The sequence below is a fragment of the Paenibacillus sp. FSL K6-2862 genome (assembly GCF_038005125.1).
GTDB classification, from domain to species: Bacteria; Bacillota; Bacilli; order Paenibacillales; family Paenibacillaceae; genus Paenibacillus; species Paenibacillus illinoisensis_A.
Window position 1 is genome coordinate 1,236,395 of record NZ_JBBOSN010000001.1, and the last position, 230,686, is coordinate 1,467,080.

General features: G+C 47.6%; 208 protein-coding genes, 6 tRNA genes, 1 riboswitch and 2 other annotated features (1 of these 217 only partly in view). Of the genes, 158 read left to right on the forward strand and 56 right to left on the reverse strand.

All coding sequences use genetic code 11. The annotated features are described in order from the left end of the window. The 3 genes from MHB82_RS05595 to MHB82_RS05605 all read right to left on the reverse strand — a co-directional run. Positions 1-474, reverse strand: the 5' portion of a protein-coding gene (locus MHB82_RS05595; RefSeq protein WP_341174096.1) for an MBL fold metallo-hydrolase. It extends 300 nt beyond the left edge of the window; the window shows 474 of its 774 coding nt (coding positions 1-474); its start codon is at positions 472-474; the stop codon falls past the left edge of the window. 161 nt (positions 475-635) lie between these two features. Continuing rightward, positions 636-2,495 (reverse strand): ABC transporter ATP-binding protein, encoded by a 1,860-nt coding sequence (locus MHB82_RS05600; protein WP_445671219.1) that lies wholly within the window; start codon positions 2,493-2,495, stop codon positions 636-638. Next, the gene (locus MHB82_RS05605; RefSeq protein WP_341174097.1) at positions 2,482-4,230 is read right to left on the reverse strand and encodes an ABC transporter ATP-binding protein; all 1,749 of its coding nucleotides are present in this window, start codon (positions 4,228-4,230) and stop codon (positions 2,482-2,484) included. The genes MHB82_RS05600 and MHB82_RS05605 overlap by 14 nt, the downstream gene beginning before the upstream one ends. Before the next feature lie 356 nt (positions 4,231-4,586). On the opposite strand from MHB82_RS05605, the gene MHB82_RS05610 reads away from it, so the two are divergent. Beyond that, the gene (locus MHB82_RS05610) at positions 4,587-5,510 is read left to right on the forward strand and encodes an S-layer homology domain-containing protein (RefSeq protein WP_110821472.1); all 924 of its coding nucleotides are present in this window, start codon (positions 4,587-4,589) and stop codon (positions 5,508-5,510) included. A gap of 141 nt (positions 5,511-5,651) precedes the next feature. On the opposite strand, the gene MHB82_RS05615 is transcribed toward MHB82_RS05610, so the two are convergent. Both MHB82_RS05615 and MHB82_RS05620 read right to left on the reverse strand, forming a co-directional pair. Then, entirely contained in the window at positions 5,652-7,175 is a 1,524-nt protein-coding gene (locus MHB82_RS05615; protein WP_341174098.1) for a glycoside hydrolase family 43 protein, read from the reverse strand. Between the two features lie 12 nt (positions 7,176-7,187). Next, on the reverse strand, positions 7,188-8,870 hold the full coding sequence (locus MHB82_RS05620) for an ABC transporter substrate-binding protein (RefSeq protein WP_341174099.1): 1,683 nt from the start codon (positions 8,868-8,870) through the stop codon (positions 7,188-7,190). 247 nt (positions 8,871-9,117) lie between these two features. On the opposite strand from MHB82_RS05620, the gene MHB82_RS05625 reads away from it, so the two are divergent. Both MHB82_RS05625 and MHB82_RS05630 read left to right on the forward strand, forming a co-directional pair. Further along, positions 9,118-9,987 carry a helix-turn-helix domain-containing protein gene (locus MHB82_RS05625; protein WP_341174100.1) on the forward strand — a complete coding sequence of 290 codons (870 nt, stop codon included), beginning with the start codon at positions 9,118-9,120 and terminating at the stop codon, positions 9,985-9,987. Positions 9,988-10,058: 71 nt separating this feature from the next. Next, positions 10,059-10,904: an EcsC family protein gene (locus MHB82_RS05630; RefSeq protein WP_095360772.1), complete on the forward strand. Its 846-nt coding sequence runs from the start codon at positions 10,059-10,061 to the stop codon at positions 10,902-10,904. 113 nt (positions 10,905-11,017) lie between these two features. Here MHB82_RS05630 and MHB82_RS05635 read toward each other — a convergent pair whose 3' ends face one another. The 7 genes from MHB82_RS05635 to MHB82_RS05665 all read right to left on the reverse strand — a co-directional run bounded on the left by MHB82_RS05635 (position 11,018) and on the right by MHB82_RS05665 (position 16,684). Next, positions 11,018-12,292, reverse strand: a complete 1,275-nt coding sequence (locus MHB82_RS05635) for an MFS transporter (RefSeq protein ID WP_437126821.1) — start codon at positions 12,290-12,292, stop codon at positions 11,018-11,020. A 288-nt stretch (positions 12,293-12,580) separates the two neighbouring features. Continuing rightward, the gene (gene queF / locus MHB82_RS05640) at positions 12,581-13,054 is read right to left on the reverse strand and encodes a preQ(1) synthase (protein ID WP_095289120.1); all 474 of its coding nucleotides are present in this window, start codon (positions 13,052-13,054) and stop codon (positions 12,581-12,583) included. 164 nt (positions 13,055-13,218) lie between these two features. Beyond that, positions 13,219-13,998, reverse strand: coding sequence for a 7-carboxy-7-deazaguanine synthase QueE (gene queE, locus MHB82_RS05645; protein WP_341174101.1), 780 nt, complete (start codon positions 13,996-13,998; stop codon positions 13,219-13,221). Continuing rightward, entirely contained in the window at positions 13,991-14,482 is a 492-nt protein-coding gene (gene queD, locus MHB82_RS05650; protein WP_110821465.1) for a 6-carboxytetrahydropterin synthase QueD, read from the reverse strand. The genes queE and queD overlap by 8 nt, the downstream gene beginning before the upstream one ends. Next, positions 14,479-15,159 carry a 7-cyano-7-deazaguanine synthase QueC gene (gene queC / locus MHB82_RS05655; RefSeq protein ID WP_341176589.1) on the reverse strand — a complete coding sequence of 227 codons (681 nt, stop codon included), beginning with the start codon at positions 15,157-15,159 and terminating at the stop codon, positions 14,479-14,481. Before queC ends, queD begins: the two co-directional genes overlap by 4 nt. 346 nt (positions 15,160-15,505) lie before the next feature. Beyond that, on the reverse strand, positions 15,506-16,210 hold the full coding sequence (locus MHB82_RS05660; RefSeq protein WP_095360768.1) for an AIM24 family protein: 705 nt from the start codon (positions 16,208-16,210) through the stop codon (positions 15,506-15,508). An 18-nt stretch (positions 16,211-16,228) separates the two neighbouring features. Further along, complete coding sequence (locus MHB82_RS05665) at positions 16,229-16,684, reverse strand: hypothetical protein (RefSeq protein ID WP_341174102.1); 456 nt, start codon at positions 16,682-16,684, stop codon at positions 16,229-16,231. Between the two features lie 306 nt (positions 16,685-16,990). Here MHB82_RS05665 and MHB82_RS05670 point away from each other — a divergent pair, with 306 nt between their 5' ends. The 3 genes from MHB82_RS05670 (at position 16,991) to MHB82_RS05680 (ending at position 19,189) form a co-directional block, all read left to right on the forward strand. After that, positions 16,991-17,158 carry a hypothetical protein gene (locus MHB82_RS05670; RefSeq protein ID WP_170948122.1) on the forward strand — a complete coding sequence of 56 codons (168 nt, stop codon included), beginning with the start codon at positions 16,991-16,993 and terminating at the stop codon, positions 17,156-17,158. A 207-nt stretch (positions 17,159-17,365) separates the two neighbouring features. Next, on the forward strand, positions 17,366-18,070 hold the full coding sequence (locus MHB82_RS05675) for a hypothetical protein (RefSeq protein ID WP_141236674.1): 705 nt from the start codon (positions 17,366-17,368) through the stop codon (positions 18,068-18,070). A gap of 156 nt (positions 18,071-18,226) precedes the next feature. Then, positions 18,227-19,189 (forward strand): helix-turn-helix transcriptional regulator, encoded by a 963-nt coding sequence (locus MHB82_RS05680; protein WP_341174103.1) that lies wholly within the window; start codon positions 18,227-18,229, stop codon positions 19,187-19,189. Between the two features lie 54 nt (positions 19,190-19,243). Here the strand turns inward: MHB82_RS05680 and MHB82_RS05685 are convergent, their stop codons facing one another. Next, positions 19,244-19,915: a 3'-5' exonuclease gene (locus MHB82_RS05685; RefSeq protein WP_127538074.1), complete on the reverse strand. Its 672-nt coding sequence runs from the start codon at positions 19,913-19,915 to the stop codon at positions 19,244-19,246. Positions 19,916-20,448: 533 nt separating this feature from the next. On the opposite strand from MHB82_RS05685, the gene MHB82_RS05690 reads away from it, so the two are divergent. After that, the gene (locus tag MHB82_RS05690) at positions 20,449-22,182 is read left to right on the forward strand and encodes a proline--tRNA ligase (protein ID WP_341174104.1); all 1,734 of its coding nucleotides are present in this window, start codon (positions 20,449-20,451) and stop codon (positions 22,180-22,182) included. 618 nt (positions 22,183-22,800) lie between these two features. On the opposite strand, the gene MHB82_RS05695 is transcribed toward MHB82_RS05690, so the two are convergent. From MHB82_RS05695 to MHB82_RS05705, 3 genes are all read right to left on the reverse strand, one after another. Next, complete coding sequence (locus MHB82_RS05695) at positions 22,801-24,615, reverse strand: 5'-nucleotidase C-terminal domain-containing protein (protein ID WP_341174105.1); 1,815 nt, start codon at positions 24,613-24,615, stop codon at positions 22,801-22,803. A gap of 180 nt (positions 24,616-24,795) precedes the next feature. Continuing rightward, positions 24,796-25,212 carry an ImmA/IrrE family metallo-endopeptidase gene (locus tag MHB82_RS05700; protein WP_095360761.1) on the reverse strand — a complete coding sequence of 139 codons (417 nt, stop codon included), beginning with the start codon at positions 25,210-25,212 and terminating at the stop codon, positions 24,796-24,798. Between the two features lie 42 nt (positions 25,213-25,254). Then, positions 25,255-25,701: a helix-turn-helix transcriptional regulator gene (locus MHB82_RS05705; protein ID WP_341176590.1), complete on the reverse strand. Its 447-nt coding sequence runs from the start codon at positions 25,699-25,701 to the stop codon at positions 25,255-25,257. A 687-nt stretch (positions 25,702-26,388) separates the two neighbouring features. Between MHB82_RS05705 and MHB82_RS05710 the strand changes: the two genes are divergently transcribed. The 7 genes from MHB82_RS05710 to MHB82_RS05740 all read left to right on the forward strand — a co-directional run bounded on the left by MHB82_RS05710 (position 26,389) and on the right by MHB82_RS05740 (position 32,337). Continuing rightward, positions 26,389-26,871, forward strand: a complete 483-nt coding sequence (locus tag MHB82_RS05710) for an ArpU family phage packaging/lysis transcriptional regulator (protein WP_341174106.1) — start codon at positions 26,389-26,391, stop codon at positions 26,869-26,871. A 91-nt stretch (positions 26,872-26,962) separates the two neighbouring features. After that, positions 26,963-28,633 carry a GAF domain-containing sensor histidine kinase gene (locus MHB82_RS05715; RefSeq protein WP_341174107.1) on the forward strand — a complete coding sequence of 557 codons (1,671 nt, stop codon included), beginning with the start codon at positions 26,963-26,965 and terminating at the stop codon, positions 28,631-28,633. A gap of 19 nt (positions 28,634-28,652) precedes the next feature. Further along, on the forward strand, positions 28,653-29,384 hold the full coding sequence (locus MHB82_RS05720) for a response regulator transcription factor (RefSeq protein WP_341174108.1): 732 nt from the start codon (positions 28,653-28,655) through the stop codon (positions 29,382-29,384). Between the two features lie 182 nt (positions 29,385-29,566). Beyond that, the gene (locus MHB82_RS05725; RefSeq protein ID WP_127538081.1) at positions 29,567-30,142 is read left to right on the forward strand and encodes an NADPH-dependent FMN reductase; all 576 of its coding nucleotides are present in this window, start codon (positions 29,567-29,569) and stop codon (positions 30,140-30,142) included. A gap of 16 nt (positions 30,143-30,158) precedes the next feature. Continuing rightward, positions 30,159-30,614 carry a VOC family protein gene (locus MHB82_RS05730; RefSeq protein WP_341174109.1) on the forward strand — a complete coding sequence of 152 codons (456 nt, stop codon included), beginning with the start codon at positions 30,159-30,161 and terminating at the stop codon, positions 30,612-30,614. Positions 30,615-30,632: 18 nt separating this feature from the next. Next, complete coding sequence (locus MHB82_RS05735; RefSeq protein ID WP_341174110.1) at positions 30,633-31,268, forward strand: VOC family protein; 636 nt, start codon at positions 30,633-30,635, stop codon at positions 31,266-31,268. 118 nt (positions 31,269-31,386) lie between these two features. Continuing rightward, positions 31,387-32,337, forward strand: a complete 951-nt coding sequence (locus MHB82_RS05740) for a hypothetical protein (RefSeq protein WP_341174111.1) — start codon at positions 31,387-31,389, stop codon at positions 32,335-32,337. Positions 32,338-32,457: 120 nt separating this feature from the next. Here the strand turns inward: MHB82_RS05740 and MHB82_RS05745 are convergent, their stop codons facing one another. Next, positions 32,458-32,931: a hypothetical protein gene (locus MHB82_RS05745; RefSeq protein WP_341174112.1), complete on the reverse strand. Its 474-nt coding sequence runs from the start codon at positions 32,929-32,931 to the stop codon at positions 32,458-32,460. A 332-nt stretch (positions 32,932-33,263) separates the two neighbouring features. Here MHB82_RS05745 and MHB82_RS05750 point away from each other — a divergent pair, with 332 nt between their 5' ends. The 38 genes from MHB82_RS05750 (at position 33,264) to MHB82_RS05935 (ending at position 74,638) form a co-directional block, all read left to right on the forward strand. Next, positions 33,264-35,057, forward strand: coding sequence for a DUF4127 family protein (locus tag MHB82_RS05750; protein WP_341174113.1), 1,794 nt, complete (start codon positions 33,264-33,266; stop codon positions 35,055-35,057). 469 nt (positions 35,058-35,526) lie between these two features. Next, entirely contained in the window at positions 35,527-36,483 is a 957-nt protein-coding gene (locus MHB82_RS05755) for a hypothetical protein (protein WP_095360751.1), read from the forward strand. A 69-nt stretch (positions 36,484-36,552) separates the two neighbouring features. Next, positions 36,553-36,753: a hypothetical protein gene (locus MHB82_RS05760; protein WP_095360750.1), complete on the forward strand. Its 201-nt coding sequence runs from the start codon at positions 36,553-36,555 to the stop codon at positions 36,751-36,753. Beyond that, positions 36,753-38,216 (forward strand): phage tail sheath family protein, encoded by a 1,464-nt coding sequence (locus MHB82_RS05765; protein WP_341174114.1) that lies wholly within the window; start codon positions 36,753-36,755, stop codon positions 38,214-38,216. The genes MHB82_RS05760 and MHB82_RS05765 overlap by 1 nt, the downstream gene beginning before the upstream one ends. 92 nt (positions 38,217-38,308) lie before the next feature. Beyond that, complete coding sequence (locus tag MHB82_RS05770) at positions 38,309-38,716, forward strand: phage tail tube protein (protein WP_095288940.1); 408 nt, start codon at positions 38,309-38,311, stop codon at positions 38,714-38,716. Positions 38,717-38,881: 165 nt separating this feature from the next. Beyond that, positions 38,882-39,316, forward strand: a complete 435-nt coding sequence (locus tag MHB82_RS05775; protein WP_095288941.1) for a phage tail assembly chaperone — start codon at positions 38,882-38,884, stop codon at positions 39,314-39,316. Positions 39,317-39,330: 14 nt separating this feature from the next. After that, the gene (locus tag MHB82_RS05780) at positions 39,331-39,474 is read left to right on the forward strand and encodes a hypothetical protein (protein WP_181429881.1); all 144 of its coding nucleotides are present in this window, start codon (positions 39,331-39,333) and stop codon (positions 39,472-39,474) included. 25 nt (positions 39,475-39,499) lie between these two features. Next, entirely contained in the window at positions 39,500-41,296 is a 1,797-nt protein-coding gene (locus MHB82_RS05785; RefSeq protein WP_341174115.1) for a hypothetical protein, read from the forward strand. A 54-nt stretch (positions 41,297-41,350) separates the two neighbouring features. After that, positions 41,351-41,980 (forward strand): LysM peptidoglycan-binding domain-containing protein, encoded by a 630-nt coding sequence (locus MHB82_RS05790; RefSeq protein ID WP_341176591.1) that lies wholly within the window; start codon positions 41,351-41,353, stop codon positions 41,978-41,980. Continuing rightward, entirely contained in the window at positions 41,977-42,963 is a 987-nt protein-coding gene (locus MHB82_RS05795; protein ID WP_341174116.1) for an XkdQ/YqbQ family protein, read from the forward strand. The genes MHB82_RS05790 and MHB82_RS05795 overlap by 4 nt, the downstream gene beginning before the upstream one ends. Beyond that, complete coding sequence (locus MHB82_RS05800) at positions 42,956-43,366, forward strand: hypothetical protein (RefSeq protein WP_445671220.1); 411 nt, start codon at positions 42,956-42,958, stop codon at positions 43,364-43,366. Before MHB82_RS05795 ends, MHB82_RS05800 begins: the two co-directional genes overlap by 8 nt. Beyond that, positions 43,359-43,814, forward strand: a complete 456-nt coding sequence (locus tag MHB82_RS05805; protein ID WP_341174118.1) for a DUF2634 domain-containing protein — start codon at positions 43,359-43,361, stop codon at positions 43,812-43,814. Before MHB82_RS05800 ends, MHB82_RS05805 begins: the two co-directional genes overlap by 8 nt. A 4-nt stretch (positions 43,815-43,818) precedes the next feature. Further along, complete coding sequence (locus MHB82_RS05810; protein ID WP_341174119.1) at positions 43,819-44,958, forward strand: baseplate J/gp47 family protein; 1,140 nt, start codon at positions 43,819-43,821, stop codon at positions 44,956-44,958. Continuing rightward, positions 44,945-45,544, forward strand: coding sequence for a putative phage tail protein (locus MHB82_RS05815; protein WP_341174120.1), 600 nt, complete (start codon positions 44,945-44,947; stop codon positions 45,542-45,544). The genes MHB82_RS05810 and MHB82_RS05815 overlap by 14 nt, the downstream gene beginning before the upstream one ends. Further along, the gene (locus MHB82_RS05820) at positions 45,544-46,590 is read left to right on the forward strand and encodes a pyocin knob domain-containing protein (protein ID WP_341174121.1); all 1,047 of its coding nucleotides are present in this window, start codon (positions 45,544-45,546) and stop codon (positions 46,588-46,590) included. Before MHB82_RS05815 ends, MHB82_RS05820 begins: the two co-directional genes overlap by 1 nt. Before the next feature lie 25 nt (positions 46,591-46,615). Continuing rightward, positions 46,616-47,047 carry a phage tail terminator family protein gene (locus MHB82_RS05825; RefSeq protein ID WP_341174122.1) on the forward strand — a complete coding sequence of 144 codons (432 nt, stop codon included), beginning with the start codon at positions 46,616-46,618 and terminating at the stop codon, positions 47,045-47,047. 47 nt (positions 47,048-47,094) lie between these two features. Then, positions 47,095-47,304: a hypothetical protein gene (locus MHB82_RS05830; RefSeq protein WP_341174123.1), complete on the forward strand. Its 210-nt coding sequence runs from the start codon at positions 47,095-47,097 to the stop codon at positions 47,302-47,304. After that, entirely contained in the window at positions 47,304-48,620 is a 1,317-nt protein-coding gene (locus MHB82_RS05835; RefSeq protein WP_341174124.1) for a phage tail sheath family protein, read from the forward strand. Before MHB82_RS05830 ends, MHB82_RS05835 begins: the two co-directional genes overlap by 1 nt. 1 nt (position 48,621) lies before the next feature. Beyond that, positions 48,622-49,080 carry a phage tail tube protein gene (locus MHB82_RS05840; protein ID WP_110821440.1) on the forward strand — a complete coding sequence of 153 codons (459 nt, stop codon included), beginning with the start codon at positions 48,622-48,624 and terminating at the stop codon, positions 49,078-49,080. 228 nt (positions 49,081-49,308) lie between these two features. Continuing rightward, positions 49,309-49,731: a phage tail assembly chaperone gene (locus MHB82_RS05845; protein WP_341174125.1), complete on the forward strand. Its 423-nt coding sequence runs from the start codon at positions 49,309-49,311 to the stop codon at positions 49,729-49,731. 201 nt (positions 49,732-49,932) lie between these two features. Beyond that, positions 49,933-51,906: a hypothetical protein gene (locus MHB82_RS05850; RefSeq protein WP_341174126.1), complete on the forward strand. Its 1,974-nt coding sequence runs from the start codon at positions 49,933-49,935 to the stop codon at positions 51,904-51,906. After that, positions 51,906-52,601, forward strand: a complete 696-nt coding sequence (locus MHB82_RS05855; RefSeq protein WP_341174127.1) for a LysM peptidoglycan-binding domain-containing protein — start codon at positions 51,906-51,908, stop codon at positions 52,599-52,601. The genes MHB82_RS05850 and MHB82_RS05855 overlap by 1 nt, the downstream gene beginning before the upstream one ends. Positions 52,602-52,614: 13 nt before the next feature. Then, the gene (locus tag MHB82_RS05860) at positions 52,615-53,625 is read left to right on the forward strand and encodes an XkdQ/YqbQ family protein (protein ID WP_341174128.1); all 1,011 of its coding nucleotides are present in this window, start codon (positions 52,615-52,617) and stop codon (positions 53,623-53,625) included. A gap of 6 nt (positions 53,626-53,631) precedes the next feature. Beyond that, positions 53,632-53,889 carry a DUF2577 family protein gene (locus MHB82_RS05865; protein ID WP_445671221.1) on the forward strand — a complete coding sequence of 86 codons (258 nt, stop codon included), beginning with the start codon at positions 53,632-53,634 and terminating at the stop codon, positions 53,887-53,889. Next, positions 53,886-54,299, forward strand: a complete 414-nt coding sequence (locus MHB82_RS05870) for a DUF2634 domain-containing protein (RefSeq protein ID WP_341174129.1) — start codon at positions 53,886-53,888, stop codon at positions 54,297-54,299. The genes MHB82_RS05865 and MHB82_RS05870 overlap by 4 nt, the downstream gene beginning before the upstream one ends. Further along, positions 54,292-55,350 carry a baseplate J/gp47 family protein gene (locus MHB82_RS05875; protein WP_341174130.1) on the forward strand — a complete coding sequence of 353 codons (1,059 nt, stop codon included), beginning with the start codon at positions 54,292-54,294 and terminating at the stop codon, positions 55,348-55,350. The genes MHB82_RS05870 and MHB82_RS05875 overlap by 8 nt, the downstream gene beginning before the upstream one ends. Then, the gene (locus tag MHB82_RS05880) at positions 55,347-55,892 is read left to right on the forward strand and encodes a putative phage tail protein (RefSeq protein WP_341174131.1); all 546 of its coding nucleotides are present in this window, start codon (positions 55,347-55,349) and stop codon (positions 55,890-55,892) included. The genes MHB82_RS05875 and MHB82_RS05880 overlap by 4 nt, the downstream gene beginning before the upstream one ends. Before the next feature lies 1 nt (position 55,893). After that, entirely contained in the window at positions 55,894-58,971 is a 3,078-nt protein-coding gene (locus MHB82_RS05885) for a pyocin knob domain-containing protein (RefSeq protein ID WP_341174132.1), read from the forward strand. Positions 58,972-59,070: 99 nt separating this feature from the next. Beyond that, on the forward strand, positions 59,071-59,568 hold the full coding sequence (locus MHB82_RS05890; RefSeq protein WP_341174133.1) for a phage holin family protein: 498 nt from the start codon (positions 59,071-59,073) through the stop codon (positions 59,566-59,568). A 378-nt stretch (positions 59,569-59,946) separates the two neighbouring features. After that, a complete protein-coding gene (locus MHB82_RS05895; protein WP_341174134.1) occupies positions 59,947-60,876 on the forward strand; it encodes a glycoside hydrolase family 25 protein in 930 nt (309 codons plus the stop codon). An 887-nt stretch (positions 60,877-61,763) separates the two neighbouring features. Then, positions 61,764-63,410: an ABC transporter substrate-binding protein gene (locus MHB82_RS05900; protein ID WP_341176593.1), complete on the forward strand. Its 1,647-nt coding sequence runs from the start codon at positions 61,764-61,766 to the stop codon at positions 63,408-63,410. A gap of 177 nt (positions 63,411-63,587) precedes the next feature. Further along, entirely contained in the window at positions 63,588-64,592 is a 1,005-nt protein-coding gene (locus tag MHB82_RS05905) for an ABC transporter permease (RefSeq protein ID WP_095360724.1), read from the forward strand. Positions 64,593-64,847: 255 nt separating this feature from the next. Then, positions 64,848-65,744 (forward strand): nickel transporter permease, encoded by an 897-nt coding sequence (gene nikC / locus MHB82_RS05910; RefSeq protein WP_095288969.1) that lies wholly within the window; start codon positions 64,848-64,850, stop codon positions 65,742-65,744. Positions 65,745-66,500: 756 nt separating this feature from the next. Continuing rightward, entirely contained in the window at positions 66,501-68,381 is a 1,881-nt protein-coding gene (gene htpG, locus MHB82_RS05915) for a molecular chaperone HtpG (RefSeq protein WP_193723092.1), read from the forward strand. A 701-nt stretch (positions 68,382-69,082) separates the two neighbouring features. Continuing rightward, the gene (locus MHB82_RS05920; protein ID WP_127538113.1) at positions 69,083-70,498 is read left to right on the forward strand and encodes a deoxyguanosinetriphosphate triphosphohydrolase family protein; all 1,416 of its coding nucleotides are present in this window, start codon (positions 69,083-69,085) and stop codon (positions 70,496-70,498) included. Positions 70,499-70,515: 17 nt separating this feature from the next. Then, positions 70,516-71,562 (forward strand): MsnO8 family LLM class oxidoreductase, encoded by a 1,047-nt coding sequence (locus MHB82_RS05925; RefSeq protein ID WP_341174135.1) that lies wholly within the window; start codon positions 70,516-70,518, stop codon positions 71,560-71,562. 332 nt (positions 71,563-71,894) lie between these two features. Continuing rightward, a complete protein-coding gene (locus MHB82_RS05930; protein WP_341174136.1) occupies positions 71,895-73,607 on the forward strand; it encodes a methyl-accepting chemotaxis protein in 1,713 nt (570 codons plus the stop codon). 53 nt (positions 73,608-73,660) lie between these two features. Further along, positions 73,661-74,638, forward strand: a complete 978-nt coding sequence (locus tag MHB82_RS05935) for a TRM11 family SAM-dependent methyltransferase (RefSeq protein ID WP_445671250.1) — start codon at positions 73,661-73,663, stop codon at positions 74,636-74,638. Between the two features lie 126 nt (positions 74,639-74,764). Here the strand turns inward: MHB82_RS05935 and MHB82_RS05940 are convergent, their stop codons facing one another. Continuing rightward, on the reverse strand, positions 74,765-75,721 hold the full coding sequence (locus MHB82_RS05940; RefSeq protein WP_095360719.1) for a D-2-hydroxyacid dehydrogenase: 957 nt from the start codon (positions 75,719-75,721) through the stop codon (positions 74,765-74,767). Between the two features lie 190 nt (positions 75,722-75,911). Here MHB82_RS05940 and thpR point away from each other — a divergent pair, with 190 nt between their 5' ends. Both thpR and MHB82_RS05950 read left to right on the forward strand, forming a co-directional pair. After that, on the forward strand, positions 75,912-76,514 hold the full coding sequence (thpR, locus tag MHB82_RS05945; RefSeq protein ID WP_176476134.1) for an RNA 2',3'-cyclic phosphodiesterase: 603 nt from the start codon (positions 75,912-75,914) through the stop codon (positions 76,512-76,514). A 131-nt stretch (positions 76,515-76,645) separates the two neighbouring features. Then, positions 76,646-77,506, forward strand: a complete 861-nt coding sequence (locus tag MHB82_RS05950) for a cell wall hydrolase (RefSeq protein WP_341174138.1) — start codon at positions 76,646-76,648, stop codon at positions 77,504-77,506. 300 nt (positions 77,507-77,806) lie between these two features. Here the strand turns inward: MHB82_RS05950 and MHB82_RS05955 are convergent, their stop codons facing one another. Then, positions 77,807-79,027: an MGDG synthase family glycosyltransferase gene (locus tag MHB82_RS05955; RefSeq protein WP_095360716.1), complete on the reverse strand. Its 1,221-nt coding sequence runs from the start codon at positions 79,025-79,027 to the stop codon at positions 77,807-77,809. Positions 79,028-79,379: 352 nt separating this feature from the next. On the opposite strand from MHB82_RS05955, the gene MHB82_RS05960 reads away from it, so the two are divergent. Both MHB82_RS05960 and MHB82_RS05965 read left to right on the forward strand, forming a co-directional pair. Continuing rightward, positions 79,380-79,961: a TetR/AcrR family transcriptional regulator gene (locus tag MHB82_RS05960; protein WP_341174139.1), complete on the forward strand. Its 582-nt coding sequence runs from the start codon at positions 79,380-79,382 to the stop codon at positions 79,959-79,961. A gap of 217 nt (positions 79,962-80,178) precedes the next feature. Further along, positions 80,179-82,470, forward strand: a complete 2,292-nt coding sequence (locus MHB82_RS05965) for a YhgE/Pip domain-containing protein (RefSeq protein WP_341174140.1) — start codon at positions 80,179-80,181, stop codon at positions 82,468-82,470. Positions 82,471-82,946: 476 nt separating this feature from the next. On the opposite strand, the gene MHB82_RS05970 is transcribed toward MHB82_RS05965, so the two are convergent. Further along, on the reverse strand, positions 82,947-83,150 hold the full coding sequence (locus MHB82_RS05970) for a hypothetical protein (protein WP_146239850.1): 204 nt from the start codon (positions 83,148-83,150) through the stop codon (positions 82,947-82,949). Between MHB82_RS05970 and gltB the strand changes: the two genes are divergently transcribed. Further along, positions 83,142-87,740, forward strand: coding sequence for a glutamate synthase large subunit (gene gltB, locus MHB82_RS05975; RefSeq protein ID WP_341174141.1), 4,599 nt, complete (start codon positions 83,142-83,144; stop codon positions 87,738-87,740). The genes MHB82_RS05970 and gltB overlap by 9 nt on opposite strands. Positions 87,741-87,967: 227 nt before the next feature. Further along, positions 87,968-88,120 (forward strand): hypothetical protein, encoded by a 153-nt coding sequence (locus tag MHB82_RS05980; RefSeq protein WP_176476133.1) that lies wholly within the window; start codon positions 87,968-87,970, stop codon positions 88,118-88,120. Between the two features lie 103 nt (positions 88,121-88,223). Here MHB82_RS05980 and MHB82_RS05985 read toward each other — a convergent pair whose 3' ends face one another. Continuing rightward, positions 88,224-88,592 (reverse strand): helix-turn-helix domain-containing protein, encoded by a 369-nt coding sequence (locus MHB82_RS05985; RefSeq protein ID WP_095360712.1) that lies wholly within the window; start codon positions 88,590-88,592, stop codon positions 88,224-88,226. 332 nt (positions 88,593-88,924) lie between these two features. On the opposite strand from MHB82_RS05985, the gene MHB82_RS05990 reads away from it, so the two are divergent. The 26 genes from MHB82_RS05990 (at position 88,925) to MHB82_RS06115 (ending at position 115,619) form a co-directional block, all read left to right on the forward strand. After that, positions 88,925-89,359: a hypothetical protein gene (locus MHB82_RS05990; RefSeq protein ID WP_095360711.1), complete on the forward strand. Its 435-nt coding sequence runs from the start codon at positions 88,925-88,927 to the stop codon at positions 89,357-89,359. Positions 89,360-89,512: 153 nt separating this feature from the next. Continuing rightward, a complete protein-coding gene (locus MHB82_RS05995) occupies positions 89,513-90,277 on the forward strand; it encodes a tyrosine-protein phosphatase (protein ID WP_095360710.1) in 765 nt (254 codons plus the stop codon). A gap of 57 nt (positions 90,278-90,334) precedes the next feature. Continuing rightward, the gene (locus MHB82_RS06000; RefSeq protein ID WP_095360709.1) at positions 90,335-91,084 is read left to right on the forward strand and encodes a YveK family protein; all 750 of its coding nucleotides are present in this window, start codon (positions 90,335-90,337) and stop codon (positions 91,082-91,084) included. After that, positions 91,065-91,748, forward strand: coding sequence for a CpsD/CapB family tyrosine-protein kinase (locus MHB82_RS06005; RefSeq protein ID WP_095360708.1), 684 nt, complete (start codon positions 91,065-91,067; stop codon positions 91,746-91,748). The genes MHB82_RS06000 and MHB82_RS06005 overlap by 20 nt, the downstream gene beginning before the upstream one ends. Positions 91,749-92,003: 255 nt before the next feature. Beyond that, positions 92,004-92,912 carry a UTP--glucose-1-phosphate uridylyltransferase GalU gene (galU, locus tag MHB82_RS06010; protein WP_095360707.1) on the forward strand — a complete coding sequence of 303 codons (909 nt, stop codon included), beginning with the start codon at positions 92,004-92,006 and terminating at the stop codon, positions 92,910-92,912. Beyond that, entirely contained in the window at positions 92,909-93,580 is a 672-nt protein-coding gene (locus MHB82_RS06015) for a sugar transferase (protein ID WP_341174142.1), read from the forward strand. The genes galU and MHB82_RS06015 overlap by 4 nt, the downstream gene beginning before the upstream one ends. A 19-nt stretch (positions 93,581-93,599) precedes the next feature. After that, positions 93,600-94,562 carry a UDP-glucuronic acid decarboxylase family protein gene (locus MHB82_RS06020; RefSeq protein WP_095360706.1) on the forward strand — a complete coding sequence of 321 codons (963 nt, stop codon included), beginning with the start codon at positions 93,600-93,602 and terminating at the stop codon, positions 94,560-94,562. 30 nt (positions 94,563-94,592) lie between these two features. Beyond that, on the forward strand, positions 94,593-95,786 hold the full coding sequence (locus MHB82_RS06025) for a glycosyltransferase family 4 protein (protein WP_341174143.1): 1,194 nt from the start codon (positions 94,593-94,595) through the stop codon (positions 95,784-95,786). A gap of 1 nt (position 95,787) precedes the next feature. After that, entirely contained in the window at positions 95,788-97,092 is a 1,305-nt protein-coding gene (locus MHB82_RS06030; protein ID WP_341174144.1) for a hypothetical protein, read from the forward strand. A gap of 5 nt (positions 97,093-97,097) precedes the next feature. Continuing rightward, complete coding sequence (locus MHB82_RS06035) at positions 97,098-98,252, forward strand: glycosyltransferase (RefSeq protein WP_341174145.1); 1,155 nt, start codon at positions 97,098-97,100, stop codon at positions 98,250-98,252. Then, complete coding sequence (locus tag MHB82_RS06040; RefSeq protein ID WP_341174146.1) at positions 98,245-99,327, forward strand: glycosyltransferase family 4 protein; 1,083 nt, start codon at positions 98,245-98,247, stop codon at positions 99,325-99,327. Before MHB82_RS06035 ends, MHB82_RS06040 begins: the two co-directional genes overlap by 8 nt. A gap of 39 nt (positions 99,328-99,366) precedes the next feature. Further along, positions 99,367-100,512 (forward strand): glycosyltransferase family 4 protein, encoded by a 1,146-nt coding sequence (locus tag MHB82_RS06045; RefSeq protein ID WP_341174147.1) that lies wholly within the window; start codon positions 99,367-99,369, stop codon positions 100,510-100,512. Between the two features lie 31 nt (positions 100,513-100,543). Further along, complete coding sequence (locus tag MHB82_RS06050) at positions 100,544-101,440, forward strand: glycosyltransferase (RefSeq protein WP_110821414.1); 897 nt, start codon at positions 100,544-100,546, stop codon at positions 101,438-101,440. Continuing rightward, on the forward strand, positions 101,440-102,825 hold the full coding sequence (locus tag MHB82_RS06055; protein WP_341174148.1) for an oligosaccharide flippase family protein: 1,386 nt from the start codon (positions 101,440-101,442) through the stop codon (positions 102,823-102,825). Before MHB82_RS06050 ends, MHB82_RS06055 begins: the two co-directional genes overlap by 1 nt. Then, entirely contained in the window at positions 102,791-103,792 is a 1,002-nt protein-coding gene (locus MHB82_RS06060) for a polysaccharide pyruvyl transferase family protein (protein ID WP_110821412.1), read from the forward strand. Before MHB82_RS06055 ends, MHB82_RS06060 begins: the two co-directional genes overlap by 35 nt. Before the next feature lie 60 nt (positions 103,793-103,852). Further along, on the forward strand, positions 103,853-105,247 hold the full coding sequence (locus tag MHB82_RS06065; protein ID WP_341174149.1) for a sugar phosphate nucleotidyltransferase: 1,395 nt from the start codon (positions 103,853-103,855) through the stop codon (positions 105,245-105,247). Then, positions 105,244-106,575, forward strand: a complete 1,332-nt coding sequence (locus MHB82_RS06070) for a UDP-glucose dehydrogenase family protein (RefSeq protein WP_341174150.1) — start codon at positions 105,244-105,246, stop codon at positions 106,573-106,575. Before MHB82_RS06065 ends, MHB82_RS06070 begins: the two co-directional genes overlap by 4 nt. Before the next feature lie 36 nt (positions 106,576-106,611). Further along, complete coding sequence (locus MHB82_RS06075) at positions 106,612-107,529, forward strand: LCP family glycopolymer transferase (protein ID WP_110821409.1); 918 nt, start codon at positions 106,612-106,614, stop codon at positions 107,527-107,529. A 42-nt stretch (positions 107,530-107,571) separates the two neighbouring features. Next, entirely contained in the window at positions 107,572-108,123 is a 552-nt protein-coding gene (locus MHB82_RS06080) for a VanZ family protein (RefSeq protein WP_258377752.1), read from the forward strand. A gap of 104 nt (positions 108,124-108,227) precedes the next feature. Then, positions 108,228-108,746 carry a hypothetical protein gene (locus tag MHB82_RS06085; protein ID WP_341174151.1) on the forward strand — a complete coding sequence of 173 codons (519 nt, stop codon included), beginning with the start codon at positions 108,228-108,230 and terminating at the stop codon, positions 108,744-108,746. A gap of 553 nt (positions 108,747-109,299) precedes the next feature. Then, a complete protein-coding gene (locus tag MHB82_RS06090; protein ID WP_095360692.1) occupies positions 109,300-110,208 on the forward strand; it encodes an ABC transporter ATP-binding protein in 909 nt (302 codons plus the stop codon). After that, positions 110,201-110,995 carry an ABC transporter permease gene (locus MHB82_RS06095; protein ID WP_341174152.1) on the forward strand — a complete coding sequence of 265 codons (795 nt, stop codon included), beginning with the start codon at positions 110,201-110,203 and terminating at the stop codon, positions 110,993-110,995. The genes MHB82_RS06090 and MHB82_RS06095 overlap by 8 nt, the downstream gene beginning before the upstream one ends. Before the next feature lie 174 nt (positions 110,996-111,169). Further along, the gene (locus tag MHB82_RS06100; RefSeq protein WP_341174153.1) at positions 111,170-112,243 is read left to right on the forward strand and encodes an AI-2E family transporter; all 1,074 of its coding nucleotides are present in this window, start codon (positions 111,170-111,172) and stop codon (positions 112,241-112,243) included. Positions 112,244-112,461: 218 nt separating this feature from the next. After that, positions 112,462-112,857 carry a GntR family transcriptional regulator gene (locus MHB82_RS06105; protein WP_341174154.1) on the forward strand — a complete coding sequence of 132 codons (396 nt, stop codon included), beginning with the start codon at positions 112,462-112,464 and terminating at the stop codon, positions 112,855-112,857. 23 nt (positions 112,858-112,880) lie between these two features. After that, positions 112,881-113,981: a DUF1648 domain-containing protein gene (locus MHB82_RS06110; RefSeq protein ID WP_341174155.1), complete on the forward strand. Its 1,101-nt coding sequence runs from the start codon at positions 112,881-112,883 to the stop codon at positions 113,979-113,981. Positions 113,982-114,032: 51 nt separating this feature from the next. Continuing rightward, positions 114,033-115,619: an alpha/beta hydrolase family protein gene (locus MHB82_RS06115; protein ID WP_341174156.1), complete on the forward strand. Its 1,587-nt coding sequence runs from the start codon at positions 114,033-114,035 to the stop codon at positions 115,617-115,619. A 104-nt stretch (positions 115,620-115,723) separates the two neighbouring features. Here MHB82_RS06115 and MHB82_RS06120 read toward each other — a convergent pair whose 3' ends face one another. Then, the gene (locus MHB82_RS06120; protein WP_095360685.1) at positions 115,724-117,070 is read right to left on the reverse strand and encodes a hemolysin family protein; all 1,347 of its coding nucleotides are present in this window, start codon (positions 117,068-117,070) and stop codon (positions 115,724-115,726) included. Positions 117,071-117,166: 96 nt separating this feature from the next. Between MHB82_RS06120 and MHB82_RS06125 the strand changes: the two genes are divergently transcribed. The 3 genes from MHB82_RS06125 to MHB82_RS06135 all read left to right on the forward strand — a co-directional run bounded on the left by MHB82_RS06125 (position 117,167) and on the right by MHB82_RS06135 (position 120,132). Beyond that, positions 117,167-117,292 (forward strand): hypothetical protein, encoded by a 126-nt coding sequence (locus MHB82_RS06125; protein ID WP_341174157.1) that lies wholly within the window; start codon positions 117,167-117,169, stop codon positions 117,290-117,292. Positions 117,293-117,438: 146 nt separating this feature from the next. Then, positions 117,439-118,878, forward strand: coding sequence for a cardiolipin synthase (gene cls, locus MHB82_RS06130; RefSeq protein WP_341174158.1), 1,440 nt, complete (start codon positions 117,439-117,441; stop codon positions 118,876-118,878). 345 nt (positions 118,879-119,223) lie between these two features. Then, positions 119,224-120,132 carry a YitT family protein gene (locus MHB82_RS06135; protein WP_341174159.1) on the forward strand — a complete coding sequence of 303 codons (909 nt, stop codon included), beginning with the start codon at positions 119,224-119,226 and terminating at the stop codon, positions 120,130-120,132. Between the two features lie 74 nt (positions 120,133-120,206). Here the strand turns inward: MHB82_RS06135 and ligD are convergent, their stop codons facing one another. From ligD to ku, 5 genes are all read right to left on the reverse strand, one after another. After that, positions 120,207-121,097, reverse strand: a complete 891-nt coding sequence (gene ligD, locus MHB82_RS06140) for a non-homologous end-joining DNA ligase (RefSeq protein ID WP_341174160.1) — start codon at positions 121,095-121,097, stop codon at positions 120,207-120,209. A 47-nt stretch (positions 121,098-121,144) separates the two neighbouring features. Continuing rightward, the gene (locus tag MHB82_RS06145) at positions 121,145-122,101 is read right to left on the reverse strand and encodes an ATP-dependent DNA ligase (protein WP_341174161.1); all 957 of its coding nucleotides are present in this window, start codon (positions 122,099-122,101) and stop codon (positions 121,145-121,147) included. A gap of 51 nt (positions 122,102-122,152) precedes the next feature. After that, a complete protein-coding gene (locus tag MHB82_RS06150; RefSeq protein ID WP_110821401.1) occupies positions 122,153-123,265 on the reverse strand; it encodes a GerAB/ArcD/ProY family transporter in 1,113 nt (370 codons plus the stop codon). Between the two features lie 175 nt (positions 123,266-123,440). Next, on the reverse strand, positions 123,441-124,310 hold the full coding sequence (locus MHB82_RS06155; RefSeq protein WP_341174162.1) for a VOC family protein: 870 nt from the start codon (positions 124,308-124,310) through the stop codon (positions 123,441-123,443). 276 nt (positions 124,311-124,586) lie between these two features. Continuing rightward, positions 124,587-125,495: a non-homologous end joining protein Ku gene (gene ku / locus MHB82_RS06160; protein WP_095360678.1), complete on the reverse strand. Its 909-nt coding sequence runs from the start codon at positions 125,493-125,495 to the stop codon at positions 124,587-124,589. Between the two features lie 196 nt (positions 125,496-125,691). Here ku and MHB82_RS06165 point away from each other — a divergent pair, with 196 nt between their 5' ends. The 7 genes from MHB82_RS06165 to MHB82_RS06195 all read left to right on the forward strand — a co-directional run bounded on the left by MHB82_RS06165 (position 125,692) and on the right by MHB82_RS06195 (position 131,842). After that, complete coding sequence (locus MHB82_RS06165) at positions 125,692-125,988, forward strand: hypothetical protein (RefSeq protein WP_236146704.1); 297 nt, start codon at positions 125,692-125,694, stop codon at positions 125,986-125,988. Positions 125,989-125,992: 4 nt separating this feature from the next. Next, a complete protein-coding gene (locus tag MHB82_RS06170; protein ID WP_095289132.1) occupies positions 125,993-126,169 on the forward strand; it encodes an H-type small acid-soluble spore protein in 177 nt (58 codons plus the stop codon). Between the two features lie 195 nt (positions 126,170-126,364). Beyond that, positions 126,365-126,850, forward strand: coding sequence for a tRNA (adenosine(37)-N6)-threonylcarbamoyltransferase complex ATPase subunit type 1 TsaE (gene tsaE, locus MHB82_RS06175; protein ID WP_095360677.1), 486 nt, complete (start codon positions 126,365-126,367; stop codon positions 126,848-126,850). Next, positions 126,850-127,701 (forward strand): tRNA (adenosine(37)-N6)-threonylcarbamoyltransferase complex dimerization subunit type 1 TsaB, encoded by an 852-nt coding sequence (gene tsaB / locus MHB82_RS06180; protein WP_095360854.1) that lies wholly within the window; start codon positions 126,850-126,852, stop codon positions 127,699-127,701. The genes tsaE and tsaB overlap by 1 nt, the downstream gene beginning before the upstream one ends. Positions 127,702-127,728: 27 nt before the next feature. Continuing rightward, positions 127,729-128,241: a ribosomal protein S18-alanine N-acetyltransferase gene (gene rimI / locus MHB82_RS06185; RefSeq protein ID WP_095360853.1), complete on the forward strand. Its 513-nt coding sequence runs from the start codon at positions 127,729-127,731 to the stop codon at positions 128,239-128,241. Beyond that, on the forward strand, positions 128,238-129,293 hold the full coding sequence (tsaD, locus tag MHB82_RS06190) for a tRNA (adenosine(37)-N6)-threonylcarbamoyltransferase complex transferase subunit TsaD (RefSeq protein WP_095360676.1): 1,056 nt from the start codon (positions 128,238-128,240) through the stop codon (positions 129,291-129,293). Before rimI ends, tsaD begins: the two co-directional genes overlap by 4 nt. 87 nt (positions 129,294-129,380) lie before the next feature. After that, positions 129,381-129,738: a binding site (T-box leader), on the forward strand. 52 nt (positions 129,739-129,790) lie between these two features. After that, positions 129,791-130,096 (forward strand) — a binding site (T-box leader). A gap of 189 nt (positions 130,097-130,285) precedes the next feature. After that, complete coding sequence (locus MHB82_RS06195; protein WP_341174163.1) at positions 130,286-131,842, forward strand: 2-isopropylmalate synthase; 1,557 nt, start codon at positions 130,286-130,288, stop codon at positions 131,840-131,842. A 574-nt stretch (positions 131,843-132,416) separates the two neighbouring features. Here the strand turns inward: MHB82_RS06195 and MHB82_RS06200 are convergent. Continuing rightward, positions 132,417-134,372, reverse strand: coding sequence for an ABC-F family ATP-binding cassette domain-containing protein (locus MHB82_RS06200; protein WP_095360674.1), 1,956 nt, complete (start codon positions 134,370-134,372; stop codon positions 132,417-132,419). A 278-nt stretch (positions 134,373-134,650) separates the two neighbouring features. Here MHB82_RS06200 and MHB82_RS06205 point away from each other — a divergent pair, with 278 nt between their 5' ends. The 18 genes from MHB82_RS06205 (at position 134,651) to MHB82_RS06290 (ending at position 156,609) form a co-directional block, all read left to right on the forward strand. Further along, positions 134,651-135,274, forward strand: a complete 624-nt coding sequence (locus MHB82_RS06205) for a 5-formyltetrahydrofolate cyclo-ligase (RefSeq protein WP_095360673.1) — start codon at positions 134,651-134,653, stop codon at positions 135,272-135,274. A gap of 9 nt (positions 135,275-135,283) precedes the next feature. Continuing rightward, on the forward strand, positions 135,284-135,796 hold the full coding sequence (gene moaC, locus MHB82_RS06210) for a cyclic pyranopterin monophosphate synthase MoaC (protein WP_095360672.1): 513 nt from the start codon (positions 135,284-135,286) through the stop codon (positions 135,794-135,796). Positions 135,797-135,833: 37 nt separating this feature from the next. Continuing rightward, on the forward strand, positions 135,834-136,319 hold the full coding sequence (locus MHB82_RS06215) for a MogA/MoaB family molybdenum cofactor biosynthesis protein (protein WP_095289023.1): 486 nt from the start codon (positions 135,834-135,836) through the stop codon (positions 136,317-136,319). A gap of 187 nt (positions 136,320-136,506) precedes the next feature. Next, a complete protein-coding gene (gene tatA / locus MHB82_RS06220; RefSeq protein ID WP_095360671.1) occupies positions 136,507-136,761 on the forward strand; it encodes a twin-arginine translocase TatA/TatE family subunit in 255 nt (84 codons plus the stop codon). Between the two features lie 78 nt (positions 136,762-136,839). Then, positions 136,840-137,622 (forward strand): twin-arginine translocase subunit TatC, encoded by a 783-nt coding sequence (gene tatC, locus MHB82_RS06225; RefSeq protein WP_110821396.1) that lies wholly within the window; start codon positions 136,840-136,842, stop codon positions 137,620-137,622. Positions 137,623-138,015: 393 nt separating this feature from the next. After that, on the forward strand, positions 138,016-138,297 hold the full coding sequence (gene groES, locus MHB82_RS06230) for a co-chaperone GroES (RefSeq protein ID WP_090918205.1): 282 nt from the start codon (positions 138,016-138,018) through the stop codon (positions 138,295-138,297). Positions 138,298-138,368: 71 nt separating this feature from the next. Next, on the forward strand, positions 138,369-140,000 hold the full coding sequence (gene groL / locus MHB82_RS06235) for a chaperonin GroEL (protein ID WP_090918203.1): 1,632 nt from the start codon (positions 138,369-138,371) through the stop codon (positions 139,998-140,000). 373 nt (positions 140,001-140,373) lie between these two features. After that, positions 140,374-141,261: an AraC family transcriptional regulator gene (locus MHB82_RS06240; RefSeq protein ID WP_341174164.1), complete on the forward strand. Its 888-nt coding sequence runs from the start codon at positions 140,374-140,376 to the stop codon at positions 141,259-141,261. Between the two features lie 44 nt (positions 141,262-141,305). Beyond that, a complete protein-coding gene (locus MHB82_RS06245; protein ID WP_341174165.1) occupies positions 141,306-141,794 on the forward strand; it encodes a DinB family protein in 489 nt (162 codons plus the stop codon). Between the two features lie 179 nt (positions 141,795-141,973). After that, on the forward strand, positions 141,974-142,261 hold the full coding sequence (locus MHB82_RS06250) for a hypothetical protein (protein ID WP_095360666.1): 288 nt from the start codon (positions 141,974-141,976) through the stop codon (positions 142,259-142,261). Positions 142,262-142,473: 212 nt separating this feature from the next. Continuing rightward, a complete protein-coding gene (locus MHB82_RS06255) occupies positions 142,474-143,031 on the forward strand; it encodes a GNAT family N-acetyltransferase (RefSeq protein WP_095360665.1) in 558 nt (185 codons plus the stop codon). Positions 143,032-143,361: 330 nt separating this feature from the next. Beyond that, the gene (gene rhaD, locus MHB82_RS06260) at positions 143,362-144,207 is read left to right on the forward strand and encodes a rhamnulose-1-phosphate aldolase (protein WP_221807128.1); all 846 of its coding nucleotides are present in this window, start codon (positions 143,362-143,364) and stop codon (positions 144,205-144,207) included. A gap of 252 nt (positions 144,208-144,459) precedes the next feature. Next, the gene (locus MHB82_RS06265) at positions 144,460-146,277 is read left to right on the forward strand and encodes an APC family permease (RefSeq protein ID WP_341174166.1); all 1,818 of its coding nucleotides are present in this window, start codon (positions 144,460-144,462) and stop codon (positions 146,275-146,277) included. A 428-nt stretch (positions 146,278-146,705) separates the two neighbouring features. After that, positions 146,706-147,668 (forward strand): carbohydrate ABC transporter permease, encoded by a 963-nt coding sequence (locus tag MHB82_RS06270; protein ID WP_095360662.1) that lies wholly within the window; start codon positions 146,706-146,708, stop codon positions 147,666-147,668. Continuing rightward, positions 147,665-148,486 carry a carbohydrate ABC transporter permease gene (locus MHB82_RS06275; RefSeq protein ID WP_341174167.1) on the forward strand — a complete coding sequence of 274 codons (822 nt, stop codon included), beginning with the start codon at positions 147,665-147,667 and terminating at the stop codon, positions 148,484-148,486. Before MHB82_RS06270 ends, MHB82_RS06275 begins: the two co-directional genes overlap by 4 nt. A 296-nt stretch (positions 148,487-148,782) precedes the next feature. Further along, positions 148,783-150,147 (forward strand): ABC transporter substrate-binding protein, encoded by a 1,365-nt coding sequence (locus tag MHB82_RS06280; RefSeq protein WP_341174168.1) that lies wholly within the window; start codon positions 148,783-148,785, stop codon positions 150,145-150,147. A gap of 514 nt (positions 150,148-150,661) precedes the next feature. Next, positions 150,662-156,184, forward strand: a complete 5,523-nt coding sequence (locus tag MHB82_RS06285; protein WP_341174169.1) for an S-layer homology domain-containing protein — start codon at positions 150,662-150,664, stop codon at positions 156,182-156,184. Positions 156,185-156,396: 212 nt separating this feature from the next. Further along, positions 156,397-156,609 (forward strand): Imm17 family immunity protein, encoded by a 213-nt coding sequence (locus MHB82_RS06290; RefSeq protein ID WP_341174170.1) that lies wholly within the window; start codon positions 156,397-156,399, stop codon positions 156,607-156,609. A gap of 179 nt (positions 156,610-156,788) precedes the next feature. Here MHB82_RS06290 and MHB82_RS06295 read toward each other — a convergent pair whose 3' ends face one another. Beyond that, entirely contained in the window at positions 156,789-159,377 is a 2,589-nt protein-coding gene (locus MHB82_RS06295) for a glycine betaine ABC transporter substrate-binding protein (protein ID WP_341174171.1), read from the reverse strand. Then, positions 159,343-160,572: a quaternary amine ABC transporter ATP-binding protein gene (locus tag MHB82_RS06300; RefSeq protein ID WP_095289046.1), complete on the reverse strand. Its 1,230-nt coding sequence runs from the start codon at positions 160,570-160,572 to the stop codon at positions 159,343-159,345. Before MHB82_RS06300 ends, MHB82_RS06295 begins: the two co-directional genes overlap by 35 nt. Before the next feature lie 494 nt (positions 160,573-161,066). Between MHB82_RS06300 and MHB82_RS06305 the strand changes: the two genes are divergently transcribed. Continuing rightward, positions 161,067-161,642 carry a GbsR/MarR family transcriptional regulator gene (locus MHB82_RS06305; protein WP_095289047.1) on the forward strand — a complete coding sequence of 192 codons (576 nt, stop codon included), beginning with the start codon at positions 161,067-161,069 and terminating at the stop codon, positions 161,640-161,642. A gap of 89 nt (positions 161,643-161,731) precedes the next feature. On the opposite strand, the gene MHB82_RS06310 is transcribed toward MHB82_RS06305, so the two are convergent. Both MHB82_RS06310 and MHB82_RS06315 read right to left on the reverse strand, forming a co-directional pair. Continuing rightward, the gene (locus tag MHB82_RS06310; RefSeq protein ID WP_341174172.1) at positions 161,732-163,360 is read right to left on the reverse strand and encodes a helix-turn-helix domain-containing protein; all 1,629 of its coding nucleotides are present in this window, start codon (positions 163,358-163,360) and stop codon (positions 161,732-161,734) included. A gap of 148 nt (positions 163,361-163,508) precedes the next feature. Next, positions 163,509-164,795 (reverse strand): DUF5050 domain-containing protein, encoded by a 1,287-nt coding sequence (locus MHB82_RS06315; protein ID WP_341174173.1) that lies wholly within the window; start codon positions 164,793-164,795, stop codon positions 163,509-163,511. 239 nt (positions 164,796-165,034) lie between these two features. Between MHB82_RS06315 and MHB82_RS06320 the strand changes: the two genes are divergently transcribed. Then, a complete protein-coding gene (locus MHB82_RS06320; protein WP_341174174.1) occupies positions 165,035-166,045 on the forward strand; it encodes a Gfo/Idh/MocA family oxidoreductase in 1,011 nt (336 codons plus the stop codon). A 30-nt stretch (positions 166,046-166,075) separates the two neighbouring features. After that, positions 166,076-167,062, forward strand: a complete 987-nt coding sequence (locus MHB82_RS06325; protein WP_341174175.1) for a Gfo/Idh/MocA family protein — start codon at positions 166,076-166,078, stop codon at positions 167,060-167,062. Here the strand turns inward: MHB82_RS06325 and MHB82_RS06330 are convergent. The 3 genes from MHB82_RS06330 to MHB82_RS06340 form a co-directional block, all read right to left on the reverse strand. Beyond that, positions 167,059-167,865, reverse strand: a complete 807-nt coding sequence (locus tag MHB82_RS06330) for a MurR/RpiR family transcriptional regulator (RefSeq protein WP_341174176.1) — start codon at positions 167,863-167,865, stop codon at positions 167,059-167,061. The genes MHB82_RS06325 and MHB82_RS06330 overlap by 4 nt on opposite strands. A 108-nt stretch (positions 167,866-167,973) precedes the next feature. Then, positions 167,974-168,807: an ABC transporter permease gene (locus MHB82_RS06335; RefSeq protein ID WP_341174177.1), complete on the reverse strand. Its 834-nt coding sequence runs from the start codon at positions 168,805-168,807 to the stop codon at positions 167,974-167,976. Beyond that, positions 168,800-169,705 carry an ABC transporter ATP-binding protein gene (locus MHB82_RS06340; protein WP_341174178.1) on the reverse strand — a complete coding sequence of 302 codons (906 nt, stop codon included), beginning with the start codon at positions 169,703-169,705 and terminating at the stop codon, positions 168,800-168,802. Before MHB82_RS06340 ends, MHB82_RS06335 begins: the two co-directional genes overlap by 8 nt. A 450-nt stretch (positions 169,706-170,155) precedes the next feature. Between MHB82_RS06340 and MHB82_RS06345 the strand changes: the two genes are divergently transcribed. Beyond that, complete coding sequence (locus MHB82_RS06345; protein WP_095360651.1) at positions 170,156-171,991, forward strand: HSP90 family protein; 1,836 nt, start codon at positions 170,156-170,158, stop codon at positions 171,989-171,991. Further along, a complete protein-coding gene (locus tag MHB82_RS06350) occupies positions 171,991-173,046 on the forward strand; it encodes a hypothetical protein (protein WP_341174179.1) in 1,056 nt (351 codons plus the stop codon). The genes MHB82_RS06345 and MHB82_RS06350 overlap by 1 nt, the downstream gene beginning before the upstream one ends. A gap of 103 nt (positions 173,047-173,149) precedes the next feature. On the opposite strand, the gene MHB82_RS06355 is transcribed toward MHB82_RS06350, so the two are convergent. Continuing rightward, positions 173,150-175,327, reverse strand: coding sequence for a serine hydrolase (locus MHB82_RS06355; RefSeq protein WP_341174180.1), 2,178 nt, complete (start codon positions 175,325-175,327; stop codon positions 173,150-173,152). A gap of 129 nt (positions 175,328-175,456) precedes the next feature. After that, the gene (locus MHB82_RS06360) at positions 175,457-176,725 is read right to left on the reverse strand and encodes an MDR family MFS transporter (RefSeq protein ID WP_341174181.1); all 1,269 of its coding nucleotides are present in this window, start codon (positions 176,723-176,725) and stop codon (positions 175,457-175,459) included. Between the two features lie 122 nt (positions 176,726-176,847). Between MHB82_RS06360 and MHB82_RS06365 the strand changes: the two genes are divergently transcribed. After that, positions 176,848-178,707: an ABC transporter substrate-binding protein gene (locus MHB82_RS06365; RefSeq protein ID WP_341174182.1), complete on the forward strand. Its 1,860-nt coding sequence runs from the start codon at positions 176,848-176,850 to the stop codon at positions 178,705-178,707. A gap of 35 nt (positions 178,708-178,742) precedes the next feature. Here the strand turns inward: MHB82_RS06365 and MHB82_RS06370 are convergent, their stop codons facing one another. Next, a complete protein-coding gene (locus tag MHB82_RS06370; RefSeq protein WP_341174183.1) occupies positions 178,743-180,257 on the reverse strand; it encodes a serine hydrolase in 1,515 nt (504 codons plus the stop codon). A 292-nt stretch (positions 180,258-180,549) separates the two neighbouring features. Here MHB82_RS06370 and MHB82_RS06375 point away from each other — a divergent pair, with 292 nt between their 5' ends. From MHB82_RS06375 to MHB82_RS06400, 6 genes are all read left to right on the forward strand, one after another. Then, entirely contained in the window at positions 180,550-181,761 is a 1,212-nt protein-coding gene (locus tag MHB82_RS06375) for an outer membrane lipoprotein-sorting protein (protein WP_341174184.1), read from the forward strand. Between the two features lie 439 nt (positions 181,762-182,200). Next, positions 182,201-183,388, forward strand: coding sequence for an alanine racemase (alr, locus tag MHB82_RS06380; RefSeq protein WP_095360644.1), 1,188 nt, complete (start codon positions 182,201-182,203; stop codon positions 183,386-183,388). A 262-nt stretch (positions 183,389-183,650) separates the two neighbouring features. Beyond that, positions 183,651-183,932, forward strand: coding sequence for a CopG family ribbon-helix-helix protein (locus MHB82_RS06385; protein WP_056699650.1), 282 nt, complete (start codon positions 183,651-183,653; stop codon positions 183,930-183,932). Positions 183,933-183,935: 3 nt separating this feature from the next. Then, on the forward strand, positions 183,936-184,286 hold the full coding sequence (locus MHB82_RS06390) for a type II toxin-antitoxin system PemK/MazF family toxin (RefSeq protein ID WP_024630714.1): 351 nt from the start codon (positions 183,936-183,938) through the stop codon (positions 184,284-184,286). Positions 184,287-184,518: 232 nt separating this feature from the next. Beyond that, positions 184,519-186,708 (forward strand): alpha-galactosidase, encoded by a 2,190-nt coding sequence (locus MHB82_RS06395; protein ID WP_341174185.1) that lies wholly within the window; start codon positions 184,519-184,521, stop codon positions 186,706-186,708. Positions 186,709-186,985: 277 nt separating this feature from the next. Then, positions 186,986-189,205: a Tex family protein gene (locus tag MHB82_RS06400; protein WP_341174186.1), complete on the forward strand. Its 2,220-nt coding sequence runs from the start codon at positions 186,986-186,988 to the stop codon at positions 189,203-189,205. A gap of 145 nt (positions 189,206-189,350) precedes the next feature. Here the strand turns inward: MHB82_RS06400 and cmpA are convergent, their stop codons facing one another. Continuing rightward, the gene (gene cmpA / locus MHB82_RS06405; protein ID WP_095289070.1) at positions 189,351-189,494 is read right to left on the reverse strand and encodes a cortex morphogenetic protein CmpA; all 144 of its coding nucleotides are present in this window, start codon (positions 189,492-189,494) and stop codon (positions 189,351-189,353) included. 209 nt (positions 189,495-189,703) lie between these two features. Next, positions 189,704-190,060, reverse strand: a complete 357-nt coding sequence (locus MHB82_RS06410; protein ID WP_110821371.1) for a hydrolase/acyltransferase — start codon at positions 190,058-190,060, stop codon at positions 189,704-189,706. Between the two features lie 120 nt (positions 190,061-190,180). On the opposite strand from MHB82_RS06410, the gene MHB82_RS06415 reads away from it, so the two are divergent. The 3 genes from MHB82_RS06415 to MHB82_RS06425 all read left to right on the forward strand — a co-directional run bounded on the left by MHB82_RS06415 (position 190,181) and on the right by MHB82_RS06425 (position 190,975). After that, positions 190,181-190,651 carry a SprT family protein gene (locus MHB82_RS06415; RefSeq protein ID WP_095289073.1) on the forward strand — a complete coding sequence of 157 codons (471 nt, stop codon included), beginning with the start codon at positions 190,181-190,183 and terminating at the stop codon, positions 190,649-190,651. A 153-nt stretch (positions 190,652-190,804) separates the two neighbouring features. Then, positions 190,805-190,880 (forward strand) — tRNA-Asn (locus MHB82_RS06420). A gap of 6 nt (positions 190,881-190,886) precedes the next feature. After that, positions 190,887-190,975 (forward strand) — tRNA-Ser (locus MHB82_RS06425). A 110-nt stretch (positions 190,976-191,085) separates the two neighbouring features. Here the strand turns inward: MHB82_RS06425 and MHB82_RS06430 are convergent. Next, the gene (locus MHB82_RS06430) at positions 191,086-191,784 is read right to left on the reverse strand and encodes an ArsR/SmtB family transcription factor (protein ID WP_110821370.1); all 699 of its coding nucleotides are present in this window, start codon (positions 191,782-191,784) and stop codon (positions 191,086-191,088) included. Between the two features lie 150 nt (positions 191,785-191,934). Between MHB82_RS06430 and MHB82_RS06435 the strand changes: the two genes are divergently transcribed. Beyond that, complete coding sequence (locus MHB82_RS06435; protein WP_341176594.1) at positions 191,935-192,534, forward strand: flavin reductase family protein; 600 nt, start codon at positions 191,935-191,937, stop codon at positions 192,532-192,534. 259 nt (positions 192,535-192,793) lie between these two features. Continuing rightward, on the forward strand, positions 192,794-193,465 hold the full coding sequence (locus tag MHB82_RS06440; protein ID WP_341174187.1) for an MgtC/SapB family protein: 672 nt from the start codon (positions 192,794-192,796) through the stop codon (positions 193,463-193,465). Positions 193,466-193,496: 31 nt separating this feature from the next. Here MHB82_RS06440 and MHB82_RS06445 read toward each other — a convergent pair whose 3' ends face one another. Beyond that, positions 193,497-194,393 (reverse strand): Cof-type HAD-IIB family hydrolase, encoded by an 897-nt coding sequence (locus MHB82_RS06445; protein ID WP_095360637.1) that lies wholly within the window; start codon positions 194,391-194,393, stop codon positions 193,497-193,499. A gap of 4 nt (positions 194,394-194,397) precedes the next feature. After that, positions 194,398-195,174, reverse strand: coding sequence for a DeoR/GlpR family DNA-binding transcription regulator (locus MHB82_RS06450; protein WP_095360636.1), 777 nt, complete (start codon positions 195,172-195,174; stop codon positions 194,398-194,400). A gap of 317 nt (positions 195,175-195,491) precedes the next feature. Here MHB82_RS06450 and MHB82_RS06455 point away from each other — a divergent pair. The 4 genes from MHB82_RS06455 (at position 195,492) to MHB82_RS06470 (ending at position 196,458) form a co-directional block, all read left to right on the forward strand. After that, positions 195,492-195,563: transfer RNA gene (locus MHB82_RS06455), tRNA-Glu, on the forward strand. A gap of 89 nt (positions 195,564-195,652) precedes the next feature. Next, positions 195,653-195,728: transfer RNA gene (locus tag MHB82_RS06460), tRNA-Lys, on the forward strand. 17 nt (positions 195,729-195,745) lie between these two features. Further along, positions 195,746-195,828, forward strand: a tRNA-Leu gene (locus MHB82_RS06465). Positions 195,829-196,041: 213 nt separating this feature from the next. Continuing rightward, complete coding sequence (locus MHB82_RS06470; RefSeq protein ID WP_095289152.1) at positions 196,042-196,458, forward strand: helix-turn-helix domain-containing protein; 417 nt, start codon at positions 196,042-196,044, stop codon at positions 196,456-196,458. A 119-nt stretch (positions 196,459-196,577) separates the two neighbouring features. On the opposite strand, the gene MHB82_RS06475 is transcribed toward MHB82_RS06470, so the two are convergent. From MHB82_RS06475 to MHB82_RS06500, 6 genes are all read right to left on the reverse strand, one after another. Further along, positions 196,578-197,540, reverse strand: coding sequence for an urease accessory protein UreD (locus MHB82_RS06475; RefSeq protein ID WP_341174188.1), 963 nt, complete (start codon positions 197,538-197,540; stop codon positions 196,578-196,580). Continuing rightward, on the reverse strand, positions 197,455-198,177 hold the full coding sequence (gene ureG / locus MHB82_RS06480) for an urease accessory protein UreG (RefSeq protein WP_095360634.1): 723 nt from the start codon (positions 198,175-198,177) through the stop codon (positions 197,455-197,457). The genes MHB82_RS06475 and ureG overlap by 86 nt, the downstream gene beginning before the upstream one ends. A gap of 64 nt (positions 198,178-198,241) precedes the next feature. Further along, positions 198,242-198,934 carry an urease accessory protein UreF gene (locus MHB82_RS06485; protein WP_341174189.1) on the reverse strand — a complete coding sequence of 231 codons (693 nt, stop codon included), beginning with the start codon at positions 198,932-198,934 and terminating at the stop codon, positions 198,242-198,244. Between the two features lie 159 nt (positions 198,935-199,093). Then, the gene (ureC, locus tag MHB82_RS06490) at positions 199,094-200,812 is read right to left on the reverse strand and encodes an urease subunit alpha (RefSeq protein ID WP_095289158.1); all 1,719 of its coding nucleotides are present in this window, start codon (positions 200,810-200,812) and stop codon (positions 199,094-199,096) included. Continuing rightward, positions 200,809-201,198: an urease subunit beta gene (locus tag MHB82_RS06495; RefSeq protein ID WP_183522701.1), complete on the reverse strand. Its 390-nt coding sequence runs from the start codon at positions 201,196-201,198 to the stop codon at positions 200,809-200,811. The genes ureC and MHB82_RS06495 overlap by 4 nt, the downstream gene beginning before the upstream one ends. Positions 201,199-201,216: 18 nt before the next feature. After that, a complete protein-coding gene (locus MHB82_RS06500) occupies positions 201,217-201,558 on the reverse strand; it encodes an urease subunit gamma (RefSeq protein ID WP_375335118.1) in 342 nt (113 codons plus the stop codon). Between the two features lie 220 nt (positions 201,559-201,778). Between MHB82_RS06500 and urtA the strand changes: the two genes are divergently transcribed. From urtA to urtE, 5 genes are all read left to right on the forward strand, one after another. After that, on the forward strand, positions 201,779-203,029 hold the full coding sequence (urtA, locus tag MHB82_RS06505) for an urea ABC transporter substrate-binding protein (RefSeq protein ID WP_193723026.1): 1,251 nt from the start codon (positions 201,779-201,781) through the stop codon (positions 203,027-203,029). 149 nt (positions 203,030-203,178) lie between these two features. Continuing rightward, the gene (gene urtB, locus MHB82_RS06510) at positions 203,179-204,084 is read left to right on the forward strand and encodes an urea ABC transporter permease subunit UrtB (RefSeq protein ID WP_095289165.1); all 906 of its coding nucleotides are present in this window, start codon (positions 203,179-203,181) and stop codon (positions 204,082-204,084) included. A gap of 21 nt (positions 204,085-204,105) precedes the next feature. Further along, a complete protein-coding gene (gene urtC, locus MHB82_RS06515; RefSeq protein WP_445671222.1) occupies positions 204,106-205,197 on the forward strand; it encodes an urea ABC transporter permease subunit UrtC in 1,092 nt (363 codons plus the stop codon). Beyond that, positions 205,160-205,969, forward strand: coding sequence for an urea ABC transporter ATP-binding protein UrtD (gene urtD, locus MHB82_RS06520; RefSeq protein WP_341174191.1), 810 nt, complete (start codon positions 205,160-205,162; stop codon positions 205,967-205,969). The genes urtC and urtD overlap by 38 nt, the downstream gene beginning before the upstream one ends. After that, a complete protein-coding gene (gene urtE / locus MHB82_RS06525) occupies positions 205,947-206,642 on the forward strand; it encodes an urea ABC transporter ATP-binding subunit UrtE (protein WP_095289171.1) in 696 nt (231 codons plus the stop codon). Before urtD ends, urtE begins: the two co-directional genes overlap by 23 nt. A gap of 36 nt (positions 206,643-206,678) precedes the next feature. Here the strand turns inward: urtE and MHB82_RS06530 are convergent, their stop codons facing one another. From MHB82_RS06530 to MHB82_RS06540, 3 genes are all read right to left on the reverse strand, one after another. Further along, the gene (locus tag MHB82_RS06530; protein ID WP_095360627.1) at positions 206,679-207,335 is read right to left on the reverse strand and encodes a hypothetical protein; all 657 of its coding nucleotides are present in this window, start codon (positions 207,333-207,335) and stop codon (positions 206,679-206,681) included. Between the two features lie 57 nt (positions 207,336-207,392). Then, on the reverse strand, positions 207,393-207,596 hold the full coding sequence (locus MHB82_RS06535; protein WP_095360626.1) for a Rha family transcriptional regulator: 204 nt from the start codon (positions 207,594-207,596) through the stop codon (positions 207,393-207,395). A 258-nt stretch (positions 207,597-207,854) separates the two neighbouring features. After that, a complete protein-coding gene (locus tag MHB82_RS06540) occupies positions 207,855-208,556 on the reverse strand; it encodes an urease accessory protein UreF (RefSeq protein ID WP_181429875.1) in 702 nt (233 codons plus the stop codon). A gap of 425 nt (positions 208,557-208,981) precedes the next feature. Here MHB82_RS06540 and MHB82_RS06545 point away from each other — a divergent pair. After that, a tRNA-Leu gene (locus MHB82_RS06545) sits at positions 208,982-209,064 on the forward strand. A gap of 137 nt (positions 209,065-209,201) precedes the next feature. On the opposite strand, the gene MHB82_RS06550 is transcribed toward MHB82_RS06545, so the two are convergent. Further along, complete coding sequence (locus tag MHB82_RS06550) at positions 209,202-209,678, reverse strand: glutathione peroxidase (protein ID WP_095289177.1); 477 nt, start codon at positions 209,676-209,678, stop codon at positions 209,202-209,204. A 368-nt stretch (positions 209,679-210,046) separates the two neighbouring features. Continuing rightward, positions 210,047-210,219, forward strand: a riboswitch (cyclic di-AMP (ydaO/yuaA leader). A 118-nt stretch (positions 210,220-210,337) separates the two neighbouring features. Between MHB82_RS06550 and MHB82_RS06555 the strand changes: the two genes are divergently transcribed. Both MHB82_RS06555 and MHB82_RS06560 read left to right on the forward strand, forming a co-directional pair. Continuing rightward, complete coding sequence (locus MHB82_RS06555) at positions 210,338-210,733, forward strand: hypothetical protein (RefSeq protein ID WP_095289178.1); 396 nt, start codon at positions 210,338-210,340, stop codon at positions 210,731-210,733. Between the two features lie 170 nt (positions 210,734-210,903). Further along, the gene (locus MHB82_RS06560) at positions 210,904-211,587 is read left to right on the forward strand and encodes an HAD family hydrolase (RefSeq protein ID WP_341174192.1); all 684 of its coding nucleotides are present in this window, start codon (positions 210,904-210,906) and stop codon (positions 211,585-211,587) included. Between the two features lie 164 nt (positions 211,588-211,751). Here MHB82_RS06560 and MHB82_RS06565 read toward each other — a convergent pair whose 3' ends face one another. Beyond that, positions 211,752-213,047: an Nramp family divalent metal transporter gene (locus MHB82_RS06565; RefSeq protein WP_341176595.1), complete on the reverse strand. Its 1,296-nt coding sequence runs from the start codon at positions 213,045-213,047 to the stop codon at positions 211,752-211,754. Positions 213,048-213,479: 432 nt separating this feature from the next. On the opposite strand from MHB82_RS06565, the gene MHB82_RS06570 reads away from it, so the two are divergent. The 16 genes from MHB82_RS06570 to MHB82_RS06645 all read left to right on the forward strand — a co-directional run bounded on the left by MHB82_RS06570 (position 213,480) and on the right by MHB82_RS06645 (position 227,837). Then, positions 213,480-213,899, forward strand: a complete 420-nt coding sequence (locus MHB82_RS06570; protein WP_095289181.1) for an organic hydroperoxide resistance protein — start codon at positions 213,480-213,482, stop codon at positions 213,897-213,899. 205 nt (positions 213,900-214,104) lie between these two features. Continuing rightward, complete coding sequence (locus MHB82_RS06575) at positions 214,105-214,350, forward strand: zinc ribbon domain-containing protein (protein ID WP_024629326.1); 246 nt, start codon at positions 214,105-214,107, stop codon at positions 214,348-214,350. Between the two features lie 150 nt (positions 214,351-214,500). Further along, entirely contained in the window at positions 214,501-214,779 is a 279-nt protein-coding gene (locus MHB82_RS06580) for a hypothetical protein (protein WP_095289182.1), read from the forward strand. 148 nt (positions 214,780-214,927) lie between these two features. After that, positions 214,928-215,350: a thiol-disulfide oxidoreductase DCC family protein gene (locus tag MHB82_RS06585; RefSeq protein ID WP_095289183.1), complete on the forward strand. Its 423-nt coding sequence runs from the start codon at positions 214,928-214,930 to the stop codon at positions 215,348-215,350. A 95-nt stretch (positions 215,351-215,445) separates the two neighbouring features. Beyond that, complete coding sequence (locus MHB82_RS06590) at positions 215,446-216,309, forward strand: DUF6612 family protein (protein ID WP_341174193.1); 864 nt, start codon at positions 215,446-215,448, stop codon at positions 216,307-216,309. 234 nt (positions 216,310-216,543) lie between these two features. Next, positions 216,544-216,927, forward strand: a complete 384-nt coding sequence (locus MHB82_RS06595; RefSeq protein ID WP_341174194.1) for a VOC family protein — start codon at positions 216,544-216,546, stop codon at positions 216,925-216,927. 178 nt (positions 216,928-217,105) lie between these two features. Next, positions 217,106-218,326 carry a nucleotide-binding protein gene (locus tag MHB82_RS06600; RefSeq protein WP_341176596.1) on the forward strand — a complete coding sequence of 407 codons (1,221 nt, stop codon included), beginning with the start codon at positions 217,106-217,108 and terminating at the stop codon, positions 218,324-218,326. After that, positions 218,326-219,630, forward strand: coding sequence for a CpaF family protein (locus MHB82_RS06605; RefSeq protein WP_341174195.1), 1,305 nt, complete (start codon positions 218,326-218,328; stop codon positions 219,628-219,630). Before MHB82_RS06600 ends, MHB82_RS06605 begins: the two co-directional genes overlap by 1 nt. Positions 219,631-219,651: 21 nt before the next feature. After that, a complete protein-coding gene (locus MHB82_RS06610; RefSeq protein WP_341174196.1) occupies positions 219,652-220,413 on the forward strand; it encodes a type II secretion system F family protein in 762 nt (253 codons plus the stop codon). A 12-nt stretch (positions 220,414-220,425) separates the two neighbouring features. Further along, entirely contained in the window at positions 220,426-221,295 is an 870-nt protein-coding gene (locus MHB82_RS06615; RefSeq protein WP_095360617.1) for a type II secretion system F family protein, read from the forward strand. Between the two features lie 11 nt (positions 221,296-221,306). Next, positions 221,307-221,495, forward strand: a complete 189-nt coding sequence (locus tag MHB82_RS06620; protein WP_095289191.1) for a Flp1 family type IVb pilin — start codon at positions 221,307-221,309, stop codon at positions 221,493-221,495. Further along, complete coding sequence (locus tag MHB82_RS06625; protein ID WP_341174197.1) at positions 221,479-222,153, forward strand: TadE/TadG family type IV pilus assembly protein; 675 nt, start codon at positions 221,479-221,481, stop codon at positions 222,151-222,153. Before MHB82_RS06620 ends, MHB82_RS06625 begins: the two co-directional genes overlap by 17 nt. 64 nt (positions 222,154-222,217) lie before the next feature. Then, entirely contained in the window at positions 222,218-224,362 is a 2,145-nt protein-coding gene (locus MHB82_RS06630) for a hypothetical protein (protein WP_341174198.1), read from the forward strand. 31 nt (positions 224,363-224,393) lie between these two features. Next, the gene (locus MHB82_RS06635; RefSeq protein WP_341174199.1) at positions 224,394-225,425 is read left to right on the forward strand and encodes a TadE/TadG family type IV pilus assembly protein; all 1,032 of its coding nucleotides are present in this window, start codon (positions 224,394-224,396) and stop codon (positions 225,423-225,425) included. A gap of 19 nt (positions 225,426-225,444) precedes the next feature. Continuing rightward, positions 225,445-225,957 carry an A24 family peptidase gene (locus MHB82_RS06640; protein ID WP_341176597.1) on the forward strand — a complete coding sequence of 171 codons (513 nt, stop codon included), beginning with the start codon at positions 225,445-225,447 and terminating at the stop codon, positions 225,955-225,957. Between the two features lie 56 nt (positions 225,958-226,013). Further along, positions 226,014-227,837, forward strand: a complete 1,824-nt coding sequence (locus MHB82_RS06645) for a DUF6382 domain-containing protein (RefSeq protein WP_341174200.1) — start codon at positions 226,014-226,016, stop codon at positions 227,835-227,837. Here MHB82_RS06645 and MHB82_RS06650 read toward each other — a convergent pair. Both MHB82_RS06650 and MHB82_RS06655 read right to left on the reverse strand, forming a co-directional pair. Beyond that, positions 227,826-228,752, reverse strand: coding sequence for a TIGR01777 family oxidoreductase (locus MHB82_RS06650; RefSeq protein WP_341174201.1), 927 nt, complete (start codon positions 228,750-228,752; stop codon positions 227,826-227,828). The two genes, MHB82_RS06645 and MHB82_RS06650, sit on opposite strands and share 12 nt — an antisense overlap. A gap of 148 nt (positions 228,753-228,900) precedes the next feature. Next, complete coding sequence (locus tag MHB82_RS06655) at positions 228,901-229,371, reverse strand: DUF2621 domain-containing protein (protein ID WP_095360610.1); 471 nt, start codon at positions 229,369-229,371, stop codon at positions 228,901-228,903. Positions 229,372-229,538: 167 nt separating this feature from the next. On the opposite strand from MHB82_RS06655, the gene MHB82_RS06660 reads away from it, so the two are divergent. Continuing rightward, entirely contained in the window at positions 229,539-230,666 is a 1,128-nt protein-coding gene (locus MHB82_RS06660; protein WP_110821347.1) for a deoxyribonuclease IV, read from the forward strand. The last annotated feature ends 20 nt before the right edge of the window (positions 230,667-230,686 follow it).

Sequence of the window (230,686 nt, forward strand, 5' to 3'; positions counted from 1 at the left end):
CCAGATCGTGTCTCCGGCAATATACGATACGGGTTCGGCATCAGCCTCAAGCACAAAACCGGACACCTTGCCCATCCGCTTCGCGATTTCTCCCGTGCCATGCTGGCCTGAAGTTCGTGCCAAACGCACGGAATGGAACTCATATTTTTCATTCACCGGATGAACGCTCGTAAAACCGGCTTTGATAAATATATTCTCATCACCAGACTGACACAGCAAAGGCACATCCTTGCGGAGGCGTTCCGCTGCAACTGCATCCCAGTGATCGATGTGGGTATGGGTAACAATCACCAAGTCCGGATTGGTGTACTCGGTCTCTGTTTCCGGCAAGGCAGCTCTCGGATTACGTAGATCATTAGGGGTGTTGGGAAAAGCAGGCATCTCTTCAGGATCCATCAACATCGGATCAACCAGAATATTCAGACCGGCATATTCAAGCCACAGGGTGGCATGACGAATCAATTGAATTTTCATTGCATCTGCACTCCTTCAAGATAGGTATATATTCTCCTATATGGTATACAACCCGTTTTCGCGGTAAATAACACGCATAAGCAAGAACTCATCCTTATCATCATCTGCCCCAAACACAAATCATGCCGCACTGCAGCGCAGGCGGCACAGATTGGCATTCATTACCCAGGAATTGCCGTGTCACCACCGGTCTCTCGTGCATGGGCATACAGATCGGCGTAGATGCCTTCGGCTTCGATCAGATGCTGATGCGAGCCTTCCTCGACAATCTCGCCATGCTCCATGACCAGAATCCGGTCTGCGTGCATAACGGTAGACAGGCGATGTGCAATGACAATCGTGGTTCGACCCTGAGATACCGTTTCCAGTGCCTGCTGCACCAGCTGCTCGGTATGGGAATCCAAATTGGCGGTTGCCTCATCAAGAATGAGTATACGGGGCTGGAATACGACAATGCGGGCAAAAGAAATTAACTGACGTTCCCCGGCAGACAGACCGCTACCGCGTTCCGATAGGCGGGTATCGTATCCCTGCGGCAGTCGTGAGATCATGGCGTGTGCCCCGACAAAACGGCACGCTTCGATTGCCTGCTCTCTCGTAATATCCTCCCGAAACATGCGGACATTGTCAATAATGGAGCCTGAGAACAGAAAAGGCTCCTGCTGGATAAGCCCCACAATACGATGCAGCTTGGCCTGAGGCAGCTGCCTGATATCCGTGCCGTCGATTTCAATGCTGCCCTGATTGACATCGTAGAACCGATTGAGCAGGGAGATCAGTGTGCTTTTGCCAGCTCCCGTTGTACCCACAATGCCGACCATTTCCCCTGGATAGAGGTGCAGATTCAGATGCTGAATGAGTGGGCGGTCTGCCCGGTAGCCGAATGACACATCGTTAAAATCAATTTGTCCCATCACGTCCCGGGGGTCCAGTGAAGAAGCGGTCTCTGCTTTTGGATCTGCGACCTCGGGTTTGGTATTCAGAATGTTCCAGATCCGATCCATGGACACGGTAGTGGACTGGAACGTATTCCATTGCATCGTAATCTGGTTGATCGGCTGGAAGAACTGGCGGATGTAGCTGATAAATGCATAAAGTACACCGACCTGCAGCGATTCACCCAGCACGGCGCGTCCGCCAAGCCATACCATCATCACCAGGGCAGCATTGCCCAGAATGTCAAACGTCCGGTTGAAGATGACATTGGAACGGGCCTGGGTAATGTTGGCCTTCAAGTGTAGTTTATTTTGCTCTGTAAAGCGTTTCTTCTGTTCTTCCTCCTGGTGAAAGGCCTGAATGAGAAACATGCCGGACAGGTTCTCCGCCGTAAAAGCAATCAGGCGGGAGAGACGGGTACGGGCATTTTGATAGGCCTGGCGCAGCTTGCTGCGAAACAGGATGGCCACAATGGCGATAACGGGCAGTACAATCAGCGAGTAACCTGCGAGCACTGGATCCAGCTGAAACATGAAGAAGATAATAAGCACCAGCATCATGCCATCCCGAATCAGACTGAGCAGAACCTGGGTGAAGAAACTGCTGATCGTCTCCGTATCGCTGGACACATTCGTGACCAGACTCCCGATATGGAAGCGGTCGAAGAAGGACATGGACATTTTGGAGATGTGCCGGAAGAGATCTTTGCGAATGCGGGAGACGATGTTCTGACCGACATGCTGCAGCAGGTTGTTTTGTATATAGGTAAAAATAAAGCTGATTACAGCCAGTGCCAGATAGACGGCAGCCAGTTTTACAAGAAATCCTACGCTGGTCTGGCCGATCGCCAGATGGTCATCTATAGCGATTTTGACCAGATATGGCTGGAGCAGGTCGGCAGAGATCCCAAGCAAGGAGCATAAAAAGATGCCCAAAAAAGCAAATCGATGTGGTCTGGCGTAGCTCATCATCGCTTTAAACGATGAACGCTTGCTGAGTTCTCTCTCTGTGCCCGAACCCGCATGGTTCCCGGATGAGACCTGAGGTTCGGTGCTCGCTTTGGCGCCAGTCTTATGATCCTTCATGATGCAATCCCTCCTCCTGCAAACGATAGGTCGCGGCGTACAGGCCCTCAGCGGCCATCAATTGCGAGTGCGTGCCTTGTTCAGCGATGTGTCCCTCATCCAGCACAATAATTTCATCCGCATGACGGACGGCGCTGATGCGATGGGAGATAATCAGGGTTGTTTTGCCTTTGCCAATTTCCTTCAGGCTGCGCAGAATGCCACTTTCCGTTACCGCATCAACGGCACTCATGCTGTCGTCGAGAATGAGGATCTGAGCCTTTTTGATCAATCCCCGAGCCAGGCTGGTTCGCTGACGCTGACCGCCGGACAACGTTAGTCCACGTTCACCGAGCAGGGTGTCGAATTGATCCGGGAAGCGAATAATGTTGTCGTAGATCATGGCCTGCCTTGCACTGCGTTCCACGGTGTCCAGTGGTACCTCCCGGTCACTGAATGCGATATTGTCACGAATGGTGGTGCTGAAAAGGAATCCATCCTGAGGGACATAGGCAATGCGGGAACGAAGACTTTCCAGCGACAGCTGCCGAATGTCTGTGCCATTCATACGAATCGTGCCTTCAGGCGGTTCATATGTACGAAGCAGCAGTTTGACCAGGGTACTTTTTCCAGAGCCGGTCTTGCCCACAATGCCTACGGTCTGTCCTGCGGCAATCTTCAGACTGATGTGCTTAAGAGCAGAAGCTGAGCTCCCGGGGTAGGAGAAGGACAAGTCTTCAATGGCGATCTCGTTCACGGCGTTCAGGGTTTTAGCCCCGGGGACTTCCCGGACATCCGGCTTTTCTGTCAGCAGATCGTTAACCCGTTCAAGGGACGCTCCCGATCGCTGCATGGTATTAATGACATTGCCAATCTGCTGAAGCGGTCCCATAATAATCCGCAAATATAGCGTCAACGCGACAAAGCTTCCGAGTGTAATGGAATTCTGCATCGTCAGAATACCGCCGATAAGCAGAGAAACAACGAGCGAGATGGCCCCAAGCAGTGGCAGCAGTGCTTGAAACAGGGAAGAGAGTCGCACGAGTCGCAATTGTTTTTCCTTAATGGCATCTACAGTTGCGCCGAATCGTGCACGGGCACCGTCTTCAATGGCGAACGTCTTCGTCACGCGAATTCCGCCGAGCTGCTCTTCCGCAGATTCGGTCATGCTTGCAAGGGCATCCTGCACATCACGAGAACGCTTGCGGATGCGGGGGCCAAAGAACACAACCAGAAAGGGTATAGCCAGCAAGGGAACGATACTGATCAGAATCAGGCTCATTGGAATGCCGCTAAGCAGCATCATGACGATACAGGAGATCAGCAGAAATGTGGCATTTGTCATCATTGTCACCCCGTTGGAGATGGCTTCGCGCACGGAGGTAACGTCATTCATGACATAGCTGAGCAGTTTCCCGTTTCCCTGCTTGGAAAAATAGTGCTCGCTCAATTCGGAAAACTTGCCGAAAATGCGTTCGCGTGTCATGAATTCGAAGCGGCGTCCAAGCCGCATAATCATGAACTGTCCTGTTCCGAAGAGAAGGTTGTAGGCGATGGCGATGGCCAGAAGCCACAGACTGTAACGGATGACCGTATTCATTTGAAGTGTATTCTGCATGAGCTGGTCCGTGAAACTGCCCAGAATACGGGGCAAAGAGGCCTGACCGACATTGGAGGCAATGATCAGCACAACGGCAGTCAGATACACGGGCCAGTTGGAGACGACATAGCTTCGAAGCAATCCTGTCTTGGACATATCTCGGGTTCTCCTTTGTTCGGATGAAAGTTAGGTAAGGTACGGAGGCAAGAAAAGGGCCGACACCTATAATTAGCGCGTCGTGCCCTCTTACTTTATGCGATCCAGTTTGCTATTTATCCGTTAACGAATGATTTCTTCTTTTCTTATTTTTGCGCTAATTCGTATCATTGTCAACGAAGCCGGGAAGAAGGGCATGAAAGTGAAAATTCGCAGGCCATGGAGACATGTATATGTAGTTTTTTGCACAAGATTACCCTAATGTCGAATTCTCTGAAACATTTTCTGAAGGTGTCCCGTCTGTAGGATTGAAGAAGTCAAAAATAGGGTTTACTAAACTTAGGAGGTGCCAGGAAATGAAACATAAAAAAGGATTGGCTGCAACACTTGCGCTTTGCGTTTCTCTGACGGCAGGAGGTGCTTCTGTATTCGCTTTTTCGGACGTAACCGATGAAGGGCAAAAAAATATTGTTGATTCCCTGAAATCCAAAGGGGTTGTCAGTGGTGTAACGGCAGATCTGTTCCGTCCGGACCAGGCGTTGTCCGAGCCGCAGGGTGTTCAATTGATCGTGAAGGCATTTGGATTGAAAAATGAATATGCTGCCGCTTCCGCTCAAAATAAAATCAGTCCGGATACCTGGTATGCAGATGCTGTACAGGCTGCAACCCAGAATGGCCTGTCCATCCCGGTAGAGTTGAATCCGCAAGGCAAGATGACACGTGAGCAATTTGTTATTTTGCTTCATGAAGGCATTAACACAACCGGGAATTATCCGGTTATTATGAAGTATAATTTTGTTAAGGACGAAAATAAAATCGGTAAGGACGCCATATCTGCAGTCCAGAACCTGCTGAACATGAACATCATTGAACTGGATAAGGACGGCAACTTCCGTCCAGATCAGTCGCTTACCCGTATGGAGGCTGCAAGCATGATCTTCAATGCACTTGAATTTGTAGATAGACACGGCAATGGTGGCTCGGCTGAGCCAGCTCCAGAGACTCCAGGGGAAGGCCAGCAAGCCATCGTACCTGAAGTGACGACAACTAAGGTTGATGACAAAACAACCAAAGTGAAGCTCACTGCTGAAATGCCTCATCCTGGCTACGGTTTGAAGATTGATGACGTCAAACTGGAGAAGGATGGACGTGCGATCGTGCTGTATTCCATCGTTCAGCCGGATCCGGACATGATGTATCCGATGGTTATTACGGAAGTTACGGCAGAGACGGATATTCCAGCCGGGTATACCGCTGAAGTACAGCCTTCTGGTAAGTAAGACCCATTGTTTTTGGAATGAACCCCGTTAGATTGATAATGTAAGAAATAACTCCATCGCTAGAAGATACTTAAAACCCACCGCGGCCAGATCAACATTGACGGTGGGTTTTTGGTGTGTTTGGATGCAGTTTATCAATGGTTAGTCCTGTATTTCCTCTTGCGGTTCATAGTCGAACCAATCGAATTGAGCTGGCGTGCCCGTTCCAGATGGAGCATGGGCATACATGGCGATGATGATGCCAGTGAAGCCGCCTGCCACTTCAGTGGAGAGCAGATGGGTTTCGCCAGATCCGATCAGAATGTCCTCCCCCAAGTCGTGCTGCAGGAAAAACGTGAATTGATTACGATCTGTCTGAATTTTTAATCTGACGGGGCCTGTTCCACAGTCGTGAACCTGTTCAGTTTGTAATGAACCTACGGTTCGGCGGAAAATAACTTTCTTCTCTCCATGAATCTGCTTCATCGCCAGATCGTAATGATATTTTCCATTCATGAAGACTGTTAATCCGGCCTCTTCTTCTTCCTGCAGCGGCTCGTAGTCCAGACTGGCAGCGATGCTGCATTGGAAATGACTCAAGCGCCGCCCAACAAATGCGGGATTCCCCTGATCATGAAGGGAGAGGGAGTTACCACATAAGGTCAAGTGGCCCGGATTCGAAGTTAGTGACCAGCTGCCGGGAGCCGGGTTTCGCAGGAACACCCAGCCCGGCCCCAGTGTGGGCAGGTCAAAATGGTCCCGAACTGCTGGCGATGGCCACGGCGTTTCAGGCAGCTGCGGTCCAGTCATGACAGGCTCGATATGCCCGTTATCGCCGATGATAGGCCATCCATCTTCCGTCCATGTGACTGGGGCAAGAAACGTCTCACGTCCCAGATGATGCCGCAGCGGATAGGCAGCAGGACGAATGCCGAGGCAGACCGCCCACCAGCTTCCATCCTGAATCTGGATAAGGTCTGCATGCCCTGTAGCATGGATGCTGGTCTTCATGCTTCGATTGGACAGGATCGGATTGGCGGGACATGCTTCATATGGACCATAGGGATCGTTGCTGCGGGCAATGGTAACCATATGACCATATTCCGTGCCACCTTCAGCAATCATCAGATAATACATGCCATTTACTTTGTACAGATGGGGTGCCTCAGGTGCGGCTCCTCCTGTTCCTTTCCAGATTAATCGGCTGTCGGTTAATCGTTCTCCTGTCTCGATATCAATCTCGCACTGATAGATGCCTTCACCTTCTGCACCGTTACAGGCAGATTGGAAGTATGTCCGGTCATGTTCATCGAACAAAAGGGAGGGATCAATGCCTTTCTGATCAACATAAACGGGTTCCGACCAAGGGCCTTCAGGCTGACGGCTGCGTACATACAGGTTGCCACCTGCACTTACATTGGTCGTGATCATATAGAACCAGCCGTCATGATGCCGAAGGGTTGGCGCATAGATTCCCCCGGAAACCCATGCATTTGCCAGTACAATCTGTTGGTCGGAGGTTAGCACATGGCCAATCTGCCGCCAGTGGACCAGATCTCGGCTGTGGAATATGGGCACTCCTGGAGCATATTCGAAGGTGCTGGTCACCAGGTAATAATCTTCATCTACCCGGCAGATACTCGGATCAGGATAAAAGCCGGGTATGACGGGATTGCTGTATTTCATCATGTATTACTCCTATTCATTCCAAAGTTTAACGCGGTCCTGGACGTACTTGGTAAATCCCTGTTCCATTTTCTCAACGCCGGCATCGATCAGCATCTGCTGATAGTCATTCCAGATGGCTTCAAATTCCTCCGGTTTGGCCATAATGGCCTGTGGGATCTGCTTCCATGTGATGTCCTTGACCTTACTTGAGATGATGTTGATCTCGTCCTCGCTTGGCACGGAGATGTTCCATACGGCACCCCAAGGTTTAGCCGGAAAGTCCTTTTCGTTCGGGAACAAATCCATCCATGTTGTGGCACCATAGGCCTTGAGTGTTTCCTTATCGGCATCGGTGTAATTTTCCACAATCTGTTCCGGGAAGTTCTTGGTGTAATAATTGCCGGTAGAGTCTTTGACACCATCTCCATAGTGAGCACCGAGGTTTGTGTAAAATCCAACCCCTGATTCTTTGCTGAACGCAATGTTATCATTTACAATTCGCTTCTGTACTTCAGCGGGGACAACACGGGTGCCATCCTTGACTTCATAATGCTTGCCTTCGATCCCCCAATTGTTCAGTACCTGGGCTTCTTCTGAAGCAAGGTAGTCCAGGAACTTGATCGCCCGGACCGGATCTTCACAGTCTACGGTGATGCCAACACCCCAGCCAGCCATAAAGCCCGTTGATTGATAACGGTTATCCTTGTATTGATCCGACAACATGACGGAATAGTGTCCATAAGTCTGGTCAGTTTTCCCGGCAGCTTTCAATGCCTTTTCGCCATCAGCATAGCCCCAGTCCACATCGGTCAGGCCGATGACCCGGCCAGAAGCGACTTTGGACAGATACTGGTCATTCTTTTGCACAAACGACTCCTTATCGAGCAAACCGGTATTGTACATGTGGTTCAGCCACTGGAAATATTCCTTTTCACCTTCGGTGCGGAAATGATAAGAAGCCCCATAGGTTTCCGGATCGATGTAGTATTCACCGTCACCTGATTTGCCGGTCGTTTCGGCAGCCTGGTTCGTTACAGTAATCTGAATGTGCCAGTCATTCGCATTCAGCGTCATGCCGATGTTTGGATTGCCATTTTCATCGGTAGGATGCTTCTCCAGATAATTGCGGATGACATTCTCGTAATCCTGTAACGTTTTGATCTCTGGATATCCAGCTTCCTTCACGGCTCGATGCTGCAGCTGGAAGCCGCCGCCTGCGACGAAATTGACCCCATCAATCGCAGAGTATGTTGGAATGACGTAGATGGACGGATCATCGTTGCTGTAGCGAAGCCGCTTCATTTCATCCCCGAACAGTTTTTTGAGGTTGGGCGCATGCTCTTCAATCAGATCGGTTAGATCAAGCATGGCCCCGGCATCGATCAATTTGTCGAGATCCCCTTTGGGACTGATCAGATCCGGGTAATCCCCGCTTGCTGCGATTAGTGCCAAACGCTGGGAGGGATCCGACATGGCGAACTCCGCATTTAGGGTTACACCTGTTTGTTTGGTAATTTCCTTTCCGACATCATCCTGCATGTTGCTCCAATTCGGATTGGCATCTGCACCGAAGAAAGTGAAGGTTACCGGAGCAGTTTCATCACCACTGGAGCTGCCATTTGTTGCACCTTCACTGCTGCAACCTGCAAGCAAGCTTAATGAGAGTGTGAGCGCGACTGACCATTTGGGAATGTTTCTTATCGATTTAACCATGCTACCCCCCTGAAGTATTTGTATTTTTGAATGCGTTTGCAAAAATGATCTGAAAAAAGATCAGACTGCCCGTAGAGCAGAATCATGATCATGTGTTTCTGATCGTATACACCTCCTCAATTCGTCATTCACTGCCGTCTCTACATGATGAATTATATCGGGGGAGTACAGTGGAAACCTTGATTTTTCGGTCCTGGAGTAGCATGATATAGACATCAATCCAACCGGAATCGTGGAGGAGAAACGATTGAGCAGCACGTATCTGAACTGGTTTACATCTGACTTGCAGTTTCCATTTTATATTCAGTACGGTGGACATGAGGAGGATACCGAACTGCATCAGCACGTCGATTTTTCGGAGCTTGTGATCGTGCTGAACGGTAATGCCACGCATGTTGTACATACGGAGGAGTATTTTATCAAAAAGGGCAATGCCTTTGTTATTAACGGCTCCACACCTCATGCTTACAGGGACCCTCATGACTTTAAAATCTGCAATATAATGTTTAGACCGGAGATGCTTGCATCCATTGGACCGGATCTGAAGAAATCGAACGGGTTTCAGGCGCTGTTCGTCTTGGAACCATACTATCGCAATATTCAATCTTATCCTGTCAAGCTGGCGCTTCCCATTCCCAGTCTGGAGTATGTGGAATCGCTGATTGCGGTCATGATTGAGGAGTATCATGGCCAGCTGCAGGGATATCAGACGATGCTGCTCTCGCGATTCACGGAGCTGGTCGTCTACCTGTCGAGGCACTATGATACGCAGGAAAAGGGGATGGAGGGCAACCATCTGATGCACTTGGCGAATGCCATATCCTATATGGAAGATCATTACCTGGAGCCGCTGACACTGGAGGAGATTGCAGGTAAATCCAGTATCTCGGTAAGGCACCTGAATCGGATCTTTCGCTCTTATTATCAGATGACGCCAATTGCTTATATGTTGACACTCCGACTGGAGAGAGCGTGCAGCTTGTTGAAACACAGCGGCCTGACCATAACCCAGATCTCCTATGAATGCGGGTTTAACGATAGCAACTACTTCACCCGTCAGTTCCGAAAGGCCTATGGAGTCTCCCCTAAGGGATACAGGCAAAATCACACGGATTAGTAACCAGAATCCTTTTTCAACGTATACAATCCATAGCTGAAGAATTAATCGAATATACAGGAGGATCACATATGGATTCACGTGAAACATTGGATCAGGAGCTTGAGCAGATCTTAAAGTGGGAAAAGGAACAGAAGGATTTATTCATCTGGGATAAAATCGGGCGGTTGCCATTTGCGATGCTGGATAAAGTCATGCCAAAAGCAATCAAACAGAAAATTGGCGATGCCCTGAACGAAGTTGGGCAGTATGTACAGAATGGCGGCAAATTTCTCGTTCAGAAAAAGAAGGTAGCCAAGCTGCTTCAGGAAGAAGCGGAGAGATCGGGTTACTCGATGAAGGACCATACCTATCGACTGGAAGAGGATGCCGAAGCAGAAGGGACTGCCAAAATTCATAGTGTGGAAAATCTGCCGCTTGAAGTGTTGGACCGCGTTGCTGACAACATTACGGAGAGCAGAACCAAATTTGCCGCAGCACAGGGTGCCGCAACAGGAATTGGCGGTATTGTAACGATCGCAGCAGATATCCCGATGGTGATGGGGCTTTCCCTGAAGGTACTGCAAGAGATGGCCTTATGTTACGGATATGATCCCGACGATCCCCAGGAACGGATATTCATTGTGAAGTGCCTGCAATTCTCCTCCGCCGACATTGTAGGCAAGAAGGCAATTATCGATGAACTGGCCGAGTATGACAATCCGGACAAGCAAGTACAGGTCGTTTCACAAATGCAGGGCTGGCGTGAGGTTTTCAATTCCTATAGTGAATCCTTCGGCTGGAAAAAGCTGTTCCAGCTTATCCCGATTGCCGGCATGGTGTTTGGTTCGGTAAGCAACAAAAATACGATTAGTGATGTTGCCGAAGCAGGCAAAATGTTATACAAAAAAAGGCTGATTCTTCAGCGCTTGAAGTAATAAACGATTAATGAATAAAAGGGCTCCCGCCAACTGTATACCAGATTGAAGCGGGAACCCTTTTTGGCGTTTATTTAGGTTTATAGAATGTAGTAACAGTATCCGTATTCTTTTTATTCCTCACTGCCGTTTTCATCTGCCCAGCGTTTCAATACCTTATCCGAAGGCAGCAGGAAGGTGAGTATGCCGATCAGCGGCAGGAAGCTGCACATCTGCATGACTGGAGATACACCGAACACGTCGATCCAGTTTCCCAGGACAAGCGCACCGAGTCCTCCCATACCGAATGCGAGCCCGGTGATCAGACCGGAGACGGTTCCGATTTTGCCCGGAATGAGCATTTGGGCATAAACGACAGTCACAGAGAAGCTGGATAGCATGATGAATCCGATAATGGTCAGCAGCACCCCGGTCCAGAACAGATTGGCATAGGGCAGCAGCAGTGCCAGTGGAGCCGCTCCGGCCATTGACAGGAAAATCATGTTGCGTTTGCCGAAGCGATCTGCCAGTGGACCTCCGAAGAATGTGCCGAGTGCACCAGCAGCCAGGAACAGGAAGATGTAGATCTGTGCATCCTCTGTGGAGAGGCTGAACAATTCCTTCAGATTAAACGCATAGAAACTGCCAATGGAAGCGACGTACCATGAACGAACAAAGACGAGCATAATCAGAATCGTGATGGCAGCAGCTATCTTTTTGCGAAGTGCGGGATTTGGAGCACGACGGGCAGCCGCCTGTTTGCGAAGATAGCCTCCCGATTGCAGCATGCGGCCGTACCAGCGGGCAATATAGATCTGTACGGCAATCCCCATGGCTGCAATGCCGGTGAATCCGATGGCGCCGAACAAACCAAACGGGATGAAGATCCATCTCGTCAATAGCGGAGCAAGAGACTGTCCGGCATTGCCACCCACCTGGAAGATGGATTGAGCGAGACCCCGACGAGGCCCTGCGGCCATATGAGATACCCGGGAACCTTCCGGGTGAAAAGCGGCCGAACCAAGCCCGACAAAGATAACGGAAATCAGGACAGCCATATAACTGTCGGCAAACGCCAGCAGAAGCATGCCGGTGAACGTAAATCCCATGCCGATCGGCAATATCGAAGGTGTCGGCTTCTTATCTGCAAACCAGCCCACGACAGGCTGCATAATGGATGCGGTAAAGTTGATGGCGAAGGATATCCATCCGATCTGTGTGTATGTAAGATGCATGGAGTCTTTCAGGATTGGAAAAATAGCCGGAATGACAGACTGGATCGAATCGTTAAACAAGTGAACCAGACTGATGGCAATCAAGATCCGGTAAACGGTGCTCTGGGCATCCAATCCGGGTTGGTTTTTCGAACGCATGGCAGCGTCCTTGGTTAATGAAGTTTGCATGGACATGTACTTTTCTCCTTTGGTCGCGGTCACGAGGGATCAGCGCCTGATAATGTAGTGTGCCTAAGCATATTGTTACATAATAGGATAGATTGTTGGAAGCGACAAGGGGAACAGGTGAAATATTGACATTCCATAGAATATATTAACCCGCTCTTGATAAGTTCGATCGAACCTTTGAGCGATTGTGGGATTACATAAATAAAAGCCGAATTTCTTCGGAGTGAAGATTTCGGCTTTTAAGTGTTCTATTATTTTCAATATACTGCAGAGCAGAACAGAAGTGCCGGAAAATTAACGGTTATCAATCGTTTCCGGATACATGTCATGATTCATCATGCGGTGCTCAGCCATCTGTTCATACTTGGTTCCGGGTTTGCCGTAGTTCGTATACGGATCAATGGAAATGCCGCCGCGCGGCGTAAATTTGCCCCAAACCTCAATATAACGAGGATCCATCAGCTTGATCAGGTCGTTCATGATAATATTCACACAATCCTCGTGGAAATCTCCATGGTTGCGGAAGCTGAACAGGTACAGTTTAAGCGATTTGCTCTCTACCATTTTCACATCGGGAATATAGCTGATATAAATGGTGGCAAAATCAGGCTGACCCGTGATTGGGCACAGGCTCGTGAATTCCGGGCAGTTGAATTTTACAAAATAATCGCGGTACGGATGCTTGTTATCAAAGCTTTCCAAAATGCCGGGATCATACTCGAACGTATATTTCACGCCCTGGTTACCCAGCAGCGTCACATCTTTCATTTCATCAGGTTGTCTTGTCAATGTGTTAACTCTCCTTGTTCCGTTCAAGCGCGAAGCTCTCCGGTATATGATAGGGATTCCAAAGTTTAAATGGGAAGCCCCTGTTTGTTTCCAAAAAAATTACATCATGCCGCCCATTCCACCCAAGCTGTCCATGCAGCTGATCAAACGCCGCGTTTGTTTCCCCACACTAAGGTGTGCAGCTGTGGAAGCACGCGGACATCATTCAGGTCATCTGATGCACTGACCTGATCAATCAACCACTCATAACGGGCGAGCAGCGACGAAGCCAGATCTGGCGTCTCGGTAGAAGTGACGTCTGGGTTTCCGGTCTGTAAATACAAATCGGTAGCTGGATACCGTTCATGCACGCGGCGGGCATAATCCAAGTCTACTTCATCGAAAATGACAATTTTCAGGCTGTGGCTGCGTCCTGCAGGGCCTGTGGACAATCGGTTAATGAGATCATCCAGCACGTCCCAGTTAGTGTCCATGCCCGAGCTAGGCGGCTTGGGAGACACGGTGACTTCGTCAATGTCAGCCAGCCAAGGCTGCCAGCGGGAGCCCTGCGTCTCCACCGCAGTACGGATGCCGTTCTCCCGGAGCAAAGAAACCAACCCGCCCAGCGAAGCCAGCAGGGCAGGGTTCCCGCCGGAGATGGTAACATGGGAGAATCGCGAACCGCCTACACGGCGCAATTCAGCCCATACGTCCTCTGGTGTAATCATCTGGATCTGGTCCTTGCCACTGCCGTCCCAGGTAAATGCAGAATCACACCAGGAGCAGCGATAATCGCAGCCAGCGGTGCGAACAAACATGGTTTTCTGTCCGATCACCATGCCTTCGCCTTGAACGGTCGGACCGAAAATCTCCATGACCGGGATGCGCGCTTCTTTGTTTTGTACGGAGGAAGAAGCATTCACGTTTTCTTGCACACTACTCATCGATCATCCACTCCCGTCTAGCCTCGGCGTAGCTGGTTGGTGTCTCGTAGAGGCGCACAAATTCGGTTCGGCCACCTTCGGTAAGCCCTGCATATGGTTCTGTCTGAAGCGCGTGTTCCATTTGTTCGAACAGCCAGACGACCATATTTTCAGCTGTGGTATTCATGAGAGGAAGCGTCTCATTCAGATACTGATGATCCAGATATCCTTCAATTTTTGTCTTCCATATATCCTTGATGTGTCCAAAATCAACCGTTAATCCGGTCTCGCCCGGATAACCGCTGATGCCAAAAACGACTCTATACGTATGGCCGTGCAAGTTCTTGCACTTGCCTTCATAACAATGCAGGTGGTGCGCAGCATCGAAAGTGAACTCTTTGCTGACCAGCACACGTTTGCGGTGATAACGCAGCTGTGAAGGAAGAATATCCTCCCCAATCCGCTGCAAATGCTCAACTATGCGGAATGTTCCTGGCTCTCTCATCGTACATCTGCTCCTACAGATGCCCCAGCAGAGCGCTGCTCCACGTAGCGATCCAATCCTGCTTTGCGCAGTTTGCATGCAGGGCATTCACCGCATCCATCTCCAATAACCCCGTTATAGCAGGTCAGTGTCCGCTCGCGTACATAATCGAAGGCACCAAGGTCATCAGCCATCTTCCACGTTTGGGCCTTATCCAGCCACATCAGCGGAGTATGAATGACAAATGGGTAGTCCATCGACAGGTTAAGCGTCACATTCATGGATTTAACAAATGAATCTCGGCAATCCGGATATCCGCTGAAATCTGTCTCACATACGCCAGTGACCAGATGACGCGCTCCTTTTTGCTTCGCCAGAATGGCGGCAAAACTGAGGAAAAGCAGGTTGCGGCCATCTACAAATGTGCTAGGCAGCTCGCCTTCTTCGTGCGTAATTTCCACATCTGTACGGGTCAATGCATTAGGTGCGAGCTGGTTAAGCAAACTCATGTCCAGTACGGTTTGCTGTACATTCAGATCGCGTGCAATTGAAGCAGCACATTCGATCTCCAGCTTATGACGCTGTCCATAATCGAAGGTCACCACCTCAACTTCAGCAAATTGCTGTTTGGCCCAGAACAGACATGTGGTACTATCCTGACCGCCGCTAAAGACGACGACCGCTTTTTCTTCGTTCAACATAAAAAAACCTCTCCATCTTCTTAAGATCAATCTATGCACCTAGGCACAGAGTGTCGGAAGAACAGAGAAGTTCATGAACTGGCATCCATCAAAAAACACACCTTTCCTTACGCTGCTAAAAAACAGCACGGTAAAAGTGTCCTTAGTTTTTTACGTACGTCATACACGGTGTACGCAAGACTTGTAATGACCTGCAAAAGGTCAAGTCTTATAGAGGGAGTTCGCGAACCTCTCCCATGCCAGGAGGCATGGATTTTCTTCTTCAATTGTCTGAACCATTATAACACGAAACCGCCCGGTGACTACCCCGCATGAGTAATAAATGCGGAGATCACCGGGCGGCTCATTTAATGATTACATTGCCGAAGGGAATGACTTCCTTAAGGATGCGTTTGAACAGTCCTTCATCATTCAGGTCCCGTTCGAGTCTGTTATTCTCCCGTCCTGCCTGGAAGAGTACCGAGCCCTGTCCTGTCATTTTCCAGTGGTAGTTCATATGCTGACTGGCGAGATTATTCCCGTACACGGTGAGTTCCAGCTTGGCATTCTCGGGATAGGCTATGATGCTGCCTGCATCCACGTAAAGCGGGGCGGTAGGGTGTAATTCCTGCTGGCAGACCTGGCCTTGGGTTAACAGCCCAATCTTGCCTTTGCCTGAAAATTTCATTTTGACAGCATCCTGAGTGATCAGCATGTTCTTAATCTTCTGGATCTTGGTATGCATGTTCACTCCGTCTGAGTAAAAGAAGAGATGCCGAAAGTCGTACAGCAAATCACTTTCCTCGGTGAGCTCCACTTCCTTCATGGTAAAACCGGGAGGGAGGGCAGCCACAAATTGGCAGGGGCCGGTAATTTCGGATTTGATCAGCTTTTTTTTGCGAACCATGCCTGAGATGGTCATGAACTTGTCATTGCGGCTGCTGCTCGATCCGCGAAAGGCGACGATTTGCTGCGGGTGCAAAATATGAAGCCGGTCATTCTGGATCAGCGAGAAGGTTACCACTTGTCCAGCTCCGCCAGCTTCGGCAGTGTTCAGGTGTATGTGCATGTGCTTGCTCCTGTTCTTTTAGGCTCGGCCCGAACGACGACGCATTCCCCAGCGCATCACGCGAATCAGAACAAAATAGCCTAATATGAGGACAATGACGGTGATGATCATCGTTTGAATTCGTTTGGTCGTGGCATTTTTGGCATCTTGATCTTCCTGCAGTTTTGTCACCATATCAGTCAGCTTCTGGTTCTGTTCTATTAACTGCTCATTCTGGGCCTTGAATGCTTCGACATTGGCCTGGGCTTGTCCCAATTGAGCAGAGGTTTCATTCAGTTGGTTCAGCGTCTGCTGGTAGCTTTCCTGCAGGGCGTTCACTTCACCAGGGAGCTCGGAAACGCGTTCCCAGCCGCTGTATATGTCGGAGAATATATTGGCACTAGCTGCACTTACTGTAGAGGTCAGCGTAACGGTAAATAAAATGCATGTGGTGAATAACACCCGAATGAAATGACCCTTCATGGGTTGTGGCATCATTGGCACCTTCTTTCGGTGAGGTTTTTCGTCTGCCGAATTCGTCGTCATTTGTTGAAATACGGCTCTTACATTATACGCCAAAAGGGACGTGTTGGGTTCAGTGCATTGCAAATTTTCAGGAGGAATCATTTGTTTAATTCAACGTGCACCAGGGTAATATACTTTCAAGGCAGCGCGCGGACAGTTTAAACATAATATCATTACCCCGGTTCCGGGTGCTTCCATTCACAATGACGAAAATAATAAAAAATAATAATATATCCGATTTTTAGAATAAGATCGTGAATAAAGGAGAAGAAATATATGTACACAACAGAGCAAACGACACCAACCAAGACGATTATGATTACCGTAAACGGAGAGCCAATCGGGCGTAAACTGATCATTGATAGCGTGACTTACGCGCCTGTGAGAGAACCGGAATGGGCAGCATCCATGACAGAAATGGGAATGAATCAGCCTACCGTGTAAGTTGGGACTTGTCATAAATATGGAGCGGGGAAGCTTGGCATAATGCCAGGCTTTTTCGTCGTTTTATGTCGAATTTAGACGGATTTAGGGATGTAAAATCATTTTAATGTAAAAATATTATGCGAACATATGTTCCGTGACAATATAGTGTCCATTCACCCTGATAACTTATAAGATAATACACATAAATCGGGGGAGAGACTACCAGTGAACTCAGTCTTTGAAGTATGTTATTCGTGGAACAGAGAGGCCATACCGACAGGGGGGGCCGACCCCGTATATATGATGGTGGAATGGCGTTACGGGGCCCCTGCCAAAAGACTTAGGAAAGTAGCACCTAAAATTGTGTCAAGAGACATGGAACTTTTGCTCAAACCGGAATTTGGAATTGAACTCAAAGGAATTTATGGTTGCCGATCAAAGGAGACCGACATCGGCTATATTCTGCGGCTCGGCGATGTATACAAAGGGGAGAGTAAACAAATTCTCCTCGAGTTTGCCATGGGCCCTCGTGTCTCTGGAAAAGCAGCCATATGCTCTGCCTACTGGAGCACACGCAAAGTGAAGCAGAGTCAGAGAGTATTGCTGCGCCGTGAGCAATTGTATATTCAATATACAAGCCACCTGGGGATGTTAAGGCAGCCGGAGGACCCGAAGGTGGAGAAGACGATTAAATTAAGCGAGACCGTGCCGTTGATCAAACAAGCATTGCGGGCCTATGAAAGAGGTCGTGCACAAGAGGGAAGCAATCTGCTTCGCAGGCATGCAGATGCCTTGTTGATTGAGGCAGCACGAAAGCAGGATCTGGATTATTACCAAGAAGCCGAGATTGTGGAGAAACTGCGTTACCACTACGGAATCACATATGGTGGAGCGTACAACAGCCACGGAAAAACCATGTTATGTGAGTAGGAACAAAGGACTATTGAGAATGATATGAAAATGAATGTTTCTACATAGAATTTAAAGGTGAAAATAAAGAGTGAGTCGAATGTACTATATATCATGATTAACAATTGGATGGAGTTGTATCGAATTTTTTGACAACTTAGTGGAGGGTCCGGCAAAATGACAGACCGACTGATCCGATTAATGCGCATTATAACTCTTGTGCAGGCAAAACCGGGAATTCTGGCCCGGGAGCTGGCCGAGCGATGCGAGACAACGGAAAGGACGATATATCGCGACATGGAGGCCCTCAGCGCAATGCATATTCCGATCGCCAATATGGGACACGGGAGAGGTTACATGTTTATCAGCAACTTTGCCATGTATCCGCTCAACTGGTCTGATGAGGAGGCTCACGCTTTTGCTCATTTGGCGGAGGTTATGGATGATATTCGTCCTTATCTGAAGCCTGCTTTCGAGAGCGCCTATGAGAAAGTGGTTGCATCGAATCAGAAGAACAAAACGGAGCGGGTAGAGTGGTCAGAGCAGATTGGCGGTTTATTTAAAACAGGGCTGCCTGCTTGGCAGAATGACGGCGATGAATGGAAAAGCAGTTCACTGGTAACTTTACTTCAAGCTGGCATGTCACAAAACACAATTGAGGCAGAATATCTCACTCAAAACATGAAGAAAGTGGTGCGGCTCGATCCGTATTGCTTGATTCCACGTGAGTACCGTTTTGATTTGTTGGCATACTGTCATCTTTCGGAGGTGCTAAGGATTTTTGAAGTAGAGAATCTGCAAAAAGTACGGATTCTGCCTCGTACATTCCGCAAAGACGACTTTCTTTTGCAAACCCATTTCCGAAAGTCGGGAGCCTGTCAAGAACAAGAATGGATTTCGTTCAAAATCCGTTTTTCCCGCGATGCTGTTGAACATGTGATGCAGCAAAAATTTTTGGTGCGTCCCATTCTGACGATGGAACCAGAAGGAACATTACTGCTGGAGACCGCTTTGGCTGAAGATCAGGAATTTTTGAGATGGCTTAGTCAATATGGGCCGGAGGCAGAGATACTTGAACCCGAGGGATACCGAAGTGTAATGAAAGAACGCCTGAAACGCTGGCAGCAGTTGTATAGCTAATGCCCAGCGTGGACAGGCGTTCTTTTGCATGATTAAGAGGAAAGATCAAACAGCTTATTCATTGGTTTTGAACAGATGAGCGAGATTACCGAAGGGTGAATCTTTCACATCGTCTTCTGTGCTGCTGGAATACACAACTTTGGAAGCAACGCCTTCATCATCAGCGGCACAGTTGGTTTCCAGATTGAATCGATCGAATTGATGCATGAATACTTTGGCGGTATTGATGGCGTCATCCAGTGCACGATGTTGGGTGCCGTCGAACTCGATTCCGCATAGTTCGAGTGCTTGAGCTAGTCCAAGCTGACGGAATTTGCCTTCCTTGCGAACGGTTCGCGACCACTGCTGCTGCAGGTCATTGTGATTCGTGATCCAGGCAACATCAAGCTGGTGTGTACGACAATGGGAGATCAGCTTGCTGCGGTCATCGGGTCCCCAGGAACACATGTAATAAACTTCGCTTCCCATCCAGGCGATAAAGTTTTGGAGTGCTTCAGGAAAAAGAGGAGCAGCATCAATATCTTTTTGCGTAATTCCAGTAAATTGAATGGTGTCGGTGGACAGCACCGACTTATTCGAAGGACGAACATAAGTATGAAACGTGTCGGATACATATAATCCGTCAGGTCCTTCCGTAACTTTTACCGCACCGATATCGATGATTTCAGAAGAGTAACGAGCGTTACGGCTAACCGTAAATTCAAGATCATAGATAATATATGGCATAGGACAAGCTCCTTTATCAATAATACATGTTCTCTATCTCTCTATATTACAGGGAAGCCAGCGGGATGTCAGCACCACCCGCGGATTTCTTCCTGCCCGTTATCTGCATGTAAAGCAGTAGTTGACAATTGCTTGCAAATGCACTAATGTGATCAAAAATGATAACAGCGATTAGCGAGGACATAATTGCGCCAGCCAGCTTCAATCAGAGAGGGAACCGATTGGTGTGAGGTTTCTGCTGCTGCTTCGTAATTCCCACCTCGCGAGCTGCGGAAGAGAATGCCTGCAGGCTGCAACCTCCGCCGGACTGGGCCCGTTACGCCTCAGAGGACTGTATGATTCCGTATTTCCTATTGGGGAAACGGGACGTTTGTTCAGCATGTCCGGGGAAACCCGAGACGTGTTAGTGAATGTAACCATGCAGTTAAATAAGGGTGGTACCACGACACATTCGTCCCTTGACGGATGTGTCTTTTTGCTGTTTATCCACTCATTTTGCAAAAACGATCAGGAAGATAAGGAGTGTGGAATGGATGCGTCAAAGTGAAATGCTTGTTCCAACATTACGTGAAGCGCCGGCAGAAGCGGATGCAGCTGGACATCGCTGGCTGCTTCGTTCAGGCATGATTCGCCAGCTGGCAGCAGGGATATATAGTTATTTGCCGCTCGGGCGGCGTATACTGCTCAATGTCGAGCGGATCGTTCGCGAAGAGATGGACCGTGCAGGTTGTCAGGAAGTACTGCTGCCTATTATGCAGCCGGCAGAGCTGTGGGAAGAATCGGGAAGATACAGCCAGTACGGCCCTGAGCTAATGCGTTTGCAGGATCGCCACGATCGGGAGTTCGCCCTCGGACCAACCCATGAGGAAGTGGTGACTGCTCTTGCGCGTGATGAGGTGAATTCCTACAGAAAATTGCCCTTCACGTTATATCAGATTGGAACCAAGTTCCGGGATGAACGGCGTCCAAGATTCGGCTTGCTGCGAGGCCGTGAGTTTATTATGAAGGATGCATACTCTTTTGCTTCCGACTGGGAAGAACTGGATCAAACGTATCAGGCGATGAATAAGGCATATTCACGCATTTTGGAGCGCTGCGGTCTGGAATATATTCGTGTAGAAGCAGATGCAGGTACAATCGGCGGTCAGGGAGAAACACACGAATTCATGGCACTGGCTGATGTGGGAGAGGATACGATTGTATCCTGTAAGCAGTGTGGGTATGCTGCGAATCTCGAGAAGGCTGGATACCAGACAAATGGAACTGTAACCCAGAATACAGCTGAATCCCGGTCGAATGAAGGGGACCAATCGCTAATTCGAATCCATACACCCGCCATTCGTACCATTTCCGAGCTCAGTTCCTACGTCGGTGAGGGACCCGAGCACATCATCAAAACACTGCTCTATCAAGCGGATGGTCAACTAATTGCTGCACTTGTTCGCGGGGACCATGAGGTTAATGATATTGCGCTCAAGCAAGTATTGGGGGCCGAGGAACTCATTCTGGCTGACGAAGAAGCGCTCGCAGGACGTTCGGATTTGAAGATTGGTTTTCTGGGACCTGTAGGTCTGGATCTGCCACTTATCGTGGACGCGGATGTGGCTGCGATGGGAAGTGCTATTACCGGAGCCAATGAAGTCGATATGCATTTGTCGGGTGTTCGTCCGGGGGTGGATTTTGCCTTGAACAAAGTCCGACAAATTCGCTTCGCGGCTGACGGGGATAACTGCCCTACATGTGGAGCCAAGCTTGTATTCACCAAAGGCATTGAAGTAGGTCACATTTTCAAACTGGGCACCAAATATAGTGATGCCATGAACGCTTCATTCCTGGACCGGAATGGTCGCCAGTGTGCCCCGGTGATGGGATGTTACGGTATTGGAGTGTCCCGTCTGATGGCTGCCATTGCCGAGCAATATGCTGGAGAGGACGGAATAAGGTGGCCGGCAGCTGTTGCACCATATCAGATTCACCTGATCCCCATAAACTGGAAAGATGAGCAGCAGCGTCAGCTTGTCCTGGAACTTGAACAGCAGTTAGGGGATGTAGGATACACGGTGCTGACAGATGATCGGGATGAACGTCCCGGGGTGAAGTTTAAGGATGCGGAACTCATTGGTCTGCCTGTGCAGATCGTGGTTGGCCGGGGCGCTGCAGAACGGAATGTCGAATTAGGGTCCCACACTCTTGCCAGTAAAGGGGAACCCAAGCGGATTAGCATGAGTGTGGAAGAGGCATTGACTCATGCCAAGGAAGTGCTCTAGTCCGTAGATAATCTTATTTGTCCGAATGTCAGTGAACTGTAAATTCGTGTCATAATGAGACATATTTTATAGGTCCGCATATTATGGAATATTCCATTTTTGTTGGATATTTTGAAATAAAGCACTAAAACAAGGCCTATAGACATATGAATTAGCAGAATTGTATGCATGATGCCGTACAAAATGACTACTCTTTACTATCGTGTATAATGCATTTTAACTTTTTGACAAGTACACGTCCCGCTGATTGGGTTGAAGTATGGAAAAACGTGCAAATATGCAAAGCATTTTTGTATATTTTGTTCATCTGGAAAGCGAACAAATCCCGCAGCAGTGGCAATTATGCGCATATTTTCTATAGTTCACGATTAGGGACTCAGAGAGTGTATGTACGATAGGTTAGGTTTGAGGATTTATTTTTGCCGCAAAGGTATTTTAATCGTTTTTGCCTAAAAGGCTCACAAGGGAAAGATAAATGGTTGCTTCTAAAATGAGAAGCAGAAAGGGTGCTCCTTCAGCCAGATTGGCTTGAGGAACACCCTTTTTCCGATACTGCTATCATTACTTCTGATTCATTCGATCTGTGGAGCAGGTCACACTATTCGAATATTGGTTTGCTTAAGAAGCAGCAGGCAGCTTCAGTTGTTGACCAGGATAAATCCAGTGAGGATTTTTGATGCTGTTCAACTTTTGCAGGGCTTGCCAGGTTGTGTTGTATTTTTTGGAGATGGAGTAAAGGGAGTCTCCGGATTTTACAACATATACTTTGGCAGGAGCTGGTTTGTTTGGTGTCGGTTTTGAAGGTGTTTCTGGTTTTGGTGTTACCGGTTTTGGCGTTTCTGGCTTCGGTGTAGTTGGAGCCGGTGTCTCTGTCTCTGGAGCTTCCGGTTCAACTACAGGTGTTTTTGCTTCCTTGATTCGGCCATCTGTTTTGATGTCCACAGCGCCAAGCTTCTGCATGTATTCAATCAGTGCCTCGTCCATTGCACCGTACATGCCGGAGATGGTGTATTTGTTGAACATGGTATACTCGTCACCGCCAACGGCTGTGAAATCATTTGTAGCCAGGGTATACGTGGCTTCCGGATCAAGGGCTTTGCCGCCAATCGTCACGGAATGTACACGGCTGCCTTCAGCAGCTGAAGTATCGATACTAAACGTCATGCCAGACACTTGCGGGAAACCACCGCTTGGTTCCGGGTAAGAGGCTACACCGTTTTCAAGGGCTGCCAGAACATCAGAGCCTTTTACATCCAGCGTTACAACCTGATTACCAAAAGGAAGTACAGTGATAATGTCGCCTTTGGTTACGATACCTTTTTCAATGGAAGCACGGATACCGCCTCCGTTCGTAAGTGCGATATCTGCATTGCTGACGTCACGAAGGGCATCTGCGAGCAGGTCACCCAGGTTGGTCTCCCCGGCACGAACTTGTTCGCGTTTACCGTCAAGCAGGATCGCTGTGTTTGCTACTTCTTCCGCAAGAATAGGTTCTTGTTCTTTTTGAATGGAGTTCACGAGTGCTGCTACTTTCTCATTCGGTTTAATATCTTTGGCTTCTGTTTCATCAATCAATGTAGCTTGTTTCTTCGTTACCTTGCCACCGTCTACCCACAGATCGATGACACCTACGAAGTTGGTGTACTCTCCGGCACTCGCGATCAGTGTTCCGTTGTCGGATACGAGACCATCCTGGAGGATGGTGTGGCTGTGTCCGTCGATGAATACATCAATACCCGGAACTTCTTTTACCACTTTGAAGCTAGTGTCTGTACTGGAAGCATCTTGTCCAAGGTGTCCCAAAACAACTACCACATCTACTTTGCTGCGAATTTCGTTCACTAGAATTTTGGCTTCCGCAGCGGGGTCAGTAATATCAAGATCTTCAACATTCTTTGGATTTGTTTTGTACATGGTTTCAGGTGTAGTCAGTGCGATGATTCCGATTTTGACACCGTCAACTTCTTTGATGAGGTAGGGATCAAAAAGACGAGTTCCATCTTCTTTCTTCACGTTGGCACTGAGCATTGGGAAATTCATCATGTCCGCAAGCTCAACAAGGTGCTTGGAACCGTAGTTGAATTCGTGGTTACCCGGAACGATGGCCTGGTAGCCCATTTCATTCATGACCTTGACGATACTCTCGCCATTCACGAGTGTTGCAAAGGTTGTTCCGTGCACAGCATCTCCTGCATCAAGCAAAAGGGTATTGGGATTCTCGCTGCGGTATTTGTCAGCAATCCCTGCCACTTTGGCATAGCCCATTGCAGGTGAAGCTTCAACTGCACGTGCATGTGTGTCATTCGTATGTAGAATCGTAATGTGTTTACCCGTGCCCGGAGTTGTATCCGTTGCAGCGGCCGCAATTCCTACGCTGCCAAACAGTAAGCAAGCCGTTAGCAGAAGTGAAACGTAAGTTTTCCAGATTTTCATATGAATCTGTACCCTCCCAAAAATATGATCTGCCTGAGCTCTCGCACAGCTCAAATTGTATTTTAGCAGACTATGATTAGGAAATCTCGTGATTTACGTAAAAATAGGTAACCTGAAAGTGACATCTGATCGACTGGATGGGAAATAAAGTTAACGGTCATTCGAATGAAACATATGTTCTTATATAGAGTAAAAAAAATGCTGCGCTTCGCGCGGCAGTCCTGTACGTAAACAGAATTTCTCCAGGGATTCATCAGGTTCCGGCATGACTCCTGAGGTCAATAATTGAATAGCAAAACGATTGGCCTGTCTTTCGAGCTTGCCGGGAGCAAAATAGGAGTGTTCCTCCAAAAAGAAACGATTGATGCCTTTGTGCAATCGGTCGTGTCCAAGTTCATGAGCGCATACAAACCGCTGCCATTCCGGCGGAAGTTCACTGTGAATGACAATAAACCTGCGGCGGAGCTTGCGGAAATACAGCCCTTTGGTAGACTTGCCCAGATTGGTGAAACGGATCTGTATTCCAATGGCTCTGGCAATGCTGAAGGGGCAGTTGGTCCGGTGTTTTCGAATCAGCTTTGTTACCATCTCGTCCATATCATCTCACCTGCTGCTTCATTGTAATCAGTTTTCCATGCCTCATTGGCGGCTGTTCGGTTCATCGTTTTTCTTGCGTTTGTTCATCTGCTTGGCTTCCCAGAATAGTCCGGTCAGCACATCCTTGATACGTTTTTTGTCCTCATCATCCAGTGGGATCCCGTCAAACATCAGATCATCTTCGTCCTCCAGCATTTTCTTGAAATCACGCCGGTCTTTATACGTTGCCCATTCGGGGATGTCCTGAGTGTCGCCTGCTGCGTTTGCTGCTTCGATGTACCCTGCCTGTTTCATCATATCGGCATAGGGAACGGAGAGGGCATCTGCCAATTTGCGGATCGTGGCGGGCTTTGGAACACCGCGGACTCCATTTTCGATGCGTGAAATTTGCGAGTTGCTGATTCCTGCTGCTTCGGCGAGCTGATTGATGCTATAGCTCTGCTGTTCCCGCAGTTGTTTCAGATAAGGACCAAAAGCGTGCTCCACAATTCATGCCAACTCCTTCAATTCGTATAAGCGTATTAAATAGATACTAAGAAACACTCCATGCCCTATGATCTGCTAGTGCCCCGTTCCGGATACGGATCGTTCTTCCAATCGCCGTTATCCCCAGATTTCTTTGATCCCTTATGAAAGGGAGAAATCCGGTGATAAATGCGAACGCTATCGCTTTTTCAGAATCGATTCCGTCTCCTCCACTACTTTCGCACTTCTACGGGGCAAATCATGTTCACATTAACATTCAAGTACCTTCTTAATATTTATAATAGAAAGTCGCTCATACGAGGGATCTGTAATTATCTGTACTATAACGTATATATACCATTAGGTAAAGGGAATTGAAACAATTATGCCAAAAGGTATAGAAAATAGGAGCGAGGGTTTTATTTTATCGTCAAAATGACCCAAAATGAAGGTTTACTCTAATCTCCAATAAGTGGTATCCTCAAATAGAAATACGAACAAGATGCGAACATAACATTAAATTCGAACGTTTTTTATGTACTGGAAACCGGAACACTCAAGGTATCAAGCCCAGTGGAAGTGATTCCAAAAGGCAACGCAGAAAACCTAGACAATGGCCGTTATTCTCTAAACAAACTGTATAACCTTAATAAAATGAAGTGAAACTTAGCAGATTGCTTTTATACCAAACTCTTAAGGAGGAGAATGAATATGGAATTATTGCTGCCTGAACTGGATCGACGCAAAACGCAATCGGCAGTGGAAGCCGCGCTGGAGAAATACCGGATTTATAAAACAATTGCCTTTGAAGAACGTGAGGTCATGGTCACGGCGAGTTACACGGAGCGTTTCCATGGGCCTACCAATGTCACAGGGGATTCGACCGCCAGAACGGCGATCTACAATGTGGATGTACAGCGTGCACGTCAGGCGTATTGCGATACGATTGACTACATCGTGTCTCGTCTGAGTGAGAAGGAGCGGGTACTGGTTTGTGAACGGTACCTGAAAGATGATGACGTGTTTGATTACAAGGTGTACAACCATGTATTTGATCCGCCGGTGAGCAAGGATACGTATACCAAAATCAGAACTCGTGCCTTCTATAAAATGGCCCTTGCCTTATCCGATCGGGGACTGATCAATGTGGAGCCGCTATCCATATCCCGCAAGAGCCGCCAAAAGCTTGGTTAAACAATAGGAAGTTCGTCCTTTAAACTCCTGAAATGATTGTATACAATAATGAAACAACAACACTTCGATGGAATAAAGGAGAGAAATCCGCATGCCGCAAGATTCCGGAATGCAGGAAATGTATACGCTAAAAACCATTGCGGAGACGCTGAACACATCCAATGATCTGAGCCCGATGCTGGATACGGTAGTAGGCAAGCTGCTGGAGCTGACAGGACTTACGACAGGCTGGGTATTTCTCATTCGTGAGGGCGGAGAATATTCATGTGTATCAGACTATAACCTGCCGCCGGCTCTGCTCCATCAAGACAAGGAGCCCATGCGCTGTGGAACTTGCTGGTGTGTAAACCGTTTCCGGGATGGTAGACTCGATAATGCCGTCAATATTATTAACTGCAAACGGCTTGAGGATGCCACAGAGCATCAGTGGGGAGATACGCGTGACATCACCCATCATGCAACGGTTCCGCTGCGATCGGGTGAGAAAATGATAGGATTGCTCAACGTTGCCGCACCAGGCAAAGAGCATTTTAGTGAAGGGGAGCTGGCGCTTCTGCAGGCAGTAGCCTATCAAATCGGAAGTGCCATGGAGCGCATGCGATTATATCGCGGCGAGCAGAGAAGAGCGGATCAGTATGCCAGGCTGGGGGAGTTCAGCAGAGCGCTGGGGATGGAACTGAACGAGTGCAGCAATGCTGACGATATGGCCAGGACGGTGGTCAAGCTGCTTGGACAGCATTACGAATGGCCATTTGTCGCCCTGATAGCTCAAAAAAATGGAGCTTTAAGCGTACAAACGGCGCATGCCAGTGGCTTGGAAGACTCATTGCTAGTGAACGAGATACCTCCAGAGACGGATCGCATACTACGTCGTGTGATTCAATCACATCGCGCCGAAATATTATCAGCAGACGAGATGGTAGAATTGTCTGAGGTCTGCGGCATAATGCCTCCCGTTTCCGTTATGTCTTCAGGTCTGGCTGCTGCCATACCACTCAGCCCTCCTGGGGAAACAGCCGTGCTGGTCGCACAGCTTGGTTCGCAAATGGATTCTCTACAGGCAGATCGGGAGGTGATTGATGCGGTGGCAGAACATATTACAGCCTCTTGGGAAAGTCTGAGACTCGTGGATAAGCGTCGTGAATTAACCCGCCTGGAGGAGCGAAACCGACTGGCTCGGGATCTGCATGATTCGGTAAACCAAATATTGTTCTCGCTCTCGTTGACCGCCAAGGGAGCAGAGAGCATGTTGTCCGGTACAGCAGAACTGCATCCGGCGGCTGAAGCCATGAGGGATATCCGTTCGTTATCCCAAGAAGCTCTGAAGGAAATGCGTGCGCTAATCATGCAGCTTCGTCCCGCCGGACTCGAATCCGGTCTGCTAAGTGCACTGCAGGAGTATGGTACGAGCCAGGGGCTGCAGGTCGTCGTCAACCGAACCGGCATGCGCAGCCTGCCTCGCAATATAGAAGAGGGGTTATGGCGAATTGGACAGGAAGCCCTGAATAATGTACGTAAACATGCGGAAGTTACAGCGGCAGATATCACTCTCCAGCTAGGGGATACCGAAGCCGTACTCATTGTTAAGGATCGGGGAAAAGGTGGAGCCAAAAGAAAGCAACCCCTGCCTGCCCGTTCACTGGGTCTGTCCATTATGAAAGAGCGGGCGCAGTCGCTGGGAGGCAAGCTGGATCTTATAAGTTCATCCCGTACGGGAACATCGGTAACGGTAGTTATTCCACTCCCGTCCGAATTGCGTTAATGTCAGGGGGAGACACAACATGCCGATTACGATTTTGCTCGCAGATGATCATGCCATGGTTAGACGGGGACTGCACGTTTTTTTGTCGACACAGACGGATATGAAAGTGGTGGGCGAAGCCTCCAATGGGCAGGAGGCGATTGAACAGGCAGAGAAGCTGCAGCCCGATGTGGTACTTATGGATCTGCATATGCCTGTGCTGGACGGGATCGAAACCGCCAGACGCCTGCGTACGATTTTGCCTGGAATTCGCGTTATTGTGCTGACGTCGTTTTCGGATCAGGATCACGTTATTCCTGCCGTGCGGGCTGGGGTCAAAGGGTATCTGATGAAGGATATTGAACCCGAGGATCTTGCCGTTGCGATAAGGAATGTGCATGCAGGACAGGCCCAGCTTCATCCTGCCGCGGCTGGCCAGTTAATGCATGTGATGGCTTCATCTGACATACAGTTAGAAGCGCAGGATACTGTACGCACAGATTCAACAGCATACGGGAAAGTACAGGATTATGAGAAGCTTAAGCAGCCTTTGCCGTTGGAAGAAACTTCACCGAGTCTGGATGCGCTGACCCGCCGCGAGCAAGAGGTATTGGCCCTTATTGCACAGGGACTCAGCAACAAGGAGATTGCGGTTCAGCTCGTAATTACAGAGAAAACCGTAAAAACACATGTCAGTCATCTGCTGGATAAATTGGGATTGGCCGATCGTACGCAAGCAGCCATCCATGCCGTGAAGAACGGCTGGGTCTGATTGATTCGAGCCCCTTCTCAGCCTAAAGTCGTAGAAACTCAACCGAAAGGTTGAGTTTTTTTGTGCTGCAAGTTAAGTCTATCTGCTGACGATTTGGAAGAAGAAGCAAGGTAAGATAGAGACAGAAGAGATAAAGGTTGATCATGGAATACTAACCAAAAACAGGTAGGAGCGTGACATAGATGAAGATCATCGTATTGGCAGGAAGCAACCGAAAGAATGCAACCAGTACACGTTTAGGGGAATATGCGGTCGAAGTCATGCGCAACCAGGGTCATGAGGCGAGCTTGTTTGATCTGTATCAGACACCCGTTCCATTCTATGCACCGGATGAGAAGCAGGCAGAGGATCACAACCTGGCAGAACTCAACTCGCGCATGCTCGCGGCGGACGCCATTATTTTATCAACGCCAGAGTATCACGGCAGCATCAGCGGGGTGCTCAAAAATGCGCTGGATCATCTGAGCCAGGCTCACTTTAGCGGCAAACCGGTCTTGTCGATCAGCTCTGCGGGAGGAGCGGTGGGGGTTAGCTCTCTATTGCAGCTGCAGGCCATCGTTCGCAATCTGCATGGGATTAATGCACAGGAATGGATCTCCATTGGGGGTGCGCAGCGCAGGCGGTTTGAAGCAACCTTTGACGGATATGAGGAATATGAAGGCAGCCAGGACATTGAGGACCGGATTCAGCGAGTGATTGGTTCGTTCCTGAGCCTGGCCCAGACATTAACATCTGCACGGAAATCATCCGAAAGCTGAGAAAGAGGTAATGCACATGATTAAAGGCATATTTGAAACCCATTTGAATGTAACGAATCTGGAGAGATCACATCACTTTTATGAAAAGATTGTCGGTTTGCCACATGCTTACGGGCAGAAGGAACGTGGTAACTCGTTTTACTGGATTGGTGGTGCGGGGAATGCCATGCTGGGGCTGTGGGAAAAAGAACCGGAGCAGGTGCAGCGGCAGCATTTTGCCTTTCACGTATCGCTGGAGGACATGAAGCATGCTGTAACGTATCTGGAGGATAAAGGGATTACAACGCACAACTTCCTTGATGATGATATCGGTGAGCTGTATGTATTCGGCTGGATGCCGGCTGTATCGGTATATTTCACGGACCCGGATGGACATTCTCTTGAATTTATTTCCATGCTTCCGGATGAAGCGAAGCCGGAGCTGGGTATGGTGCCATGGAGTACATGGGAGAAGCTGCACGGACGGGCGTGATCGAGAGGAGGCAGTCATATGCTATTTGAAGAAGTAAAGCTGCATACCGCCCGTTTGGAAGAGATTAAACATTTCTATAGGGATACGCTCGGACTGAAGGTGACCTCTGACTCCGATTCTTCATTTACACTGCAGATCGGATGCACAAGAATGATATTTGTCCACAGCGAGACGGTTCATGAGCCCTTCTACCACTTTGCCTGGATGATTCCGAAGAATCGTTTTCAGGAGGCCAAAGCCTGGGCAGCGGCACGCGTAGAGCTCAGTACGCAGGACGGAGAGGATGAAACCTTTTCAGAGAACTGGAATTCCCATTCACTTTATTTCGAGGATCCCGCTGGTAACATTCTGGAGCTGATTGCTCATCACAATACCCATCATAAGAGTGAACGCCCTTTCTCAGCAGAGGATCTGCTGCAAGTGTGCGAAGTAGGGCTTGTATCGGAAGATGTATTGTCCACAGTGGGAGAATTGGAGCGAATGGGCTTAAACCGATGGAGAGCAATAAGTAAAACCTTTGCCCCGGTTGGAGACGTGAGTGGTCTGTTTATTGTGGTAAAAAAGGAACGGATCTGGTTCTTTTCGGAGCAAAAAGCACAACGATTCCCGCTCGAAGTTATCGTGCAAGGTGTCGGCAGACTACAGTTTGGGTAAATGATTGAATCTGGGAAGCGAAACGGGCATATATGCACGATTTAATTCATTTTATAGAAGTAAACACAATGTAAACATGGTGTAATACATTTAAATTCGGTGAAGGAGTGATGACGTTATGGATCGACGTTTGTTGGAAGAGGGTCTGAGGGTCATCGTTTCGAGTCGGGAGCGTACAGGTGACCTGTGGCATGCCCACTATGGAGCAGGAGCGATTGCCGCTTATTTCTGGGTTCGGGAAAATCGTCTGTCTTCCCTTGCGGCGGGCAGCGTTACCGCAGAGGCGAAAGCCATGCTTCGCAAACACGGAGTAGATCAGGAGCCACAATCTGCCCGTGGTGAAATACTCGAACGGGAAGAAGCCGAGGCGCGGATCACAGAAGCGCTGGATCGTACGATTGGAGAACTTCACTGGGTTGGACACCAAGCAATCTATGGCGCCCTTACGCTGAAAGCCATCCGCGAGCTGGATGGTTGGGGCACAGAGCAGGATATCGAACGGATGGTGGAACTGATCGATTCGTTTGAGAAGACCATTCCGGGAAGATCGTGGCTGAACACAACGGTTAAGGAAATCCGCAGTCTGCAGATAGATGATACGGATGATTTTCCTCGAATTGACGGACCGGAGCAGCTGTCCCGGTTGACTCTGGATGAGCTGGGTGCTTTCCCGGCGATCTATCAGGCCGAGTCCCATCATGATCTGATCGGTCATATGCTGACCTACGGCCATGCACTCAATATCTTGCATGAGCTGGGTTATCCAGCACTGTTCCACAAAGGAATTCCACCGTTTCTAACGATGATAAAGGCCCTTCGATTGAGCCGGGAAGCGGTAGGTGAAGATGGACAGTGGACATTGCAATCTCCGGTTGACGTGCTGCCGCTCGTTCCGGCCGAACGTTCGACGGCTCTGCCGCACGAGCTGGAATACTGGCTCACCGACCGTCGCTCCCGCGATTGGAATGCAGGCCATGTGTTCAAATTTCCGTTCAGCTTCTATCATCATACAAGAAACGGCAATTCGTTCCCGGAGAGCTGGGAAAATTTCCGGTATATTATTGCGTAAGAATAAATGTTAAGACAATCGCTCAGGGCATTTAAGGATGCATGTTATGCGATGGCAAACATATAAATGATGAAGAGCACTGCCTGAAATGGCTGGTGCTCTTTTTTGGTTTTAACGAGGCTAGAACTTAAGGATAAACAGGATAAGAATGACACCGGAGAAGAGTAGGAAGGGACGTTTCATGGAAGGATTGTGAGCAGCCCAGACACCCCAGGAACTCATAACTGCGATACTCTCCCAGAGCACTAATAATGGGATGCCATCAGGTGTGAACGGAAAAGATAGTCCTGGCAGCCGGGAAGTTCCTGAACCCATAAGAACAGCAGTCATATACACGGGTATAAGGGATAGGAGCATATAGAGCAGTGTTTGCAGCCAAAAGAAATAGATCTTAAGCACACGCAAGAGGATGACCGTAAGCAGATAAAACAGTATAACAACGGACGAAAATGTTGCAGCAGTCCATCCAAGAAGGGGGACAGTCCATACGTTCGTTTCCTGATAGAGAATGTACATCATCATGGTGTACATAACGGGTCCTGCCATATAACAGGGTATGGCTATCCACAAATAGAACCAATCCGATGTTTTCATGATATCCATCCTTTTCACAGTCTTGTTTATATGTACTAAACGTACAATATAAGCATAAAGTTTGATGATCGTAACAGAGATCACTTGGAACCGACTTTTTACCTCCCGGAGGGCGACGACAATCAGACGGAAACCGTACCTTTCACCGTCAGCAGAGCCGGAAAAAGGGTGTAAGATTGTATTATCGGATTAGCAGCAAGGGACACAGCCGATAGCACATACGCTAATGTACAGCCGGCCTGGGGGCCGGTTTTTTGATGCGGTGATGGTGAGCCTGCTCTAATCGGGTACTTAATGTAAGACTGATTTTAATAAACAGGAGGTTACGTGATATGAAAACCGTATTGTATGTTCCACTGGATGACCGCCCAGCTAACTTGGATGACGTCATTGTTCAAGGGAAGGCAGCAGGCATCCATATCGTTACGCCGAACCTGGGTGATATTCAAAACCGACTCGATTCGGAAAAAATGACAGAAGGCACAACACTGCTTGGCACATCTGCACCTACGTATGGTATTCCGACCAACATTTATACGTTTATTCTGCAGCATGCTGCCCAAGTCGATGGATTCATTATCTCATCTGATATGTTGGCCTATGGCGGTCTGATTGGCAGTCGTCAGCTACGGGAAGACGGAGGAGACGCTTATCCGGACTACGATGAAGAAACGACGCGTCTGCTCAATGTGATTCAAGTGATCAAGGAGAAATATCCGCGTAAACCGGTGTATGTCATGGATACGGTAATGCGGCTGGCGACCACGTCATTTGCAGACGGTCTTGCGCTCGACGCCTACAACGAGTCCCGTGCACTTATGCAGCAGCCGCGTCAGGCCTATACCGAGTTTGAGGACATTATTAACGGCTACAACCTGTCGCCAGATGGTGTGGAGTATGGGGAAACGACTTTTTTCAATAAAGAGCAATACTACAACACCAGACAGCACAAGTTCAAAACAAACCTGTACATTCTGGATCAGCTGGCCCGCAAAGGGTACATTGATTTCCTCGCTGTAGGTGTCGACGATGCGAATACACAGGGGGTTCAGATTAACGAGATTAACTATGTAGAAGCACGAATTAACGAATGGCTGGGGGGAACTGACGGACAAAATCCCGAACGGGCCATCATCCTTCCGGATGCGGACGGTCTCGGTCATGCCCTTGTCGCGCGGATGGCGAATCAGCTGCTGCGAGGCGGAGCGAAAACACGTTACGCTGTGAATTATTACGGCCCTCACGGCTCCACAATTATTAATACCTATGAATATATGGATGTTCACGAGAATGTAGCTCGCCATATTGATATTGTAGGCGGGGTGCTGGTAGCGGATGCGGCTTACCCAGGAGATGCTGAGGGAACCACTTCGCTTGATATGTCGTCGGAACTGGATCGCATGACAAACAAGCCTTCAGGAAAGCCGGGACCAAAGCCAGGTGTGGATATCGAGATTATCGCGATTACGGCCCTGGATCAGGTCCAAGCCGCGGTTGAACGGCTAACGAGTATTAGTGAGCAAGGATTGCCGGCGGTGCTGATTGATTTTGTCGGAAAAGGACCAGCGAATGTGGATGTAGCGGAAGCGCTGCTGAACAGTCCATATACCGGCCGGGTTCTGGGTTATAGTGCCTGGAATACACCGGGGAACAAAATTGGCCTTGCGGTAGGCATGGGACAATCCCGATATGCTTTTGTCACCACAGAAAAGCGCGCTTCTGCTCTTCACGAAGCTGTTGATGCGCATGGATCATTGCTGTTCAAGCGGTTCCTGAAAGATTACTACTATAAAGCGGTAGCGATCGCAGATATCCGCACGTACTCCAGAGCTCACGCGCTCTATACCAATGTGGCTACCCTTGCGGACCAGAATATGGTGCTGTTCAATTCCGAGGAAGATTATGCTCACCTGCAAACGCTGCTTCGGGATCTGATGCAGACGTACACCGCGGGTCTCGCAAGCAAAACGGCCTTTGCTCAAGGTAATGTGGCGATCAAGCAAATCCGCGACTGTGATGTGTTGTATGTGAAATATTGCAATGCTGCACTCGACTATGCCAATCCGGATTTCATCTGGGGACGTGCATTTGAAATTACATTGAGTCCGCAAGTTACGTTGAGATAATGTGAACCTATAATCTTTACACTAGACCACTACGTTTGCAGAATCATCTTACGATCACTGTTATCCCCGGCTTTTTGTGATTCCCTTCTCTAAAGGGAAAAATCCGGTGATAAACGAGACCGCTCTACTTCTTCAGACTGATTCTGCACTCTCGTTCTCGTGTAAATGCTTCAGTTCATCTTATTGTGAGAAACGTGGACTCGTCTTTTTTCCGCCCCAGACACTCCCTAAACCGCACGGAAGTCATCCGATTCACCGTCCGCACTAGGGAGAAAAGGGTGTAAGATTGTATTATCGGATCAATCGCAAACGGACACACACCGAAAGCTCATACGCTTATGTACAGACCGGCCAAGAGGCCGGTCTTTTTGATGCGGTGATTCGTGTCCGGCATTGATCACGGTATTTATCATTTACTCAGTCACTGAGATCAAGGGGGAGTCAGGCGCTGCCGCATGGGCGCTGCATCATGCGAGCAGATGACAAACTTGCAGCTGAAGGGGGCGAAATGAATGTGTCTATCCAAAGTGAAACAAACACTGCAGCTACAGGAAGAAGCAAAATGAGTGTGGCTGTTAGACAGACGCTGAAGCAAAAGCTTGCAGCACTCGTTCCGGCCTGGGAAGGCCGGGTGCTGGATGTGCCTGCACAGGGTGAGGTTCTGACAGGGCCTTGTGTGGTTGTTGCTTTCGCTGAAGAAGTGCCCAAGTCTGCTTGGGCAGGGTACCGACGAATTATTAAAATCTCTCCGTACGTTCGCCTGGAAGATGGAGGAGCAGAACAGTTGGAAACGTGGTCCGCGGAGCTGGTAAAAGGACTTCATCAGGTACGGCTGGAGGACGAGAAGGGTGCAGCGTTTACCTGTATCTATTTTGGTTCATCCGACTGTGACCGGGTGAACGCCGGATCAGGCATGTTGACGCGAAGTCTGCGGTTCGGGATGTATATTCCTGAATCCACCGATGACCATGCTGTTCCAGGTACACCGGATTCCTGGATGGCTGCGCTTCAGGACTGGACACAGTCAGCGCTTGGCTCCGAATGGTCCGTGTATGGTGACGTCTGGCCTGGAGGTTATGAGGCACCTTCCGTGCTGTGGCGATTGACGGGTTACAGCTCAGCTGCAGCCGGCACTTCGGCGCTGGAGATGCGAAAGCAGTGGACGGGACATGTTGTGACTCCCGATGAAGGGGTCACCCGTCATACCGTTACACGTCTGGTCGAACAACTGGCTGTACAGACTCGTATTGCTTTGGCAAATACAGAGGATACCCGGTACCTGACGGTGGAGGAAGTTTCAGCTGATTTGCAGGCAGATGCCTACCTGAACGGGCAAATTCGTCTGACGCTGCAGCAGCGATCTCGTCGTCCGGGGATGGATGTGCCGTTGATCCGCGAGATTCATCACAGTAAGGGAATGGAATAGTCAAGAATGGCAAGGAACCGTTCCTAGGGTGGAAAAGTATTTGAAATTCAAAAATGAGGTGAAGTGGCAATGGCAAGCACCGTGAAAAAAAGCAAACAGGCTGACCCGCAATATACGCGGGCGGAACTGATGAATCATGCGGAAGCCCTCTTTGCCGTTAAGGCAGAGGTGCTGCATGGTGCGCTGTACGAAGCAGCGCAGCAGACGTTTTCCATTGAGGAAACACAAGTAAGAATCAACCAATTTATGAAAGCGAAGGTGAAGGGATAATGGCAGGTGGAACATGGGAGCAAACGAATCGTCCGGTCCTTCCGGGCTTATATATGAATTTTCAGGCGGCAGCATCTTCAGCCATTCAGGCTGGCAATCGGGGAACGGTTGTCGTTCCGGTCAAGGCGAACTGGGGTCCGGTGGGAACCTTTGTGGAGGTTGGCAGCGAAGCGGCGATTGAACGTATTTACTCTGCACATACGCTGGATAATGGGACAGCCTATACTTCTTTGAAGCTCGCTCTGCTGGGTGGTCCGAAAAAGCTGCTTGCCTATCGGGTAGCAGGCGCCACGGCAAAAGCAGCCAGTCTAACGTTGAAGGACAGCAGCGATGCGGACGTACTGCAGCTGGATGCCAAGTATCCGGGAGATCGTGCGAACGGATTCTATGTCACCATTCAGCCTGGTGTAATTGATAACACGAAGCATGAAGTGCGTCTGTTTGAAGGGAACCGGATGCTGTATGCACTCCTGACCGCGGATATCTCGGCAGCATCACTAGCCAAACAGATGAATGAGGACGAGCGCAATGAGTGGGTAACGGCTCAGGCGATTGGCGATGGTACGGGTGTGGTTGCGACCGTGTCGGGTGCGGCTTTCAAAGGTGGTGCCAGCGGTAACGATGACCTGACCAACGCGGAATATATTGCGGTTCAGGGTGCACTGGAAGGCCAGCAGTTCGACGTATTGGCACTGGATCATGCAGCAGATGCACCTATGCTGGCAAGCTTCGCGGCTTGGGTGAAACGTGTTCGCAGCGAGGGAAAACCAGTGATGGCCGTATTTGGCGGTTCGATCGCAGATGATACGTCTGCAACCGCTGCACAGAAGGCAGCCGCCCGTTCACTAACTTTGAATCACGAAGGTGTGATCAATGTGGGTACCGGTGTGCGTCTGGGGGATGCGTACTACAGTTCGGCGGAAACATCCGCTTATGTCGCGGGTCTCATCGCTGGACAACGTTTGAATGAATCGACAACGTACGCTCCTTCACCGTTCGATGATGTCACACGCCGCTGGACTCGGGCAGAGCAGGAACAGGCCGTACAAAATGGCGTATTTATTTTCTTCCATGATGGCCGCCAAGTGAAAGCTCTTCGCGGTGTAAACACACTTGTGACGCCTGCTGCCGGACAAAATAACGCATGGAAAAAAATCCGTTCCATTCGTGTGATGGATGCGATTAACACAGACTTGCAACGCTCTGCGGAAGATACGTATATCGGGAAGGTAAACAATACCGAGGAAGGACGCCAGGCGCTGATCGGTGCAATGAAAGCTTATCTTGCGCTGCTCGCACAGAGCAATGTGATTGAGGCTGAGGGATATGATGTCATTCTCGACCCAGCCTATTATGGCGCAGCCCCAATCCTGAAACCGGAGGCAGATCAGGTATTCCTGCAGTGGAATGTGAAGCTGACCGATGTGATGGAGCAGTTGTTTGGTACATTTTACGTGCAATAAGTAGTGTAGAAGAGCAGGGCGAGAGCTTTGCTTAGTTTGGTAATGAGTTGAATTTGTTTTTCATTTGAAAAGATCCCAAGGAGGAATTGTACATGTTGGATGCATCAAGAGTTATTCTCGGTACCCATGGTCAGCTGCATATGGATGGAGTGTGGCAGACGAATATTAACAAGCTGGAAGCCAGTGTGGAGATTGAAAAACGTGAGCTGAATCTGGTCGGCAATGACTGGAAAGTTCACAAAAATGGTGCGAAAAAAGGAACAGGCACCATGACAGGTTACAAGGTTACTTCCGACATGATCCAGCGCGGCTTCACCAAGTTCCAAATCATCTCGAAGCTGGACGATCCGGAGTCGTATGGACACGAGAGTGTTCTGTTGAAGGGCTGCATGGTGGACAAAATCCAGCTCGCAAACTGGACAGCGGGTGAGGAAGTACCGGAGGAAACGGGCTTTACGTTTGAAGGGTTTGAATTGTTGAACCCGATTGTTGCCAACTAAGATCTGGACAGAATCTATAATGAAATTTGTCTGATCGAGCAGATGAGCAAGTTGACTTAACAAAATAGGGGCACACATGCAGGCTGAGAGAATCTCAGTCTATTTGTTGTCCCTAATTGTTGAGATGAGTTACCCAATTGTGAAATGAGAAGGAGATTGCGCTCTATGAGTATGAATGAAAATATGTCCGAAGAACAGATTTTGGATCAGCTGTTTGAAGCAGCAGAACGTTTGCCAGAGGAGAATGTGCGCATTCAGCGCCTGGATCTGCTGTTAACCTTGCGTGGACTGACGTCCTCCAAAGTGGATCAGATCCGCGAACGCTGTACCATCCGTAAAACGACCAAGGGCCGTACCGAGGAGAAGGTGGATACCGAAACCTTTAACGCACTGTTGATCTCCGAAGCCACGGTGAAAATGAATGTCCGCGGTCTGGAACTGTCCGGATGGGGAGATAACCGCATTACAGGCCGCATGAAGCTGTCCGGTGGAGAACAGGCGGTTCGCCGCATGCTGCTTGCGGGTGAACTGGATGCCGTAGGCGACAAGGTACTGGAGCTATCCGGCTTCGGTGTGGAGATTGAAGACCTAAAAAACTGATTCACTCCGGCGGGATGACCACGTTCCTATATCACATGTGGGTTCGTCACCATCTTCGTCCCGGAGAGTTTTGGGCTTTACCGCGAGGTGAACGCTCACTGTTGATTGCATTCTCGGAAGAGGAGATGGCAGCGCTGACTTCGCAAATGAATCGATAATTAGCTTGGACAGGAGGTGAAAGAAATGGCAGAAATGATTGTGGGTTTATCCAAATCCAACGCGGAGATGCGTACAACCATCCGTTATCTGGATCAGATTCAGCGTTCGACCGAACGTCTGGGCAGAGTTCGCTATCAGAGTCTGATTAAGGTGAACAATGAATTGAGGACAACCGGACGCAGGCTGGAAAGCATCTATAGTACGGCTGTTCGGTTGAGCAGGCTGCGAATCACACCGAAGATCGGATTGGATGATCAATTAAGCCCGGCATTGGACCGTGCACTCGCGAAACTGAATAGTTTCCGTAACCAGATGGTGAAGGCTTCGGGAACAGTTTCGGTAGAGGTGAAGCAGAAGGTTGAAGTGGCGATGGGGAAGTTGAGTCCTGCATCGAGCGGGCCTTCGCTGTCTCTGAACATTGGGAGCAATAATAATACGGTAAAGAACGCACCGAAGGAAGAAGATGCTAAGGGATTCTGGGGGAAAATGCAAGAAGTAGTACAGAACGTAAATGATTATCTAGATGCAGCAAATAATGCAACTGATTTGATTGGAAAGTTTAAAAATAAGTTCGGAGGATCCAAGAAAGATAAAGGCTCTGCCTCTCAATGTTGCTGCTGTTCTGGAGGAAGTCTTGTAGGAAGGCTTTCAAAAGGTGGAGCTAAAGGTGGCAAAACCAAAAATGCAGGTGGTGGCAGTGCTAAAACTGTAGCCGCAACAGAGGGAGGAAAAAAAGGCCCATACAAGAGCGGTTCCAAGTCCTACCAAGAACGTGCGACTGGAACTGTAAAAACGCCCGCTTCTGATCCTGCGAAAAAAATCATAACCAACATCTCTGATGCTGAACAGAAGAAGTTGAAAGTGGACTTTGATCAAAAATTGAATCCGAATCGATTCGGATTTAGCGCAAATGCACCCTCAGGTTCGCCAATGTCCAATATGTCTTCGGGCAATGGTTTGTTCAGCAAACTGAGCGGGGGACTGGCGAAGGGAGCGGGTAAACTTCTTGGACCAATTAGCATGATTGCCGATGTAGCGAATGTTGCCACTGCTCCTCCTGAGGAACGGGGCAGAGCAGTCGGATCCATGATCGGTGGAACTGCTGGTACAGCGATTGGTAGCGCCATTGGCAGTTTTATTTTACCTGGGATCGGCACGTATATTGGGGGTGCATTAGGTGGATGGGCCGGCAGTTCCGCGGGAGGCTGGATCGGGGACAAGGCTAAAGATATTGGAAACTTCATGTCTAACGCCACGGAAGGTGCAGGCAAAGCGTTGTCGACTGCAGCGGATTTTGTTTCTGAAAAAACGAAGAACATGGTGAGTGGCATATCCGATTTCTTCGGATTTGGTTCCAAAAAAGAAGAAAAAACCGTCTCAGCTACAACCGTTGCTAACCCAACTCCAGTACCCACTGGTCCCTCGATGCCCCCGGCTTATATTCCATCTGCGCTCACCATAACTGGGCCTATGGCTTATACGAACAGCATGGGCGGTCAATCCACGACTGCCGCTCTTATGGGAACAAGTGTGATGCAGTCCCAAGCAATGGCGCTGGGTAACGGTTCTCAGTCGAATGGCAAATCGTCTACGATGACGGTACAAATATCAGAAGAACAGATGAGCAGTCTGGCCGGTTACCTTAAGGATTTTAAAACCGAAACGACCAACCAGATCGCCGTCAACGTGCCTCAAGGGGCTGTGCAGGTGACTGTCCGTGAAAATGCCATCGACTACGATGCGATCACACATCAAGTTGGACAGCGAATTTCGGGAGAGTTCCGCCGCGCGATGGAAAACCGTAAAACCATTATGGCCTAAGCTGAAAGGAGGCCTGTTATGAGTGTAATTAAAGACAATGTGGAAGGAATCCGAATGGAATTCACCCTGAAGGATGGAACAACATCGTTCAGATTCCCGGTGAAGCCGGAGGAGCTGACAATATCAAGGTCCAAAGGGTATGAAACGATCAATATGCTGGAGTATGGCGAGTTTGATTTTGCACAGGGAGAGAAGGTGAAGGAGATCACTTTCTCTTCTTTTTTTCCAAAAGAATATGACGCTTCCTATTGCATGTACGAGCCTGTACCCGACCCGCGGGTGGCGATGAATATCCTGAATACGTTTCTCGTATCCAAAAAACCACTTCGTTTCATCATTTCCAACACAGGGGTGAACGTGCCAGTGTATCTGATCTCGCACAATACGACCTTTCGGGGCGGTGAGAGTGGGGACATTTATTTTGACATTACGCTGCGCACCTGGCGGGATTCCAAAGTGGAGAAGATCGGCGCGTCGACAACAGGAAGCAAGTCGGGTTCTCGTACCGATCTGAAAAAGAGCAGCAAGACCTACACCGTCAAATCTGGTGATTCTCTGTCCAAAATTGCAAAGCTTGAGCTGGGCAGCAGTTCCAAATGGAACGAGATCTACAAGCTCAATGTGAAAACCATTGGCAGTGATCCGAACCGGATTAAGCCCGGACAAAAGCTGGTGATGCCATGACCTACAAGGTTATTGTGGACGACAAGTATGACCTTACCAAGCTGGTGGAGACGATTACGCTAAAGGATTCACTCGATCAGATTGCCTATCAGGCGAGTATCCGGCTGGCGGTGTCGGCATCTTCCGGGTTGCCCGCGATATCACCGGGGATGGCGGTGCGGATCAGTGGGGTTCCTTTTGGTGAAAAATCCATGGTTCATCTGCTGCATCCTGCGGTCATCTGGGAGGTGGAAAGCTCCAACAGCGGCACCAAGCGGCTGTCTCTCACGGTGTACGACCGGATGATCTATCTGGAAAAATCGGAAGACGAGTTCCTTCTGCCCAAAGACCAAACGGCCACGCAGCGGCTCAAAACGTACGCCAAAGAGTGGAAGATTCCATATGGAACACTGCCAGACACCAAAACAAAGCTGGGCAAAGCGGTATATCGATCGCAGACGATCTTTTCGATGATGTTTGCGGATCTGAAGGAAACAGCCAAGTCTGGTGGAGACATGTATCATCCCCGGATGACGCCTGGCGGGCTGCAGCTGTTCAAGGTAGGCAGCAATGTGAAGGTGTACGAGCTGGATCGGCTAATCGATCTGTCCCAGATGCGTACGCTGGAGGGTGCAGTCACCAAAGTTAAAGTCATGGCTGCATCGGAATCCAGCAGCGGCAAGGAAGTGCCATCGAAAGTGCTGGCGATTGAGCAGGATGGTGTGGAGGAACTGGGCACCTTGCAAAAGCTGATCGAGGACGATCAGGTCAAAACGGCGGCGGCAGCCAAGAAGCTGGCAAAAAGCCGTCTGACAGGCATCCAGGAGACGTTTACCGTTTCCGCGCCGGATGTGAACACGATTCGCGCCGGAGATGCGGTACTGCTCAAAGGCCTGAAGCTGATTGTCATGTCCGTCAGCCGAGACCTATCTGCTGGGCCAGGTACGATGACGCTAGAGCTGGGCACGGCGGAGCTGGTGAAAAGGAGGTATTACCTTGAATAAGGAAGATCCGTATGGGCATTTTGCCGAGGTTATGCGGGGCGCGATGAGTACGCATACCCGTCAGGCCGTGAGCGGCATGGGCGCGGTGCTGGGTACGATGACCTCAGCCGGCGTGAAGCTGGATGATTTCAAGCACGAAGTGCAGGACTATCTCGTGGCCGAGCTGCCGGGCACGCTTGGATTGCCGGAGCGCGAGGCTGTTGGCGCAATCTCCGGGATACCTGACGTGGCGAATGGCGGAACGACGGGCACGGGAAGGTTTCTTTTGCAAGAAGAGAAAGTGGAAGAAGTGATATGGTCTCTGGGGAAAGGCTTGAAGGCTGGGGACCGTGTGCTGGCGATGCGGGTGAATGGTGGTAACGACATTGTGGTGCTGTGTAAGGTGGTGAGTGCGAATGCCTAGTTTGTTCCCGGAAACGGGTGTGGTCTGGGGAGATGAAGAGGATCTGTCGGGTGCGACTTCGGAAGAGGTGCGCTTTGGACGGGGCTGGCGATTCGATTACGATGCGGGGGATTTTGTGCTGACCCCAAGTGGCAAAGTGGCTGCGGCAGGTCCGCAAGAAGCCTGGGTGCAGTGGTGCATCAAGGCGGTGAAGACGCCGCGGTACAGACATGTGATCTACTCCCGGAACTATGGCTCGGAGGTGGAAGAGCTGGTGGGTCAGGGTGACAGCCGGGGTGTTATGGAAAGTGAGATTACCCGAATGGTGACAGAGACGCTGCTGGCTGATCCACGCACGGATTCGGTAGACCAGTTCACGTTCGATTGGAACCTAGAGCAGTGCATGTTCTCGTGCCGGGTGGCGAGTGTACAGGTAGAGATGTTTATTCTGGAAAGTGAGGTGATCTGACGGGATGGCTGAGATTCCGCGTTATTTGGAGGACCAGACTGAGGAACAGATAATGCAGCGCATGCTGGATCGTCTGCCCGCGGATTTGGATAAGTCGGAGGGATCGTTTCTGTGGGATGCGGAGGCTCCGGTTGCGTTTATGCTGTCTGAGGCGGCGCTGTGGGCGCACGAGCTGCTTCGGCGAGGGTTTGCCAGTACAGCTGCGAGCCGTGACCCGAATTTTCGTTCGGAAGAGCTGGATCTGCGGGCGGGAGAGCATGGTATAACACGGCGGGCCGCGGTGGCGGCACAAGGCACGGTTAGGTTCACGGGTACACCGGGGAAAGTGGTGCCGGCGGGTACAGTTGTGGCTACGCTCGCGGATGAAGTATCTGGTGAAGCTTCGCTGGAATACGAGACCGTTGGGAGAGTAGAGCTTGGAGAAGATGGATTAGGTGTAGTTGGTGTGCGAGCGCTCGTTGCCGGAAAAGAAAGCAATGTGCCGGTTGGTACCGTGACCGTGCTGTCCACACCGGTAAGTGGCGTGACGTCTGTGGTGAACACGGACGTTATCAAAGGCGGTGCGGATATCGAGGCGGATACGGCGCTGCTGGAACGCTTTTATGCCAAAGTCCGCAACCAGGGGACAAGCGGCAACAAGGCACAGTATGTGCAATGGGCCAGTGAAGTGCCAGGTGTTGGCGCGACACGTGTAATTCCGTTATGGAAGGGGCCGGGCACGGTAGGACTGTATCTGCTGGATACGGACAAACGTGCTGCAGGCAGCGATCTGGTAGCGGCCGTGCAGAAGTATGTGGACCCGACGCAGGATGGTCAAGGTGAAGGCGTTGCCCCGGCAGGTCCGGTGGTGTCGGTCATGCCAGCCGAGGAAGTGCCCATGAACATTGAGGTGAAACTGACGCTGGCCAGTGATGCAACCTTGGCGGATGTCCGAGCATTGATCGAACGCGGGGTGACCGCGTATTTGAAGCAGCTTGCTTTTGCCGATCCGCTCGTGCGCTACACCCGTATTGCTGCAATCCTGCTGGACATTCCGCCGATCATCGACTATTCGGAGCTTACAGTAAATGGTGTGAGCGACCAGAATATCGAGATGACCGCGAGTCAGGTGGCGGTGCTGGGGACGGTGAATGTCCATGAGTAGTCTGCCGGGTGTTATGGATTCTACAATTACAAGCCCGAAGGGAAAAGAGTTGTTCTCGTATTTGCCGAGTTACTATGAGACTTCACGTGTCATGCTGGCGGATATGCAGTCCAAAGGTATCGAGATGGATCTGCTGTATCAGGCGCTGGATGAGACATTGGATCAGTTTTTTGTCCGTAAGGCGACGTGGGGATTGGACTTCTGGGAGCAGGAGCTTGGCCTTGAAACGGATCGCCTCAAACCCGTGGACCAGCGACGTGCCGTGGTGGAGTCGAAGCTGCGCGGTGCCGGGACATTTTCCGGAAGACTGGTTGCGAATGTGGCTGAGGCGTATGCCGGGGGCAAGGTGGATGTGACGTTTCAACCGGAGGCGTGGAGTTTTACGGTGAGCTTCATCGATACGATGGGCATTCCGCCAAATATCGATGATCTCAAACGCGCGATTGATGAACTAAAACCGGCCCACATGGCCGTGGAATATGAGTATCGCTATCTGGTGTGGGATGACTTGGATGGAAAACAGGTAACTTGGGATGAACTTGATGCTGCGTCCCTGACGTGGAATGAACTGGAGGTGTGGGCGTAATGCCACAAGAGACGGATCGATTGAAGTTACCTCTTCCCTTGGGGAATGAGAACGTAACCAGGGAGAGTATTAATGGGGTTTTTGAAAAGATTGATGCAGGTGTCGCGACACAAGCAGATTTGGATACGCTTCGTGAAGCGGTGAGCAAGATGGATATTCCCGATGCGTCTTTGACGCAGAAGGGGAAGGTGCAGTTATCTAGTAAGACGGATGGTACGTCTGAAACGGTGGCGGCGACGGAGAAGGCGGTTAGGGATGCGAGGTTTGCGGTGCTGAATGATGCTGAATCTTATGTTAATTCGAAGACATGGCAGAAACATAAACTATCCGGTGATAATGGTAGAGTTCAAAGACTTATTAACGGATTCGACCTTAACAGCTTGAACTACAATGGTATGTTTAACTGTCTTGGTCCGATAAACGGACCTTTAGGAAATATATCAACTCAGTGGTACTACATTGAGGTTATGGTTCATTCTGATAATGTTGGATACATCGTTCAACGTGCATCTAGATTAGATTCAATCACTTCTCCTACGTTCTATATGCGCATTTGCAATAATGGAACTTGGGGTGCCTGGAGTATCGATCTTTTTCAATCTGTCAGTGATGGGAAAACAGCAATCGCAGCCGCCATCACTGGCAAGGGAGTAGCAGCAACAGGCAGCGATACTTTTGTTCAATTAGGGGAAAAAATTAGGGGGATTGATGTAGGTAAAAAGTATGCGAGTGGTACAGCGAATTTTTCTCTGACGTATAGTAATCAAATGACAGTTCAAAATCTTTCATTTAAGCCGACCATAGTTGTGTTGAAAATTGGCCTTACTACATCTCAATATTCAGATGGTTCTGGTTCAGGTTACAGTACAGGAAATATGGCGATGATCGCTGATGGTAGAGCGATTCAATATGAGGATTTAGCTATTTCAATAAGGGTTGATAATGTACTTTTCGATGGAGGGTTTAGTCTTAATTCTAATATTCTAAAAAAAGGGAGTTATTACAATAGTGGAGTGACAGTCTATGGATGGATAGCAATAGGATAAATTTGCGAATGAGGTGAAGCGAACCATGACCACAAACCAACTAACCACAGCAATTGCAAACACACTTACGCAAAACTTCCCTAACATCCCGATCAACCTAGCAACTGGCCCAGCAAGCCCCGACCCAGATTTCAAAGGAATCACCTACCGCTTGCTATCCACTCAACTTACTCGAGAACGTAGCGATCGCTTTGTGCAATCCCATGCATATGAAATCCGCTGGCTCGAGACAGACAATATACCGGCAACCCTGCCTGACGAACTCTTTGAAGCGCTCGAAACAATCGACGTAGAGGGCACACCGTATCGTGCAACAGAGCTACGATGGGAGACGGAGAACAACAATCCGCGATTGCTGGTGTACTACACCATGCGAACGACCAAAGTGTCCGAGTCTGCTACGACCATGCAGCATCTGGAACAGCGACCCACCACACTTAAAGCAGCTAACGAATAACAACCAAATGGGGGATAACCTTGAAAGGAATGGGAGGCGTACTAGCAATGTTTACGAAGAAAGAGCCGGAAATTAATGCTCCGGAAAGCAACCAGACAACTAACCAGAAATACAGCAAAGCACAGTTCGCTGAATCCCGGCAGTTGAGCCGGATAGAGAAAGACATTCTGGTAGCTGTACTGCGGGAGAATGTGACATACACAGTAGAAGAAGCGCAGCAACACATCCAACAATTTATGAATGAGGAGGCCCAATAATGGCTGGAGGAACATGGACAACTCAAAACAAGGTACGCCCTGGCGTATATATGAATTTTGCATCAGAGGGCTCTTTGCCGGGGACGGTAGGAGAGCGAGGAACGGTGGCTTTGGCACTTCCATTATCATGGGGGCAAGCAGGTACAATCCTGACCATCCAGGCCGGTGAAGATGTACAAGCCAAGTTGGGATATGACTGGACAGCGCCGCAATTGCTGTTGATCCGCGAGGCATTGAAACGGGCACAAACATTACTTCTATATCGTTTAAATGCAGGGACACAGGCCAAGGCCACGCTGGGAGAACTAACGGTCACAGCCCAACACGGCGGTTTGCGAGGTAATGATCTGGCGGTTGTGGTCTCAGCCAATATTAATCAGCCGGACCAGTTCGATGTCACAACGCTGCTTTCAACGAAAGAAGTGGATAAACAAACCGTCTCGACCATTGAAGAGTTGGAATCAAATGCATACGTTACATTTACTGGCGAAGGTGCCCTTACAACAACAGCTTCACTTCCACTAACAGGTGGATTGGATGGCTCTGCAACGAACCAGGAGCATGCAGAATTCCTGTCCAAGCTGGAAGTACTGGATTTCAACACTGTGGGACTGATTTCTGACGATGCTACCCTCAAATCTGTATATACTGCATACATCAAGCGTTTGCGCGACACGGAGGGCAAGAAGGTACAACTGGTACTGGCAGATTACCCGGCTGCGGATCACGAAGGAGTGATTAGCGTCAAAAACGGCGTGGTGCTCGCAGACGGTACCGTTCTCTCCCCAAAACAAACGGTAGCTTGGACAGCCGGAGCAACAGCCGGTGCCAATTTGAACGAATCCCTGACCTTCCGTGCCTATGACGACGCTGTAGATGTTAATGGTCGATTGACACACAGCGAGACAGAAGCTGCACTGCGTAATGGTGAGTTTGTCTTTACAGCGAGCAGCAACCGGGCGGTGGTAGAGCAGGATGTGAACACTTTCCGTTCGGTAACACCGGATAAAGCACGTCATTTTGCCAAAAACCGTGTTGTCCGTGTACTTGATGGCATTGCCAACGACATGAAACGAATCTTTGAGTCCTATTACATCGGCAAAGTGAACAACAACGAAGATGGGCGCAGCCTGTTCCGCTCCCAATGTGTTACCTACCTGAAGCAGCTTCAGGATATCGGGGCCATTCAAAACTTTGACTCCAACACAGATATCACTGTGACTGCGGGAAATGAAACGGACAGCATTCTGATCGAAATTCAGGTTCAACCTGTGGATTCCGTTGAAAAAGTATACATGAAAGTGAAGGTGGTTTAAGATGGCATTTTTGAAAGCAAGCGATACGATTTCCGGCCAGGAAGGCCGCGCATACGCAACGATTAACGGGCAGACGGAAGAAATGTTCTACGTGAAGACGCTGGAAGCAACGGTGGAGAAACAAAAGGCAGAGGTCAAAACACTGGGCCGTCGCGGCGTTCAGCACAAAGCAACCGGTTGGTCCGGCTCGGGCTCCATGACAATCTTTTATACAACATCTCGTTTCCGTGAGCTGATGCTTCAGTACATGCAAAATGGTGTGGATACCTATTTCGACATTGAAGTGACCAACGAAGATCCTTCGTCTACCATTGGCAAACAGACGGTGACTCTTAAAGGCGTCAACCTCGACAGTGTGATCATGGCATCTCTGGATACCGAAGCAGAGGCGCTGGAGGAAGAAGTGAGCTTTACCTTTGAAGATGTCGATATGCCTGTATCGTTTAATCAGCCGAAGTGATTTTTGAAGTGACAAATATATTAGCCATAGATCTATAACAAGTTTAATTTTAACGGCGGGTTTGTAAAATAAACCTGTTCAACTTGCCTGTGTTACGGGCTATTTGGCGTGTCCAAATTCAGTTGCAATCTCTCTTCGTTTGAAGAGGGGCATTACATTAACAGTACATCACACTTGCTCTTCGCCGCTTCTTGCGGCGGAGGGCCAAATATTGAGGAGGAACGAACCATGAGTGGATTGAGTATGTTTTTTGCGCAAAATGCAGCGTCGGATACTACAGAGGAGTTTATCGTATCTCCCCGTTTTAAGGATGAGAAGGGCGAACCGGTTGCCTGGAAACTGCGCAGCATGACCGAGGACGAAAACCAGGAATGCCGCAAAGCGGCAACTCGCAAGATCAAGGGTAAGAACGGTGTCTACACACCCGACATTGATGCCAACGATTATATGGCCCGTCTGATGAGTGCCAGCGTAGTCTATCCTGATCTGAAAAACGCTGAACTTCAGCGCTCGTATGGCGTGATGGGAGCAGAACCACTTTTGCGTAAAATGCTGCTGCCTGGGGAATTCGCTGCTCTCGGAGAACAGGTTCAGAAGCTGAACGGCTTCAATCAGGACATGAACGAACTGGTGGATGACGTAAAAAACTAATTAAAGAGGGCGATTCGGAAGCTAATCTGGCTTATTACGCTCTCCATGAATTGAACATTCTCCCGCATGAGCTGATGGCATTCTCCGAGCGAGAACGAGCGGCGATATACGCCATGATCTCCATCCGGGTGGAGGAAGAGAAGAAAGAGCGGTCCAAGAACCGTGCGAGGAAAAAATAAAGGGGAAAGGAGGGAGAAATGAATGTATGCCATGTTTGCAAGACTGTATCTGATGTCAAACAAGATGGTTCAGCAGTTTCAAAATCTGCCTGTAGTGATCAATTCGGTATTCAATCCTGGAAATCTGAGCAGAATTCAGCTTGCAGGTAACCTATTGAGAGGCGTGTCAGAAGAACAGGCTAAAGTAAATGCCTCATTTGCGGAAGGTGCTCAGAGGGTAAAAGCTTGGATCGGTATGATCAAATCAGCAGGGCAAACCGTTCTTGTTCCAGCAGCGCAGGAAGAAGATTTGAAACAGCGTTACATGGCCGCGACTGGAAACGATGCGCAGGGTGAGACGATATTTAATCGTTATCGCGCGGAAGCTTTTAAAAGTGGACAAAATGTCACAGATGCTCTGAAGGGAGCGTTATCATTCATTCCGTACGCTCAGAATACGGATCAGGTTGATCAACTAAGAGATATGACTAAACGGTTAAGCATGCTTTCTCCAGATGGGAAAAGTGTGTCGGATGCATCCAGTGCACTAGTAGCTGCGATGAATGGAAATAACGGTGAACTTGCCAAATCCTTCAGCATTCCTGCTGAAGTGCTAAATGGTGCTGGTTTGCAGAAAGCTATTGAAGCATCGGATCTGGATGGATTTATCCAGAAACTTGATGTTATTCTGCAAAAACAAGGCTACACTCAGCAGGCTTTTGATACCATGTTGGACTCACCACTACAGAAGTGGAATGCACTTGTGAATCAGTTTAATGGAGTATTGGGTCAGATTGGGCAGGTAGCACTTGTTGCTTTAACACCATTGCTGGATCGTTTGAACGAGGCGTTCGCGAACGGAGAATTTACTGTTATTATTGATTGGATTAGCAACGCTTTTACGATTGCAGCAAACGCACTAACCATGTTGGTGAACGGGATTTTGTATTTGGCAGGTGTGATACAACAAAACTGGGATATTATACAGCCTATACTAATGGCGCTCGCTATCGTTGTTCTGGCTCTCGTTATCCCGCAAGTCTACAGTCTAGTAGCTGCATGGTTGTTGCTAAATTGGCCGATCCTGCTCGCCATTGCTGCTATTGCGGCGATTATTGGCATTCTGAATCTGATGGGGATATCAGGTACACAGATATTGGGAGCGATTATTGGTACATTTATGATGTTGGCTGAAAGAGTCAGGGTGGTCGTCGCGACAATATGGAATCTCTTTGCTATATTAGGAGATTTTATAGCTAATTTATTCAATGATCCTGTCTATGCAATCCAAAAGCTATTCTATGATTTGGGCATGTTTATTTTGCAAATCTTCTATAATGTAATGTTAGGTGTAGAGGATTTTCTTAATAAAGCTGTAAGTGCAATAGGGAGTGTTGCCTCCTTTATTAATAAAACTTTTGGTATGAACTTGACCGTGATGTCCGCATCGGATATCAAAATTGGCAGTAATACGGTCAAGGAATGGATGGACACGTTAGAATCATGGGAGCCGCAAAGTGATCAAAATGTATTTCATTCAATGAGGATGGATGGACAGTACAATCCTGATGCGTATGGAAAAGGACCGGAGATGGCGGAGAAGTTGCTTTCCGGTTTTTCAACGGGTTCAAAAGCAGATTCCAAAGAAACAAGTTTACCTGGGAATTTTGGCGGCTTTACTCCCAAAACACCTTCCATGCCAACCATCCCAACTACACCTGCTCCCGCTATGGTCCCCAATAACAACATGAGCAACATTAACAAAATCAACAATATCGGACAGGTGGACAAAATCGGAGATGTGGATGGCACGGTGGATGTGACCAGTGAAGATCTGAAACTGATGCGTGAGCTTGCAGAAATGCAGGCTATTCAGCGATTCGTCAGTCTAACACCAACCGTTCAGGTCACCACAGGGGATATTAACAGCGGACATGACGTGGACAGCATCATTAGCAAAATCACCGATGGACTGAACAGTCAGATCGTCTCCAGTGCTCAGGGGGTGTACGGTTAATGGAATACTATATCCAGCTCAGCTTCAACAACCGTTCCGAATACATGTATTTCCCGGTGACACCAGAGAGCATTGAGTTTTCGGATGCGGGGGATGGCAGTTCCTTTGACGTCAGTGCGCTCGGAGAAATTAACGTGATCAAGTCACCCAAGCTGCGTGAAGTCAGTTTCAGCGGTATTTTTCCGGCAGACTACAGCCCTTATCATCTGAATTACGATGCAAGTCATCCGGCAGTACAGAAGGAATATTACAGTGATCCGTATGAATATGTGAAAAAGATAATACGCTGGATGCAGACAGGAAGACCCGTCAGGCTTTTCTTTTCCAGTGCAAGGTACACCATTAACATGGCCGTTTCCATTGAGAGCTTCGACTGGAAGGAGTCAGCGGGTACAGTAGGCGATATCCAGTATGATATCAAGCTGAAGCAGTTCATTTTCTATGCCGCAAAAAAAGTAGTGCCACTCAAGGACAGCAGGGATACTGCTGCTTCGAAAACAAAAACCAAAGCCTCCCGGCCCAATGAAAAAATCCAGGCCAAGACCGTCACACTCAAAGCCGGAGATTCCTTGTGGTCTGTTGCCAAAGCCCATCTGGGAAATGGATCTCGCTGGAAGGAGCTGCAGAAACTGAACGGCATCAAGGATGCACAACTGAAGAAGCTTCCCATTGGTCTGGTGATCAAGCTTCCATGAAAGGAGAGGGAACATGCAGCAGCAGATCAGTTTGGATGGCAAGCAGAGAAAGTTGAAGGAGCAATTATGGCTGGATGATAAGCTGGGCAACATCTGGGATATTAGTGAGATCGCCGGCGAAATTACCTACAAAACCTCCCGCATTGGCAAGCCGTCCTCTCTGGAATTCACGTTGATCAAGGGCAGCTTATTCCAGAATTCGAAGTTCACATATGAGAATGGATACGTCGTAAAGTATGTCAGTAACGAAGTGGGGATATTTTACGGATATATCTTCTCGGTGGACAGTGGCAAGGATGAAAGTGTGAAAATCAAAGCCTACGACCAGACTCGCTATCTGACCGCGAATCAGACGTACCAGTTTGTTAACGCAACCGCTGCGGATGTGATCAGACGAATTGCAACTGACTTTCAGTTGAAGATCGGGGATCTGATTCAGTCGAAATATGTCATTCCGCGTATGTTATTTGATAACAAGAAGCTTATCGATATGATCTGTGAGGCACTGGACAGGACGCTGATTTATGGCGGCAAAAACTATATCTTTTACGACGACTTCGGCAAGCTTGTGCTTCGGGATGTGGAAGAGATGCCCTACGGCTTTGTTATTGGAGATAACAGTCTGCTTACGGATTACAGTTATACCCGGTCGATTGACGACCAGACGTATAACAAGATCAAGCTGTATCGGGACAACAAGGATACGGGAAAAAGAGAAACATTCGTCCATCAGGACTCAGGCAGCATCCGTCAATGGGGGCTGCTTTTTTTGTACCAAAAAGCGGACGATGGCCTGAATGAAGGCCAGATCGATGCCATGTTGAAAACCCTGATGACGCTGCGTAACCGAGAGACTCAGTCATTGAAAGTGGATGCGTTAGGCGATTTCAAAGTCAGGGCAGGCAGTTATGTCAATATTCAGATTGAGGAACTGAAGATCAATCAATATTTTCTGGTAGACGAATGTACACATAAGGTACAGGGAGGCGTGCACACGATGTCGCTGGATTTGAAGGTGGTGTAACGATTCATGATGTTGGATGTAATTAAAAAGGCGGCAGTAGCCGCCGTGGATGCCAAAGCCCCTGTTCAGGTCATGTACGGAACAGTGACGAGGATAGAGCCCTTGGAGGTTACCGTTGAACAACGGCTGACCTTGGCTGAGCCTTTTCTGGTGATGCCGGAATCCGCAGCGAGAAAGAATTGGACTGTCGGTGACCACGTCCTGCTGCTCCGGGCGCAAGGTGGGGACAGTTTTGTTGTGCTGGATCGGTTGGTGAAGACATGATTCCACAAGGTGCACAAATGAGTGCAGAAGAACAGGAAGAACCAGCTGTTGTTCCAAGCGTGACGTATCTGCTTCAACCTTCTGGGCAGCGAATTGGGAGGCTGCATCTGGATGGAAAAGAGGCGGTGAAACAAGCCGTGTACAAGGCATTGTCCACTCGTCGTTATGAGCATCTAATCTACTCATCGGATTACGGCATGGAATGGTCCTGGGAGGGAATGGCCGGACGATCCATGGTGGAATCCGAATTGGAGCGCTGGATTGTGGAGGCTTTGCTTCCGGATGATCGCATTTCGGATGTAACGGAGTTTGATTTTGTTCACGAGGCGGATGGGGTAAGGGTGTCTTTTACCGTGGAAACGGATTTTGGTTCTTTCAGGGGAGAAACGGAGGTGAACATGAATGGTTGAAGAGCAGACGTTTGAAGTCATTTTAGACCGAATGCTGGACAGGGTGCCAGATGGTGTGGATAAACGTGAAGGCAGTATTATCTATGATGCGCTTGCGCCTGCAGCTGTGGAAATGGCTCAGATGTACATTGAGTTGGATATTAACGCGAATCTGAAATTTGCGGACACAGCTTCCGGGGAGTATTTGGACCGAGCGGTGGCCTGGTCTGGCATTACCCGGAAAGCGGCAACCCAGGCACGTTGGATCGGCAGCTTCAAGGACAACGGGGGCAAACCGGTTGAGATTCCATTGGGGAGTCGTTTTTCTACAGGGGATCGGGTGTATCTGGCTGTCGAACGAATGGCAGCGGGGCAATATGTGCTGCAATGTGAGGTTGCCGGAGCGGAAGGCAATGAATATACAGGGGCGCTGCTGCCCATCGATTATATCGCCGGACTGACAACAGCGGAACTGACCCAGCTGCTTGTTCCAGGTGAAGATGAGGAAACAGATCAAGCTCTGTATGACCGATATCAGGACAAAGTCTCCCGTCCGGTAACGAGTGCCAATAAATATCAATATGAACTATGGGCACGGGAAAACTCGGGGGTTGGTAAAGCGAAAGCTTTTCCGCTGTGGGACGGTCCGGGCACGGTAAAAGTGGCGCTGTTAAACAATGAGATGCATGCACCCGCCGAGGCTGTGATTCACGCAGTACAGGATTATATCGATCCAACCCGGGATGGGATGGGTGAAGGCGCGGCTCCAATTGGCCCTGTGGTCACGGTGGTGGGGGCAGAAGAAGTATCGATTGATGTGGAGGTGCAGGTCACACTTGCTTCAGGCTCAACGTATGAGGGGGTAAAAACGCTGATTGAAGAGGGTGTCACTGCCTATCTGAAGGAGCTGGCATTTGCAGATCCGCTGGTCCGTTGGACGCGAATTGCCAATGTCATCCTGGATATCCCGCCAGTGATCGATTATAGCGATCTGTTGGTGAATGGTGGCATGTCCAATCTGGAGATTGTGCCCGGTGCAGTAGCCGTTCTCGGGACGGTGAAGGTGACATGAGTAAAGCTGATGTGCTGATGTCCCTTTTACCCCCGTTGTATGAAAATGTGCTGGAGATGCAGTTGCTAACGGAGACCGAAGGTGAAGAACTGGGCAAGATTGCGGCGGAATTGGAAGGTGTATTGGACCAATTCTATCCGGAGTCTGCGACCTGGGCATTGGAGCGATATGAGAGGGATTTGCAAATTCCAACGAATCCAGCCAAGCCGGAAGAGCAGCGGAGATCCGTCATCATCTCCAAAATGCGAGGAAGCGGCAAAGTTTCAGGTTCGATGCTTAAAAATGTGGCACAGGCGTATGAAAGTGGTGGGATTGAAGTTTCCGTCTCACCCGAGGAATATCTGATTCGAATTCGCTTCATAGATACATGGGGATTGCCGCCCAATCTGGACGATCTGAAGGCAGCGATTGAGGATATCAAACCCGCACATATGACCGTGGAATATCGCCTGCGGTATTTGACAATTGCCGAGGTCGAGAACATGACGTTGGATGAAATCGAACAGACCCGGCAGGATAAATTTTCAGGAGGTGGAGCTTAACATGAATGAACCGAAAACACCGAATCTCGGTCTAAATAAGATTGACCGCAGCTCGCCATCGACAACCTATTTTGATCTGGACAAGTATCTGGATCAGAACTGGGAGAAGGTTGATGATTTTGCAGAGCAGGTAGAGGAGAAGGCCGAAGAGATAGCTGCACAAGTCAATAGTATTCAAGAGCGGCTGGATACGGAAAAGCGTAAAACCGTGACGTTAGAGCCAGGGTTGCAGATTGTTAATGCTGAACGTGCTTCGCCGTTTAAGTTGGAAGGATTGAAAGGCCGGACGCTTGTGAACTTGTTGGGGCGTGATGGGAACGGAGAAAGCCTTTCTGGATGGCATACAACTATTCAAACAAGTTTAGCACTGGATACAACGACTAAATATATGGGAGTCTCTTCCATTAAAGTAACAGCTACTGGATCTGCTCCTGCTAACGAGCATTACGTCGATCATGTAGCTGTGAACGTAAAGGTAGGCTGTTATTATGTGCTTGCGGCGAAGGCAAAGCCGCAAAACATTAAAACTAAAGGACAACTCATGGTCTACGGCATGGATGGCGCCAACCCAGCAGACTTTTTCCCAGAGTCAAACATAGCAAGCGATATAGATAAATATACAACATTAACGCTGAAGTTTAATCCTAAGACAGTAACAAAAGCTATGATTAGATTACGAGTGCTTGATGCCGATGATAATCATATTTATATTCAAGACGGGCAAGCCATTAACTTTGATTCTCTACGTCTTTACGAAATCAGTGCATCTGACTATGCCATGCTAGAAACTATGACACCGGATCAAATGGCTAATAAGTATCCTTACGTTGATAGCGTTCAAGCTGTTCGAAATCCGTATGTTATTCGCTATGGGGATAATTTGTTGCCGCCGTATTATAATTGGGCGTTACCATCTGGAGCTAGCATTGATAGTTCATATAACTTGACATATACCTACACGTCAGGAACCGTAGCATACAATACAGTAGATTTACCGACTGTATCCGGACAAACGTATACATTATCAGTGAATAACAGTGTTGCTAATGCGCGAAACGTGATGAACTTTTATGATAGTGACGGAACAAAGATAGACGGAAGTAGCATAAAAGGGACCACCACTCCTGTTAGTGCTGGAGTTAATACTGTTACATTTCAAGCGCCTGTAGGGGCGAAAACAATGCGCTTGTACTTTTACGGTAATCCATCTGAAAGCGGGACAGTATCATTCTCAAATCCGATTCTTGTCATCGGCAACGACGCCAAACCATTCAAAATACGTGAAGATGCGATGCTCGCGTTGCAAACGGATGTGTTTGCTGATTCAGTAACCGGGTCGAATGCTGATGAGCTCTTCGAAAAAGACGGTCATTACTTTAAACTAGCGAAGTGGAAAAAATTATTAATAGATTCAAAATACTCGTATTCCCTTTATAATTCATATCCCGGTGGCAAGTGTGTCAGATTAATGTATGACATAGCAGATAGAAATAAAAACGTTCTCCCTATTGTAACTAAATTTAACGGAACATACTTATTGGCGGGATCACCTTCTTTATATGTGGATCAATATAGCAGAGGAGATTGGGACACAGGGGCAAATGGTGAGTATTTAGGATTAGGCGTTTCTAGTGCTGACAGTGGATGGGGAGATTCATACACACCGACACCTGAAGAGATTAAGGCATATTTCATGGGATACTTTATGTACACAGCTGGCCAAGATCCTATTAACCCAGGAGCAGGATATAATGGATCTGGTATTAAAGTTTGGACGCCAATATTAAACAAAAATTCTCAAAATTTCGTAACGATTGTACCCACAACTCAAGCACCAAATTGGTTGGCTTACCAACTCGTATATCAACTTGCAACGCCGACTGTCGAATCAATTACGTCAGAAGGTCGATTGACATTTATCGAGGGTAACAACCAGGTGGAAGTTGGAACAGGGATGGTATTAAGAGAACCAGCTAAACCTATTAAATTTGACAATTACGACATTAACACTGGGAAGACAATGGGGAATGCCACTGTATATGCAGTTAGTAAATGGATTGCACTTTATGAAAATGGACATTTGAAACCTAACGGTTGGGGAGTATTTGAAGGCCAAGACAATGGAAAGGCAATTGCGATATATAGACATCGGTATAATCCTTCAGCAGCATATTCCGTTACTTACTTAATGAAGGAGCCGTGCCCAGCATTATCCTTTGTTGGGTTTATATCAGAAAACGAAAAGGCGTTGCTCACAGATCTTACTAAAAATGTGCAACAAAATACGGTATCGATATCCGCACTGCAAATTTCTGCTGTAGATGGAGGAGTGCTTAAAAACTACGTCGATAATAAGCCATGGCAGAAGTACAAAATTACTCAGGATAATGGAAGCGTAATTCAACTTCCGCACAATTCAAACTTAAATAGTATTAAAACTGGTGGGCAATACGATTGTTTCAATGCTATAAATGTACCAGGTGGCGTGGCAAATGCTTGGTTTTACGTCGAGGTGCTAGTTCATTCAAATGCTGCAACTCATGTAATCCAACGTGCTTCAAGATTGGATACGCATAACACACCTACCTTATTCATGAGAACATGTATGGATAATACATGGAGTGCTTGGAGTCCTGACGTTTTTCAATCTGGCGTTGATGCAAAAAAAGGTATCGTGGATGCCATTAACGCCATGGGAAGTAGCGCATCCATGAATGACACATGGTCAATGCTTGCAAGCAAGATAAGGCTAATTAAAACGGGGAAACGATTTGCAACAGGACAATTCGTTATAGGCTCGAATGGAGCTGGTTCAGTGAATGGATTGGCATTTAAACCACGCCACATTACGTTTGCAAATGCTACTAACACACCAAGGTATATTTATTTTGGTGTTTACAGTGAAGAATCACCAAGAAATAATTACAGTTTAGGAGGTACAAGTTTTTTTAACAGAATAGCAGGTCTGGATAATGGTTTATCAGTTGATGATAAAATAGTTCCTACTGTAGATGGATTTAATGTCAGTGGTACAGGAATAACAGATCAAAGGACATACAATTATTTCGCAACAGAATAGCAGTGTCTCATGTTGTCCAGAATTAGGATTTCTAAAGTAGAATTGAAACTATATTACTATGAGATTTTAGTATGGATCAAAATTAAAGGAGGTGAAACCATGGAAAAATGGGACACCATATGGAAGTCTTTTATCGCCCTGCTAAGCAGCTCAGCAACCTACCTCTTCGGCGGCTGGTCAGGCGTGCTCGGGGTATTACTCGTATTCGTCATCCTGGACTACCTTACGGGTATCGCGGCGGCGGGGGCGAGTGGCAAACTCGAAAGTAATGTCGGGATGTTTGGCATCGCGCGAAAGGTATTTATATTTGCAATGGTATCGGTGGCTCATCTGGTGGACGGTGTTCTGGGAGACGGACATTTGTTCAGGGATGCGGTCGCCTTTTTTTATATCGCGAATGAGCTGTTATCCATTATTGAAAATGGGGGCAAACTGGGAGCACCGATTCCGCCTGCGATCCGGCAGGCCATTGAAGTGCTCAAAGGCAAGGGAGGGGACGGGGGGATTCCCGGCAGCTACACTCCTCATTCCAGAGAATCTATTGCACCATCAGATCATATGGACGTGGATGAACAGATTAGGGATGACACGAAGTAAGGATTCAACATTCATTCCAATGTACTCTGACACAACAGACAGAGCGCTACTGAGTCAAAGGTATTTGTATGTGCCATTAGCTACAAGTAGTGAAAGAGACGGAATCGATTCTGAAGAAGCGAAGCGGTCGCCTTTGTCTCTGAATTTTACCCTTTTAAATAATGAATCAAAAAAAATTTGGAGACAACAGCGATCGGAAGAACGATCCGGATCTGGAACGGTCACGTGCCGACTTGGTATGTTTCCCTTGGCGGGTTAATAGATAACCAACTGAACTTGGCTTTTACCATCAACAAGGGACACGCACACAAGCAACCCCAAGCCTCCTGGCATTAACTATATACAAACGGCAATTGCCGCATAAAGGGTGTGAGAAACATGCAAACCAGAAGCTCAGGCAATACGCAGGGCATTGACGTCTCCCGCTACCAGGGCAATATTGACTGGGCCAAAGTGAAGACAAGCGGCATGACGTTTGTGTTCATCAAGGCAACCGAGGGGCAGACGTATACCGATCCGAACTTTCAGAAAAATGTAAGCGGCGCACTGGCGGCAGGCATGCTGGTCGGAACGTACCACTTTTTCCGCGCAACGTCCACGGATGGGGCCAAGGCGGAAGCTGCGCATTATGCCAATACGCTAAGTAAGGTCGGAGGCGCGAAGCCGCTGCAGCTGCCACCAGTCATGGACTACGAGAACAACCCTGGTAATCTGAGCAAAGCCCAGATCAACACGGTAGCCAAAGCCTTTTTAACCGAACTGCAGCGTCTTACGGGTGTTAAACCAATCATATATACGGGCAATTCATTTGCCGGCAATTTTGAACATTCACTTGGCACATATGATCTGTGGGTTGCGCGTTACAGCAGCACACGTGTGCCGGATGACCAGCCTGCCTGGAAACGTTGGACATTCTGGCAGTACACGGACTCAGGCAAGGTGAATGGAATCGGCGGTAATGTGGACATGAATGAGTTTGAGGGATCGGCAGCGGAGCTGCGGGCCAGATATGCAGCAGCCACGCCGAAGCCGCCTGAACCATCCGAGCCTGTGAAACCGACCGAACCACCGAAAGGGGGCGAACCGATGACAGCCGAAGAGAAAGCAGCGTTTGATGCGCTGAAAGCTCAGGTAGACAAACTGCAGGCGCGTCAACAGATGGAAGTTCCGGTGTGGGCCAAAGCAGCCGTAGATGCGGCCCTGGCGTATGACACCAAAAATCCGCTGTTCAGCATCGACAATGGGGCGAGTTATGATTTTTACCGTTTTATTACGGTCATGTATCGCAGAGGTTTGTTTAAGAAGTGAGTTAACATCGACATAATAAAGCTATAATGGACGTTACCAGAGCGGGATTAAGAGGGGGACACATCGGCATTATCATGTCGAATGGTGTTCCTTTTTTGTGTTTTATGTAATTAAAATTAACGTACGAATAAAGTTGAAGACTTATGTCCGCAAAACTCTTGTCTAATTGATGAATGTGATGTAAAGTAAGTTACACGAAATTGTTTTCAACCACTGTTTATTTACATAAATCTCCTCACCATGACAGAGCCTTAACATGATAAGTTATCGTAATGTCTCCCTGTTGTCCAATCCCTGCAACTTCGAACATACACACTCATACACACAGCTCATACAACTACCTTCATGAGAAACTACGACGTTCTACATCCATTTAGCTTTTAACAATTGTTAGATGCTGCCTAACCCTTCCAATGGTCAATGCCAAACTTCATGAACAAACAAACAAACAAACAAACAAACAAACAAACAAACAAACAAACAAACAAACAAACAAACAATATGTATCTAAAACGAGCGATGTTCTACTACCATGTCATGATGCAATTCTCTTGTCCTTTTTGTCTTCTAACTCAATTTTACATCCACCCAAAAAGTAGAATGCTGTTGCTAATTGACCTAAGTTCAAATATTGCGCAACTGAGACGAACTACCCCTTCACTAAAAGGAAGTCTTTTGAATTCACAAAAATTCTATCTGGGTCCATAAAACCGTAAAAAACGAATAGTAATCCATCTTATCCTAATACGATCACAAATACAGGTATCACAGGCACCTAAAGCCTTTCATTGATACAAGCAAGCACCGAACCAATGGCTATCATTGAAGTTTTTTCACGCCAGCATTACACACATTATGAGACAGGGAAGGGTGTTGTACGTATGCGAATGAGAAAGAAATGGATGTCCGGTTTTGTGACTCTGGCTTTGAGCACCGTCTTGGTGTTGTCCGGCTGCTCCAGCAATGAAGAAACAGGCAATTCACCTGCTCCGGCAGAAGGTGCCGATCCCCCAACAGAAACTGCAGCCCAGGATACGATGATTATGGGCCGCGGCGGGGATTCGGTGGCATTGGACCCTGCGATTGTAACAGACGGGGAGTCGCTGAAGATTGGGCACCAGGTCTTCGACTCATTGCTGGATTACAAGGAAGGCGAGACGGAGGTCGTTCCTGGTCTGGCAGAGAGCTGGGAGATTTCGGCGGATGGTCTGAAATACACGTTTAAGCTGAAGTCCGGTGTGAAGTTCCATGATGGAACAGATTTCAATGCCGATGCTGTTGTGTTTAACTTCAACCGTTGGAGTGATCCGGCGAGTGAGTATAAATTTGAAGGGGATTCCTTCGACTATTACGATTCCATGTTTGGGCCAGAGGATGGCCGTGTCATCAAGGAAGTGAAGGCGATTGACGAGACAACCGTTGAGTTCACACTGAACCAGCCGCAGGCACCTTTCCTGCAAAATATCGCGATGACCCCATTCGGTATTGCCAGCCCAACAGCGATTCAGGAGAAAAAAGAGAATTTCAAAAGCGAGCCCGTGGGCACAGGCCCATTTGTATTCGTAGAGTGGAAGCGGAACGACTCCATCACCCTGGAGAAAAATCCGAATTATTGGAAAGAGGGCTTACCGAAGCTGAAGAAAGTCATTGTTCGTTCGATTCCGGACAACACGGCACGCTTCAATGCCCTGCAAAATGGCGAGATTGATGTCATGGAGGACTTGAACCCGGATGATCTGTCCATTCTCGAAGGCAACAGTGAGCTGCAGAAGATCGAGCGTCCACCGTTCAACGTGGCGTATATCGGCTTTAACTTTAAGAAGAAACCCTTTGACGATGTAAAAGTAAGACAAGCCCTCAACCATGCGGTGAATAAACAGGGCATTATCGATGCGTTCTTTGCCGGACAGGCTCAGCCTGCGGTAAACCCTATGCCGCCAACGCTGTGGGGTTACAACGATGCCATTGAGGATTATCCGTATGATCTGGAAAAAGCAAAAGCATTATTGGCCGAAGCCGGCTTCCCGGACGGATTGCCAGACCCGGTGACGTTCTATGCAATGCCGGTGTCTCGTCCTTACATGCCTGACGGCAAGAAGGTGGCCGAAGCGATTCAGGCTGATTTTGAGAAAATTGGAGTGACTGTCAACATCGAATCGCCGGAGTGGGCGACATATCTTGATGATGCAAAAGCCGGAGAGAAGGACGACATCTACATGCTCGGCTGGACTGGAGACAACGGCGACCCGGATAACTTCCTGTACACGCTGCTGGATAAAGACGCAATTCCGGGCAACAACCGCAGCTTCTATGTAAACGAAGAGCTGCACGTGCTGCTGACGGATGCGCAGAAAGAGACGGATCAGGACAAACGCGCCGAGCTGTACAAACAGGCTCAAGTCATTATCAAGGAAGATGCACCGTGGATTCCACTTGTGCACACGACACCTATTCTGGCAGGCAAAGCAAACCTGAAAGGTTTTGTGCCTTCCCCACTGGGCAGCGAATCCTATGCAAATGCTTATTTTGAATAACGGATATATGTGAGCTGAAATCATCATCATTTTTCTACATTACATCTTTCAAGGCGCTGGTAAACACGCAATGCTTGGCAGAATCCACATCTGGTCATAACAATCTAAAGCATTCTTGTCTATCAGCGCTTTTATAATTGCATGTTGCATGATACGTCAAAGGCAGGTGAATAGGGATTGAACAGTTATATTGTCAAACGCATACTCGTGCTGCTGCCGGTGCTGCTCGGCATGACCCTGATCGTCTTTTCCATCATTCATGCCATCCCGGGCGATCCGGCGGAGACGATACTTGGGCAAAAGGCAACCGAACAGTCCAAGCAAGCCCTTCGGGACCAGCTCGGACTTGATAAACCATGGTTCCAGCAGTACTTCGCTTATCTTGGCGATTTGCTCCAAGGTGACTTGGGCACATCCATCCGCACCAAGGTGCCTATTGCCCAGGAAATCGTACCTTACCTGACAGCCACTCTTGAACTGACGATGGCGAGTATGCTATTTGCCGTCATTATTGGTGTTAATGCAGGGATCGTCAGCGCATGGAAACATAACTCCTGGTTCGATTACTGCTGTATGGTTATTGCCTTGGTTGGAGTATCGATGCCGATCTTCTGGCTTGGTCTGATGGAACAATGGCTGTTTGCCAACAAGTTGCACTGGCTGCCGTCCATTGGAAGAATGAACGCACGTGATCCCGTTGATGCCATCACCGGTCTCTATGTGCTGGATACGATGATTGCCGGTCGTTGGGACCAGCTGTGGACTGTAACCAAACATCTAATCCTGCCAAGTGTTGCGCTTGGAACAATTCCGATGGCCGTTATTGCCCGGATGACTCGCTCCAGCATGCTTGAGGTCATGAGTTCGGATTATATCCGCACCGCAAAGGCGAAGGGACTCGGTCCGTTTTTTGTTGTATATGGACATGCCCTCAAAAATGCCTTTATTCCGGTCCTGACTGTTATTGGCATCCAAACTGGCTCTTTGCTCGGCGGCGCGGTACTGACCGAAACAATCTTCGCTTGGCCTGGTGTGGGGCGCTATATATATGAAGCGATTAGTTCGCGGGATTATCCGGTCATACAGAGTGGCATTCTGATCGTTGCCTTCTTTTTCGTATTGATTAACCTGATTGTCGACTTGCTTTACGCTGTGTTTGATCCCCGGATTAGCTATAAGTAGGAACTCCATCATTTGTTTTGATGAATGAATATTCAAATCAGATAGATATCAGAAATTACACGATACGAAGAGTGCAGAACCAATCTGTAGAAGCGGAGCGTTGGCATTTATCAGCAGATTTTTACCATTGAAAAAGGTGGATCAACAAATCTGGGGATAACAGCGATCGGAAGATGGTTCAGCAATCGTAGTCCGAAGTGTTATTGGACTCATTCTTCTTATCTTCCATTCATAGCCAAAGAAGGGAGACGCCGCATGGCCAAATTATCGACCAATACCGGACAATCCATAGAAGCAGCATCGGCACGTGCATCCGGTCCATGGCGGGAAGCCTGGAGAACGTTTCGCCGCAATCGGCTGGCGCTCGCCGGACTGATCATTATTGTGTTTTTCATCCTGTTGGCCTTCCTTGCACCATACATTTCTCCTTATGATTACAAGGAACAAGTGCTGACGGATCGGCTTCAGGCCCCTTCGGCAGAGCATTGGTTTGGTACCGACGATCTGGGGCGTGACGTATTTTCCCGAGTGCTTCACGGAGCCCGTATCTCCTTGTGGGTGGGGTTCTTCTCGGTGATCGGTTCCATTATTGCGGGAGCATTGCTTGGACTCGTTGCCGGATTTTATGGAAAATGGGCAGACATGCTCATCTCGCGTCTATTCGATATTTTGCTGGCCTTTCCGGGCATCCTGCTCGCGATTGCCATTGTGGCAATCCTTGGTCCCTCGCTGCAAAATGCATTACTCGCCATAGCCATCGTCAACATTCCGACTTACGGACGATTGGTGCGTTCGCGTGTACTTAGCTTGAGACAGGAGGAATTCATTACATCTGCCCGCACACTGGGTGCGAATAATATGCGAATTCTGTTTCGTCATATCCTGCCGAATAGCCTTACCCCGCTGATTGTTCAGGGAACACTGGGCATCGGGACAGCCATTATTGAGGCAGCCGCACTGGGGTTCCTCGGCATGGGTGCACAACCGCCTGACCCGGAATGGGGCAAAATGCTCTCGGATTCCCGTCAGTTTCTGCAAAAAGCGCCGTGGACGCTTATCTTTCCCGGCCTTTCCATCATGCTGACGGTACTCGGCTTTAACCTGCTCGGCGATGGCTTGCGTGATACCCTTGATCCGAAGATGGTGAAATAAATGAAGGAATGCGCTCGATTCTTTCATTGACCTACTTTTTTACCTGATATTAGCCAGGCTGACTATTTCAGCTATACCAATCAGAGAAAAGCCTGTTCGAACGATGATTCGAGCTGGCTTTTTGTATTGTCTAATTGATTACGTTAAAATCAAATATGCGTGTATAAATGAAGTGTTAATCTACCATTTTGTTAAAATAACGCCCGGCGTATTGACACCCAATTTTGCCATATGTTATATAAAAGAAAGGGTTTAGCACTCCGGTCACCTGAGTGCTAACACATGATCCTTTATACTACAGCGACTACATATGGAATGATTGTGTTTTGAATGTAGAAGTCAACTGAAAGAGCGCGAGGCTACATTGTGGACAGAAAATACTTTGATAAAGAGCATAAATGATCAACAGAACTTGTATTTGTCTCAACTTAAAATTGGCTGTGATTAACCGCGAAGGTAGTGGAGGGGACGAAATCGATTCTGAAGAAGCGAAGCGGTCGCCTTTATCACCAAATTTCTCCCTTTTCAAAAGGGAATAAAGGGAATTTGGGGATAACAGCGATTGGAAGAACGATTCGTAACCGGAACGGCCACACCGCACAATGTCATGTTTTTAATTGAGCTTATACAAGAGTTCAGAAAAGGATCATAGAGATTAAAGAGTTCTATCCACTTAGCGGTTTTGTGAATGTTAAGCTTCTTTCTATATTCAATCCAATCATTCTATATCCCAAATTGAAAGGAGAACACCCATTCATGGCCAAGAAACAGTTCCAGGCAGAATCCAAACGTTTGCTGGATATGATGATCAACTCCATCTATACCCAAAGAGAAATCTTTTTGAGAGAATTGATCTCCAACTCCAGTGACGCCATTGACAAAATATATTACAAAGCCCTTACCGACGATACACTCGTCTTCAACAAAGAGGACTACTACATTAAGCTGACCATCGACAAAGAGAACCGTACGCTCACGCTGACTGATACCGGAATCGGGATGAGCCAGGAAGAGCTGGAGAACAATCTCGGGGTTATCGCGAAGAGCGGCTCGCTGGCATTCAAAAAGGAAAACGAGGCCAAAGACGGCCATAACATCATCGGACAGTTCGGGGTTGGTTTTTACTCCGCGTTTATGGTGGCGGACAAGCTGACTGTAACGAGTAAGACGCTGGGCAGCAACGAAGCCTGGAAATGGGAGTCCGAAGGTGCGGACGGATACACGATCACTCCAGCTGAGAAAGATTCCGTAGGTACGGAAATCGTCCTGACGATCAAACAGAACACCGAAGAGGATTCGTACGATGAGTTTTTGGAAGAGTATCGCCTGAGATCCATCATCAAGAAATATTCCGACTTTATTCGTTACCCGATCAAGATGGATGTGACAAGTCAGCGTCCGAAGGAAGGTACGGAGAACGAGTTCGAGGAGTACAAGGAAGAGCAAACCGTGAACAGCATGGTGCCGATCTGGCGCAAAAACAAAAGCGAGCTGACCGAAGAAGATTACAACAACTTCTATATGGAGAAACGGTACGGTTTTGACAAACCGCTCAAACACCTGCACATCAGCGCAGATGGCGCTGTGGTATACAATGCCATTCTGTTTATTCCAGAGAGCACGCCGTTTGATTACTATACCAAAGAGTACGAAAAAGGCCTGGAATTGTACTCAAACGGTGTCCTGATCATGGACAAATGCGGCGATCTGTTGCCGGATTACTTCGGATTTGTCAAAGGTATGGTGGATTCGGAAGACCTGTCCCTGAACATCTCCCGTGAAATGCTGCAGCATGACCGTCAGCTGAGCTTGATCGCGAAAAATATCAAAAACAAAATCAAGAGCCAACTGCAAAGCCTGCTGAAGGACGATCGCGAGAGCTATGAGAAGTTCTATCAAGCGTTTGGACGTCAGTTGAAATATGGCGTATACAGCGACTATGGCGTAAACAAGGATACACTGCAGGATCTGCTGCTGTTCTCTTCTTCCAAAGAGAAGAAGCTGGTCAGCCTGGACGAGTACGTTTCCAGAATGCCTGAAGATCAGAAGTATATCTATTACGCATCGGGTGAGTCCATTGAACGGATCGAGAAGCTGCCTCAGATCGAGGGTGTACTGGATAAAGGATATGAAGTGCTGTACTTCACGGAGGACATCGATGAATTCGCGATCAAAATGATCATGAACTACAAGGAGAAAGAGTTCAAATCCATCTCCAGCGGTGACCTGGGTATCGAAGACAGCGAGGATAAAGAGAAAAACGAAGCAGAAGACAACGACAACAAAGAGTTGTTTGAAGCAATGCAAGCACAGCTGGCAGGCAAAGTAAAAGCCGTCAAAGCTTCCAAACGCCTCAGAAGCCATCCGGTATGTTTGTCCACCGAAGGTGAACTGACCATCGAGATGGAGAAAATTCTGAAAGCCATGCCGAACAGTGAGAATGTACAGGCAGATAAGGTGCTGGAGATCAATGTCAACCATGATGTCTTCAAATCTCTGAAAGATGCTTACGCGCAGGATAAGGAAAAACTGAGTCTGTACACTAGTCTGCTGTACCATCAGGCATTGCTGATTGAGGGCTTGCCGATCCAAGATCCGGTAGAGTTCACAAACGACATCTGCAAAGTGATGGTGTAATCGCATCACCGGGCTGAGTTTTTAAGTAGCATGCAATTTCACGCTATCAGCACTCTCTATAAGTAATAGGCCAGCAAGCGCAGCGCTGACCATCTGCACCCGACAGGGCATTCCGTCCCTGTCGGTTTTTTATTTTCTCTCCCTCCAAAGAAACAAATAGGAGACAGTAGATCATGAAAGGCCGCGCTTGAATTGAGAATGAGTTTGTCTTTTGCCAATTTAGTAATACTTTAGATTCTACGAATATCCTGTTTTGTCGAAATCCATAACGGTCAGCTGCGAAGTAGTGGAGGGGACGGAATCGATTCTGAAGAAGCGGAGCGGTCGCGTTTGTCTCCGGGTTTTCCCCTTGCCAAGGGAAATTCAGAAAACCTGGAGACAACAGCGATCGGAAGAACGATCCGTAACCGGAACAGCCACGGCCACCAATGCTCATTAGCACCTTTTAACCTATAATTTTGAAGTATTGGAATGTATCTCTACATTCCCTGAATGGTTTCATATTTTGATGTATGTTGATGTATATCATTATTCATTTAGGTGCACGGATGATAGTCTGTCGGGGTATAATAAAAGTAGAAGACTGTACATCACAAGTTGATGTGAGAAGAGATGACAATCACAGACAGGTTTTGCTTTTCGAAACGACGGATGTTGTGTATAATCACTCAAAATAGAGACAGTCGGCTAGGAGTGATCACATGCAATGGAACGATTTGAGAGAACATAGACAATATCCTGAACTTACCAAACTGGATGGAGCTCGTGCAGCGTATGAGCGGGACTATTCCAGACTGATTCATTCACCGACCTTCCGCCGGTTGCAGGGCAAATCCCAGGTGTTTGGTGCCGGAACAGGCGACTATTATCGCACCCGGTTAACCCACTCCCTTGAGGTTGCACAGATCGCACGAGAGGCGGCAAGAAGCCTACTTCGTCGTTATCCCCAAGTGGACTGGAGTCAGGCGGACAGCCCGGGGCTTATTATTGATTCGGAAGTGGTGGAATGTGCTGCAATCGCACATGATTTCGGACATCCGCCGTTTGGACATAAAGGGGAAGAAGTACTGGATGGTATATTGGATGACCTGATCAACACCGAGGTCAAGAAGATCATGAAGAAGAGCCGCGGAGCGAAATCACCCCAACAGGAGCCTGAGGTTCGTGCAGAGCTGAAGCGGAAATATGAGCATTTTGAAGGCAACGCACATAACTTCCGTCTCATCATGTTCCTGGAGAAGCGGGAGGACATCGACGGTCTGAATCTGTCCGATGCGGTGCTGCTTGGAATCAATAAATATCCCTACCCAGGTACGGAGAGCAAGAAGGGCATGTACCATCATGAGTGGCAATATATCCACGAGATTCGTAATCGTTGGAACATGCCGGCAGGCAAAAAGACGCTTGAAGCACAGCTCATGGACCTCTGTGACGATATTGCGTACTCCGCGCATGATCTGGAGGATGGCATTAAAGCAGGCAAGATTGAAGTACATGAGCATTTCCTGCAGGACCCGCACATTCATCGACTGATTGTGGATAAGATTACTACACTCGAAGATCTGTTCTGGAATGGATGGACGAGAGAGGCGATTGGGCAAAAGGTAGAAGAAGTGCTCGCTTCGTTCCTGCGCGTTTGGAATGAGAAGATGCCGTTCTGCGAGCATGATTACTCCCGTACCCGCCGCGAGGTCAAGGCATACTGGGTAAGCCTCTTTGTGGGCAGTCTGGGCGTAATTGACGATGGGGATTGGAAAAAGGTGACGTTTGTCCGGGAAGGTGCAGAGGATCTTGATATGCTGCGCACGGTGAGTGTTCTCAAGAGCTTTGCATGGGTGACCATGATTCGTGATCTGCGTGTGCAGCGACTGCAAAAACGCAGTGAATGGATGATCAAGCGTCTATGGGATGCATTCCTTGACCCGGAAACGTCCAAGTCCATCATTCCATCCGACTGGCTGCAGCGCTATGAGAAGGATCAGGCGAAGGCTCATCCGATCTGGACATGGGAGCACATGGTGATTGATTATATTGCAGGCATGACGGATGCGTTTGCCGAGAAAATATACAATGAATTGTATGGTCTGAAGGTAGGTTCCATCTACGATCTGGACTAGAATAAGGAGTGAGAAGCTTGGATACAAACATCGGCACAGGCTCAAGTGAGTCGTTCAGTCTGGGCGTGCTCGACCTTGTGCCAAGGTTGAATGGAGCTGCAGCGGAAGAGGCATTACAGCAGTCTGTATCCTTGGCTCAACTTGCCGAAGCCTGGGGATATACCCGGTACTGGACGTCCGAGCATCATGATATGGAGGAGCTTGCATCCGCATCGCCTGAAGTTCTGCTCTCGCATATTGGTGCAAGGACAGCAACCATTCAGCTGGGTTCGGGTGCGGTGCTGCTGCCGCATTACAGTCCGTTGAAGGTTGCAGAGTCGTTTCGGCTGCTGGCTGCACTGTACCCAGGCAGAATTGAGCTGGGACTGGGACGCGCGCCTGGAGGTGGACCGCATGCCACCATGGCGCTAAGCGGAAATTATTTGCAGCATGTGTCCAAAATGCCTGAATCACTCGCGGCACTCACTGAATTGCTCGAGGATCGGTACAGCTATGAGGAGCATCGCGTAACGGCACGTCCGATCCCTGGACTTCCCGTATCCCTGTGGATGCTGGGTACCAACGTCAAGAGTGCCGAGTTTGCTGCACGGTTTGGCATGGGGTATGTATTTGGTCAGTTTATGAGTGACGCCGATGGTACCGAAGCGGTGAAGCGTTATCGGGATGGGTTTACCCCCAGTAAAACGTTGAACGAACCGCAAGTGATGGTTGCGGTCAGTGCAATGTGTGCAGAGACAGAGGAGGAAGCTCGGGACTGGAGCCGCGAAATGGCAGATCGGCGCAGGCAGAGTGGACAAGATGCACCAGCCCTGCACGCTGCCGAGAAGGAATCTAACTCTACTACAGGTACGGGTGGTCAGATCAACGTTGAGAAGGGCGAGGGTGAGGACGAAGCGCGTAAACATTTTGCAGGAACAGCGCCGCAGATCTGGGAACAATTCGGGCAGGTAAGCGAACGACTGGGGACGAAGCAATTTCTGGTAGTTACAGCCGGACCTGATTACGAGCGAAGACTTGCGTCTTATCGGTTACTTGCCGAGTTTGGTAAAAACATGGTGAAGTAAGAGGTGTTTTGCTAGTTTTCATAGTGTTAACCCCATAATCTAATACGTCTGAAGGGTTGCAGATCGGTATTCTCCGCATGCTGCAGCTCTTTTCCATTTTATCTCGCTGATGCTTTCTGATATATTCCTATGACCTCAACGTGTATACGAGGCACAAGATTTTACGAAACGAAGCATGTCCTAAACAAAATAATGTTATAATACTTTACGTCAGTTTACCCATAGAGATATGATAAAAGAGTATTTTGCAAGATGCCAAAAGAAGGGTAAAACCAAGACCAAAGAACCGAAAATTCGGAGGTTGGCCGAATCCGGTATAAGGGGGAAATCACATGTTCAGCAGATTCAAGGTCAGGAGTATCGGTCTGCGTATCAGCATCGCGTTCTATTTATTAATCCTCTGTTTACTTCTCCTTAGTGTCACTATTGTTACTCGGTTGAACTCCATGGAAGCGAGTACCAATGAGATTACGGGGAACTGGATGCCTTCGATTCAGCAAATCAATAGGTTGAACTATACCACCGAACATATTTTGTCATTGAGTTACCGGCACTTTGATGCTCCGGATGGAGACAAGGCTGAACTCGCTGAAGAGCGTACCAATTACATTCGCGAAACGGCACAGACGATTAAAATATACGACCAGCAGGAAAAGGCGGCTGACGAACAGGAGCACTGGGATGCATTCAAGACGAAGTGGGCAGCTTACCTTAAGCTGAATACCCAAGCAATCAATTTGAGTGATCAAGGACAATCCCAACTAGCGAAGGAAGTGTCAGAAAAAGGGGCTGATTCCTTTGACGCTATGCAGGTCGATCTGGATTATCTGGTCGAGTATAATCAGAATCAGTCGGATCTCTCGGCAGCACAAACCATCAGGTCTGTGCAGAATGGCCGAATGATCATTATTGTAGGGGTGCTGATCATGATTGCGATCACGGCGATCGCGATTCCGATTATCCGTTCGCAGGTCGTGAAACCGCTGCTCCGGGTCATTAGTGCAGTGAAGCTGATTGCAGAAGGCCAACTGAATGTGCAGGATATACATACCAAGCACGAAGATGAAGTAGGGCTCTTGGCCAAAGCGGTAAACACGATGAAAGGGAATCTGACTTCCATGGTGTTGAATGTCAGACGTGTTGCCGAAGCGGTGAATCGCCAGAGTAACGAGCTGGCCATTTCTTCGGAAGAAGTCAAAATTGGAAGTCAGCAGATTGCCATAACGATGGAAGAGTCAGCCAAGGCTGCAGAGAGTCAAGCCGTAACGGCAGTCGAATCAGCACGTACGGTTGAGGGATTGAACGTTCACATTCAGCAGCATGCTAATCAAGGGAGCAAGCTTAGTGCGATGTCAGAACGTGTGTTGGAGCAGGGATTGAATGGACGGAAGGCGATGGAGCAATCGGTGCAGCAAATGCAGCAAATCTCCGGGGCTGTCTCGGCTTCGATGGATCGGATGGAGCAGCTAAACCGTAAAAACGAGGATATTTCCAAGCTGGTCCAGGTGATTCGTGACATCGCCCGCCAGACCAACCTTCTGGCATTGAATGCTTCCATTGAGGCAGCCCGCGCTGGAGAGAGTGGTCGTGGGTTCGCCGTGGTTGCAGCCGAGGTGCGGAATTTATCGGAAGCGGTCCAGACTTCAGTGGAGGAAATTACAGTGATTACGGAAGATATCCAACAGGATTCCCAGGGAGTTGTTGCTGAACTGCGTACAGGTGTCCGGGAGACTGAACTGGGGCAAGAACATGTGCGAACTTCGGGGAATTTGTTCCGAAATATTAATGAATCCGTAGAGGAAATGGTTCACGTGATTGGCATGATGACAGCTGGGTTGGAAGGCATGCAGGATGCAAGTGGACGCATGAATGATTTCAGCCAACAGATCTCGGCAGTATCGGAGCAATCTGCGGCAAGCGTAGAGGAAGTTTCGGCTTCGGCTGAAGAACAGGTAAGCTCCATGGAAACGATTAGCGGCAGCATTCAATCATTGAAGGAATTGTCGGATGACCTGCTAACTTCCATCGAAAAATTAAAAATATAAACCTTCTTCTTATAATAGAAGAAACATGAAGGACGGCTGCAATTTTGACTGAAATCAATTCGACCGACATCACAAGGAGTTCAATCAACCAAGATTACGTCTATACGTTTGCCTGTCATGAGAACGAGCGTGAATTATGCTCACTTGAGCTCAATACGCTGCTTGGATCCAGGCTGGAAATGAATTCGGATTTACGCTCATATGTCCGGTCCAGTATATGCATTCCACCAGGCAGAAGCCCGTTTATTCATGGAAGGCTTGATGTGATATCGGAAGCGGATAGCGTGAATGATTTGCTTCCGGCTGCAGCGAAGGTTAAATTGCTTCCGGAAGAAACGTTCAAAGTGGTATGTCTGAAAGAAGGAGACCATATGCCTGATTATGAACATTCCCGTCAGCTGGAAAGAGAAGTGGGAATGTGCATCAAGGGCAAGGCGCAGATGAAGCGCCCAAAAGTGACCTTTGGACTAATACAAACAGGTAGAAAATGGATCTTGGGTCAGTGGACAGAAGCGGATCGATCGTGGCACAGTCATCAGCAGAAGCCGCAAAACTACTCCACGGGTTTCGGAGTTGCGCTGGCCAGATCTCTCGTTAACATTGCTGTACCGAACATCCTGAACCAGCGGCTGCTTGATCCATGCTGCGGCATGGGTACGGTAGTCATTGAAGCACTCTCCATGGGGATTGAGGCAAGAGGGAACGACCTGAATCCGCTGGCCAATCAGGGAGCACGCATCAATTTGTCGCACTTTGGTTATGATCCTGCTTGTCTTACGCTGGGTGACATGAATGAATTAGACGGTTCTTACGACGCAGCGATTTTGGATATGCCCTACAATCTGTGTTCCGTCCTTCCAGATGAAGACCAGCGCGTCATGCTGACAAGTCTGCGCAGGCTGGCGAAACGGGCTGTAGTTGTCTCCACGGAATGGGTGGAAGAGCATTTGCTTGCCGCGGGGTGGGAAGTGAATCAGTATTGCGCTGTGCGTAAAGGAACGTTTATACGTCACGTTTGGTTATGCACATAGTTATATAGTAGAAGAAAACCTCCAACTCGGAAGAAATGATTTCCGGGAGTGGAGGTTTTTTTATATCCATTTTTAGAAATAATGATAAGGCATTTGTACAATTACGCATGGAAAATATAGGGCGAATTAGTATTTATGACTATAGTCGACCAGGTTGACCGGCAGTGTTTTGCCCGCCAGGTAAGCTTCCAGATTTTCCACAAAAATATCAAGTGCCCGATCCGTATATTGCTCCGTACTTCCCGCGATATGGGGGGTAATTAAAACATTGTCCTTATGCCATAATGGATGCTCAGCAGGAAGGGGTTCTTCTTCAAAAACATCCAATGCAGCATAGGCGACTTGACCCCTATCCAGTGCACGAATTAGCGCTTCAGTGTCTACACTTGGACCTCGTCCTACATTGACGAAGCAGGAGCCTGTCTTGAAATGTTCGAATGCGGTTTGATCATACAAATGATGGGTTTCGTCTGTGAGAGGCAAGATGTTAATGACATAATCACCCTTGCCCAAAGCTTCATGCAGTCCGGACATATCGTACATGTGATCGACATTAGGAACGTCTTTGCCGGACCGGCGAACCCCGATGACATTCATGCCAAACGCCTTGAGAATACGGGCAGCTTCGGTGCCGATCTCTCCTACACCAACAATGACAGCCGTTTTGCCGTGCAGTTCTGGCAGTGGTTTGCCGGGATTTTTCCACTCGGCTTGCTGTTGATGAAGCATGGCTTGTCTCAGCCAGCGGCTGTGCGATAACATCATGCCTACAATAATTTCAGTGATCGGGATGGCATGTACGCCATTGGCACTGGTCACCTGAATATTTTTTTGTTCCAAATCCGAGAAGGGGAGGTTATCCACACCTGCGGACCAGACCTGTACCCACTTCAGGAGGCTGTCCTTCTTCAAGGCATGTTCTGTGACGAGTGGAGACCAGCCAACAATGATTTCAGCTTCTGTTAACGCTGCAGGGTCAATCTCCTTGGCTTTGCTGACGGTCAGCGTGTAGCCGGGTGCGGCGTCTAAAATGCGCTGCTGCTGTTCCGCAGATAAAGATGGAAAACATACAATTTTACCCATAGTGTGTAACCTCCTGAATTCGATTGAGTTGTGTGATAAGTGTAGCAGATTTGAGAAAATGTTGCAGAAAGGCAGGAGTGCAGCCTCATGTGCAAGTGCCGAAACTTATGTCAATCTATAATTACCCAACTTGAAACGATACATATAATTGTGAAATAATAGAACGAACTTTAGAGAGGTGTATACGATGATGAATAACTATTCATATACGGATCTACCATCACGGCGGGAAAGATTATTTACGGCGTTACGTCTTCCGGCAGCTATTCAGGAATCCCTTCAACTTGATGCAGGAATGGTGAAGAACGGACTTGATTTTCGCAAATGGACAGACCATCGGGATTACCATATCACGCTGCAATTTCTGGGAGATACACTGGTGAGTGATATCGGGCATCTGCGGAAAGCGCTGCGCATGGCGAGTAATGGAATTAAGCCGTTTGAACTGCAAACTTCCGGTTGGGGAACTTTTGGTCTGAAAGATGCTCCGAAGGTGTTGTGGAGGGGTGTGGACGGCGAGCTGGAGTCTTTGAATCTTCTTCACAAACGGATTCTGGAGGCCACATCGACACTTGGATATGAAGCAGAGCTGAGACCTTACTCTCCGCACATTACAATTGCACGCAAATTTCTGGGTTTAGCCCCAGGAAATGAAGATAAAGGTATTTATGGGGTGCTTCCGGAACATTCCTTGGGTGCTAAATCATGGATTGTGGAGGACTTTGTACTTTATGTGACCAGGCTGGGACAATCGCCGATGTATGAGGTTGTGGATACGTTTTCATTTTCCTGAAACTCGTTTTTATGACATAAAATCACATTGACATTACGTTTATCCCTATGTAATATTAGCCATCGTTATTCAAATTCTTTTTTTTGGGTTACTTAGTTAAGGGAATTGTTGCGACAGGAGGAATCTTACGAATGGATATTATAAGCAAGAATCGTTGGGTAGCACCGATGTTATCTGTGCTGCTTGTATGTATAGTGGGGGTTAATGTAGTCCAGGCAACTGGGAAATGGAACGAGGCAAGTGATAGTAAACAGATGACTGATCTGGCGGCTTCTGTGCAAAATAGCGCATCATCTTCTTCAACTGGGGACAGGCGTATGATGACAGACGGGACAAGTCTGTCTGCTGATTCATCGATTCATACGGCAAACTGGACGGCTTCATTGCCAGCCAAGGACTGGCTTACGGCTGCTCAGGAAGAACAGGAATTGAAGGAAGCCAAGGCCAAGCATAAGGCCAGAGCTGCTGCGGCGGCCAAAGCCAAAAAAGAAGCTGCCCTGAAATTGGCCAAAATAGAGAAGGCCAAAGCGGCTGCTGCTGTAACAACTCCCCCCCAAAAACTTTACTTTACGCGGACCGAGCTTTTGAACCAGGAGGACTCGAAACTTGCAACCTGGTCATACAGTGTGTCCGATAAAGAGCTGCTTCTGCTGCAAAAAATTGTCATGGCAGAGGCGGAAGGTGAACCGTACGAAGGCAAAGTGGCAGTTGCCAATGTTGTCTTAAACCGGCTGCGGTCAGCCAATTTTCCCGATACTATTTATAAGGTAATCTATCAGAAGTCTCAATTCAGCCCGGTAGCCAACGGACGTCTGAAGCGTGTAGTTCCCAATAAGGACAGCGTAAAGGCAGTGAATGCTGCACTGAATGGACAGAAGGAAGTCGCTGATGATACGTATTATTTCTTATCATTGACGCTTGCCGATGATCTGACGGTTGCCCGTTCGAAGAAAAAAGTGAAAACGATCGGTCATCATACTTTTTACAAGTAATTGATCTGAAAATTCTGCAAACAGGCAGGGTAGTTAATGTATTAACATTACACGAACCTTTGAAAACACCTGAAACAGAGTTTTATTTCGGTATTTAAATGGATCTCTTTCCTTTAAATTACCCTTTTTTCTGGTAAAACATACGTTTATTTTAAAGGAAATTGAAGAAGGTTCCCTTCCAAAATGAGAAGGGAACCTTTTCTGTATCCATTTCGTTTCAAATGAGTTGATGTTAATCATAAGACATGTCTATCCGCATTCAACACCCTCCTAGAAGAGCTCTAAGGGCCCTTAGAGGCTTTAAAAAGGAATTCTGGTACCTGACAGCGTCGTGGCAGGAATTCCGGCCTTGAAGCGTTCCTTGGGCGTGGAGGGGAAGTCGGCTGCAGCCGGACACAATAATTCGTGAACAGCCTGTGCACAAGACTTCGGATCATAGGATGGTCTGTTCCACGGTTTGCGTACAACTTTCAGCTGACTTTCAGCTTCATTTGGTGCTTTTGTCCGGTCACACAGTTCTCTGAACCTAGTGGTAATGACGTCTGCTGAATGTATCACCTGACCGTATCCGGCTTGTACAAAATACTCGCAATTCTCTTCTTCCTGGCCTGGAAGTGGTGGAATAAACAACATCGGCAGCCCTTTGGCCAGAGCCTCCGTGCAAGTCATGCCGCCCGGTTTCGTAATAAGGACGTCCGATACGTCCATCAGCTTGCTGACTTCCCTTGTGTAACCGAGAATGCGGATGTTCGGATGCTGGAAGCAAGCCATCTCTTTCATCTTGGAGATCATCTTCTCGTTGCTTCCAAGGCAGAATACAAGCTGCACCCGATCAGCCCAGGAGGTTAATAGTTTCATATGTTCTTCATCAAAGGAAAGCCCCCATCCACCGCCCATAAGCAGTGCCGTAGGCATATCCTGAAGCCCCATTTCCTGACGCAGCCGTACTTTGTCACCTGCTTCCCAAAAATCAGGATGCACGGGAATTCCCGTAACCTGAATTCGAGAGGGGTCGACTCCCCGAATCTCAAGTAATGCCTTAACCTGTGGGGTAGAGACCAGATACTGGTTTACTTCAGGATTGATCCATGTACCGTGCACATCGTAATCCGTAATGACCGTATACAGTGGTATGTTCAGCCCTTGCCGTTTCAGTCTTGAAATGACCGCATTCGGAAACGGATGGGTGCAGATTACGGCATCCGGCTTCAACTGGGATACGACCTGCGCCGTTTGAGTATAGAAAATCCGATGCAAGGCGAGTTTGGTAAATCCGTTCAACGATTTATTATATTGTGTCCGATACAGCATGCTGACCAGTTTGGGCTGGACGGATAATGTTTTTCGATAGGCGGAAAAAATAAGCGGAGCCACCGTCGGATTCAGGAATTTGCCAAGTTCGATAACGCGGCTATGGACGTGTGGACTAACCTTTTTGATGCCGCTTGCCAGCGCATGTGCGGCCTGGGTGTGACCGGTGCCGAAACCTTCGGATAATAAGAGCACTCTTGGTTTTCGCATGAGTTCACCTTTATTCATAAGTTTAAATTTGATAAGTTCACCGTTCTGCCGTACCCTTCAATACATGAATATACAGCGAAACGGAAAATCATGTTCATTCCATAAATATTTACACGAAAGTTGATGTTCTGAGACAGTCCATCTTCGTTTAATCCGTATTATTGGAACCATCATACACTATAGACGACGAATGAATCACTTTCCACTGCATTTCGGTTAAAATAAATTAACACAATTTTGAAATGTTAGGGTTGCAATCTGTTGACGAAGGTGTTAATGTAAGTTTTGACCAAGTGACCAAATTGTATTTTTGGTCATTTTGCAAGTGAAGATTAGTGAAGGAGGGGATATGATGGCTCCGATTGACCGGAGGCAGCAGGTCATTCATGCAGCAGCTCAGTCGTTCGCCATGTTTGGATACAAAGCTACCACGATGGATCAGGTAGCCAAGATAGCGAATGTAGGCAAAGGGACAATTTACACTTTTTTTACGAACAAGGAGCAGCTGTTTGATCAGATTCTGGTGGAAGTGATCCAGGAAATGAAAAATATTGCCCATCGTGAAGTACATCAAGAGAGTGCCTTTTTTGATAACCTGTTTCGTGTGCTGGATTCATTGCTGGAATTCCGACGTGATCATGATTTATTGGTGAAGCTATCCCAGGAACTTAAGGATTTTGGAACACTTCAGGCCAAGGAGGGTCTGGACAAGGTGGAGAAGGTCATTTCCGATTTCTTGTCCAAGGAGCTGGAGAAAGCCAGAGACAGCGGTGAGATTCGGGATTGTGATCCGCAAGTCGTGGCCTTTATGATGATCCGTCTGTATATTGCACTCACCTCGGATTGGAATAAACAGCACGAACCGCTCAGCAAAGAGGAAATCAAAAATTACTTTCGTCTTTTCTTAATGGAAGGAATTGCTGCCATCATGTAGTTTCCAAATTTCTCTACTATAATATAGGGAGAATATGGAGTGTCTTTTTCCATGAAGGCAGTGAGGCTTGCCGAGAGGCAGGTTTGTTTTTTTGTTCTGAATTGACCGTTTGAGGAAAGTGGTCAGTTCGTATTTCAGCAAATTTCTGTATTTATTCACATATTTACATTAAGTTAGTTCCTGCTCGTGAAGCAGAGAGTTAGGGGAGAAAAAAGACATGAAATCTTTATCCGTGTTTTTCAAGGATGTGGGATCGGCCGTGAGAAACCCGAAGGTGTTGATCCCCGTCATTGCAGTAATGTTTATTCCGATCCTGTATAGCGGCATTTATCTGGCTGCCTATTGGGACCCATATGGTCATGTTGACCAGATGCCGGTTGCTGTCGTCAACCTCGACAAGGGAGCAGAGCTTGAAGGCAAATCCTTGCAGGTGGGCGACGATCTGGTGGATGAGCTGAAGAAAAATAAAGATTTTGAATGGGAATTCGTTAATGCATCTCAAGCCAAAGAGGGTATGCAGAACGACAAGTACTATATGCAAATTACGATTCCTGAAAATTTCTCATCCCAGGCCACCACGCTGCTGGATGATCAACCGCAGCCTGCTGAACTGATCTACGAACCGAACGGCAATTACAGCTTCGTAGGTGCACAGATCGGCAAGACGGCAATCAAGGATCTTAAGGCGAAAGTATCTGCCAAGGTGACAGAGGCTTATGCCGAAACGCTGCTCGACAAGTTCTCCGAAGTATCTGACGGACTGGCGGAAGCCGGCGATGGTGCGGGCGAACTGAATACGGGGGCAGGCAAACTGGATGATGGTGCGGTCAAGCTGAAAGACAATTTGGCCAAACTGGCATCCGGAACACTGGAGCTTCAGGATGGACTATCCCCATTGAGCGATGGTGTTGATGCACTGCATACCGGGGCCACTAAGCTGGAAAGCGGAACAACCAGTCTGGTATCCGGTCTTCAGCAGCTTCAGGCTGCGGCCTCGGATCAGCTTCAAAGCGGAGCAGACCAGTTAAAAGATGGCAGTGACAAGCTGCAGGCAGGTCTTCAATCATCACTTGATGGTACAGGCAAGCTGCAGGCAGGTCTTCTATCATCCGAACAAGGCAGTGCGAAGCTGTCTGAAGGCCTGCAAAGTGCAGTGCAGGGTAGTGGAACTCTGGCGTCAGGCTTACAGTCTGCCGTTGATGGAAGCAGTAAAGTTGCGGACGGTGCCCAAGGTGTGGCGGATGGTTTGAAACAGCTGGCTGCATCTAATCCGGAGCTGGCTGCAAGTGAGGACGTTCAGAAGCTGCTGGCAGCCAGTGAGGCTGTGGCAGAAGGCAGCGCGCAGCTGCACGAGAGCGAGCAGAAACTGGCGCAAGGTGCCAATCAGCTTCACGAGGGCAACCAGCAGCTTGCAGCAGGTGCGACAGAGCTTCACGGCGGACAAAAGCAGCTGCTGGCTGGAGCCGACCAGCTGGTTGATGGACAGCAGCAGCTGCTGGCTGGAGCCAATCAGCTTAGCGAAGGCGGAGCGAAGCTCTCTGACGGCCTGAAGCAGTTTAGCGGCAAGTTGGGTGAAGCTGCAAGCGGAGGCACTCAGCTGGTGAACGGGGCCAAACAACTTGGCACAGGCACAAGTGCCTTGCAAACCGGCGTTGGCAAGCTGAGCGGTGGTGTGAGTTCGCTAACAGACGGTTCCAAACAGCTTGGTGATGGTGCAGGCGAATTGGCGAATGGTTTGACTGAGCTTAAAGACGGCTCAAGTGAACTGGCAACCAAGCTGAATGATGCTGCTCAGAAAACGTCTGAAGTGAAAAAGACTGATGATGTGGTCAACATGTTTGCTGAACCGATTAACTCGGCTGAGAATGAAGCAGAATCCGTGTCCAATTACGGTACAGGATTGACGCCATTCTTCCTGTCCATTGGACTGTTTGTCGGATCTCTTATCTCGACCATTATTTTGAAAATGCGTGATACATCCGTACCGGGCGCATCCGGCTGGAGCCGTTTTGTAAGCCGTACACTCGTATTTGGTTCCATGAGCATTTTCCAATCGGTTATCGTTGCGAGCTTTATGCTGTATGGTCTTGGTCTGGAAACGCACAGTGTAGGACTGTTCTATCTGTTCACAATTATTACGGGGCTGACGTTCATGTTGATTGTTCAGGCGCTTGTTACCTGGCTTGATCTGCCCGGACGCTATGTGGTTATCCTGCTGTTGGTATTCCAACTTGCGGCAAGTGCAGGAACCTTCCCGGTAGAACTGATTCCGTCCTGGCTCCAGGCATTTAGCCCATGGTTACCGATGACCCATAGCATTATGGGCTTCAAAGCAGTCGTATCCAGTGGCAACTTCGATGTGATGTGGCATCAGGCTGGAATCCTGGCCATCTATGCAGGGGTATCCGTTCTGTTGACGCTGGCGTATTTCCTCTGGAGTGGCCGTCGTCCGAAAAAAGAAGCTGAAATGACTGATTCGGCCGAATCGGGTCAAGTTGTGACAGCATAAGTCTGAAGTAATGCAGAGTAATGGCTTGGTTGGAAAAATAAAGTTTGTTAACCAGTATCAAAATTATGCAACATAGTAGTCAAAAAGTGCAAAGAGCTTGTGACCCCAAAATGGGCCACAGGCTCTTTTTGTATACAAATGCATGTTCGGGATGCATTTTGCACGAAAACGGAATGGGAATTTGGTGATATTAAGCAGAAACGCAGGCTGCATATGGAATGTTTTTCTTTTGTCAGCAGATAAAATCAGTTGTACTCTGTCTTAAAATGTGTATAATTATTCGAAAAAGAGATGAATTTAAACGTCATTACACTAAAGCTGTACTGCAAAACATTTCTTATCAGAGGTATTAAAAAGTTTAAATTGCGCTGATGTTAGGTCGGTGTTAAAATAATAGAACTATATCAAAAAACGTCGCTCCATATCAGCGGTCGTGCCAGCGACTGCGAGTAATTATAATTGTGCTCTTTACCGGCTCATCCGGAAGCACTACGAAAGAATGACTTCTTCTCCAGCAGCAGAAGTACTCTAAATCCAATGACCCGATTGTGGTCACCCCGATTATTCAGCAGGGTTCTCAACTTATAGGCCCGCTCCTCCCGTTTCATTGTTGCTTGTTGCCTATGTTCTTGATCTTTCCGAAATACTTCATTATAGAAAGGTTGCGTTCCATGAGACACATCGGATTACCTCCTAAACAGGGTTTGTATGACCCACAGTTCGAAAAAGATGCATGCGGAATGGGTTTTGTTGCCAACATCAAAGGAGTACCTTCACACGATATCGTTAGCCAGGCACTGACCATGCTTAGTAATATGGAGCACCGCGGGGGACAGGGCAGTGAGCCGAATTCCGGTGACGGAGCCGGTATTTTGATTCAGATTCCACATCGTTACTTTGCACAGGAAGCAGAGCGCCTCGGCTTTGCGCTGCCAGAGCAGGGAGCGTATGGCGTGGGAATGCTGTTCCTTTCTCAGGATCCTGAGATTCGTCATGCTCACGAGGAGAGCCTGAAGAAAATCATTGAAGAAGAAGGACAGACATTCCTCGGTTTCCGGGATGTGCCGACCTTTGATGAGATGCTTGGTCGTTCCGCCCTGGCTGCGAAGCCTTATGTGCGTCAGGTGTTCATTGGCAGATCTACGGATATCAACGATGAGCTCGCGTTCGAGCGGAAGCTGTATGTGATTCGCAGACGTGCTGAGCTGGCGATCCGATATTCGGCTGATGAGAAAGAAGGCGGTTCGTTCTACCTGCCAAGCTTGTCCTGTCGTAAAATTGTCTACAAAGGCATGCTGACAACCGAGCAGGTTGGACAGTTCTACCTGGATTTGCAAGAGGACCTGGTTGAATCGGCGATTGCATTAGTACACTCCCGTTTCAGTACCAATACATTCCCGAGCTGGGAGCGTGCCCACCCGTATCGCTTCATGATCCACAACGGTGAGATCAATACGATGCGTGGTAACGTGAACTGGATGCACGCACGTCAATCGCTGTTTGAGAGCGAAGTGTTCGGTAGCGACATCTCCAAAGTGAAGCCGATCATTAACCCGGACGGTTCGGATACGGCGATGTTTGATAACACACTGGAGTTCTTGTATTTGAGCGGACGTTCCTTGCCACACGTGGCAATGATGATGGTTCCTGAGCCGTGGAGCACGGATGAGGGAATGGATCCGGCCAAAAAAGCATTTTATGAATATCACAGCACGATGATGGAGCCGTGGGACGGGCCGGCAGCAATGGCCTTTACGGATGGTCTGCAGATTGGTGCAACACTGGACCGTAACGGTCTGCGTCCTGCACGTTATTATGTAACGAAAGACGATCGTATCATTTTGTCCTCTGAAGTCGGGGTCCTTGATATTGCTCCGGAAGAAATTCTGTATAAGGATCGTTTGCGTCCAGGTCGCATGCTGCTCGTGGATACAAAAGAAGGACGCATCATCTCGGATGAGGAAGTAAAAGCTCTAATTGCAGCCGAGAATCCGTATCAGGAGTGGCTCGATGAGCACTTGATGGATCTGAATGAACTGCCGGAAGCGCCGGAACTTCCAGATCCAAAACACGATAACGTAACCCAGCTTCAGCTGGCCTATGGATATACATTTGAGGAACTGCGCAAAGTCCTGGAGCCAATGGCATCCACAGGCATGGAAGCTACGGGTTCCATGGGTTATGATGCACCACTGGCAGTGCTGTCGGATCGTCCGCAGCGTTTGTATAACTACTTTAAACAAATGTTTGCACAGGTAACCAATCCACCAATTGATGCCATCCGTGAAGAGATCGTCACGTCTACGGCTACAACGATTGGTCCAGAGCGCAACTTGCTCAATCCTGAACCGGAGAGCTGTCGCCAGATTCGTCTGGATACACCGGTATTGTCCAATGAAGATTTCGCGAAAATTCGTCACGTGCGCCGTCCAGGCTTCCGTTCGATGACCATCCCGATTTTCTTCACGGCCAAAGAAGGTGCGGAAGGACTGCGCAAAGCAATGGATCTGCTATTTGAAGCAGCGGACCGTGTCATCGACAAAGGTCATAACATTTTGATCTTGTCTGACCGCGGCGTGGATGCGGAGAATGCGGCCATTCCTGCACTGCTTGCAGTGGCAGGTTTGCATCACCACCTGATCCGTCAGGGTACAAGAACCAAAGTCAGCATCTTGCTGGAATCGGCAGAGCCTCGTGATATTCATCACTACGCATTGCTGCTGGGCTACGGCGTAAGTGCCGTGAACCCTTATCTGGCATTCGAAACACTGGATGACATGATTCAGCAAGGGCTGCTGCGCGGCATCTCGCATGAGAAAGCTGTCAAAAACTACATTAAAGCCGCAACCAAAGGCGTTATTAAAATATTGTCCAAAATGGGAATCTCGACAATTCAGTCCTATCGGGGCGCTCAAATTTTTGAAGCGGTTGGCCTGAAGTCTGATTTCGTTGATCGTTACTTTACTTGGACGCCATCCCGGATCGGTGGTATTGGTCTGGAAGAAGTGGCAGCAGAGGTGCTGACTCACCATAATCGTGCCTTTACGGACAAAGACGGCAATGACAAAGTGCTGGATTCAGGCGGTGAATATCAGTGGCGTAATGACGGGGAGGAACATCTGTTCAACCCGCAAACGATTCATACGTTACAACACGCCGTTCGCACAGGCGATTACAACCTGTACAAAAAGTATGCCAAACTGGTGCAGGGTGAGAATGATCAGTTGCTGACGATTCGTTCCATGCTGAAACTGAAACCGGCAGGGCCGGCAGTTCCGCTGGAGGAAGTGGAATCCGTTGAAAGTATTATGCGCCGCTTCAAAACAGGTGCGATGTCCTTCGGTTCCATCAGTAAGGAAGCACACGAAGATTTGGCGATCGCTATGAACCGTGTCGGTGGTAAATCAAACACAGGTGAAGGCGGGGAGGATCCGGCTCGCTTCATTAAAGATAGCAACGGTGATTCACGGCGCAGTGCCATTAAACAGGTTGCATCCGGACGTTTCGGTGTTACGTCGAACTATCTCGTAAATGCTGACGAGATCCAGATCAAAATGGCACAAGGTGCGAAACCGGGTGAAGGTGGACAGCTGCCAGGACGTAAAGTATATCCTTGGGTTGCTGAGGTTCGTGGTTCAACACCTGGCGTGGGTCTGATCTCACCGCCACCGCATCACGACATTTACTCTATCGAGGATTTGGCTGAGTTGATCTATGATCTGAAAAACGCGAATCCACGTGCGGAAATCAACGTGAAGCTGGTTTCCGAAGTCGGCGTAGGTACCATAGCCGCAGGTGTAGCCAAAGGTCGTGCCGATATTATCCTCGTAAGTGGATACGACGGCGGTACGGGTGCATCTCCACAAGGTTCGATCCGTCACGCGGGTATGCCTTGGGAGCTTGGTCTTGCCGAAACACATCAAACGCTGATGCTGAACAATTTGCGTGACCGTGTTGTTCTGGAAACGGATGGCAAAATGTTGAATGGTCGTGACCTTGCGATTGCTGCCTTACTTGGAGCGGAGGAGTATGGTTTCTCCACAGCACCACTCGTGGCACTGGGATGTATCATGATGCGTGTTTGTCAGATGGATACATGTCCGGTAGGTGTAGCAACGCAAAATCCGGAGCTGCGCAAAAATTACATGGGTGATCCGGCTCACGTTGTGAACTTCATGCGTTTTGTCGCTGAAGATGTACGCGAAATTATGGCTGAGCTTGGTTTCCGTACCATTCAGGAAATGGTTGGACGTACAGACTGTCTTGAAACGGTTCAGGCAGTAGATCATTGGAAGAAAAAAGGTGTGGATCTGTCTGTGCTGCTGCATGTACCTGAGATGCCGGAAGGTTCTGCACGTTATCGTACACAGCACCAGAATCATCAATTGGAAGAGACGCTCGACATGCAGCAATTGCTGACGTTGGCTCAACCTGCGATCGAATCTGGCCAACCGGTTGAGGCTGTTCTTCCGATTACGAACGTTAACCGGGCAGTAGGTACGATTCTGGGTAGTGAGATTACACGGAAATATGGTCTTGCTGGACTACCGGAAGACACCGTTCAATTCAAGTTTGTCGGCTCTGCCGGACAAAGCTTCGGGGCCTTTGTACCTAAAGGGATGACCCTGACCGTTGAAGGTGATTCCAATGACTACGTTGGTAAAGGATTATCAGGAGGTAAACTAATTGTTATGCCTTCTCCGAAAGCAACGTTCAAAGCCGAGGATAATATCATTATTGGTAACACGGCTCTGTATGGAGCGACCAGTGGTGAAGCTTATATTCGCGGGATTGCAGGTGAACGGTTTGCCGTACGGAATTCGGGTGCAAAAGTCGTTGTGGAGGGTGTGGGTGACCACGGTTGTGAATATATGACCGGCGGACGTGTCGTCGTTCTGGGCGATACAGGTCGTAACTTTGCAGCCGGGATGTCCGGAGGTATTGCTTACGTATATGATCCGGAAGGCACTTTCCTGCAGCGTTGTAACCTGGAAATGGTTCTTTTGGAGCGGATTGAAGATGTATCGGAAAGTGCAGACCTGCGCGGCATGATTCAACGTCATGTGGCTTATACAGGCAGTGCTGCAGGTGAGCGTATTTTGGATAACTGGCAGGATTCTGTGAACCAGTTCGTTCGGGTTATTCCGAAAGACTTCAAACGGATGACAGAGCAGATCGAACGTGTTCAGGCGACAGGCTTGACGGGAGAGGAAGCTTTGCTGGCAGCATTTGAAGCCAATATGCGTGAGCTTGCACGTGCGGGAGGTTAAGTCCCTCTTTTAACAGGATTGCGTGAATGGGTTGTATGAAGAATTAATAGGAGCTTTATGGCTGCCGATGAGGCGCTGTAGAGCTCCTATTTGTGTTTCGACAAAATTAGAACCCGTACCAAAAACGCTATCGCCATGAGACGACAACATTGAGGAACTTTCTCAAGTATAATAAGGCTAGTTTTGGAGTGCAGAGAAAGTATATATAGATAAGAGAGGTTAGCGGAATGAATATGAAGAATCCAAACAGGGGCGAACTTAAGCCGACAGGTAAACAAGTGAAAGCAACCGAGATGGACATCAAGAAGGTTTTACTGCAATGCGGAATCGACCCGGAGCGTTGGAACGAGTTCATATCCTCCGTCAACAATGAGCACTAATAACCAGGATCATACACAAATATGTATTAGAAGGAGTTAAGACGCAAAAAAACCCAGGAACCGAAAAGATGACTACTCGGGACTGGGTCTTCCTTTGTTGGAGTTAATCCATACTGCGTTCCATTCGGACAAAAGCAATAAAACGACGTGCCTCTTCTTCTGTTAAGGGTTTACCATCGATCATCAGATCGAAGCGATCCAACACTTCCTTATCTGATAATTCAAGCGAGTCCACAAATTCTCGAACATCCTCATCCATAACCACATCGCTCTGCTTCGTACGCCCTATGAGATAATCAATGGATACATTAAAAATATCAGCAAGCCTGGTTAATACTTCAAAGTCCGGTTTGCGTCGATTCTTCTCATAATGGGAGAGAGCGGCCCTGGTAATATGAATGGAGCTCGCAAGTTCTTCTTGAGTAAGTCCCCGCTGTTCCCTTAATTCAGCAATGCGATTTCCGTAGTTCATACGCTTTTCCCCCTGAACGCCATGTCAAATATATTAAACCAATCCTGAGCTATTTTTTGATCAGGGCAGCTTTCCTGCAAAAAGATGACGCTTGGACAGACCTATATCTGAAATAGGTCTGTCTAAGGACATCTCATATTGTCGTAAATCAAAAGAACCATGTCCAAATACTGCTTGACATGATACAATTTGTATCGTAAATTGGACGTATGGAAGTTACAAAATGTATCATTTGGAATAATTTAAGTGTCTCCAAGTTGTCTATGCAATATACCTGTGAGAAGGAATAATGGCAACACTTGAAGGCTAATCCATTCTAAAGGAATGAAACGATGAATTCAGTGATTCAGGAATGGGCCGATCTAGAATTAAATGTCCATATGTACATTCAGGAGTTTCAGGGTAAGACAGTAGACCGCAAACGACGTCCCGTTCTCTTGCTTGGGATGGATACAAAAGCGATTACTTTCCTGAGTGACCTGGTTTTACCGGTATCGTCAACGATGTTGATCGGTTTGGATGTAGAAGATCGCCAAGTATGTTTAAGGCTTCAGGCAAGCTTGCAATGGAAACAGCCCTTCGGCGAGCTTACATTGTATCATTCAAGCCTGCATATTCAGCAAGAGCAGACACTATATATAACTGGACAGTTAAATCAGATGCTTCGTGACGTGCAGTTTCCTACGGTATCCCGATTTGCCTATGAAAAGGCAGCGGAACAACCGGACCTGCAGAAAACCTATCATTACATCGATTTTACCATATGAAGCCTGACAAATTCTAAACATTTTCTGAACATGCAAGTACTTAACGCCATTTTACTATATTTCATAGCGTTATGCATTAGTTCTTTAACACCAAAAGCATTTTGCGCGATGAATAAAAGGGCGAGGGGGATCATACATTGAGGAAGTTTGGATATGGTTGAAATACACTGCCACATTTTATCAGGTCTTGATGATGGTCCGGTTCACATGGAACAGTCCATCGACATGGCCCAGAAGGCGGCAGCCTCGGGAGTTACCTCGATCATTGCAACTCCGCATCACCTGAACGGGCATTACAATAATGAACCGATTGTGGTCAATCAGGCAGTGGGACTGCTTCGTGCAGAGCTTCGCAAACGCAACATTCGCTTGGAGATCCGCCCCGGACAGGAGATCAGGGTTCATGAAGCTCTGATTCGAGACTTACACGCAGGCAAATGCTGCACACTTGCCGGGAGTCGTTACATGTTGCTGGAATTGCCCTTTGGCTATATTCCCTCGCAGTTCACCGGAATACTTCATGAACTTAAAGTAGCCGGTATCGTACCTATCATTGCTCATCCCGAAAGGAATCACCCAATCCAGAATAATCCTGGACTATTGGTTGAATACATTCATCAGGGCGCACTGATTCAGCTCACGGCCCAGTCCATCATAGGACTTTTCGGACGAAAAGTTCAGAAATGGTGTTTTCATTTTTGCAAAGAAAACCCGTTTCATTTCATTTCATCAGACGCTCATGACATTCATATTCGTTCCTTTGCTATGAATGCTGCATATGAGCAGCTAGGCCGCAGGTTTGGCAAAGAACTGGTTGCACGCTTAAAAAATAATGCTTGGTCGTTATGGAACAACCAAAGTATAGACATAGAGCAAGAAAAACCGAAGGTTCTCAAACGCAGGTTGTTGTTCTGGTAAGCAGTCAGATCGATAGAATGTCATCATAATCGCCGAATTGAATGGGAGGAATACAAGGTGGAACTGAAAGAGTACATGCAAATTTTACGCAAGCGAATTTGGATCATCGTAGCCTTTGTTGCAGTTGCTTGCATTGGAGCAGGTGTCAAAAATTATTTTTTTACCGTCCCCATTTATGAAGCGAACGCAAAATTGATCGTCAATCAGGCATATAACGCAGAGGGTGTTCCCAGTCTGGATATTGGGTCCATTCAAACTAACATTAAAGTGATTAACTCGTATATGGAAATCATCAAATCTTCAGCAATCCTCGACAAAGTAGCTGCTACATACCCCGATCTAGGCATGAACGGCAATCAACTGGCACAAAACATCTCGGTAACTACAGCGAATGAATCCCAGGTTATGAGTTTAACCGCTACTGGCTTGTCTTCGGAAAAAGCGGCCAAAACAGTTAACGCCGTTGCTAAAGTGTTTGAGTCCCAAATCCCCGTAATTATGAAAGTGGATAATGTAACCATTCTAAGTGAAGCCAAACCCACGGAATCGTCAAGACCCATCAATGTAAATCCAACCGTTAATATCCTGATCAGCTTTCTCGTAGGACTTCTGCTGGCAGTAGGTTTTGTATTCCTCTTGGAATACTTGGATGATACGTTGAAAACCGAAGATGAATTGGAGAAAGAGCTTGGAATTCCAGCACTCGCTGTCATTTCCAAAATCAAAAAGGAAGAAGTCCGCAGCTCCAAACAGACAACATCACAAAAACAGGTAGGTGACGGCCAGTATGCCACGGTTAACCAATGATAAAGGAAGCCTAGTTACAATGGCTAATCCCAAGTCCAGTTCATCTGAGGCTTATCGTAAGCTGAGAACCAACATCCAATTTTCATCCATTGATAGTCAGATTCAAACGATCATGATCGCTTCAGCTTTGTCGGGTGAAGGTAAAACCACAACGATCGGAAATCTGGCCGTGACCTATGCACAGGAAGGGAAAAAGGTTCTGCTTATGGATACGGACCTGCGCAAACCTGCCGTGCACCGCATGTTTAATGTGCCCAACCATGTAGGGCTGACCAGTGTATTGTCGAGTCAATATAAAGTGACGGAAGTATTGAGAGAAACGGATGTGGAAGGATTGCATGTTCTCTCTTCTGGTCCGATTCCGCCCAACCCTTCCGAGATGTTGGGTTCCCGTAAAATGACAGCACTGCTGGAGAGTCTAAAGGAAGAATACGATGTCATTCTATTTGATACTCCGCCAGTTCTGGCAGTGACGGATGCTTTGATTATCAGTTCATTGTGCGATGGCGTCCTTCTTGTCGTAAGTGCAGGCAAGGTGAAGAAAGACTTGGTCAAAAAGGCAAAGGCACATCTCGAACATGTAAATGCTCGGATTCTCGGAGCAGTTCTGAACAATGTACAGGTACCGAAAAATCGGAATGCTGATTACGTCGAGAACGTTTAAGTGGCATTCGTTATAAATCCAAAATAGCACTGTCAGGTCATGTCTACTATACCTTTATCAAGGTAGGCACTCGGTCACACTGTGGGTAGTGTACCTTAGACGTTAATCGTCAAGGGTGTGACGTGAGGTTGGGTTGAATGCCCCTTTATGAAATTGAAAGTAAGAATTGCATCAATTTATTTCAAGGTTTCATGGATTTAAGTGGTTCAACTCATACTTTTAAACCATAAAAATAAGAAGGATAGGGTGGTATTTATGACTAAAGTGAGGAAAGCAATCATTCCCGCAGCAGGTTTGGGGACCCGATTTTTACCCGCTACAAAGGCAATGCCTAAAGAGATGCTCCCTATCGTAGACAAACCGACTATTCAATACATTGTGGAGGAAGCAGTAGCTTCCGGTATTGAAGATATTATTATCGTAACTGGTAAAGGGAAGCGTGCAATTGAGGATCATTTCGATAGTGCGTTTGAATTGGAGCACAATCTGCTGGAGAAAGGCAAGCTGGGTTTGCTGGAAGAAGTCCGGAAATCCTCCAACGTTGATATTCACTACATAAGGCAGAAGGAAGCCCTGGGACTGGGGCATGCAGTTTGGTGTGCCCGGAATTTTATTGGCAATGAGCCCTTTGCCGTGTTGCTTGGCGATGACATTGTCGTATCCGAAGTACCGTGCACGAAGCAGTTGATTCAACAATATGAGAAGGTTAACCAGTCGGTGCTTGGTGTGAAAACGGTAAGTCCAAGTGAAACCTATCGCTATGGAATTATTGATCCACTGCATACCGATGGAAGACTTACATCAGTAAATAGTATGGTAGAGAAACCGCCACTCGGTTCTGCTCCTTCCAATCTCGCAATCATGGGCCGATACATTTTGACGCCTAAGGTATTTGAGTATCTGGAAGAGCAAAACGTGGGAGCTGGTGGTGAAATTCAGCTTACCGATGCTCTGCAAATGCTTAATCACGATGAAGGCATCAGCGCGTATGATTTCGAAGGTTCCCGGTTCGACGTGGGAGAGAAACTAGGATATATCCTGACTACGCTAGATTTTGCGTTGAAAAATAAAGAGCTGCGTGCACCTGTCTTAATGGCGATCGAAGAGATCTTAATGAAGGAAAAACTGAACCAAGTGCTTGTTGCAGGAGGGGATGGTCTGTGAATCTCTCGGGACCAGAATATTATGGAAGCGGCGGCGAGGCCATTGCCAAGGAAGGCCATGGGAAACTGCTAGAACAGCCGTACTCTCAACGTGTTGGCGGGTACACCGACGTTATGAAGCCACTCATTGATTTCTTTGTAGCTGCTTTCCTATTACTGCTCACATCTCCGATCATGCTTGTCATTGCGGTAATGATCAAACTCGATTCGAAAGGGCCTGTGATCTTTAAACAGGAGCGTTACGGAAAAAACGGAATCAAGTTTAATATTTATAAATTTAGAACGATGCGTACGGACGCACCGAAATATGGGTTATCTCCAACGACAAGTCATGATCCCAGAATCACCCGTCTGGGTCGCTTGCTTCGCAAGACGAGTCTGGATGAACTGCCACAATTGCTTAACATTATCAAGGGTGATATGAGCTTTGTGGGTCCTAGACCTGAAATGAAGCGAATTGTAGAAGAAAGCTACACCGATCTGGAGCGCAGACGTTTTCTGGTAAAACCAGGTATCACCGGGTTATGGCAGGTGAGTGAAGCTCGCAAAGAGCCCATCCATCACAATCTGCAATATGATTTCCATTATATCTCCAACGTCTCGCTGCAGTTAGACATTAAAATTATCTTTAGAACGGCCATGGTAATGATTAAAAGCAATACATTTTGACGGACGGAGCGTGAACGTATTGAAACATATTGTAGTGACGGGGGCAGCCGGCTTTTTGGGATCCCACCTGGTCAAATCTTTAATTCATCAAGGTCATCAGGTTACAGGAATTGATAATCTGTCGACAGGCGTGTCCAGTAACCTGGAAGAGGTGGCGAACAGCCACCTTTTCCATTTTCAAGAAGCTGATGTCACTTTGGCGGCTTCACTCGATTTTCTGATTGATCAGCCTGTGGATGAGGTGTACCATCTTGCGTCGCCGGCTTCACCCAAATTTTATCAAGCTGATTCAATCGGTACCATATGGGTGAACACGCAGGGAACCTATCACATGCTTGAGCTGGCCCGAACCAAGGGAGCGAAGTTTCTATTTTCAAGTACAAGTGAAGCTTATGGGGATCCTGAGGTGCATCCACAGCCTGAGAGTTATCGAGGGAATGTAAACACATGGGGACCAAGAGCCTGTTACGATGAGGCCAAACGTTTGGGCGAAGTTTTTTGTTATGAATACTACACGAAACACAGAGTTCCCGTTAAAGTAGCGCGCATCTTTAATACGTATTCATCCGGTTTGCGGAATGATGATGGCCGTGTCATCTCTAATTTTGTGACCCAGGCACTGACCGGACAGGACATCACCGTTTATGGGGATGGCTCTCAAACCCGTTCGTTCTGCTATGTGGATGACAATATTCGTGGTCTGCAAAAAATGATGGAAACCGAAGAGGCGAATGGAGAAATTATTAATATCGGCAATCCGACGGAGTACACTGTCCTTGAAGTGGCGTATTTGGTAAAAAAGTTGGCCCAATCCGACAGTAAGCTGGTGTTCCAGCCTTTGCCTCAGGATGATCCCAAAGTTCGCCGTCCGGTGATTGATAAGGCACGTACCGTGCTCGGCTGGGAGCCGGAAATATCACTGGAAACAGGACTGAAGTTAACGATTGAGAATGTTCGTGCCACATTGCAGGAAACTCCATGAAGCTAATCAAAGTGAGATGAGATGAGATGAGTGCATAAAATATTGATTGCCCACAGTTTGTATCCTCCGCATGTCATTGGCGGGGCAGAGATATCAACGCAGATCCTTGCACAGACACTGAGCCCCAGTTATCAAGTGAAAGTCATGACTGTTGGCAGTCATAAGGATGGCGAAGTGATTACAGATACGATTAACGGGATTGAGATATTACGATTACCGTTTAACAATCGGTATTGGATCGGTGATTCCACCAAACAAGTATCGGCTCCGGATAAAGTGCTATGGCGAGTTCAGGATATTTTTAATAGGAAGCAGTATCAGCATATAAAACAATATCTTTTGCAGACTAAGCCCTCGGTAATTCATACTCAGAATATTCCGGGCCTAAGTCTGGCGATCTGGAAGGCAGCTTATGAACTTCATATTCCTGTGGTGCATACGTTGCGGGATTTCTCACTGATTGAACCCATTAAGATTGAGGCCTACTCCAAAATATATAGACAAATTTCCAAAAGATATAGCCGGATGATCTCGGCAGTCATTGGCATATCAGGACATATCCTTAGAACTCATACAGGTCTGGGGTTATTTGAGCGTTCTTCCAAACATGTGATTCATAATATTGTCGAGAACAATGAAGAGGTACAGAATCTGTATGCCAGCAAACAGGTACATCATGATCAGCCGCTTGAAATTGGATATTTTGGGCAACTGACGGAAGTGAAGGGTGTTCAATATTTAATTGAGGCGGTAAAACAACTAAATGAGCAAATTGTAGGTAAACTGTTCATTTTTGGAGATGGTCCAATGGTGGAGGAGTTAAAGGGAATATCCGGATCAGACCCAAGAATTAAATTTATGGGGAAGTTGGATAAATCACAAATTCCCCTAAAGATGAGGGATATGGACCTGACTATTGTCCCTTCCACTTGGAATGAGCCATTTGGCAGAGTAGTCATTGAATCTTATCAAGTGGGCACACCTATTTATGCTTCGAGGGTGGGAGGGATGCCAGAAATTCTACTGGATGCCGAACAATTCTCGTTTGCTCCCCACAGTGTAGAAGATATTACGAAGTCCATTCTGCATTATTACAATCTGTCTGAGTCAGCCAAACAACGATTGAAGAATCAATGCTTCGAGCACTGCCAGTCCTTTAATGAAGATTATCTTCTTAAAGAACATAGTGATATTTATGAAAAGCTAATCAGGCGTGGAGGTTAACATGCAAATGATATCCCTGAATGCCAGATCTCATCCACTCGTTCAGGTGAGATCGGATGCCCCATCCTCGCTATTTTTGGTTTCCATGCATATTTTGATCGTATATTTATCCATTTATGGTCTGGTATCCATTTACGTGGATAATATCGTGGTTAGAACGTTGAAAGATGTAGGTATGATCTTGGTTTCTCTTTTTGCACTGAGCAAAATGTATCGAGAACAAACCTCCTTTCTAAATCCGTTCTTGTTTGTGATGGGCTCAGTTATAACGTTGGGCTCTTTGAATCTGTTCATGGGTTCGAGTGTGGTTACACTCATCTACGGTCTGAAGATAACATTCTTACCTTTGATGATGATGTTCGCAGGTATGTTATTTGCGAAATACGGCGGATTCTACGCATTTGCCAGAACCAACTTTATTGTTTTCATTTTGTTGATTGCAGGATGGTTAATTCAGTATTCATTAGGCATAGAGAAGTTAATAACGATGGGGTTTGTTTATGGTGTAAATATCAAGAACTATCTGGAAGGTGTACCTCGGCTGTCTTCCATCACCTATTCACCTGATGGTTATGCCTATACCTTACTAATTACGGGGCTAATTGCAGAGCGAATGAAAGCAGCTGTTAAATACAACCTGTTTCGGATAAGTATCCAACTCTTGACGATTAGCTTCCTGTTACTGTCGACCATTCGTTCGGCTTTGGTGCTGTGGATCGTATATCAAATTTTTATGTTTGTTCTGAAAATTCGAAAGTATAACAAAAAGAACACATTAATACTTGGCGTCACGTTTATGTTGCTGCCCATTGGTGTATTTGCTGGTACCCGCTTGTTGGATTCTTATAACCTGCTGTCCGTCTCTTCCATGCTTGATCGATTCAATAGCTGGGGAAGCAGACTAACATCTCCTTTGTCCATGCATGGGGTGGTAGGTAACGGTATTGGATCTGTTGGTGCTGCTAGTCGGCGAACGCACATGATCGGATTGAACTCCAATAACTTTGCCGTGGATAATCAGATTTTTTCCTTTTATGAACAGACCGGATGGATAGGCTTACTTTATTTTGTTGTCTTGTTTGTTCTGCTCGTCGTGGCCCTTGTTCGTAAAATGGATTTACTGCCTTCTTCGGATAAAATCCGTTTACCACAAATGGCTACCGCACTACTCGCCGGAATTGCAGCTTCAAGCTTAACTACAAACGTACTTGAAATGTTTCCAGCCAATATATTTTTCTGGGTTGTCATTGGTATGGCTCTTGTAGGTTCTCATGATGTATATGATAAGCCACAGAAAGTGGGGTGAGCGCAGTGAAGGTTTTGCATATTGGAGAGTACGTTGTTGGGGGGATGGCAACCTATCTTAATGAGGTTGTAGCATACCAGCGGCAACATTTCGACGTCTATCTGCTAATGAGTGCTTATAATAGCGCCACAAGTTTTGATTTGGATTCAGATCATATTTTGCAATACAAATACAAGCGTCATCCCAAGCATTTTCTTTCGGCGATGTGGCAGATTCATCAGACCATACGCAAATTACAACCGGATGTTATTCACATACACAGCTCATTTGCAGGATTGCTTGCAAGGAGCTTATTTTTTATTCAGCCCAAAAAAGCCAGTATCTTTTATTGTTCTCATGGATGGGCTTTTCTTATGGATACGAAGCCGTTGTACAAGAAGGGATATGCGTTCATCGAGAGGATTATGGCCTATAGAACGGATGTAATAATTAATATCTCTAAGCATGAGCTGGAAAGTTCCATTAAATTGGGTTTACCCGCCTCCAAGTCCAAGTTGGTGTATAACGGTGTACGTGAACGTGAAGATAATGGTATGAATTCAATAAGCGAATTAGATCGTGATTCTGAAATTATTCAGTTATTGTTTGTAGGCAGATATGATCGGCAAAAAGGGTTGGATCTGCTGTTACAAATATTAAATGATAATCCTGAATTACAGCGTTATCTCCGTTTATATGTTATTGGGGATAGTGTGCTGGAACAGAATGAATGGAGCTTTCCGGACAATGTTATCCGTCTGGGTTGGGTTAACAATGCAGATATTGATCGCTATTATCAACAGTGTGATGCAGTAATCATGCCATCTCGCTGGGAAGGGTTTGGACTGGTCGCTGTAGAGGCCATGAAGAATCGAAAACCCGTTATTGCAAGCCGGCGCGGAGCTCTGCCGGAACTGGTTGAGCACGGAGATAGCGGATTTTTATTTGACATTGAACATTCTCATGAACTGCTGAACATTCTCAAAAATCTTAACAAGGATGAGTTGAAGAAGATGGGTGAAGCGGGATATGTCTTGTATAAGAATAAGTTTCACGCGGAACGAATGAATGAGGAGATTGTGAATCTCTATCACCATGCCCATGCAGGCCATGTGGCGCTAGGATCCTCTGTATCGGGTCATTTTGAACTTTCTAAGAGAGCTGGAGATGTACATGACTAAAATATATATTAATGCCCGGTTTCTTACTCAAACGATTACTGGAGTACAACGATATGCACTGGAACTTGTAAAAGAAATAGATGCAATGATAGAGCAGGGAGAAATCGATTCTTCCCAGTACGAGTTTTGTTTATTGTCACCCTCCAACATAGTTACCCAGCCGGATTTCAAACACGTTCGTCACAAAGTGGTCGGTAAACTAAAGGGGCACCTGTGGGAACAGCTGGAGCTACCTTTTCACGTGAAGAATGGCCTCTTAATTAATCTATGTAACACGGGGCCGGCTTTTAACAAGAATCAGATCGTAACCATTCATGATGCTGCCGTTTTCAATTATCCTAACGCATTTTCATTTGCATTCCGCTCCTGGTACAAATTCCTGATGGTTCGTCTGGGCAAAACCTCAAAAAAAATCATTACGGTATCCCACTTTTCCAAGGGAGAGCTCATGCAGCACTGTAAAATAGCGGAGCATAAGCTGGCTGTCACTCATCTGGGTATCGACCATATTCATCGAAAAAAGGCTGCTGAAGGTACAAAAGAAAAATATGGGATTAAGTCGCCGTATATCCTGGCAGTTAGCACGATGAATCCTTATAAAAATTTTAATTTGATATTTGATGTTTTGCCCGAGATCGAGGCTCATCAGCTGAACGTAGTTATTGTCGGCTCCAAAAACAGCAAGGTTTTTGGTGAACAAGCATGGGCTGAATCGGATGCAGTGAATTGGGTGGGTTATGTTACGGATGAAGAACTAAAGGCACTATACGAAGATGCTGCCGGTTTTATTTTCCCATCTTTATATGAAGGTTTCGGTTTGCCGCCGCTGGAAGCAATGGCAACAGGCTGTCCAGTCATTGTATCTTCTCGTGCTTCCATTCCTGAAGTATGCGGGGATGCAGTTCTGTATTTTGATCCTAACAATCCCAAAGAAGCCGCTTCACGGTTAATTGAAATTACATCAGATCCAGATTTAAGCCAGCAATTGTCGTATAAAGGCAAACATCATTCAGGTCTATTTTCCTGGAACAAATGTGCAAAAGACACGGTGAATATCATTATGAGCACAGTGTAAATATTGAACCCATATGGTTTTTCAAGGGAGATAAATCGCATGACTAAAGTTTTTGTCGCAATTGATTTTCCGCCAGAAAAAGGAGGAATTCATGATTATGCCTATGGGCTTATCTCTCAGATTCCTTCAGAAGAGGTTACAGTTCTAACCAATAAAATCAAAGATACGGTGGAATCGAATCAGTTTGACCGGAAAGCTGACTTTGAGATCATTCGGAAGCGAATATACTGGAACTCCAACAAGGTTCTGCTAATCCTATCGCAAGTTATTTTAATATTACAGCTTATTATTCTGAAATGGCGTAGAAAGACGAGTGAGATTCACTTTGTTAATGTGTTCCCGGTAGGGGTTGCTGGGCCGTTCATGAAGGCATTCTTTGGAGTGAAATATTTCCCTTACGTACACGGTCTCGATGTTATGGGTATGGTAAACAGCAGGCTATTTCCACTCTTAATGATAATTCTTAAACGGTCTGACAAGGTGATAGCGAATAGTCAGTATACCAAATCCAAGTTGATAGAACTGGGGATACATGAACATCAGATCCTGATCATTCCTCCGGGTCTGAATGTGAGTAAGTTAAGTGGTACAGTCGAATCCGTCGAAGATGTTCGAGACAAGTATGACCTGCACGGAAAAAAAGTGATGATTACCGTCTCTCGTCTGGTGGAACGCAAAGGACATGATGTCACTCTCAAAGCAATCCGCCAAGTTATTAAGCATATCCCAAATCTTAAATATCTGATATGTGGTGATGGTCCTTATCGAGGTGAATTAGAACGTCTTGTCATCAAGTATGGTCTAGATTCGCTAGTTGTCTTCACGGGTGGAATAACCGATCAGGAGCTTCATCAATTATATGAATGCTCGGATATATTCATTATGCCCAGCCGTGATATTAAGGAAAAGGGCGACGTTGAAGGCTTCGGCATTGTGTTCCTTGAAGCCAATTATTATAGGTTGCCTGTCATTGCAGGTAATAGTGGAGGAATACCTGATGCAGTAAAGGACCAAGTTACAGGGTACTTGGTTGATCCTATGGATGATATCGAAATTGCCAACCGTATTGAGGAGTTAGTTCTGAACGAGAAGTTGGCTGAAGAAATGGGGAATAATGGACATGATTGGGTTATCAATCATTGCCTATGGTCACATCGTAGTCAATTGCTGAAAAAGTTGGCGTAACCTCATTAAATTGTATTTTTGGAGGGGAATTATGAGGGCTTCAATATCCATCTGTACCCACAATAGGGCTGTTGACACCATGCAGGCCGTGGAAAGTGTTTTGAATGGGGATGCCGAATCAAAAGATTATGAGATTTTGGTAGTAGATAATAACTCGTCAGACAACACAAAGGAACTTTTTTACTCACATCATTTTCCTGAGAATGTTAGGTATATTTTTGAACCTCAATTGGGACTGTCCTATGCACGAAATAGATCTATCAAGGAAGCTAAAGGGGAGTTTATTTTATTTTTAGATGACGACGCACTGGCCTGTCCTTCTTGGATCAGAGAGATTATTCGCATATTTGACATGAACTCAGAAATTGGCTGTGTGGGTGGTAAAATCGTACCGATCTGGGAAGGTGGCAAGCCCGAATGGATACCGAACGATATCATCAGTTTATATACACTTATGGATTTCTCTGGTGATATAGTAGAAATGGAGGCGCCAGCTATTCCATTTGGTGCAAATGTTGCCTTCAGAATGAGCATTTTTGAGCAGATGCAGCCCTTCAGAGAAGATTTAGGGCGTGTAGGAAGCAATCTGATGTCTAGTGAAGAAAGTGAGCTTATTGGGCGGGTTCGATTAGAGTATAAAGTATTTTACAATCCATACGCAGTTGTTGAGCATAAAATCGCTAAAAGTAGACTTACAAAACGTTGGTTATTAAGAAGAGTTTATTGGCAAGGAATTAGCGATGCTACCCGTTATCAAAAAAGCGGGTGGGGAATTTTTAAGCATGCAGCTAGAATCATTCAGGCAGCCTTATTAATTGTTATATCATTCAATAATGTTCAAAAGGTGATGAGCGAAATGGCAAAAATATCATACCGGAATGGAACAATTGTCGGTTCCTTCCGTAATGGCAGAGGATTGAACGCCTAATGAATATGGCCGTTGCCAAAAACAGACGTGACTACAGCATGATTCAAAACATTCTTATGACCAGTTTTGCCAATATTCTTATTATGGGTGTTACAACACTCACGTCCATTGTGACAGCCCGCATGTTTGGGGCTACGGGCAAAGGCGAGCTTGCCGCTGTGCTGTTCTGGCCTGCGTTTATATCAGGTCTTGCAGCTCTCGGGTTACCGACTTCACTCATCTACAATGTGAAAAAACACAGTGATCAATTGCCGACATACATCAGCATGAGTTTTGCCGTTCAGCTTCCCATTAGTTTAATTGCTGGCATAATCAGTTGGTTTGGTATTCCCTTATGGCTCTCAGGATACTCTGAATCCGTAGTTACCATTGCACGCTGGTATACGATCTCCATGGTACCTGTTCTATTACTTATGGGAGTGCTGGCGGCATCAGCTCAAGGCACGGAAAAGTTCCATATTTATAATCTGTCCCGACTGCTTGCACCTCTTTTTAATTTGTTTGGACTTGTTGCACTATGGGCTGCAGGGTTATTAACTGTGGAGAAAGCCATCATGATCAGTTTTGCAGCCAATATTCTGGTTCTGCTTGGTTACATGTTCATGATGCGACAACAGATTTTCGGTTCGATCAATCAATTAGTTGCCCAATTCAAAACTTGCATTCACCTGTTTAGTTACGGCATTCGCGTGTATGGAGTAGAGTTGTTGGGCACGTTGTATAATCAGTTCGACAAAATTATAATTCTGGCGCTTCTAACACCGATGGATTTTGGTTTATATTCTGTTGTTTATGCGTTGTCCCGCATGTTCAATGTAGTACAGATGGCAATCACGAATGTGATATTTCCCAAAGTTGCAGGAATGGAACAGGGAAAAGTGCTGTCACTCGTAGGAAGAGCTTTTCGAATCAGTATGGTTCTTATGACGATCATCATCATACCTAGTATGCTGATTGGTCGTTTTTTTATTGGCCTACTATTTGGACCTGAGTTTCTCCAGGCAAGCAGTACGTTTTATCTCCTTTCTCTTGAATGCGTTGTAGGTGGGGGATCATGGATTCTGGCTTCGGCTTTTAATGCACTGGGTAGACCAGGCGTAATTGTTTTACGTCAGGTTATTGCACTTGGTGTGACGATTACCTTGTTTTTTGTGTTCACTCCGTTATTCGGACTGTTTGGGATTGGCCTCGCCCTATTGCTGGGCTCATTTGTACGTATTTTGATGTCGCTCATATCCATATCTGTCATCTTCAAGATGCCGATTCGCAAAATGCTCTATGACCGAGCAGATATTTCATTTCTGAAGGATCGTTTAAGAGAGAAAAATATACTCAAAGGAGCCGGAAAAGATGCCAAACTTGCAAAGGACTCATCGCATGGATGAGTTGAAGAAGAAGCTTGAGCAGATATTGGAGATCATGCCTCCTGAGTCCAAAATCTACTATATTGATTATCCTGTGCATAGCAATTGCGGCGATTTGTTGATTATGAAAGGGACGGAAGCCTTTTTCAAAGACTATCGAATACAAGTTGCTGAACGTTACAGTGTTCACGATTTCAATGAACAAACGGTGATCCCGAAAGACCATATTATCGTGCTTCATGGTGGTGGGAATTTCGGTGATTTATACGAAGCCCATCAACGTCTCAGGGAAAACATAATACGAAAATATCCTGAGCATCGGATCATTATTCTTCCTCAAACGATCTTCTTCAAGGAAGAAACAGCTCTGCGTAAAACGGCTGAGGTATTCAGTCAACATTCCGATCTTCATCTGTTTGTACGAGATGAACCCTCTTATCAGATAGCAACGGAGAACTTTAAAGGGTGCCACGTTTCATTGATACCAGATATGGCCCATCAATTGTGGCCGATCGAGAGAAATAGCTCTCCACGCAAAGAACGATTGAATTTTTATAGAACAGATATCGAAAAAGCGGCAGAACCTTCTCATATGGTTGCAGATCAGCAAGGGGATTTTCTGGATTGGCCTACTTTGTATAATCGCTACGAGCGCAAACTGGTATATTGGCTAGGGCTTGGACTTCGGAAAGGAAGAGGCAGACGGCTGCTTCAGAAGATCTGGATGAATTACAGTGATTATTTGGTCAACAAAGCAATTCGTTGTTTCAGTGAATATGAGATGATTCATTCTTCCAGATTGCATGGACATATCTTGTCCTGTTTGATGGCGAAGCCCAATCTTCTAATCGATAATTCATACGGCAAAAACTCCGGATATTATCGAATATGGACCCACCAGGTCAACACGGCAACACTGGATTTATCTTCTGCTAAGAAAAGTGCAAAGATCGATCATAATTACATGGAGTCAACCGTGTCTGTTTAGCCTGCACATTAAGCTCGAGAAAAATCCATTTATTGAAAAATATAGAGTGGAGTGATCATATTGCAAATCGTACTTCTCTCCGGAGGATCAGGCAAAAGGTTGTGGCCCTTATCCAATGATACACGTTCGAAGCAGTTCCTCAAGGTGCTTGAAGGTCCTCAAGGACAATCGGAGTCAATGGTACAGCGTGTATGGCGGCAGCTAAAGCAAACAGGACTGAGTGAACGGGCTACGATTGCAACCAGTAAGCCACAGGTGGAAATTTTACAGAGCCAACTGGGTGAGGACGTTGACCTAGTAGTTGAACCGGAGCGTAGGGATACCTTCCCTGCTATCGCATTAGCGGCTGTTTATCTCTATTCGGTGCAGGGAGTCAGTCTGAACGAAACTGTGGCTGTACTTCCGGTTGACCCTTATGTGGAGGAATCCTTCTTTTACAAAGTTATGGATCTAGAACAGATTCTTTTGGAATCAGAAGTGGATCTGGCTCTAATCGGGGTGAAACCAACTCATCCTTCCGAGAAATATGGATATATCGTTACTGAACCAAGTGAAACGAGAGAAAAAGAGCATAAGGAGTATGCCAAGGTATCCCGTTTTCAAGAAAAACCTCGCGAGGCTGAAGCAGCAGAGATGATTGAGCAATCTGCCCTTTGGAATTGCGGGGTTTTTGCGTTCAAGCTTAATTATCTGATTAATCTGCTTATCGAGCTTGAGCTGCCCATCCAGTATGAAGAAATGCTTAAGCAATATGGCAGACTGGAGAAAATCAGTTTCGACTATCAAGTTGTGGAAAAAGCATCTGGGATTGTCGTTACACCTTACGATGGGTACTGGAAAGACCTGGGGACGTGGAATACACTGACGGATGAGATGAGCACTAACATTGTGGGCAAGGGAGTAGTTACAGACAGTTCAGTAAATACACATCTGGTCAACGAATTGAATATCCCGGTGTGCGTACTGGGCGTTTCTAATGTAATTGTGGCTACTAGTCCGGATGGTATTCTTGTCAGCGAGAAAGAGGCGAGTCCACAGATCAAAGAAGTCCTTAAAGATAGTGCGGAACGCCCTATGTATGAAGAACGGCGCTGGGGCTGCTATAGAGTGCTCGATTATACACGAAATTCCAAGGGCGAAGAGGTACTAACGAAACGCATTATTATTGGGGCCGATAAAAATCTGTCCTATCAGTATCATCTGAAGCGAAACGAAGTTTGGACGGTTGTTTCCGGGCAGGGTGAGTTCATTCTGGATGGTGATTTAAAACGAATTAATCAGGGAGATACCATTTCAATCCCATCTGGCGGAAAACATAGTGTAAAAGCCATCACGGAGCTTGAAATTATCGAAGTTCAGATGGGCAGCGAGCTGATCGAAGAGGATATTGTAAGGATTGAAATGGAATGGGCGGACATCATCCAAAATTGTGTGAACTGGGGGAAAACAAGATGAATATTGCGGTAATTGGAACAGGGTATGTAGGTCTTGTATCGGGAGTCTGCTTTTCTGAACTCGGCAATCGGGTCATCTGTGTAGATAACAATCAGGACAAAGTGGAAATGCTGAATGCAGGGGAAGTTCCCATTTACGAACCTGGACTCCAGGAACTCATGGTTGCCAACAAACGGGCAGGCAAGTTATCCTTCACCTCCGATATCGCAGAGGCCATTCGTGAATCCGATATTATTTTTATCGCAGTCGGAACCCCCTCTTTGCCAAACGGCGAGGCCAATCTGGGATTTGTTGAGCAAGTGGCAATCGAGATTGGTACCCATCTGGAGAGCTATAAAATTGTTGTGACCAAGAGCACAGTGCCTGTGGGCACGAATGATCGCGTAAGAGAGCTCATCCAGAGTATCTCCACTCAACCATTTGATGTGGCTTCGGTACCTGAATTTTTACGGGAAGGTTCGGCTGTTAAGGATACACTGAACCCGGATCGTATCGTCATTGGTACGGACAGTGAACGAGCGATTCAAGCGCTCAAGAAACTTCACCGCCCATTAACCGAAAACTTGATCGTTACAGACATTCGGTCTGCTGAGATGATTAAGTACGCGTCCAATGCATTCCTCGCAACAAAAATATCATTTATTAACGAAATCTCGAATATATGTGAGAAGGTTGGCGCAGATGTTACACGTGTAGCGGAAGGCATGGGATATGATAAACGGATCGGTTCCTCATTCCTGAAAGCTGGCATTGGCTACGGTGGTTCATGTTTCCCGAAAGATACACAGGCGCTGATTCAGATTGCAGGCCAAGTGGATTATGATTTCAGATTACTGAAATCCGTGGTTCAGGTGAATCAGGATCAACGTTTCAATGTGATACGCAAGCTTGAGGAGATTTTTGGAACCCTTAGTGGTAGAACCATTGCTATCTGGGGTCTTGCTTTTAAGCCGGATACTGATGATGTCAGGGACGCACCAGCTATTGATATTATTAGGTATTTGACAGAAGCCGGGGCTGTTGTTAAGGCGTATGATCCGATTGCCACAACCAACTTCCGCAGAGAAGTTGATGCAGCCTCGATTGTTTGGGAAGAAACCCCCCTTCATGCTGCCAAAGGAGCCGACGCCCTTTGCGTGCTGACCGAGTGGAAAGAGTTCTCCCAGATGAACCTGATGGAGCTTGCAAGTATGATGAATGAAGCGATCATGATTGACGGACGTAATGTGTACAACAAGGAACAAATTAAAGCCTCCGGATTCCAGTATTATTCTGTAGGCCGTCCTGGACTTAATCACGCTGAGGGCAAAGCGGCAGCGATCATCTAAACGGAAAGATCATCATAACGTGAGTGAGGAAATACCATGAAAAAGTGGATGAAAATTTCGATCTGGGTGGTTTCCATTTTCGTCATTGCTATTTTTGGTTATGCGATGTACCTATACCAATCTGTCAAATCTACGGCTGATCAGATCTACGAACCGCGTGATCCGGCGCAGCCAGTCTCCATTTCGGATAGCAGAGGTGGACTGCCAGTAGATATCAATAGCAAAGAGCCCTTCAACGCACTTATTATGGGAGTAGATGAACGTCCAAACGATCGAGGCCGTTCAGATACAATGATCGTATTAAGTGTAAATCCCGGCAAAAAACAAGTGCTTATGTTTAATATTCCTAGGGATACACGAACCGAGATTGTAGGCCACAACACAGAAGACAAAATCAATCATGCGTATGCCTTCGGCGGTGTAGACATGTCGGTGAAAACCGTGGAACAGTTTCTGGATGCCCCTATTCACTATTACATGAAAGTGGACATGGAAGGTTTTGCGAAAATCATTGATTTGGTCGGTGGTGTGGACGTAAACAATCCGTTTGCATTCGATTATGACGGTCGACGCTACGAACAGGGAAATATTCATCTGGATGGCGTGGCTGCACTTGGTTTTTCAAGAATGCGGTATGATGATCCCCAAGGAGACTTAGGTCGTAATGGAAGACAGCGTGAAGTATTGAAGCAAATGATGAAAAATACAATGCAGTTCTCCAGTGTACTCAATCTTCAAAACATGTTGGATGAGCTCGGGACACACGTCAGGACGGATCTGACGTTTGATGAAATGAAGGAACTCATTCTGGATTATCGCAGTGATCTTGAACATATTGATACCGTGGAAATCAAGGGCAAGGGCGAAAAAATCAATGGTATTTACTATTACATTGTGGAACAACAGGAACGGGATCGCATTCATGGGATCATTCAGGAGAATTTGCAGAAATAAAAGGTTTTGGATTGGGCAACGAAAGTGGTGATGACAATACTGATGGAGGAGGGCTCCAGAAAAAGGAGACACGGACGCAAACGGAGATTATACGGTTTTATCTTGTCCTTGTTGCTGGTTACAGTTTGGATCTTGGTGATTTGGTCCATGTCCAAACAATCATACCAACAGCAGACCATTCAGCCTTGGCTGCATCAATTGTCCGAAAAAGTCAAAATTGGATTTGCCTTGCCTGATGTACAATTCACTTACGGAGAGCATGACTATTCATTGAGACAGAGACCCTATGATTTTGCCGAGTTTATATTTCGCAAGAGTGCACACTTGTTTGTCTATGCTGTGCTCGCAGTACTTGTCTACGGTGGACTGCGATACAGAAAAATGCGAACGGTGACCTGTATCGCTGCTTCACTGGTTGTGGTGGCTATAATAGCCTCGATCGATGAATATATACAACAATTCAGCCCGAATCGAACAAGTTCGATACGTGATATCGGCGTGGATCTGATCGGAGGCTGCTGCGGGATTGCAATATATGTAATGACGAAGGCAGTGATCCGTAAATTAAGATCTCATGGACATTCGAGTTCTTGAGGATGATCTTGAACAAAGGGATTTCCCAGGAAATGCTCTTGTTCCTCCAGCTTCTACTTTCCTGCTATTCATCATAAGAATGGAGTAGGACAGGAGGGACGAACATGCTGCGAAGACGCAATCGTAATGCCTTGTTCAAAAAGATCGGATTCATCGCACTTGTGCTGCTGCTGCTATGGTTAATAGGCAGAACGATCCCATATCTCTTTCGTGCAGATGCGCCGGACGACGCTGCTTCGGTGGTTGAAGAGTTTTACAAGTATGAGCAGGCGGGCGATTTCGGCAGCTCATGGGAACTGTTTCACCCATTGATGAAAGAGCGTTTCTCCAAAAGCGCTTATTTGCAATCCAGGGCGCATATCTTCATGCAGCATTTTGGCGTGGAAACCTTTGAGTTTGAGATGGAAAAGCCCGAGCGGGAATTTGATGTTACGGTGATGGATGGCGTAAAGCCGTTTCCCGAGGCGTACAAGGTCGGAATAACCATGAAGTACAGAAGTACCTTTGGGCAATTGGACATTGTACAGACCTGTTACGTCGTGCAGGATGGACAGGAGTGGACACTGCTCTGGTATTACCCTGGCAAGGGCGAGGAACAGCATTCAAGTGAGAGCAGCGAGTGATCCCCATGATGTGGGGTGGCAGTTTAATATATACCTATACTTTGCATCATATTGTATCATTGTTCCTATTTCAAGCTCTATAAATGCGAGACTTTTGTCGCATTTATAGAGCTTTTTTTGTGTTTCACTCTATTTTAAAGCCAGAAGGGGCTTGACAATAGTCCTGAGGTCAAGTAAATTACGAGGTAGATACAAAATGTATCAAAATTCAGCTTCTAACGACAAATAACAGGGACTACATTGCTCCTTGTTGAGGGGAAGGAATTTCTGTGATCGAAACGAGCCGCTTTTACTGTGTCAGTTGTGGGATGATTGTGTCGGTTGGTAGAGGCTCTGTCGAATTAAAGGAAGAGGGCTATGGAGGCAATCACGTATTTCGCACCGGATTTTACCGGAGTGAGATGCCGCTTGGATGCTGTGGAGCGTGTCAGATCCATATGAAGCGTAAGGAGAACACCCAGTTTACGGGACATTATACCAAAGATTATGATACACTATGTTCATATGAGAGGCGGGCATAATTTATTAGCCTGTCGATGAGGGAGGGAATTGCATGCAGCAGGAGCCGGTCGTCCGACTTCAGGGCGTCAGTAAAATCATATCTTCCCGATCGTTGGTCAGCGACCTGACTCTGGATATTTCTCCGGGGCAGGTTTTTGGTTTTTTAGGGCCTAATGGTGCCGGGAAAACAACAACGATCCGGATGATGGTCGGACTTATGTCCATAAGTAAGGGAGATATTTTCATCTCGGGACATAGTATCAAAAATGAATTTGAGCAGGCGGTGGCCCAGGTAGGTGCCATTGTAGAGAATCCGGAAATGTACAAATTTCTCACCGGATATCAGAACCTCGTCCATTTTGCCCGTATGTCACCAGGGATTACCAAGGAACGTATTGCAGAAACCATCGAGCGTGTGGGGCTTACAGCCCGCATTCATGATAAGGTGAAAACCTATTCTCTGGGCATGCGTCAGCGTCTTGGTGTCGCCCAAGCCATATTACATAAGCCGAAGCTGCTTGTGCTGGATGAGCCAACCAATGGCCTTGATCCGCAAGGGATTCGGGAACTTCGGGATTATCTTCGTCAGCTCACCCGTGAAGAAGGCATTACGGTCTTTGTGTCCAGTCACCTGTTGTCAGAGATGGAACTCATGTGTGATACAGTCGCCATTATCCAGAATGGTAAGTTGATTGACGTGAGAAACCTCAAAGCTGAAGCTGGAACAGATGCACTGACGGAAGTGGCCTTTGAGGTGAATGATACACAGCGTGCTTCAGAACTTATTCAGGATGCGACCGTTCAGGGCAACATGCTTGTGGTGCGCCTGTCGCGTGACCAGATTCCGGATTTCAATGCCAGACTGGTGAGCGAAGGTATTCAGGTATACGGTATCCGCAACGTAACACATACACTCGAAGATCAATTTTTACAAGTGACTGGGGGCGGAGGTATTGCCTAACTTTGGAAATCTGTTGTTGAATGAAAATATGAAAATCTTCCGGCGTCCCCGTACCTGGATTATGCTTTCATTTTTGGCTTTAATTTCGCTGCTGCTTCCTGTGCTGCTGAGAGAAGGCATGGGAGGCAGTGACGTATACTTCTGGGAAGCGGCAATAACGACGGTTCAGATTGTATTCTTCCTGAATACCATCTTCTGTGTGGTCATTGCGGCTGAAGCGGTAGCCGGTGAATTCACATGGGGCACAATTAAACTGCTGCTTATTCGTCCGTGGTCACGCAGCAAAATTTTGGCTTCAAAATACATTACCGTCCTGGGCTTCAGTTTACTCAGCACAGTGCTTATTCTCTTGCTCGCAACGGGAATGTCCTATGTTCTGTTCTCCCATGATGGAAGTGCAGCTGGCGGCGTAACCTCGGCATCGTATGCATTTACGTTATGGGCATACCTTTACGTTGATCTGTTTATTACGCTGGCCATAGCCTTTATGGTCTCCTCCGTGTTTCGTTCGGGAGCACTGGCGATTGGTCTGTCACTGTTTATCATGTTTACCCAGAGTATCTTTGCCTTGATCTTCAACCCGGCTCGCCATGACTGGGCCAAATATGTACTATTTAATAACATGGATCTCAGCCGGTATATGAATTCGGGAATGGACCTCGGATTGTTCGGCGGGGGTAACGCGGGAATGACCCTTGGCTTCTCGGTTGCCGTACTCGCCATGTACTATGTGATTTTTATGGTTGTTTCATGGGTTGTATTCAGCAAAAGAGATGTGGCAGGCTAACCGCCTGCTTCTTTTTTTGCTCATTTTACATCGGCAAGAGAAAGTTCCTTCACGTTAACTGACATGCAATGTGGCAATACTTGCATTTAAGGGTACATATAATCAGGTGACTGAAGAAGGTGCACCAGATTATAGCCCAGTGCTGGCAGAGCAGTGTATGGAGGGATCAATTTCTTGATAAATAACAAGTTCTACCGAATTTGCACAGCCATTATTTTGCTGCTGCTCATTGTGTATTTGGGGGATAAGGTTAATTTTATTTTCCGCCCGTTAACATCACTCATACATATCATTATTATTCCGCTGTTAATCGCGGGCTTTTTCTATTATTTGCTTCGGCCGCTCGTTGATTTCATGGAACGACATCGGTTGAAAAGGGCCCTATCCGTTCTAATTATTTATGTTGTGATAGCCCTGCTGATTGCCGGGTTTAGCGTGCTCATATGGCCGTCACTTCGTGAGCAGATGTGGAACTTTATTGAAAATACGCCAGCTCTGATAGCCTCACTTAGTGAACAGCTAAACGAACTGGAGAGAAACGGATTCCTGTCCAAATACTTGCCGGAGGACTCGGATCTTGTGTCAAGATTTTCCGAATTCCTGACACAGGGAATTACACAGGTAAGTGATTATCTGTCAGGTCTATTCTCGGTTGTATCCAATCTGGTCATCATTTTGGCCACCTTTCCAATCATGCTGTATTACATGCTTAAGGAAGGTAGCAAGTTTGGCACCAATCTTACCCTGCTATTGCCAAGACGTTATCGGAAGGATGGAGAAGAGACCGTTCATGAAATTGATGAAGCGCTGAGCAATTTTATTGTTGGGCGAGTTATTGTCAATGTTGCACTCGGGATCCTGATGTACATTGGTTTTCTTATCCTTGGTTTGCCATATGCGCTATTGCTGACGGCTGCATCCATCATATTGAACTTTATTCCTTATGTGGGTGCAATATTGGCAGCAATACCTGTCGTGATTGTGGCCTTTATTGAATCTCCGTCGATGGCTATCTGGTCGCTAATTATTATCGTCGTTGCCCAGCAGATTCAGGATAACCTGATATCTCCCTATGTATATGGCAAGCAGCTGGATATTCATCCGCTGACAACGGTTATTCTGTTGCTCGTGGGTGCCGATCTGTGGAACATTTTGGGTATGATCATCGTTATTCCGCTATATATGATCCTGAAAATTATAGTTCGTAAAATCCATTATCGGATTGTTGAAGATAAGACTGAACTTTGAATGGAATGTAAAATACAACATGGTCATGTGCTTCCACAATTAATTGCTCTTGAATCACATAAGACTAAGTTCTTGAAGATAAGCCGCGTATCAATGGTGAAGGGTCAGGTAAGGCTGCCCTGGCCATTGATACGCGGCTTTATTTCCATGCGCATTGCCCCTTTATGTTATATCTGTTATATTTGATATATAACAGACAACAAAAAGAAGGTGAACTCTTGATTATTCAACTTGACATGCAGTCCGAACTTCCCATTTATTCCCAATTGGTTTATCAAATTATCGAAGGCATTGCTAGTGGTGAACTGCAGCTAGGTGAAGCGCTACCTTCAGTTCGGAATTTGGCAGCAGATATTGGTGTTAACCTTCATACGGTCAATAAGGCTTATACACTACTCAAGCAAGATGGATACATACTAATTCACAGACAAAAGGGCGTTGTCGTAAACCCTGATGGAATGCCTGGTCTAACGGATGATTTTTTGAAAAAGCAGCAAACAGAATTAAGACCGATTATTGCCGAAGCGATATGTCGAGGCATGACCAAAGAGGAATTGTCTGCAGTATTAGATCAAATCTATGATGATGTGAAGATGGGGCACAACAGGGAATAAACGAATAAGGGAGTGTGTTATGTATGCAACTATTTAGTATCTTATCTGTCATCTTAATCTTTGCTCCATTAGTCTTACTTCTATCCTTTACACCTTATCTAACAAGGGAAACCATTAGCTTTGGGGTTACGGTAAGTGAATATAATTATTACACACCTATTCTACGTAAGTTACGTAAAACGTTTGCTGCAGTAAGCCTGATCGGAAACGGGGTGGTTATATTTGTCTGCCTATTTTTACTCCGATCTGCCAATGAAGAATCTACAGCAATAATCACTGGTGTTTGCACCATGATGTTCGTTGTGTACTCGGTAGCACTACATTTAATTTTTCATTTCAAGATGAAAAGGTTAAAGGGAACACTTCCAACTGCAGAAGCACCTCAACGGGTTAAAATTGATACCACCTTCCGCCAAAATAAGCTCACGTATTCCAACTATTGGTTTCTAATTCATATAGCTATTATTGTAGCCGTTGCGATCATTTCGATCCTGAATTATGATGCACTACCTAGCGTTGTTCCAATGAAATATGATTTTCAGGGCAATGTCACTTCCAGTGTGCCTAAAACCTACCTTTCAGTACTCGCTATTAATCTGGTACAGCTAGGAGTAGTTGCACTCCTGATGCTGGTTAACTGGAGTATTAAAACAAGCAAACAACAGCTTACCACGACGGATCCTGCCCAATTTGCTGCTAAAAATATTCAATTCCGCCGTAAATGGTCCCTATTCACGATAATAACAGGGCTATTTCTTACTATTTTATTTGCCTTCATTCAAATCAATATGTTCGTCCCCAATCTGGTCTTGCTAACGGCTATCAGCTTTATCGTCCCTGTGGTGATAGTATTAGGCGCAATATGGCTGTCCCTCACAGGTAGACAAGGCGGTGGGAAAATTCGTAATCGTCAAGAGGATAGCGAACGCTCTAAGGAGCAGCCTGTGAACGACGATGAGTATTGGAAGCTGGGTTTTATTTACTTTAATACCAATGATCCTTCTTTTACTGTAGAGAAACGTTATGGAATAGGCTGGACGATTAACTTCGCTCGTCCACTATCTTGGGTCCTGTTGTTAGTTATCATTGCTATTGTTGTTATAAGCAGAGTTCTGAGCCAATAAATGCTCATAGATCTATGCATATCATAAAAATGATTAGGAGGGGTTTTGACGATGAACAATTGGAAAAAGCTATTATGTTCTCTTACTTTCGTATGCCTTATCCTGCCGGTAACATCCATCTCAGCAGCTGCTGAGAAACCCGTTGATCATGAAAATCTAGTTCCTATTCGTGATGCAGTAAAGAATGGGGCAGAGGTATCTTGGCAGCAAAACACAGGACAAATTAAAATAACAAAAAATGAGCTTACCATTGTAGTTAAGGTAGGGGAGAAACAGGCGATCGTGAATGGGAAAGTCATCCCCTTAGACCATCCTGTTCAGTTAACGAAAGGGGTTACCTTTATGGATAGGGGATTTCTTACCGAGGCACTGAAGGCAGCACCTGAGGATATGTTCATTTCACTTATAAGTGAAGGGGATGGCAAGGAGGCTGTGAAGTATGTTCATTCCTCTGTGAGTGGAGTGTTGTCACCCACGTTATTGAGTCAGCTATGGTCAGCGTTAGAAGGTCAAAATGGGAAAATGACAAATAAAGCCGTAGCGAAACACGTAGAGAACAACTCCGTGCATCGCAATGTCACATATACTTTTAAAACAGAGCTTACCAGTGTGAATATTACCGTAAGAATGAATCATGACGGACTGGTGGATGACTTGTACGTTGCCGCGGCTACTCCAAATGTGTATCAAAAACCAAGTTACGACGATCCATCTGCTTATACAGAACAAGACATTACGGTTGGTGAGGGTGATTTAGCTTTACCAGGGACATTAACTTTGCCCAAGGGAGAGGGACCTTTCCCGGTTGTCATTCTAGTACACGGTTCTGGGCCTAGCAATCGAGACGCTGCCATTGGTGGGGCAAAGCCATTTCGTGATCTTGCGGTAGGTTTAGCTTCACAAGGAGTTGCTGTATTAAGATACGATAAGGTCACCTATGAGCATACCTATAAAGTGGCTTCACAGCCTAAATTTACATTAAAACAAGAAAGTGTGGATCAGGTAACCGATGCCGTAGCCTTACTTAAAAAGAATGCACATATTGATTCTACAGCGATTTTTGTAGCTGGACATAGTCAAGGCGGGTTTGCAGTACCGTTAATCATTGCTGAGGATAAACAACATGATATTACAGGCAGTATCCTGCTTGCTGCACCAAGTAGCAGCTTTGTGGATGTGCTTACCGAGCAGCAGGACGAATTGGTAGATCGAATGAAGCAGCTTGGTTTAGACACGGCGATCATTGAAGAACAAGCTGATTTTTATAAAAATGTAGCTGCGATCGTTAAAGATCCTAACTATTCTATAGATCATCTTCCTGAGGCATTTCCACTTCAACCTGCTTATTGGTGGTTTGAGCAGAGAGATTATGTGCCTGCGGAACTCGCTAAAACACAAAATATTCCCATGCTTATTCTACAAGGCGAAAATGATGTGCAAGTGTCTATGGATCAATTCCAGAATTGGAAAACGGCTCTTCAAGGTCATTCCAATGTAACATACAATAGCTATCCAAAGGTAAATCATCTGTTAGCCAGCTATGAAGGACTTTCGATTGGTCAAGAGTACGCTGAGCCATCTAATGTCTCCAAAGCCATTATCGATGATATTGCGAAATGGGTATTGAAAGTGGAGTAATAACATGGAGAGTGACGCATTGAGCTGGAATAATAAGAAGAGCACTTACCAATATAGGTAAGTGCTCTTCTTGTTAAATATTTGGAGTTGTTTAATTAGCCCGATTAGGCCTCTTTCTCGTCTTCATCCGTATACTCAGACATGACAAGTGGTTCTTTAGGTACAACAGCCACCTTGTAGAAACGGTTTTTGTCTTTTTCCAAAAGTACAAACGTCAGGTTTTCAAATTCATACTCATCCTGCTCGTTCATTTCCGGGCGATGGCTGTAGAGCCATCCACCAATGGTGTCCCATTCATCGGCATCGAGGTTAGACATAAACATGTCGTTGACCTTCGACAGGGATACCTTGCCATCCATAATCACATAGTTTTCATTAATGATCTGGATATCTTCCACTTCGTCCGCATCGAACTCGTCGCGAATCTCACCGACAATCTGTTCGAGTACATCCTCAATGGTTACAATCCCTGATGTACCGCCATATTCGTCGACCAGTACAGCGATGTGCACACCGTCCTTCTGCATTTTCTTGAGCAGATCCTTCACCGGAGTCGTTTCATGAACAGCAGATACGGGCTGGATCAGCGAAGACAGATCAACAGGTTCATCGTTTCCGTAGAGCTCCAGGAAGAACTGTTTGGTATTGATGATACCGATGATATCGTCTTTGCTCTCATTAACAACCGGGAATCGGGTATATTGCTCCTCCCGGATAATTTCCAGGTTTTCTTCATTCGTTTTATTGACATAAAGGCAGACCATATCGGTCCGGGGTACCATAATTTCCTTGGCGAGCATTTCATCAAAAGCAAAGATCCGGCTTACATAACCGAACTCGGCCTGATTAATTTTGCCGCTTTCGAAGCTTTCATTAATGATAATTTGCAGTTCTTCTTCTGAATGCGCCGCTTCATGCTCGGACGCAGGCTTGATTCCAAACAATTTGACCAGTTGATTCGCCGAGCCGTTCAACAGCCAGATAAAAGGATACATAATTCGGTTAAACCAGATGATAGGTGTAGACGTCAGCAGAGCAACCGTTTCAGCTTTGCGGATTGCAATCGTTTTGGGAGCTAGTTCACCAACCACAACATGCAAGTATGTAATGGCGACAAAGGCAATAACAAACGATAAGAATGATGAGAGCGCCTCAGGCATACTTAAACTTTCAAACACAGGGTGGAGAATCTTCTCAACCGTCGGTTCACCAAGCCATCCAAGACCCAGGGATGTAATGGTAATCCCGAGCTGACATGCGGACAGATATCCATCCAGGTTGGCAACAGCCTGTTTGACAGCCAGAGCACGCTTGTTTCCTTCTGCAATCATTTGGTCAATCCGGCTTGGACGAATTCGTACCAAGGCAAATTCTACCGCAACGAAAAATGCTGAAAATCCTATCAAAATCGCAACCAATACTAAATTTAACGCATACCTCTCACTGTCCATTCACTACTCTTCTCCTTTAGGTAATAAGTTTTTAACGAATATTATATCGAATTTAAGGTCAGAAGACCACCTCCTGCGGGGCGAAGGAGGAAGACTATGGAAGGTAAAACGCCTGTAAATCGCGCTGTGGTGCGGTTTTTTAGACATGATAAAGAATATGTAGATGCAAACACAGTCAGTATAGACAACCCTTTTAAAGGAAGCCCCGTCCAAAAAACGTAGGTTTAGTTTATGTATGTAATGTTTTATCTATGCGAACGTTACGAATGTGCCTAACATTGGGTATCTATGATTAGCTATATCCTTTATCGTCAAAACTGATGAAGAGAGAGAGAAAGGCAGTAGAATGTCATCAAGGGGGAAGCCGAATGCTTTGGCTGGTCATCATCTTAGTTGTTTTTATTTTTCAGGCAGCCACAATATTGGTGCTGGAATTCCGTAATCCGTCCAAGGCAGTGGCCTGGCTGTTTATTTTATTTTGCGTTCCACTCGTTGGGTTCGTAGTGTACTACTTTGTCGCGCAGGACTATAACAAGCGTAAAAAGGTCCGCAAGGCAGGATCACGAATCTTCCGGGAGATCAGGGAGACCATCTGGGAACAAGCCCATATCGTGGAGGATGCTTCGCAGATGCCGGATCACGGCTTCGAGCATCAGCAGCGGTTGTTCAATTTATTAACCCATCTGTCGGAAAGCCCGATAACCGGTTGTAATCACAGCAAGGTGCTTACGAATGGAGAAGAGGCATTTTCTGCAATGCTGCATGAAATGGAGAAGGCGAAACATCATTTGCACGTTGAATTTTATATCTTCCGTGATGATGTGATCAGTACCCAATTCCAGGAAGTCATGATTCGTAAGGCACAGGAAGGGGTTAAGGTTCGTTTTATTTGTGATGGTCTGGGCAGTCATAAAATGAGCTGGAGCTTTATCCGCAAGCTGAAGGAAGCGGGAGTAGAGTTTCACTTCTTTCTTCCACCATTGATCGCTACGATTGATCGCAGGGTGAACTATCGCAACCACCGTAAGATTGTCGTTGTGGATGGCAAGGTGGGATTCGTGGGCGGGATAAACGTAGGCGATGATTATCTTGGGCAGTATCCGAATATTGGATTTTGGCGGGATACTCATGTGCAGATTGAGGGAGATGCCGTTTATTTCCTGCAGAATACATTTCTTAATGACTGGAAGCTGGCATCTGGAGAGCAGATTTCCGATCCTCAATTGACCGAGTTGTTCCCACCCCACATATGCAGCGGTGAAGAACGCATTCAAATTCTCGCCAGCGGTCCCGACCAGGAGTGGGATGCCATTCAGGAGATGTGTTTTGGTGCCATCTCGGTAGCCTGTAACCGCATCTATATTACAAGTCCCTATTTTATTCCGGACCCTGCCCTGTATGAAGCACTCAAGACCGCAGCTGTAAGCGGAGTGGATGTTAAGATTATCATTCCTTACCAGTCGGATTCCCGGCTTGTTCATCTGGCTTCTCTCTCTTACGTTGAGGAACTGCTTCGTGCGGGAGTGGAGTTTTATCAATATCGAAAAGGATTTGTACATGCCAAAGTCATGATTGTGGATGGACTTCTTGCAACCGTAGGAACTGCCAACATGGATATGCGGAGTTTTTTCTGCAATTTCGAGTTGACCGCCGTCTTGTTTGAGGCTTCTTCCATAAATCGGCTTATTGAAGATTTTGAACGGGATCTGCAGGAATGCAGCAAAATTGATCTGGAAGTCTTTCAGGGGCGATCACGAGGACAAAAAGGGGCAGAAATACTTTCTCGCATGCTTTCTCCGCTGCTTTAGCCGTTTTTGGTTCGATTTCTGAAGATAAATTCACTTTTTTTGAATTTATCTTCTTTTTGCTAACTATTTTGCTCAAATTTGATCTTTTATGATATAATAAATATATAAATCATGTCTTGGCGAAGGAGGGGAGTCTGCGGGAAACAGGCTCCTTTTTGCTCTCTTTTCGAAGTGTAAACCGGAATTAAGACATATTTGAATCCATTTCATATTGCTTTTAGATGCTTATAAGCAGGGTACGTATAGGGTCGACCGAGATCGTTTTCTTCTATATGTAGTTTCCCCGTTCGGTATTTAAATGATTTATGAAATTGATTCACATATTGATCAAACGGGGGGGATACCATGTCCAATGTAACGGTTAAAGAAATAACATCGAAGCCGGATCGGAATGTAAAAAGCTCGGTATTTACACTGAAGCTCCTGCAACGTATTGTAATGATTTTGGTTGGTGCCGCACTGATGGCCGTATCACTTGAAATATTTCTTGTGCCCAATGGCGTAATTGATGGTGGAATCACGGGGATCTCGATTATGGTGTCAGAGCTTACGAATCTGCCGCTGGGGATTTTCCTGACCTTGCTCAACTTGCCGTTCCTGATTTTGGGGTACAAACAAATTGGTAAAACATTCGCCTTATCCACATTGCTCGGCATTGTGGCCATGTCCATCGGAACTTCATTGTTGCACCATGTTCCTGCTTTGACACCAGGTGAACCGCTGCTCGGAGCTGTTTTCGGCGGATTGATTCTGGGGGTTGGTGTGGGTCTCGTTATCCGGTCCGGCGGATCGCTTGATGGTACGGAGATCGTAGCCATCCTGCTGAGTGAGAAATCGCCACTGTCTGTGGGACAGATTGTGCTGTTTATTAACGTATTTATTTTCGCAGGCGCGGGATTTGTATTTGGTTGGCCGAATGCCCTGTATTCGATGATCGCCTACTATATTGCCATGAAGATGATTGATATCGTTAACGAAGGTCTGGATCAGTCCAAATCGGTATGGATCATCAGTGAGAAATATCGGGATATTGGTTCAGCTCTGACAGACCGTCTCGGTCGTGGGGTTACTTTCCTGGATGGGGAAGGTGGATTCAGCGGGGATGAGAAGAAGATTATCTTTGTGGTCATCACTCGTCTGGAAGAAGCGAAGCTGAAGTCGATCGTGGAAGATTGGGACCCGCAAGCCTTTGTGGCGATCGGTAACATTCATGACGTGAAGGGCGGACGTTTCAAGAAAAAAGGTATCCATTAGCGAGTTTTATCCGATATAATCAAAAAGCTTCAAATAAAAGAAATAGCCGGCACCCTTGGTTTGAGGGCAGCCGGCTATTTCTTTTTCAAGTGCTGCGTGATCAGCTCAACGGGCTGCGGCTCAACAGTGGCAATGAGATCGCCTACCTGCTGAAGCCGTTCCACGATATTCATCAGATGAAAATCCTTAACCGACACATTTTCCCGAACTTCATCCCACGTGAGCGGGGTGGATACGGTACCTCCGGGTTTAGCTCGAGGGGTATATGGTGCTGCCAGGGTTTTGCCGCCATAATGCTGCAGGTAATCGAAATAAATGCGGTCCCCCCGGTCTTTTTTGAGCCGCTCCAGTGTAAACAGGTCAGGATGCTTCTGGGTGACGTATTTGCCAACAAAGTGACCAATATCCCGCAGCTCATCAAAGGTGACGCCCTGACGGATGGGAACGATGATCTGTATGCCTGTGGCACCGGAAGTTTTGGGTACGGAACGGAGGCCAAGGGAAGTCAGCGTTTCCCCTACTATCAGAGCAGCCTGCATAATACGTGGCTCATCCTCAAGTGAGGGGTCGAGATCAATCATCCATTCACATGGGAGATGGCTGCCTACGGCGTGTAAGGAGGGATGGAACTCCAGAGCGGCAAGATTGCCGAGCCACAGCAGTTCAGGAAGACCGTCCATGACGATATAGCGGATGCCTTCGTGGATCTCGGTACGTACGAACTCAGGAATGGGTTCAGGAGCATTTTTTTGATAAAAAAATTCACCGCCTGCACCATGCGGGTACCGAATGGTTGTCAGGAGGCGGTTCCTGGTGTACGTCAGCAGAAAGGGAGCAATAGCGGCAAGCTTCTGCAGATAGATGGCTTTCGTTACTCCTGCTTCAGGCCACAGCAGTTTGTCGGGATTGGTTACAGTAAGCTCTATTCCCTCAATGGTAATGGTACCTTTGATCGTGCGGGGCATATGAACACCTCCCTTTTCATAAGTCTAACGAACATAAAACACAACAACTACACCTCAATAACGAGCTGGCTGGCAAGGCAGTCTTCACGGGACACTTCCGCAAATGCTTGTATGCTCGGGTGGCGCAGCGTTCGATGCTGGGTCAGCTCCATGTATTGCACTTTGACTCCGAGCTGGGGCTTGATCCATGTCGTCTCTGAGCTTCGTTCGGGCACGTTATGGAACGGCCGCTCCTCTTGAATCAAAGGTTCGACTTGCTCGGTCAGTTTACGCCAGGTAGCTGAGTTTAGCTTCCCTGTGCCGACATGACCAATATAGACAAAATGAGGCCCGTCATATACACCAACCGCAATGGCGTTAACGACGCCGCTCCGGTAGGTAACCCCGCCAATCATGGCATATAGATCATGCATGATTTTAACCTTTTGCCAGCGCTGATCCTTGCCATTGATGCCATAGGTACTTGTAAGGTCTTTACAGACAATTCCCTCCATCTGATGCTGTCTCATAACGGTGAGCAATGAAGCCGCATCGGAGGTATTGGTCACCTCCTGAACGTGTGAGCCCGGGTTGAGGACACGATGCAGCAGACGCTGGCGTTCTGCAAGCGGTTGATCGGTGACCCATTTTCCATCACAGTACAAAATATCGAAAACCATATAAGTCACCGGAATCCTGTACACGGCTTGGGCGATCGCGTCTGGTTTGCTCATGCGGTCTCGGCGCAGAACATGGTAAAAAGAAGGTTTTCCCGTTTCGGGGTCAAGCGCAATTACTTCGCCATCCAGAATGTAGGAGGGGACGCTGCACAGATTGCGGTCAGAGACCAGCTCTGGGTACTGAACCGTCCGGTCGTGCAGTCTGCGGTTAATCAACTTGAGTTCATGGCCATCCTCGTACGCAAGCATGCGAACGCCATCCCATTTCACCTGGGCAATCCAATTAGGTCCGTTTGGAATGTTGTCCCGAGATACGGGTTCAAAGGGTGCCAGAGGTTTAAACATGTGCAGGACTCCTTTCGGGTGGCGGTATTGAGTAAACGTAATCAGAAGTGCTTACCTGTTATAGCGTTCTAGTTTTGAAACACGAGACTTCAATTTATGTACCAAAATAAGCAGCACAGGGAGTGCGATGCCGCATGTAAGATCCCAGTCGATCCAATAGGGGATAATCACTTTGAGATAAAAAACCTCATCGGGAGCGACCAGAATGGACATGGCCAAAATTAATAGTGCCGCAGGCAGGATAAGTTTGCGGTAGCTGGAAAGTCGGAACAGGTTCGTAACTCCCAGGATGAAGCTGTAGAAGAACAGAATGCTTTTGAAAAAAACAGCGATAATCCAAACGGAGGCCATGAAGGCTTCAATTCGCTGCAGAAAGTTGCCTATATTAATCTTTTGCGAGAGCTGGAAAGAAGCAAACCAATGATGCTGCGTCATAAACGGTCCCATAACCAGAAGACAAATGGTCAGTGTCAGTGTAAGCATCAGGCCGCCAATAAGTCCTGCCAGAAGAATATCCTTCTCCAAATGAGGCTCCTTCTTGGCGTACGGGAATAACATCATGAAAATGCATAACTCACAGTAAGGATAAGTCAGCACGGCGATAAAACCTCGAAATGGAGCAGCAATGCCTTGAGCAAGAACCGGCTGGATGTTATCCAACTTTACGTGAGGGAGTAGACAAACCGTCAGAATAAGCAAAAAAAAGACGATTAATGGAAGCAAAAGCTCTGCACTCCTGGCTATGCACTCAAGGCCACATATGAGTCCCCATACCAGGGAGCAAACAAAGAGCAGATGCACGAACCAGAGTGGTGATTCCCGCAGGATCTGCGTCGACATGAAATCGCCGATTTCCCTGACGAATGTGGACGTGCTAATCAGAAAATAAAACAAATAGAAGCAGCTGAACAAGGCCCCGATCCAAGGTCCGAATGTTCGAAGTGCGTTTTCAATCAGATTGAGTTTGGGGTGAAGCTTATAGGTGACCAAAAAAATGGACAAAATCCCCATACCTCCGGCGACACCGAATAAAGCGGATATCCAGGCATCTTCATGGGCGAACGAGGTGATCATGGCCGGAAATACAAGTATTTGTTCACCAATTGTGCAGAGGAACATTAAGGCGGCAAGCTGCCTTACAGTCAAACGTCCCTTTTCAACCATGTGGGTTCTCCTTCATCGATCGGACTGGATATTAGGTTAGGATGCGCCAAATTCACCATATTTATAATAAAAAAAGCCCGGACCAGGGCATCATCTCTAAACAAAGGATCAAGAGATGTACACTGTCCGAGCTTCCGCGGTATGCAATAAAATTAAAAATAATGGAGTAACACGTTTATTCTGCTGTAACCAGCCGTATACGGATATTCTGCGGATCAATGGTAAACCATTGACCGCCCAGTTCCACAAGTGCGGCACCTTGCGTGCGCAATTGTTCCAGCGCTTGCTGCAGTTGTTCCTGTCCGGCGTATACGATGGTAAAGTAGTCGATTCCCGTAGCCTGGTTCGGATTCGCAGGAGCGCCTGTGCCTGCCCAGATATTCAGGCCGATATGGTGGTGATACCCACCTGCGGAAACAAACAGCGCCGACATGCCCGCAAAATTGCCAACGACGTCAAACCCGAGCACACCCGTGTAGAAGCGGCGGGATTCTTCCAGGCTGCGTACATGAAAGTGTACATGACCGATAACCGTTCCGGCCGGAAGGCCATGCCATGGCTCATTCTCCGAGATGTCGAACAAGCTCTGTACATCTACCGGATCGCTGGCCATGATGTAGTTATTGTCTGTATCACGTCTCCAGGTATCACGTGGACGGTCAGCGTAGATTTCAATGCCGTTTTGATCCGGATCGGAAATATAAAAGGCTTCACTCACCAGGTGATCCCCTTGACCGATTTCAATGCCGGAGGCAGCGAGGTTGCGGAGTGCAAGCCCGAGGGACTTGCGGTCAGGCAGCAGAATGGCAAAATGGTACAAGCCTGCGTGCGAGCGTACAGGCAAGGTCACCGCATCAGTCAGTTCTTCCAGGCGCAGCAGCGACGTTTTGCCATCCGCGGTCATCGTTGCCGTCAAATCCTGACGTTCCAGTAATTGAAGTCCAACCACTTCGGAATAGAATTTTATGGATCGATCCAGGTTGCTGATTCGCAGGCTTACTTCACCCAAGTGAGTCGTTGCAGGGATTTGGTATGGGGTAGTCATATGATTTCCTCCTAAATTAAATGGGTTTGAGTTCATCGCATATATATTGCATGAAAATATAGGTTGTTAGTTCTTTCTCGAATTCGGTTTGATAGGCTAAACTTTACATTTATAAATAAGTTACTTTTCATAAGTTAATATAAAATATAAATCATCTTTCGTCAATTGTATTTTCACGTTACGAGCAAACTTAAGCTAGTGGACATAAGAGCTCTTAAAAACAAAAATCCGGCTATCAGAGCCGGATGGTTCATGTCATATAAAAATTTTTGTTCGTTATGTTTTGGGTTTGGAAGCTGCTCTTTTCTTTTTGGCTGGAGCGGCTTCGGAATCGCCTCCGACCACGGCTTGCACCGCTGTCTTTTTGGGTGCGCGTTTCTTGGGCTTGGCCGTTGCAGTTCCCGGATCTGCCGGAATGGGCTTGACTGCCTCAATGCTGGCTTGAAGGGCTGCCATCAGATCCATGACATTCGCTTCCGGTTTAGCCGGCGCAATCTTGATCTCTTCACCCGCAACTTTGTGATTGATGAGATCCAGCAGTTTATTGCGGTAATCGTCTGTATATTTGCCGGGTTCAAAAGGCGTGGACAGTTGATCGATCAGCAGCTTCGCCATCGTCAATTCCTTGTCATTGACATTTTGAGCTTCTGGCAAGTTTGGTACTTGTGAGACCGGACGAATCTCATCTGGATAGAAGATGGTTTCCATGGAGAGACAATCCTCAAGTACCCGAATGGCAGCCAGGCTGCTTTTGGAACGAATGGAGACCTTGGCGATGCCGATTTTGCCTGTATCCCGCATGGCTGTCATCAGCAGCTGATAAGCGTTACCGCCGGCCTGATCGGGAGAGAGGTAATATGTTTTTTGAAAATAGATGGGATCAATCTCCGTCAAGTCCACAAAATCCAGAATGGTGATGGTCTTGCTGGCCGAATCATTCAGGGCCTCCAGCTCGTCTTTTTCGAAGAGCACAAATTTTCCTTTTTCGTATTCATAACCTTTCGTAATTTCTTCCCACTTCACATCCACTTCACAGGAAGGACATTGACGCACGTAAGCGAGCGGGCTGCCGCAGACTTTATGGATGTAGCGCATGGAGATGTCTTTGTCTTCAGTAGCCGAGAACATTTTGACAGGGACGTGCACGAGACCGAAGCTGATTGCACCTTTCCAGACCGTATGCATGGGTCGGCTCCTTTCCGAGGTACCTTTTTATGATGTAGTATGGGCATTTCTGTGACCGGATAATCGCTTACAGGATGAATTCGTATGGTTCGGGCTGACTGGGGGATGATAACAGAAACATGCTTGAACACGGTACTGAGTCTTAAGCATGTGAGTCAGGAAGGGTATGACATCGAACAAGCTGGGAGGTGCCGAAATGAAGAACAGTAGGGATGAAGAAGAAGCGCACAAACATGCCTTTTCTCCATACCCCATTGACGGGGCAGAGGATTCTGAAGAATTTTATACGCCAGCTGCTGCGGTGAACTGGGAAGCGGTGACTTCCGAAAAGCTGCCACTTGATCGGGAGTCCTTCATGCTCGACATTGACCGGATGGTGAATGAAGGGTTAGGTGGAGGCCAGGTTACCGAGGATAACGGGTATATTGGTGAGAGTACGACGGACACGATGATTCGTGAACCACATGATGATCCGGAAGGAGAGTATGAATAACATGATGGATGCAAAACGTGCCAAGGCGATTTACGATTCCAAAGATACGATTGCGGTAACTCTGGAGGGAGATCCGGTATGGATCGAACATGTGGATGAAGCTAATGGGATGGCAACGGTTCAGGTAGGCAGCAATCCCGGTAATACACAGACGGTTCGTGTGGACCGCCTGGAGGAGTAGAAAGTTAGCGAAGGTACTGTTAGATAGCAAGATGTCTTAGGAAGGCCGGTGCCGTCAGGTGCCGGTTTATTTGACTTTATGACGACCCGTATCGCTTTTGCTGTCCATCCCCGATGCTTGCGGGGGAAGAAAGGGACCGATATAATAAGGTTCAAAGTGAACTCAGGCGGCTGACCGCCAAAGGTGGGGCGTATATTGAATAAGACGCATGAGCAGTGGGTGTATCAATCCCATGGCATTGCAGATACAGAAGCGCTCGCGTCCGCACTTGCTGAACAGGCAACTGCCGGAATGGTGATTGCACTCGACGGTGATTTGGGCGCGGGCAAAACGGCATTTTCACAGAAGTTTGCCTGGCATTTGGGTATACGTGAAGTGGTGAACAGCCCCACGTTTACGTTAATCAAGGAATATGAAGGACGTTTGCCTTTATATCATATGGATGTGTATCGTATTTCACTGGAAGAAGCGGACGAGCTTGGACTGGATGAATACTTCTATGGAGCGGGAGTCAGTCTGGTGGAGTGGTCCAGTATCATTCCCGAACTGCTGCCGGAGGACCATTTGCATGTACAGATTGAAACAACCGGTCCGGAGGATCGCAAGATTACGCTGGATGGATACGGTGAGACTTATGCGGCCATGTGCCGGCAGTTCAGACAGAATGGAGTCAATAGATGATGGAAGATTTACAAAAAAAGCCGCGTCAGCGGTTTTTGGCGTTGGATACGTCCACCGCGGTGATGGCTGCCTCGGTGATGGAAGATCACGCCTTGCTCGAGGAGCGCAATGAACGTGCTGAACGGAATCACTCCGTGCACGTCGTGCCTGTAATGGAGCAGCTGCTGGCAGCCAGCGGCACTGCACCTGGCCAGCTGGACGGCATTGCCGTAGGCATCGGACCAGGCTCATACACAGGTATCCGCATTGCGGTAACGGCGGCGAAGACACTCGCCTGGGCATGGGACATCCCCGTTGCCGGGGTGTCCAGCCTGCAGGCGATGGCCTGGGGCGGATGGCACCGAGGCCTCGCGGCCAAGGCCGAAGCTGCGGCAGATGAACCTGCCGCAGCAGGGGCTGGCGGAACGCCATCCGCGGACCAGGGCGGCACAGGTGCCGCCCCTGTCCACTGGATCGTTCCGCTCGTGGATGCGCGGCGCGGTCAGGCGTATACCGCGCTGTTCGCCTCCGCCGGGAGCGATGCGCCCCGGCGGCTCGCGCCAGATGCCATCCGCATGATGGACGGATGGCTGGAAGCCCTCGCCGCCCGCATGGCGGAGGCGGCGCCGGAAGAGCGGCCCGCAGCCGTCTGGATCGTCGGCGAGACGGGCCCGCATGCGGCAGCAGCAGCTGAGCTCCGCTGCCCTGCAGGTACGGCGCTCCAGCTCGTTCCCTATGAGCTGGAAGGCCGCTGGATCGGGCGCCTTGGCGCCGAAGCGCTGCTTGCAGGGCAGCGCGACGATGTGCATGCGCTGGTGCCGAACTACACCCAGCTGGCCGAGGCGGAAGCCAATCTACTGCGCAAAGGCTGAAAGAAGGGTGGCGAGCGGATGTACGATATGGAAGGTTACGGACAGGATGCAGCACTTCAGTTCAGACTCATGACATTGAACGACATTCCGGATGTTATGGTAATTGAACATGAGGCATTTACGATGCCCTGGACGGAAGAAGCATTTCGAAACGAATTAACGAATAATCATTTTGCCAAATATATGGTCATGGAACTGGAAGGCAAGGCTATCGGATATGCCGGGATGTGGACCATTATGGATGAGGCCCATATTACCAACATTGCGGTAAGAGAGGCCTACCGGGGTCGCAAGCTTGGCGAAAAGCTGCTGGATGAGCTTATGAGAACAGCAGCATATCTTGGCATGGAGCGAATGACGCTGGAAGTGAGGGTATCGAACCTGGTTGCCCAGCGTTTGTATGAGAAAAAAGGGTTTGAATCGGCAGGTCTTCGCAAAAGGTATTACTCCGACAATCAGGAGGATGCGATGATTATGTGGGCGAATTTGCCGCCTGCAGGCCGGAGCGGCGAAGAGGAAGGAAGCGTAACGGATTCATGAACGAACTGAGTGAACAACAACAATCGGGTCCATCCTATATTTTGGCGGTGGAGACCAGCTGTGATGAAACATCGGTTGCCGTGGTCAAGGATGGGCAGGAAGTGCTGTCCAACCTGATCTCGAGTCAGATTGAAACACATAAGGCGTTTGGCGGAGTGGTGCCTGAGGTCGCTTCACGTAAGCATGTTGAAGTGATTACCTTGATGATGGAACAGGCGATTGAACAGTCCGGTATCCGTCCAAGAGACCTGAGCGCGATCGCCGTAACGCAGGGACCTGGTTTGGTGGGGGCATTGCTGGTAGGTATTGTTGCAGCCAAAACGCTTGCCATGGCTCTGGGCAAACCGCTGATTGGCACGCATCATATTGCTGGCCATATCTATGCCAACCGGCTTACACATGAATTGCAATATCCTGCGATGGCTCTGGTGGTGTCTGGTGGACATACGGAGCTTGTGCATATGGAATCCGAGGGTAAGTTCAAGCTGATTGGCCGTACACGGGATGATGCCGTAGGCGAGGCTTATGACAAGGTAGCACGTGCCTTGGGGTGCCCGTATCCGGGAGGCCCTCATGTGGACCGGATGGCTTCTGAAGCAGAACAGGTTGTGCCGTTACCTCGGGTGTGGCTGGAAGCTGGTTCTTATGACTTCAGTCTCAGCGGATTGAAATCTGCTGTGCTGAACGCACTCAATCAGGCCAAAATGCGTGGAGAAACGCTGGAACCATCTGCTGTTGCACGTGGGTTCCAGGAAGCTGTAGTGGAAGTATTGGTAGAGAAGGCGGTGCGAGCCGTTCGTGAATACGGATCACGCCAGCTGCTGCTGTGCGGAGGTGTTGCGGCTAACCGCGGTTTACGCTCGGCTCTGCAGGAGCGATGTGCCAAGGAAGGGCTCGAATTGCTGATCCCGCCGATGGAGTACTGTACGGATAATGCAGCGATGATCGGAGCTGCCGCTTATTTGAAATGGCAGCGGGGTGAAATCTCGGAATTCGATGCCAAGGCAGATCCAGGATTATCCTTGGAGGCATGGTCTGTACAGTCTATGTAGTCAAACATTGGAATTTAAGAGTTGACAGCAGCATGTGAAGATTGTATATTAGTTACAAATTTAAACAGGATATTGAAGTCCTGAACCGAAAACGCAATGAACAGGAATAGTAAGGTTAATCCGGGTCTTAGAGAGCTGCGGGGTGGTGCAACGCAGTCGAAGGAAACCAGAAACTCGCCTGGAAGCGGAACGATGGAACACGGAAACTCCCCAGGAGGATCCGAAGGCCAAACTGGTCATGAGAAAGTACATCGTTACGGATTGCCTCCGTGATTGGGCCGTTGCCGTGCAGATGACCTGAATGTCAGGTAAGAACTCGGCAATAACAAAGGGGATTTTTCATCCTTAAGGAAATAGATCGTATGGACGCATACGGAAGCTGCCTTGGGAGCATGGAAAGTCAACAAGAGTGGTACCGCGATGGTTACAGCCTGTCGTCTCTTGCATTATTGCGAGAGATGGCAGGCTTTTTTGATTGAACAAAAGGGTTACATACGATAAATGTAATGAACGGGAGCAGTAAAACGATGAAGCGCTCAGAGAGCTGCGGGGTGGTGCGACGCAGTGGCTGGAATCGTTTGAATCTCGCCCGGGAACGGAGCTGTGGAAACAGGAATTCCTGTGTACACAGCAACGGCTGACCACCGTTATAAGGTGTTTCTCCAGATTGCTTCATTAAGCAGCGCTATGAACAGCGCCGTGATGGTGAGTCTGGAGACGACGAGGTGGATGATATCTGGCGCAAGCCGGAATCGTCAAGCAAGAGTGGTACCGCGGAGGGGAAATAACCCGCCGTCTCTTAGATGAGATGGCGGGTTATTTGTTTTGCTGCCGGCAGCAAATGGGTGGGTGTGGAAGAGCATCGTTTTGGAATGGTGAGCAGGTATTGAATTCAGGAGTGCAAGTCGACATGCACTCAGGAGAAAAAAACCAGCATGGATAATGTTTATCATGGAATACACATACATTGAAATTGATGGAGGCGGAGTATAATGACAACGGAAATGAACAAGCGGAAAATTGAGATCTTTGATACTACACTGCGTGATGGAGAACAGGCACCTGGCGCCAGTCTGCAGCCGGAGCAAAAAATTGAGCTGGCTCATCAACTGGCTGCGCTTGGCATTGACGCCATTGAGCCTGGATTCCCGATCTCCAGCCCAGGTGAGTTCGCGGCGGTCCAGGCGATATCCAGACAACTGCAAAACGTGGAAATTTGCGGGTTCGCCCGTGCGGTCAAAGGAGACATAGACGCTGCAGTGAAAGCAACTGCTGATGCTGCACGCCGCCGGATTCACCTGTTCATCTCTTCGTCAGATATCCATATTGAGCACCAATTGCGTCGTCCGCGCAGTGAGGTCGTCGCTACTGCACGGGAGATGGTGTCCTATGCACGCCAGTTTACCGACATTGTGGAATTCACGGCGATGGATGCAGCCCGGACCAAGATGGATGACCTGATCGAGATGGTTGAGGTAGCTATTGAAGCTGGGGCCAGCATCATCAATCTGCCGGATACCGTTGGTTACGCGCTGCCGCATGAATACGGAGAGATGTTCCGCCGTGTCCGCGAGGGGGCAAGGGGTGGCGATCAAGTACGGTATAGCGCCCACTGTCATAATGATCTGGGACTTGCAGTGGCCAACAGTTTGGCTGCGATCGCGAACGGGGCTTCCCAGATCGAAGTAACGATCAACGGAATTGGTGAGCGTACAGGTAACTGTGCATTGGAGGAGCTGATCATGGCACTGGAGACACGAGGAGACGTCATTGGTGCCACAACGAATATCCAATTGAATCAGCTATATGAGACTTCTCGCCAGATCAGCCGGGCCATGCACTTCCCGATTGCTTATAACAAGCCGGTCGTTGGACGCAATGCGTTCCAGCATGAATCGGGAATTCACCAGGATGGACTGCTGAAGAATCGGAATACCTATGAAATCATGGATCCTGAAGCGTTGGGTATTCCGCGCAGCATGATCATTCTGGGGAAACATTCCGGTCGTCACGCCCTGAAAGACCGTGTTCGCAAATACGGTTTCGAACCGGATGAGCAGCAAATGGAACAATTGTACGAAGTGTTCAAGGAAACGGCCGACAAGCAAAAAGTGGTCAGTGACGACCAGCTGCTGCAAATGGTTAGCCAGACGATGAACATTCCTGCGCAGGATTATGAACTGGTTGAACTGCAGGTAACGGCAGGCAGCATGACAGACCGGATGGCAGCCGTTCGGATTCGGACAGGTGCGGGCGAACAGACGTATTCTGCCGTTGGCAGCGGACCTGTAGAAGCTGCCATTCGTGCGATCGGTCAGAGCATTTCTGATGATATCAGCTTCGTGGATATGGAAATCCATGCGCTGAGCGGAGGAGAAGAGGCGACGGCAGAGGCGGCTGTTGCCGTGGAGCGTGCAGGACGGGAATTCAGAGGAACGGCTACGCATAATGATATTGTTATGGCAGCAGGTCTTGCTTATGTGGCAGCATGTAACGCTGCGGGACTCAAGGCAGAGTCAACGGAAAGCGACAAGTCGGTACACGTATAGAAAAGGTTGTATGGCTAAGGTAAAAGAGCAAAGTGACTTATCGGAAATTGAAAAGCAGACCTTGATCTGAAGGTCTGCTTTTGTCTGATTATGTGAGATAATCTATATAAGTAAAAAGCGATCTGTCAAGATGTGATTATAGTTATCCACATATTCAGGATAATTTGTGGGTAACTGTAGCAAAGCCAATCCAGCAATGTTTTCGAAACTAAAAGGGTTTAGGGGATAGTATACACCTATTGTATCCACAAACTTGTGGATAACGTGGATAACTTGGTGGATAAATATGGTTTTTGTTCAAAAATGCGATTCTACCGCTGTATAATTAACTTTATTAAATTGCTTGCTATCTTGCTTTTCTGTGGATAAATATGAAATGGAGTAGAGTAAAAATATTTTTCACAATTCGAGTAAATTTGACAAATGCAAAATCTCTAAAATAATTCTGAAGTGATTCATATTCAACAATAACAACAGAAAAGCCGATCCGGTCAAGGAGTCGGCTTTTACTATTTCTCTTATTACTAACTGAACTTGCACATGAGCCTAATACGGATGCTAACGAGGGGTGAAATCAAGACTCAAGCGCGAGGATTTCCCAATCTTCATACGCTTTGGCCAGCTGGTGCTTCCGTGCTTCCGCATCTCCCTGAAGCTCCTGCAGCTTCATGTAATCCTGATACACCTCTGGCAGGGCCATCTGGGCTTCAAGCTCTGTAATTTCCGTTTCCAGCTGGGCAATCTGCTGTTCGAGGGCTTCCTGTTTCCGCTGCCGATTACGCTCCTCACGCTTGGCCTGTTTGTCTGCTTCGAATGAAGCGGCTCCGGATTTCTCGGTTGGTTCCTGATCTGGTTTCACAGAACGCTTAGAGGAAGAGAGAGCTGCTTCTTCAGCTTCGCGTGCGATGTCCTCAAGCTCCTGCTTCTTCTCAATATAGTCATCATAGTTTCCGAGGTAATGCTCTGTTCCTCCAGGATGCAGCTCCACGATCCGTTCAGCCATTTTGTTGAGGAAATACCGGTCATGAGAGATGAACAGCAGTGTGCCTTCATAATCCATGAGCGCTGCTTCCAGCACTTCTTTGGCAAAAAGGTCGAGATGGTTGGTAGGCTCATCGAGAATCAGCATGTTGGCTTCCTTGAGCATGAGCTTGGAGAGGGAGACACGAGCCTTCTCACCGCCACTCAGCGAGGAGATCTTTTTGAGTACATCGTCTCCGCTGAACAAGAAGTTGCCAAGCACGGTACGAATTCTTGCTTCCTCCATGCCGGGATAAGCGCTCCACAGTTCCTCCAGAACCGTATTATTGGGGTTTAGGCCCGTTTGCTCCTGATCATAATAGCCGATCTGCACCTTGGTTCCCCACTGGATCTGGCCGCTTACCGGGCGCAGGCTTCCGGTGAGGCATTTCAGCATCGTGGATTTCCCGATCCCGTTCGGTCCAATCAGCGCTACCGTTTCCCCGCGTCTAAGATCGAATGAGACATTGCGAAATAATGGCGAAGCTTCATCGTAAGCGACGGAAAGATCGTCCACACGAAGCACTTCCTTACCCGACATGACGGCTGTCTCAAAAGAAAAATGAGCTTTCTTCAAATCACCCATCGGCTTGTCCAAACGTTCCATCTTGTCCAGCGCTTTACGGCGGCTCTGAGCACGCTTTGTCGTGGATGCACGTACAATGTTTTTCTGTACAAAATCCTCCATCTTGGCGATCTCATCCTGCTGTTTCTCGTACTGTTTCATCTGACTCTCATACTCGGCAGCCTTCAGCTCCATATAACGGCTGTAGTTCCCTGTGTACTTTTTGGAGCGGTGCCGTTCGATCTCCACAATGGTGGTCACCAGCCGATCAAGGAAATACCGGTCATGGGATACAACGAGCAGTGCCCCTGAATAACCTCTTAGATAATCTTCCAGCCACGTTAGGGTCGGAATGTCCAGATAGTTGGTAGGCTCGTCCAGCATAAGCAGGTCAGGTGCCTGAAGCAGGATGCGGGCAAGTGCAAGACGTGTCTTTTGTCCGCCGCTTAGTGTAGCAATCGGAGTATCGGGTGAAAACTCGCCAAAGCCCATGCCGTGCAGGACGCTGCGGATGCGCGTTTCCATCGCATAACCGCCGTGGTCCTTGAACCAGTCCGATCGCTGTGCGTAGCGTTCAAGGAGGTCCGCATACTTTTTTTCGTCCTCCATCTGAGCCGGATCGGCGATATCCTGTTCCATCTTCCGCAGTTCAGCCTCAGCCTGGGTCAGGTGAGAGAAAACATGCATCATCTCCTCCCAGATGGAGCGGTCGGATTGCAGACCACTGTTCTGGGCGAGATAACCTAGGGTTGTCTCTTTGGATTTGAAAATTTGTCCGCCATCATAGGACATTTCGCCCGCAATGATTTTGAGCAGGGTGGATTTCCCCGCACCGTTCACACCCACGAGTCCGATGCGTTCACGTTCTAATATTTGTAAGTTCACGCCGTCCAGAATCGGATCGACACCATAACGTTTAATAATTCCGGATACTTGCAGCAGCATATAATTAAGTTCCTCCATAGGTCCAGTTCTTGATTACTCAACTACATTCCAGTTTACATGAAATACAGATCAAATGCACCGATAACGAGCGCCCCGGCGTGTAGTCTTTTTGCTCAATCAATGATAAACTGAAAGAAGACATGTGAATATATGAGGATTTTGCAGAAAATCACTCATTTTAATTTTTTCAACGAGACGACAACTGGTCTTAACATATAATTGTTTTGAATTGACGCTTTTTTACTACCTTCCACATCAACAGGAGGTTATCCAGGAACATGCAGGATCGGACGGAACCCAAAAGCCAGCTTCGTTCCAGACTGATGAAGCGTCGTGATCTGATGGATGAGGCAATTCGGCAGCATGCCATGAGTAAAGTTAGTCTTGTGGCTAAACAGGAGCTGCAGCGACTTCGGCAGGACAAGCAGAGGTTGACGATTTTTAGCTACTTGTCATATAGAAGCGAAGCATCCACGGCCTTTCTGTTTGAGGATGGTTGGAAGCACGGCGACAGGATGTTCGCACCGAAAGTACTGGCGAATCCGGCCCGTATGGAATTAAGGCGGGTGGCCGGAGAGCACGATATTGAGCCTGGCGTATGGGGGATCCCGGAACCCAGAGACACCTGCGAGGTGCTTCAGCGTGAGGAATGGCCGAATATTGATCTCGTCATTGTACCCGGTCTTGGATACGATCTTCACGGCGGACGAATTGGTTATGGTGGCGGATATTATGACCGATTTGCCGAGCAGCTCGAAGCAGAGTGCTTCAAGGCGGGGAAAAGGCCGCTTCTCGCTGCACTCGTCTTGCCGGGACAACTGCAGGATGACATTCCGATGGACCCGTTTGATCTGCGTATGGATCTGTTGATGACAACCGAAGGTATACTACATATCGAATAAAGGGTTGTGATGGTATTGAACTCCAATGCAAGGAATGGATCGGATTCGAGCGAAGGCAAGCTGACACATTTTAATGAGCAGGGACGTGCCCGTATGGTGGATATTTCGGGCAAGGAAGTAACTGTGCGTACGGCAGTGGCCGTATCCAAAGTCACGATGAACCCCTCCACACTGGAAGCCATTCGGGAGGGACGGATCGGGAAGGGCGATGTGCTCGCCGTGGCTCAAATCGCAGGAATTCAAGGCGCCAAGAAAACGTCAGACTGGATTCCGATGTGCCATCCGCTGGCACTGAATGGTGTGGATATTCGTTTTGAGGACAACGGACTGGACGAACTATCGATTCAGGTCACGGTCAAAACAGAAGGCAAAACCGGTGTCGAGATGGAGGCGCTCACGGCGGCTTCAGCAGCGGCACTGACGATCTATGACATGTGCAAAGCACTGCAAAAAGACATGATTATCGGACCAACGATGCTGCAATCCAAAAGTGGTGGCAAAAACGGTGATTTCAACCGATAAGGGACATTTATTTTCATAGAGGAGAAGGGTGATCTTTATGGTGTGGAGAACAGCAATCCTGACAGCCAGCGACAAAGGGGCCCGCGGGGAACGTGAGGATACGAGTGCACAAGTAATCCGGGAGCTAGTGGAAGAAGAACTGGGTGGGGAGATCGTGGAATACCGCATCGTTCCGGATGAACCCGATGAGATTATTGCGGCCTTGATTGAGATGACAGACTATTTTCATGCAGACCTTGTACTAACGACCGGAGGTACAGAGCTGGCGATTCGTGATATTACACCGGAAGCTACGCGTCGGGTCATTGAACGTGAAGTTCCGGGAATGGCAGAAGCGATGAGATACAGCGTTATGAGCAAAAATCGTTCCGCCATGCTGTTCCGGGGCGTGTGCGGGATTCGTGGACGTACGCTGATTGTCAATTTGCCGGGTACACCGAAGGGTGTGCATGAGCACCTGGCTGCGATTATGGATCAGCTTCCCGAAGCGCTCCTGATGGTTACAGGGCAATTTAAGCAATAACGGCAATCAACCCGGAAAGATGTAGGGTTAAAAATCGTTTCTTTTATACTCCTTAGTTGATTTTGCGGGTTATGTAAGTGGTTACATCTGTGGTATGATGGGCTTAATTGTAAATTACAGCAGAGGCATCTATGAGTGTAGGGCCAAGTGTACGCATCTTCGAAGCTTGAGACGAGGAGGAATATCAATGTTAAGTTCCATTGGACCAACAGGTTTTATTTTGCTGGCCGTGATCGCTTTATTGTTGTTTGGACCTAACAAGCTCCCGGAACTGGGACGTGCTGTTGGACGTACTTTCCGTGAATTCAAAGAGGGCGCACGTGAAATCATCTCTGAGGATGATTCGTCCAATCGCAAAGAGCAGGAGAAATCCAAGCCGCTGGCAGTGGATAGTGAGCCTGAGCCCGCTCCCAAGCCTGTAGACAAGCGTCTGCCGGAGTAACCTGACGGCAATGAATGAGAAAATCCCTTCCTGCCGGAAGGGTTTTGTATTTTAAGCTGGCAATAATGGAGGGCAGGAATGACGCAGCAGAATGAAGAAATGACCATTACGGAACATTTGAGTGAGCTGCGCAAGCGGCTGATCTATGTGTTAAGCGTTTTTGTGCTGGGCCTGGTGGCAGGATTCTTCGTAGCAGATCCGGTGTACCGCTATTTGACGAAGGCGGAATCGGCTCAGGGGTTTGTACTGCACGCCTTCTCCTTCTGGGATGGAATAGGGATCTATATGAAGATTGCCGGTCTATTTTCATTGATTATTACGCTGCCTTTTACGGTGTTTCAGATCTGGAAGTTTGTAAGTCCAGGCTTGCGGCCCCGTGAACGGAAAGCGACACTGAAGTATGTACCTTATGTATTTCTGTTATTTCTCGTTGGACTGGCCTTTGCGTACTATGTTGTATTTCCGATGGCACTCGCTTTCACTTCTACGATTACGGAGAAGATGGGGCTTGTGGAGACCTATGGAATGAAACAGTATTTCAGTTTCCTGTTTGGAATTGTGCTGCCGGTATCGCTGTTATTTGAGCTTCCGCTGCTCATCATGTTTCTGACAGGGCTTCGGATATTGAATCCAATCCGTCTGCGAAAGATGCGGCGGGTGGCTTATTTTGTCCTGATCTTCATCGCAGTTGTTGTGACGCCGCCGGATTTCATATCCGATCTGCTTGTTATGATTCCGTTACTCCTGTTATATGAGATCAGTGTGTTTCTGTCTGCCATCGTATACCGCAAGCAGCTTGCGGCCGATGAAGCGGCAGAGGCCAGATATGTACGTGCCAACAATGAGCAGAGCGCAGGTTAAGTGATCCTTCCTGTGCTCTTGTTCTTGCACCTTTCAATTAGACTATGCCCGGTATAATGAATTACGCAGAGATCTTCGTTCTGGGACAGGCAGGCATATTTTGCCCAGCAATGGATACAATGGTGAAGGGCTGTTTAGTGATTCGCTTAGAGCTGATTGGTGACTTGGTAACAGGGTTACGCAATAAGAGGTGTAGGGCTGAACATGCCATTTTGGTGTCCTGATGTTAATGCAGCGTAAATTCTCGCATGAATTCTTCAAAAGGACTTGAAATCATGCTTCAAGTTGAGTATCATAAAGTTGGTTGTTAGCACTGAACACTGTCGAGTGCTAATACATATGGCTACAACCTACAATGCAACGTTATATAATTTCAAAAGGAGGCTATTTTTCATGATCAGACCTTTAGGTGAACGCGTATTGGTAGAACCACTGGAGCAAGAGCAAACAACTTCTTTCGGGATCGTACTTCCGGACTCTGCTAAAGAAAAACCGCAAGAGGGCAAAATTATTGCCGTTGGAGCGGGTGCACTGAAAGACGGCGTACGTGTAGCTCTGGAAGTGAAAGAAGGAGATCGCGTAATCTTCTCCAAATATGCCGGAACAGAAATCAAATTCGAAGGTAAAGAATATTTGATTATGAAAGAGAGCGATATCCACGCGATTCTCGACTAATTCAAATTTAATCGGTTAACCGAACCATATAGCAAGATCATTTTACAATATACTAGGGAGGTTTTCTTACCATGGCTAAAGACATTAAATTTAGTGAAGACGCTCGTCGCTCCATGCTTCGCGGTGTGGATGCATTGGCTAACGCAGTAAAAGTAACGCTCGGTCCTAAAGGCCGTAACGTGGTTTTGGAGAAAAAATTCGGAAGCCCGCTCATCACGAATGACGGTGTAACCATCGCTAAAGAAATCGAACTGGAAGATGCATTCGAGAACATGGGTGCACAACTGGTTAAAGAAGTAGCAACCAAAACAAACGATGTTGCTGGTGACGGTACTACAACAGCGACTGTACTTGCTCAAGCACTGATCACAGAAGGTCTGAAAAACGTAACTGCAGGCGCTAGCCCGATCGGTATCCGCAAAGGGATCGACAAAGCAGTTAAAGCGGCTGTTGCTGAACTGCAATCCATCTCCAAACCAGTTGAAACTAAACAATCCATTGCACAAGTTGCAGCAATCTCTGCAGCTGACGAAGAAGTAGGCGAACTGATCGCTGAAGCTATGGAAAAAGTGGGCAAAGACGGCGTAATCACAGTTGAAGAGTCCCGTGGATTCGCAACAGAGCTGGAAGTGGTTGAAGGTATGCAATTCGACCGCGGTTACATCTCCCCATACATGATCACAGATACGGACAAAATGGAAGCTGTTCTGGACAACCCGTACATCCTGATCACAGACAAAAAAATCTCCAGCACACAGGACATCCTGCCATTGCTTGAGAAAATCGTACAACAAGGCAAACCACTGGTATTGATCGCTGAAGATATCGAAGGCGAAGCACTGGCGATGCTGGTTGTAAATAAACTGCGTGGTACATTCAACGCTGTAGCGGTTAAAGCCCCTGGCTTTGGTGACCGTCGTAAAGCAATGCTGCAAGATATCGCTGCCCTCACTGGTGGCCAAGTGATCACGGAAGAACTGGGTCTGGACCTGAAATCCGCTGTTGTGGAACAACTGGGTACAGCTCGCCAAATCCGTGTAACCAAAGAAAACACAATCATCGTTGACGGTGCTGGTAACAAATCCGATATCGATGCACGTGTTAGCCAAATCCGTACGCAACTGGAAGAAACAACTTCCGAGTTCGACAAAGAGAAACTGCAAGAGCGTCTGGCTAAATTGTCCGGCGGTGTAGCGGTAATCAAAGTCGGTGCGGCTACTGAAACTGAATTGAAAGAACGCAAACTACGTATCGAAGATGCCCTGAACGCAACTCGCGCTGCGGTTGAAGAAGGTATCGTATCCGGTGGTGGTACTGCGCTCCTGAACGTATATCATGCTGTTGCTGGTGTAGCACTGTCCGGTGACGAGCAAACAGGTGTAAACATCGTGCTGAAAGCACTGGAAGCACCAATCCGTACGATCGCTGCTAACGCTGGCGAAGAAGGTTCTGTCATCGTGGAACGTCTGAAAAAAGAACAAGTGGGCGTAGGCTTCAACGCTGCTACTGGCGAATGGGTAAACATGATCGAAGCAGGTATCGTTGACCCTGCGAAAGTAACTCGCTATGCGCTGCAAAACGCTGCTTCTGTAGCGGCTATGTTCTTGACTACTGAAGCGGTTATCGCTGACAAGCCAGAACCTGCAGGCGCTGCTGGCGCTCCTGATATGGGCGGCATGGGTGGAATGGGCGGCATGATGTAATAAAGGTTTTACAACCTTTATGAACCATCTAGCAACTCATATCCATGAGTAGAAGAAGACCCCGAGAGATGTACACTGAACAAGTGACTTCTTTTGGGGTCTTTTTGTTTCGTTTGATGACAGCAGGATGGTTGACTGCTTGCAGGTAATTTAAATTTGATATACCTTTCATCTCAATTTCAGATTCATTTAAGGTAGTGAAGGTAATATCAATCTTGTAAGCCCCTTCTCGTGTTAAATAGATGTGTGACTGGCCCTATCGGATTGTCCTCCGGTAGGGCACTTTTTTTCCTGAATTATCCTTGAGATGATATGATAGAGAAAATAGTAGAGTGATTGAATAGTTATCTGACGTTTAGGAGGGGAGTTTTCGGTGGACGCCAGGCTGCACCCGTTGTTCAGGCCAATCCAGATGAATGGGACCGATGTACACACCTATTACATAGAACAAACACCGTCTCACCCGATGACAGCCTATATCGCTTGCTTCTGGGAATCGGGGACTACTTCTTATACTGGTTACAATCCTTTAGAGAGTGTGCACGGCAGAGTATTACCTGATGGTTGTACGGATATCCTGATAACATATGATGCTGTTCTTCAGCAGCATTCTTTTGCCTACTGTGGCAATTATACAGAGCCGTTTGCCATTCCAGTGAGTGTAGAGATCAACCCGCCTGCGGACTATACCTTTGGGGTTCGATTTTTCCCCGGTGGGGCACGTCACTTTCACGGTTTGCCGCTGGAATCCTTCACGGACAGGCGCGTCCCCTTGGAGGAATGCTGGCCAGCTAACATCGACGAGCTTCGCGAGCGAATGGCTGGGACCAAGCATTTTGAAGAGAGGGTGCAGGTCATGGAGACGTACTTGTGCCTATTATCTGAGGATGGAAGTACATATGAGAAAGATTTGATGAAGAATGCCATGCACCGGATCTTTGTTCATGGTGGGCAGTTGAGTGTGAAAGAGCTGGCCAGCTGTGAGGTTGTCAGTGAGCGGCAGCTGCATCGCAAGTTCGGTGAATGGGTGGGGATCAGCCCCAAACGGTTTAGCGAGGTCGTTCGGTTTCACTGTGTTCTGAGAGATATCCATCAGGGGCGTCGTATGGACTGGTCGGCACTGGCTCAGAATCATGGATTCTTCGATCAGGCCCATCTGATTCGGCAATTTCGCAAGTTATATGGAGAAACCCCACTGACCGCTGCGAGCGAGCATCGCCGGATGTTGTCCGAATTGTACAATAGATCAGACGAGCTATAGTATATACTGGACATGTAGAACTTAAAATAAAGGGGACTTAACCTATGAATGGAACAATGCAAATTCGAGATCATCTGTTGGATGAGTTGGAGACAGGTGTACGGACCGGAGCTTCTCTGATTCGCCTGATTCGTCCGGAAGACTGGGCTTATCGCCCTCAGGAAAACATGCGTTCACTGGTGGAACTGGTTCACCACTGGATCCAGATTACGGCATCTGACCTTGCCATCATGCAGGAGAAAAGTGAAGCGGAAGTTGGAACAATAGAGAATAGTCTATCTGGTATCGAGGATATTAAACAGCTGGAAGCGGTCCTGTGGCGCAATTTTGAAACGTACAAATCGTACATCGTATCACTGAGTGAAGAGGACCTGTTGAATCGATCTACCACCGCCTTTTATATGGAGCATGGACATGTACAGGTGAAATGGCAAATTGAGACGGTAACCCATGTGTTCCATCATCGTTCCCAGTTGTACAACTATCTCAAGCAACAAGGACATGAGTTAAACTTTTTCATGTTATATGCATAATCATGAGGCCCTGAAGGCGGACACATCTTTTGTCGATCCCTTTGGGGCTTTTTTTGTGTTAGTGGCTCATATAAACTATGAATTCTATCAAAATGGACATAGTTCCACGGTCAATTTACCGTTACAATGCTAGATTTCAAACATAGAATACCGTATCAAAGCAAAAGGAGGTGATTTCAATGGCCATCCTTTTACCACAACAGTTTTACAACTTGGCTGCTGGCGTAGGGAAATCGTATTACGAAAATCTGTTTGGAGGTACTAATGCCAGCATCACGGTCAACAACTTTGGACCTGCTCCGGTAGATCTGGTTGTCACTCGTGTCAATGCACCCGTGATCACGTATACGATTCCTGCAGGTAACAGCCTCACGTTGTCGGTTCATTTGCTGCTCGTTGCTGCCTTGTTAACTACGGTTGCAGGTGCTTCGACCGGTACGATCCAAATCGCAACATCTGATTTCTAATGAATGCAGCATGCTTTGATAAGCCCTTGTCGGACTAGATGTCGACAGGGGCTTTTCTTATTTATGGAGAGATAATTAAGATAGATGGTAGTAATAGAGTCACAGCCTGTTATTTCTAATAATAAATCCTTCTGTTTATGAGGGAAGCTATTCGAGTAATTTATAGTAGAGTCATTCGTAGAAGCATGCATAGAAGCAGGAGGGGTAGGAATATGGATCAAACCAATAAAACAGGCGTGAAAAGCAGAGAAACATTTCTGGAAACGGAACGTCTTCAATTCTCTACCTGGAGCGAGGAGGACCGACCCTTGGCTTCTGCACTCTGGGGGGATCCCGAGGTGACGAAGTGGATTAGCAGCAAGGGGTTCATGAGCGAGGATGAGATCGAAGCCAGACTTGCGCAGGAAATGGAACGGCAGCGGGAGATGGAGGTGCAGTACTGGCCACTTTTTGATAAGGAAACAGGTGTGTTCGTAGGGTGCTGTGGATTACGTCCTTATGCGCCAGAGGAGATAATCTATGAATTCGGTGTTCACCTGACCAGAGATCACTGGGGGAAAGGCTATGCACTTGAAGCGGGGAAGGCTGTTATTCGCTATGCATTTGAGCAATTGGGTGTTCAGGCACTCTTCGCAGGACATCATCCAGAGAATGGTGTATCCAAACGGCTGCTGCAGAAGCTGGGGTTCACTTATAAGAAAGATGAATTCTACGAGCCGACAGGCAAGATGCATCCGTCTTACATTTTTGTTGAATCAGACATGAAGTAGTTGTACCTATACGGCGTCGTTCTGTTTTTCATTGTTTTTTTATGCGATTTTCAGCTTCTATTAAGGTAGAGGGGGTAAGATATTTCTTGTAAACCCCTTCTCGTGTTAGATAGATGTGTGACTAGCCCTGCCGGAATTCGGCAGGGTATTTTTTTTTGGTATGGTTTTAAAATATATAAAATCAAATATAAACAAAAATAAATAAAGATAAAATGTGGTTTTTTTATTGACTAGTAAAGATAAACAAAGGTATAATGAATGTGAAAAAAGGAACTTACTATGTACGTGAATCGTATCGATCGACATTTTCCAAACAAGGAGAGAATGATCATGAACGTGACCCTTAGAAACGAAGCGACGCAAGCACCGGGATGGAATATCCCCTTTATCCGTGAGATGGCGGAGATTACGCAGCATATGTGGAAAAATGGTTGGGATGAGCGCAACGGAGGGAATGTCAGTTATCTGCTGGAAGAAGAAGAAGTGGCAAGATACATTGATGTTCATCAGGTTATAAGGCGGATTAAACCCGCGTTTTCGGTCCATGAACTGGCAGGCAAATATGTGATCGTAACCGCATCGGGCAAATATTTCAAAAATGTACTTGCGGATCCGGAGAGCAATCTGGGCTTGCTGCGTGTCTCGAATGATGGAGAAGAGCTGGAGGTGCTCTGGGGATTGAAGAACGGGGCTAATCCAACGAGTGAGCTGCCTACGCATTTTATGAGCCATATTGAGCGTCTAAAAGTGGACCCGAACCACCGGGTCGTCATGCATAACCATGCCACCAACGTGCTGGCGATGACGTTTATCCACGAACTGGATGAAGTGAAATTCACGAAAACCCTATGGCAGATGTGTACGGAATGTGTGGTCGTTTTCCCGGACGGCGTTGGCATCATCCCGTGGATGGTACCTGGATCGAATGAGATCGGCCGTGAGACGGCGGAGAAAATGAAGGAAGTTCATGCGGTCATCTGGCCGCAGCACGGGATCTTCGGGACAGGAACAACCATCGATGAGGCCTTCGGTCTCATTGAGACGATTGAGAAAGCAGCCCAGGTTTACATGTTGGTTGCGGGTCATGAGATTCAGCAGCGAATTACGGACGAACAGCTGACCACGTTGGCTCAGGCGTTCGGGGTTACCCCGCGTGCAGGTATACTTGATAATTGAGAAGCTGATAAAATGATTGGCCCTTGGTTCTATGAACCAAGGGCCATTTCTTATTTTTCGGCTAACAAACGTCATTTTGGTTCAAAAAAGTTCAAAACACTGATAAAGAACCGCTTTGTTATCCATTATTGAATCGTAGGATGCATTATCACACGCTGGCGATTTTCGGGTGAAATGACGTATTGTCAGGGAGCTTTGGATTTTGCATAATAACAATGCTTCACAGATGAGAGATGGAAGGAAGTCATGATCATGCTTGGCAAAATGAAGAGAATCTTAATCGGCAGACCGATGAAATCGGCTGAACTGGATGCAGAAAAGTTGGGGAAATGGAAGGCACTCGCCATCCTGTCCTCCGATGCGCTATCCTCTGTAGCCTATGGAACGGAACAGATTTTGCTGGTGCTCGTAGCGGCCGGATTTGCCGCCTTGTGGTATTCTGTGCCCATTTCCATCGCCGTACTCGGATTACTCGTCATTTTAATTTTTTCCTACCGTCAGACGATATTTGCTTATCCTACAGGTGGCGGTGCGTATATCGTAGCCAAGGATAATCTGGGGACAACATCCAGCCTAATTGCTGGAGGATCTCTGCTGGTCGATTATATTCTAACGGTTGCTGTAAGTTCATCTGCAGGGACGGATGCCATTACATCGGCTTTTCCGGTGCTTCATGATTACAGCGTAGTGATTGCACTAATCATGATTGTTTTTCTGACGATTATGAATTTGCGTGGGGTTACGGAATCGGCTTCCGTACTGGCCATTCCGATCTACCTGTTTATCTTTTCAATTGCGGTTTTGATTATATCCGGCGGCATTAAGTTTCTGACAGGCGGCATGGAAGCAGCCGCGCCTGAATTCGGAACAAGTCTGTCTCATGTGAGTATATTTCTGCTGCTGAAGGCATTCAGCTCCGGCTGTTCCGCTCTGACCGGTGTGGAGGCCGTCAGTAATGCCATTCCAAATTTCAAGCAGCCTGCCGAGAAAAATGCAGCTGGCACGCTGATGCTCATGGGATGTATTCTTGGGGTTATGTTTATCGGGATCACGTTGCTCGCCTTCGGTTACGGAGTGAAACCGGATCCCCATGCTACGGTGATATCACAGATTGCCGAAGCAACCTTCGGCAGAGGATGGATGTATTTTATCATCCAGGGGGTGACGGCACTCATCTTGTTCCTGGCAGCGAATACGGCGTATTCCGCATTCCCGCTGCTGTCCTTCATGATGGCCAAGGACAAATATATGCCTCATATGTTTATGGTTAGGGGAGACCGGCTGGGCTTCTCGAACGGCATTATTTTTCTGAGTGTCATGTCCGCCTTGCTTGTTGTTGGATTCAAAGGAAATACGGAAAGCCTGATCCCGCTCTACGCGGTGGGGGTGTTTATCCCATTCACCCTGTCGCAGCTAGGCATGATGATTCGCTGGATCAAAGTGAAGCCGTCAGGCTGGCAGATGAAGCTGCTGGTGAATACGATCGGTATGCTGACCACACTGTCGATCACCTTGATCTTCATTTTCACCAAGTTCACGCAAACGTGGGTCATCTTTATCTTTTTACCGCTTGTTGTATATGTCTTCATGCGTATTCACCGCCATTACTGTAATATCGCAGATGAGCTGCGCATTGATATTAAGATTGATAAGCCAGCGCAAAAAGGCAACACGATTGTCATTCCGGTAGCTGGTATTACGCGGGTGGTCATGAACACGATCAGTTATGCGCAGACGATGTCGGATCATGTGGTGGCCTTGTATATCGGATTCGATGATGAGTCCATCCGCAAGATGGAGCAGAAGTGGGAGGAATGGAACCCGGGTGTGCGACTGGTTGTTATCAAATCGAGATACCGCAGCATTATGGGCCCGCTGAAGAAATTCATTGATACCGTGGAGTGGAAAACGGCCGCGACCGACCATATCACCATTTTGATTCCGCAATTCATCACCAAGCATTGGTGGCAAAATGTCCTGCATAACCAGACCAGCTTCATGATTAGGGCTTATCTGATTAATTATAAAGACGTGATTGTGACGACGGTCCCGTATCATCTCAATCGATAGAGCTGTGCCACTGCCTTTTGAGCAGTCGCGCCTTATCTAAATTCTACCGATTACATTGCCTTTTCCATGCTATCGCGATTAGCCAATGATCTTAACTAATCGACAAGTTCATTTGGACGTATTGTAGATTATTGTAAAAAAAGGATGGGAATATTACGGCATCCCCGTTTATATTTCGTTTACACAATGAACCGCAGCAATATCCCGGAAGGGGGATTGCTGCGGTTTTTTCGTTCGTTTATAAGCCTCCAACCTGTCGATCTGAATGCTCGCTCATATGGTAAAGTCCCTTGTCCACGATTAACGTTAAGTTGATTCTGAGTGAATCCTGCTGTGACATTCGACTTTTACACTAGATAACGTGGTGTTGATGAAGCTTAAGTTATATTCACACACCGAATGCATAGACCAAGGGGGAAGAAAATCCGATGAGTGAGCTTGACAACCGGATCAGCTTGCCCGCCGCCAGACGGCGCGTATCCAATACCAAAGAGCGCCGGACAGCTTCGCTGCGAGTGCAGCGGATGAGGGAGAATTTGCTGGCCTATGGTTTCCTGGCACCATCGCTGCTTTTGTTTGCAGTGTTTCTGTTTTACCCAATGTTCAAGTCTGTTTATCTGAGTTTGCATTCCACTGATCCTACCGGTCAAATCGCGGCTTATGTGGGACTGGACAACTTCAAGGCCGTGTTTCAGTCGGGACTGTTTTTGCAGGGAATGAAAGTAACGCTGCTGTTTGTCCTGTTCACCGTGCCAACCGGCATACTGGCTGCCCTAATTCTGGCCGCGCTGACTCACAATCGTTTCAAGGGCATGCGCTTGTTCCAGTTTGTGTTCTCTCTGCCTGTTGTATTATCGGTTGGTTCGTCGGCTGTCATCTGGAAGTTCCTGTTCCATCCGACTCTGGGCATGTTGAATTATCTGCTTAGCAAGGTGGGCATCGATCCAATCCCTTGGCTGACCAGTCCGGATTGGGCGCTAGTTTCCATTTCCATCATGACAATCTGGATGAATCTTGGATTCAATTACATTATCTTGTCCAGCGGATTGCAGGGCATCCCGGATGAGATCTATGAAAGTGCGAAGATTGATGGTGCAGGACCTCTGCTTACGTTTCGCAAAATCTCCATGCCACTCCTTTCACCAACGCTGTTTTTTGTTACAGTCGTTTCGATCATCGGAGCCTTCCAATCGTTTGGACAGATTAACATATTAACCCGTGGGGGCCCAATGGACAGTACCAATGTATTCGTCTATTCCATCTATCAGGAAGCCTTCGTGAATTTCCGCTTCGGAACGGGAAGTGCACAGGCACTCATCCTCTTCGCGGTCATTATGCTGCTAACCCTGATTCAGTTCAAGTGGGTGGAAAGGAAAGTGCATTACCAATGAGGACACCGTGGACGAAAACGCTATTGTATGCATTGCTTACCATCTGTGCGGCGCTAGTGCTGTATCCGGTGCTGTATACCTTTTTCATGGCCGTCATGACGCCTGAGGATGCCAGTGCCTATCCGCCGCATATCATTCCGAAGTCGATCGATTTATCTAACTTTACCGAAGTGTTTGATATCGTTCCCATCGGTTCCTTCATCGGAAATACATTTCTGGTTGCAGGTCTGACGATGCTTGGACAGCTGATAACAGCGAGTATGGCTGCGTATGCTTTTGCCAAAATGCAGTTTAAAGGGAAGAACATCATCTTCAGCATGTTCGTTGCAACGATGATGATCCCATGGGAAGTCACCATGATTCCCAATTATCTGACCATCCGCAGTTGGGGATGGCTGGATAGCTATCAAGGGCTCACTGTACCATTTTTGGCCACGGCATTCGGCACATTCCTGTTAAGACAGTTCTTTATGCAGCTGCCCAAGGAGCTATTTGAGGCGGCGAAGATTGATGGATGTGGTCATATCCGCTATTTTGTATCACATGTTCTGCCGCTATCCCGTCCTGCATTAGGAACGCTGGCGATCTATTCATTCCTGAATATGTACAACTCGTATCTGTGGCCACTGCTTGTAACCAACACACCAGAGATGAGAACGGTACAGATCGGAATTTCGATGCTGGAGTTCCAGGAATCCACAGCGTGGAACCTGGTGTTTGCCGGAACGGCACTAGTTATCCTGCCGTCGTTGTTGCTGCTCGTATTCGGCTTGAAACAGCTTGTCCGCGGTATGGCCGCAGGCGCACTGAAGGGCTAGTGGAGTGGAGTGAATATTTTGTGAATTCAGGTTGGCGGTTTTTGATACCCAGGAGCGAATAAATAAGGCGCACTCTTAAAATCATTTATTGGAGAAACTGCGAAAGTAGTGGAGGGGACGAAGTCGATTCTGAAGAAGCGAAGCGTTTGCGTTTAGCACCGAATTATCCCTCTAAAGAGTGGATAAAAAATCCGGGGATAACAGCAATCTGAAGAACGATTCGTGACCGCGACGGCCACCTTGCAGAATTCCCAAGATTGATTTTTGAAATGAGCCACAAAAAAAGGAGAGAGATTATGCGTTTGAAAAAAAGAGGGACATTTGCATTAATGCTGGCTGCACTCATGTTGGTTATTTCCGCCTGCGGAGGTAAAACAGAGACAAGCAGTCCGGTAAGTGGGGCTCAAGCGGATGCAGCAGCTGCTGAGCCGACTCAACTGACGTGGTGGCATTCCATGTCCGGAGCAGGGGAGAAAGCCATTAACCAGCTCGCTTCCGATTTCAATGCAAGTCATCCGGATATTCAGGTTAAAGCAATCTATCAAGGGAAATACGATGAGAGTCTAAACAAGCTAAAAGCATCCATGGGATCGGACAGCGGTCCGGACATCATCCAGGTATACGAGATCGGTAGCAAGTTTATGATCGATTCGGGCATGATCACACCAGTACAGAATTTTATCGACAAAGACAAGTTCGACCTGTCCCAACTGGAGCCCAATATCATCCGTTATTACACGATTGATGGCAAACTGAACGCCATGCCTTTCAACACTTCGAACCCGATTCTATACTACAACAAGGATATGTTTAAGGCAGCAGGTCTTGACCCAGAGAATCCGCCGAAGACGTATGAAGAGTTTGAACAAGCGGCGAAAGCGCTGGCGAAAGACGGCAAGCCGGGTGCATCCATGGCCATCTACGGCTGGTTCATGGAGCAGTTCTTCGCAAACCAGAATGCAGATTATGTAAACAATGGTAACGGAAGAGATGGCGCTGCGACGGAATCTCTCTTAAATTCCGAAGCGGGCGTGAAGACGCTGACATGGTGGAAAAAGATGATTGATGAGAAGACACTCTCCAATCTGGGGCGCAGCACAGACGATACAACGGCGGCATTTACCGCAGAGCAAATCGGTATGACACTGGATTCCACCGCTGGATTGCGCAAAATTGTAGAAGGTGCTGGTGGCAAATTTGAACTGGGAACAGGCTTCTTGCCTCGTCCGGCAGATGCCAATGAAGGCGGCGTGGTTGTTGGTGGTGCAAGCCTGTACATCATGAACAATAAATCGGAAGCACAGCAGCAAGCTGCTTGGGAATTCATTAAGTACTTGGCGACACCTGAAGTGCAAGCCAACTGGAGTGTTGCGACAGGATACTTCCCAATTACGACAGCAGCCTACGATCAGCAAGTATTAAAGGATAATATGGCGAAGTACCCGCAATTCCAGACAGCAGTCGACCAATTGCACGCTTCCGCTGATTCGACAGCAACATCCGGGGCTGTAATGGGCGTATTCCCTGAGGCTCGACAACTTGTCGAAACGGCGATTGAGACGGTACTAAACGGACAAGGTACACCGCAGGAAGCACTCGATGCAGCTGCGAAACAAATTACAGACAAGATTGCACAGTATAACAGTACAGTGAAGAAATAAGAAAAGTTTAGTAATCCAACGGAATCATCCGTTAGGTACAGTATCGAAGTATTATATAACAACACAGCGTATGCGGCGCTCTTGATGGAACGTCGCATCGTTTTGCTGTGTCTAAAAGCATGATCAAGATTCGGCTTAACACTTCTTTAAAATTAAAACGTTATCAGTTTATGTCGAGGAAAATATTCAATTGAAACATTATGTGAGAATACCTAACTTAAATTAGTCAAGTGCGCATGGTTTATTGATTGTTTAGAGTCAAAAAGTCACGTTTTTTATCAAAACGTGGTCCTATAATTAATTTTAAAACACTATTTATTAAAACTGTGTAAAGTATATGTACTAATTTATATCAAATTACAAGAATTTGGTTTACATCATAAAGGAGTTCAGTTATCTTATATTTGAACCAATGTACAAGCTCTTTGAACAAATGATTGCAAATTCGAAACATGGGGGTAGGAAAAGGATGCATAGTAAGCAAATAAGGAGTTGGCTCAGATTATTCTTAGCCATGGTACTGCTGATCACAGGGGCTGTTCCGGTTGGGTTATTTAACAGCAAGGCAGCTGCTGCGGACGAGCCGTTAACGGTTGCTCAGTCACTTGACCGTAACAACGATGGATCAATTGCATCTGTAGAGGGGTATGTTGTCGGTTTTTATTCCAGTAAATCTTCTGTACAAATGAATTCTCCGTTCAGTGGTGATACAAATTTTGCAATCGCTGATAACCCTTCGGAGACCAATATTGCTAACATGATGCCAGTTCAACTTCCCAATGTTACGTCTGTTCGAGACATTTTTGGTTTATCAAGGAACCCTCAAGCTATTGGCAAGAAAGTCAGGGTAAGCAACGCTAAACTAGAGAAATACTTTGAAATTCGGGGAATAAAATATATTGATTCCACTTCCACCACCTTCCAACTGATTGATGAGACACCTGAAACCAAAGTGGCAAACGTTACCGCTAATCCCTCCTCAGGTACGGTTCCAGCTGGAACAAAGGTTACTCTTGCAACAACCACAGTTGGTGCCGCAGTCTACTACAAGCAAAATGAAGACACTGACTATCTCCCATACACCGTTCCTATTACAGTAAATGATGCAACTTATATTGAAACCTATGCAGCAAAAGACGGTCTGGAAAATAGTGATGTTACCAATTTCGATTATACGATCGTGGATAATACGCCAATCTCAATCTCCAGTGCCAGGAACCAATCGGAGAACACCCCGGTTACCGTTCAAGGGATTGTGACCTACCGCGAAGAGTCTGGAGGTATGGCCAATCTCTATATTCAGGATGAGAATGCCGGAATCGTCGTTCGCGGAACGGATTCCACAGTAGAGCCGGGAGACCGTATTGAAGCGTATGGCCCACTCACAATTTATAACGGTTTACTTCAGATAGAGAAAGACAAGGGCGGGTTCCCAGGCGGTTACATCAAAATTCTGGACAAGAATCAAGATATTCCTGCACCGATCACTCTGACATCCAAAGACTTCATGCCGGCTGAGGGCGGAGGCAAGGGTGCAGGCGGTATTTTTGAGGGGATGCTTGTCGAAGTGAATGAAGTCACAGTGACAAGAAGCAGCAGTTCTACCTTTTATGCGACAGATGCCGATGGTGCAGAAATCACGATCTATGCGAAGAATAGCCCAACGGCACTGGAAGCAGGCAAAACATACGAAAAAGTGACAGGTGTCATGACGTATCACACAAGCTATGGCCTTGAGCTGATTCCACGTACAGCAGCAGATGTTGTCGAAAATTTGCTCTCCGTAACAGCCAGTGCCCCGTCCGGTGGTATTGTCAAAGGATCAACTGTGACCTTATCCTCACCAACAGCAGGAGCAGAAATTTATTACACGGTTGATGGAACAGAACCAACCCAAACATCTACACTTTATAGTGGCCCGATCACAGTAGACGAAGATACGGTTGTTAAAGCGATCGCCGTATCAGGCGGTAATACAAGTGATGTATATAGCTTTAAGTACACCGTTCTTCAGGAACTGGACAACCTGAGAATTCACGATATACAAGGAGCATCTCATGAATCCCTGTATGATGGTCTGGCGGTCCAAAATGTTGAAGGTATCGTGACTCATGTTGTCAATGCAAGTTCGTTCTATATGCAGGAGATTCCTGGCATGGAAGATGACGACGTAAAAACATCTGAGGGTATCCTTATTTATAAATCCTCTCATGGCATGGCGGTAGGCAACAAAGTCAGCGTATCCGGTCAAGTGAAGGAATATGCGACAGCAACGACCGAACTGGCAACAACTGAAATTGTGGCTGCAGCGATTACGGTTGAAGGTGAAAATCAGACACTGCCTGAACCTGTTATCCTTGGGAAGAATGGCCGTATAATTCCTACCGTAATTGATTCGGATCAGTTTGGTGAGTTTAATCCGGATGTGGATGCAATCGACTTTTATGAGAGTTTGGAAGGCATGAGAGTGCAGCTTGATCAAGCCACGATTATCGGTCCGTATTCCAGTGAACCAGGACTGGCAGTCGTAGTAGATAATGGTGAAAACAATCCGTTACGAACGCCTGCAGGAGGCGTCATTCTGACAGGAGATGGGGCGGAACCATTCGAGAGCTCCCTGAATCCACAGCGGCTGTTTATCAATAAAAAGCCTTCTCAGGCCGTTAAAACGGGGGACAAGCTCGCTGATTCTGTCAAAGGTGTGATGACTTACGCTAACGGCAATTATAAGGTAGCTCCGGAAGGGGATTTGCCGGCAATTATTTCGAGTGACCTTAAACAGGCAACAACGGTAATTGAGCAAGCTGATGATAAACTGACGATTGCAACTTTCAATGTGGAGAATTTCAGCCAGAAGGATGCTGCAAGAGCAGTGAAAATCGGTAGTATTGTGGTTAACAACCTCAAGAATCCTGATGTTATTGGTATCATGGAAGTGCAGGATAACGATGGAGCAACCGACAGCGGAACAACTGCTGCGGATGCGAGCTTCCAGACTTTAATTGATGCAATTGCTAATAATGGTGGTCCTACTTATAAGTACACGGATATTGCTCCGATAAACAATTTGGATGGTGGTGCTCCGGGTGCCAACATTCGTGTAGGATTCCTGTACAACGAGGCGCGAGTTTCTTTGAAAGAAGGAACTAAGGGGGATGCTACAACAGCAATCCAAGTCGAATCGGATGGAACGCTGTCCCTGAATCCAGGGCGTATTGATCCAACAAACGATGCATTTGCCAGCTCACGTAAACCTCTAGCAGCTGAATTTGAATTTAATGGAGAACGAGTAGTCGTGATTGCGAATCACCTGAATTCCAAAGGTGGCGATCTGAAGCCTTACGGTAGTATTCAGCCTGCGACACGAAGCAGTGAAATTCAGCGTGCTAGACAGGCAACCGCAGTGAATGGTTTTGTAAAAGAACTCTTAGATGAAGATCCTAACGTTAATGTAGCTGTACTTGGGGATTTTAATGACTTCCAGTTCTCCAAGACTTTGAATATTATTGAAGGCAATGAACTGGACAATCTGGTGAATAAGCTGCCAGAAAATAAACGTTATTCCTACATTTATGACGGTAATTCTCAAACACTGGACCACATTTTGGTGAGCAAAAATCTGTCTGAGACGGCAGCCATTGAAGTGGTGCATGTGAATGCGGATTTTGAAACAGCGGATGGACGCGTCAGTGACCATGATCCACTGCTTGCACAATTGAGCATTGGCAGCAGTGAAGAAGAGGGCGACTTCAACCTTCGTGTATTGCACACGAATGACACGCACGCGCACTTGGATAACATTCCGCGCCGCGTAACGGCGATCAAAGAAACACGCAACGATAACACCTTGGTGCTGGATGCCGGGGACGTATTCTCTGGAACCTTGTATTTCAATCTGTTCAATGGTCAAGCGGATCTGGAATTCATGAATATGATCGGATATGACGCAATGACCTTTGGTAACCACGAGTTTGATAAAGGGACTGGCGTGCTGAAGCAATTCATTGAGCAAGCGGAATTCCCATTCGTAAGTGCCAATATCGACTTTACGAAGGATGCCAACTTGGGCAGCTTATACAAAGATACCATTGGTCAACCGGCTGAGAATGCTGAGATCTATCCGGCTATCATTACGGAAGTGGATGGCGAGAAGGTCGGGATCTTCGGCTTAACGACGACAGATACCGTATCCCTGTCCTCACCGGGAGATGATCTGAAGTTCGAGAATTACATTGCAAGTGCACAGGCAACCGTTGCCATGCTGGAGCAAGAAGGCATTAACAAAATTATTGCATTGACTCATCTGGGGTATTCGGAAGACCTGAAGCTGGCAGAAGCTGTGAAAGGCATCGACATTGTAGTGGGTGGTCACTCCCATACGATTCTAAGCGAGCCCGTTGAGGTCAATACTCACACAAACCCAACTTTAGTTGTCCAAACGGGAGAATATGATGTGTCCCTGGGTCAACTGGATGTCACGTTTGATGCAGAAGGTGTGTTGAAAACGTGGAACGGCAAATTGCTGAGCCTGGATGCAAAGGATTCCGCGGGTAAATATGTATATCAAGATGACCCGGCAGCAAAAGCCAAGCTGGCAGAATATGCACCACTGCTGGAAGATTTCAAGAAGGAAGTTATCGGCAAAACGAACGTATTGCTCGATGGAGAACGTGGTAACGTGCGTAAGCAGGAAACCAACCTGGGTAACCTCATGACAGATGGTATGCTGGAAAAAGTAAAATCCATCGTTAAGGAAAACGACGTCAAAGGATATGTGGCCATCCAAAACGGCGGCGGTATCCGGGCATCGTTCCAGAAAGGTGACATTACGTTGGGCGATCTGCTCACCGTTATGCCATTCGGTAACAATCTGTCTGCACTGAAAATGACAGGTAAGGAAATTACAGCTGCTCTCGAAAATGGTGTGAGCGGTGTGGAAACAGGAGAAGGACGCTTCCCGCAAGTATCGGGCATGCGCTTCTACTATGATTCCACCAAACCGGGCGAGAAAATTGATTCTGCGACCAATACCGTGACGCAAGAAGGTCAACGCGTAGTGAAAGTGCAAATCAAAAATGCGGATGATACGTACACGGATATTGATCCAATCGGATATTATATCGTGGCAACGAACTCCTTTATGGCGAATGGGGGAGATTTCTACCGCTCCATGAGAACAGCGAAGGATGCCAACCGATTCTACGAACTCAACCTGGTAGACTATGAGGTCTTCCATGAGCATCTGGATCGAGTGGGTGTAGTCAATCAGACAACAGAAGGGCGCAGTACAGATCTGAAAGGATCTCCGCTTCCAGGTGACGGAAATGGAAGCAATCCTGGGAATGGCGGTGGCAACAATGGCAGCAATCCGGGCAGTGGCAATAGTGGTGGAGGCACAACGACACCAACACCGGTAACGCCAACCAATCCGACCACTCCAACGACACCAACAACGCCATCAGTTCCGGGGAATGGAAATGGTGGAACGACAACACCGAATCCGGGCGTCATTCTGAAGGATATCGATAATCACTGGGCAGCAGCTGCAATCGAGCAGGCCATTTCCCGGGGAATTGTGAACGGATATGCAGACGGTAATTTCCGTCCTAATGCTTCGGCTACACGTGCTGAATTTGCAGTAATGCTTGCAAGAGCATTCGAACTTCCAGCCAGCAGCAAAGCATTAACGTTCAAGGATGCTAATAAAATCCCGGCGTGGGCACAATCGTTTATAGCTCAGGCGGTTGAGCAAGGCATTATCAGCGGATACACCGATGAGACATTCCGTGCATCAGGCAAAGTATCACGTGTGGAAATGACCGTAATGCTGGTAAGAGCGCTGGGACTTCCGATCGAATCCAATGCAACGTTAAGCTTCACAGATGCAAATCAAGTTCCGGCATGGGCAGTTCCTTACATTGCAGCAGCATATGAAGCCGGATTGATTAAGGGAACAGGCAATAACATGTTTAATCCGCTTGCGAATGCAACCCGTGCAGAAGTGGTGACGCTGTTGTTGTCGGCAAGTGAGCTATAACTGGAATCCGTATTAAAGAAATGATGCTCCGCAATCAGAAACAGGTCAGGTTTGTTCAAATCCCTACAAATCTCAAAAGAGTGTAACTTCTAGCACTCGATTAAACGGCTTGCAGATCATAATCTGTAAGCCGTTTTTTTACTATTTAATTACTGTTCATTTTCACCAGGAGCGAGTATAGTATACAGGATTATATTGGAAGGAGTGATGATATGCAGGATCAACCGATCTTGCTTGCATTGGTTGCCATAATCGCAGGGATTTTCAGCATATTGGGCGGTATGAAAAATTGGGATTGGTTCATGAATACCTTTCAGGCAGGACTTTTCGTGAAAACGATTGGGCGACAGGCAGCGAGGGTAGTGTATGGCGTTTTGGGTGTAGTGCTCATTACAATTGGTGTGTTATTGTTACTTATCGGATAAGCTAGTTGTTTAGTTCAAAGTATACCTACATAGCTCCATTAGAAGTACATCTCATATGAGATCTAGCCTTAAATGAAATCAGCTTGCTCAAATTTCCAGAAAAAGCAGCAAATAAAAAAGACCACCGAAAATTTCGGTGGTCTTTTTACCATATTCAGGTTTAACCATCTCAAAATGGTTTAATTATCTTTTAAATCTTCAACTGAGTCGATATCCATGTAAGTTGGAACAACCAGACCTTGTTTTACGCCAGTCATGCTGACCGCTATATCTTCGATCTGGTCTCCATAGGTCTCCCAGTAATCCCCGTGTGTAAGCGGGAGCCAAACGGCTGGAGATGCATCGATATCACCTGCTGCCAAGCCTGCCCACATCGGTCCGGCTTCAACTTGCAGTGCTTTGACTGTATAGCCAAGTTTCGTCTCAAGCACATATTTCAGCAGAGTCGTACTTGCGATTTCCGAGTCCCATGCAACATAACCAAGACGCAAGTTGTCTCCTTTAACAGGGGTTAAACCTTTGGTCCATTCTTCAATTTGGTCCGGATGCTTTTCTGCATAAGATTTGGCAGCTTTTTCAGGGGAAACACCCTTTTGAATATCGACCATGATCTCACTCATTTGATCTGCAGTCCAATTAAAACGAGAGAAGAATTCATAGGCAACGGGATGATCTTCTTTTATCCCTTTACGTCCTACAGTATGAACTTCTTCGGCATCACCGAAAATTAAATCGGGATCATCCAGATACTTCAGATCATACTGATTGAACATCCAGTGCGGAGTCCAGCCTGTAACGATGATTGGCTCTTTATTTTTATAGGCCTTGTCCAGCGAAGCAGTCATCGCTGCTCCGGAGCCTTCAATCAGGTTCCAGTTGGACAATTCATAATTTTCAATGGCATTTTTGGTGGCCTTCATAAGACCTGCACCTGGGTCGATCCCAACAATCTGGTGATTAACTTCCTCTCCAACGTTAGCATTAGCCGTTGGCGCGGAGGAAGCAGCACCGGTTTCCAGATCCTCAATCGAATTCACGTCCGTCATGTATGCAGGAACAACGAGACCGGTACGTACACCTGTCATGTTGGCTCCGAGATCATCCACCTGGTCTTTGTAACGTTCCCAGTAGTCAGCGTGAGTAAGTGGCAGCCAAGCTGCTGGAGAAGCATCTACGTCGCCTGAAGCAACCCCGGTCCACATCGGTCCGGCTTCGACTTGCAGAGCATTAACTTTATAACCCAGTTTGTTTTCCATCACATATTTCAGCAGGTTGGTACTTGCGATTTCGGAATCCCAAGCCACATAGCTAAGTTTGAATGCATCACCGTTCACTGGTGTCAGACCTTTGGTCCACTCAGCAATCTGATCTGCATGTTTCTCAGCATATGCTTTAGCTGCTTCTTCCGGGGATGTGCCATCCTGAATAGCAGTCATCATTTCACCCATTTGATCCGATGTCCATTGGAAACGGGACAGGAATTCGTAGGCAACAGGGTGATCTTTTTTCAGACCTTTACGAGCGATGGTATGAATTTCTTCCGCATCACCGAAAGATTTCTCAGGGTCTTCCAGATATTTCAGATCATATTTGTTGAACATCCAGTGCGGAGTCCAACCTGTAATAATGATTGGTTCCTCATTTTTGATCGCTTTGTCCAGCGTAGCCGTCATGGCTGCACCAGAACCTTCAATAAGAGTCCAGTCAGTCAGTTTATAGTCTTCGATCGCTTTGGCAGCGGACTTCATGATACCAGCCCCTGGATCGATACCAATAATCTGATAATTGACTTCTTCACCTACAGCATTGGCTGCTGTGTTGTTACCGCCGGCAGAAGTAGTCCCGCCCGTGAAGTATTGGGAGAAACCTGCAACCAGCACCACGAGTGTAGCTGCTGCGGTAATCCACGCTTTTTGTTTAGAAGATATACGAGAGGTCTTCTTCCGACCAGGCATAAACAGATTTTGCGTGAAACGGTCGAGTACAATCGCGAGTACCACGACAGCCAGACCTGCTTCGAAACCTTTACCAATCTGAAGCTGCGTTACCGCACGATAGACTTCTGCACCAATACCCTGTGCACCGATCATGGATGCAATGACAACCATGGAGAGCGACAGCATAATCGTTTGGTTGATACCCGACATGACGGTAGGCAAGGCGAGTGGAAGCTGTACTTTAAACAGCTTTTGCATGGAAGTCGAACCAAATGCATCCGCGGCTTCAACCAGTTCGCCAGAAACCTGTTTGATCCCCAGATGAGTCAGACGAATGGTTGGCGGAATCGCGAAGATAACGGAGGCGATAACACCTGGAACAACACCAAGACTAAAGAATGTAACCGCAGGCAGCAAGTAGACAAATGCAGGCATTGTCTGCATAAAGTCAAGCAGCGGTGTAATAATGCGTGCTGCAGTTTTGCTGTATGCCAGCCAGATACCGACCGGAACACCAATCAGAATGGAGATTAGTCCTGAAGTGATAACCAGACCGAGTGTGTCCATAGATTGGGACCAGTATCCCAAGTTATCCACGAGCAAGAATCCGATAACCGTAAATAGTGTCAATGGGAGGCGACCCACGATGAACGCTAGAACACCCAGTATCGCAATAAACAGGAGCGGATGGGGGAGCATAAATAGCCCTGAGAAAAATCCAACAACTTCCTGAATAACAACAGAGATTACATTAAACAATCCGGAGAGCGAGGAGCTCATCCAGTCAACGATGGATTCAATCCACGATGCTAGTGGTATTTTGGGAATCATTCACAAGTTCCTCCTTTACTGCAACTTCACCGCTAAGCGCACCCAGAAGGGCACCGCGGACGATAACACCTTGCAGACGGCCATTCTCACCTACAACAGCGAGAGGCACATGGGCTGAACTTACCATTTCGAACAATTCATGAATCAGGGTCTCAGGCGCCACAGTCGGCCCGTCCGTGATCAGAATGTCGTTCAACACTTTATTTTCACGCATCGCACGGGACGCATCATCTGCTGTAATGACACCAAGCAATTTCTTCGAACGGTCAATGACAAACAGGTTGGAAATACCACGTTCGCGCATTAATTCGAGGGCAACACGAGGACCACGGTCAAGCGTAATTGTTTCAGGGCGCCGCATAACATGTGATGCAGTGAGGACTTTGGACAAATCCACGTCTTCGACGAAGCGGGCCACATAAGAGTTGGCCGGTTGAATCATAATTTCTTCCGGAGTACCGATCTGCACGACAGCGCCGTCCTTCATGAGGGCAATACGATCACCGATGCGCAGCGCTTCGTCCAAGTCATGGGTAATGAAAATAATCGTCTTTTTCATTTTATCCTGAAGCTCAATCAGTTCATCCTGCATATCCCGGCGGATCAGTGGATCTAGTGCACTGAACGCTTCATCCATCAAAAGTACTTCCGGGTCATTAGCTAGCGCACGAGCCAAGCCGACACGCTGCTGCATACCACCACTCAGTTCATCTGGCATCTTATCTTCCCAGCCTTTAAGGCCAACCAGTTCAAGTGAGGTTTTCGCTTTTTCCCGGCGAACAGCTTTGTCCACCTTTTGGACTTCAAGTCCATACTCCACATTATCAAGAACGGTACGGTGCGGGAACAACGCAAATTTTTGGAATACCATGCTGATTGTTTTCCGACGTACTTCGCGCAATTGTTCTTTGTTCATTTTACGTAGATCCTTGCCATGAACGAGAATCTCACCGGATGTTGGTTCGATCAGTCGATTGAACATTCGAACCAGTGTGGATTTACCACTTCCTGAAAGTCCCATGATGACAAAAATCTCACCTTGCTTAATTTCCATGTTGACCCGGTTGACACCAACCGTTATCTGTTTTTCTTTGGCCAACTTTTCTTTTCCCCAACCTTGCTCCAGTAATTGCAGACCTTGCTCGGTTTGGGGGCCAAACAGTTTACTTACATTTTTCACTTCAAGTATGGTCATGTTTTCACCCCTTCTGATGTGTTGTGCACTTCGAACGGCTTTCAGCATCCACAAGCCCATACACTTGTGCGCCCAGCCACGAAATCCGGTAATTGTTGCTTCGCTTCCCGTCTTTCTGGGTAACGTTTTGTATTGTATCAATACTTAACCAGTATATCAACTGAATAAACAGTACATAATGTTTGTACAGTAAAAACTGTACAAAGTTTTCCGTCCGAATGCTCTCTTTTACTCCTTATTCTGCCTAATAAGGCTGCTTTACATTTGATATTGCTTTTCCTACAATAGACAATGAGCTAATTTAAGCTGTTTTTTGGTTAAAGATAGTCGTAGGCAGATGCAACCTGGTAAGGTTCCATTTTCATACATTGGGTGAATGAAAGCCCTCTGGCGTATAGGATGTCCGGCCGGATGCTTTCCCATGTAAGCAGGATCTTGTATGGTTGCAATTATTTGTGCCAAGACTGGGAATGTTCAGAATGGAGGTTGCAAGCATGGGCTTGGACCATTTACAAGAAGAACAGCAGGCAACCGTTCTTAGAATCCGTAAACGCGTCATTGAAGCTATCGGACGTAATATGGATCTATACGGCGTTACGCTGTCCACGGGACACTTATATGGATTGCTTTTTTTTGCAGACAAACCAATGACCCTTGACGATATGGGCCGGGAAATGGAAATGAGCAAAACGAGCATGAGTACCGGTGTACGTACACTGCTGGATCTGAAGATGGTAAATAAAGTATGGAGCAAGGGCTCCCGCAAAGACCTATATGAAGTGGAGTATGACTGGCATCAGACGTTTACGGATTATTTTGCGATTAAATGGAGAAAAGCTGTGGAGAGTAACCTTCAGGTGCTGCGCAAGTCCGTTGAGGAGCTGAATCGTTTGATTAAGGACCTGGACGAGCAAGCAGATGCCGAACTTCTTCACATTCTAAAGGTAGACAAAAATAAAGTGTTGCAGGCGGAAGCATATTACAAATGGCTGGACCGACTGATCGACACCATGGAAGATGAAGAAATTTATAAACTGGTTCCGCGAGAAGAGATTCAAGATAACTCTTAAGCAGAACCCAAAAGGCGCTCTCCTATTGGAGGCGCCTTTTTGCTGTGTATTATAATGAAGAAAAAAATCAGATTTCATTCCAATATGCATTAGAATTGCCCGATCAGCCCGGCATGAGAGAGGGCCGAGTGCTGTTCTGCAAGGTGTACAAGTTCATCCATGATCCGGTGTCGTCCTGAAGGTGTCCAGCTCATCATCAGCCAACTTGAAATATCATGTACATTGCCACCAAGTACAGCAGGCGAACGATTCCATGAAGACGTCTGTTTTAATCGCCGCAGCAGTTTTTCACTGGCTGGATGCATGGAAAGACGATGAATGAACAAGTGATCCGTATCCAGCAAAGGAATGCGCTCAGCAGGATAATCCACCCACTGGTGTTCTGGCGGAGCAATCTGTGCTGGTTGCAGCCCCAACTCGGTATACAACAAATCACTCAGGGGATGATTGATCGTTCCCTGAAGCCGGATCATCGGAGGCTTAACCTCCACAAGTGTAACCCGTTCATGGTCAAAAAAATGTTGCAGACGTTTGCCCACATCCAGCGTTCTGAATTCAAGCTGTTTGAAATGATCCAAGGCTTGTTTTTCCCGTCCAACCAGCTCGGCCATACGGGAATGAATTTGTTTCCAGTCCTGAACAGGTTCAAGGAGGACGGTTGGCGCAATACTTTTCAGTTTATCGTAATAGGGTTCATGATGTGTGTCGGCAATAATCAGATCAGGCTTGGATTGGCGAAGCTTGTTGAGTTGCAATGTGAGCTTATGCTGGTGTTCGTTCTCGCTCAGTTCCTGATCTGTGAACCCGTTTAGCGTCGCAATCGCTTCTAGCCCTAGGGAAGACAAGTTATGTTCCAGGCCCGAAACGGAAGCCGTTGCGACTCGTAATTGTTCTCTCTTCATATATATACTGGGTGAGATACCGACAGCTTGTTTAAATTTGCGATTAAAATAATACTCATTGCCATAACCTACAGATTCAGCGACATCTTTGATGGAACATGGATACTGCTGCAATTGTTGTTTGGCTTCTTCAATCCGCAGTCGATTCAGGTAATCTGTTGGTGACATGTCTTTGGCCTTCTTGAAGCTGCGGGAGTATGAGCTCGGAGTCAGGCCGGCGATCTTGGCCAGCTGGTCCATACTTATGCCTTCACCCATGAATCGGTGCATATACATAATGCTTCGCTCCAGTGCAGGGTCGACTTTCTCATGATTGGCTTCTAGACGATTCTCGGAAATGTACTGCAACAATTCGTGGAGCTGCGTGTGTATATTAATAAAATGTTCCTGCTGAACGCCCTGATAGGCTGTATATAATTGTTCCATGCGCGCGACCATCTGCTGCTCATGACGAACAGGCATAGGACCCGTTGACCATTGGAAGGGTAGGCAGGGATCAGAAATCATCTTCCATTCACCACGTACTTGCTTCAACTGGACCGTGTTCATCGATAGGAGAATACATTCCGTAATACCGGAGCGGGAGGCAGCCTCAATCGTGGTCCCCTTTTCCAGTACAAATAGTTGATGGGCATGGGCTTTATGTATTTGATCATTAAGAATCAGGACACCTTCTCCTTGCAAAACAAGACACAGCATAGGCCGGGAAACCGTCTTGGCATGCACACGGAAATTCTCTCCACGGCGTACGCGGCACATGGAAGAGAGGAGTGGTAGAGTTGACGTTTCAGAAATGAAGGGAAGCTGTTCATTCATACGGACCATCCTTTTGTCTCATTTTATTAATGATAACAATTATCATTCTCATATGGAAGACGTTTTTCAAAAATAGTTGTGAACATATAAAAAAGAGGATACCCGGAGCCGCAGGGCTGCAAGGTAATCCTCTTTATCTTGTATAGGCTTAGTTTGGTGTTACCAACAGAATGTCGTCCAGGAATACTTCGCTTAACGCTTTATTACCTGAGCCATTCGCCTGGATATGATACAAACGATAGAGGTCTTTCGCGTTAATGTAGAAAATGCCTGGTACATCATCTCTGAAATGGAAGGTGTCCCATTCATCCCCGACCAATTTGGTTACTTTGAGCGTCGAACTTACGGCGTAGAGGCCATTGTCGCTAGAGATGTAGGCTAGTGTTGCTGTGCCATTGGTCAGCTGATCCCCAACGTAATTGACATTAGTCAAATTTAGATTGGTCGTTTTGGTGACCTTGCTGCCAGATACGGTTTTTGCATACGCCTTTTTGTCTGCATCAATGATAACTGCCTTGTCTGTGCCAAGTGCACTTACTTCTCGGATGCTTTTGCTATGGAGCTGGAATGTCTTGCCTGAAGTCGTAAGGGCAAAAGCTTTGCCTGTTGCGTAGTTGTAATCCTTGTTGCTGTCCAGGCTGATTCCTTTGTTATACACGTAAAACGAGCTGCTCCAGCCACCGGAATATACTGCATTCACGTCCAGCTTGGCTTTTGAATTTACAGCACTTGCCTTGCCTGTACTGTAGTTCACGGTGTACATGACCACAGCATTGGTGGAATAGTAGGTTTCATAAGGATTGGTGTTAACCATCAGTTGCAGTTTGTTTTTTGCCGGATTCATAAAATAAGTGCTTTCCACTGCGCCTTCTGCAATCCGTTGTACGGTTCCACTGCCATTTGTAGCTTTGGAGACGATCCAGGTATTGCCGTTAACGAGGGCGTTGTAATAAACGCGGCCCTTAATGACAGCGAGAAGCGGGAAATCCGTATCTGCTTTGTCTGCGATTTTTTTAACGGAAGTTGGCTCACCATCACCACTCGCACGATAGATCGAACCTTTGGAATCCATGTAATATATGAATCCGTTATCCGTATCGTAACGCAGAACGTCGGTTGCAAACGTCTCGGGGGTATCGCGCGATCCGTCATTGGGGACCCGAAGCAGTGTTGTGGAAGTTTCAGTTGCAGTGTAGTAGAGGTGAGAACCTGCTGCTACAAGGTCAACGCCCTGAAAATCAAGTAAAACTTCAGTCGTATTGCTGCCATCCCCGGATACTTTGTACAATACACCGTCCGAATCGTAATACACAGTAGATTGATTGAGGGAAGCTGCCTGCGCTGCATTACCTCCACCCAATATTGCTGCAGTGATCAGTGTAAACAACAGGAAAGTACTGATCTTGCGCTGCATGCCTGTAAACCATTTGCTCATGTCTCCATCGACACCCTTCATCCATATGTATGTAGTTCATTTCTTAAATTATATCGGTAAACTAGGGAAAAATTGTTATATCTCAGCTGCCCGATGCCCACATTTTGAAATTGAATTTCACGCTATCCCAAGCCTTGAATCCATTTTCGAATGTTGCGGCCATTCCTTCTCCAAAGCATTCACCACGAGTCTGCTGCATGATAACATTGCGCTTAACCAAAGTAGAGGAGTGATCCCATATGTTGAAGATCGCTATCATTGGATTTGGAAATGCCGTAGTGAATTATCATCTGCCTTATCTGGAGGGAAGAGAGCAGATCCAGGTGAAGACAATCTATCGACGTGAGGAAGACCGGGTGGGTGACACGGAACGAGAAAGCTATTACCCGGAGATTGCGTTTACTACAGTTCTTAATGATATACTGCATGATCCGGATATCGAACTGATTGTTGTTGCGACTCATGTGGACAGTCATGTTGAATACGCCAAATTGGCATTGGAACATGGCAAACATGTTTTGGTCGAGAAGCCGTTTGCCTCAACTTCGGCTGAAGCCAAGGAGATTTTTGAACTGGCAGAACGTAAACATCTTATCGCGATGGCGAACCAGAACCGGAGGTATGACGGGGACTTTCTTACTTTGAAAAAAGTGATCGAGAGCGGCAAGCTGGGCAATATTGTGGAGATCCAGTCCCACTATGATTATTTTCATCCGCAGTACACTCCCAAAGGGTTTGGGTTATTGCATGGCCTGGCCGTGCATACGATTGATCAGCTAATCTCGTTATATGGTGAAGCAGACCGGATTGACTATGATGTCCGAAGTCTGGTGGCGCCTGGGGAATCGGATGACTACATTGATATTGATTTCCGGTACGGTAGGATGAAAGCAACCATGAAGTGTAGCCTGCTTGTCAAAATCGAACATCCGAAATTTATCATACACGGAGACCGGGGCAGTTTTGTGAAGTACAGCAGTGGTCATCAATCGAAAAACGGAGCCGGACCAACATCGGTATCCTATGACATTGAACCCGAAACGAATTGGGGCACTTTGAGTTATGTGGATGAAAAAGGGGAATCCCATACGGAGAACGTACCGTCTGAAGTGACCGACTACGGCATGTTATATGAGAAATTGCTTGAGGCTATCCGTCATCACGGCGAGAAGCCGGTCAAGGATCATGAAATATTATATGTACTGGATATTTTGCATCATGGAGTCGAAGCTGCGAAAAAGGCTAGATGAATGGATATAAAGAAGAGGAGTGGAACAATGATGAATATAGCAACGATTGGGACAGGCTTTATTGTGGATGCCATTTTATCGGCAATCAGCGAAGTGGATGGAGTGAAATGTACAACCATTTATTCTCGAAAAAGGGAAACAGCAGAGCCGCTTGCAGACAAATATGGAGTGCAGACCATCTACACGGATCTGAACGAACTCTATGCTGACCCGAATGTGGACTTTATTTACATCGCATCACCCAACAGCATGCATTATGAGCAGGCCTATCAGGCGCTTCAACATGGCAAGCATGTCGTCTGTGAAAAACCATTTACATCAACGGCATTGGAAGCCCAAACGCTGATTGAGCTGGCCCGGGAAAATAATCTGTTCCTGTTTGAGGCGATCTCAAATATCCATCTTCCTAATTACAACAAGGTGAAGGAGCAGCTGTCCAAACTGGGGAATATTCGGTTCATTCAGTGCAATTACAGCCAGTATTCAAGTAAATACAATCAGCTGCTTGCCGGGGAGACACCAAATGTATTTAATCCCGAATTCTCCGGTGGTGCACTGATGGACATCAACATCTACAACCTTCATTTTGTCATGAAGATGTTTGGCAGCCCACAAACCATATCCTATACGGCCAACCGACACGTCAATGGAATTGATACATCAGGGGTGGTGGTTCTAAAGTATCCCGAATTTATTGCGGAGTGTGTGGGATGCAAAGATACCAGCAGCATGAATTTTGTCCTGATCCAGGGAGAGAAGGGGTATATTCAAGTTGTGGGAGGAGCTAACGGGTGTCAGGAAATTAAGGTCCAGATTGGGCAGGATCCCTTGGAGATCATCAATGTGCAGGCACAGTCAAACTGGCTTTATTACGAATGGGAAGCCTTCAGAAATATCTATAACAATAAGGATTACACAAAATGTTATGAGCTCCTCAGCCACAGTCAATCTGTGATGAACATATTGGCAGAAGCGCGCAAGGATGCGGGGATTGTCTTTGCCGCTGATCGGGTTTAATAGCTGTCACGAATGCTGCTCATGTACAGGATATCGAAGATATAAAGTACAGAAACCATAGAGGACATTTTGGAAAGCCTCATTTGTTCATTGTAGCCATAGCTGAGCAGAGTTTCGGTAGATTGTCTGGACAAGCTGGAATGGTTATTGCCGGTGATCGCAATGACGTTCATGTTTTTCACGTTCAGAATTTTGGCGACATCAACCATCGACTGATTCTCCCCGGTATGTGAAATGACGAAGGAAAGTGTGGATACATTGGGGTTCATCGTGTTCAGATAATGCATATTCGGACTGTTGTGTGCGATAGCGGAGATGCCCAGTTCATTCCACTTGGTGCAGGCCTGCTGTGCAAGATAGTAGTTCATACCACTGCCGTAGATATCAATCCGGCCGGATTCCTTCACCCAATTGGCGATTCGCTGCAACACAGAAACGTTCAGCAGACAGCGTGTTTCCTCCAATGCCTGATGATAAAGGTAAGGCACGGAATCCATCGCGGAACGTACATCCTCCAGTTCGGTAAAGGGATGATCCGCAGGTGGAAGCGTGGCAGGAGCCCGCTGATAATCGAGGGCAAGCTTTAATTGAAAGTCTGGGTACCCTTGGGTACCCAGCTTTTTGCATAAACGGACAATGGTTGATGAGCTTGTATAGGTGGCTTGAGCCAGTTCATGAGCCGTAGATTCAAAAACAACTTCGGGATTGTTCAGAATGTGGTCCACAATATGCTTCTCCTGTGCCGTTAGTTGCTGTGCATATTTCATTTTCTGAAGCAGACTGTATTCCATCGTTCGTTCCATTCCTCTCTACGGTCATCCCTAAGTGCATGTCTCCCTATCATAACCTGTCGTTTTTGTTTTCTCAATCGGGCCGCCATATGAATGGATACACTCTTGCTGTCACCATGATCAGATCTGACTCTCAGCCAGCTGCTGGCGACTATTCCAGAGCGCAACCAGACGAAGCAGGACCAGGCTGATGAGCAGAAGCGCAGCTCCAATCAGCAGCAGCAATACCGGGCTAATAAGCAGCATTCCACTTGCCTGACCAGCAATTAGTGCCAGCAGAGGAATAACGATAAGTCCTCCCAGCTGATAAGCTTCCTGAAATCCACGAACTTTGGCGGAGATCAACACATTGAGCAGGATGACCATAAGACTGCATGACGGAACCACCCACAGAACAAGAATGATCCAATTCCAATTTGGGAACATCAAGGCTTCGAACATGGGGTACATCAGAATATTGGCAATGATCCCATAGATGAGAAAGGTAATCCAGGACAGCAGTATGGAAGGTATAAGAGCAGCCAGTACTTTGCCTTTAAACAGGGTATCCATGCTGATGGGTGTGAAGAGAAGACCTTCGAGCGTCTTGCGTTCCTTCTCCCCGGCGAAACTGTTCGCTGTCAGAATGCTGGAGGCCATCACCGGAATGATCAGAAACAGCGGTGCGAACATATATAAGGCCAGATAATAGACAATGCGATGATTGTCTGTAGCCATGGAGGCCAGTTCCGGGATCTGTCCTGAGCTGCTTAAGATATCGAGACTGTCGAGCAGGAATCCGATATTTCCGATGGAACGAAGTTCAACTCGGGAAGCGAGCCATATGAGTATGGCAGGCATGGTAACCCCGATAATGAGCGGAACGATCAGCATGGGAAGCCATAGCTGAATGCTGGCTGTAATGGCCCGAATATCTTTGCGTACCAGTGCTTTGATGGCTTGACGATTATTCATGATGGTGTGCCTCCCTGATGGCAAAATAGATGCTTTCCAGATCACTGCCGATTAGGCGAGCCTGATAGACTTGTCCGTTGGTGGTTAAATGTTTGAGCAGCATGGGGATTTCCTCACGGGACTGGAGCTGGAAAATGGCCTTGTCCGCCGAGAGGATCTCCGGATTAAACTCAGCAGCCGCACTCCATCCATCAGCCAGGACAGCCTCTACCTCAAGCCGTGGTGCAGTGAGATAACGATGGATAATCTCCTGCTCCGAGCCTTCTTCAACCTTGCGTCCCTTTTCCATGAAAATATATCGATCACATACGGCTGAGAGTTGGGACAGGACGTGAGAAGAGACCAGAATGGTCATGTTCTCCTCACGGTTCATCCGGCGAATGATCCGGAGTACCATCTGAATCCCATCGGGGTCCAGGCCATTGGTCGGCTCATCCAGAAATAGAATGGACGGGCGATGAAGCAGAACTCGGGCAAGGCCGAGCCGTTTCTTCATGCCTGTGCTGTAGGTGCCCACTTTGCGGTGCTGATACTCCTGTAATTCGAACAGCTCTACCAGCTCGTCAATTCGTCTGGAATGCTGCTGTACACCAAAAGCATCTGCGAAGAAAACGAGATTGTCGCGTCCGCTCATATTTTCATACATCCCACTCTGTTCCGTGAGTGTGCCGCACATGGCCAGCACCTTCTCTGCATGGGTGGAGGGATCCAGTCCGTCAATCGTTACGGATCCGCTTGTTGCCCCAAGGACACCGTTCATAATGCGGATCAGTGTCGTTTTGCCTGAGCCGTTGGGGCCAATTAATCCGGTAACGCCGCCTTGCTCAATCGTGAAGCTGACATCATGCAGGGCCTGGTGCTCCATGAATTGTTTGGATATGCTGCGAACTTCAATCATATGCTTTCACCATCCGTTCTCCATTTGAAGATGATACGTTTAGCAGGACAATATCGTTCAAATGGAATGCAAAAAATATTATTCGGTCCAAAGTCCCACGGAGAAAAGGGCATTTCCGCCCTAAAGTCCGGGAAAATCGGGTCTCAGGTTTGTTTTCTCATTCTCTTGTTCATTGTATTGTGGTAAAAAGGATGCAACATCCCGTTTCATTGCCAGCCATAATGAGGTAATAAAAGGGAAGGCCTTATACATATGATGTATGCCTGAATATTCATCTAACGCCGGTCTTGGTTACCACCAGGGCCGGCTTGGCGTGGTCGTTTGGCAATTTCAGGTTTGAAATGCCGATGTCTTAGAGTTACATAGTTGTTATTTTATAATTCGTCTAACACATTGTATGTACACATATGAAGTTGAAGTTGTGTTGGACCAGAGGAAGGTGAGTAAACAATGGCAGCATCCAATGAATATCGTTTTCAGGTCAATTTGAGTGGCATGATTCAGATATTATCGAATCATCTCTATAGCAGTCCCAAAGTTTTCTTGCGTGAGCTGATGCAGAACGCGACCGATGCCATTACAGCACGAAGTGAGGCAGAGCCCGGGTTTCAAGGTGAAGTGCGCGTAGAGCTGACAGGCACAGGTGAGCAGTTAACGATGATGGTGGAGGATAACGGCATCGGCTTAACCGAAGCCGATATTCACGAATTTCTGGCGATGATCGGACAATCCTCGAAGCGTGGGCAGCAAGCCCTGCTGGATGGAGAGACTTCTTTTATCGGACGATTTGGGATCGGGCTGTTGTCCTGCTTCATGGTGAGCAATGAGATCGTCATGCTGACCCAATCGGCGAAGGGAGGACCTTCGATGGAATGGCGCGGCAAGCCGGATGGAACCTATACCATTCGCCAGCTTGAGACCCAGTTATCCCCGGGGACCAAAGTGTATTTGCGCTGTACGCCGGATGCCGCCCATTATTTTGAACCGGAATATGTGAAGGAAGCTTTGTTCTATTATGGGGCCTTGTTACCTTATCCCGTGACGCTTCAGAGCGAAGGTGTACAGGACATCGTCAATGCCGATTCGCCTGTGTGGCTTACGCAGCCGGAACTTGCCAAAGGGCGCAAAGCGGAGGTGCTAGCATTTGGTGGGCGCCTGCTTGGAGAGACATTTGAAGATTTCATCCCACTGACGACAGCTTCCGGGCGTACCGGAGGGATTGCATTTGTGCTTCCACATGCCGTTAATTTGAATGCCAAGCGTTCTCACAGGGTGTATCTGAAGCGGATGCTGATCTCGGAGAAGGCAGAGAATATTTTGCCGGATTGGGCTTTCTTTGTGAAATGTCTGATCTGGACCGATGAGCTTCAACCAACGGCTTCGCGTGAACATTTTTATGAAAATGAAAAGCTGGAAGAAGTACGCTCCGAACTTGGCGATGCCCTCCGGCAAGGACTGTCTGATATGGCGGAGAACCAGACAGAGCGTCTGAAGAAGCTCATACGTCTGCATGCACTCTCCATGAAGGCACTGGCTGTGCAGGATCAGGATTTTTATGCCATGATCTATCGCTGGCTGCCATTTGAGAGCACACGGGGCCACCGGGAATTGGGAGAGTTAATGGCTGAAGGAGAGACGTTATACTTCACGACTACGGTGGATGAGTATCGTCAGATTCACCATGTCGCGTCTGCGCAATCCCTGCTCGTTATTAATGGCGGATACATCTATGACAACGAATTGATGGCGACTCTGCCACTAGCGGTACAAAATGTGCATACAGAGCGACTTCAGCCGGATCAGGTTTCGCTTAGCTTCACGGATGTACCTCCAGCCCAGCGCAATGATTATTATGATGCGCTGCGTCTGGCGGATTCGGCACTTCAGCGCTTTCGCTGCCGTGCCGAGGTAAAGGGGTTCAAACCGGAAGACCTGCCTGTACTGTTCACGCTATCGCAGGAATCTTCGACGCTTCGGGCATTGGAAAAGGCGAGTGAGGAGAGTACAGAACTGTTCTCTTCCGTACTGGGCTCATTATCTGCGGGTATCAACTCTGCTGGCTACTCCACCTTGTATCTGAATGTAAATAATCCAATCATTCAGCGCGTGTTAACGACACCAGATAGCCAAATGACGCCGATCGCCGTTGAGATGCTCTATGTGAATGCGCTGATGATGGGCCACTATGCCATGAACCGGCAGGAACTTGAGGTGCTGAATCAAGGCATCGTTCGTTTTATTGATTGGGGTTTACGCGCAAATACGGATCGTAAGGGGGATGTCTGATGAAGACAGAGATGGATTTCGAGGAATTGATGGACGAGGCCTATGGCTTGCCTAACGGTACAGCGAAACTAGGTATGCTTGAAGAAGCAGCCAGAGTGGCCGACGTAAATGGCATGGAGGAAGAGGCATACGAAGCACGATCCGAGATTGTGGAAACAGCCACGTTCTGCGGATATCCCATGAAAGCACTTATCGCTTTTTCCTGGCAGCTCGGCAAGTTTGATCAGCAGCCTGAGCGCTATGATGAAGAGACATTAATGTGGTCGTACAAATGGATTCTGGGCGAACTCTCCAGTTTCCCCGAGGTCTCTCGCGATAAGATGATGGAGCTGCTGGAGGACTTTGGACGACGTTTCAAATCCTTTGGCTATAGTGAGCGTTCATACTGGTATTACCGTTTCCGCATATTCATGGATCTTGGTGATCTGGAGGAAGCAGGAAGCAGTTATGCCAAGTTCAAAATAATGGACCGTGACTTTATGAGTGATTGTGAAGCTTGCGAACAGGATGAAATCATGCGTTACTGGATTCTAAAGGGAGACGATGAGCAGGTTCTGGAGGCGGCCAAACCGATCTTGAAGGGACGTATGAGCTGCGCTGAAATCCCACACCTGACGTTATCCGAAGTCCTGATGCCGCTATACCGTCTCGGACGGATTGATGAAGCGAACAAGCATCAGCAGAAGGGTTACCGGATGATCAAGGGCCAAAATGATTTTGTACAGAGCTTTGCAGAACAAATGGATTATCTGGCAAGAACCAACCCGTCGAAGGGAATTGATGTATTGGAAGAAAGTCTGGTACTGGCCGCCGATCATGAAGATCCATTTGCCAAAATGATGTTCTACGCCAGAGCAGCTCAGCTGCTGCGCCGCTGGGCAGAGGAATCGCCAGGATACCGATTGCGCCTTCCTGCTTCTTTCCCGTATGAAGGAGACCCTGGAGACCTGCGCGCATTGGCTGATTATTTTGAGGAATATGCTAAGGTGGCTGCAGAGAAATACGATCAACGGAATGGCAATCATCATGTCTCTTCGTTGCTCTCCGAAGTGTAACATAATATGGTAAAAAAACAGGCTTGTTCGAAGAAGGTTACCCTCCTTCCGAACAAGCCTGTTGGACGTGTCTGGAATTGTGTTGTTACTGAAATTTAATCATTTAAGGTGTTTCCTCTGTATTGGCAGGTGAAGGCTGAGCCTCGGCAGCCTCATCCACATTGGAGGCTTCTGGTTGAGGCTGCTGGGCCATAAGTTCTGCCACAATCTTATCCGTTGGTTGCGTAAACAATTGATACATGATGGCAGCCTCTTCTTGACGTATAAGCGGTTTGCGGGCAAGAACATCCACAGAACCATCCTCCAGTACCTTCACTTCCGGACCATGAATGCCGAGCTTAACCATCATCTGGATTGCAGGTACAGCCCACACATCCGCATGTCCGGCAAGCTTCACATCCTGGAACAGCTCACTCGGATACTGCACCTGCAGCGATCTCCAGATCATCACCATGGCTTCCTGGCGGGTAATGACTTGGTTCGGCTTGAATTGTTTGGAATCCGCACCTGTAATCATGCCGGCTTCATAACCGAGCTGGATGTAGCCTGCTGCAGGGTGACTGGCCCAATCGCTATCCGCAGGCGGTGTTGTTTGGCTTGGTTTGAGACCGCTCATTTTCAGTACATTCTCTATGAATTCAGCACGTGTAACGGCTGACTTGGGCTGGAATGCCTCGGTAGCATCATTGTCATAATGACCGAGCGACTGTAAACCATAGATGGCCTCGGCATAAGGGCTATCCGGACGAACATCCCGGAATCCCTGAGGCTTCTGTCCCTTTTTCTCATATCCCAGCGGATTGAGGTAGGGCTCTTTCATGTAGATTGTTCCATCTGCTTGTTCCTTAAAGGCTGTGAATTGACCCGTCAACTCATCCTTGAACAGATTCTTATCAACCTGAATTAAGGTACGTGGGCCCAGAAAGGCATCTGAAATGCTCAATTTACCGTGTTCTGTGCCACCGTTTGTGAGAGAACTGACGATCGTGCTAAGTCTTAGGTCAGCATACAGCCCGGAGAAGCGCTGCAGTTCATTGGTGGATTGAGGCGTGAAATCCTTGATTACGACCGGCTCCGCATATTGCGGGAAGAAGGTCTGGATGAACGCCGGGTAGAACAGATTACGAAGAGCTCCCGACTGATTATACGTAAGGAAGACACCTGTATTTTGCTCCGGAATAAGGAAGAGATAAGAGCTAAAACCGATCAGGTCGCCTGCCTTGGTAATAATCGCAGGGCTGCTGCCCGCACCAGGCAGCTGAAATGCTGCTTCAAATCCATACGTTGTGTCCGGGAGTACCGGATGAATGGAGGAGCGATATTGCTCCATGCTTTTGACGGTTGATTCTTTCAGTATACGCTCGTTGTCTTTCACCCCATCATTCAGGAAAGCGATCATGAAGTTCCCGATATCCTCGGCCGTTGACAACATGCCTCCTTGAGGCATCGGTGTTGGAGAGAGGGTGTACAGATCGAGCGGATTATGTACCGCGTCATACGCTGTCGCGAGCTGATTCTTGAACTTGTCGTTCAACACAAAACTGCTGTTATCCATACCGAGTGGTTTGAAAATATGCTGCTGCATGTACGTCTCAAATGGTTCACCGCTGACATTTTCCACAATCATGCCGAGCAGCAGGAATGAGAAGTTGTCGTACATATAGGCACTGCCAGGTTCTCTGACAACTGGAGGCATGTGCTGCTGTGCATAGTCTTCCATGGAGACTGTTTTGTCGAATTCGGCGTGAATATCTTCCTGCTGCGGATCACGAATCTCGAATCCGGTAGTGTGCGTGAGCAGGTTTTCCACAGTGACAGGTTTGTCAAAAGGGTTATCAAACTCAAGTCCCTTCACATACGTTTGAAAATCGGCTTGCAGATCTACCTTCCCCTGCTCCACCAATTGCATGACGGCTGCTGCCGTAAATGTTTTGGAGACGGAGGCTACGCGAAAAGTCGTACTCTTCGGGTCGACAGGCGTCTTGCTCTCCTGATCGGCATAGCCGTAGCCTTTCTCTGCCAGGACTTTGCCATCTTTGACGACAACAACGGAAGCACCGACATACTGTGCCTTGGCTTCAGCCGAATCAAAAAACGTGTCCAGAAATGCCTCCGCTGATTCAGAGGTTAGAGCTTTGTTTTGTCCTTTTTCATTGACCTGAGGTGATGGGGTTTCCGCATGAACCGCCGGTGCCCAGAGACTTAGCGACAGAACGAAAGCCATGAATGCACCCGTTAGCGAGGTGAATCTGAAGCGGCTCCTTCGATTGGATAAATGCATGTAAACACTCCCTTGCTCAAATTTTGGCAATAAAGCCTGTTCACTGTGTATTACTTCCAATTGGCTCGATAGGTTTCAGGATTAGTTAGATTACGAAACTAGAAAGGTTTCCTAACGGTGAGTAGCTGCTTATGAGGCATCTGCACATCGCAGGGACTCGCTCGGTTCAGCTGACGGCCTGAGTGATTGGCGGAAAAATATAAGAGCAGAGGCCCCAATGATGACATACAGGCTGGCCATGGCATATGAAGGCAGCACAGCTCCGATCATTAGCCCCAAACTGCCCAGCAGGGCAGCGACATTATAACTCATGCCATCTGCAGCCATATATGCTGCTCGATCCGAATCGGGGATCATCCCGGCAAGAAGTACCTGACGTACCGGGGAGTACATCAATTCGCCAATTGTTAGCAGGACGGCAGAGCCGATTAGGAGTAAGGCCCAGTTACTAAATGCAAGTACGGCGAACCCGGCGGTGTAGAGACACATACCTACCGTCATGATGGATCTGGATTGGAACCGTGCCATCCATTTGGAGAATGGGATAGCAATCAAGGCAACCAGTACTGTATTGATCGCCAAGATTAGGCTGAACATCTGCAGACCCGAAATGTTCCAGTGGAACAGCTGGGCACTGAACTCACTTTTCAGACGGACAGCAATGTATTTATCCAGTTGGAATTCGAGAGAGACGGCCAGAACCGAGGCGGTGAAGAAGACCATGAACTTTCTGTCCCTAAGTACACTTCCATAGGTCTTTAGCATATTTCTTCTGACTGGCGCAACTGTCTGAACTGAGCCCGTTTTTGTTGTTCTTTCCATGGTTTCCTGAATGAAAAACAACAAAATGAACAAGGTTACCAAGCTCTCCATGCACACCAGACTGAACAGAATGAATCGGAAGGAGTCGAATAACAATCCGCCCATCAGTGCGCCAAATGTAATGGCTACATTGGTCGTCCAATATTGTAATCCATATACATAATGTCGTTCATGTTCACTGCTTACGTCCACGATCATCGCACCTGCGATTGGAACGGTGATACCAGAGCTTAGACTGCTAAGAAAAAACATGATGCAGGTCAGTTCTACCGAGTTCAGCCAGGGCGAATTCGCCGCAGCCAGCCAGAATAAAGCGAATACTTGTACACATTGAGCGATGACCATCATTTTTTTGCGTCCAATCCGATCCGACCAATATCCTGCCCCCAGACCAGCGATCATGGAGGATACAATGTTGACCGTAAGCAGCACACCAGCCCAGCCAGCTCCCATCTGGACACTCAGATAAATGGCCATGAACGGAATGATTGATTTCTGGGTCAAGTCTGTAAAAAAGTCAGTGATGATCCGAATTTTAATGTTGCGGTGCAAATCAGCATATTTCATCGGTTGCATTTCTTCCTTCCTGGATTGTCATGTAGATGTTACTGAGTATAATGGAGGAAAACCTGAAGAAAAACTGTAGAAGCGGATGAATGAATTTCGTATTTTAGCAGAGTGGGAAGGTAGGGAATGCCGTGGAAGTAGCTGACCATTATATTCAATTGCGTATGGCGTTTCCGAACGTTCAAGATGATGAAGAATGGCCAACGACGATTGGAGAGCTGGCACAGCATTTATGCTGCACCATGCGTAACATGAATTTGATTATGAACAAGTTCATGGATAACGACTGGATTGGGTGGAGTCCGAGGCGTGGTAGAGGGAAGAAGTCCTTGCTGGTCTTTCAGGCACCGCTGCTTGATATAGCCCGTGAACGTTTTGATCGCCTGCTGCAGGGCAACAGGCTGGAAGAAGCCTATCAGCTCGCCGCGAGTCTGCCTTTTTCGTTGCGGGAAATGTTAATGCAGGGTCTGCAGGAACAGTTTGGTCTTCGTTCAGACCAGGGTACCATGGGAAGGATGGATATCCTGCGGATCCCACAGAACTTTCCGTTTGAGACCTTGGATCCTACCCGGGCTGCCATGTGGGGAGAAGTGGGCATTGTCGCAGAGGTATTCGATCGCCTGGTACGCTATAATGCTGAGCGTCGCATCTGTGAGCCAAGCCTTGCCGTGGCGTGGGAGAGCAATCTTGAAGGAACAGAATGGACATTTTATCTTCACAAAGGTGTTCTATTTCATCATGGCAGAATACTGGATGCAGAGGATGTGAAGTTCACATTTGAACGAATCCTTGAGGATACCGGCAATCCCTGCCGGCCGCTGTTTGGCACCATTGCGAAGATCGAGACATTTGATGAGCTGACGGTACGTTTTACGTTATCTATCTCAAACTTCATGTTCCCGGATCTGATGAGCAGCATGTGTGCGTCGATTTTGCCGCGGGATGTGGAGTTCGACCGGATGCATCCTGTTGGGACAGGCCCTTATCGTTTAACGAAGAATCACCCCAGACTGCTGGTTTTGGATGTATTCCCTTCCTATTTCAGAGGACGTGCCTACATTGATCGGGTTGAGGTGTGGCAGCTCCCGCAATCCGCACTCGTAGAGTCGGTGATCAAGCAGGATTTGTTTCCGGATGGAGCGCCTCATGCGGTACAGCATGAAGTACAGGGCGGAGTATATATGACGTTTAATATGCGAAAAGAAGGTCCACAGCAGGATCTTTATTTTCGCCAGGCTGTGCAGCAGCTGCTGAATCAACAGGAGATGATGGAAGCGTTTCGGGATACGCGTAATCAGCCTGCATACAGCCTGGTTCGGGATAATTATGGGGGTACGAGGGAAGTAGAGATGGGCAGCTTACATATACAAGAGAAACGAATGAGGACACAGGATTTCATCACAGATTCCTCATTGGCCTTTGCGGAAGAACTGCTTAAGCGAAGCAGCTACGCGGGCCAGACGCTGCGGTTATGGGTAGAGGATGGGCAGAAAATGGAGACGGACATGCTCTGGTTTGTACAACGCTGTGAACGGATCGGACTGCATATCGATATCGTTCCAGGTGATCCCGTAAGTGCGGTGTACCATGATGAATTCAGGTCATGTGATCTCGTCTATACGGGGGAAGTGTTCGATGATCATGTCATGCTGAGCCTGTTCATCATGTTTACCTTTCAGAATACATTGTTTCTGGTTGCCATGGATGATGATCGGAAAAAGGAGTTAGACAAGGAATGCAGGCGCATCGTAGGAATTCGGGAAGGTGGTGAACGATTGGCAGCACTGCTGGGGGTAGAGGCCAAACTGATCAAGGAAGCGCTGCTGCTGCCCACATATCGTTTCAAGGAGGAACATGCTCATCATGCCTCACTTCGTGATTATAATGTGGTGGGGTATGGGATGCCTGATTTACGCCGTCTGTGGGTGAAACGCAAACCGGACACTGATCATAAGGAAGCAAGTTATCCGGCCTACATCCCGCTGTGGTAAGTGATACACAGCGGGATGAGCCTTGTAGTGAGCCGCTACTCTTCGCTTTTCTTAATAAACTCAATAGGTTTCGCACCCGGTTCCATCAAGAAAGGAATGGAAATGGAATGCGTGTTATTTTCCTGATCGATTTGGAAAGTAAACGTGATTTTGAGTCCAAATAAAACAAGCAGGACGGAAAAGGTATCATTGCCTGTGTATTCCATGGGCATTTCAATCTCGTTAAATATCGCTTGTAGGCCGTCATCTTTCAGTTGAATAGACAATTCTCCGTATCCGGCATGAACATAGATACCTGCGTAGGTAATTAGAGGTCGGTCAAGGGGCATAATTTTTGTATCATCTTGTGCATCAACCGTTTTTTCCTCTGTATCGGCCACTGGTACTGCTGCGGGGTCCAACGCTTCTGGCGTATCCGTAACTGCAGATTCCGCTGATTCGCTGCCACTCATTAACTTGGCCATCTTCTCGCTCCAATCCACAGGTTCCATTCCAAGCAATCGGTCTATGATGTTAAATGTGACAGTGTAAGGGACGATACTTCCATTCGTATTACACAGTACTACAATCCCGATCTCTTCTTCTGGCAAAAAGGCGACCTGTGAACTAAAGCCATCAATAGCGCCCCCATGATGGATCAACGAATGTCCACGATAAGGTTCGATGAACCACCCTAGTCCGTAAGTGCTGACAGGCAGCTCTGGACCATGAAACGGAGAATCACAAGGCATTTGCGGACTGTGCAATGTTTCCATTTGTTCCTTGGAGACGAGCTGCTGTCCATCATGCTGCCCCTGATTCAATTGCAAGCGCAGCCAGGCTATCATGTCTTCCAAATTGCTATTCATGGAGCCTGCCGGACCGATTGCATCGATGTTTCGATAAGAAATTCGTACATTTTCGCCGTCTTTCTCCATATAAGGAACAGCAAAATCAGGCTGGAGCTGCATTTCCTCCACAGAGAACAAACTGGATGTCATCCCTAGCGGCTCAAACAGGTGATCCTGAACGACGTTCTCCCAGGTTGTTTCCTTCAACTTTCCGACGAGAAAGCCCGCAGTCATGTACATCAGGTTTTGATATTGCCACTTATTTCTGAAATCCTCATTTGGTTCAAGATACTGTAGAGCGTTTACGAGCTGCTCTCTGGTCCGTGCAGAGTTGTACCATGCCATTTCATGCCTGGGTAGTCCGGAGCGATGACATAACATATCACGAATGGTCAGGCGTTCCGTAGCCACAGGGTCGAACATTTTAAAATCATCCATATACGTTTTAACAGGCGCATCCCAGTTCAGCAGTTCTTGATCGACTAACAGTGCAGCGGTTGTTGCCGTAAAAGCTTTTGTACTGGACCCGATTGCAAAGAGAGTGCTTGGTGTTACTTCGAGTTTGGATTCCAGGTCGCGATACCCATAGCCTTTTTGCCAAATGACCTCATTCTTGTGAATTACAGCGACCGCTGCTCCAACACCCTTCCAGGTTTGCAGCTGTTCAGCTACGAATTCATCCAGTCCGTCCAGTAATGAGCGATGTTTTGTGGTAGTCATTATGATCCCTCCAATAAAAATATGAAGTGTGTTGAAACCAAAAAATCAAAACTCGTATGTAGTTGTCATCCAAGAAGTTGTTCATTATCAACTATGCCTTTTCTGGATAAAGTTAACATCGGACCCGAGACTGATTTGCCTGTTATCACTTGTCCTAACAAGGGAATAGAAAGCTTGTCAAACCAGTCCGCATAAATCGAACAAGTCCCTCATAGACATGTACTAATCAAGTAGGGGTTCTGCTGTACGCACAATCCTGAAGTGAAAACATTGTGCTAAAGGGGATGATGTCATGCGCCGAATATCATGGATGCTTGCCATGGTATTGGTCTTATCGGCCTTACTTGCCGCCTGCGGGAAGAAGGATGCGGCAGCCGTGGTCAAAGATCTGAACGAAGTCGTAGGAGAGATGGAGAGTTACCAGGGAGCAGGTGTTATGACACTGCATACTGGAGATACGCCGCAGCAGTATAAGGTCGAGGTGTGGCATCAGAAGCCTTCATATTACCGAATTGCGCTTACCAACGCCAAAAAGGATGTCACCCAGATTGTACTGCGCAACGATGAGGGAGTATTCGTCCTGACACCAAGCCAGAACAAAAGCTTCCGGTTCCAGAGCAACTGGCCGGATAACCAGGGTCAAGTTTATCTCTATGAGACACTGATTCGCAGCATCACAGGTGATACAACACGTCAGTTCGCAGATGAGAAGGAGAGCTACGTATTTGATGTAGCTGCCAATTATAATACGCACGCACTGGTCAGACAGAAAATCTGGCTGAACAAAAGTGATTATGCACCCAAACAGGTGGAGGTCTCAGACTCTAATGCAAACGTCGTCGTAGACGTTAAATTTGACAGCTTCAAATTCGGTGCAGAATTCGGCAAAGATGCTTTTGATATGCAGCGCAACATGACAGCAGGCACAGAAGGAAATAGCGGAACAGACACAACGAATCCGGCCGAGCAGACAGGAGAGAATGGTACCAAGGAGCCAGCAAGCTCCGAAACTGCCCCAGGTCAAGAACCGACAACAGGTTCTGCTGAAGATGTCACTGATGGACAAACCGGTGTGAGCGAGAACCCGGATCAACAGGGAGCTCAGGACCCGGCGAGTGGTGAACCAGGCACAGAGAAGCCTACTATGACTGAACCGGAAGGAGCCGGCAGCTTTGGCGTGATCGAACCAACATACGCCCCGGAAGGCGTCAAGCTGAAGGATGACCAAATTGTGGAGGAATCCGGCGATTACTCGGTCATGCTCCGCTACGAAGGAACGTATAATTATACGATTTTCGAAGCCAGACCGCAGGATAGAGCTGTTTCACTCGCACCATCCCGCGTAGTGGATCTTGGATTCACTTTGGGAATGATTAGTGGAGACGCATTACAGACGTTAACATGGATGACCGATGGAATTGAATACAGAATCACGAGCGCGGATCTGCCGGAGAGTGAAATGGTTCAGATTGCAACATCGATGCAGGAGCAGTCAGGTAAATGATGTAATAGGTATAGTCGTTAGGGCATTAGGAATGCTAAGGAGCATCGGGGACTTGTTCTCCGGTGCTTTTTGATGTACACAGTTAGGTTGCCGCAGCATATGATGGAGAGGAAAAGCAGGACGTTTCGTAATGGGTATTGCTTGAGAAATGAATAGTGAAATGGGCAGGTTGACCCAATAAATACAAAACACGCTTATATGCGGGATGAACCGGGTAAGTAATCGGTATAGGCAGAGAGAGATGGCGTGAGGCTGCATTTTGAACTCATGTCCGTATCGCTTATCAGCCTGTTTCTTCATCCGCTTCCGGCTTCGACATTATGCTGGGCACACTTTTTGAGTTGCAGTTATTCTGCTCATTTGACAGTCACATGCTTGAGCATTACGATGGAGTCTGATATGTGAGCCGGATTAAGATGACTAGAGAAGGTGACAGAACGTGCAAGGACAATATCGGCCGACCCAAGCGGAAATCAACTTGGATCATTTGAGTAGCAACGTAGACGCTTTCCGCTCGGTTCTGCCCGAAGGCATGAAGTTTCTAGCTTGTGTCAAGGCGAACGCTTATGGACATGGAGCTGTGGAGACGGCCAGAGAACTGGAACGAATCGGAGTGGATTATCTGAGTGTCGCTTTTCTGGACGAAGCGCTTGAACTGCGACGAAACGGAATCAAGGCTCCGATCTTGGTATTGGGTTACACACCGCCTGAGGGTATTGCTGTAGCCAGGGAACAAGATGTGACCATAACCCTGTTCAGCAGGGAAGTGCTTGAAGCGATTCGTGCTCTGGACACAGGATCGTCTCAAAACCAATTGAAGGTTCACATCAAAATCGACAGCGGTATGGGACGTCTGGGTCTGCTGCCCGGTGATGAAGCTATTGCTTTCATACAGGAAGCAGCAGCAATGGATCAGATCCTGCTCGAAGGCATGTTCACTCATTATGCCAAAGCGGATGAAGAAGACAAGACCTATACACTGGAGCAGTATCGACGGTTTCAAAGCGTGGTTGAAGCGCTGCGGGATCAGGGATGTGTCATCCCGATTATACATACGGCGAACAGTGCAGCTGCCATTGATACACCGGAATTATCCTACAATATGGTACGAGTGGGTATCAGTCTGTATGGGCTGTACCCTTCGGCCGAGGTGAATCATCAGGTAGTGAAACTGGTCCCGGTATTGACACTGAAGACGAAAGCGGTTCTGGTCAAAACGCTGCCGCCTCATTGGGGGGTCAGCTACGGAACCCGTTATGTGACACAAGGGAACGAACGAATTGCGACCCTGCCTATCGGCTATGCAGACGGATTTTCAAGAATGCTGACAGGTAAAGCTCAAGTGCTTGTACGTGGCCGCCGCGTTCCCGTCGTCGGTACGATCTGCATGGATCAGTGTATGGTGTCGCTGCAATCTTTCGCTGAAGAGGCGGAAGAAATTCAAGCCGGCGAAGAGGTTGTCCTCATCGGTCACCAATCTGATGGTGTGATTACCGCAGATGAAGTGGCCTCCCAGCTTGATACGATTGCCTATGAGGTGATCTGCATGATGGCTCATCGGATTCCACGAATCTATTTCCGGAACGGTGTTGAAGTCGCCAAGGTTAATCCTCTTTTGACATCCTGACAGGTTAACTGGACGCTATTACCAATAAACTTTTTTTCGGAACGGAAGGAAAAGTGTCGGAGCATCTCGAATGTTGTTATATTGACGAGGATGAAAAATCCTGAAAAGAGATGTTTGGTCTGTACGAATATTGCCCCCCATGTTTATAATGGAGTACAGCATACTTGATATACTCGGGGCATATATATTCCTTTGTATAAAAGTTCTGGAAAAACGTAATACTGGTTCACAATGGCGAAAGGTTTGTGGGGGTGGAAGATAGGTGGCCAACTTGCAGAACACCAAGCGGATTATGATCAGTTTGCCTGATCATCTCCTGCAGGAAGTGGATGGCATCGTAGCGCTGGAGAATTCCAACCGCAGCGAATTGATTAGGCAGGCCATGAAGCTGTATTTGACCGAACGGAAGAAGCGTTACATCCGTGAGTCCATGCAGCGCGGATACATGGAGATGGCAAAAATTAATCTGACCATGGCATCCGAGGCCTTTCACGCGGAGGAAGATGCGGACAGCACTCTGGACCGCTTAGTTAGCGGGGTGTAGACATTGATCGTAAAACGCGGTGACGTTTTTTTTGCGGATCTTTCTCCCGTTGTCGGTTCGGAGCAAGGTGGAGTCAGGCCGGTGCTGGTCATCCAGAATGACATCGGTAACCGGTTCAGTCCAACGTGTATCGTGGCGGCTATTACCGCCCAGATTCAGAAGGCAAAGCTGCCGACGCATGTTGAAATTGATGCTGCGGCTCATGGCTTTGACCGGGACTCTGTGATTTTGCTCGAACAAATACGGACGATTGACAAACAAAGACTGACTGACAAGATTACCCATCTGGACGAGGAGACCATGAAATTGGTCAATGAGGCGTTGCAGATCAGTCTTGGTTTGATCGATTTTTAGGTTGCGTGGCACATGGTTTGGGCTGCCATCAATCCGCCCGTAGCGGGATGTTCCTTGCGGGGAACACACAATTACAGACAACATTTCAGAGGAGCGTATCGCGGCCCAAGGGCTGTGGTGCGCTCTTTTGTCTGAACAAAAATGAAAGCGTAGAACATTGGCGCGCTTTTCGCTATAATGGAACCTGAGAAACCGTTTACGCCAAAGACGTATATAGAGGTGGAGGAGACATATGAGCATTTATATCAATGAAGAGAAACTACAATTTCATTTACAAACCCGCAAGGCAAGTTACGTATTCCAGGTGCTTCCTTCGGGATATTTGGTCCATCTGTATTATGGCAAAAAATTACGCGACTCCGATCTGAGCTGGCTCCATGTTCGGACAGAACGCGCTTCCTTCAGCCCGAATCCGGTACCTGAGGATCGGACGATCTCATTTGATACCCTTCCGCTGGAGCTGCCTGTTTACGGGACAAGTGATTTCCGTAACCCGGCGGTACAGCTTCAACTGGAGAATGGTTCAAGTGTCTCGGAATTCACGTATGTTGGCCATCGGTTGGAGAAAGGCAAGCCTGCTCTTCAAGGGTTACCAGCGACTTATGTGGAAGCTGCAGACGAAGCCGACACACTTGTTATCGAAATGGAGGATCGCGTGGCAGGAGTCCGCATCGAGCTCTCCTACACAGCTTATTCGCCCTTTAATGCCATTACACGGTCGATGCGTATCATGAATGAGAGCGCTACCTCGGTGAATGTGGCTCGTGCACTAAGCACATCCGTAGATTTCCCGCATGCTGATTATGAACTGCTGCAGCTGTCAGGTGCATGGACGCGGGAACGCGATATTGTTCGTCGCCCACTGGCTTCTGGCTTGCAAGGCGTGGAAAGCCGCCGTGGTTCAAGCAGCCATCAACAAAACCCGTTTATCGCGTTGATGACGCCAGGCACGGATGAAGATCAGGGAGAAGTGTACGGCTTCAGTCTCGTATACAGCGGAAGTTTCACAGCGCAAGCAGAAGTGGATCAGTTCCACACCACGCGTGTATCACTCGGCATTAACCCGTTTGAGTTCAGCTGGAAGCTGGAATCCGGAGAAGCTTTCCAAACGCCTGAAACGGTCATGGTCTATTCGGATACAGGACTTGACGGCATGTCCCAGTCTTATCACGAACTTTATCGCGAACGGCTTGCTCGCGGCAAATTCCGCAATGCAGAGCGTCCGGTATTGGTGAATAACTGGGAAGCGACGTATTTTGGTTTTAATGCAGATAAAATTGAACAGATTGCGCGTGCAGGGAAGCAGCTCGGCATCGAGCTGTTTGTATTGGATGACGGCTGGTTCGGACATCGTGACAGTGACAACTCCTCACTGGGTGACTGGATTGTGGACAAGAACAAACTGCCTCAAGGTCTGGATGATCTGGCGAACCGTGTAACCGCACTCGACATGCAGTTTGGATTGTGGTTCGAGCCAGAGATGATCTCGCCGGACAGCGAATTGTATCGCAAGCACCCGGACTGGTGCCTGCATGTGCCTGACCGTCGCCGGACAGAGGGCAGACAGCAGTTGGTGCTGGATTTCTCCCGCCAAGACGTTCGGGATGAAATCGTCCGTATGCTGAGCGACGTATTGGGATCTGCGCCGATTTCGTATGTGAAATGGGACATGAACCGGAATATGACGGAGATCGGCTCTGCGCAGCTGCCTGCGGATAGACAGCGTGAGACAGCTCACCGCTATATGCTCGGATTATACGAAGTGATGGAACGGATTACGTCCTCATTCCCTAATATTTTGTTTGAAAGCTGTTCAGGTGGTGGTGGTCGTTTCGATCCGGGCATGCTGTATTACATGCCGCAAACGTGGACAAGCGACAACACGGATGCTGTATCCCGTTTGCGCATTCAATACGGAACAAGTCTCGTGTATCCAGTGAGTTCCATGGGATCACATATCTCGGCCGTACCGAATCATCAGGTTAACCGCATTACATCGCTGGAGATCCGCGGACATGTTGCCATGTCGGGCAACTTCGGCTACGAGCTTGACCTGACACGTTTCTCAGAAGAAGAGAATGCCATTGTGAAGGCTCAAGTGGAGCTGTACAAGGAGATTCGGGGCACCATTCAGTATGGCACGTTCCGTCGTCTGCTCAGCCCGTTTGAGGGTAACGAAACGGCATGGATGTTTATCGCACCAGATGGAAGCGAAGCGGTTGTATTCTATTTCCGCGTGTTGCCCGAGCCGAATGCTCCTCTCCAACGTCTGAAGCTGAAAGGATTAGATCCTGACGCCGATTACCGCCTGAAGGGCAGCACCGAGACGTACACGGGGGATGCATTGATGTATGGCGGAATTTCCGTAGGCCGTGCCACAGGAGATTATTTGAGCGAGATGTTCCGTTTCGAACGGGTATAGGTAATCCTGCGTTTAATGCAGCGCTTTTCGGGGAAGACCGGAATACGTCGGGGTGACGTTTTTCGGTCTTTTCTTATGGGTTACGCGAAGCGATGAACCATAAACTTCACTGTAAGAACTTGTAACTGGTAGGAATGCTGGAAAACTGAGCGGGATTTTGTGATAATATAGGGAAGAGCAATCTGCATGAGTGCAGGTTCGATACTGTGATTACAGCAGCATAGCTGCCCTGAACATGCTTAATCTGAAACGATTCAGGAAGGAAAGAGGGATTTATTTGTCTGAACAGGGAACGGTTCTGGAACCCAATGAAGAAACAATAAAGGCAGAACGCCAGGAAAGAATCATCAAACAGGTAGCCAAGGAACTGTCACTGGCCTTGAAGCAGGTGCGCACGACGTCAGAGCTTCTGGAAGAAGGCAATACGATTCCGTTTATCGCCCGCTACCGTAAAGAAATGACTGGAGAGCTGGATGAGAACCAGCTGCGACTGATTGAGGAACGTCTTGTATATCTGCGTAACCTTGAGGATCGCAAAGTGGAAGTCATCCGTATTATAGAAGAACAAGGTAAATTGACGGGAGAACTAAAAAAGTCCATTACCCAGGCTGTAAAGCTGCAGGAGGTAGAGGATCTGTATCGTCCTTATCGCCAGAAGCGCAAAACACGTGCCAGCGTAGCCAAGGAAAAAGGTCTTGAACCCTTAGCTGTATGGATCTGGAGTCAACCGAAACAGGGGGATGTGCTCGAAGAAGCTGCGCGTTACATCAATGCAGAGCTTGGAGTGGATGATGCAGAAGCAGCTCTTCAGGGAGCCAAAGATATTCTCGCCGAGAACATCGCTGATGATGCTGCCATTCGTGCGTGGATTCGTCGCTATACGCTGGATCATGGCATGTTGACTTCGGAAGCGAAGGATGCGGAACAGGAATCGGTTTATGAGAACTACTATGATTATCGTGAATTGGCCAAAAAGATGCCTCCGCACCGGATTCTCGCCATTAACCGCGGGGAGCGCGAGAGCATTCTGAAAGTAGGTCTGGAGGTTCCGCCTGAACCGGCCCATCGTCATATGGAAGGTCAGATCATCAGAGGTGCATCTGCAGTACAGGATGTATTGCGCGCAGTTATTGAAGATGCCTACAAACGTCTGATTGCACCTTCAATTGAGCGCGAAGTCCGGGCAGAACTGACGGAAAAGGGAGAGAGCCAGGCAATATCCGTGTTTTCCGCCAATCTGCGTAACTTGCTGCTTCAGCCGCCGATTCATGGCAAACGTGTGCTTGGTGTCGACCCTGCTTATCGTACGGGCTGCAAACTGGCTGTAGTAGATGATACGGGCAAACTGCTGGAAGTCGCTGTTACGTACCCGACGCCACCACACAACAAAAAGCGCGAAGCAGCCGAGGTATTCCACCGGATGATCAAGCAGTATGACATCGGACTGATCGTTATCGGTAATGGTACAGCTTCCCGTGAAACGGAACAGTTTGTAGCCGAGATCATTCAGGAAAATGGCGATGAAAGTCTCGTGTACCTCATCGTTAATGAAGCAGGAGCAAGTGTGTATTCCGCTTCCAAGCTGGCGCAGGAGGAATTCCCGGATCTGGACGTAGCCGAACGCAGTGCAGCCTCCATTGCCCGTCGTGTACAGGATCCACTGGCTGAACTGGTGAAAATTGATCCAAAGGCCATTGGCGTAGGCCAATACCAGCATGACGTTTCTCAAAAGATTCTGGAGGAAAGTCTGAAAGCGGTCGTGGAATCAGCGGTTAACCATGTAGGCGTGGATGTGAATACGGCTTCGCCATCGTTGCTGTCCTATGTGGCCGGCGTGAATGCGACGATTGCCAAAAACATTGTGAAGTACCGCGAGGAAAACGGACGCTTTACGAACCGTCGTCAGCTGCAGAAGGTACCACGTCTGGGCGCCAAAACCTATGAACAATGTGTAGGTTTCATGCGCATTGGTGAAGGTGAGAATCCGCTGGATCGTACACCGATTCACCCGGAATCCTACAAGGTCGTCGATCAGTTGTTCAAAGAACTTCAGGTGGAACTGGACAAGTTGGGCAGCAAGGAGTTGTCTGTGCTTCTATCCGAACAGCAGCCTGAACAACTGGCTGTGAAACTGGACGTGGGTGTGCCTACACTGCGCGACATTCTCGACAGCTTACAGCGTCCGGGACGTGACCCTCGGGAAGAAATGCCGCTGCCTATTTTCCGTACGGATGTCCTTAAAATTGAGGATCTGGTTGAAGGCATGGAACTCCAAGGTACCGTTCGCAACGTAATTGATTTTGGTGCCTTCGTCGATATCGGGATCAAGAGTGATGGACTTGTCCATATTTCACAGCTGAGCAACGGTTACGTCAAGCATCCGATGGATGTTGTTTCTGTCGGTGATAATGTAACGGTATGGGTGTTGAATGTGGATACCAAAAAGGGCCGGGTCGGCCTGACCATGAAAAAGCCTGCTTCGAAGCAGACTTCGTAGTCCCATGACCCGAGAACAGCCTTCCCAGTTGTGGGAAGGCTGTTTGTTGTCGGCTCGAATGGTGTTGTCGACCTTTCCATATTCTTCGAATGAGTTAATATAGGAAGAGAGAATGGGCTGTATACATGAAGAGTGATGTCAGATTCTAGAGTTCACGATCCGCGCTGCGCGGTGTGCCATTTGCAGGTTTGTTTCGGTAAAAGAACCAGCATTCGTTCAGCAGCTTGATCTGTCTGCTGTCTTTCTTGTGAAATGCACGCATCAGTTGATTGCAAAGCCATTGAGGCAAAGGGATCTCCTCCTCTTGCATAATTCATCTGTACGTTAGCATATGTGGCAATAGCCTGGACTGTGCGGATTAAGCCGCGCGGAACGTGTAAAAAACATTGTCCGACTTGTCAACCGACCTGTCGATTCAGATAAAATAAAAAGCGCAAATCCAGTTACGGAAATGCGCTTACAGGTTAGGACGTGTACATTTAGAAAACGATAAATGAATCAGAGTGTTTCCATTTCTTCTTCGTACCATTGTTCGAGCTGAGCTTGAAGGGCCCGAATTTCGGTGAGTAAGGAAATCAAGGGATAATGCGTCTCGCGCAGTTTGGCGAAACTATGCTCAAGCGCATTGATGTAATCCAGCCCTCCGGTGATACTGAGCTGCTCGTTCAGAAGATCAAGGTCGTCACATTCAGCGATGGCCCAGGGCAGTACAGGTACATCCGCTGCAGTAAGTTTATCAATCTCTTTGTGCAGACGCAGGTTGAGTGCACTGAGTTGATAGGCGTAATCAGCGGGCATTTCAACAAACTCTAATTGCTGTTCCTGCTGCAGGATGACATAACGCATTGTAGGCATAACGTGTAATAATCTCCCCTCATACATTCTACTTGACAGTGTAGCCTACGAAACGGTTAAAATTCAAGTATTATACCGGAAAATGGAGCGGTCCAAGGGGTGAGAAAGGAGGGGAACCGAGTGGATAATGCTGAGCTGCAGCAGTGGATTGAGCAGGTATCGCTGGATCATTTCGGGGTTCCGTTTACCCACGAGGCCTTGTTTAATCGACGTCTGACGACAACCGGCGGCCGATATATGTTGAAGAGTCACCGAATTGAGATTAATCCACATCAGCTTGAGGCATACGGGCGGGATGAGGTCGAGAAAATTATAAAGCACGAATTGTGCCACTACCATCTGCATATTCGCGGACGCGGCTATCGCCACAGGGACCCAGAATTCAAGGCTCTTCTGCAAAAGGTAGGCGGTTCGAGGTTCTGTCAGTCTCTTCCGGATGGCAAGGGCAGAAAGCCGCAGCCTTATCGGTACAAGCTGGTATGCAAGAGCTGTGGAACAGAATATCTGCGTAAACGAAAAATGGATCCCAAACGTTACAGATGCGGCCGATGTGCCGGCAAGCTGGCTCTTCAAACCATCTCTAACGAGTAGTGTTCATCCTAATGGATATAACCGGCTTGAAGAGGGGATGCAATATACCGGTATGAGCTGTATTTTCTCCCTTTTTTACAGTTAGCAAGAAAGTATAGTTAAGATGTTGACTTGGCTTATTAATCATGATAAATTATGTTTATTCGAGATTATTCCCTGATAGCTCAGTTGGTAGAGCACTCGACTGTTAATCGAGTTGTCACAGGTTCGAGTCCTGTTCGGGGAGCCATTTCTTGGAGAGATACCCAAGTGGCTATAAGGGGACCCTCTGCTAAGGGGTTAGACTGCGTAAGCGGTGCGAGGGTTCGAATCCCTCTCTCTCCGTATTGAATACACGAATAGAATCCCCTTCACATGGACCGTTGATCGGTTCGTTGTGAAGGGGATTTTTTGGTGTAGATCTTCCTTTGGTGAGAGCTGCAACGTAAACCTGCCTACAGCGAGATTCCCAAAACCTCGTATAAACCCTTCTTGCCAGCATCCGTAACTTCAACAGAGCGGCTGCCAGGCTTCTTCCGGGTCCACTCGAGCTGCGAAAGTCTGCGTTCCAATTGTTCGCCCAGCAGTCCGGATATGTGGTGACGCCGCTCGCTCCAGTCCAGACATTTGCGGGCGATGGCACGTCTTGATCCCGGTTTAACCTGAAGATCAATGCCGAATGAAGTAAACCATTGTCTTCCTTTCTCTGTAATGTGATAATCCTTGGCCTGATCTGCTTCAGGCTCCAGTAGATATTCCTCCCGCAACAATGCATCGCACAGTGCAATCCCAAGCTTACCAGCAAGGTGTCCATAACAGGTACGAGCAAAGCTAAGATGCTGGAGCTGATTGGACTGTTTGAGTGACCTCACCTGAACAGGAGGGGCGATACTGCCCATCGTTTCAATCAGAAAGGCAATCTCCTGGCCAGCCAACCGGAAGTATCGATGCCGGCCTTGCCGTTCAACAACTAGCAGCCCGCCTTCTACAAGTTTGGCAAGGTGGTTGCTCGCGGTTTGAGGTGTGACACCAGCCATATAGGCAAGCTCGCCTGCAGGCAGGGCCTGTCCACCCAGTAGTGCTTCGAGAAAGACAGCGCGACTCGGATCGGCAATTAATGACGCGATAACAGATATATTTGGATATGCATTCATACTTCGATGATACTTGAACTGTTGGCGTATTACAATTGGGACAGGCCACCGCAGACTTCAAACATTGAGGGGCCAAGTATGTGAGACAGGAGATGGAGCAAACCAATGAATTTCGAAAACGCGAGTAAACGATCTGCTGAGGAGGTAGTAATGGACCAGCATGAGACAATTAACCCAAGCATTTTATATTATGGAACACCCGTACTTCTCTTGAGCACCTTAAACGAGGATGGGTCAACGAACCTGTCGCCATTGTCCTCTTCCTGGGCGTTGGGAGATTGTCTTGTTCTCGGCTTGGGCATCCAGGGAAAAGCCTATGAGAACTTGAAAAGACATCCTGAATGTGTCATAAATTTGCCGGATGCGTCCATGTGGAGAGCAGTCGAATCTCTGGGGCGTTATACGGGTACATATCCGGTTCCTGAGGAGAAAAGACAGATGGGCTATGAATTTTGTTCGGAGAAATTTGAAGCAGCCGGGTTAACCGCTCAGGATTCGCTTCGGGTTAAACCTCTGAGAATAGCCGAGTGTCCGCTTCAGATTGAGGCATCTGTACAGCATATCCGTACCCCAGAGCATACGCCTTTTATGGCTGTAGTCGAAGTGAAATCGCTGGAGGTACATGCACATAAGAAGCTTATATCTGGACTGAATAAAATTGATCCGGCAAAGTGGAACCCGTTAATCTATAATTTCCGCCATTATTACGGATTAGGAGAGCGACAAGGGGAGAACTTCCGAGCTGAATAGGTATCGCTGGAAACAGAAAGGATAGAATCATACCATTTTTGTAATTATGGGTAATAAGAGAAATTTAAGTGGAGGCCGTACAGGTCTCTTTTTTTTGTGCCTACTGAAATAGAAGGAAGTTGCTGTGTGGATTAATTATTGGAGAGGAAATGGGTAAATAGTAAAGAAGGATACATGTAAGCATATACATAAGCATATTGCATTAATTCAGTAAGTGAAGGTCCATCTGCAAAATGCTGACATAAGAGAGGTGATGAGAATGGAAATGGAATACTTGATGCGAGTTCTCATAGCGGGGATCTGCGGGGTCCTTATCGGGTATGAACGCAAAAACCGGATGAAAGAAGCGGGAATACGGACTCATTTTGTGGTCGCTGTTGGTGCAGCGTTAATGATGATTGTCTCAAAGTATGGATTTCAGGATCAGGCAGGCTGGGCTAATCTGTCGCTTGATCCTTCCCGGATTGCAGCACAGGTGGTTAGTGGTGTGGGCTTTATTGGGGCCGGTATGATCTTCACGCAGCGCCATACCGTCCGGGGATTGACGACAGCCGCTGGTATCTGGGCAACGGCAGGCATGGGACTGGCTGTAGGTGCTGGACTCTATTGGACGGGAGCAGGTGTAACCCTGCTGATCGTGCTCGCACAGATGCTGCTGCATCGGCCGACACGCTGGCTGGTTTCCGCGAGAACAGAAACGTTAACCATTCGCCTGGAGCAGGAAGCAGACAGCCTGAAAGCCATATTGGCACTGCTGGGGCAGGAAAAGATTTCGGTCATCGGATTCAGGACGGAACAACAAACAAGCACAGGCTCGGCTCAGGAGACTGTGCTTGAATTCACCGTTCAGATGCCCGGGTCCTTCCGGGGAGAACAGTTGATTGTGCTGCTGCAGGATGTGCCGCATGTGAGATCATTCGAGTTAAAGTGAGAGCTCGTGCGATTTCCTGACAGGACCGAATTTATTGACCGCCTTCAGCAACGATTTCGGGCCGGGAGATCGGTTTGCCGTCCAGTACAGAGTGAATGGCATGGGCTACACCGTGTTCCACATTGGTCAATGTTATAGCTTTGGCAAGGGCTTGAATCTCCGGTTCACCATTGCCCATGGCGATGCCGAGTCCGGCCATTTTCAACATGGAAACATCATTGAAATTGTCGCCGATAGCTGCCGTATCTTCCATGGAGACATTGAGATGGGCTGCCAGTTTAGTGAGAGCATTGCCTTTGGACACATCGGGATGCTGCATTTCGAAATTGTGTTCAGAGGATACCACCATTGCGACATCCGATCTGGAGGCAAAGTAGGCTCTTCCTTTCTGCAATTGATCCGGGTCAAGTGAGAAAGCCATAATGTTGTAAATGTAAGCTTCTGCAGGAATCTCCTGATGGGAATGAACGCGATGGTAGTCTTTCTTGTCGTAATGCTTCTTAACGGCGCGAATCAGGCGCTCAACGTCCTCGCCAGGACTTGTTCCCAGGATACGGTCCATCTCGGCAAGCATCGTATCATGGCTGCTGATTGGGGCGTATATTCCCTGCTGAGTGGACGCTTCATAATAGCACTCATGATCTTCGAGCCACTGCATGACTGATGCTGCTGTCTCACGTTCGAGCGGAAGATGATACAGACGGTTCCCTTCAGCGTCATGAATCGTGGCACCATTGGACCCAATGACAGGAGTGTTAATCCCGCCTTCTTGGCAAATGCCGACAACGTCCGAATAGACGCGTCCCGTTGCAATTGTAACTTTTAATCCTTCTTGCTGGGCCCGGTGAATAGCGGCTGCATTTTCCGGGCTAATCTGACTGTCTCTGTTTAGCAGTGTTCCATCCAAATCCGTAGCAAATAATTTCATCACCTTACAACTCCTTATCTTCTGTTGGTTCAGGAATGAGAATCTCAACCTGTTGTTCATTCAAAAAGTTACGCCATTCGTCTGATGGCCATTGGTCGGTAATCAGTACATCAATCAGTGACCAGTCGGCAAAACGGTACCCGTAACGTTTATCAAATTTGGAATGATCTGCGAGCACGAAGACTTCTTTGGCCGCCTGCATCATTTTTTGCTTAATCTTGCCTTCTTCTTCGGAAGCACTGAATCCATCCATCGTAATCCCGCCAATACCGATAAAGGCTTTATCCACGTAATAATGAGAGAGTGTTTCGATCACCGAGGCGCCGTAAACATAACGTTGTTCCTTGTCGACTTTGCCGCCAAGTAAACGAATATGGACAGCCGAGTGATTGGAGAGAAGATCTGCGGAATGAATGGAATTGGTGATGACTGTACATGACTTTCCATTCAGATGCTCAGCACAAGCCTGCACCGTCGTGGAAGAATCCAAAATGATGTTTTCACCTTGGCGGACCATGGCTGCAGCGAGTTTGCCTATAGCCCTTTTTTCTTCCGAAACATGGAGCAGGCGATCCTTGTATGAGATATATTCACGGGGAGGAGAGGGGAGGATGGCGCCGCCCCGTGTTCGGATAATGGCGTCTTGTTCTTCCAGCTTAATCAGATCCCTTCGAGCCGTGTCCCGTGAGACGTCAAAAAGGGTAACGATCTCGTCTGCCGAGATCCGGTTGTGTTTGCGAAGATGTTCAATAATCAGCTGCATTCGTTCTTCCTGAAACAATCATGCCGCCTCCTTACTAATGAGTGACCGTACTACTGATAACCTAATTATAAGTATTTGTAATTTGATTTGCAATATTTTAAGTGAACATAAGTTTTTATAAGTGTTTTGATATTACTTTAACATGATTTAATGATTCTGATGACATTGATATGAAATTCAGATCTCTCAGATGGTAGAGCCAGTTAAACGAGCCTAAATTTTATTGAAAAATGATCTTTAAAAAACGCTAGATAAAAAAATAAAAAAGTGTTGCACTATTTTTATGTGGTGTGGTATACTCATTCTTGTCGCCAAGAAAGACAACTCGTTAACAAGGCCCGTTGGTCAAGGGGTTAAGACACCTCCCTTTCACGGAGGTAACAGGGGTTCGAATCCCCTACGGGTCATATCTTCACCACCTTTTTAATAAGGAAACCTCGCAAGTCATTGTTCTTAAAACAAGAGATGATATGGCACATCGGTGAAGTTACAGCAAGAGCCATTAGCTCAGTTGGTAGAGCACCTGACTTTTAATCAGGGTGTCGAAGGTTCGAGCCCTTCATGGCTCACCATTTATACATTTGAATATGCGGTCGTGGTGGAATGGCAGACACGCTATCTTGAGGGGGTAGTGGGTGTATACCCGTGGAGGTTCGAGTCCTCTCGACCGCATTACATGTAAACGTTAAGGGAATAGACTCTCGTGGATATCCATGAGAGTTTATTTTTATTTTTTTCATATATCTATGTGAAAACTGCTCATGGATGAAGAAGGGCTGAGGATTAATATCTGTTGTGGTATAATTGTCTATATAATGTTGCCGGAGAATTACGTTATGGTGCAAGATATGGATTTTAGATATTATGGTTGGAAGGCGGTCCTGTATGCAGTCGATATATGAGCGAATTGAACACCTGATTGCCGAGCGAGGGATGACAAAGAAAGCATTCTGTCAACAACTGAAGATCAGCACCGGGAATCTGGGTGATTGGAAACGTGGAAAGTCGATTCCAAGCACGAATAAATTGATTGAGATCGCTGCGTTTTTTGATGTGAGTCTGGACTGGCTCATGATTGGACGTCCATCCAAGGAAGCGATGGTACGGGAAAAACGGGAGGATTATTTTTTTGGCGTGTTGCGGCAATTGGATTGCCAGGAGAGTGAATTATCAACCGAAGAGCAGTCTTTTATCAGCGAATATATTGAATTTACCCGTTATCGCAAGTCCAAGGAAAGTAGAAATGCTGCTGACTTTCGATATAAAGAAGATGATAAACCTGAAACGGATGAATCGATCTAATGCAAAACCTCTGAATCAATCCGGATGATTTCCGGAAATGTTCAGAGGTTTTTTTTGTATTCATGTGAGATGATTGTAGTCGTCTTCATCTCTGACTTCATCAAATTATGATGTGCAGTTCATTTGCGAAACGTAAGATTCTCGTTGCCTAACAGCTGCGGTCGAATGGTGTTCCAAATGTGCAGGCATTGTTCCTGAAGTTCCCAGGCAGCCATGCCGAGCAAACGGACGCCGATCCCTCCGCTCGCGAGCAGGCTTGCACCAGCGAGCATTCGACCATCCGGAGGCAGTGCAGACCTGATGTTTTCCAGTTCCGCTGTCCCCAGTCCAGGAGCGATCATCCACAGGGCCGCAGTATGGGTGAAATCCAGCAATGCAGCTGATTTTTGTGGATCATCGCGTGAAGGTTCCATTCCGAATCGGTCCCACACAGCAAGCTGGTCCCCTTGCCATATTTCGGTTGAATTTCGATATTTGCTGAACTCAAAAGCCTCACCCCTGTGAATTCGTCCGGCTGACCAAACATCCGCATAAGCGAGAATAGCCTGTTCTTCCAGATGGAAGGTGGCGGTAAGCGAAGAAGAACTACCTTTGAATGGGATTACACATTCCGGGAAGTATTCTAGCACAGCACCTTTCCTGATCTGGAAGTGATGGTTGACCGACGAGGGAAGTGAAGGCGTAGGATGAAGGCGTGTCGCTGATGTACTGCTCAGCATCACATGGGTGCCTTCACCCAAATGCCACTCGGAATGATAATGATCCCCGTTAAGAACACCGGGAGAGACGTCTGATGTGTAGAGGCATAACCCATTGCTGTTCCCCGGTGGGCGAAAGGAGCGACTGAACCGGAGAGGTGCGCTATAATAACGATCTGTCATGATCGTACGTCCCTCTTGAAGGGCAAATGTGGCTCGAAGCTCGCTGCGTCGTATCACCGCTCCTTCAGCACGAATGCCCAACTTCATTTCGGCTCCTTCTGATACGGGGGATGAATTAATGGCTGTGGGCTGAGCCGTGGTCATGGCTGTGTGAATGCAGATGCGCAGCGGCTGCATCGTCATCCATGTATTGGTGCTCAAGCCAGTGAATGATCTCGGATACACCCTCACCGCTCATGAGATTCGACATCACATATGGGCGACCTTCGCGTACCCGCTCGGTATCATCCTTCATCACCTGTAAACTTGCGCCAACATAAGGTGCAAGGTCTGTTTTGTTGATCAGCAGCAGGTCTGAGCGGGTAATGCCTGGACCGCCTTTGCGAGGCAGTTTTTCCCCTTGGGCAACGTCAATGATGTAGATGAACACATCTGCAAGTTCCGGACTGAATGCAGCAGAGAGGTTATCGCCGCCGCTCTCAATGAAGATTAATTGCAGATCAGGAAAACGCTCGACCAATTCGTCTACGGCTTCAAAATTCATTGAGGCATCTTCTCGAATGGCTGTATGCGGACATCCGCCTGTTTCAACGCCAATAATGCGTTCTGGCGCAAGAGCGTTCTGGCGCAGCAGGATTTCGGCGTCTTCCTTGGTATAAATATCGTTTGTGATGACGGCCAGACTATAGCGTGTACGCAGCGCCTTCGACAGCTTCTCCACAAGGGCAGTTTTGCCAGAGCCTACCGGGCCTCCAATACCAATTCGCATTGGTCTGCTGCGATCAAATGCCTTACGTTCCCACTCCGGATGATGCGTATGATTAGCTCCTCCACACATAACAAATTCCTCCTTGGATTATCGGCTGATTTTAATAGAAAGTTGTAGCTTATAAATATGGATATCAGGACATAAACAGGCGGGCTGGTAAGCTTTCGTGCCGCATGGCGTAGATTTCCTGGGCAATACCGAAACTGTGCATATCTTCGGGGTTGTCATCCCGAATTCGAATCCATTCGGAGTCGATATCATCGAGCAGTTTCTGAATGAGCATCTGTGCCTCGGTTTGCCCAATCGGCAGGAGGCGCAGTGCGCTGTTGACATAAGCGTTCACTGAGGTATACAAATGACCGGTAACGGCCTCGTCTAATCCGATTTTCAACTGATAAAGGATATAACCGTGAATGGTGGTAATCCCGCAATAGGCACCATGCGTCTGCACAGCTTCATCAATAAGCGAGAAGTCCATCCAAGGATAGAGAGAACGGGCAAGTTTCAGCAGCCGCTTTCCCATCTTATGGCCGCTTTCCCTAATCTCCCGGGGGGTTCGCTGGGCGTGAACCCGCTTATCATAGAGAGCAAGTAGAGCGGAGTCTTGTTCCTCCATTGCTTGGTAAACGCCTTTGATAGCAAGTCCATCGATCCGAATCAGGCTGGAGTGAAGCTGGCTGCGAATGAATTGTTCAAGCTCGGTGATTGTTCGAATGGTGCCGTCATGCGTGTATGCTTCCAGACCGAAAGAGTGGGAGAACCCGCCGATGGGCAGGGCCGAGTCGAGCAGTTGAACGTATCGAAGAAGCTTTGTACCACTTTGCATCATGCCAAGCGTCCTTTCTTTGCTTCTGTCTTATTTCCCTTCCAACCAAAATCCGATATAAAAATAATGTAAGGATATAGATTGGACATGATTTTACACAATAATGAAGAGGGTAGTACGAACCTGAAGAAGTGAAACGCTTGCCTTTATCACTAGATGTCAAAACATGAAGTAGCGCTGTGCCATCGGCAGCTCATCCGCAGGTTCGCAGGTAAGCAGTACCCCATCGGCTCGAACCTCATACGTCTCAGGGTCGACTTCAATATGAGGTGTCACATCGTTGTGGATCATATCCTTTTTACTCACTGAGCGGCAACCTTTGACGGCTTCCACGCGCTTGTTTAATCCAAGTGTCTCCTTGATGCCTGCATCAGCAGCAGCTTGGGATACGAAAGTAATGGACCCTTTGGCAATAGCTCCACCGTATGACCCGAACATCGGTCTGCCGAACACGGGCTGAGGCGTCGGGATGGAGGCGTTGGGATCACCCATCTGAGCGAAAGTGATCATACCGCCTTTGATCACCATCTCGGGTTTGACCCCAAAATAGGCAGGATTCCAGATGATCAGATCGGCTAGCTTGCCCACTTCCACAGAACCGACGATATGGCTGATGCCATGAGCGATGGCAGGGTTGATCGTATATTTGGCGACATATCTTTTGATGCGGTCGTTGTCGGAAGGGGAATCTGATTTCAATTCCAGCTTGCCGCGCTGTTTCTTCATTTTGTCTGCGGTCTGCCAGGTACGGATAATGACCTCGCCTACCCGGCCCATGGCCTGGGAGTCAGAGCTGATAATGCTGAAGACACCGAGATCATGCAGAATGTCTTCTGCCGCAATGGTCTCTGGGCGAATCCGGGAATCGGCAAAAGCGACATCCTCTGGAATTGCCGGATCCAAATGATGGCATACCATCAACATATCGAGATGTTCTTCAACTGTATTCCTCGTATAAGGACGCGTGGGGTTGGTTGAAGAAGGAATCACGTACGATTCACCTGCAGCACGGATAATGTCTGGTGCGTGTCCGCCGCCTGCGCCTTCCGTATGATACGTGTGAATCGTGCGGCCGTTAATGGCGGCAAGGGTATTCTCCAGAAAACCAGTCTCATTCAGGGTATCGGTATGAATAGCTACCTGGATATCATGCTCTCCGGCGGCAGTCAGGCACGCGTCAATGGCACTCGGGGTTGTCCCCCAATCCTCGTGCAATTTCAAGCCAATGACACCAGCTTCAATCTGTTCAATGAGTGGAGCGGTGGTTGAACTATTGCCCTTACCCAGATAACCAATATTCATAGGAAAGGCTTCGGCGGACTCCAGCATGCGATGAATATGCCAGGCTCCAGGTGTGCAGGTCGTTGCTTTGGTGCCTGTCGCTGGTCCTGTACCTCCGCCGATCATGGTAGTTACTCCGGAAGACAGGGCAGTTTGAATCTGCTGCGGACAAATAAAATGAATGTGGGTATCGATTCCGCCTGCGGTGACAATCATGCCTTCGCCGGCGATGATCTCGGTTGAAGCGCCAATCACAAGGAGTGGATCGACCCCGTCCATCGTATCCGGATTACCGGATTTGCCAATCGCACAGATGATTCCGTCGCGGATGCCAATATCTGCTTTTACAATACCCCAATGATCGATAATGATGGCGTTCGTAATGACAGTATCCGGCGTACCGTGGCTGCGAAGAGCGGTTGCGGACTGGCCCATGCCGTCCCGGATGACTTTTCCGCCTCCGAATTTGCTCTCATCCCCGTATACAGCGTAATCATGCTCAATCTCTGCCCAGAGCTCCGTATCTGCCAGTCTTACGGCATCCCCGGTTGTTGGACCGAACATGGAAGCATATTGTTCACGAGACATGCGTTTCATGCTGAATCTCCTCCATCCTGTGATGGCGTGGGGGCAAAAGCCTTGAGGAAGGCTTCGAGTTTCTGCGGGTCTGGAGGCTGGTCTGCCGACCCTTCTGTTAATCCGTTAAATCCATAAATCTGTCGTTTGCCGCCAAAAGTGGTGAGTTCAACCGGCTTTTCTTCCCCGGGTTCGAAACGAACGGCGGTGCCTGCAGGGATATGCAAACGATGTCCGAACGCTGCGGTGCGGTCGAAGTCCAGAGCGGCATTTACTTCATAGAAGTGAACATGAGAACCGACCTGCACGGGTCGATCACCGCGGTTCAAGACCATTAATCGTATCGTTTGGCGATCGGGATGACAGACAATCTCATCCGGTTTCAATCGATATTCGCCTGGAATCATGGCATTCTCCTGCCTTTCTCAGCGTATGGGTTCATGCACGGTAACCAACTTGGTCCCGTCAGGGAATGTAGCTTCCACCTGTACCTCGGGAATCATATCGGCAACTCCCTCCATACAATCATCCCGTGTAAGGATTGTACCGCCATATCTCATCAAATCCGCTACGCTCATTCCATCCCGCGCTCGTTCCATGAGCTCGGAGGTTAACAAAGCGATGGCTTCGGGAACATTTAGCTTCAATCCGCGTCCTCTGCGTTCGCGGGCGAGATTGGCGGCTACGGTAATCAGCAGTTTTTCTTTTTCCTGCTCCGTCCAGTGCAAGGGCCATCCGACCTTTCCCATAAAAGTATATATCTTCATGTATCATGTTATATGTTAAATATACTCACACAGGGTGACCCTTTGTCAATAAGGTTTGAAACATATTAGCAGCATGCATGAAACAAGTAGGCGTAAAATAAAATTATGTAAGCATTATTGACATGAAGAGTTGGAGACTCCATAATTTGGATCAACGAACATTTCGGTGTTAAATGACCTTAATGTTCGTCAATAGACTAAAAAAAGGGAGTGTAGGCTATTGAAGAAGAGATCGGTCAGATTATGGGGGATTTTGCTGGGGGCGGTCATTGCTTTAACGGGATGTGTGGAAGGTGGAACGCCGCCTGAAGCTTCGAATTCCGGTGGAACAGGGGAGGTTGCTGCGTCCGATGAGACGATCAAGGTAGGCATTCTTCATTCCTTGAGTGGAACGATGGCAATAAGCGAGGTGTCTGTCAAGGATGCCGAGATGCTTGCGATTGAAGAGATCAATGCAGCTGGTGGTGTCCTTGGCAAACAGATTGAGCCTGTCATTGAAGATGGGGCCTCGGATTGGCCGACTTTTGCGGAAAAGGCCGGGAAGCTGCTTCAGCAGGATAAGGTGGCCGCTGTTTTTGGCGGATGGACCTCGGCGAGTCGAAAGGCGATGCTCCCCGTGTTCGAGCAGAATAAAGGGCTTTTATTTTATCCGGTGCAGTATGAAGGACTGGAGTCATCTCCCAACATTTTTTATACAGGTGCAACAACAAACCAACAAATTGTTCCTTCCGTAACCTGGTTGCTCGAGAATAGGGGCAAAACATTTTATCTCCTTGGTTCGGACTATGTTTTCCCGAAAACGGCCAATCAGGTGATCAAGGCTCAATTGGCAGCTGAGGGCGGAGAAGTGGTTGGCGAGGAATATACACCGCTGGGCCATACCGATTACAGTACCATCATAAGCAAAATCAAAGCTGCGAAGCCGGATGTGGTGTATAACACGCTTAACGGGGACAGCAATGTAGCCTTTTTCAAGCAGCTGAAGGATGCTGGAATCACCTCGGAACAGATGACGACGCTGTCGGTCAGTGTGGCGGAAGAGGAAATTCGGGGCATTGGAGCAGATGTGCTGAAAGGGCACCTGGCTTCATGGAACTATTATCAGACAACAGATACTCCAGAAAACAAAACATTTGTTGAGAAATATAAAGAAAAATATGGTGCTGACCGGGTAACGGCTGACCCGATTGAGGCGGGTTACGTAGCAGTGTACCTCTGGAAGGCAGCCGTTGAAAAAGCGGGTTCAACCGATGTGGAGAAGGTCAGAGAAGCAGCAAAAGGATTGGAATTTGATGCTCCCGAGGGGAAAGTAACCGTTGACGGAGAGAATCAGCATATATACAAAACCGTCCGGATCGGAGAAGTGCAGGAAGATGGTCAATTCAAGGAATTGTGGAACTCCGGTTCTCCTGTCAAGCCTGATCCTTATTTGAAAACCTACGAATGGGGAGCTTCCCTAAGCAATCAATAAGCAAGTCCTTCATGTCCAAACTTCTGAGATTACGGATGAGGGTGGGACAGCGCACCCTCGTACAATATCACGATAAAGCGTTGATGCATAGTCTTGGTGACGTATTTGAATCGGAATGAGGCTTTTTAGCATGTGAAAGGGTGATCGGGATGGATATGTTTGTTCTGCAAATGTTCAATGGCCTTAGCATCAGCTCGATCCTGTTATTGATTGCGCTGGGGCTCGCAGTAACGTTTGGTCTCATGAATGTCATCAACATGGCTCACGGTGAGTTGATTATGATTGGTGCATATGCAACGTATGTGACTCAGAATCTGTTTATTTCCTATGCTCCGGCAGCGTGGTTTGAAGTTTATTTTATCGTGGCATTGCCGATCGCGTTTGGTGTAGCGGCACTTATCGGCTGGCTGCTTGAAGTGATTTTGATCCGGCATTTATACGGTAGGCCCTTGGACAGTTTACTGGCCACATGGGGAGTTGGAATGATGCTGCAGCAGCTGGCACGTACCATTTTCGGGGCACCGAATGTGGGGGTATCCAGTCCGTCCTGGCTTAACGGCGGTCTTGCGATCTCTGACGGTATCGTATTTCCGTATAAACGAATTTTTATCATCGCACTTGTCGCGGTTGTCCTGCTGTGTATGTATCTGTACATATACCGCACTTCTTCCGGACGACGGATGCGCGCTGTCATGCAGAACCGGAGCATGGCGGGCTGTCTCGGGATTTCGACCAGACGGGTAGATGGCATGACCTTTGCCATTGGTTCAGGAATCGCGGGTATCGCGGGTTGTGCTCTGACGCTCATTGGGCCGATCGGCCCTTCGCTGGGAACCTATTATATTGTAGATGCATTTATGGTTGTGGTTCTTGGCGGGGTTGGCAAACTGGTAGGAACGGTATGCGGAGCGCTCGGGATTGGCATGTTCAATACGTTGTTTGAAACCTACACATCGGCCTCCATCGGCAAAGTGCTGGTGTTCGTATGTATCGTTGCTTTTCTGCAATGGAAGCCGCGGGGGCTTGTTGCCATGCGAACCCGCAGTCTCGACTAACAGGAAGAAGGGGGTTATATGATGTCAGCACTTCTGAAGTCAGGCAGTTTAAAAACGAGAATCATCTGGGCGGTCGTACTGATTCTAATGTGTCTTGCCCCGCTAATCTCTACCGAGTTTCGGCTTAGTTTGCTCGCTAAATTCCTGGCACTGGCTATTCTGGCCATCGGACTGGATCTGATCTGGGGCTACGGCGGGGTTCTGAGTCTGGGGCATGGAGTGTTCTTCGGTCTTGGTGGTTACGCCATGGCCATGTATCTGAAACTGCAGGCGAGCGGTACATCCCTGCCTGATTTCATGGGGTGGAGCGGCTTGTCAGGCTTACCGTGGTTTTGGGAACCATTTCGTTCATTTCCAGTGGCGTTATTTCTGGGTATTGCTCTGCCGGCTTTGCTGGCATTTGTGCTGGGGTGGTTCACGTTTCGTAACCGGATTACCGGTGTGTATTTTACGATTTTGACACAAGCCCTTGTGTTAATCACGGTTACCTTGTTTATCGGCAAACAGGAGTGGACCGGGGGGACTAATGGTATAACCGGCTATAACTCCATTTTTGGTTTCACGCTGCATTCTGCAGGAACAACAATTGTGCTCTACTATATTACACTTGCCATTTTGGTGCTCACGTACCTGCTCTGCAGAAGAATGGTAAATAGTCGGTTTGGTCAGGTGCTTGAAGCTTCGCGGGATGGAGAAAACCGGGTGCGTTTCCTGGGTTATGATCCGGCGGGTTATAAAACGCTGACGTTTGCCCTTTCTGGTGCGCTTGCAGGAATAGCGGGTATGCTGTTTGTTCTTCAGGTCGGGATTATCTCGCCGTCCATGATGGGGATTGTTCCATCCATCGAAATGGTGTTATGGGTTGCCTTAGGTGGTCGCGGTACGCTCATTGGGGCTGTGATCGGTGCGGTGGTTTTGAATGCGGCCAAAACCGGGATAAGTGAGGCGTACCCTGAAGGCTGGTTGTTTGTTCTCGGCGGGCTGTTTGTAACGGTGGTGTTGTTCATGCCCCACGGGCTCGTTGGAGTCTATCGAAATATCGTTCGATTACTGAAGCGGAGAGGAGAGGTTGTGCATGTCCCTGTCAGTAAAGAAAAACCTGAAGTCTACTGAACCTTCACCCGTATTGATGGCTGAGAGTATTACCGTAGCTTTTGGCGGATTTGTCGCAGTTAATGGCATGAACCTGAAGCTGCATGAGCATGATTTGCATTTTCTGATCGGCCCCAATGGTGCGGGGAAAACGACAATGCTGGATGTCATTTGCGGAAAAACCAAACCCGTCTCAGGCACGGTGCGGCTGGAAGATGGCACAGAGCTGACACGTCTAAAGGAGCATCAGATCGTCCGGAAGGGTGTAGGACGCAAATTTCAAGCTCCATCCATCTTCGGAGGTCTTACCGTACAGGAAAATTTGGCCTTGGCGGCGGAAAATCAGCGTTCACCTCTTCGGACTCTTGGTATTCCGCGGTTTGGGAAAATCAACACGGCAATGGAACAGGTCATAGCGCAAATTGGACTGCAAGACCGCGTGTATACACGGGCAGGGGCGCTATCTCACGGCGAGAAGCAGTGGCTGGAAATAGGTATGCTTCTGCTTCAGGAACCGCGCGTGTTGCTGCTGGACGAACCGGTTGCCGGGATGACGGACGAGGAAACGCATAAAACGGGCAGGTTGTTACAGGGGATAGCGCGTGAACGTTCGGTCGTGGTTGTAGAGCATGACATGGAGTTTGTCCGTGAGTACGCGGCGAAAGTGACCGTGATGCATGAAGGGAAGCTGTTGAAGGAAGGTACCATGGCTGAGGTGCAGGAAGATCCTAGGGTGGCCGAAGTCTACTTGGGAAAAAGGAGAGATGACCATGCTGTCGCTGCAACGAATTGAATCCGGCTACGGGGAAAGTAATGTGCTGCGTGGTGTTAATCTGGATGTCCTGCCTGGACAGGTGGTCTGCCTAATGGGCCGGAATGGTGTCGGCAAAACAACGCTGATGAAAACGTTGATGGGCCTGCTCAAAACGAGGAAGGGGGCCATCCATTGGAAAGGGCAGGATATATCCGCTTTGGAGCCTGCCAAACGTGCCAAGGCAGGCATTGGATATGTTCCTCAGGGGCGTGAGATTTTCCCTCAGCTCACGGTGAAGGAGAATCTGCTGCTCGGTCTGGAGACATCTGCGCCTGGGGTGAAGACGTTTCCTGAAGATGTGCTCGCGATGTTTCCGGTCCTTGCGACCATGTATGGACGACAGGGCGGTGATCTGAGTGGTGGCCAGCAGCAGCAGCTTGCCTTCGCGCGAGCGCTTGCCTCACGGCCTGGACTATTGTTGCTGGATGAACCAACGGAAGGCATACAGCCGTCAATTGTCGAGGATATTCGGCAGGTCATTCTGCAAATCAAGGCAAAGGGCGACATTTCGGTGCTGCTTGTCGAACAAAGTATTGACTTCGTGCGTGGTGCTGCGGATTTTATCTATGTCATGGATAAGGGAGCAATTGCGCTGCAGGGATCGCCGGAGGAATTGGATATGTCTCAATTTGAACACCACCTGTCCGTGTAGGAGAGGTGGTTATTTTTTTGCTTTTTTTTGTTATGCTCAGGAGCGTTTATCCAAAATGTTGGAGTACTTCGGGTATAGCCTGCGGATGCAGTCCGGACAGATGTCGTGTGTGAATTCTGCATGGGTATGTCTCTCCAAATAACCTTCGACTGAATTCCAGACGTCCTGCTCATCCTTAATCTGTTTGCAGACGGCGCAAATGGGAAGCAGGCCGCGTAGTGTCCGCACTTCGGATAGAGCGAGCTTCAATTGCTGTTCAATTCGCTTCTGTTCCGTGATGTCTGTATGCGAGATCAGAGCTAGTCCCATCGGAGAAGGAGGATCCGCCTGATTCAAGGGTGTAAGCTCCAGCCTGAACCATCGAAGGTCCAGGTTCGCAGACTGTACAGATATGTCATATGTATGGAAGTGAACAAAGGGATATTGAATCTTCTCTAACTTCTGAATAATCGATGAATTCTCCGTTTCCTCTTCCTGGGCTGCCCATATCTGCAGCAGCTGAAGATAATGAAACGTTTCGCAAGAAGATCGGTGGGCGTCGGTTTTTTTGTATTTCGAGAGATGCAATCGCCCGAGTCCGTTCTGCCATGCGGTATTGCAGCTGCGGATTCTCCAGTCGCGGTCGACGATGATGAGTTGATGACGTAGGGATTGAAAGGATAACCTTTCAAGGTCGGTTGTAAAGAAACTCATGAATAGGCCCTCCTTGGCAATCAGTTAAAGGATCGGGACGGTATGTTAATGGTGGTGTCATCGTAGTTCATCCGAAATTTGCAAAATCTCTGCCACCTGGTTTCGGAAACGGGTGGCTTTTCGTGTGCCATGGATGAGATTGGATAAACGATACGGCGGGATGTCGTGCTTCTCGCAGAACGTTTTCTGGTCCATCTGCAGCTCCGTTAAGCGGCGTTTGATGGCCCATCCGAACGGAGTCACGGGTTTCTTTTTGTTCAAAAGGGTTCACCCCTCATAGAAGTATTTCAACCCGCCTTCGGCTGTGTATAATAGAGGGAGATGCGAGCTGTTCATTACATTATATACGCATTTACGTCATGTAACAATTATAAATGATGAAAAATAGTGTATTAATATTAAATAATGACGTAAAAACGTGATGTTCTATAGGCATACGAGAAAAAGCACGTCAGCAAGGAGGTTGCTGCGTGCTTTTTTCCTTTGGGGAAATATGAAGGAAGCTTGGAGGCGGTAAGATTAGGCGCGATAAGCATGCAGCCCTGCGCCAAGCATGTGGAAGCTGGGGAACAGCGATTTCATGGACATGGAGGTTGGCTGTGCCGGTCCATCCGCAGCGGAGGCGCTAACGGTATTCCATTCATGCTCCAGGTCTGCGGCCAGGCGAACCAGCAGTTCCTGGGTGGTTTCGTTATGCATGGGGAGGACTTTGGAAGCTTCGGTTATGCATGCATTCATAGCTGAGTGCAAGTAACCCATTACCGCTTCCTCGACGGGGATATCGAGGTAGTGGTTGATCCAGGCGTGAACAGTAGAGAGGCAGCCTACAGACTCGTATTTGGCAAGGGTATGTTCGAGCTGGTTGAATTCAATCCAGGGGTGGAGAGCCCGGGCCAGCTTGATCAGTCTTTTGCCCATGGCAGCGGCTTGCTCCCTTTGATCAGAAGGAGTCCGCTGAACGTGAACCAACTTGTCAATGAGTGCTGTTCGCCATGTGTCATTATGATCCGTTGCGCTGTAGATACCTTTAATCGCCATGCCCTCAAGTCGAACGATACTGGGATGCAGCTGGCAGCGCATGAAGGATTCCAAATCATCGGCATTTCGGATGCTGCCTTCAGCGATGTGTACATCCATACCAAATGAATGGGTAAAACCTCCGACATGAATGGAGGAATCAAGCAGTTTGACATAATCGAGCAGCTTATTCCCACGGTTCACGGTCTTTCGCCTCCTATGTTCGTAAAGTGTTATATTATATAACATTATTATTGGTTTCTGAATCCTTTTATGTTTAAAATCCGAATTATATGATATATATCATCACATAAACATCCGTATTTTGTCAATGGTTTCTTACTTTTAAGTTTTAATTATATTTAAATGTTATATTATATGACTCGTAATGGTTAAATGCTAGAAAACTAATGATAGGTATATGATATACTTTCGTATGGGGAGCTAAAATTAAAAATGAAGATGTATAAATGAATTGAAATTTAATGTATGCAGCAGTTAAAAGATCATGACGAAAAAAACCGATATTTGGAGGGGAAACACAGGTGCAAAAGTAGTTTTTATAAAAGTGCTTTACTTTTATAATGTAAACCTGTATAATCAATTTTGTTGCCGATTATTTACGACATGCGGTCGTGGTGGAATGGCAGACACGCTATCTTGAGGGGGTAGTGGGCGTATGCCCGTGGAGGTTCGAGTCCTCTCGACCGCATCATATTGTACGACAAGAAGAGGTTTTCCGAATATGGAAAACCTCTTTTTTGCGTTTGGATAAACATAAAAAAAGGCCATTCACACAGAACCGGACTTTCTCTGGTTCCCTGTTGATTATGGCCTCTCCATGTTGATTTATTTCAGCAGTTTCTCAATATCAGCCTCAATTTGGTCAGGAGTCGTTTTTGGAGCATAACGCTTCACGACACGTCCGTTCTGATCAACGAGGAATTTGGTGAAGTTCCACTTGATGGCTTTGGATCCGAGCAGTCCTGGTGCCTCTGTTGTCAGGTGTTGGAATAGTGGGTGAGCGCTTGAGCCATTAACATCAATTTTCTCAAACATAGGAAAGCTTACACCGTAATTCATCTGACAGAACTCAGCAATATCGTCGGAAGATCCTTTTTCCTGAGCGAATTGGTTACTTGGGAAGCCTAGTACTTCAAACTGCCGGTCTTTGAATTTGTTATAGAGTTCCTGTAAGCCTTCAAATTGCGGGGTCAGACCACATTTGCTCGCCGTATTTACAATTAGCAGCACCTTGTTGCGATAATCGGACATCTCGACTTCCTGGCCCCGAAGGGTATTGACTTTGTAGTCATAAACGGACATGATCTGTCGCCTCCATATCGTATAATGGGTTAATGATTCCTATAGTTATATTATATTGCTTACAATTAGATAATGCAAAACTAATTAAATAAATTCCTATGTTTACTTACAGATATCTAAAATTACATACGTTTTTCATAAGGACGAGAATTAGCGAGATTCACAGAGATGGATGGAGAATGGATTGGTTGTAAGCGATATCATTGATGTGTAATGCCTTAAATTCGTCCATTCGCTGATCTGACCGGACTTTACACTAACATGTCGCGGGTGTATGATTCATATCGTAATTTCTAATTCAATTAAACTTAACATGAACAACGAAACAAACGATAATATCGCTCTGGTCAATACATGAAACAGGAACGATGTTTTAATCGCTGAGTTTCCATTCATTCATGGGTGGGAAACGGGGGAACCAATCGGAACGGCTGTCATTACAGCTAATCCATGGGGTGAATTTTTCGGTGCAAGCCGGAAATAGGGCGACTCTCGCGCCCGAATCCGTCAGCTAACCTCGTAAGCGTTAAAGGGAGAGGCAACAAGCCGTACGCATATTCATGGCGTTTTCGTCATGGGTTATTCAAGAAGCGTTCGGGAGGCCTTGGTCCCCCACGCTTCTTTTTTGTTGTCTTTTCACGCCAAGGGAGGAACGAACGATGGATAATGAGATGATTCTAGTAACAGCACCGAATGAAGCAGGCCGCAAGTTTATCAAGCTGTTGATGTACAAAAAAATGCCGTTTGCCGTTCTGACTAACAGTGCAGGGGAAGAACGGAAGCTCCGCAGAATCGGAGTGGAGAACGTCATTCGCATGAATACAGCTGAAGCTCAGAAGTGGTTTCTACCGCAGTCGAGTGTAGGCAACGTTTTTATTTTCGAGAACAGTTTGAACCTGACCTGCCGCTATCTGCAGATCTGCCGTTCCTGGACCTCCAAATCACTATGTGTGATTACGGAACAGAGTCACCCCAAAGGCATTTACCGCGGGATGGGAGCTGACCGCATTGTGTATTCCCTTAATGGAGAAGTTGGCTTCTTGCTTAATGGTTAATGTGATAGCTGCCGATTGATCCGGTGTAAGGTGCCTGTTATAATTGAACTTGTGGAAAAACGGAATTCTGAGGAGACTCATGCATGATGGTGGGTCTTCTTTTTTATTTGAGCATTAATGTACATTGCTGATTTAGAGATTGCGTTCATGGCTAACAAGGAGGAATAGGCGTGCCGGATGTACGGGGGTTAAAATGGTTGTTCTTTGATGTAGGAGATACGCTGGTGGACGAATGGGAGCCGGTAGATGATATTATAGGGCAGTTTGTAAAAGAAGCCTGCTTGCTTGGATATCCGGTGAAAATAGAGGAAGTGCGAGAGATATTTGCCTCCTGTTACCGAAATTATGAGCAGTGGCCCATGAGGGTAGCCATTCGAACGCTAATCAGTGATGAACGTCATAGGGAGCAGATCCAGGAGAAGTTGAAGTTCCGGAAGGAACTGGAGAAGCCCTTCGCTTCTGCTGACGCGGTGTTGAAGGAATTGTCACACCATTATCGAATTGGCATTATTGCCAATCAGAGTCCAGGGACAGCTGAGCGCCTGGAGAGCTACGGTCTGCGGAGGTACGTGGATGTACTGGCTTGCTCGGCAGAAGAAGGCGTATCCAAGCCGGATCCGGAACTCTATGCCGTGGCTTTGAAGCAGGCGGGATGTGAACCCGAGGAAGCAGTCATGATTGGGGATCGGATTGATAACGATATCATTCCTGCCAAGAAGCTGGGGATGCGAACGATTCGGATTTTGCAGGGCTATGGACGATTTCAGCCTGAGCTGGAGGGCCAAGAGCATGCAGACTGGACCATCGAAGCCTTGGAGCAGATTATTCCACTGCTTGTGCCTTCTGAAGGTTAGCGGATAAAATTAAAAAAAAGATGACTTTCGCGTCATTAAATAAAGGACAAGGCAAGTGTATGGCAAAGCTAAAAGGCTGATCCCTTCAAGTATATTCTTGATGAGGGATCAGCCTTTTTTTATAAATCTATAGTAAGAGGGAAACGGTTTTAGCGCTATATAGATTAAAACAGCATGATGGTTTGGATAATCAGATAAACATTCAGAACCACAATCACGGCAGCGATGATCCAAGAGACGACTTTGAGCCACAGCTTGTTGGCGAATGCGCCCATGCTTTTTTTGTCACTCGTAAACATCACAAGTGGAATAACGGCAAAAGGCAGCTGCAAGGATAGAATCACCTGGCTCAAAATCAGCAATTCTTCCGTTCCATGTTCGCCGGCGATAGCCGTCACAATAACGGCAGGGATGATCGCAATTAATCGGGTCACGAGCCGGCGAAGCCAAGCTGGAATCCGAATGTTCAGGAAACCTTCCATGACAATCTGGCCGGACAGTGTACCTGTAAGCGTAGAGTTCTGACCTGAGGCCAGCAGAGCGACACCAAACAGGATACTTGCAATGGTTGTGCCCAGCAGAGGTGTGAGCAAGTGATAAGCATCTGCAATCTCAGCGACCTGTGTCATGCCTGCGCTGTGAAATACAGCGGCTGACACAATGAGTATGGCAGCGTTGATAAACAGGGCCAGGGTCAAAGCGATCGTTGAATCCATAGTGGAGTAACGAATGGCTTCTCTTTTCCCCTGAGTTGTCTGTTCGATCTGCCGGGTCTGCACGATGGATGAATGCAGGTACAGATTGTGCGGCATAACCGTTGCTCCAATGATTCCGATGGCAATATACAGCATCGCTGGATTCTGTAGTATCTCGGCACTTGGTACAAAGCCGGTGAGTACCCCGCCCATATCCGGTTTGGCAAGAAACAGGTCAATCCCGAAGCAGAGGGCGATGGTTGCCATCAGCACGATGACCAGTGTTTCCAGGGCGCGGAAGCCTCTATTTTGCAGCAAAAGGATAATCAGAACATCCACAGCCGTAATAATGACGCCGTATAACATCGGGATGTTGAACAGGAGCTTCAGTGCGATGGCTGAACCGATGACCTCAGCCAAATCTGTAGCAGCAATGGCCAGTTCGCACAGAGCCCAGAGCATAATGACAACCGGCATACTGAACCGTTCGCGGCAAGCTTGGGCCAGGTCCCGTCCGGTTACAATGCCAAGCTTACCTGCAAGGGACTGTAATACGACGGCCATAAGGTTTGAGATTAAAATAACGGATAATAGCGTATAACCGAACTGGGAACCGCCGGCAATATCTGTTGCCCAGTTCCCCGGGTCCATATAGCCGACAGCGACCAGATAACCTGGGCCGACAAAGGCGAGGAATTTTTTCCACCAGGCAACGTTTTTCGGAACCTTCATGGAGCTGTGTGCTTCCCCGAGGGAGGGAGCCATGCCTGCTGCGGCCAATTGTTCAGCCGAAGGAGAGCTGAATGGATTTTTTTTACTCATACATGTTCACCTGACTTTTTAATAATAATCGTATTGATTTTCCTTATGATGAAGACCGGGGTCATTCACTTTTATATGTCTGAAAATATATGTCGTTACTTACATTGTACTCATTCAATAATTTTTGTCTAGTGCAACTTTTATGTAGATGGACAAAATGAGAAGCGGATGAGATCACAGATCCTTAGTATATTACCCAACTTCAGAAAATTTAACTTTATATCATAAATCGCGTTATGCAGATGGCGGGATGGATGCATGAAAATGACAAAGATGCAGAAGCTGATGAAGTAACCCAAAACCGTTTCAAATTAAGCCAGAAGTTTAAATTGAATTGTAGGCAGCAAAAATATTGGAGAAAAAGGAGAGATTCTAATGGAAGCTTTATATACAGCAACTGCGACAGTCAAAGGTGGACGTACAGGTTCGGTAACTTCATCGGATGGAGTCCTTAAACATGATCTGAAAATGCCAAAAGAACTGGGTGGATCCGGCGGTGAAGGTACGAACCCTGAGCAGCTCTTTGCAGCAGGCTACGGTGCATGTTACGAAAGTGCTCTTGCCAACGTGGCGCGTAAAGCAGGCGTTAAACTGGAAGATGTGACGGTAACGAGTAATGTATCCATTGGAAAAGACCCTGCGGATGACGGATTCCAGTTGTCGGTCCGGCTGGATGTAAGCATGCCGGGTGTGGATCACAGTCAGGCAGAGGATCTGGCTCGCAAAGCTCATGATTTTTGCCCGTATTCCAAAGCGACTCGTGGCAACATTGATGTCGTACTGAACGTGGTATAAACCGATACTCGCTGGAGTAAAGGGAGAGATATATTAAGCAGGCTATCATGGATACCTGTTGTTCGGTACAAGCCCTGCTGGCAAACGGCAGGGCTTTATATTTTAAAATCAGAAGACATGCAGGAGATTGCAGGTCAAATCGCGTACTCTTTTACATAATTATACTCTTGCTTCATGCCAGGCATCTGAAAAAGGGGGAATGCAAATGAGTATTGAAGAGATGATTGAGCGAAGGTTTGTATGTACGAAATGTCGGGGAACGGATTGCAACATCAAGGAAGTCTCAATGTCCGGGGCTGGTCTTAGCAAAATGTTCGACATCCAGCATAACCACTATTTGTTCGTAGCCTGTTCCTCATGTGGTTATGTGGAAGTATTCGACCCCGATGTACTGAAAGGCAAAAAGCAGGGTCAGGTAGGCACAATATTGGATATTTTGTTCGGCGGATAGTGTGGCATAACTTGGTGGGTATGGAATCCATTCAAAATAAGCTGGGAGGTTCGTGCTCCCTGAGTTGACATCGAACTAAAATTTCTTTAATATGACTTAGTACTGAGAAAAGTCATGCAGGAAACAAATTTGAATTGACAGGTGATATCCATGTCTTATAGACCACGTATTGCAAAATTGCAAGTAGCCAGCAAAAACGAAAATGACGGATTGTATGAATTTACGATGAAGCTGGTAGATGGCACACAGTGCCGCGTATTCTACTCCAAATCTCCGGAATGGAAGATGACAGCGATCAGCCGTCTGCAGAAAACGCCTTGTCCAGTATGCCGCAAAGATTTCATTTGCAAATGCATGGACCAATGGGCAGGAGACCTGCACCAACAAATGATTGAAGATGAGTGGATGGAAAAGGCAATTGCTGAGTAATTGCCCCAACAGATACGAGCGTAGGCTTTAGAGCCTGCGCTCTTTTTCTATTCAATTCCTTTTGAGTAGTATAAATTTAGTGGACAGCGAACGTGAAGGTGAAAAGTGGGTAAGTTAATCTAACAGCATAAATGAGGAGGCTTCAATTATGACATCAATTCGAGCGGATGAGCATGAGGGACACCCGATTGTACTCGTGGACGGGGTTTGCCACTTTTGCCAAGGATTAACCAAATGGATTATCAAACGTGATCCGGAAGGGAAATATCATTTTGCATCGCTCCAATCCGATGTAGCCAAGGATTTGCTGAAGAAAGGAAATCTGTCTACAGACAGCATGGATACATTTGTACTAATCGAAAATGGCCGTTACTATACACGTTCGACAGCTGCACTGCGGCTGGCCAAAGGCCTGAAATTTCCGTATCCATTATTATATGTCTTTATTATTGTACCCAAATTCATTCGTAATGCCGTGTATAACTGGGTAGCCCGTAATCGTTACCGGTGGTTTGGCAAGGACGAAGCGTGTATGCTGCCGACACCTGAGATCAAGAATCGGTTTTTGTAAATCGTACTAGAGAACGCATGTACCGCAAACATGATTAATAAAGGAAACATTTGGGTAATGAATACGGATCACATCTATTTTGGGAGGACAAACAGTTGAAGAAATGGACGACATTCATTATCGGGGCATTATTGGCAGTAAGCCTGACAGCATGCGGTGACGATGCGGATAACAGCACTGCAACGCCGCCGGCTGGCAACGAAGCGACAAACGAGGGCAATACACCTGCAGAGCAGGAACAACAGATCCCTAAACTGGAAGAATTGATTACCAAAACGAATGAAGCAGCCAAGGAATTGAAAAGCTTCTCGAGTGATGCAACCATTGATCAGAATTTGAAGCTGGAGGCTGGCGAACAGTCACAGGATCAGCAGGTAAAAACAACAATGAAGATGGACATCATCAAGGATCCGATGATGATCTATCAAGAGATGAACATGGAAATGTCCGGGCAGGAAGCACAAAACGTGAAGCAGTACATTACTTCTGATGCCATCTATTCGCAGGTGGGAGATCAATGGGTTAAAATTCCTGACGATCAAACGAAGCAGCTGATTGAGCAAATGCAATCAAGCCTGAACCCTGAAGAAGAATTGGACCAATTCAATAAAATTGCGGAAGATACCAAGATCACCGAAGAGGGCGACAATTATGTCATTACCGCAGACGTATCGGGTGATAACGTGAAGGAATTGGCTCAATCCGTCATGGAGCAGAATGGAACGGACGCCCAGACACAAGCGATGCTTGAACAGATGAATATTACAAGTATGCAAATGAAATATATGGTGAACAAGGAGACGTATCTTCCTGTTGGTACCGACGTGAATATGGTGATGGAGATGGAGCAGGAAGGCCAGAAAATCACCATGGACATGAAGATGACAAGCACCTTCTCCAACCATAACCAGGTAGAAGAGATTGAGATTCCACAGGAAGCATTGGACAGCGCGAAATAGGGAGAGATCAAGCTTCCTACAAGCATAAACATCCCTTTTTAAATCCATGTAATGTGTTTCTATTCAAAAACATCTTTGATTCAAGTATGTGTGAACCCAGAGAGGTTACGAGCTTGGGTCGAAGGTGTTTTTCTCTTTGCCACAACTGGTCAGGAAGCATAAAGGTATAGTATAGTCGTGTAAGCGATTGACGTTTTTTATTAATATCATATTACTTGGAAGGAGAATTACGCGATGATTGAATATGCTCATATACATCATGTTAGCCTGGCTGTGCATGATCTGGATGTTGCCAAACAATTTTATACCGGGCTGCTAGGTATGCAGGAGATTGAACGTCCGCCTTTCCGCTCTACAGGCACATGGTACGCGATTGGCAGTCAGCAGCTGCATCTGCTCCAGCATCCGGAAGGACATACGCTGCGTGAGGCGGGAATTGATACGACGGATGGGCACTTTGCCATCTGGGTGAAAAGCCACAACGAAACGATAGCCTGGCTGGAACAGCAGGGAATTGAGTATGAAGCCAGACCGGATAGTGTTGCAGGATTCGCACAGATCTTCGTTCTTGACCCGGATCGTAACATTATTGAATTTGATGCACCTTATCATTCTTGAGAGTGGAAATCAGATTGTTAATTGTATAAATCTCTTGCTCGTCCAGAAATTGTATGCTATATTATCCATACATTCATAGCACGTGACGGAAGCACCGTCCATAATCTTGCATAATACATGCGGATCATGGTCGGTGTTTTTTTTGTGCTTTTCTACAGGGAGGGAGGAGAAATTGATCGTGCTGAAGGCGGTACTTGCTTCAAAAGACAAGGAGTATGTAAGTGCCTGGCTTGATTTTGTTCAGGGGAGTTCATTTGGTGCAGCAATGCGATTTACCGCTTTTTCACAGTGGGAATCCTTTCAGGAGTATATGCATGAACATGAAGGACAGGAACTGCCGGATCTGGTTATTGCCGAACCTGAGTTTCTGAATCCCTGGCTGGAACGTATGGGTGAAAGTCCGGGTGTGCCTTGGCTGCTTCTCAGTGAAGGTCATGAGGAGGTGGAGGAAGACAAGCGCTTAATGAAATATCAACCTCTGCCTGCATTGTTGGATATCGTTCTGAATGCAAGTCGGCAGCCTCGTCGCAAAAAGGTACACCGCCCAGGACAGCAAACCCTTTCCATTGGAGTGGTGTCAGCTTCGGGAGGAAGCGGCAAGACAGCAGTGGCGCTGCATATGGCAAAGCAGCTCGGACTGGCGGGCTACGCCGTGCTCTATCTTAATCTGGAGACGCTGGATAGCGTGCTGCCGTTCCTTGAGAAGGGATTATCCCGAAGTGTACAGCGTGTTCCCGATGCCGAAACGGGGCTGTCGCGACTGCTGTATGATCTCAAGGTCGGGAGGAAGGAATCGGGCAAGCACGGGCAGGTGACTACACAGGCTCCCTCCAAGGGCATAGATGGTTACGTGCTTCGTCATGATGGATTGAAGGCAGACGTGTTCTGGCCATTATCCAACCGGAAGGAACTGCTGCAGATGTCGTGTGATGATACGACGGGGCTCGTTCATTATTTGTCTGCTTCTGGGCAATATGACGTGTTGATTCTGGATGGAGACTCCGGCTGGGACGAACGCAGTCGAGGCATGTTGAAAGCGGCAGACGCCTTGATATGGCTGGTTGAAGATGACCTGTCTGCCATGCACCGGTGGGGCCAATGGCTGGCGCATGCAGAGCGGACTGAGCCTGACTTGTTTGAACGTGTACTGGATCGTGCCCGCTTTGTGGTAAACAAATACCGAGACAGCGTAGTCAATGCCGTTCCACGACCTGAGCTGCAGCTGGATGCCGTGCTGCCTTATATCCCTTCCTGGAAGCAGCTTCACCAGGAGGAAGTGCTGCTAAGCTCTCCCATATTTCAGCGTGAGGTAAAAAGGCTGTGTGCCATGCTTGTACAGGACGGAGAGGAAGATCTGAAGCAGACGGGTCGCATCCATAAGGGAGATGGGTGGGCATGATGAGTGAACCATCCCATAGAGTTTTGGACCGTGAAGAACAATTCCAGAACATGCGCCGCGAAGTCAGGGCAGGCCTTGACTTAACGTCTTCAGCGGGGGACAAGGAACTGTGGCAGGGGATTGAGCGCAAGGTGTTATCTGATCCGGAACTGGATGACCTGACATCTGGAGAACGACATGCGCTGGTGCAGAGGCTGTTTGATTCGTTTCGCGGGTTGGACATTCTTCAACCCCTGGTGGATCATCCGGACATTACGGAGATTATGATTAATAGTCACCGGGAGATCTTTGTCGAGCAGGAAGGGGAAGTTAGCCAAATTCAGCTCGAATTCGAATCGAGAGAACGGCTGGAGGATATTATCCAGATGATCGTCTCCGGGGTGAACCGGATCGTGAATGAGTCCTCCCCCATTGTGGATGCGCGGCTCAAGGACGGTTCGCGGGTCAATATTGTGCTGCCGCCGATTGCGCTAAAAGGTCCTACCATGACGATTCGCAAGTTCCCAAGTGAACCGATGACCATGTCGGACCTGATTGGAAAAGGTGCCTTGCATGAGGAAGCGGCAGAGCTGCTGCAGCAGTTGGTGCGCAGCAAATTCAATATCTTCATCGGGGGCGGAACCGGGTCAGGGAAAACAACCTTTCTGAATGCATTATCACAGTTTATTCCTCCGGATGAACGGATTATTACGATTGAAGATTCCGCCGAGCTGCAAATTGTCACGGTGCCGAATCTGGTGTCACTGGAGACGCGGAACGCCAATACCGAGGGCAAGGGTGAAATCTCCATCCGGGATCTGATCAAGTCTTCACTACGGATGAGACCCAACCGGATTGTAATCGGAGAGGTGCGTGGGGCAGAGGCGCTTGATATGCTGCAGGCCATGAATACCGGTCATGACGGATCATTGTCTACAGGGCATGCCAATAACATCTCGGACATGATCAGCAGATTGGAGACAATGGTACTCAGCGGGGCAGAGCTTCCTATTTCGGTTGTGCGGCAGCAGATCAGCTCGGCAATTGATATCTTCGTTCATCTATCACGGCTGAGAGATCGTTCAAGACGAGTGACGGAAATCAGTGAAGTCATTGGCATGAAGAACGGGGAAGTACTGCTGAACCCGCTCTTTCGTTTCCAGGAGCGGGATGAAAGGGAAGGCAAGATCATTGGAGGGTTGGTACAAGTTGGAAAGTTGAAGCAGATTGAGAAAATCCAAATGGCCGGGCTTGGAGAGTGGCTGAGTGAATACATAGGTCGGTACCATAAGGAATTAGAAGATTCGGATAACAAGGTAAATTGAAGCGGTTAGAAGGTGATTAGGTTGGGTGGGTCCAGGCAGGTGTTAACAGATTATACCGTATACACGCTATCCGGTAGACAACGAACCGTCTGCATGTTGATTAGTGGACTGCTATTTTTTGGTGTGGGTATCTTGTTCTATCACCACTGGCTGGCAGGGGTGATACTGGCTGCAGGATGCATATGGGTGCCAAAACACTGGACAAAGGTACTGCTGGAACGAAGAAGAATGACACTGAGTTTACATTTTAAACAAGCGTTATATGCGTTATCCTCCGCACTGGCTGCGGGGAAATCCGTGGAAAATGGATTTAAGGAATCGGTAGAAGATCTGCGGATGCTCAATCCTGAAGCGGATACCGATCTCATTCGGGAGTTCACTATTTTGCGGACAAGAATGGAATATGGTCAACCGATTGAGGAGGCGCTGCAGGACTTTTCTGACCGTGCTGGCATCGAGGATATAACGAATTTTGCAGACGTATTCATCACGTGCAAGCGGACGGGTGGAGACCTGGTCGAGGTGGTTCGCCGAACCTCTGCTGTGATTGGCGAGAAACTGGACATCCAGCAGGATATCATGGTCGCTGTGGCACAGAAAAGGTTTGAGTCCAAGGCGATGTTTGCCGCGCCTTTTATTTTTCTTGTTTTTTTGAATTTGACGGCCAAGGATTTCATGGAACCACTGTATAGCGGTATGGGATATCTGATCTCCAGCGTGGCTTTGGTATTGCTCGCCTGCTGTTATCTGTGGATTACACGCATTATGGATATCAAAGTATAAGGAGCTGATTCGATGCTGCTTCCCGTCATATTCGGAGGGGTGCTCGGAGCAGGGTGGCTGGTGCTGGATCGAACGCGAGGACAAACCTACCGCCATCTGCGCAAACTTCATATGGAAGGCTTGCGTCTGCAAAAACTGCATGGACCCTTTCTGTTTTTGCTGGACAGATATGAGGTAGGCCGAAGATTGCCTGTGCTGATGTACCGCATGCAGCATGCCATCCAGAAAATGCACGGCATACAGCATAGCGGAGAGAAAACGATGCTCTATAGTGCTGAAATGCTGACGTATGCCTGGCTGATGCTGCTTGTGGGCTGTCTGTTATCACTCGTTGGCGATATCGGAAATGGAGGTCTGTTAGGCGGGCTTGCCCTCGCGGTTGCACTGCCTTTTGCACTCTATAAAGATCTTCATACCAAGGTACAGCGAAGAGACCAGGATATTCTTATGGAGCTGCCCGAGTTATTAAATCGGATTGTGCTGCTTGTTGGGGCAGGGGAAACCGTACAAAGAGCTATCGTTCACTGTGTTGCAAGTCAGGGAGAGCGAGAACATCCGCTCTACAACGAGCTGCGGAAGACGGTCGGTGATTGGAATAACGGGTATTCTTTTCAACAGTCGTTTGAACAGTTCAGCCGCCGCTGTGGTGTGCAGGAAGTTACGATTTTTACGACGACAGTCCTGCTGAATTTCCGCCGTGGGGGAGGTGACTTTGTACTCGCGCTGCGGGATCTGTCCCATGTGTTGTGGGAGAAACGCAAGGCGGTCAGTCGGGCAAAGGGAGAACAGGCATCTTCCAAACTGGTGTTTCCGATGGTTCTGATCTTTTTTACGATTGTAGTTATGATCGGAGCACCTGCTTTTATGATGATGAATATGTAGGAGGAATGGAAATGCAGGAAATATTGAAAAGCAAAGCAAGTACATTTTGGAACGAAGAGGACGGTCTGGGTACGCTGGAGCTGATTCTGATTATTGGTGTCATCATTATTATCGCATTGATTTTCAAAGACCAAATTAAAACCTTGGTAACTCGTTTACTGGGTCAAGTTAGCAAGAAGAGTGATGAATTTTTTGAGTAAGCGATTCAAAAGGGAAGATGGAAGCTTCACGATCGAGGCTTCCCTGGTCTTCCCGGTGGTGCTGTTTATTCTCGTGTTAATTTTGTTTTTCACGATGTATATGTATCAAAAAACCTTTTTAAACCAGCATGCCTATGCAGCATCGGAACGAGCCGCCTACAGTTGGGATAACAGTCACAAACAGGCCATGACAGGTGAAGCAGCGGCAGGCGAACATGATAATCTTTACTGGAGATTGACGGATGACCGATTGCTCGGAGCACTGTTTGGCTGGGCTGGTGCGGATAATCAGATTAGTGTTCCCGTGCCTGCTAGTGAACGCGGGAGTCTGACTGAACAGAAGTTATCCCAAGCCGTTCAGAACATGCCGGGTGGGATGCGTGGAACAATCGAGTATCAGAACTCCTTGATACAGCGAAAAGTTACGACCAGGCTGGAGCAGGTTATTTCTTTGCCTCTTCCTTCTTTTTTGTTTGATTCGGGTAACCGTGTTCTGACGCAAGGTTCATCAGCGGTTGTCGAGCCGGCGGAATTTATCCGAACGGTGGATCTGGTCCGTTATTATGCTGCCAAATTCAAAGGGAAAGGCGGCGAGGCAACCGGTACAGCAGCTGAAGCAGGACAGGTCCTGCAGCATTTTGGAAAATCCAAAAAGTAGAGAGAGGAGGAGAGCAGCGCTGTTCAGAAAAAAAGACGGTGAATCAGGTGCTGTGACCCTGTTCTTGATCTTAATCCTGGCGGGAATCTATATGTTTGTCGCCGTATTTATTGATTATGCCCGGATAGCCGCCTTCAAAGTTCAGTCAGAACGCATGGCTCATGCAGCGTTAAGATCGGTGATGTCTGCATACGACACGTCACTCCGGGAATATGGGTTGTTTGGTTACGGAGACAGCAGTGGTGAAGCCATTATGGCTAAGGTACTGAATGATAGTGTGAAGCCATCGGCTGTGAAGGACGGTTTCCCCATTCTGGATATACAGTGGGATACAAGCACCCTGAGCATGGAACGGGAATTGGGCAGGTATGATATTTTTAATCGCCAGATTCAGGAAGACATGAAATATCGGGCTCCGGTTGATTTTACGTTAGAGGTGGTCAATCGCTTCAAGCCAATGTCGGAGGAAATGAAAGAAGCTGCGCATACGGTAGACTTGCTCAAGAAATTACAGAAGCTATATGACAAGCGTGAGGATTTGCTGGATGAGGCGATAGCCAATCAGACCGATTCAGCCAATACATTGAAAGATCTCCCTGTTCTGACCATGAGCCCTCCCTCACCTGCCATTTACGATGAAATGATGGAAGAAACGCCGGAGACTGCTGCCGAGATCGCAGCACGTTATACGGATTATCTAAGCAAGAAACAATCAGACGAAGGACTACCATTCAACCAGCAGCAGTATATTCTGGAGCTGGCTCGTTACCGGACAGGTGTTGGTAATGTGGTTACCGGCATAAGTATGGTTCTGCAGCCGGCACAACAGGCGCATCAGACGAAACTTGAGGCAGCCCAGACTCTAATTGATGAAGCACGTAATCTTAACGAGGAAATGAAGCGGGTTATCGCTGAAGGGGAGAGCCGTTCGCAGAATGCGAGTTATGAAAAAGTCGGGAATTCAAACCTCCCTGGGCAGAGTCCACCATCTACCGGATCAGGCAGCGAAGCCAAAGATACACGTTCACTTGCCTCTGAGTTGGTGAGAGCCGATGAATTGTTTGATAAGTTAAAAGAACATATCCGCTCCCAAACCTCAGACTTTAATCAGGTTAGAAAAGACAGCCTTGACCTGAATACACAGCTTCGCAATGTGACGGGTCAGAGCGGTGTGCCTGTTAAGCCTGCTGTAAGACAGGCAAGTCAGGTCACAGAACGATACATGGACTCTTATGTACGAAGTGGTGCCTCCAATGTCATTCTTCAGAGCAAACAGCTGCTTGAGGAAGGTCGGGGATCTGATGCACAGCGCAAGGCCAACGACAAGGAGTCCAAGGCAAAATTAAAGGACATAAAGCGCATATTGTCACAGATTGAAAATGGACATTCCGGATCAACGGAAGCATTCAAGCAGTTGGAGCAGTATTATAATGCCAACATTGCATTTAACCAGGCAAGCCGGGAGGAGGCCAAAAAGGCGGAAATTGCAGGCGATCCTTACGATTCAGGCGGTGACGCCATGAATGGAATGGACAGTTTATTTGGCGGGATGTCTGGCCTGCTGGATAGTCTAGGGGATGAATTATTCCAGAATGAATACGCACTCGCTTATTTCAATTCGATGGATTTTGGACAGCTGCTCGATTGGACTGAAGGGAGCGGGGATACGAGTGAGGTCTTCAAATTGGAGAATCAGGAGCTGGAATATATCATTTACGGGTTTCACAATCCTTCAGGCAACATTGCGGCTGCATATGCAGAAATATTTGGTATGCGTTTGGCGATTCGAACCGCAGAAGGATTAATTGAGAACAGTAAACTCGGTAATCCCCTTCTGGTGTTATCGGCTGCAATTTTATACGGGATTACCCACGCCATAGCGGATATGGTGAAGCTCTCCAAAGAGGGCAGTGTGGAGTTGTCCAAATATATCAAAGTTAAGCTTACATACAGGGACCATCTAAGACTATTCCTTTTAATGCACAGTAACAATGAACGTAAAATGTCCAGAATGCTGGCATTGATTCGGCTGAATACAGGCGTTAATCCCGATGAAAAACAAACGTATGCATCAGGGAACATACGCAGCAGTGTGAAGTTATGGTTTTTGCCAGGGGTGATCAAAAGTATAGGTGCAGTTATGGGGAATGCAGACCAGGTTGAAGATGGGCGATTATTCATAGACCGGAGGACGGATTATTCCTATTGAATCAAGCAGTACCTTTTCAGGTGGAGGGATTATGGAGAAGCAGGAGCTAGATCAAAAAGAATATGCGCGATGGCTGCTTCGAATAACACGGTTGCGCAAAATGGAACAATTGAAATCTCTGCCGATGCAGACAAGCTCTTCGAAAAAGGAACAGGGAAGCATCGTATTGGAAGCTTCGCTCGTTCTGCCTGTGTTTCTGTTCTTTGTCATGTTCCTTGTCTACATCGTACAAATGACACTGATCTCGACAGCCCTGCAAAGCACAGCGGGTGAAGCCGTAAAGCAGCTCTCCACCAAGATTTATCCGGTTTCTCTTGTCTTCACTCCAACGGATTCCGCTGGTGGTGGAGAGAAGGGAAGAGGCTGGAGCATACCAGAGTTGTCACTAACGGAATGGGCTGAAGAGTATGCTTCGTCTCTGCCGGATCCATTAAGTAATTGGGTGCGTGCGGCTGCAGCCAGTGGGGAGCAGCCTTTGCAGGAGATTAAGACTTCGGTTATCGAGACTGTACTTGATCCAGCTGTAAAACCCTTGCTTCAACCTTTTATAGATCCTGTATTGCTGGATATGGAGCGTGTACATGTTAACGGGATATCTGTGCCGGATCTCAAGAACAAAACGAATCCGTATTTCAGGCTGGAGCTCAGTTATGAACTGCCGATTAAAGTGCCTTTCCTCGGCAAACCATTACGGATTCAGGCTGCTGCCGCTGAGCGCGTATGGATCGGAGATACGGGAGAAGGTTCTAATAGTAATGAGGGCGATGGAGACGCTGCAGGTTCAATAACCGTGTTATCCAAGCCAGAGCCTGCCTACATAGGGAATAATGCAACAATCAAGGTTCAGGTGGAACCAGGGGCCACTGCAAACCTAACCATATTTTATAAGTCGGGAGAAAGTACAGCGAAACATATTGGCTGGGCTACAGCGGATGAGAATGGCGTGATTGAGTGGAACTGGTTTGTAGGTACTCGTACGACGGAAGGGACCTGGACATTTGTAGTGGAAACTGCGGATGGCAGCAAGACAACAACTGAGTTTAATGTAGCATCAAGAAAATAGTGATATGGATAGAGGAGTGATGGGGGTGGAATGGTTCATTGCTGCCTGTGGCCTATACGTGGTGATTGCCTTTGTAACCGATGTGCGGTCCATGAAAATTCCAAATCTGCTGACGTTGCCTGTAACCGCTCTGGGTGTGCTGGCCCATGGGATATGGGATGGATGGGAAGGCTTGATCTTCTCTGCCGGGGGGTTCGCAGCCTGTTTTGGCATTTTGTTAGTGATGTACGCGATTGGAGCAGTAGGAGCTGGAGATGTAAAACTGTTTGGCGGGATTGGAGCATGGACGGGCATTTCTTTTGGAATTCACGTTGTTGTATATTCCGTTCTATATGCCGGGGCAATCGGCTTAATTATTCTGTTGTTCCGGAGGGATTCAGCCAAACGAATTCGTAACATGGCCGGTGGTCTTGCAGGCTTCTTCATGCTCGGTTCACACAAGTTGGTCAGCAAGGAGAAAACGCTAAAGTTCCCGTTCATGCTGGCTGTATTGCCAGGCTTTATCAGTACCTATGTTTATATGATTTCATAGAACGATACAAGAAAAGTAAGTTGAATTTGAATTTACACTGGAAAGAGAGGATTGGCATGTATGGATTAACGAGAGATTTTATACGGAACGGCGGAGCATTTATGGTTCTGGAAAAAGCCGAAGGATTACGGATGGAAGAATTAAGCCGTGTACAGACGGGGATGATGTCCTCCAATGATATTCCCCGCTTGCTTCCGCTCCATATTCGTGAGATGGATCGGAATGTTACTCTTCAATATGATATTTCCGGGTATAAAATGTTATCCCAGTTCCTAAAGGCAGGCAAAATTAAACTGCGTGTGCTGTACGGTTTATTGTTTCAACTCGCAGACACCTTCACGGAATGCCGTCAATACATGCTGGAACCCCGTAAGCTGATGCTGCAGGAAGAGAGCATATTTGTAAAAGGTTCACTGGAACAAGGGGAGCTGGGCATGATTTATGTACCGATTCAAGAATCAGTAGTTGTGGATCCGACTCCGGGGCAATTCCGTGAACTGGTCATCCGGCTGATGGCTCATGTGCAGGAGTTGCAGGGTGAAGGCATTCAGCGGGTTCTGCAGCTATGTGATGACGAACGGTGGGATGTTGGACAGCTGCGGGAATTGTTACTGGAACTCTACGCGGATGGACAAGCAGGGCCCAGCAGCTCAACATTTTTGTCTTCCCGTGTGAACGAACCTAGAGAGAATGGGACTATGAACGAACGTTCTGCCTATGTTGAATCTGAACCTGAGTTTGCACAATTGCCACGTTTACATAGGCAACATGCCCGATCGAAGTCTGACCAAGACAAAATGCGGGCTGAAACGTACTCCAATTCAAGTCAACAGCCGGATCGAGTATTGGAGCAGGAAGGGTCGAACAGTAACAGGTTTAGTCCAAACTTCTTGAGCACACGTCCTTCCAGAGAAGGCTCGTCTCCTTTTACAGACAGAACCGATCCAGCGGTGAACAAACCTAACGAAACTACATTTGATGAGAATATGGAAATGGAACAAACGACTGGAACGTCGAAAGTGACGTATATTGTTCTTATTTGCATGGTCGGTATAGCCTTGGTATGGAGATTCGCTTATATGGAGCAGCCCGGGCAGACACCTATGATAATATCCATCGTTCTAAGTGTTGTCTTACTTGCGGTTGCTTGCTGGGCCTGGATTAGCAAAGGGAAATTCGGCATATCCAAAGCGGCAGGGCTCAGAAGGAGTGATCAAGCTTCATTTCTCAAATTAGGTCATAAGCGAACTAAAAATGAAGAAGAATCAGAGGAGTTATATCAGGAGAGCTGGCGCTGGAACAATTCAGAGCCGAAGACTGACAATGACCCACCTGCACAGGGGTATGCCAGTATTGCCAGTAAAACTCTGAATTCGCGCTTTCAACGATTACATACCGAACCAGAATCAGAACCAGAGCCAGAATCAGAATCATCACCCATGATCCAACAACAGTTCGATCATATTACTGCACCAACGTCTGGGCTGATTCGGACTGAATCTGGAACGGAGGCAACAGTAAATCTGCAAAGTATGACTGGGGAAGCAGCAAAGGGCGTCGGTCCAGTAACTCCATCCTTTTATCTGGAACGCCGATTAGGGGCAAGTAACCGGAATGAGCGGATGGATGTGCAGGGAGCTTCTTTTGTTATCGGCCGATCGGCAGAGATGGTTCAATGGGTGGATTCAACAACCGGTGTGTCCCGTGCTCATGTGGAGTTGAGCCGGAACAAATCGGGCTATGTCATTAAGGATCTGGGTTCTGTGAATGGCACCTTACTGCAGGGTAAACCTCTTGCACCCTATAAAGAATATCCACTGGAAGACGGGGACACCTTCATGCTGGCAGAATCCGTCTATACCTACCGTTCAGTCGGATAATCCACGATGCTTCAAATCTTCCAGGGCATCGGTTAAGGTTGGAAAGGTGAATTGAAACCCGTGATCCAGCGCCTTCTGCGGAATAACACGCTGCCCCTGAAGCAATACGACAGAGAGTTCTCCGACCACTGCTTTAATCAGGAAACCGGGGACCGGGAACCAGTGTGGACGATGATAAACCTTGCCAACTGTACGTCCAAACTCGTCATTGGTTACGGGATTCGGAGCGGATGCATTCACCGGACCCGAGATTTCCTTATTATGTATCGAAAAATCAATAAGCCTTACAATATCCAATATGTGTATCCAGGTCGTCCACTGTTTGCCGCTGCCAATTTTGCCGCTGCCAATTTTGCCGCCTACACCAAGCATATATGGCAGCTTCATTAACGGAAAGGCACCTCTTTTATGACCAAGTACGAGGCTGACACGAATTTTGACCAGTCTCACATCCTGGATGGCATCTGCAGCAATCTCCCATTGTTCGGCAACCCGGGACGGAAAGTTCATTGATTTTTGCGGGGAACTTTCATCAAATGTCTCCGATGGAGAGGTTCCGTATATAGCCATGGCGGATGCCTGCACGACAACCTCCGGTTTATGTTCAAGTTTATCCAGAAGCCGGGCTACCTTGGATACCGTAGTTACCCTCGATTCTACAATTTCCAGCTTGGCCTTGGTCGTCCAGCGCTGATTCAGCGTTTCCCCGGCAAGATTCACCAGAGCATCCAATCCTTCCAGTAGATGAGGTCTTTCTTCAAGCTGTTCCCAAGATATATATGTAAGGCGTTCACCGGGATCATGAAGATCAGGCAGTTTGCGCGTGATAATCTGAACCTGATGACCTGCTTGCAGCCAGTAATCCACAAGTGCACCTCCCACAAATCCTGTTCCTCCACATATGGCAATTTTCATGCTTCAGCCCTCCTGTATTGTGAATTTCATATATGGCGGATCAACAAACAGCCCCGGCGGTAAGTAATGCCTTTCTGCGAATGACTTACCTGATGGAGCTCGTGTGTTGGAGATGAGTATGCGATTCCGTCCACAATGGAAACTTCTTTTATTTATTCATGAGATGTTTATAAGGCGAGTAATCAATTTGGTTTTTCTCCAAAAATTTGACCAAAAACTTATTATCACGCTTCGGTGTGGCTATAATGTATCCTTTGATGCAGTGATCTCGGGACACCTCGGTTGCCTTGTTTTCAACAGCAATTTTACCAATCTCTGCTGCAATCGAATGTTTGGCGATATCGCGAAACGGACCGGGAACGGGCTCTACGAGTTGATCCAGAAAAGCCTTGGCCTCATCCGTCCACAGGTGGCGGCTTGTTTCGACCCAATAATTTTGCCAATCCAGTTTAGATTTGCCGTCCGCTTTTGGGAGCACTTTCAAAAACTTGCGCATCATAAAAAATCCACCGATACACATGCTGCCAAGCAAAAGAAATGTCCAGAATGCGATCGTATTCATAAACCAATTGCTGGGGGAACTGCTGACTAACGTCATAGCGTAGGAGCCGAAAATCATTGCGGAGTCACCTCGGTTCATTGATTTTCACGGAAAGACGGATTCCGCCCACCATGTTCCAAATTAGCTGTAAAAAATAGCCTGTAACCCGAATTATAGCGCATTTCTAGATTTATTTCGATAATCGCGTTAGAATAAGGGATAATTCAGAAAAAGGGGGATCAATGATGCTGAAAATCGGCTCCCACGTGTCCTTTTCGGACAAGGGATTATTGAGTGCAACGAAGGAAGCGTCCTCGTACGGTTCCAGTTCGTTTATGATATATACGGGTGCACCGCAGAATACGCGCCGCAAGCCTATTGAGTCCATGTATATCGAGGAAGGCAAGCTTGCCATGCAAGAGGGCGGAATGGAAGATATTGTTGTCCATGCGCCATACATTATTAACCTTGGTTCCTACAAAGAAAACACGTATGAACTGGCTGTAAGCTTCCTTCAGGAAGAAATCCGCCGGACGCATGCCATTGGTGTCAAAAATATTGTGCTGCATCCCGGAGCCTTCACGGATAAGGATGCTCATTATGGTATTGGACGAATTGCCGAAGGGCTCAATGAAGTGCTCGACGGTGTCAAAGAGACCGATGTGAAGATTGCTCTTGAAACAATGGCTGGAAAAGGGACCGAAATGGGCCGCAGCTTCGAAGAGATCGCACAGATCATGGAGAAGGTTACGCACAACGAACGTCTCGCTGTATGTATGGATACATGCCATATTCATGATGCAGGCTATGATATCGTGAATGATCTGGATGGTGTGCTTGAGCAGTTTGATCGCACGGTAGGGCTTGACCGCATTACTGTAATGCATATTAATGATAGCAAGAATGCTGTAGGTGCACGTAAGGACCGTCATACACCGATTGGTTCCGGCTGGATTGGTTTTGAAGCGATTAACCGCATCGTTCATCACGAGGCGCTTCAAGGACGTCCATTTATTCTGGAGACACCTTGGATCGGGAAGGAAGCCAAGACACAACGCCCAATGTACGAGGTGGAAATTGCATTGCTTCGTGGAGATGTGAGCGGCCGGTTTGGTCCGGAATTCCTGACAGAGGTGGAGCAGCTGCAGCACTTCTTCCAAGGGAAAGAGATTGACTCGCGTTCCTATATTCTCGACGTTTGGACGCTGCTCAAGAATGATGCAAAAGCCAAAAAGGCTGATCCGCGTGAACCGCTGGAGCGGTTGTATGATCTGGTAGCGGAAGCAGCGTTGTTCCCGCATTTGAACGAAGAGCAACTGAATCATCGTTTGATCGCCTGGCTTGCAGGAAAAGAACTGCTGGTCACGGCTTAATTGAAGGAGGAAGAATAGCC

Coding starts and splice junctions, on each gene's coding strand:
- MHB82_RS05600 (WP_445671219.1), bottom strand. CDS start 2,495: ATGAAGGATCATAAGACTGGCGCCAAAGCGAGCACCGAACCTCAGGTC.
- MHB82_RS05605 (WP_341174097.1), bottom strand. CDS start 4,230: ATGTCCAAGACAGGATTGCTTCGAAGCTATGTCGTCTCCAACTGGCCC.
- MHB82_RS05610 (WP_110821472.1), top strand. CDS start 4,587: ATGAAACATAAAAAAGGATTGGCTGCAACACTTGCGCTTTGCGTTTCT.
- MHB82_RS05615 (WP_341174098.1), bottom strand. CDS start 7,175: ATGAAATACAGCAATCCCGTCATACCCGGCTTTTATCCTGATCCGAGT.
- MHB82_RS05620 (WP_341174099.1), bottom strand. CDS start 8,870: ATGGTTAAATCGATAAGAAACATTCCCAAATGGTCAGTCGCGCTCACA.
- MHB82_RS05630 (WP_095360772.1), top strand. CDS start 10,059: ATGGATTCACGTGAAACATTGGATCAGGAGCTTGAGCAGATCTTAAAG.
- MHB82_RS05635 (WP_437126821.1), bottom strand. CDS start 12,292: ATGTCCATGCAAACTTCATTAACCAAGGACGCTGCCATGCGTTCGAAA.
- queF (WP_095289120.1), bottom strand. CDS start 13,054: ATGAAAGATGTGACGCTGCTGGGTAACCAGGGCGTGAAATATACGTTC.
- queE (WP_341174101.1), bottom strand. CDS start 13,998: ATGAGTAGTGTGCAAGAAAACGTGAATGCTTCTTCCTCCGTACAAAAC.
- queD (WP_110821465.1), bottom strand. CDS start 14,482: ATGAGAGAGCCAGGAACATTCCGCATAGTTGAGCATTTGCAGCGGATT.
- MHB82_RS05660 (WP_095360768.1), bottom strand. CDS start 16,210: ATGCACATACACCTGAACACTGCCGAAGCTGGCGGAGCTGGACAAGTG.
- MHB82_RS05665 (WP_341174102.1), bottom strand. CDS start 16,684: ATGCCACAACCCATGAAGGGTCATTTCATTCGGGTGTTATTCACCACA.
- MHB82_RS05670 (WP_170948122.1), top strand. CDS start 16,991: ATGTACACAACAGAGCAAACGACACCAACCAAGACGATTATGATTACC.
- MHB82_RS05680 (WP_341174103.1), top strand. CDS start 18,227: ATGACAGACCGACTGATCCGATTAATGCGCATTATAACTCTTGTGCAG.
- MHB82_RS05685 (WP_127538074.1), bottom strand. CDS start 19,915: ATGCCATATATTATCTATGATCTTGAATTTACGGTTAGCCGTAACGCT.
- MHB82_RS05690 (WP_341174104.1), top strand. CDS start 20,449: ATGCGTCAAAGTGAAATGCTTGTTCCAACATTACGTGAAGCGCCGGCA.
- MHB82_RS05695 (WP_341174105.1), bottom strand. CDS start 24,615: ATGAAAATCTGGAAAACTTACGTTTCACTTCTGCTAACGGCTTGCTTA.
- MHB82_RS05700 (WP_095360761.1), bottom strand. CDS start 25,212: ATGGACGAGATGGTAACAAAGCTGATTCGAAAACACCGGACCAACTGC.
- MHB82_RS05710 (WP_341174106.1), top strand. CDS start 26,389: ATGGAATTATTGCTGCCTGAACTGGATCGACGCAAAACGCAATCGGCA.
- MHB82_RS05715 (WP_341174107.1), top strand. CDS start 26,963: ATGCCGCAAGATTCCGGAATGCAGGAAATGTATACGCTAAAAACCATT.
- MHB82_RS05720 (WP_341174108.1), top strand. CDS start 28,653: ATGCCGATTACGATTTTGCTCGCAGATGATCATGCCATGGTTAGACGG.
- MHB82_RS05725 (WP_127538081.1), top strand. CDS start 29,567: ATGAAGATCATCGTATTGGCAGGAAGCAACCGAAAGAATGCAACCAGT.
- MHB82_RS05730 (WP_341174109.1), top strand. CDS start 30,159: ATGATTAAAGGCATATTTGAAACCCATTTGAATGTAACGAATCTGGAG.
- MHB82_RS05735 (WP_341174110.1), top strand. CDS start 30,633: ATGCTATTTGAAGAAGTAAAGCTGCATACCGCCCGTTTGGAAGAGATT.
- MHB82_RS05740 (WP_341174111.1), top strand. CDS start 31,387: ATGGATCGACGTTTGTTGGAAGAGGGTCTGAGGGTCATCGTTTCGAGT.
- MHB82_RS05745 (WP_341174112.1), bottom strand. CDS start 32,931: ATGAAAACATCGGATTGGTTCTATTTGTGGATAGCCATACCCTGTTAT.
- MHB82_RS05750 (WP_341174113.1), top strand. CDS start 33,264: ATGAAAACCGTATTGTATGTTCCACTGGATGACCGCCCAGCTAACTTG.
- MHB82_RS05755 (WP_095360751.1), top strand. CDS start 35,527: ATGCGAGCAGATGACAAACTTGCAGCTGAAGGGGGCGAAATGAATGTG.
- MHB82_RS05760 (WP_095360750.1), top strand. CDS start 36,553: ATGGCAAGCACCGTGAAAAAAAGCAAACAGGCTGACCCGCAATATACG.
- MHB82_RS05765 (WP_341174114.1), top strand. CDS start 36,753: ATGGCAGGTGGAACATGGGAGCAAACGAATCGTCCGGTCCTTCCGGGC.
- MHB82_RS05770 (WP_095288940.1), top strand. CDS start 38,309: ATGTTGGATGCATCAAGAGTTATTCTCGGTACCCATGGTCAGCTGCAT.
- MHB82_RS05775 (WP_095288941.1), top strand. CDS start 38,882: ATGAGTATGAATGAAAATATGTCCGAAGAACAGATTTTGGATCAGCTG.
- MHB82_RS05780 (WP_181429881.1), top strand. CDS start 39,331: ATGACCACGTTCCTATATCACATGTGGGTTCGTCACCATCTTCGTCCC.
- MHB82_RS05785 (WP_341174115.1), top strand. CDS start 39,500: ATGGCAGAAATGATTGTGGGTTTATCCAAATCCAACGCGGAGATGCGT.
- MHB82_RS05790 (WP_341176591.1), top strand. CDS start 41,351: ATGGAATTCACCCTGAAGGATGGAACAACATCGTTCAGATTCCCGGTG.
- MHB82_RS05795 (WP_341174116.1), top strand. CDS start 41,977: ATGACCTACAAGGTTATTGTGGACGACAAGTATGACCTTACCAAGCTG.
- MHB82_RS05805 (WP_341174118.1), top strand. CDS start 43,359: ATGCCTAGTTTGTTCCCGGAAACGGGTGTGGTCTGGGGAGATGAAGAG.
- MHB82_RS05810 (WP_341174119.1), top strand. CDS start 43,819: ATGGCTGAGATTCCGCGTTATTTGGAGGACCAGACTGAGGAACAGATA.
- MHB82_RS05815 (WP_341174120.1), top strand. CDS start 44,945: ATGTCCATGAGTAGTCTGCCGGGTGTTATGGATTCTACAATTACAAGC.
- MHB82_RS05820 (WP_341174121.1), top strand. CDS start 45,544: ATGCCACAAGAGACGGATCGATTGAAGTTACCTCTTCCCTTGGGGAAT.
- MHB82_RS05825 (WP_341174122.1), top strand. CDS start 46,616: ATGACCACAAACCAACTAACCACAGCAATTGCAAACACACTTACGCAA.
- MHB82_RS05830 (WP_341174123.1), top strand. CDS start 47,095: ATGTTTACGAAGAAAGAGCCGGAAATTAATGCTCCGGAAAGCAACCAG.
- MHB82_RS05835 (WP_341174124.1), top strand. CDS start 47,304: ATGGCTGGAGGAACATGGACAACTCAAAACAAGGTACGCCCTGGCGTA.
- MHB82_RS05840 (WP_110821440.1), top strand. CDS start 48,622: ATGGCATTTTTGAAAGCAAGCGATACGATTTCCGGCCAGGAAGGCCGC.
- MHB82_RS05845 (WP_341174125.1), top strand. CDS start 49,309: ATGAGTGGATTGAGTATGTTTTTTGCGCAAAATGCAGCGTCGGATACT.
- MHB82_RS05850 (WP_341174126.1), top strand. CDS start 49,933: ATGTATGCCATGTTTGCAAGACTGTATCTGATGTCAAACAAGATGGTT.
- MHB82_RS05855 (WP_341174127.1), top strand. CDS start 51,906: ATGGAATACTATATCCAGCTCAGCTTCAACAACCGTTCCGAATACATG.
- MHB82_RS05860 (WP_341174128.1), top strand. CDS start 52,615: ATGCAGCAGCAGATCAGTTTGGATGGCAAGCAGAGAAAGTTGAAGGAG.
- MHB82_RS05865 (WP_445671221.1), top strand. CDS start 53,632: ATGATGTTGGATGTAATTAAAAAGGCGGCAGTAGCCGCCGTGGATGCC.
- MHB82_RS05870 (WP_341174129.1), top strand. CDS start 53,886: ATGATTCCACAAGGTGCACAAATGAGTGCAGAAGAACAGGAAGAACCA.
- MHB82_RS05875 (WP_341174130.1), top strand. CDS start 54,292: ATGGTTGAAGAGCAGACGTTTGAAGTCATTTTAGACCGAATGCTGGAC.
- MHB82_RS05880 (WP_341174131.1), top strand. CDS start 55,347: ATGAGTAAAGCTGATGTGCTGATGTCCCTTTTACCCCCGTTGTATGAA.
- MHB82_RS05885 (WP_341174132.1), top strand. CDS start 55,894: ATGAATGAACCGAAAACACCGAATCTCGGTCTAAATAAGATTGACCGC.
- MHB82_RS05890 (WP_341174133.1), top strand. CDS start 59,071: ATGGAAAAATGGGACACCATATGGAAGTCTTTTATCGCCCTGCTAAGC.
- MHB82_RS05895 (WP_341174134.1), top strand. CDS start 59,947: ATGCAAACCAGAAGCTCAGGCAATACGCAGGGCATTGACGTCTCCCGC.
- MHB82_RS05900 (WP_341176593.1), top strand. CDS start 61,764: ATGAGAAAGAAATGGATGTCCGGTTTTGTGACTCTGGCTTTGAGCACC.
- nikC (WP_095288969.1), top strand. CDS start 64,848: ATGGCCAAATTATCGACCAATACCGGACAATCCATAGAAGCAGCATCG.
- htpG (WP_193723092.1), top strand. CDS start 66,501: ATGGCCAAGAAACAGTTCCAGGCAGAATCCAAACGTTTGCTGGATATG.
- MHB82_RS05920 (WP_127538113.1), top strand. CDS start 69,083: ATGCAATGGAACGATTTGAGAGAACATAGACAATATCCTGAACTTACC.
- MHB82_RS05930 (WP_341174136.1), top strand. CDS start 71,895: ATGTTCAGCAGATTCAAGGTCAGGAGTATCGGTCTGCGTATCAGCATC.
- MHB82_RS05940 (WP_095360719.1), bottom strand. CDS start 75,721: ATGGGTAAAATTGTATGTTTTCCATCTTTATCTGCGGAACAGCAGCAG.
- thpR (WP_176476134.1), top strand. CDS start 75,912: ATGAATAACTATTCATATACGGATCTACCATCACGGCGGGAAAGATTA.
- MHB82_RS05950 (WP_341174138.1), top strand. CDS start 76,646: ATGGATATTATAAGCAAGAATCGTTGGGTAGCACCGATGTTATCTGTG.
- MHB82_RS05955 (WP_095360716.1), bottom strand. CDS start 79,027: ATGCGAAAACCAAGAGTGCTCTTATTATCCGAAGGTTTCGGCACCGGT.
- MHB82_RS05960 (WP_341174139.1), top strand. CDS start 79,380: ATGGCTCCGATTGACCGGAGGCAGCAGGTCATTCATGCAGCAGCTCAG.
- MHB82_RS05965 (WP_341174140.1), top strand. CDS start 80,179: ATGAAATCTTTATCCGTGTTTTTCAAGGATGTGGGATCGGCCGTGAGA.
- gltB (WP_341174141.1), top strand. CDS start 83,142: ATGAGACACATCGGATTACCTCCTAAACAGGGTTTGTATGACCCACAG.
- MHB82_RS05980 (WP_176476133.1), top strand. CDS start 87,968: ATGAATATGAAGAATCCAAACAGGGGCGAACTTAAGCCGACAGGTAAA.
- MHB82_RS05985 (WP_095360712.1), bottom strand. CDS start 88,592: ATGAACTACGGAAATCGCATTGCTGAATTAAGGGAACAGCGGGGACTT.
- MHB82_RS05990 (WP_095360711.1), top strand. CDS start 88,925: ATGAATTCAGTGATTCAGGAATGGGCCGATCTAGAATTAAATGTCCAT.
- MHB82_RS05995 (WP_095360710.1), top strand. CDS start 89,513: ATGGTTGAAATACACTGCCACATTTTATCAGGTCTTGATGATGGTCCG.
- MHB82_RS06005 (WP_095360708.1), top strand. CDS start 91,065: ATGCCACGGTTAACCAATGATAAAGGAAGCCTAGTTACAATGGCTAAT.
- galU (WP_095360707.1), top strand. CDS start 92,004: ATGACTAAAGTGAGGAAAGCAATCATTCCCGCAGCAGGTTTGGGGACC.
- MHB82_RS06030 (WP_341174144.1), top strand. CDS start 95,788: ATGCAAATGATATCCCTGAATGCCAGATCTCATCCACTCGTTCAGGTG.
- MHB82_RS06040 (WP_341174146.1), top strand. CDS start 98,245: ATGACTAAAATATATATTAATGCCCGGTTTCTTACTCAAACGATTACT.
- MHB82_RS06045 (WP_341174147.1), top strand. CDS start 99,367: ATGACTAAAGTTTTTGTCGCAATTGATTTTCCGCCAGAAAAAGGAGGA.
- MHB82_RS06050 (WP_110821414.1), top strand. CDS start 100,544: ATGAGGGCTTCAATATCCATCTGTACCCACAATAGGGCTGTTGACACC.
- MHB82_RS06055 (WP_341174148.1), top strand. CDS start 101,440: ATGAATATGGCCGTTGCCAAAAACAGACGTGACTACAGCATGATTCAA.
- MHB82_RS06060 (WP_110821412.1), top strand. CDS start 102,791: ATGCCAAACTTGCAAAGGACTCATCGCATGGATGAGTTGAAGAAGAAG.
- MHB82_RS06070 (WP_341174150.1), top strand. CDS start 105,244: ATGAATATTGCGGTAATTGGAACAGGGTATGTAGGTCTTGTATCGGGA.
- MHB82_RS06075 (WP_110821409.1), top strand. CDS start 106,612: ATGAAAAAGTGGATGAAAATTTCGATCTGGGTGGTTTCCATTTTCGTC.
- MHB82_RS06080 (WP_258377752.1), top strand. CDS start 107,572: ATGGAGGAGGGCTCCAGAAAAAGGAGACACGGACGCAAACGGAGATTA.
- MHB82_RS06085 (WP_341174151.1), top strand. CDS start 108,228: ATGCTGCGAAGACGCAATCGTAATGCCTTGTTCAAAAAGATCGGATTC.
- MHB82_RS06090 (WP_095360692.1), top strand. CDS start 109,300: ATGCAGCAGGAGCCGGTCGTCCGACTTCAGGGCGTCAGTAAAATCATA.
- MHB82_RS06110 (WP_341174155.1), top strand. CDS start 112,881: ATGCAACTATTTAGTATCTTATCTGTCATCTTAATCTTTGCTCCATTA.
- MHB82_RS06115 (WP_341174156.1), top strand. CDS start 114,033: ATGAACAATTGGAAAAAGCTATTATGTTCTCTTACTTTCGTATGCCTT.
- MHB82_RS06120 (WP_095360685.1), bottom strand. CDS start 117,070: ATGGACAGTGAGAGGTATGCGTTAAATTTAGTATTGGTTGCGATTTTG.
- MHB82_RS06125 (WP_341174157.1), top strand. CDS start 117,167: ATGGAAGGTAAAACGCCTGTAAATCGCGCTGTGGTGCGGTTTTTTAGA.
- cls (WP_341174158.1), top strand. CDS start 117,439: ATGCTTTGGCTGGTCATCATCTTAGTTGTTTTTATTTTTCAGGCAGCC.
- MHB82_RS06135 (WP_341174159.1), top strand. CDS start 119,224: ATGTCCAATGTAACGGTTAAAGAAATAACATCGAAGCCGGATCGGAAT.
- ligD (WP_341174160.1), bottom strand. CDS start 121,097: ATGCCCCGCACGATCAAAGGTACCATTACCATTGAGGGAATAGAGCTT.
- MHB82_RS06145 (WP_341174161.1), bottom strand. CDS start 122,101: ATGTTTAAACCTCTGGCACCCTTTGAACCCGTATCTCGGGACAACATT.
- MHB82_RS06150 (WP_110821401.1), bottom strand. CDS start 123,265: ATGGTTGAAAAGGGACGTTTGACTGTAAGGCAGCTTGCCGCCTTAATG.
- MHB82_RS06155 (WP_341174162.1), bottom strand. CDS start 124,310: ATGACTACCCCATACCAAATCCCTGCAACGACTCACTTGGGTGAAGTA.
- ku (WP_095360678.1), bottom strand. CDS start 125,495: ATGCATACGGTCTGGAAAGGTGCAATCAGCTTCGGTCTCGTGCACGTC.
- MHB82_RS06165 (WP_236146704.1), top strand. CDS start 125,692: ATGAAGAACAGTAGGGATGAAGAAGAAGCGCACAAACATGCCTTTTCT.
- MHB82_RS06170 (WP_095289132.1), top strand. CDS start 125,993: ATGGATGCAAAACGTGCCAAGGCGATTTACGATTCCAAAGATACGATT.
- tsaB (WP_095360854.1), top strand. CDS start 126,850: ATGGAAGATTTACAAAAAAAGCCGCGTCAGCGGTTTTTGGCGTTGGAT.
- rimI (WP_095360853.1), top strand. CDS start 127,729: ATGGAAGGTTACGGACAGGATGCAGCACTTCAGTTCAGACTCATGACA.
- tsaD (WP_095360676.1), top strand. CDS start 128,238: ATGAACGAACTGAGTGAACAACAACAATCGGGTCCATCCTATATTTTG.
- MHB82_RS06195 (WP_341174163.1), top strand. CDS start 130,286: ATGACAACGGAAATGAACAAGCGGAAAATTGAGATCTTTGATACTACA.
- MHB82_RS06200 (WP_095360674.1), bottom strand. CDS start 134,372: ATGCTGCTGCAAGTATCCGGAATTATTAAACGTTATGGTGTCGATCCG.
- MHB82_RS06205 (WP_095360673.1), top strand. CDS start 134,651: ATGCAGGATCGGACGGAACCCAAAAGCCAGCTTCGTTCCAGACTGATG.
- moaC (WP_095360672.1), top strand. CDS start 135,284: ATGGTATTGAACTCCAATGCAAGGAATGGATCGGATTCGAGCGAAGGC.
- MHB82_RS06215 (WP_095289023.1), top strand. CDS start 135,834: ATGGTGTGGAGAACAGCAATCCTGACAGCCAGCGACAAAGGGGCCCGC.
- tatA (WP_095360671.1), top strand. CDS start 136,507: ATGTTAAGTTCCATTGGACCAACAGGTTTTATTTTGCTGGCCGTGATC.
- tatC (WP_110821396.1), top strand. CDS start 136,840: ATGACGCAGCAGAATGAAGAAATGACCATTACGGAACATTTGAGTGAG.
- groES (WP_090918205.1), top strand. CDS start 138,016: ATGATCAGACCTTTAGGTGAACGCGTATTGGTAGAACCACTGGAGCAA.
- groL (WP_090918203.1), top strand. CDS start 138,369: ATGGCTAAAGACATTAAATTTAGTGAAGACGCTCGTCGCTCCATGCTT.
- MHB82_RS06245 (WP_341174165.1), top strand. CDS start 141,306: ATGAATGGAACAATGCAAATTCGAGATCATCTGTTGGATGAGTTGGAG.
- MHB82_RS06250 (WP_095360666.1), top strand. CDS start 141,974: ATGGCCATCCTTTTACCACAACAGTTTTACAACTTGGCTGCTGGCGTA.
- MHB82_RS06255 (WP_095360665.1), top strand. CDS start 142,474: ATGGATCAAACCAATAAAACAGGCGTGAAAAGCAGAGAAACATTTCTG.
- rhaD (WP_221807128.1), top strand. CDS start 143,362: ATGAACGTGACCCTTAGAAACGAAGCGACGCAAGCACCGGGATGGAAT.
- MHB82_RS06265 (WP_341174166.1), top strand. CDS start 144,460: ATGCTTGGCAAAATGAAGAGAATCTTAATCGGCAGACCGATGAAATCG.
- MHB82_RS06270 (WP_095360662.1), top strand. CDS start 146,706: ATGAGTGAGCTTGACAACCGGATCAGCTTGCCCGCCGCCAGACGGCGC.
- MHB82_RS06275 (WP_341174167.1), top strand. CDS start 147,665: ATGAGGACACCGTGGACGAAAACGCTATTGTATGCATTGCTTACCATC.
- MHB82_RS06280 (WP_341174168.1), top strand. CDS start 148,783: ATGCGTTTGAAAAAAAGAGGGACATTTGCATTAATGCTGGCTGCACTC.
- MHB82_RS06285 (WP_341174169.1), top strand. CDS start 150,662: ATGGTACTGCTGATCACAGGGGCTGTTCCGGTTGGGTTATTTAACAGC.
- MHB82_RS06290 (WP_341174170.1), top strand. CDS start 156,397: ATGCAGGATCAACCGATCTTGCTTGCATTGGTTGCCATAATCGCAGGG.
- MHB82_RS06295 (WP_341174171.1), bottom strand. CDS start 159,377: ATGATTCCCAAAATACCACTAGCATCGTGGATTGAATCCATCGTTGAC.
- MHB82_RS06300 (WP_095289046.1), bottom strand. CDS start 160,572: ATGACCATACTTGAAGTGAAAAATGTAAGTAAACTGTTTGGCCCCCAA.
- MHB82_RS06305 (WP_095289047.1), top strand. CDS start 161,067: ATGGGCTTGGACCATTTACAAGAAGAACAGCAGGCAACCGTTCTTAGA.
- MHB82_RS06310 (WP_341174172.1), bottom strand. CDS start 163,360: ATGAATGAACAGCTTCCCTTCATTTCTGAAACGTCAACTCTACCACTC.
- MHB82_RS06315 (WP_341174173.1), bottom strand. CDS start 164,795: ATGAGCAAATGGTTTACAGGCATGCAGCGCAAGATCAGTACTTTCCTG.
- MHB82_RS06320 (WP_341174174.1), top strand. CDS start 165,035: ATGTTGAAGATCGCTATCATTGGATTTGGAAATGCCGTAGTGAATTAT.
- MHB82_RS06325 (WP_341174175.1), top strand. CDS start 166,076: ATGAATATAGCAACGATTGGGACAGGCTTTATTGTGGATGCCATTTTA.
- MHB82_RS06330 (WP_341174176.1), bottom strand. CDS start 167,865: ATGGAACGAACGATGGAATACAGTCTGCTTCAGAAAATGAAATATGCA.
- MHB82_RS06335 (WP_341174177.1), bottom strand. CDS start 168,807: ATGAATAATCGTCAAGCCATCAAAGCACTGGTACGCAAAGATATTCGG.
- MHB82_RS06340 (WP_341174178.1), bottom strand. CDS start 169,705: ATGATTGAAGTTCGCAGCATATCCAAACAATTCATGGAGCACCAGGCC.
- MHB82_RS06345 (WP_095360651.1), top strand. CDS start 170,156: ATGGCAGCATCCAATGAATATCGTTTTCAGGTCAATTTGAGTGGCATG.
- MHB82_RS06350 (WP_341174179.1), top strand. CDS start 171,991: ATGAAGACAGAGATGGATTTCGAGGAATTGATGGACGAGGCCTATGGC.
- MHB82_RS06355 (WP_341174180.1), bottom strand. CDS start 175,327: ATGCATTTATCCAATCGAAGGAGCCGCTTCAGATTCACCTCGCTAACG.
- MHB82_RS06360 (WP_341174181.1), bottom strand. CDS start 176,725: ATGCAACCGATGAAATATGCTGATTTGCACCGCAACATTAAAATTCGG.
- MHB82_RS06370 (WP_341174183.1), bottom strand. CDS start 180,257: ATGACTACCACAAAACATCGCTCATTACTGGACGGACTGGATGAATTC.
- MHB82_RS06375 (WP_341174184.1), top strand. CDS start 180,550: ATGCGCCGAATATCATGGATGCTTGCCATGGTATTGGTCTTATCGGCC.
- MHB82_RS06395 (WP_341174185.1), top strand. CDS start 184,519: ATGAGCATTTATATCAATGAAGAGAAACTACAATTTCATTTACAAACC.
- MHB82_RS06410 (WP_110821371.1), bottom strand. CDS start 190,060: ATGCCTACAATGCGTTATGTCATCCTGCAGCAGGAACAGCAATTAGAG.
- MHB82_RS06430 (WP_110821370.1), bottom strand. CDS start 191,784: ATGAATGCATATCCAAATATATCTGTTATCGCGTCATTAATTGCCGAT.
- MHB82_RS06435 (WP_341176594.1), top strand. CDS start 191,935: ATGGACCAGCATGAGACAATTAACCCAAGCATTTTATATTATGGAACA.
- MHB82_RS06440 (WP_341174187.1), top strand. CDS start 192,794: ATGGAAATGGAATACTTGATGCGAGTTCTCATAGCGGGGATCTGCGGG.
- MHB82_RS06445 (WP_095360637.1), bottom strand. CDS start 194,393: ATGAAATTATTTGCTACGGATTTGGATGGAACACTGCTAAACAGAGAC.
- MHB82_RS06470 (WP_095289152.1), top strand. CDS start 196,042: ATGCAGTCGATATATGAGCGAATTGAACACCTGATTGCCGAGCGAGGG.
- ureG (WP_095360634.1), bottom strand. CDS start 198,177: ATGTGTGGAGGAGCTAATCATACGCATCATCCGGAGTGGGAACGTAAG.
- MHB82_RS06485 (WP_341174189.1), bottom strand. CDS start 198,934: ATGCAAAGTGGTACAAAGCTTCTTCGATACGTTCAACTGCTCGACTCG.
- ureC (WP_095289158.1), bottom strand. CDS start 200,812: ATGAAACGCATGTCTCGTGAACAATATGCTTCCATGTTCGGTCCAACA.
- MHB82_RS06495 (WP_183522701.1), bottom strand. CDS start 201,198: ATGATTCCAGGCGAATATCGATTGAAACCGGATGAGATTGTCTGTCAT.
- MHB82_RS06500 (WP_375335118.1), bottom strand. CDS start 201,558: ATGAAGATATATACTTTTATGGGAAAGGTCGGATGGCCCTTGCACTGG.
- urtB (WP_095289165.1), top strand. CDS start 203,179: ATGGATATGTTTGTTCTGCAAATGTTCAATGGCCTTAGCATCAGCTCG.
- urtC (WP_445671222.1), top strand. CDS start 204,106: ATGTCAGCACTTCTGAAGTCAGGCAGTTTAAAAACGAGAATCATCTGG.
- urtD (WP_341174191.1), top strand. CDS start 205,160: ATGTCCCTGTCAGTAAAGAAAAACCTGAAGTCTACTGAACCTTCACCC.
- urtE (WP_095289171.1), top strand. CDS start 205,947: ATGCTGTCGCTGCAACGAATTGAATCCGGCTACGGGGAAAGTAATGTG.
- MHB82_RS06530 (WP_095360627.1), bottom strand. CDS start 207,335: ATGAGTTTCTTTACAACCGACCTTGAAAGGTTATCCTTTCAATCCCTA.
- MHB82_RS06550 (WP_095289177.1), bottom strand. CDS start 209,678: ATGTCCGTTTATGACTACAAAGTCAATACCCTTCGGGGCCAGGAAGTC.
- MHB82_RS06555 (WP_095289178.1), top strand. CDS start 210,338: ATGGATAATGAGATGATTCTAGTAACAGCACCGAATGAAGCAGGCCGC.
- MHB82_RS06565 (WP_341176595.1), bottom strand. CDS start 213,047: ATGGCTCCCTCCCTCGGGGAAGCACACAGCTCCATGAAGGTTCCGAAA.
- MHB82_RS06570 (WP_095289181.1), top strand. CDS start 213,480: ATGGAAGCTTTATATACAGCAACTGCGACAGTCAAAGGTGGACGTACA.
- MHB82_RS06575 (WP_024629326.1), top strand. CDS start 214,105: ATGAGTATTGAAGAGATGATTGAGCGAAGGTTTGTATGTACGAAATGT.
- MHB82_RS06580 (WP_095289182.1), top strand. CDS start 214,501: ATGTCTTATAGACCACGTATTGCAAAATTGCAAGTAGCCAGCAAAAAC.
- MHB82_RS06585 (WP_095289183.1), top strand. CDS start 214,928: ATGACATCAATTCGAGCGGATGAGCATGAGGGACACCCGATTGTACTC.
- MHB82_RS06595 (WP_341174194.1), top strand. CDS start 216,544: ATGATTGAATATGCTCATATACATCATGTTAGCCTGGCTGTGCATGAT.
- MHB82_RS06605 (WP_341174195.1), top strand. CDS start 218,326: ATGAGTGAACCATCCCATAGAGTTTTGGACCGTGAAGAACAATTCCAG.
- MHB82_RS06615 (WP_095360617.1), top strand. CDS start 220,426: ATGCTGCTTCCCGTCATATTCGGAGGGGTGCTCGGAGCAGGGTGGCTG.
- MHB82_RS06620 (WP_095289191.1), top strand. CDS start 221,307: ATGCAGGAAATATTGAAAAGCAAAGCAAGTACATTTTGGAACGAAGAG.
- MHB82_RS06625 (WP_341174197.1), top strand. CDS start 221,479: ATGAATTTTTTGAGTAAGCGATTCAAAAGGGAAGATGGAAGCTTCACG.
- MHB82_RS06635 (WP_341174199.1), top strand. CDS start 224,394: ATGGAGAAGCAGGAGCTAGATCAAAAAGAATATGCGCGATGGCTGCTT.
- MHB82_RS06640 (WP_341176597.1), top strand. CDS start 225,445: ATGGGGGTGGAATGGTTCATTGCTGCCTGTGGCCTATACGTGGTGATT.
- MHB82_RS06645 (WP_341174200.1), top strand. CDS start 226,014: ATGTATGGATTAACGAGAGATTTTATACGGAACGGCGGAGCATTTATG.
- MHB82_RS06650 (WP_341174201.1), bottom strand. CDS start 228,752: ATGAAAATTGCCATATGTGGAGGAACAGGATTTGTGGGAGGTGCACTT.
- MHB82_RS06655 (WP_095360610.1), bottom strand. CDS start 229,371: ATGATTTTCGGCTCCTACGCTATGACGTTAGTCAGCAGTTCCCCCAGC.
- MHB82_RS06660 (WP_110821347.1), top strand. CDS start 229,539: ATGCTGAAAATCGGCTCCCACGTGTCCTTTTCGGACAAGGGATTATTG.